192 protein-coding genes, 2 tRNA genes and 1 other RNA gene (1 of these 195 cut by a window edge) are annotated in these 230,686 nt (G+C 62.0%); 118 read left to right on the top strand and 77 right to left on the bottom strand.

From position 1 onward, the window contains the following. Together HKD27_RS04995 and HKD27_RS04990 are read right to left on the bottom strand one after the other, a co-directional pair. On the bottom strand, positions 1 to 308 hold the 5' end (the start) of the coding sequence (locus HKD27_RS04995; protein ID WP_194688667.1) for a ferrous iron transporter B. 1,561 nt of this gene lie to the left of the window's left edge; 308 of the gene's 1,869 nt are visible here — the first part of the coding sequence; the start codon lies at positions 306 to 308; its stop codon lies off the left edge, out of view. Between the two features lie 5 nt (positions 309 to 313). Beyond that, entirely contained in the window at positions 314 to 556 is a 243-nt protein-coding gene (locus tag HKD27_RS04990; RefSeq protein ID WP_081107367.1) for a FeoA family protein, read from the bottom strand. 409 nt (positions 557 to 965) lie between these two features. Here HKD27_RS04990 and HKD27_RS04985 point away from each other — a divergent pair, with 409 nt between their 5' ends. After that, positions 966 to 1,307: a metal-sensitive transcriptional regulator gene (locus tag HKD27_RS04985; RefSeq protein WP_062497675.1), complete on the top strand. Its 342-nt coding sequence runs from the start codon at positions 966 to 968 to the stop codon at positions 1,305 to 1,307. 15 nt (positions 1,308 to 1,322) lie between these two features. Here HKD27_RS04985 and HKD27_RS04980 read toward each other — a convergent pair whose 3' ends face one another. The 4 genes from HKD27_RS04980 to HKD27_RS04965 all read right to left on the bottom strand — a co-directional run bounded on the left by HKD27_RS04980 (position 1,323) and on the right by HKD27_RS04965 (position 4,751). Then, complete coding sequence (locus tag HKD27_RS04980; protein ID WP_194688668.1) at positions 1,323 to 1,640, bottom strand: hypothetical protein; 318 nt, start codon at positions 1,638 to 1,640, stop codon at positions 1,323 to 1,325. Between the two features lie 35 nt (positions 1,641 to 1,675). After that, complete coding sequence (locus HKD27_RS04975) at positions 1,676 to 2,464, bottom strand: copper resistance protein B (protein ID WP_194688669.1); 789 nt, start codon at positions 2,462 to 2,464, stop codon at positions 1,676 to 1,678. Beyond that, entirely contained in the window at positions 2,461 to 4,269 is a 1,809-nt protein-coding gene (locus tag HKD27_RS04970; RefSeq protein WP_194688670.1) for a copper resistance system multicopper oxidase, read from the bottom strand. Before HKD27_RS04970 ends, HKD27_RS04975 begins: the two co-directional genes overlap by 4 nt. A gap of 86 nt (positions 4,270 to 4,355) precedes the next feature. Continuing rightward, positions 4,356 to 4,751, bottom strand: a complete 396-nt coding sequence (locus HKD27_RS04965) for a hypothetical protein (RefSeq protein WP_062497677.1) — start codon at positions 4,749 to 4,751, stop codon at positions 4,356 to 4,358. Positions 4,752 to 5,060: 309 nt separating this feature from the next. Here HKD27_RS04965 and HKD27_RS04960 point away from each other — a divergent pair, with 309 nt between their 5' ends. From HKD27_RS04960 to HKD27_RS04945, 4 genes are all read left to right on the top strand, one after another. Beyond that, entirely contained in the window at positions 5,061 to 5,273 is a 213-nt protein-coding gene (locus HKD27_RS04960; protein ID WP_081107369.1) for a heavy-metal-associated domain-containing protein, read from the top strand. A gap of 451 nt (positions 5,274 to 5,724) precedes the next feature. Next, positions 5,725 to 7,782 carry a TonB-dependent siderophore receptor gene (locus HKD27_RS04955; protein WP_370544238.1) on the top strand — a complete coding sequence of 686 codons (2,058 nt, stop codon included), beginning with the start codon at positions 5,725 to 5,727 and terminating at the stop codon, positions 7,780 to 7,782. Further along, complete coding sequence (locus HKD27_RS04950) at positions 7,769 to 9,487, top strand: ABC transporter ATP-binding protein/permease (RefSeq protein ID WP_370544234.1); 1,719 nt, start codon at positions 7,769 to 7,771, stop codon at positions 9,485 to 9,487. Before HKD27_RS04955 ends, HKD27_RS04950 begins: the two co-directional genes overlap by 14 nt. A gap of 65 nt (positions 9,488 to 9,552) precedes the next feature. Then, the gene (locus HKD27_RS04945) at positions 9,553 to 11,928 is read left to right on the top strand and encodes a heavy metal translocating P-type ATPase (protein WP_194688672.1); all 2,376 of its coding nucleotides are present in this window, start codon (positions 9,553 to 9,555) and stop codon (positions 11,926 to 11,928) included. A 21-nt stretch (positions 11,929 to 11,949) separates the two neighbouring features. On the opposite strand, the gene HKD27_RS04940 is transcribed toward HKD27_RS04945, so the two are convergent. Continuing rightward, entirely contained in the window at positions 11,950 to 12,618 is a 669-nt protein-coding gene (locus HKD27_RS04940; RefSeq protein ID WP_194688673.1) for an alpha/beta hydrolase, read from the bottom strand. Between the two features lie 124 nt (positions 12,619 to 12,742). After that, entirely contained in the window at positions 12,743 to 13,738 is a 996-nt protein-coding gene (gene cysK / locus HKD27_RS04935) for a cysteine synthase A (RefSeq protein WP_194688674.1), read from the bottom strand. A 334-nt stretch (positions 13,739 to 14,072) separates the two neighbouring features. Between cysK and HKD27_RS04930 the strand changes: the two genes are divergently transcribed. The 10 genes from HKD27_RS04930 to HKD27_RS04885 all read left to right on the top strand — a co-directional run bounded on the left by HKD27_RS04930 (position 14,073) and on the right by HKD27_RS04885 (position 24,880). Continuing rightward, entirely contained in the window at positions 14,073 to 14,270 is a 198-nt protein-coding gene (locus HKD27_RS04930; protein ID WP_062508013.1) for a hypothetical protein, read from the top strand. Between the two features lie 81 nt (positions 14,271 to 14,351). After that, the gene (locus HKD27_RS04925) at positions 14,352 to 15,323 is read left to right on the top strand and encodes an ABC transporter permease (RefSeq protein ID WP_370544233.1); all 972 of its coding nucleotides are present in this window, start codon (positions 14,352 to 14,354) and stop codon (positions 15,321 to 15,323) included. Then, complete coding sequence (locus HKD27_RS04920) at positions 15,320 to 16,303, top strand: ABC transporter permease (protein WP_194688675.1); 984 nt, start codon at positions 15,320 to 15,322, stop codon at positions 16,301 to 16,303. Before HKD27_RS04925 ends, HKD27_RS04920 begins: the two co-directional genes overlap by 4 nt. Beyond that, the gene (locus tag HKD27_RS04915) at positions 16,293 to 17,246 is read left to right on the top strand and encodes an ABC transporter ATP-binding protein (protein ID WP_194688676.1); all 954 of its coding nucleotides are present in this window, start codon (positions 16,293 to 16,295) and stop codon (positions 17,244 to 17,246) included. The genes HKD27_RS04920 and HKD27_RS04915 overlap by 11 nt, the downstream gene beginning before the upstream one ends. Further along, a complete protein-coding gene (locus HKD27_RS04910; protein ID WP_194688677.1) occupies positions 17,243 to 18,175 on the top strand; it encodes an ABC transporter ATP-binding protein in 933 nt (310 codons plus the stop codon). The genes HKD27_RS04915 and HKD27_RS04910 overlap by 4 nt, the downstream gene beginning before the upstream one ends. A gap of 103 nt (positions 18,176 to 18,278) precedes the next feature. Then, positions 18,279 to 19,739 carry a xanthine dehydrogenase small subunit gene (xdhA, locus tag HKD27_RS04905; protein ID WP_194688678.1) on the top strand — a complete coding sequence of 487 codons (1,461 nt, stop codon included), beginning with the start codon at positions 18,279 to 18,281 and terminating at the stop codon, positions 19,737 to 19,739. Further along, a complete protein-coding gene (xdhB, locus tag HKD27_RS04900; RefSeq protein ID WP_194688679.1) occupies positions 19,732 to 22,047 on the top strand; it encodes a xanthine dehydrogenase molybdopterin binding subunit in 2,316 nt (771 codons plus the stop codon). The genes xdhA and xdhB overlap by 8 nt, the downstream gene beginning before the upstream one ends. A gap of 2 nt (positions 22,048 to 22,049) precedes the next feature. Further along, positions 22,050 to 22,922, top strand: a complete 873-nt coding sequence (xdhC, locus tag HKD27_RS04895) for a xanthine dehydrogenase accessory protein XdhC (protein WP_194688680.1) — start codon at positions 22,050 to 22,052, stop codon at positions 22,920 to 22,922. A 105-nt stretch (positions 22,923 to 23,027) separates the two neighbouring features. After that, positions 23,028 to 24,575 carry a glucoamylase family protein gene (locus HKD27_RS04890; protein WP_194688807.1) on the top strand — a complete coding sequence of 516 codons (1,548 nt, stop codon included), beginning with the start codon at positions 23,028 to 23,030 and terminating at the stop codon, positions 24,573 to 24,575. Positions 24,576 to 24,694: 119 nt separating this feature from the next. Continuing rightward, on the top strand, positions 24,695 to 24,880 hold the full coding sequence (locus HKD27_RS04885) for a YqaE/Pmp3 family membrane protein (RefSeq protein ID WP_062497689.1): 186 nt from the start codon (positions 24,695 to 24,697) through the stop codon (positions 24,878 to 24,880). A 75-nt stretch (positions 24,881 to 24,955) separates the two neighbouring features. Here HKD27_RS04885 and HKD27_RS04880 read toward each other — a convergent pair whose 3' ends face one another. Further along, positions 24,956 to 26,398, bottom strand: a complete 1,443-nt coding sequence (locus HKD27_RS04880) for a sugar porter family MFS transporter (RefSeq protein ID WP_276525785.1) — start codon at positions 26,396 to 26,398, stop codon at positions 24,956 to 24,958. Positions 26,399 to 26,720: 322 nt separating this feature from the next. On the opposite strand from HKD27_RS04880, the gene HKD27_RS04875 reads away from it, so the two are divergent. After that, positions 26,721 to 27,626, top strand: a complete 906-nt coding sequence (locus HKD27_RS04875; protein ID WP_194688681.1) for a LysR family transcriptional regulator — start codon at positions 26,721 to 26,723, stop codon at positions 27,624 to 27,626. 94 nt (positions 27,627 to 27,720) lie between these two features. Further along, the gene (locus tag HKD27_RS04870; RefSeq protein ID WP_370544232.1) at positions 27,721 to 29,562 is read left to right on the top strand and encodes an FUSC family protein; all 1,842 of its coding nucleotides are present in this window, start codon (positions 27,721 to 27,723) and stop codon (positions 29,560 to 29,562) included. A 13-nt stretch (positions 29,563 to 29,575) separates the two neighbouring features. On the opposite strand, the gene HKD27_RS04865 is transcribed toward HKD27_RS04870, so the two are convergent. Further along, on the bottom strand, positions 29,576 to 30,370 hold the full coding sequence (locus HKD27_RS04865; RefSeq protein WP_194688683.1) for an SDR family NAD(P)-dependent oxidoreductase: 795 nt from the start codon (positions 30,368 to 30,370) through the stop codon (positions 29,576 to 29,578). 172 nt (positions 30,371 to 30,542) lie between these two features. On the opposite strand from HKD27_RS04865, the gene HKD27_RS04860 reads away from it, so the two are divergent. From HKD27_RS04860 to HKD27_RS04845, 4 genes are all read left to right on the top strand, one after another. Further along, a complete protein-coding gene (locus tag HKD27_RS04860) occupies positions 30,543 to 34,175 on the top strand; it encodes a PAS domain-containing protein (protein WP_194688684.1) in 3,633 nt (1,210 codons plus the stop codon). Between the two features lie 79 nt (positions 34,176 to 34,254). Then, positions 34,255 to 35,094: an aldo/keto reductase gene (locus HKD27_RS04855; RefSeq protein ID WP_194688685.1), complete on the top strand. Its 840-nt coding sequence runs from the start codon at positions 34,255 to 34,257 to the stop codon at positions 35,092 to 35,094. A gap of 81 nt (positions 35,095 to 35,175) precedes the next feature. Then, positions 35,176 to 36,441: an outer membrane beta-barrel protein gene (locus HKD27_RS04850; protein ID WP_194688686.1), complete on the top strand. Its 1,266-nt coding sequence runs from the start codon at positions 35,176 to 35,178 to the stop codon at positions 36,439 to 36,441. Between the two features lie 76 nt (positions 36,442 to 36,517). After that, on the top strand, positions 36,518 to 36,994 hold the full coding sequence (locus tag HKD27_RS04845) for a flavin reductase family protein (RefSeq protein WP_062497803.1): 477 nt from the start codon (positions 36,518 to 36,520) through the stop codon (positions 36,992 to 36,994). On the opposite strand, the gene HKD27_RS04840 is transcribed toward HKD27_RS04845, so the two are convergent. Together HKD27_RS04840 and queF are read right to left on the bottom strand one after the other, a co-directional pair. After that, on the bottom strand, positions 36,991 to 37,803 hold the full coding sequence (locus tag HKD27_RS04840) for an aminoglycoside N(3)-acetyltransferase (RefSeq protein WP_194688687.1): 813 nt from the start codon (positions 37,801 to 37,803) through the stop codon (positions 36,991 to 36,993). The genes HKD27_RS04845 and HKD27_RS04840 overlap by 4 nt on opposite strands. Before the next feature lie 8 nt (positions 37,804 to 37,811). Beyond that, the gene (queF, locus tag HKD27_RS04835) at positions 37,812 to 38,300 is read right to left on the bottom strand and encodes a preQ(1) synthase (RefSeq protein WP_194263871.1); all 489 of its coding nucleotides are present in this window, start codon (positions 38,298 to 38,300) and stop codon (positions 37,812 to 37,814) included. Positions 38,301 to 38,469: 169 nt separating this feature from the next. On the opposite strand from queF, the gene typA reads away from it, so the two are divergent. From typA to HKD27_RS04820, 3 genes are all read left to right on the top strand, one after another. Continuing rightward, positions 38,470 to 40,290, top strand: coding sequence for a translational GTPase TypA (typA, locus tag HKD27_RS04830; protein ID WP_062497804.1), 1,821 nt, complete (start codon positions 38,470 to 38,472; stop codon positions 40,288 to 40,290). Positions 40,291 to 40,542: 252 nt separating this feature from the next. Continuing rightward, positions 40,543 to 40,827: a hypothetical protein gene (locus HKD27_RS04825; protein ID WP_062497805.1), complete on the top strand. Its 285-nt coding sequence runs from the start codon at positions 40,543 to 40,545 to the stop codon at positions 40,825 to 40,827. 146 nt (positions 40,828 to 40,973) lie between these two features. Continuing rightward, positions 40,974 to 43,097, top strand: a complete 2,124-nt coding sequence (locus tag HKD27_RS04820) for a hypothetical protein (protein WP_194688688.1) — start codon at positions 40,974 to 40,976, stop codon at positions 43,095 to 43,097. Between the two features lie 23 nt (positions 43,098 to 43,120). On the opposite strand, the gene HKD27_RS04815 is transcribed toward HKD27_RS04820, so the two are convergent. Further along, positions 43,121 to 44,377 carry a D-amino acid dehydrogenase gene (locus HKD27_RS04815; protein WP_194688689.1) on the bottom strand — a complete coding sequence of 419 codons (1,257 nt, stop codon included), beginning with the start codon at positions 44,375 to 44,377 and terminating at the stop codon, positions 43,121 to 43,123. Between the two features lie 90 nt (positions 44,378 to 44,467). After that, the gene (locus HKD27_RS04810) at positions 44,468 to 45,490 is read right to left on the bottom strand and encodes an NAD(P)/FAD-dependent oxidoreductase (protein ID WP_062448490.1); all 1,023 of its coding nucleotides are present in this window, start codon (positions 45,488 to 45,490) and stop codon (positions 44,468 to 44,470) included. 41 nt (positions 45,491 to 45,531) lie between these two features. On the opposite strand from HKD27_RS04810, the gene HKD27_RS04805 reads away from it, so the two are divergent. From HKD27_RS04805 to HKD27_RS04775, 7 genes are all read left to right on the top strand, one after another. Then, entirely contained in the window at positions 45,532 to 46,611 is a 1,080-nt protein-coding gene (locus tag HKD27_RS04805) for a glycosyltransferase family 4 protein (RefSeq protein ID WP_194688690.1), read from the top strand. Between the two features lie 62 nt (positions 46,612 to 46,673). Further along, positions 46,674 to 47,123, top strand: coding sequence for a tRNA (adenosine(37)-N6)-threonylcarbamoyltransferase complex ATPase subunit type 1 TsaE (tsaE, locus tag HKD27_RS04800; RefSeq protein WP_194688808.1), 450 nt, complete (start codon positions 46,674 to 46,676; stop codon positions 47,121 to 47,123). After that, a complete protein-coding gene (gene addB / locus HKD27_RS04795; RefSeq protein WP_194688691.1) occupies positions 47,120 to 50,170 on the top strand; it encodes a double-strand break repair protein AddB in 3,051 nt (1,016 codons plus the stop codon). The genes tsaE and addB overlap by 4 nt, the downstream gene beginning before the upstream one ends. After that, entirely contained in the window at positions 50,167 to 53,742 is a 3,576-nt protein-coding gene (addA, locus tag HKD27_RS04790) for a double-strand break repair helicase AddA (RefSeq protein WP_194688692.1), read from the top strand. Before addB ends, addA begins: the two co-directional genes overlap by 4 nt. Positions 53,743 to 53,826: 84 nt before the next feature. Then, on the top strand, positions 53,827 to 54,153 hold the full coding sequence (gene trxA / locus HKD27_RS04785; protein WP_011252202.1) for a thioredoxin TrxA: 327 nt from the start codon (positions 53,827 to 53,829) through the stop codon (positions 54,151 to 54,153). 74 nt (positions 54,154 to 54,227) lie between these two features. After that, positions 54,228 to 55,418, top strand: coding sequence for a ribonuclease D (rnd, locus tag HKD27_RS04780; RefSeq protein WP_194688693.1), 1,191 nt, complete (start codon positions 54,228 to 54,230; stop codon positions 55,416 to 55,418). Between the two features lie 135 nt (positions 55,419 to 55,553). Then, entirely contained in the window at positions 55,554 to 56,246 is a 693-nt protein-coding gene (locus HKD27_RS04775) for a GcrA family cell cycle regulator (RefSeq protein ID WP_194688694.1), read from the top strand. Between the two features lie 235 nt (positions 56,247 to 56,481). On the opposite strand, the gene HKD27_RS04770 is transcribed toward HKD27_RS04775, so the two are convergent. Both HKD27_RS04770 and dksA read right to left on the bottom strand, forming a co-directional pair. After that, positions 56,482 to 56,556: transfer RNA gene (locus HKD27_RS04770), tRNA-Thr, on the bottom strand. 52 nt (positions 56,557 to 56,608) lie between these two features. Further along, a complete protein-coding gene (gene dksA, locus HKD27_RS04765; protein WP_041112617.1) occupies positions 56,609 to 57,022 on the bottom strand; it encodes an RNA polymerase-binding protein DksA in 414 nt (137 codons plus the stop codon). Between the two features lie 234 nt (positions 57,023 to 57,256). Between dksA and HKD27_RS04760 the strand changes: the two genes are divergently transcribed. From HKD27_RS04760 to HKD27_RS04750, 3 genes are read left to right on the top strand one after another with little or no spacing between them, the layout of a single operon-like run. Next, a complete protein-coding gene (locus HKD27_RS04760) occupies positions 57,257 to 58,399 on the top strand; it encodes a flagellar basal body P-ring protein FlgI (protein WP_194688695.1) in 1,143 nt (380 codons plus the stop codon). Continuing rightward, positions 58,399 to 58,701 (top strand): rod-binding protein, encoded by a 303-nt coding sequence (locus tag HKD27_RS04755; RefSeq protein WP_011252197.1) that lies wholly within the window; start codon positions 58,399 to 58,401, stop codon positions 58,699 to 58,701. Before HKD27_RS04760 ends, HKD27_RS04755 begins: the two co-directional genes overlap by 1 nt. Further along, complete coding sequence (locus HKD27_RS04750) at positions 58,698 to 59,132, top strand: flagellar protein FlgN (RefSeq protein ID WP_194688696.1); 435 nt, start codon at positions 58,698 to 58,700, stop codon at positions 59,130 to 59,132. The genes HKD27_RS04755 and HKD27_RS04750 overlap by 4 nt, the downstream gene beginning before the upstream one ends. 9 nt (positions 59,133 to 59,141) lie before the next feature. On the opposite strand, the gene HKD27_RS04745 is transcribed toward HKD27_RS04750, so the two are convergent. Together HKD27_RS04745 and hpnH are read right to left on the bottom strand one after the other, a co-directional pair. Further along, positions 59,142 to 60,434: a hemolysin family protein gene (locus tag HKD27_RS04745; protein WP_041111211.1), complete on the bottom strand. Its 1,293-nt coding sequence runs from the start codon at positions 60,432 to 60,434 to the stop codon at positions 59,142 to 59,144. Positions 60,435 to 60,588: 154 nt separating this feature from the next. Continuing rightward, positions 60,589 to 61,782, bottom strand: coding sequence for an adenosyl-hopene transferase HpnH (hpnH, locus tag HKD27_RS04740; RefSeq protein ID WP_011252194.1), 1,194 nt, complete (start codon positions 61,780 to 61,782; stop codon positions 60,589 to 60,591). 323 nt (positions 61,783 to 62,105) lie between these two features. Here hpnH and HKD27_RS04735 point away from each other — a divergent pair, with 323 nt between their 5' ends. The 4 genes from HKD27_RS04735 (at position 62,106) to hpnK (ending at position 66,375) form a co-directional block, all read left to right on the top strand. Beyond that, a complete protein-coding gene (locus tag HKD27_RS04735) occupies positions 62,106 to 62,774 on the top strand; it encodes an ABC transporter substrate-binding protein (RefSeq protein ID WP_194688697.1) in 669 nt (222 codons plus the stop codon). A gap of 58 nt (positions 62,775 to 62,832) precedes the next feature. Continuing rightward, entirely contained in the window at positions 62,833 to 64,044 is a 1,212-nt protein-coding gene (hpnI, locus tag HKD27_RS04730) for a bacteriohopanetetrol glucosamine biosynthesis glycosyltransferase HpnI (protein ID WP_194688698.1), read from the top strand. Continuing rightward, a complete protein-coding gene (hpnJ, locus tag HKD27_RS04725) occupies positions 64,041 to 65,465 on the top strand; it encodes a hopanoid biosynthesis associated radical SAM protein HpnJ (RefSeq protein ID WP_194263857.1) in 1,425 nt (474 codons plus the stop codon). Before hpnI ends, hpnJ begins: the two co-directional genes overlap by 4 nt. Before the next feature lie 73 nt (positions 65,466 to 65,538). Then, positions 65,539 to 66,375 carry a hopanoid biosynthesis-associated protein HpnK gene (gene hpnK, locus HKD27_RS04720; RefSeq protein ID WP_194688699.1) on the top strand — a complete coding sequence of 279 codons (837 nt, stop codon included), beginning with the start codon at positions 65,539 to 65,541 and terminating at the stop codon, positions 66,373 to 66,375. 32 nt (positions 66,376 to 66,407) lie between these two features. On the opposite strand, the gene HKD27_RS04715 is transcribed toward hpnK, so the two are convergent. Beyond that, positions 66,408 to 67,388: an adenosine kinase gene (locus tag HKD27_RS04715; RefSeq protein ID WP_194688700.1), complete on the bottom strand. Its 981-nt coding sequence runs from the start codon at positions 67,386 to 67,388 to the stop codon at positions 66,408 to 66,410. 298 nt (positions 67,389 to 67,686) lie between these two features. Between HKD27_RS04715 and HKD27_RS04710 the strand changes: the two genes are divergently transcribed. Together HKD27_RS04710 and HKD27_RS04705 are read left to right on the top strand one after the other, a co-directional pair. Next, entirely contained in the window at positions 67,687 to 68,379 is a 693-nt protein-coding gene (locus tag HKD27_RS04710) for a polymer-forming cytoskeletal protein (RefSeq protein WP_228119110.1), read from the top strand. A gap of 119 nt (positions 68,380 to 68,498) precedes the next feature. Further along, positions 68,499 to 68,993 carry a DUF3465 domain-containing protein gene (locus HKD27_RS04705; RefSeq protein ID WP_194688701.1) on the top strand — a complete coding sequence of 165 codons (495 nt, stop codon included), beginning with the start codon at positions 68,499 to 68,501 and terminating at the stop codon, positions 68,991 to 68,993. A 57-nt stretch (positions 68,994 to 69,050) separates the two neighbouring features. Here the strand turns inward: HKD27_RS04705 and clpA are convergent, their stop codons facing one another. After that, entirely contained in the window at positions 69,051 to 71,366 is a 2,316-nt protein-coding gene (gene clpA, locus HKD27_RS04700) for an ATP-dependent Clp protease ATP-binding subunit ClpA (RefSeq protein ID WP_194688702.1), read from the bottom strand. Between the two features lie 129 nt (positions 71,367 to 71,495). Further along, positions 71,496 to 71,939 carry an ATP-dependent Clp protease adapter ClpS gene (gene clpS, locus HKD27_RS04695; protein ID WP_194688703.1) on the bottom strand — a complete coding sequence of 148 codons (444 nt, stop codon included), beginning with the start codon at positions 71,937 to 71,939 and terminating at the stop codon, positions 71,496 to 71,498. Between the two features lie 243 nt (positions 71,940 to 72,182). Here clpS and HKD27_RS04690 point away from each other — a divergent pair, with 243 nt between their 5' ends. The 8 genes from HKD27_RS04690 to HKD27_RS04655 all read left to right on the top strand — a co-directional run bounded on the left by HKD27_RS04690 (position 72,183) and on the right by HKD27_RS04655 (position 79,859). Beyond that, positions 72,183 to 73,229: a D-alanyl-D-alanine carboxypeptidase family protein gene (locus HKD27_RS04690; protein WP_194263850.1), complete on the top strand. Its 1,047-nt coding sequence runs from the start codon at positions 72,183 to 72,185 to the stop codon at positions 73,227 to 73,229. A gap of 91 nt (positions 73,230 to 73,320) precedes the next feature. Continuing rightward, positions 73,321 to 74,121: a type I methionyl aminopeptidase gene (map, locus tag HKD27_RS04685; protein ID WP_041111196.1), complete on the top strand. Its 801-nt coding sequence runs from the start codon at positions 73,321 to 73,323 to the stop codon at positions 74,119 to 74,121. Further along, positions 74,118 to 75,917 carry a gamma-glutamyltransferase gene (gene ggt, locus HKD27_RS04680; RefSeq protein ID WP_194688704.1) on the top strand — a complete coding sequence of 600 codons (1,800 nt, stop codon included), beginning with the start codon at positions 74,118 to 74,120 and terminating at the stop codon, positions 75,915 to 75,917. The genes map and ggt (HKD27_RS04680) overlap by 4 nt, the downstream gene beginning before the upstream one ends. 74 nt (positions 75,918 to 75,991) lie before the next feature. Next, an RNA gene (ffs, locus tag HKD27_RS04675) (signal recognition particle sRNA small type) lies at positions 75,992 to 76,088 on the top strand. Positions 76,089 to 76,183: 95 nt separating this feature from the next. Beyond that, entirely contained in the window at positions 76,184 to 78,142 is a 1,959-nt protein-coding gene (locus HKD27_RS04670) for a DNA polymerase III subunit gamma/tau (protein ID WP_194688705.1), read from the top strand. 10 nt (positions 78,143 to 78,152) lie between these two features. Next, positions 78,153 to 78,476, top strand: a complete 324-nt coding sequence (locus HKD27_RS04665; RefSeq protein ID WP_062497712.1) for a YbaB/EbfC family nucleoid-associated protein — start codon at positions 78,153 to 78,155, stop codon at positions 78,474 to 78,476. A gap of 25 nt (positions 78,477 to 78,501) precedes the next feature. Next, positions 78,502 to 79,098 (top strand): recombination mediator RecR, encoded by a 597-nt coding sequence (gene recR, locus HKD27_RS04660; protein ID WP_041111188.1) that lies wholly within the window; start codon positions 78,502 to 78,504, stop codon positions 79,096 to 79,098. A gap of 2 nt (positions 79,099 to 79,100) precedes the next feature. Then, positions 79,101 to 79,859: an SDR family oxidoreductase gene (locus HKD27_RS04655; protein WP_194688706.1), complete on the top strand. Its 759-nt coding sequence runs from the start codon at positions 79,101 to 79,103 to the stop codon at positions 79,857 to 79,859. A 4-nt stretch (positions 79,860 to 79,863) separates the two neighbouring features. On the opposite strand, the gene HKD27_RS04650 is transcribed toward HKD27_RS04655, so the two are convergent. After that, positions 79,864 to 80,367 carry a hypothetical protein gene (locus HKD27_RS04650; RefSeq protein ID WP_194688707.1) on the bottom strand — a complete coding sequence of 168 codons (504 nt, stop codon included), beginning with the start codon at positions 80,365 to 80,367 and terminating at the stop codon, positions 79,864 to 79,866. Between the two features lie 43 nt (positions 80,368 to 80,410). Further along, positions 80,411 to 80,737, bottom strand: a complete 327-nt coding sequence (locus HKD27_RS04645; RefSeq protein ID WP_024716857.1) for a TIGR02300 family protein — start codon at positions 80,735 to 80,737, stop codon at positions 80,411 to 80,413. A 172-nt stretch (positions 80,738 to 80,909) separates the two neighbouring features. Between HKD27_RS04645 and aroA the strand changes: the two genes are divergently transcribed. The 6 genes from aroA (at position 80,910) to HKD27_RS04615 (ending at position 92,541) form a co-directional block, all read left to right on the top strand. Then, a complete protein-coding gene (gene aroA / locus HKD27_RS04640; protein WP_194688708.1) occupies positions 80,910 to 82,238 on the top strand; it encodes a 3-phosphoshikimate 1-carboxyvinyltransferase in 1,329 nt (442 codons plus the stop codon). Continuing rightward, positions 82,235 to 82,876 (top strand): (d)CMP kinase, encoded by a 642-nt coding sequence (gene cmk, locus HKD27_RS04635; protein WP_194688709.1) that lies wholly within the window; start codon positions 82,235 to 82,237, stop codon positions 82,874 to 82,876. The genes aroA and cmk overlap by 4 nt, the downstream gene beginning before the upstream one ends. Positions 82,877 to 83,130: 254 nt before the next feature. After that, a complete protein-coding gene (rpsA, locus tag HKD27_RS04630; protein WP_194688809.1) occupies positions 83,131 to 84,843 on the top strand; it encodes a 30S ribosomal protein S1 in 1,713 nt (570 codons plus the stop codon). 246 nt (positions 84,844 to 85,089) lie between these two features. Then, a complete protein-coding gene (locus tag HKD27_RS04625; RefSeq protein WP_194688710.1) occupies positions 85,090 to 88,437 on the top strand; it encodes a glycosyltransferase in 3,348 nt (1,115 codons plus the stop codon). 24 nt (positions 88,438 to 88,461) lie between these two features. Beyond that, positions 88,462 to 91,452 (top strand): glycosyltransferase, encoded by a 2,991-nt coding sequence (locus tag HKD27_RS04620; RefSeq protein WP_194688711.1) that lies wholly within the window; start codon positions 88,462 to 88,464, stop codon positions 91,450 to 91,452. A gap of 48 nt (positions 91,453 to 91,500) precedes the next feature. Next, complete coding sequence (locus HKD27_RS04615; protein WP_370543876.1) at positions 91,501 to 92,541, top strand: glycosyltransferase; 1,041 nt, start codon at positions 91,501 to 91,503, stop codon at positions 92,539 to 92,541. Between the two features lie 146 nt (positions 92,542 to 92,687). Here the strand turns inward: HKD27_RS04615 and HKD27_RS04610 are convergent, their stop codons facing one another. After that, complete coding sequence (locus HKD27_RS04610; protein ID WP_194688712.1) at positions 92,688 to 95,402, bottom strand: pitrilysin family protein; 2,715 nt, start codon at positions 95,400 to 95,402, stop codon at positions 92,688 to 92,690. A gap of 165 nt (positions 95,403 to 95,567) precedes the next feature. Between HKD27_RS04610 and HKD27_RS04605 the strand changes: the two genes are divergently transcribed. Together HKD27_RS04605 and HKD27_RS04600 are read left to right on the top strand one after the other, a co-directional pair. Continuing rightward, positions 95,568 to 96,104: a hypothetical protein gene (locus HKD27_RS04605; protein ID WP_194263839.1), complete on the top strand. Its 537-nt coding sequence runs from the start codon at positions 95,568 to 95,570 to the stop codon at positions 96,102 to 96,104. 39 nt (positions 96,105 to 96,143) lie between these two features. Next, positions 96,144 to 97,184: a glycosyltransferase gene (locus HKD27_RS04600; protein WP_194688713.1), complete on the top strand. Its 1,041-nt coding sequence runs from the start codon at positions 96,144 to 96,146 to the stop codon at positions 97,182 to 97,184. A gap of 4 nt (positions 97,185 to 97,188) precedes the next feature. On the opposite strand, the gene HKD27_RS04595 is transcribed toward HKD27_RS04600, so the two are convergent. The 4 genes from HKD27_RS04595 to HKD27_RS04580 all read right to left on the bottom strand — a co-directional run bounded on the left by HKD27_RS04595 (position 97,189) and on the right by HKD27_RS04580 (position 102,125). After that, entirely contained in the window at positions 97,189 to 97,782 is a 594-nt protein-coding gene (locus tag HKD27_RS04595; RefSeq protein ID WP_194263837.1) for a DUF4339 domain-containing protein, read from the bottom strand. 197 nt (positions 97,783 to 97,979) lie between these two features. After that, positions 97,980 to 100,295, bottom strand: a complete 2,316-nt coding sequence (locus tag HKD27_RS04590) for a xanthine dehydrogenase family protein molybdopterin-binding subunit (RefSeq protein WP_194688714.1) — start codon at positions 100,293 to 100,295, stop codon at positions 97,980 to 97,982. Then, positions 100,288 to 100,764: a (2Fe-2S)-binding protein gene (locus HKD27_RS04585; RefSeq protein WP_062497722.1), complete on the bottom strand. Its 477-nt coding sequence runs from the start codon at positions 100,762 to 100,764 to the stop codon at positions 100,288 to 100,290. The genes HKD27_RS04590 and HKD27_RS04585 overlap by 8 nt, the downstream gene beginning before the upstream one ends. 26 nt (positions 100,765 to 100,790) lie before the next feature. Then, complete coding sequence (locus HKD27_RS04580; RefSeq protein ID WP_194263835.1) at positions 100,791 to 102,125, bottom strand: cytochrome c; 1,335 nt, start codon at positions 102,123 to 102,125, stop codon at positions 100,791 to 100,793. Between the two features lie 463 nt (positions 102,126 to 102,588). Here HKD27_RS04580 and HKD27_RS04575 point away from each other — a divergent pair, with 463 nt between their 5' ends. From HKD27_RS04575 to HKD27_RS04555, 5 genes are all read left to right on the top strand, one after another. Next, positions 102,589 to 103,623: an iron ABC transporter permease gene (locus HKD27_RS04575; protein WP_194688715.1), complete on the top strand. Its 1,035-nt coding sequence runs from the start codon at positions 102,589 to 102,591 to the stop codon at positions 103,621 to 103,623. After that, positions 103,620 to 104,402 carry an ABC transporter ATP-binding protein gene (locus tag HKD27_RS04570; RefSeq protein WP_194688716.1) on the top strand — a complete coding sequence of 261 codons (783 nt, stop codon included), beginning with the start codon at positions 103,620 to 103,622 and terminating at the stop codon, positions 104,400 to 104,402. The genes HKD27_RS04575 and HKD27_RS04570 overlap by 4 nt, the downstream gene beginning before the upstream one ends. Continuing rightward, positions 104,399 to 105,403 carry an ABC transporter substrate-binding protein gene (locus HKD27_RS04565; RefSeq protein WP_194688717.1) on the top strand — a complete coding sequence of 335 codons (1,005 nt, stop codon included), beginning with the start codon at positions 104,399 to 104,401 and terminating at the stop codon, positions 105,401 to 105,403. The genes HKD27_RS04570 and HKD27_RS04565 overlap by 4 nt, the downstream gene beginning before the upstream one ends. A 28-nt stretch (positions 105,404 to 105,431) precedes the next feature. Next, positions 105,432 to 107,594 carry a family 20 glycosylhydrolase gene (locus HKD27_RS04560; protein ID WP_194688718.1) on the top strand — a complete coding sequence of 721 codons (2,163 nt, stop codon included), beginning with the start codon at positions 105,432 to 105,434 and terminating at the stop codon, positions 107,592 to 107,594. 62 nt (positions 107,595 to 107,656) lie between these two features. Further along, positions 107,657 to 108,322 (top strand): HAD family hydrolase, encoded by a 666-nt coding sequence (locus HKD27_RS04555; protein ID WP_194688719.1) that lies wholly within the window; start codon positions 107,657 to 107,659, stop codon positions 108,320 to 108,322. Positions 108,323 to 108,342: 20 nt separating this feature from the next. On the opposite strand, the gene HKD27_RS04550 is transcribed toward HKD27_RS04555, so the two are convergent. From HKD27_RS04550 to HKD27_RS04535, 4 genes are all read right to left on the bottom strand, one after another. Beyond that, a complete protein-coding gene (locus HKD27_RS04550; protein WP_228518333.1) occupies positions 108,343 to 109,413 on the bottom strand; it encodes a LacI family DNA-binding transcriptional regulator in 1,071 nt (356 codons plus the stop codon). A 231-nt stretch (positions 109,414 to 109,644) separates the two neighbouring features. Continuing rightward, positions 109,645 to 109,902 (bottom strand): hypothetical protein, encoded by a 258-nt coding sequence (locus tag HKD27_RS04545; protein WP_080691885.1) that lies wholly within the window; start codon positions 109,900 to 109,902, stop codon positions 109,645 to 109,647. Between the two features lie 127 nt (positions 109,903 to 110,029). After that, positions 110,030 to 110,413 carry a helix-turn-helix transcriptional regulator gene (locus HKD27_RS04540; RefSeq protein WP_194688720.1) on the bottom strand — a complete coding sequence of 128 codons (384 nt, stop codon included), beginning with the start codon at positions 110,411 to 110,413 and terminating at the stop codon, positions 110,030 to 110,032. Continuing rightward, positions 110,410 to 111,057: a peroxiredoxin gene (locus tag HKD27_RS04535; RefSeq protein WP_194688721.1), complete on the bottom strand. Its 648-nt coding sequence runs from the start codon at positions 111,055 to 111,057 to the stop codon at positions 110,410 to 110,412. Before HKD27_RS04535 ends, HKD27_RS04540 begins: the two co-directional genes overlap by 4 nt. Positions 111,058 to 111,165: 108 nt before the next feature. Here HKD27_RS04535 and HKD27_RS04530 point away from each other — a divergent pair, with 108 nt between their 5' ends. The 3 genes from HKD27_RS04530 to HKD27_RS04520 are packed head-to-tail and all read left to right on the top strand — an operon-like array spanning position 111,166 to position 114,610. Next, positions 111,166 to 112,092, top strand: coding sequence for an MBL fold metallo-hydrolase (locus tag HKD27_RS04530; RefSeq protein WP_194688722.1), 927 nt, complete (start codon positions 111,166 to 111,168; stop codon positions 112,090 to 112,092). 54 nt (positions 112,093 to 112,146) lie between these two features. Beyond that, on the top strand, positions 112,147 to 113,835 hold the full coding sequence (locus HKD27_RS04525) for a bifunctional protein tyrosine phosphatase family protein/NAD(P)/FAD-dependent oxidoreductase (RefSeq protein WP_194688723.1): 1,689 nt from the start codon (positions 112,147 to 112,149) through the stop codon (positions 113,833 to 113,835). Between the two features lie 7 nt (positions 113,836 to 113,842). After that, positions 113,843 to 114,610, top strand: a complete 768-nt coding sequence (locus HKD27_RS04520) for a sulfite exporter TauE/SafE family protein (RefSeq protein ID WP_194263824.1) — start codon at positions 113,843 to 113,845, stop codon at positions 114,608 to 114,610. A gap of 6 nt (positions 114,611 to 114,616) precedes the next feature. Here HKD27_RS04520 and HKD27_RS04515 read toward each other — a convergent pair whose 3' ends face one another. Then, on the bottom strand, positions 114,617 to 114,967 hold the full coding sequence (locus HKD27_RS04515; protein WP_011252147.1) for a hypothetical protein: 351 nt from the start codon (positions 114,965 to 114,967) through the stop codon (positions 114,617 to 114,619). Positions 114,968 to 115,252: 285 nt separating this feature from the next. On the opposite strand from HKD27_RS04515, the gene HKD27_RS04510 reads away from it, so the two are divergent. Both HKD27_RS04510 and HKD27_RS04505 read left to right on the top strand, forming a co-directional pair. Continuing rightward, entirely contained in the window at positions 115,253 to 115,795 is a 543-nt protein-coding gene (locus tag HKD27_RS04510) for a cupin domain-containing protein (RefSeq protein WP_062497733.1), read from the top strand. Between the two features lie 199 nt (positions 115,796 to 115,994). Then, entirely contained in the window at positions 115,995 to 116,390 is a 396-nt protein-coding gene (locus HKD27_RS04505) for an STN domain-containing protein (RefSeq protein WP_062497734.1), read from the top strand. A 15-nt stretch (positions 116,391 to 116,405) separates the two neighbouring features. On the opposite strand, the gene HKD27_RS04500 is transcribed toward HKD27_RS04505, so the two are convergent. Genes HKD27_RS04500 through petA form a run of 3 tightly spaced genes read right to left on the bottom strand, consistent with a single transcriptional unit; the run spans position 116,406 to position 118,918 of the window. Continuing rightward, positions 116,406 to 117,098: a cytochrome c1 gene (locus HKD27_RS04500; RefSeq protein WP_194688724.1), complete on the bottom strand. Its 693-nt coding sequence runs from the start codon at positions 117,096 to 117,098 to the stop codon at positions 116,406 to 116,408. Further along, on the bottom strand, positions 117,095 to 118,273 hold the full coding sequence (locus tag HKD27_RS04495; protein WP_194688725.1) for a cytochrome b N-terminal domain-containing protein: 1,179 nt from the start codon (positions 118,271 to 118,273) through the stop codon (positions 117,095 to 117,097). Before HKD27_RS04495 ends, HKD27_RS04500 begins: the two co-directional genes overlap by 4 nt. A 12-nt stretch (positions 118,274 to 118,285) precedes the next feature. After that, positions 118,286 to 118,918 (bottom strand): ubiquinol-cytochrome c reductase iron-sulfur subunit, encoded by a 633-nt coding sequence (gene petA, locus HKD27_RS04490; protein WP_194688726.1) that lies wholly within the window; start codon positions 118,916 to 118,918, stop codon positions 118,286 to 118,288. 163 nt (positions 118,919 to 119,081) lie between these two features. On the opposite strand from petA, the gene HKD27_RS04485 reads away from it, so the two are divergent. Both HKD27_RS04485 and HKD27_RS04480 read left to right on the top strand, forming a co-directional pair. Next, a complete protein-coding gene (locus tag HKD27_RS04485) occupies positions 119,082 to 119,573 on the top strand; it encodes a cytochrome c (RefSeq protein ID WP_228518334.1) in 492 nt (163 codons plus the stop codon). Positions 119,574 to 119,699: 126 nt separating this feature from the next. Further along, positions 119,700 to 120,353, top strand: a complete 654-nt coding sequence (locus tag HKD27_RS04480) for a TetR/AcrR family transcriptional regulator (protein WP_194263819.1) — start codon at positions 119,700 to 119,702, stop codon at positions 120,351 to 120,353. Positions 120,354 to 120,365: 12 nt separating this feature from the next. Here the strand turns inward: HKD27_RS04480 and HKD27_RS04475 are convergent, their stop codons facing one another. Beyond that, the gene (locus HKD27_RS04475) at positions 120,366 to 122,702 is read right to left on the bottom strand and encodes a TonB-dependent receptor (protein ID WP_194688727.1); all 2,337 of its coding nucleotides are present in this window, start codon (positions 122,700 to 122,702) and stop codon (positions 120,366 to 120,368) included. Positions 122,703 to 122,937: 235 nt separating this feature from the next. Between HKD27_RS04475 and HKD27_RS04470 the strand changes: the two genes are divergently transcribed. Next, on the top strand, positions 122,938 to 125,244 hold the full coding sequence (locus HKD27_RS04470; protein ID WP_062497739.1) for a TonB-dependent receptor: 2,307 nt from the start codon (positions 122,938 to 122,940) through the stop codon (positions 125,242 to 125,244). 29 nt (positions 125,245 to 125,273) lie between these two features. On the opposite strand, the gene HKD27_RS04465 is transcribed toward HKD27_RS04470, so the two are convergent. Together HKD27_RS04465 and HKD27_RS04460 are read right to left on the bottom strand one after the other, a co-directional pair. After that, positions 125,274 to 127,010 (bottom strand): putative bifunctional diguanylate cyclase/phosphodiesterase, encoded by a 1,737-nt coding sequence (locus tag HKD27_RS04465; protein WP_370544231.1) that lies wholly within the window; start codon positions 127,008 to 127,010, stop codon positions 125,274 to 125,276. A 267-nt stretch (positions 127,011 to 127,277) separates the two neighbouring features. Beyond that, a complete protein-coding gene (locus tag HKD27_RS04460; RefSeq protein ID WP_194688728.1) occupies positions 127,278 to 127,961 on the bottom strand; it encodes a Fe2+-dependent dioxygenase in 684 nt (227 codons plus the stop codon). A gap of 207 nt (positions 127,962 to 128,168) precedes the next feature. Here HKD27_RS04460 and HKD27_RS04455 point away from each other — a divergent pair, with 207 nt between their 5' ends. From HKD27_RS04455 to HKD27_RS04445, 3 genes are read left to right on the top strand one after another with little or no spacing between them, the layout of a single operon-like run. Then, the gene (locus tag HKD27_RS04455) at positions 128,169 to 129,467 is read left to right on the top strand and encodes a TolC family protein (RefSeq protein WP_081107374.1); all 1,299 of its coding nucleotides are present in this window, start codon (positions 128,169 to 128,171) and stop codon (positions 129,465 to 129,467) included. Next, positions 129,464 to 130,627, top strand: a complete 1,164-nt coding sequence (locus HKD27_RS04450) for an efflux RND transporter periplasmic adaptor subunit (RefSeq protein ID WP_194688729.1) — start codon at positions 129,464 to 129,466, stop codon at positions 130,625 to 130,627. The genes HKD27_RS04455 and HKD27_RS04450 overlap by 4 nt, the downstream gene beginning before the upstream one ends. A 9-nt stretch (positions 130,628 to 130,636) precedes the next feature. Then, positions 130,637 to 133,726 carry an efflux RND transporter permease subunit gene (locus HKD27_RS04445; RefSeq protein WP_194688730.1) on the top strand — a complete coding sequence of 1,030 codons (3,090 nt, stop codon included), beginning with the start codon at positions 130,637 to 130,639 and terminating at the stop codon, positions 133,724 to 133,726. A 21-nt stretch (positions 133,727 to 133,747) separates the two neighbouring features. Here the strand turns inward: HKD27_RS04445 and HKD27_RS04440 are convergent, their stop codons facing one another. Next, on the bottom strand, positions 133,748 to 135,727 hold the full coding sequence (locus HKD27_RS04440) for a hypothetical protein (protein WP_194263813.1): 1,980 nt from the start codon (positions 135,725 to 135,727) through the stop codon (positions 133,748 to 133,750). Positions 135,728 to 136,248: 521 nt separating this feature from the next. On the opposite strand from HKD27_RS04440, the gene HKD27_RS04435 reads away from it, so the two are divergent. The 5 genes from HKD27_RS04435 to HKD27_RS04415 all read left to right on the top strand — a co-directional run bounded on the left by HKD27_RS04435 (position 136,249) and on the right by HKD27_RS04415 (position 141,281). After that, positions 136,249 to 137,043, top strand: a complete 795-nt coding sequence (locus tag HKD27_RS04435) for a deaminated glutathione amidase (RefSeq protein WP_194688731.1) — start codon at positions 136,249 to 136,251, stop codon at positions 137,041 to 137,043. An 81-nt stretch (positions 137,044 to 137,124) separates the two neighbouring features. After that, the gene (locus tag HKD27_RS04430) at positions 137,125 to 137,439 is read left to right on the top strand and encodes a hypothetical protein (protein WP_194688732.1); all 315 of its coding nucleotides are present in this window, start codon (positions 137,125 to 137,127) and stop codon (positions 137,437 to 137,439) included. 9 nt (positions 137,440 to 137,448) lie between these two features. After that, the gene (locus HKD27_RS04425) at positions 137,449 to 138,648 is read left to right on the top strand and encodes a glutathionylspermidine synthase family protein (protein ID WP_194688733.1); all 1,200 of its coding nucleotides are present in this window, start codon (positions 137,449 to 137,451) and stop codon (positions 138,646 to 138,648) included. A 107-nt stretch (positions 138,649 to 138,755) separates the two neighbouring features. Next, complete coding sequence (locus HKD27_RS04420) at positions 138,756 to 140,069, top strand: DUF1800 family protein (RefSeq protein WP_194688734.1); 1,314 nt, start codon at positions 138,756 to 138,758, stop codon at positions 140,067 to 140,069. 3 nt (positions 140,070 to 140,072) lie between these two features. Then, complete coding sequence (locus tag HKD27_RS04415) at positions 140,073 to 141,281, top strand: DUF1501 domain-containing protein (protein WP_194688735.1); 1,209 nt, start codon at positions 140,073 to 140,075, stop codon at positions 141,279 to 141,281. Positions 141,282 to 141,288: 7 nt separating this feature from the next. Here HKD27_RS04415 and HKD27_RS04410 read toward each other — a convergent pair whose 3' ends face one another. Continuing rightward, positions 141,289 to 143,442 (bottom strand): TonB-dependent receptor, encoded by a 2,154-nt coding sequence (locus tag HKD27_RS04410; protein WP_228518336.1) that lies wholly within the window; start codon positions 143,440 to 143,442, stop codon positions 141,289 to 141,291. 291 nt (positions 143,443 to 143,733) lie between these two features. Here HKD27_RS04410 and HKD27_RS04405 point away from each other — a divergent pair, with 291 nt between their 5' ends. The 12 genes from HKD27_RS04405 (at position 143,734) to HKD27_RS04350 (ending at position 157,714) form a co-directional block, all read left to right on the top strand. After that, positions 143,734 to 144,378 carry a TetR/AcrR family transcriptional regulator gene (locus tag HKD27_RS04405; RefSeq protein ID WP_194688737.1) on the top strand — a complete coding sequence of 215 codons (645 nt, stop codon included), beginning with the start codon at positions 143,734 to 143,736 and terminating at the stop codon, positions 144,376 to 144,378. A gap of 161 nt (positions 144,379 to 144,539) precedes the next feature. After that, a complete protein-coding gene (locus tag HKD27_RS04400) occupies positions 144,540 to 145,694 on the top strand; it encodes a Xaa-Pro peptidase family protein (protein WP_194688738.1) in 1,155 nt (384 codons plus the stop codon). Positions 145,695 to 145,797: 103 nt separating this feature from the next. Continuing rightward, a complete protein-coding gene (locus HKD27_RS04395) occupies positions 145,798 to 147,132 on the top strand; it encodes an MFS transporter (protein WP_194688739.1) in 1,335 nt (444 codons plus the stop codon). 66 nt (positions 147,133 to 147,198) lie between these two features. Further along, positions 147,199 to 149,505: a TonB-dependent receptor gene (locus HKD27_RS04390; protein WP_194688740.1), complete on the top strand. Its 2,307-nt coding sequence runs from the start codon at positions 147,199 to 147,201 to the stop codon at positions 149,503 to 149,505. Between the two features lie 677 nt (positions 149,506 to 150,182). Continuing rightward, positions 150,183 to 152,504: a TonB-dependent receptor gene (locus tag HKD27_RS04385; RefSeq protein ID WP_370544230.1), complete on the top strand. Its 2,322-nt coding sequence runs from the start codon at positions 150,183 to 150,185 to the stop codon at positions 152,502 to 152,504. Between the two features lie 75 nt (positions 152,505 to 152,579). Continuing rightward, positions 152,580 to 153,305, top strand: coding sequence for a tetratricopeptide repeat protein (locus HKD27_RS04380; protein ID WP_194688741.1), 726 nt, complete (start codon positions 152,580 to 152,582; stop codon positions 153,303 to 153,305). Between the two features lie 104 nt (positions 153,306 to 153,409). Beyond that, positions 153,410 to 154,015 carry an O-methyltransferase gene (locus tag HKD27_RS04375; RefSeq protein ID WP_194688742.1) on the top strand — a complete coding sequence of 202 codons (606 nt, stop codon included), beginning with the start codon at positions 153,410 to 153,412 and terminating at the stop codon, positions 154,013 to 154,015. A gap of 58 nt (positions 154,016 to 154,073) precedes the next feature. After that, the gene (locus HKD27_RS04370; RefSeq protein ID WP_194688743.1) at positions 154,074 to 154,649 is read left to right on the top strand and encodes a DUF4405 domain-containing protein; all 576 of its coding nucleotides are present in this window, start codon (positions 154,074 to 154,076) and stop codon (positions 154,647 to 154,649) included. Positions 154,650 to 154,809: 160 nt separating this feature from the next. Beyond that, positions 154,810 to 155,535, top strand: a complete 726-nt coding sequence (gene exbB, locus HKD27_RS04365; protein WP_041111110.1) for a tonB-system energizer ExbB — start codon at positions 154,810 to 154,812, stop codon at positions 155,533 to 155,535. A gap of 6 nt (positions 155,536 to 155,541) precedes the next feature. Then, the gene (gene exbD, locus HKD27_RS04360; RefSeq protein WP_041111108.1) at positions 155,542 to 155,976 is read left to right on the top strand and encodes a TonB system transport protein ExbD; all 435 of its coding nucleotides are present in this window, start codon (positions 155,542 to 155,544) and stop codon (positions 155,974 to 155,976) included. After that, a complete protein-coding gene (locus HKD27_RS04355) occupies positions 155,976 to 156,809 on the top strand; it encodes an energy transducer TonB (protein WP_194688744.1) in 834 nt (277 codons plus the stop codon). The genes exbD and HKD27_RS04355 overlap by 1 nt, the downstream gene beginning before the upstream one ends. A gap of 38 nt (positions 156,810 to 156,847) precedes the next feature. Further along, the gene (locus HKD27_RS04350) at positions 156,848 to 157,714 is read left to right on the top strand and encodes an NmrA family NAD(P)-binding protein (protein ID WP_194688745.1); all 867 of its coding nucleotides are present in this window, start codon (positions 156,848 to 156,850) and stop codon (positions 157,712 to 157,714) included. Here HKD27_RS04350 and HKD27_RS04345 read toward each other — a convergent pair. Then, positions 157,690 to 158,619, bottom strand: a complete 930-nt coding sequence (locus HKD27_RS04345) for a Dyp-type peroxidase (RefSeq protein WP_194688746.1) — start codon at positions 158,617 to 158,619, stop codon at positions 157,690 to 157,692. The two genes, HKD27_RS04350 and HKD27_RS04345, sit on opposite strands and share 25 nt — an antisense overlap. 152 nt (positions 158,620 to 158,771) lie before the next feature. On the opposite strand from HKD27_RS04345, the gene HKD27_RS04340 reads away from it, so the two are divergent. Further along, positions 158,772 to 159,122 carry a zinc ribbon domain-containing protein YjdM gene (locus HKD27_RS04340; RefSeq protein WP_062497821.1) on the top strand — a complete coding sequence of 117 codons (351 nt, stop codon included), beginning with the start codon at positions 158,772 to 158,774 and terminating at the stop codon, positions 159,120 to 159,122. Here HKD27_RS04340 and HKD27_RS04335 read toward each other — a convergent pair. Continuing rightward, positions 159,109 to 160,797, bottom strand: coding sequence for a SulP family inorganic anion transporter (locus HKD27_RS04335; RefSeq protein WP_228518337.1), 1,689 nt, complete (start codon positions 160,795 to 160,797; stop codon positions 159,109 to 159,111). The two genes, HKD27_RS04340 and HKD27_RS04335, sit on opposite strands and share 14 nt — an antisense overlap. A gap of 136 nt (positions 160,798 to 160,933) precedes the next feature. Between HKD27_RS04335 and HKD27_RS04330 the strand changes: the two genes are divergently transcribed. Next, the gene (locus tag HKD27_RS04330) at positions 160,934 to 161,665 is read left to right on the top strand and encodes an SDR family NAD(P)-dependent oxidoreductase (protein WP_194688748.1); all 732 of its coding nucleotides are present in this window, start codon (positions 160,934 to 160,936) and stop codon (positions 161,663 to 161,665) included. 42 nt (positions 161,666 to 161,707) lie between these two features. Here HKD27_RS04330 and HKD27_RS04325 read toward each other — a convergent pair whose 3' ends face one another. From HKD27_RS04325 to HKD27_RS04315, 3 genes are all read right to left on the bottom strand, one after another. Further along, the gene (locus HKD27_RS04325; protein ID WP_194688749.1) at positions 161,708 to 164,197 is read right to left on the bottom strand and encodes a TonB-dependent receptor; all 2,490 of its coding nucleotides are present in this window, start codon (positions 164,195 to 164,197) and stop codon (positions 161,708 to 161,710) included. 176 nt (positions 164,198 to 164,373) lie between these two features. Next, a complete protein-coding gene (locus tag HKD27_RS04320; protein WP_194688750.1) occupies positions 164,374 to 165,636 on the bottom strand; it encodes an MFS transporter in 1,263 nt (420 codons plus the stop codon). After that, the gene (locus HKD27_RS04315; protein WP_231748098.1) at positions 165,633 to 166,586 is read right to left on the bottom strand and encodes a LysR family transcriptional regulator; all 954 of its coding nucleotides are present in this window, start codon (positions 166,584 to 166,586) and stop codon (positions 165,633 to 165,635) included. Before HKD27_RS04315 ends, HKD27_RS04320 begins: the two co-directional genes overlap by 4 nt. Before the next feature lie 224 nt (positions 166,587 to 166,810). Between HKD27_RS04315 and ggt (HKD27_RS04310) the strand changes: the two genes are divergently transcribed. Beyond that, a complete protein-coding gene (ggt, locus tag HKD27_RS04310) occupies positions 166,811 to 168,514 on the top strand; it encodes a gamma-glutamyltransferase (protein ID WP_194688752.1) in 1,704 nt (567 codons plus the stop codon). Between the two features lie 45 nt (positions 168,515 to 168,559). Next, on the top strand, positions 168,560 to 169,870 hold the full coding sequence (locus HKD27_RS04305; RefSeq protein WP_194688753.1) for a lipase family protein: 1,311 nt from the start codon (positions 168,560 to 168,562) through the stop codon (positions 169,868 to 169,870). A 108-nt stretch (positions 169,871 to 169,978) separates the two neighbouring features. On the opposite strand, the gene HKD27_RS04300 is transcribed toward HKD27_RS04305, so the two are convergent. Beyond that, positions 169,979 to 173,290 carry a Hint domain-containing protein gene (locus HKD27_RS04300; RefSeq protein ID WP_194688754.1) on the bottom strand — a complete coding sequence of 1,104 codons (3,312 nt, stop codon included), beginning with the start codon at positions 173,288 to 173,290 and terminating at the stop codon, positions 169,979 to 169,981. 192 nt (positions 173,291 to 173,482) lie between these two features. On the opposite strand from HKD27_RS04300, the gene HKD27_RS04295 reads away from it, so the two are divergent. After that, positions 173,483 to 173,863 (top strand): ArsC family reductase, encoded by a 381-nt coding sequence (locus tag HKD27_RS04295; RefSeq protein ID WP_194688755.1) that lies wholly within the window; start codon positions 173,483 to 173,485, stop codon positions 173,861 to 173,863. On the opposite strand, the gene HKD27_RS04290 is transcribed toward HKD27_RS04295, so the two are convergent. Beyond that, the gene (locus HKD27_RS04290; protein WP_062497766.1) at positions 173,838 to 174,743 is read right to left on the bottom strand and encodes a helix-turn-helix domain-containing protein; all 906 of its coding nucleotides are present in this window, start codon (positions 174,741 to 174,743) and stop codon (positions 173,838 to 173,840) included. The two genes, HKD27_RS04295 and HKD27_RS04290, sit on opposite strands and share 26 nt — an antisense overlap. 429 nt (positions 174,744 to 175,172) lie before the next feature. On the opposite strand from HKD27_RS04290, the gene HKD27_RS04285 reads away from it, so the two are divergent. Together HKD27_RS04285 and HKD27_RS04280 are read left to right on the top strand one after the other, a co-directional pair. Beyond that, on the top strand, positions 175,173 to 177,644 hold the full coding sequence (locus HKD27_RS04285; protein WP_194688756.1) for a membrane-bound PQQ-dependent dehydrogenase, glucose/quinate/shikimate family: 2,472 nt from the start codon (positions 175,173 to 175,175) through the stop codon (positions 177,642 to 177,644). A 78-nt stretch (positions 177,645 to 177,722) separates the two neighbouring features. Continuing rightward, complete coding sequence (locus tag HKD27_RS04280) at positions 177,723 to 178,613, top strand: transporter (protein ID WP_062497823.1); 891 nt, start codon at positions 177,723 to 177,725, stop codon at positions 178,611 to 178,613. A gap of 20 nt (positions 178,614 to 178,633) precedes the next feature. Here the strand turns inward: HKD27_RS04280 and HKD27_RS04275 are convergent, their stop codons facing one another. Beyond that, positions 178,634 to 180,109 carry an aminotransferase class V-fold PLP-dependent enzyme gene (locus HKD27_RS04275; protein ID WP_194688757.1) on the bottom strand — a complete coding sequence of 492 codons (1,476 nt, stop codon included), beginning with the start codon at positions 180,107 to 180,109 and terminating at the stop codon, positions 178,634 to 178,636. A 134-nt stretch (positions 180,110 to 180,243) separates the two neighbouring features. Between HKD27_RS04275 and HKD27_RS04270 the strand changes: the two genes are divergently transcribed. Beyond that, positions 180,244 to 180,705: an Lrp/AsnC family transcriptional regulator gene (locus HKD27_RS04270; RefSeq protein WP_011252091.1), complete on the top strand. Its 462-nt coding sequence runs from the start codon at positions 180,244 to 180,246 to the stop codon at positions 180,703 to 180,705. 52 nt (positions 180,706 to 180,757) lie between these two features. Then, entirely contained in the window at positions 180,758 to 182,056 is a 1,299-nt protein-coding gene (locus HKD27_RS04265) for an amino acid permease (protein ID WP_194688758.1), read from the top strand. 4 nt (positions 182,057 to 182,060) lie between these two features. On the opposite strand, the gene HKD27_RS04260 is transcribed toward HKD27_RS04265, so the two are convergent. Continuing rightward, positions 182,061 to 182,459 (bottom strand): DUF4186 domain-containing protein, encoded by a 399-nt coding sequence (locus HKD27_RS04260; protein WP_194688759.1) that lies wholly within the window; start codon positions 182,457 to 182,459, stop codon positions 182,061 to 182,063. A gap of 93 nt (positions 182,460 to 182,552) precedes the next feature. On the opposite strand from HKD27_RS04260, the gene HKD27_RS04255 reads away from it, so the two are divergent. Then, positions 182,553 to 183,587 (top strand): exodeoxyribonuclease VII large subunit, encoded by a 1,035-nt coding sequence (locus tag HKD27_RS04255; RefSeq protein WP_194688760.1) that lies wholly within the window; start codon positions 182,553 to 182,555, stop codon positions 183,585 to 183,587. A gap of 51 nt (positions 183,588 to 183,638) precedes the next feature. Here the strand turns inward: HKD27_RS04255 and HKD27_RS04250 are convergent, their stop codons facing one another. Both HKD27_RS04250 and HKD27_RS04245 read right to left on the bottom strand, forming a co-directional pair. Further along, positions 183,639 to 183,968, bottom strand: coding sequence for a hypothetical protein (locus HKD27_RS04250; protein WP_194688761.1), 330 nt, complete (start codon positions 183,966 to 183,968; stop codon positions 183,639 to 183,641). 108 nt (positions 183,969 to 184,076) lie between these two features. Continuing rightward, positions 184,077 to 184,529, bottom strand: coding sequence for a hypothetical protein (locus tag HKD27_RS04245; RefSeq protein ID WP_370544229.1), 453 nt, complete (start codon positions 184,527 to 184,529; stop codon positions 184,077 to 184,079). 187 nt (positions 184,530 to 184,716) lie between these two features. Here HKD27_RS04245 and gap point away from each other — a divergent pair, with 187 nt between their 5' ends. Both gap and HKD27_RS04235 read left to right on the top strand, forming a co-directional pair. Beyond that, positions 184,717 to 185,739, top strand: coding sequence for a type I glyceraldehyde-3-phosphate dehydrogenase (gene gap / locus HKD27_RS04240; RefSeq protein WP_062497772.1), 1,023 nt, complete (start codon positions 184,717 to 184,719; stop codon positions 185,737 to 185,739). Between the two features lie 3 nt (positions 185,740 to 185,742). Beyond that, on the top strand, positions 185,743 to 186,957 hold the full coding sequence (locus HKD27_RS04235) for a phosphoglycerate kinase (RefSeq protein WP_194688814.1): 1,215 nt from the start codon (positions 185,743 to 185,745) through the stop codon (positions 186,955 to 186,957). A 377-nt stretch (positions 186,958 to 187,334) separates the two neighbouring features. Here HKD27_RS04235 and rpoH read toward each other — a convergent pair whose 3' ends face one another. Next, positions 187,335 to 188,228 carry an RNA polymerase sigma factor RpoH gene (rpoH, locus tag HKD27_RS04230; RefSeq protein WP_011252084.1) on the bottom strand — a complete coding sequence of 298 codons (894 nt, stop codon included), beginning with the start codon at positions 188,226 to 188,228 and terminating at the stop codon, positions 187,335 to 187,337. A gap of 244 nt (positions 188,229 to 188,472) precedes the next feature. Then, a complete protein-coding gene (locus HKD27_RS04225) occupies positions 188,473 to 189,441 on the bottom strand; it encodes an RluA family pseudouridine synthase (RefSeq protein ID WP_194688763.1) in 969 nt (322 codons plus the stop codon). Between HKD27_RS04225 and HKD27_RS04220 the strand changes: the two genes are divergently transcribed. Next, positions 189,440 to 189,814 carry a hypothetical protein gene (locus HKD27_RS04220; RefSeq protein WP_194688764.1) on the top strand — a complete coding sequence of 125 codons (375 nt, stop codon included), beginning with the start codon at positions 189,440 to 189,442 and terminating at the stop codon, positions 189,812 to 189,814. The genes HKD27_RS04225 and HKD27_RS04220 overlap by 2 nt on opposite strands. Before the next feature lie 76 nt (positions 189,815 to 189,890). Further along, positions 189,891 to 190,367 (top strand): TspO/MBR family protein, encoded by a 477-nt coding sequence (locus HKD27_RS04215; RefSeq protein ID WP_194263782.1) that lies wholly within the window; start codon positions 189,891 to 189,893, stop codon positions 190,365 to 190,367. A 22-nt stretch (positions 190,368 to 190,389) separates the two neighbouring features. Here HKD27_RS04215 and HKD27_RS04210 read toward each other — a convergent pair whose 3' ends face one another. Further along, positions 190,390 to 190,689, bottom strand: coding sequence for a helix-turn-helix transcriptional regulator (locus HKD27_RS04210; RefSeq protein WP_062497775.1), 300 nt, complete (start codon positions 190,687 to 190,689; stop codon positions 190,390 to 190,392). A 125-nt stretch (positions 190,690 to 190,814) separates the two neighbouring features. Here HKD27_RS04210 and HKD27_RS04205 point away from each other — a divergent pair, with 125 nt between their 5' ends. Further along, entirely contained in the window at positions 190,815 to 191,900 is a 1,086-nt protein-coding gene (locus tag HKD27_RS04205; RefSeq protein ID WP_194688765.1) for an alkene reductase, read from the top strand. Between the two features lie 42 nt (positions 191,901 to 191,942). On the opposite strand, the gene rlmB is transcribed toward HKD27_RS04205, so the two are convergent. Further along, on the bottom strand, positions 191,943 to 192,791 hold the full coding sequence (gene rlmB / locus HKD27_RS04200; protein WP_194688766.1) for a 23S rRNA (guanosine(2251)-2'-O)-methyltransferase RlmB: 849 nt from the start codon (positions 192,789 to 192,791) through the stop codon (positions 191,943 to 191,945). Between the two features lie 69 nt (positions 192,792 to 192,860). Here rlmB and HKD27_RS04195 point away from each other — a divergent pair. Together HKD27_RS04195 and HKD27_RS04190 are read left to right on the top strand one after the other, a co-directional pair. After that, positions 192,861 to 192,946 (top strand) — tRNA-Tyr (locus HKD27_RS04195). A 127-nt stretch (positions 192,947 to 193,073) separates the two neighbouring features. Then, complete coding sequence (locus tag HKD27_RS04190) at positions 193,074 to 194,204, top strand: site-specific integrase (RefSeq protein ID WP_194688767.1); 1,131 nt, start codon at positions 193,074 to 193,076, stop codon at positions 194,202 to 194,204. A gap of 44 nt (positions 194,205 to 194,248) precedes the next feature. On the opposite strand, the gene HKD27_RS04185 is transcribed toward HKD27_RS04190, so the two are convergent. The 3 genes from HKD27_RS04185 to HKD27_RS04175 form a co-directional block, all read right to left on the bottom strand. After that, a complete protein-coding gene (locus tag HKD27_RS04185) occupies positions 194,249 to 194,428 on the bottom strand; it encodes a helix-turn-helix domain-containing protein (protein ID WP_194688768.1) in 180 nt (59 codons plus the stop codon). 487 nt (positions 194,429 to 194,915) lie between these two features. Beyond that, positions 194,916 to 198,188: a MobA/MobL family protein gene (locus HKD27_RS04180; protein ID WP_194688769.1), complete on the bottom strand. Its 3,273-nt coding sequence runs from the start codon at positions 198,186 to 198,188 to the stop codon at positions 194,916 to 194,918. Positions 198,189 to 198,200: 12 nt separating this feature from the next. Continuing rightward, positions 198,201 to 198,407 carry a hypothetical protein gene (locus HKD27_RS04175; protein WP_194688770.1) on the bottom strand — a complete coding sequence of 69 codons (207 nt, stop codon included), beginning with the start codon at positions 198,405 to 198,407 and terminating at the stop codon, positions 198,201 to 198,203. A 197-nt stretch (positions 198,408 to 198,604) separates the two neighbouring features. On the opposite strand from HKD27_RS04175, the gene HKD27_RS04170 reads away from it, so the two are divergent. The 5 genes from HKD27_RS04170 to HKD27_RS04150 all read left to right on the top strand — a co-directional run bounded on the left by HKD27_RS04170 (position 198,605) and on the right by HKD27_RS04150 (position 203,033). Continuing rightward, on the top strand, positions 198,605 to 198,952 hold the full coding sequence (locus tag HKD27_RS04170; protein WP_194688771.1) for a hypothetical protein: 348 nt from the start codon (positions 198,605 to 198,607) through the stop codon (positions 198,950 to 198,952). Positions 198,953 to 199,041: 89 nt separating this feature from the next. Beyond that, entirely contained in the window at positions 199,042 to 199,440 is a 399-nt protein-coding gene (locus HKD27_RS04165) for a hypothetical protein (RefSeq protein WP_194688772.1), read from the top strand. Beyond that, positions 199,437 to 201,761 (top strand): DotA/TraY family protein, encoded by a 2,325-nt coding sequence (locus HKD27_RS04160; RefSeq protein WP_194688773.1) that lies wholly within the window; start codon positions 199,437 to 199,439, stop codon positions 201,759 to 201,761. Before HKD27_RS04165 ends, HKD27_RS04160 begins: the two co-directional genes overlap by 4 nt. 214 nt (positions 201,762 to 201,975) lie before the next feature. Further along, a complete protein-coding gene (locus HKD27_RS04155) occupies positions 201,976 to 202,512 on the top strand; it encodes a hypothetical protein (RefSeq protein WP_194688774.1) in 537 nt (178 codons plus the stop codon). Then, positions 202,497 to 203,033 carry a hypothetical protein gene (locus tag HKD27_RS04150; RefSeq protein WP_194688775.1) on the top strand — a complete coding sequence of 179 codons (537 nt, stop codon included), beginning with the start codon at positions 202,497 to 202,499 and terminating at the stop codon, positions 203,031 to 203,033. Before HKD27_RS04155 ends, HKD27_RS04150 begins: the two co-directional genes overlap by 16 nt. Before the next feature lie 145 nt (positions 203,034 to 203,178). Here the strand turns inward: HKD27_RS04150 and HKD27_RS04145 are convergent, their stop codons facing one another. The 8 genes from HKD27_RS04145 to HKD27_RS04110 form a co-directional block, all read right to left on the bottom strand. After that, positions 203,179 to 203,886, bottom strand: a complete 708-nt coding sequence (locus HKD27_RS04145; protein ID WP_194688776.1) for a YfbU family protein — start codon at positions 203,884 to 203,886, stop codon at positions 203,179 to 203,181. 71 nt (positions 203,887 to 203,957) lie between these two features. Beyond that, a complete protein-coding gene (locus HKD27_RS04140; RefSeq protein ID WP_194688777.1) occupies positions 203,958 to 204,716 on the bottom strand; it encodes a hypothetical protein in 759 nt (252 codons plus the stop codon). A gap of 41 nt (positions 204,717 to 204,757) precedes the next feature. Next, entirely contained in the window at positions 204,758 to 205,441 is a 684-nt protein-coding gene (locus HKD27_RS04135) for a recombinase family protein (RefSeq protein ID WP_194688778.1), read from the bottom strand. Next, entirely contained in the window at positions 205,441 to 205,674 is a 234-nt protein-coding gene (locus HKD27_RS04130) for a hypothetical protein (protein WP_194688779.1), read from the bottom strand. The genes HKD27_RS04135 and HKD27_RS04130 overlap by 1 nt, the downstream gene beginning before the upstream one ends. Positions 205,675 to 205,925: 251 nt before the next feature. Further along, positions 205,926 to 207,752 carry a hypothetical protein gene (locus HKD27_RS04125; RefSeq protein ID WP_194688780.1) on the bottom strand — a complete coding sequence of 609 codons (1,827 nt, stop codon included), beginning with the start codon at positions 207,750 to 207,752 and terminating at the stop codon, positions 205,926 to 205,928. A 286-nt stretch (positions 207,753 to 208,038) separates the two neighbouring features. Then, the gene (locus HKD27_RS04120; RefSeq protein WP_194688781.1) at positions 208,039 to 208,515 is read right to left on the bottom strand and encodes a hypothetical protein; all 477 of its coding nucleotides are present in this window, start codon (positions 208,513 to 208,515) and stop codon (positions 208,039 to 208,041) included. A gap of 77 nt (positions 208,516 to 208,592) precedes the next feature. Next, a complete protein-coding gene (locus HKD27_RS04115) occupies positions 208,593 to 208,895 on the bottom strand; it encodes an AlpA family transcriptional regulator (protein WP_194688782.1) in 303 nt (100 codons plus the stop codon). Between the two features lie 598 nt (positions 208,896 to 209,493). Continuing rightward, the gene (locus HKD27_RS04110) at positions 209,494 to 210,864 is read right to left on the bottom strand and encodes an NAD-dependent succinate-semialdehyde dehydrogenase (RefSeq protein ID WP_194688783.1); all 1,371 of its coding nucleotides are present in this window, start codon (positions 210,862 to 210,864) and stop codon (positions 209,494 to 209,496) included. 201 nt (positions 210,865 to 211,065) lie between these two features. Between HKD27_RS04110 and HKD27_RS04105 the strand changes: the two genes are divergently transcribed. Further along, positions 211,066 to 211,455: a helix-turn-helix domain-containing protein gene (locus HKD27_RS04105; RefSeq protein ID WP_062457941.1), complete on the top strand. Its 390-nt coding sequence runs from the start codon at positions 211,066 to 211,068 to the stop codon at positions 211,453 to 211,455. Between the two features lie 144 nt (positions 211,456 to 211,599). Continuing rightward, positions 211,600 to 212,007 (top strand): tautomerase family protein, encoded by a 408-nt coding sequence (locus HKD27_RS04100; protein ID WP_194688784.1) that lies wholly within the window; start codon positions 211,600 to 211,602, stop codon positions 212,005 to 212,007. 55 nt (positions 212,008 to 212,062) lie between these two features. Here the strand turns inward: HKD27_RS04100 and HKD27_RS04095 are convergent, their stop codons facing one another. Next, positions 212,063 to 217,300 carry a Hint domain-containing protein gene (locus HKD27_RS04095; protein ID WP_194688785.1) on the bottom strand — a complete coding sequence of 1,746 codons (5,238 nt, stop codon included), beginning with the start codon at positions 217,298 to 217,300 and terminating at the stop codon, positions 212,063 to 212,065. Between the two features lie 300 nt (positions 217,301 to 217,600). Between HKD27_RS04095 and HKD27_RS04090 the strand changes: the two genes are divergently transcribed. After that, a complete protein-coding gene (locus tag HKD27_RS04090; protein ID WP_155723295.1) occupies positions 217,601 to 217,900 on the top strand; it encodes a hypothetical protein in 300 nt (99 codons plus the stop codon). A 21-nt stretch (positions 217,901 to 217,921) separates the two neighbouring features. Here HKD27_RS04090 and HKD27_RS04085 read toward each other — a convergent pair whose 3' ends face one another. The 3 genes from HKD27_RS04085 to HKD27_RS04075 form a co-directional block, all read right to left on the bottom strand. After that, positions 217,922 to 219,046, bottom strand: coding sequence for an SMP-30/gluconolactonase/LRE family protein (locus HKD27_RS04085; protein ID WP_194688786.1), 1,125 nt, complete (start codon positions 219,044 to 219,046; stop codon positions 217,922 to 217,924). 74 nt (positions 219,047 to 219,120) lie between these two features. Beyond that, positions 219,121 to 220,317: a DUF2075 domain-containing protein gene (locus HKD27_RS04080; protein ID WP_194688815.1), complete on the bottom strand. Its 1,197-nt coding sequence runs from the start codon at positions 220,315 to 220,317 to the stop codon at positions 219,121 to 219,123. A 20-nt stretch (positions 220,318 to 220,337) separates the two neighbouring features. Then, positions 220,338 to 220,817 (bottom strand): YbaK/EbsC family protein, encoded by a 480-nt coding sequence (locus HKD27_RS04075; protein ID WP_062497783.1) that lies wholly within the window; start codon positions 220,815 to 220,817, stop codon positions 220,338 to 220,340. A gap of 313 nt (positions 220,818 to 221,130) precedes the next feature. Here HKD27_RS04075 and HKD27_RS04070 point away from each other — a divergent pair, with 313 nt between their 5' ends. Both HKD27_RS04070 and HKD27_RS04065 read left to right on the top strand, forming a co-directional pair. Beyond that, a complete protein-coding gene (locus HKD27_RS04070) occupies positions 221,131 to 221,919 on the top strand; it encodes a triose-phosphate isomerase (RefSeq protein ID WP_194688787.1) in 789 nt (262 codons plus the stop codon). Further along, positions 221,919 to 222,740: a DeoR/GlpR family DNA-binding transcription regulator gene (locus HKD27_RS04065; protein WP_194688788.1), complete on the top strand. Its 822-nt coding sequence runs from the start codon at positions 221,919 to 221,921 to the stop codon at positions 222,738 to 222,740. Before HKD27_RS04070 ends, HKD27_RS04065 begins: the two co-directional genes overlap by 1 nt. Here the strand turns inward: HKD27_RS04065 and HKD27_RS04060 are convergent. Next, entirely contained in the window at positions 222,727 to 223,776 is a 1,050-nt protein-coding gene (locus tag HKD27_RS04060) for an alpha-E domain-containing protein (protein WP_193363836.1), read from the bottom strand. The genes HKD27_RS04065 and HKD27_RS04060 overlap by 14 nt on opposite strands. Further along, a complete protein-coding gene (locus HKD27_RS04055; RefSeq protein ID WP_228518353.1) occupies positions 223,758 to 225,188 on the bottom strand; it encodes a circularly permuted type 2 ATP-grasp protein in 1,431 nt (476 codons plus the stop codon). The genes HKD27_RS04060 and HKD27_RS04055 overlap by 19 nt, the downstream gene beginning before the upstream one ends. A 399-nt stretch (positions 225,189 to 225,587) precedes the next feature. Between HKD27_RS04055 and HKD27_RS04050 the strand changes: the two genes are divergently transcribed. Next, positions 225,588 to 226,478: a transglutaminase family protein gene (locus HKD27_RS04050; RefSeq protein WP_194688790.1), complete on the top strand. Its 891-nt coding sequence runs from the start codon at positions 225,588 to 225,590 to the stop codon at positions 226,476 to 226,478. Continuing rightward, on the top strand, positions 226,465 to 227,541 hold the full coding sequence (locus HKD27_RS04045; RefSeq protein WP_194688791.1) for a putative zinc-binding metallopeptidase: 1,077 nt from the start codon (positions 226,465 to 226,467) through the stop codon (positions 227,539 to 227,541). The genes HKD27_RS04050 and HKD27_RS04045 overlap by 14 nt, the downstream gene beginning before the upstream one ends. Positions 227,542 to 227,704: 163 nt before the next feature. Here the strand turns inward: HKD27_RS04045 and HKD27_RS04040 are convergent, their stop codons facing one another. The 4 genes from HKD27_RS04040 to HKD27_RS04025 form a co-directional block, all read right to left on the bottom strand. Next, a complete protein-coding gene (locus HKD27_RS04040; RefSeq protein ID WP_194688792.1) occupies positions 227,705 to 228,511 on the bottom strand; it encodes an aminotransferase class IV in 807 nt (268 codons plus the stop codon). Continuing rightward, on the bottom strand, positions 228,508 to 229,806 hold the full coding sequence (locus HKD27_RS04035; protein ID WP_370544237.1) for an anthranilate synthase component I family protein: 1,299 nt from the start codon (positions 229,804 to 229,806) through the stop codon (positions 228,508 to 228,510). Before HKD27_RS04035 ends, HKD27_RS04040 begins: the two co-directional genes overlap by 4 nt. A gap of 209 nt (positions 229,807 to 230,015) precedes the next feature. Continuing rightward, a complete protein-coding gene (locus HKD27_RS04030; protein WP_197436598.1) occupies positions 230,016 to 230,411 on the bottom strand; it encodes an IS5 family transposase in 396 nt (131 codons plus the stop codon). Continuing rightward, positions 230,366 to 230,611 carry a transposase gene (locus tag HKD27_RS04025; RefSeq protein WP_197436597.1) on the bottom strand — a complete coding sequence of 82 codons (246 nt, stop codon included), beginning with the start codon at positions 230,609 to 230,611 and terminating at the stop codon, positions 230,366 to 230,368. Before HKD27_RS04025 ends, HKD27_RS04030 begins: the two co-directional genes overlap by 46 nt. Positions 230,612 to 230,686: the final 75 nt, after the last annotated feature.

Here is a 230,686-nt window from a genome sequence, read left to right as displayed (position 1 = left end):
GCCACCAGCATTTCGGGCTGTGGTTCGGAGCGGTGGCGGCCCAGACAGACATCGCGCGTGACGTCCTCGTCCGGGCTCGTCGAATCAAGGCTGTAGGCGCCCGGCAGATCCAGCACGCGGATCGCGCGGCCATTGGGCGTCGTGAAGAACCCTTCCTTGCGTTCGACCGTCACGCCCGCATAGTTCGCAACCTTCTGCCGGCTTCCCGTCAGCTGGTTGAACAGGGACGTCTTGCCGCAGTTCGGATTTCCGACGAGGGCGATATGCAGGCTGGGGGCGGGCGTCTGCGTCGAGGCTGTCGAACTCATGGAGATCAGGCGGCAGGCCGCAGACCCACGCGGGCGGCTTCGCCCCGGCGCAGGGCAAAGCGCGACGTTCCCAGACGCACGGCGATCGGATCCCTGCCCATCGGTCCGGTCGCGACCACCTGAACGGCCTCGCCGGGGACGAAACCCAGCTCTTCCAGTCGTGTGGCGATCGGGTCCAGAGGCGCGCGCTGCTCGATCTTCTCGATTACGGCATGAGCGCCCTTGGGCAGTGTATCCAGATACAGCATCAGTTCGGTACCCCGGTAATATGGCGCGGGCTCAGCGGCCCGGACCTTTACCCTAGATAGGCGCATCCTGTCCGTCCGGGAAGGGGAGTGAGAATGATTTGCATCAAGAGCGCTCAAGACTGAACGAAATCGCCGGTTTTATAATAAATTTTATGAAAATCGGTGCCGGGTGGACAGGGAACGGCAGAAGCACCCCGAATAACAGGAAAGACCTGACTGTTCGGGCATGAGGGGGTATGTTTTTCCCGTCGGCAGACTCGGTTTTTTCCGATCCCGAAACACGAGCGGGTATCGTTGGACTGGAAATTCCGGACGCAGAGGGGCATACACCGGCCTGTGGGCGCCGGATTGGGCGGGCATGAACCCATGATGTTACGTTCGGAATGTCTGGCAGAGGGCGGATCCTGGAATGGCACTATCCCATAAAGAACATGCAGTGGATGTCTGCGAGAGCTGCGCGCCACTGGACGATGACGGCCGGCGTGTCGAGCAGCCCCGCAAGAAGGCCCTGACGAACCGCGTCCGCCGGATCGAGGGGCAGGTTGGCGGTGTTCTCAACATGATCGAGAATGATCGCTACTGCGTCGATATCCTGACCCAGATCTCCGCGATCAAGTCGGCGCTGGATGGTGTGTCCATCCAGATCCTGTCGTCCCACGCCAATGGCTGCGTACGCCGCGCGGTGCAGGAAGACGGTGGAGAAGACGCCATCGACGAACTTCTCCAGGTCGTTCGCCGGATGATGCGCTGAGAGAACCCTGCGCGCTCAGCGGTCCAGCGTTTCGCCGGGAGCGGACTGGCTCGTCATGCCCATGTCCATTTTCTGACAGGCGGCGAGTTGCTGCTTCATCTTCGGGGTCAGGGTGCTTTTCTGGCGGCTAAGCGTCTGTAGATGCGAGCACAGGACCATCTGCTGATCCATGCTCAGCCCGGCCAGCGGCTTCTGGGCACTGGATGACGGCATGGCCATCTTGCCGCCGCTCATGTCCATGTGGCTCATATCCATGCCGGGCATCGACGGGGCGGCGGCGCGAGCCATGCCGGTGGCGAGAAGGACGGTCAGTGCGAGGAAAGTCTTGCGCATGATGTTGGGCTTTCGTTGTGATTGAACAGGGATGATCAGAACCAGCTTCGGACGCCGAGGCTGAAGCGGACGGAGCCGGTGTCGTCGTGCTGGTCACGGGCGATCCGGCGGGCCTGGGTGAGATATCCGGAGTAGGTTACGGCCACGTAGGGCGCGAACTTCCGCCAGAGCTCGTATCGCAGGCGCAGACCTGCATCGACATCCGACAGACCGGCGCCAGCCTGACGTCCCGCGTCGGATTTCGTGTACAGGTTGAACTCGGCCTGGGGCTGAAGGATCAGGCGGTTGGTCAGCAGGAAGTCGTAAGACCCCTCGATGCGGGCGGCGAAACGTCCGCGATCGCTGACATAGGCCGTGGCTCCGAACTCGAATTCGTACAGCGCCAGACCTTCGATCCCGAACGCCCCCCAGGTGCGGGTTGGACCGTCATCGAGGTCCATGCGCACGCCGCCCTGAAGGTTCCAGTAGGGCGAGATCGCACGCGTATAGAGGAGTTCGTGGTCGCCATCGCTCAGGCGGCCTTTTTCGAGCGTGCCCTCTGATTTCAGCCAGATCTTGTTGTAATCGCCACCGAACCAGACTTCGCCATCCCACCGGAAATCGGTGCCGCCAGGCGCATAACGGCCTTCAAGCTGGTTGAAGATGCCGTGCAGCCAGGTGCCCTGATCCATCGAGGGCTTGATGTTGCCGATATAGACGACCGGGGTCGCTTCCGGCGCGTCGGCGGCATGATAGGTCGGCTGATCGGCATGGGCCGTGCCGGGCAGGGCGAGGGGGGACAGGGCCACGAGGGCCAGAAGCGCGAGGGAAAGGGCGTGTTTCATGCCACGATCACCGTGCGGAACATGCCCAGATCCATGTGATACATCAGGTGGCAGTGATACGCCCACATGCCGGGGGTATCGGCCGTCACCAGATAGCTCAGTTTCGAGCCCGGCTGGGAAATGATGGTGTGCTTGTAGGGGCGGTAGTCGCCCTGGCCGTTTTCCAGTTCGCTCCACAGACCGTGCAGATGGATCGGATGTTCCATCATGGTGTCGTTGATGAGCGTGAAGCGCACGCGTTCGCCGAGTTTGAGGCGGATCGGGCCAGATTCCGAGAATTTCCGGCCATTCATGCCCCAGATATAGCGTTCCATGTTGCCGGTCAGGTGCAGGATGATTTCCCGCGTCGGCGGCCTCAGGTCTGCTCCGGGGCGCGTGGCGCGGAGCTGTTTGTAGTTCAGGACGCGGCGGCCGTTGTTCTCCAGCCCGTCGCCGGGACTGCCGGTCCGGTCGATCGGCATCATGGCGCGCATCTGGTTTTCGACATTGATGGGCGGGGGCCCGGGATCGTCCACTTCCATCTTCGGCATGGCCATGTGGCTCATATCCATGCCCTTCATGTCCATGCCGTGCATGTCCATTCCGGCCATGTCGCCATCCATCTTCATGCCGGACATATCGCCCGACATGTCCATGTCCTTCATGCTTTCACCGGGCTTCATGTTCCCCATGCCCATATCGACCATGGTGCGGACGGGACGTGGGTCCATCGGCGGCAGGGGGGCGATCATGCCCTCATGCGGGGCGAGTGTGCCGCGTGCGTAGCCGGTACGATCCTCGCTCTGGGCGAAAATGGCATAGGCGCGCTCGTCCTTCGGCTGGACGATCACGTCATAGGTTTCCGCCACGCCGATGCGGAACTCGTCCACGGGGACGGGTTCGATATCGTTGCCGTCAGCCTGCACGACCAGCATTTCGAGGTCCGGAATCCGGACGTCGAAGAACGTCATGGACGAGCCGTTGATGAAACGCAGACGCACTTTCTCGCCGGGCTGGAACAGGCCGCTCCAGTTCATGTCCGGCGCATGACCGTTCAGCGTGTAGGTGTAGATCGCGCCCGAGACATCCGCGATGTCGGTCGCGGCCATGCGCATTTTGGACCAGGCCAGACGGTCCGCGAGCGCGGCACCTGCACTCCCCGCCTCGCGTGCTTCCTTGGGGAAGGACGCGGCCGTGCGCTGGCGGAAGACGTAATAGTCGTCCTGCATCTTGAGATTGCTGACGATGTCATCGGGCATGACATCCGTCCATTCGCCCAGGAAAATGACGTAATCGCGGTCGCAGGCGTTCGGGTCCGGGCGGCGCGGGTCGATGACCAGCGCGCCATACAGGCCCATCGCTTCCTGCATCCCGGAATGGCTGTGATACCAGTAGGTGCCGCTCTGATGGAGCTTGAAGCGGTAGGTGAAGGTCTCGCCTGGTGCGATGCCGCCAAAACTTAGCCCCGGTACGCCGTCCATGTTCGAGGGCGTGCGGATGCCGTGCCAGTGGATCGAAGTGGGTTCGTTCAGTGTGTTGGTGACGTTGATGCTGACGGTATCGCCCTGTTTCCAGCGCAGGATCGGACCCGGCACCGTGCCTCCGGCGGTCGGCGCATGCATGGTCTTGCCATCAAGCGAAATGCGCGTGTGGCCGATTTTCAGATCCCATCGGTCGGATGGCATGGGCGGGATGAGACCCGAGGAAGCCTTGGACGAGAACGCGTGTGAGGTTCGGGGAAGGGCGGCCAGCAGGCCCCCTGCGCCAAGACCCGTTACGAAACGTCGTCGTGTCAGGCCGCCCCGGATGCGGGACGGAAAGGTCATGAGGAAAATCCGCGAAAATGACAGAGGATCAGGCCCTGTCTGTCCCTTGAAGGCAGCAGGACGGGTCCACGCCTGTCAGGCGTGTGTCAGATTGCGCGGAATTTCGGCGGGGGAGAGGCGGGGATCCAGTCGGTGCCGCTGAAACGGTCGTGTCGTCCGGACGCAAAGGCGCGTGCGATGAGACTGGCGGGACCGGAAGGCTGGATGGACGCCACGGTCAGCATGGGTTCGGTCGAGACCACATGCGTATGACAGCAGCCTTCGGAAGACTGCTGGGGATGGGGGATGGCATGGAAGGCTGACGTGCTGCAGCAGTCCGTGCTGTCGGGCTTCTGGTGATGGGCCATATGCTGCATTGCCATGGCCATGTGGTGGGGTGCTTCAGTCCGGGCCTGCGCGGTGGACGTGCCAAGCAGCAGCCCGACCTGCATCAGCAGGCAGGCCAGCAGGCCGATCCAGATCCGGGCATGTGTCCTGACCATCAGAAGTCCCCGCAGGAGGGTAAGAAACAGAGCGATCCATCGTTCGAATCTGATGTGATCCTATACCCGCCGGGGGGATGGGGAAAGATTATTTTTCGAGACGCAGAAAAAATGACTTGTCGAATCTGTTTCGTAGGCAATATGAAAATTGCATACCCCAGTACGGTATATAAAACATAAATAAATGGTGGAATAAGGGATATTGCTAGAATCATTTATTGTGAATAGTTATATATATACCCTACCCCCATACCGTATTTTGATGTGCCATTGCAGGGGTGTGGCTCTCTATCTGAAGGATTTCATGACATGACAGAAACAGCGCACATGACGGTCGAGGGAATGTCCTGCAATGGCTGTTCCGGCAAGCTCCAGCGCGCCCTTGAGGCCGTAAACGGCGTGAAGGCCGTCGACATCGTGCTCGATGGCGGAAAGGTCACGGTGTCCTATGACCCGGCCCAGGTTTCGCCCGTCGCTTTCAGGGACGTTGTCGAAGACACGGGATTTGACGTCGTTTCCTGAGGCGCGACATGCCTCCTCCTGAAAAGATGGTGCGGCCAGGTCTGCCAGATTCGGAACAGGAGCGTTTCATTACCGGTCCCATGCCACGCGACGTCCCTTTCGGAACGCAGGATGTTGCATGGCGCCGGCATGTCTCTCTAGGACAGACACTATGACACAGCATGGCACTTCAGTTCGTCGTCGGCTCAGCCTTTCTGCCATTTCTCACAATGCCCTGATCTGGGGCAGCCTGATGGCAGGCGTCTGCCCTGCGGCCATGGCCGATACGGTCGCGGCGCGGACGAAAAATCACCCGCCCGTCTGCCATGCCACACACAGGACGCGGCATCCGGTGCGCTGTACTTCGCATCAGGCTGCGGCTCCGAACGCCCAGCAGTCTGCAAAGGCGCCTGTCGCCGGTTCCGTAGCAGCCGCTGCTTCTGCCACGGCCGTTGCGCAGTCCTCTGCCGATATGGACGGAACAGAAGCGGAAAATATCCAGGTTCTGGGGACCAACCATACCTATACGGCACCCGCCGTCGAAGCCTGGGGCAAGAGCCCCGTGGCGCTCAAGGACGTGCCGCAGTCTGTTTCCGTTATCACCCAGCAGCGCATGGAAGATTCCAACATGCTGACGATGGCGGATGCCATGCGCCAGATCAACGGAATCCGCGTTCTGCCCGGCTCGACGGCCAATTCGAATTATTATTCCCGTGGCTATCAGCTCACGACATCCGTGGACGGCACGCCCGATGCGTCCGGCACGCTGAACAACGCGGCTTTTGACCTGTCCATGTATGACAGGATCGAGGTGCTGCGCGGGTCGTCGGGTCTGTTGCAGGGCGGCGGTGGCGCGGGTGGTGTCGTCAATGAAGTCACGAAGAAGCCGGGTCGGGATTTCGCGGTCGATGGTTCCGCCATGGTCGGGAGCTTCAACAATTACCGTGCCGATGTGGATATGACCATTCCGCTGAACAGGTCGAAGACGCTCCGCTTCCGGACCGCCGATCTGTTCCAGGACAACGATTATTTCTACAAATACTCCCATTCGCGCAAATGGCAGGCCTATGGCGCGCTGGAATGGGACGTTACGCCGACCACGACGTTCCTCGTCTCCCATGCGGCCCAGCAGCAGGATATTACGGCGCCGTATTACGGTCTGCCGGTCACGACGCAAAAGACGCTGTGGTATGGTGGGCGCGACGCCAATCCAAGCCAGGACTGGGGCTACAGCAATTACATGACGCAGCAGACGATCGCGTCCATCACCCAGAAGCTCTGGGGCGACTGGACGGCGACCGCGCGCGCCACGTTCTATGACCAGAGCTACAACACGCTGTATAACGAGCCCTGGACGACGATCGATGCCAATACGGGCCTGCTGCAGTATCAGGATGCCGGTATCGTGGGGATGCGGGGCAAGAACACGTCGCGTTCGGCGGATGTGTATGCCCAGGGCAGTTTCCGTCTTCTGAACCGCACGCATCATGCGCTGTTCGGCTTCAACTACAATTCCTACGAACAGCTGACGCAGTATGCGAACGTCAACTGCGATGCCATCTACAATAATGTCAGCATCAACAACACGGGCGTCGTGAAAGCACCCGCTGCGAACTGCATCGACTACAAGCAGAACGATGATGGTTACGGCACGGACGACTACGCCTACCAGTGGGGTTTTTACGGACAGCTCCGCCTTGAAGTGATCCGGCATCTCTCGCTGATCCTTGGCGGACGCGTATCGCGGTTCTACGAGAAGCTCCAGTATGTCTCGCCCGGGCCGAAGAGCGAATGGACGACGACCTCGGACATTCATGGCCAGCTCACCCCATATCTGGGCACGGTCTATCAGATCACGCCGAACATCTCCTGGTATGCCAGCTATTCCAGCATCTTCACGCCTTCCGTCGGTCGGCAGACCTATCGCGGGGGCGGGCTGAAGCCGCAGGAAGGCAATCAGGTCGAGACCGGTTTCAAGGCGGAATATTTCCATGGCCGCCTGAACATCTCTTCCGCGCTGTTCCGGATGGAGAGCGTGAATCAGCCGGTTCAGGATCCGGAGCACTCGCAGTTCTACATGACCACGGGTCCGATCCGGCGTCAGGGCTGGGAAGCGCAGATTGATGGCGAGATCCTGCCGGGGCTCGATGTCTCGATCGGCTATACCTATCTGGATACGAAGGTCTCGAACTCGAAAGTCAGCGATTTCGGCGGCGTCTATTCCCCGCACCACATGTTCAAGTCCTGGGTGCATTACAACGTCCCGAGCGGACGCCTGAAGGGACTGAATTTCGGCGCGGGGATTGATGCCAACAGCAATCTGCGCGGCAGTTATGCGACGACCGTGCAGGGCGGCTATATGACGCTGGACAGCATGATCGGTTACAAGATCAACAAACATCTGAAGCTGCAGCTCAACGCGACAAACCTGACCAACCGCTATTACTATGAGCGCGCCAGCGGCGTCTGGCAGTTCAACTTCCCTGCCGCTCCTCGCAGCTTCATGGCCACACTTCGTGCAAACTACTGACGAAACGACCCCGCCACATTCGCTTTCGGACTGGAAAGTCCTTTTTCCCTACTGGAAATCCGAAGAGAAGTGGTGGGCCTGGTCCCTTCTGGGCGGGACCATCGGACTGTCCGTGCTTTACGTTCAGTCCGCCGTCTGGTTCGGGGCCTGGTATCACCGGTTTTTCGATGCCTTCTTTGCCGGTCAGGTCGCGCATTGTCTCGGAATGCTGCCGCTTTACCTGCTGGTGACGGTCGGCTCTGTTGCGGTGCATGTGACGCAGACCTATCTGACGCAGGTCCTCTCCATGCGCTGGCGTCTGTGGAACACGCGGGTCTATCTGCGGCAGTACCTGTCGGAAGAGGCGTATTACCGGCTCGAACACGGTCCGAACCGGGCGGACAACCCGGATCAGCGTATCGCGGATGACCTGTCACAGATGACGGTCCAGACGCTCAAGCTCGGTCTGGATGCGATTGATGCCGTGACCACGCTGTTCTCCTTTGCGGTCGTTCTGTGGAACATCGGGGGGGTATTGTCTTTCGACTGGCATGGCCATCATTTCCACATTCCCGGCTATCTTTTTCTGGGCGCCGCGATCACGACCCTGACGGCCTCGGGGATTCTGGAGCGGTTCGGCTCGCCTCTGATCGGGGCGAATTACCGGCAGCAGCATTTCGACGCGGATCTGCGTGCGGGGCTGATGGATATCCGGCGCAACTCCGAACAGATCGCCTTTTATGGTGGCGAGGATGCCGAGCATCTGCGTCTGTCCGGCTATCTGGCGCATATCGCCACCAACTGGCGCAGCGTCGTGCGTTACACCTGGCGGGTCAATTTCATCGGTGAAATCTATACCGGAATCGCAACGGTGCCGTTGTGGCTGATGCTGGCTCCCAAAGCTATGGCCCATGCCCTGACCTTCGGGCTCTATTCCCAGATCAACTCCGCTTACACACAGGTCCGGATCAGTCTGGAATGGTTCATTTTCAATTATGCGGATCTGGCGACGCTGCGTTCGGTGCTCCAGCGTCTGGGTGAGTTCGAGCGGACGGTCAGCCAGCAGCCCGAGACAGGAATTGAACGTTTCGCATCGGAAATCCCTTCGGTGCAGATCCGCGATCTCACGCTCTGCCTTCCGGATACGAAACCGATTGCCCGGATCGGCAACCTGACGCTGGAAAGCGGGGAGCGCTGGCTGGTTCGTGGGCCGTCAGGTTCGGGGAAAAGCACGTTCCTGCGCGCGCTGGCCGGATTGTGGCGTCACGGGAGTGGGGCGGTGTCCTTCAACATGCGTCAGGCCATGTTCCTGCCCCAGCGCAGCTATGTGCCGTCCGGAACCCTGCGTCAGGCCCTGAGCTATCCCGCAACGCCGGACCGTTATGAAACAGCGTCCTGTCAGCAGGCTCTGGAAGCCGTGAATCTGGCGGGATACAGCCATAGACTGGATGAAATCGCCGACTGGGGAGAGGTATTGTCTCCCGGAGAGCAGCAGCGGCTGGCTGTGGCCAGAGCGCTCCTGTTCCGGCCGGCGATCCTCTTTCTGGACGAGGCGACATCCGCGCTGGACGAAGGCAATGAACGCCGTCTTTACGAGGCCCTTCTTTTCGCGCTGCCAGGCACCACCTTCATCAGTGTGGCGCATCGCGATGCGCTGTGCCGCTTCCACGATCACGAGATTGTTCTTGGCGATGGAAATGCCGTCTTTTCCGTGCTTGAAAAATAGGGTGGTGGGGTATATTTCTCACGAACCCTTTGCAGAATCCTCCTAGCCGACAGGACCCTTTCCAGATGTCAGAAACGATCAGTTTCCCCGTCGGTGGCATGACCTGCGCCGCCTGTGCCGCGCGGATTGAAAAAGTCCTCAACCGTCAGGACGGTGTGAAGGCGACCGTGAACTTTGCGTCCGAGCGCGCGCAGGTCGCTTTTGAAAACGCCTCGTCCTCCGTTGAAAGCGTCGTGGCGGCCGTGCGTCGTGCGGGCTTCTCCGTGGACGAGCAGAGCCTTGACCTGTCGCTGTCGGGCATGACCTGCGCGGCCTGTGCGGCCCGGATTGAAAAGATCCTGAACCGCCAGCCTTCCGTACAGGCCAGCGTGAATTTCGCGGCCGAACGGGCGCATATCAATTACATTCCCGGCGTAGTCGAGCCGGCTTTCCTGATCGGGAAGATCGAGAAGGCCGGATTTGGAGCGCAGCGTCTGGACGAAGGCACCCGTGAAGACCCCAAAGCCAAGCGGGCCGCCATCTGGAAGCGTGAGCGCAACCGCTTCATCCTGACGCTTGTCCTGTCCCTGCCGCTTTTTGCCGAGATGATCGGCATGTTCTTCGGGCGCATGATCGTGCCGGTTCCGGTGCAGTTCCTGTTCGCCACGATCGTGCAGTTCGTCTGTGGCGCGCATCTGTATCGCAGGGCTTGGAACGCCGTGCGCGGCGGCTCGGCCAACATGGATGTGCTGGTCGTGCTCGGAACGTCCATTGCCTGGCTGTTCAGTGCGGTCGTCGTGGTGTTCGGACTGCACCAGCATGTTTATTTCGAAGCCAGCGCATCCATCATCACGCTGATTTCGCTCGGCAAGCTCATGGAGACCCGCGCCAAGAACAAGACGAGCGCGGGGATCGAAAGCCTGCTCCAGCTTCAGCCGCAGATCGCGCATGTCGAGCGTGATGGTGCGATCGTGGACCGTGCGGTTGCGGACATGCATGTCGGGGACATCTTCGTCGTGCGTCCGGGCGAAAGCGTGCCTGTGGATGGCGAGATCATCGAGGGGTCTTCCGAAGTCAACGAGTCCATGCTGACGGGTGAGAGCGTCCCGGTTCTCAAGGAAGTCGGGCAGGACGTCTTTGGTGGCACGATGAACGCCAACGGTGCGCTGCGTGTCCGGGCGACCGGCGTGGGTGCGGATACGGCGCTGGCGCGGATCGTGAAGATGGTCGAGCAGGCACAGGGGTCGAAGGCCAATGTGCAGCGTCTGGCCGATAAGGTTTCGGGCATTTTCGTGCCTACGGTTATCGGGATCGCCGTTCTCACCTTCCTGATCGGCTGGGCCGTGACCGGTTCCGCGACATGGAGTCTCGTCTCGGCCGTATCCGTACTGGTGATTGCCTGCCCGTGTTCGCTGGGTCTGGCGACGCCAACGGCCATCATGGTCGGGACGGGGCGTGGTGCGCAGTCCGGCATCCTGTTCCGCAATGCCGATGCGCTGGAGCGGGCCGAGAAGCTCAAGACCATCATCGTCGACAAGACCGGCACGCTGACGCAGGGGCGTCCCACGGTTGCCGCCGTTCATCCGGCAACGGGCATGTCGGTGGAGACGCTGCTGAGCGTCGCCCATGCCCTTGAGCATAATTCCGAGCATCCGCTGGCCCGCGCCATTGTGGACTATACGGAAAGTCACGGTGTCAGTGCCGCTGTTGCCGCGGAAGGCTTTCAGGCTGTTCCGGGCAAGGGCGTGGTGGCGCAGGTTGGGGGACAGGAAGCGCGTCTGGGTTCGCCAGCCTTCATGCAGGCGAGTGGTCTGGATCTGTCTGCGCTGCCGGTTGCTGCGCTGGAAAGCGAGGGCAATACCGTCATCGCAGTAGCGCAGGGCGGTCAGGTTCTGGGCATTATCGCACTGGCGGATGAACTCCGGGCCGATGCTGTGGCGACCGTGAAGGCTCTGAAGGCCCGCGGCATCCGGGTCGTGATGCTGACGGGCGACAACGAACGCGCGGCCTCTGTCGTGGCGCGACAGGTTGGCGTGGATGACTATCTCGCCGGCGTGCTGCCCGAGCACAAGGCGGATGGTGTTGCGAAATACCGGGCGCAGGGCGGTCTGGTCGGCATGGTGGGCGATGGCATCAATGATGCGCCGGCCCTGGCGGCCGCCGATGTCGGCTTCGCCATCGGCGCGGGCTCTGCTGTGGCTCTCGATACGGCCGATGTCGTGCTGATGAAGAGCGAGATGACCGGCGTTCTGGATGCGATTTCGCTGTCCAATGCGACCCTGTCCAAGATCAGGCAGAACCTGTTCTTCGCCTTCATCTACAACATTCTGGGCCTGCCGCTGGCGGCTTTCGGAATGCTGAATCCGATCGTGGCGGGCGCTGCCATGGCCATGAGTTCCGTCTCGGTGGTCAGCAACTCCCTGCTGCTCAACCGCTGGAAACCGATCTCCGGCAAGTCCTGAGGCAGATGCTTCCGGGTGCGGTCACTGCACCCGGAACGGGAGTTTTCTGCGGGCGAAATCGAGCATGGCCGTCGCGCCATGCTCCCACAGACCCAGCGGTTCGCTGCTGCCGATATGGCCGACAGCACCCGCTTCCAGAAAATCCGACTGCCACTGACCGGCCAGTTCCCGCGCACGCGGCAGGGACAGCCAGGGGTCATTGCTGCTGGCCATGATCGCGGTGGGGACCGGCAGGGGTATGTGGGGAAGCGGGCCGAAAGCGCGGATGCGTTCGACTTCCGGATGTGCTGTCTGGTCGATATCGGCAGGTGCGACCAGAAAGGCCCCGGCCACCTTCTGGCCACCATGACGGCTCAGCCATTTCGCGCTCAGCACGCCGCCGAGACTGTGGGCGATCAGGAAAACCGGACGGGATGACGCCTCGACCGCAGCGGTAAGCGCTGCTTCCCAGTCTGCGGGGCTGGGCGTTTCCCAGTCCGTCTGGTGCAGACGTTTCAGGCCATAAGCCTGTTCCCAGTGAGACTGCCAGTGATCCGGACCCGAACCGAAGAGGCCAGGGATCAGCAGCAGTTCGACCTGCTGGCCGAGGCGCTGGAAGGCTCCGGCGATCTGCTGGCGGCCCGTATCAGGCAGGCCATGCGTGGCCCAGGCGGGATCGAAGGATGTCGGACGGCCGGAAAACAGGTTCATGACGTTATCTCCTCTCAGCCGTCCCGACTCTTCTTCAGGAGAGCGGAACAGGACTTCGAGTTAATAACGAACATAAACGCATATTAAATAAAACAACTTTTGTTTATAGTTGTTTTATTGATGCTCAAGCCAGCCCGTCGAAGAGCTGTGTGGAGAGGTAGCGTTCCGCGAAAGACGGGACGATGGCAACGATCGTCTTGCCGCGGCTGGAGGGCTTGCGGGCCAGTTCCATTCCCGCGAACAGGGCTGCTCCCGAGGAAATTCCGATGGGGATGCCCTCAACGGCCGCACAGAGCCGTGCCGTTGCCACTGCTTCCTGTTCGGAGACCTCGAACACGCCATCCAGCGCCTTGAGATCCAGCGTATCGGGCTCAAAACCCGGGCCGATGCCCTGAATGCCATGCGGGCCGGGCTCGTCGCCGTGCAGCACAGCACTTTCCCGCGGTTCCACACCATAGATCTTGATGGATTTACGATGTTTCTTGAGCCCGTGGGCAATGCCGGACGCCGTACCGCCTGTTCCCAGACCGGCCACGACCATATCGACCTTGCCTGCCGTATCTTCCCAGATTTCCTGAGCCGTCGTGGCTTCATGCACGGCCGGGTTGGCGTCGTTTTCGAACTGGCTCGGCATCCAGGCGTCAGGCAGGGTGCGGTTAAGCTGCTCGGCGCGTTCGATGGCACCGGCCATGCCGCGGGATGCAGGCGTCAGTTCGGTATCCGCGCCCATCAGGCGCAGCATCTTGCGGCGCTCGGTCGAGGCATTTTCCGGCATGGTGACGATCAGGCGGTATCCCAGCGCCACGGCCGCGAAAGCGAGCGAAATGCCGGTATTGCCCGAAGTCGGCTCGATCAGGACAGTGCGGCCCGGCGTAATCAGGCCGCGGGCTTCGGCATCCCGCAGCATGGCCACACCGATCCGGTCCTTGACGGAGCCGAGCGGGTTGAAGAATTCCAGCTTGAGGAGCAGCCGCCCGTTGAGATGCTCACGCTGGGTCAGGTGGGGCAGCGCGACCAGCGGTGTGCCTCCCACTGTTTCCAGAAAGGAGTTGAAAACGCGTCCCCTGGGGGCGGCATAACCTTCGAACGGGGCGGGGGACAGCGGAACCTTCTTGCTCATGGCCTCACTTAACACGGGAAATGGGGAAAAGGGCAGACGGTAAATGATGATTTCCGTTACAACGAAACAATAGCGTTATTATGTATGCGGCGTCGATATCACATCATGTTCATGCGTTATATGTTGACGGCACGGCGCAGGGCATCGTATCTGACAGCCTCAAGTGGCATCCACAGCAACGGGACCGGTCGGTCAATGATGTGTCGAATGTGTAGCACGCAGCGCAAACGCTGCTCCGCTTCAGGCCCGGAGGCAATCGTCTCCGGCGTGTCATAACGCCCGGCAACTGGCCCGATAAAAGGGGTGTCGGGCTCGTTCTTCAGGGTCCGGCATCATGCTTGGTTCAACAGTCATCGAAATCAACGGCGTTTTTCTCGGTGCGGCCATTCTGGTCAGCGAGAGCGGGACGAGACGCTTCTATGCCGCGCATGACAGCGTGCGCGCGCTCCACAATGAACTCCTTCCCGATCTGGTCGCGCTTCAGCAGCGCATCCGTCTGCATGTGCGCAGGCCAGCCTATCAACTGGTCTGATTGACAAAGACCCCCTTCTGTCCGGGCCCGTTCGTGCTGTAGAACGAAAAAGATCACGAACCGGAACGGATTGGAGCAGGCGTGGAAGGAAGTTATCGGCGGATTATCCGCGCTGTTCTGACACGCCGTGACGGCGCCTTCGCGGCTCTGCTCCTCCTTTCCATCATCTTCGCCTGCCTGTTGGCCCCGCTTTACGCCACTCTCAACGGGATTGACCCGTTCTCCTCCGACATCGCGGGGACGACGATCCGGAACGGGCAGCGCGTTGATCTCATGCAGCCGAATGACAATCCGCTTCATCTGGGTCTCAGTCCGATCGGACCGGACTGGCGGCCGGGGCCTTATGCGCTGGGGGCGGACTCGCAGGGACGCGACGTTGCCGCACGGGTTCTGTATGGCGGGCGCAATTCCCTGCTGATTGCGGCAGCCTCTGCGACGTTCTGTCTGTGTCTGGCGGCCTGTATCGGGATTTGTGCGGGGTATTTCGGCGGCTGGATCGACCTGATCCTGTCGCGCATTCTGGATATGCTCTGGGCGATCCCGGTCTATCTGTTCGCGATTTCGCTGTCCGTCGTCACGGTGGGGCATGGCATCCGGCTTGGGCCTGTGACCATCGGGGCGGATAATCTGCTGATCCCGATCGGGATTATTGCACTGGTCTATGTGCCTTATGCGGCGCGGCCGTTGCGGGCACGGGCACTGAGCCTGTCGCAGGCGGGGTTCGTCATGGCGGCGCGGGGGATGGGAGCGTCGGATTTCCGTATTCTATGGCGGGAAATCCTGCCGGGGCTGACGCCGACCATGGCCGTTCTGGCTCCCCTGGTGATGGCGCTGTGCATGCTGGCGGAATCCGCATTGTCCTTTCTGTCGCTCGGTGTGCAGGCCCCGGCGGCGTCCTGGGGGACGATCATTCAGGACGGAGAAGGGCTGCTCTATACGCGGCCCATGGTGGCCATCGTGCCGGGGCTGGCGATCGTTCTGACCGTTCTGGCGCTCAATGTTCTGGGCAATGCGCTGCGGGATCAGCTCGATCCGAAAGGAGCAGGCCGATGATCCGCAGTCTGGCTTCCCGGACCGGGCAGATGCTGCTGGTCATTTTCGGGATTTCCGTTCTGGTGTTCTGCATTTTCTTTGCGACACCGGGTGCGGACCCGACGGCGCGCATTGCAGGCCGGGGCGCCAGTCCGCAGGTCGTGGAACGCATCCGCGCGGAGTATGGGTTCGATCGACCTTTGCCCGTTCAGTACGTGAAGATGATGGAAAAGCTGTTCGTCACCCGGGACCTGACGTCTTTCGTCAATCACGGGCAGCGGGTTGTGCCGGAAGTTTTGCAGGCGGCACCCGTGACGCTCTCGCTGGTGCTGTGGGCGGCGTTTTTCTGGATCAGTGGATCGCTGGTGTTCGGGATTGCCTCGGCCGTTCTGCGCGATAGTTGGGTGGACCGGCTGCTGATGGTTCTGGGGCTGATCGGGCTGTCCATGCCGGTGTTCTGGCTGGGCGAGGTCGTCAATCTCGTCACGCAGAGCCGCTGGCATGACACGTTTCTGTTCCGCTGGGTGCCGCCGCTTGGATACGTGCCGTTTTCGCAGAGCCCGTGGGGCTGGGCAAAGGCGCTGTTCCTGCCCTCCCTGACGCTCGCTGTGTGTTTCATCGGCCTGTATGCGCGGGTCCTGCGTTCCGAACTGCTGACTGCCATGAGCGAAGACGCCATCCGCACGGCGCGCGCCAAGGGAGCCGGGCCGGTGCGCGTGTGGCTGTGGCATGGTCTGCGGCTGTCCTGGCTGAGCTATATTTCGCTGTTCGGGCTGGATTTTGCGCAGCTTCTGGGTGGGGGGGCGCTTCTGACGGAAGTCGTGTTCGCCATGCCGGGCGTGGGGCGGCTGACCTATCAGGCGTTGGCGACGCTCGACCTGCCGCTCATCATGGCGACCGTCATGTATGCCGCCGTGTTCGTCGTTATCGCCAATGCGCTGGTGGACGGGCTTTATGCCCTGCTGGACCCACGGATCATGGAGGGACGGCATGGGCGCTGATGCTCTTTTAAAGCTGCATCATCTGCATCTGGAGCTGCCGAATGGGACCGCTTTGCTGGAAGACGTGTCCCTGACCGTTTGGCGCGGGGATGCGCTGGGCGTGGTGGGGGAATCCGGGTCGGGAAAGAGCCTGACGGCCATGAGCGTCATGGGGCTGTTGCCGGGGCTGAAAGCCTCGGGTTCCATCCGTTTTGAGGGGCGCGAACTGCTGGGGATGAAAGATCGTGAGTGGCGGCGTCTGCGTGGTGCGGGCATGGCCATGATCTTTCAGGACCCGATGACGGCGTTCCTGCCGGTCCGCTCTATCGGGGCGCAGATCGACGAGCAGATCCGTTTGCATGAGCCCGTAAGCCGTCGCGAGGCCCGCGCGCGGACGGTGCTGCTGCTGGGACGGATGGGCGTGCCTGATCCGGAAGCGGCGGCGAAGCGCTATCCGCACCAGCTTTCCGGCGGCTTGCGTCAACGCGCCATGATCGCAATGGCGCTGTCCTGTGATCCGGCGCTTCTGATCGCGGATGAACCGACCACAGCACTTGATGTCACCGTTCAGGCGCAGATCCTGACGCTTCTGTGCGAAATCCGCGACAGCGGGGCAGGTGTGATGCTGATCACGCACGACATGGGCGTGGTGGCGCAGACCTGCACGCATGTGGCGGTCGTCTATTCCGGGCTTGTCGTGGAACAGGGGCCGGTTGCGGCAGTCATGGCGCGGCCGCTGCATCCCTATACGCAGGCTTTGCTGGAGGCGATCCCGCCGCTGGACGGTCCAAGGCCGGATGCGCTGCCGACCATTCCGGGGCGTCCACCGGCCCCCGATGCGCGGCCGGAAGGCTGTGTTTTCGCGCCGCGCTGCCGGTACGTGCGACCGGATTGTGCCGAGCGTCCGGCGCTGCGTGAACCGGAAGAAGGGCGGCGCGTGGCCTGCGTGCTGTACGACGCATGACCATCCTGCTTGAAGCGAAAAACCTCAGCAAACACTACCGCCTGTCGCATGGAGAAACCCTGCGCGCCGTGAGCGATGTGTCGCTGGTCGTGCATCGCGGGGAGGCGCTGGCGCTGGTCGGAGAGTCCGGCTGTGGCAAGTCCACGCTGGGCCGGACGCTGATCGGGCTGGGGGCGCCGAGTTCGGGCGATGTGTTCTTTGAGGGTGAACGGATTTCCGGTCTGTCGGACCGGGCGCTGCGCCGCTGGCGGCCGCGGATGCAGATGGTGTTTCAGGACTCGTCCTCGACGTTCAATCCGCGCCGCACCATCGGCGACACGCTGGCGGAACCGATGCGGATCCATGGACGGACGGGCATTGCAGAACGGATCGAGGCGTTGCTGGAGCAGGTGGGCCTGTCGTCTTCCGTTCTGTCCCGCTATCCGCATGAGTTCTCCGGCGGGCAGCGGCAGCGTCTGAACATTGCCCGCGCCTTGATGCTGGGGCCGGATCTTCTGGTGGCGGATGAGCCGACGTCAGCACTCGATGTGTCTGTGCAGGCGCAGATCGTGAATCTGCTGCGGGATCTGCGCAATTCGCTGGGCGTGGCGTGTGTGTTCATTTCTCATGACCTGGCGGTTGTACGTCAGATGGCAGACCGGATTGCCGTCATGTATCTGGGGCGGATCGTGGAGGAAGGGGATGTGATGGCGGTTCTGGAAGCCCCAGCCCACCCTTATACGCGGGCGTTGCTGAATGCGGTGCCGCGTCCGGACCGGCCCTTGCCGCCGCCGCTTAAAGGCGACGTGCCGAGCCCGATCCATCCGCCGCAGGGCTGTGCGTTTCATACGCGCTGTCCGCTGGCCCAGCCGCGCTGCTCGCAGGACCGGCCGGAACTGCGGCAGGTTGCGGAAGGGAGAACGGTGGCCTGTCATTATCCGCTGCTCTAAAAAAGGCAACGGTTTGTTCCGATCTTGGATATAGACGGCAACACCTGCCATGAGGCACAGAAGGCTGCACGCCCCCTCGTATTTTTGCCCGAGATTCCGCCCGATGCGCCAGACCATCCGTTTCTATCTGGGGGAAGACCTCTGCACGCTCAGGGATGTGTCCCCGACGCTGAGCCTGCTGGACTGGCTGCGTGATCGTGGCCGGACCGGCACCAAGGAAGGTTGCAATGAGGGCGATTGCGGGGCTTGCACGGTGCTGGTCGTCCGGCTTGAAGACGGGCGGCTGAACTGGCGCGCGGTCAATGCCTGCATCCAGTTCGTCAGCATGCTGGACGGCGCGCAGATCTATACGATCGAGGATCTCGGCACGCCGGATGCGCCGCATCCCGTGCAGAGTGCCATGGTTGAACAGCATGGCTCGCAATGCGGGTTCTGCACGCCGGGTTTCGTCATGTCGATGGCCGCCTATCGCAAGACCGAAGGGGCGACGGCGGACGATCAGGCCATTGATGACGCACTGGCCGGCAATCTGTGCCGCTGCACCGGCTATGCGCCGATTGTACGGGCCATGAAACAGGCGATGGCGGCGGGGCCGGACCGTTTTGATGCGCAGGTGGAGGCGATTGCCGCGCGTCTGACGGCGTTGCAGGACGGCGAAAGCGTGCGGCTTGAAGGGCCTGAAGGCACGCTTAGCATCCCGGCGTCTGCGGATGATCTGGCGGAGATCCTGATGGCCGATCCGGAAGCGACCATCGTTGCGGGTGCTACGGATGTGGGGTTGTGGGTGACGAAGGGGATGCGTCGCCTGAAGCATGTCGTGCCGATCGGGCGCGTTCCTGAACTGCGGGCTTTGACCAGAACGCCCGAAAGCCTGCGGATCGGAGCTGCGGTGACGTATCAGGACGCACGACTGGCCATTGCGGAACTGCTGCCGGATGCGGGGGAAATGATCCGCCGTCTGGGCTCCACGCAGGTGCGGAACAGCGCGACCGTCTGCGGGAATATCGCAAATGGTTCCCCGATCGGAGACGGGCCGCCGATGTTTATTGCGGCCAATGCGACGCTGCATCTGCGACGCGGGGCGGAGCGTCGGTCCATCGCGTTGGAAGATTATTTCATTGCTTACGGAAAGCAGGATCGTCAGCCCGGCGAGTTCGTGGAGGCGCTGACCATTCCAGCACCGGCACAGAACGCGCAGTTCCGCGCCTACAAGATTTCCAAGCGCTTCGATCAGGATATTTCCGCTGTTCTTGGCGCTTTCATGATCGAAACGGAAGATCAAGGTCGGATTGCCACAGCCCGGTTGGCTTATGGCGGCATGGCAGCCACGCCGAAACGGGCGTCAGGCGCAGAGGCGGCATTGCTCGGACGGGTCTGGGACGAAAACGCGCTTGAGGCGGCACGGACGGCGGTTCTGGAAGACTTCGCCCCGCTGACGGATATGCGGGCGAGTGCCTGGTACCGGCAGACCGTGGCCGCCAATCTGCTGACGCGGTTTTTTGAAGAAACGACGGGTACTGAACAGGCGCGCCTCGCCCGGACGGGAGGGCTGGCGCATGTCTGATCTCGTTCCGGGTGCCGCGTCCACCAGCATGAAGCATGAAAGCGCGCTGCTGCATGTGACGGGGCGGGCGACCTATATCGACGACATGCCTGAGCCACGTGGCACGCTGCATCTCGTGCCAGGGCTGAGCACGAAAGCGCATGCGCGGATCGTGTCGATGGATCTGGATGCCGTGCGCGCCGCGCCGGGTGTTGTGTGTGTGCTGACGGCGGCAGATGTGCCGGGGGAAAACCAGATCAGCCCGGTTCATCGGGAAGACGAGCCGCTTCTGGCGACGGATCATGTCCATTTCTGGGGGCAGGTGATGTTCGCTGTGGTGGCGACGTCGCGTCAGGCGGCGCGGCAGGCCGTGCGGCTGGCGAAGATCGAATATGAGGAAAAACCCGCGATCCTGAACATCGCGCAGGCGCGGGAGAATGGCAGCCCGATGGTCTGGCGTTCCCTGACCATGCAGCGCGGCGACGTGGAACGTGGCCTGAAGGCTGCGCCGCGCCGGCTGTCGGGGCAGATCGAGATTGGCGGACAGGAGCATTTCTATCTGGAAGGGCAGGCCGCGCTTGCCCAACCCGGAGAGGCCGGGGAAATGCGGATCTGGTCCTCCACGCAGCATCCGTCCGAGACGCAGCATCTGGTCGCCGCCGTGCTCGGGCGGCCGCATCATCTGGTTACGACGGAAGTGCGGCGTATGGGCGGAGCGTTCGGCGGAAAGGAGACGCAGGCCAATGCCTGGGCCTGTCTGGCCGCCATCGCCGCTGACCGGACCGGGCAGGCGGTCAAGGCGCGTCTGGACCGCGATGATGACATGATGGCGACCGGAAAGCGGCATGACTTCCTGATCGACTATGATGTTGGCTTCACGGACGAGGGCGATATTCTGGCCGTGGACATGGTTCTGGCTGCACGCTGCGGCTGGGCGGCGGATCTGTCCGGACCTGTGACGGACCGGGCGCTGTTTCATGCCGATAATGCCTATTTCTATCCCGATGTGCGGCTGAAATCCGAACCGTTGCGGACCAACACCCAGTCCAACACCGCCTATCGCGGTTTTGGTGGACCGCAGGGGATTGTCGCGGCGGAGCGTGTGATCGAGGAAGTCGCATTTGCGACCGGGCTTGATCCCGTGACGGTCCGTCTGCGGAATGTCTACGGGACCGGGACGCGCAATCTCACGCCGTATCACATGACGGTCGAGGACTCGATTACGGCCGAGATCCTCACAAAGCTGGTCGCGCGCTGCGATTATCAGGCGCGCAAGGCGGAGATCCGGGCGTTCAACCGTACCAGCCGCATCATCCGTCGCGGCATTGCGCTGACGCCGGTGAAATTCGGAATTTCCTTCACCGCCACCCATTACAATCAGGCCGGTGCGCTGGTGCATGTCTATACGGACGGCTCGGTTCAGGTGAACCATGGCGGGACGGAAATGGGGCAGGGGCTGCACACCAAGATGGTGCAGATCGTCCTGCGCGAGTTCGGCCTGACGGCGGATCGCGTCCGCATCACGGCCACGACGACCGGGAAAGTTCCGAACACGTCCGCCACGGCGGCGTCTTCGGGGGCGGATCTGAACGGCATGGCGGTGCTGGACGCCGTTCGGAAGATCAAGGATCGGATGATCACGTTCGCGGCTGAAAAATGGGCCGTGGCGGCCGAAGACATCCATTTCCGGCCCGATGGCGTACATGTCGGCGCGGAGATCATGACCTTCCAGCAACTCGCCTGGCAGGCCTATTTCGCGCGGGTCTCGCTGTCCTCGAACGGGTTTTACAAGACGCCGAAGATTTCCTGGAATCCCGAAACCGGGCGCGGGCGACCGTTCTTTTACTTCGCCTATGGCGCGGCCTGTGCGGAAGTCTCGGTCGATCTGCTGACGGGGGAGCACAGCATCGACCGCGTGGACATCCTGCATGATGCCGGACAGTCCCTCAATCCGGATATTGATATCGGGCAAATCGAAGGCGGGTTTGTGCAGGGCGCGGGCTGGCTGACAACTGAGGAGTTGGTCTGGGACCCCGCCGGACGTCTGCGGACCCATGCGCCCAGCACTTACAAGATCCCGGCCTGTTCCGACCGGCCACGGATTTTCAATGTGGAGCTGCTGGAAAATGCACCGAACCGGGAGGAGACGATTTTCCGTTCCAAGGCCGTCGGGGAGCCGCCTTTCGTGCATGGGGTCGCGGTTTTGCAGGCCATTTCAGACGCGATCGCCAGTCTGGACGACTACCGGACCTGCCCGAAGCTTGACGCACCAGCCACGCCTGAGCGGGTACTGAAAACCCTCATGTCGCTGCAAGAGCGCGCAGGCTGAGTATGCTCGCGGATGTTCTGCGCTGGCGGCGGGAGGGGCAGGAGATGGTGCGCCTGACCGTCATCCGCGCCCGGGGTTCGACGCCACGGGAAGAAGGCGCGTTCATGCTCCTGACCCAAACCGAGCAGACCGGCACGATCGGCGGTGGTCGGCTGGAATGGGACTGCATGGCGGAAGGACGCGCGCTTCTCGCTTCGGGAGGAGAGACGGTTGAGCGCTATATTCCGCTGGGCCCGGCCATCAACCAGTGCTGCGGCGGGGCGGTGACGGTTCGCATTGAGCGTGTGGGAGTCCCCGAGGCCCTTGAGGCGGAAATCCGTGCGGAATGGGAGAGGCTGCCGCAACTGCTGCTGTTTGGGGCCGGACATGTGGGGCGCGCTCTGGCGCGTTCGCTGGCACTTTTGCCGCTGCGGCTGGTCTGGGTGGATGCGCGCGAGGAGGAGTTCGGGACCGTGCCGCCAGGCGTGGAGGCACATGTCACCGAGCAATGGGAGCCGCTTGTTCAGGGTGCTCCCGCCGGATCGGGCGTTCTGGTCCTGACGCAGAGCCATACGCTGGATGCGCTCATCACGGGGGCGGCGCTGGAGCGCGGGGACCTGCGCTATGTCGGCATGATTGGATCGCGGACGAAGCGCAAGCGATTTGAGAGCGCCTTCCGTCAGATCGATATTCCGCAGGAGCAGATCGACCGTCTTGTCTGCCCGATCGGGGATTTCGGGGTGCGCGACAAGCGGCCGGAGGTCATTGCGACCTTCGTGACGGCGGAAATTGCGGCCCGGATGCTGTGCCAGACAGAGTCGTGCAGGGGGGATGTGGTTTCGGATACGAGTATTTCAGATATCGGTGATGTTACATTCGCCCCAATCCTGTCATAAAGCATGACCCTACAAGGGCGGAGCTCCTTCACTTTCCGGGTGTCACGGAAAGTTGATGTAACGGTGGGTGCGTCGGTGTCACTCCTTCTGCTTATCCTCCCCCGCATGAGCATGCAGCACCGGACGCAGCGGACTTCCGAAGTCCTGACTTTCTCTCCAGCTACCGGGAGTGGTCGAAGGAAAAAATCCCGGATTTCCCGCCTCTGTCAGATTGGTCTTGCACTGGGGGCTCTGGCGGGAACGTTTGGCATCGCACAGGCCGAGCCAACGGTCAGCACCGCGCTGACGCCGGCGCTTCAGCCTGCAAGCCTGCCTGCGGCCGATGCGGCTTTCGTTGATGATCTTGAAAAGCGCACGTTCAACTGGTTCTGGGAAACCGCCAATCCGAAAAACGGTCTCGTGCCGGACCGTGCGCCGCTTCCCAATGGCGCGGCGAGCATTGCCAGTGTCGGCTTCGGGCTGACGGCTTACGGCATTGGCGTGGAGCGGCACTACATCACCCGCCAGCAGGCCGTGGACCGGACCCTGACGACGCTGCGCTTCCTGGCCAGCCTGCCGCAGAACGATCATGTCTCGGGCGCTGCGGGGTATAAGGGTTTCTTCTACCATTTCCTTGATCCCAACACCGGCCTGCGTGTTGCCGACTGGTCCGAGCTGTCCAGCGTTGATACGGCGCTGCTGATGGGGGGCGTGCTGTTCTCGCAGTCCTATTTCGATCATGACACGCCGCAGGAAAAGGAAATCCGCGACGTTGCGGACAAGCTGTATCGTCGGATCGACTGGACTTGGATGAAGGCGCGTGGTCCCTGGCTCAGCATGGGCTGGATGCCGCCTCATACGTTCCTGCCGAGCGACTGGAAGGGCTATAACGAGGGTCTGATTATCTATCTTCAGGCTCTGGGTTCGCCGACGCATCCGCTCCCGGCCGAGACCTGGAAGGCATGGACCGCGACCTATGAGAACCAGTGGGGCGACTTCCAGGGCCACAAGCTGCTGAATTTCGCGCCGATGTTCGGGCATCAGTACAGCGAATCCTGGATTGATTTCCGGGGCGTTCAGGATGCCTGGGACCGGGCCCATAACGTCGATTATTTCCAGAACGGGCGTGAAGCCGCCTATGCCCAGCGGGCCTATGCGCAGGCCAATCCGGGCGACTGGAAGGATTACGGGCCCAATATCTGGGGTCTGACCGCCTGTGACGGTCCGGGCGATGCGCAGCAGGTCTATGACGGCAAGAAGCGTCATTATCTGGCCTATAGCGCGCGCGGAGCCGGGCGCGATTACATTCTGGATGACGGCACGATTGCGCCAACGGCCGTGGGTGGGTCCATCGCCTTTGCGCCGGAAATTGCCCTGCCGGCGCTCAAGGAAATGCGCGCCCGTTACGGGGACCGGATTTACAACAAATATGGCTTCCTCGACGCCTTCAATCCGTCCTTTGCGGATCAGAAAAGCTACTGGGTTGATGGGCAGCAGTTGGGCATCGATCAGGGGCCGATCCTGCTGATGCTGGAAAACTGGCGCAGCGGCCTCGTGTGGAACACGATGAAGAAGAACGTCTATCTGCGGACCGGGCTGGAGCGTGCGGGTTTTCAGGGCGGATGGATGCGGACCAAGACGGCGACGTCCAAGCCGGTTGGCCAGTCGCTCTGAACTGTCGCTCCAGGCGTGCGGGGGCCTGCGTTTGCGGGTGCCTCCATGAACCGGAGTTGCATCCCGAGCGTTTCTCACCGATCACTGATGTCAGAGCATCTTTGTGAAAGGAGAGCACCATGCGTCTCATTCTTGCCCTGCTTCTGCCCTGGCTGCAGTTCTTCACCATCGGCCGCCCGTTTGCCGGGCTGGTGTGCCTGATCCTTCAGATCACGGTGATCGGCTGGATCCCGGCTGCCATCTGGTCGGTCTATGCGCTGAGCCAGTACAATACTGATCGCAAGATCGCCGCTGGTCGCGGCTGACGTAAAAAAAAGCCCCCGTTCCGGCAAGGAACGGGGGCTTTTTTGTGCCGTAAGGGCCCGATTGAAGAGCCGGGTTCAGCGGCCGATATTGCGCAGGCTTACGCCCTGGTTGAGGCGGGTTTCGATGGCTTCAAGGGACACGCCCTTGGTCTCGGGAACGAAGAACAGCACTACGAAAATGAACACCGCATTCAGTCCGGCATAGAGCCAGAAGGTGTGCGAAGCCCCGAGCGTCGTGAGTAGCCCAAGGAACGTCGCACCGACCACCATGTTTGTGATCCAGTTGGTGACGGTCGAGCAGGTGATGCCGAAATCACGTCCCTGCAGCGGCATGACTTCCGAGCACAGAACCCAGACCAGTGGACCGGCCGAGAAGGCGAAGCCTGCGATGAAGCACAGCAGGACCGAGATCGCGAGGTAATGCGACAGGTCCGTATTGCCGACGGCACCCGACATGATGGTCGCCAGAACCGCGAGGCCAGCTGACATGATGGCAAATCCCGTGATCAGCATTGGACGACGACCCCAGCTGTCCGCAAAGGCAATGGCGATGAATGTGGCGAGCCAGTTGACCACACCAACGATTGCCGTGCCCCACATCTGGCCGCTCGACCCGAAGCCGACTTCCTGGAAGATGCGCGGCGCGTAGTACATGACCACATTGATGCCGGTGAGCTGCTGCATGACCTGAAGCACGATGCCGAGGAGGACGGCGCGGCGGAAGTTGCGGTTCTCCAGGAACATCGCCAGACCGCGCTGACGGTCATGGATCTGCCCTTCGATGTCGCGGATTTCCTGATGGGCGTGTTCGGGGTTGTGACGCAGTTCCTTCATGATCGACAGGGCTTCTTCATGACGGCCACGCAGCATCAGCCAGCGCGGGCTGTCAGGCAGGAAGAACGAACCGATCAGGAAGAACGTGCCGGGAATGGCCATGATCCCCAGCATCCAGCGCCATGAGCCGCTATAGGACAGGATGGCGTTGGACACGAAGGCCAGCAGGATGCCCAGCGTGATCATCAGCTGGTACATCGACACCAGACTGCCGCGCCGCGAGATATCCGAGACTTCGGAAATGTAGAGCGGGGCCACGAAGCTGCCGATACCGATCGCCAGACCCAGCATCGTGCGCCCGATGATCAGTTCGGACACAGAGGACGCCAGCGCGCAGACGAGCCCACCCGCTACGAACAGGAATGCGCTGAAGATTAGGGAGCGGCGGCGTCCGAACGCATAGGACATGCGGCCCGCACCGACGGCACCGACGGCCGCGCCGAACATCATGGACGACACGATCCAGGACTGCTCGAAATCGGTGGCGTGGAACTCGTCACGGATGAAGCCGAGCGCACCGGAGATGACACCCACATCCAGCCCGAACATCAGGCCGGCAATGGCAGCCAGGACGACGGCGAACATCATACGCCCGACCATGGGCGTTTTGACGGCGCCAGAAGAGTGGGCGCCAGCGGAAGCTTCGGAGGGGGCGGGGGAGGGGTTGAGCACTGTGTCGCTCATGACGGGAAAACTCCGGCGACCCGCAGGGCAGACCTGTCAGGGGAAAGGCAGAAAAAACCGGACAGAACAGCCTGTACCGGGGACCGAGGGGAAGGCTCTTCTGTGACAGGCACGATGATTCGCCATCTTGAGCCCTAAAGTATAACGCATAATTGGGAAAATATTCAAAACTATATGTGATAATCGGCTGGATTTTCTGTCCTGATGCAATCAGGTCACAGAGGAGGAGACAGGGACGCGCTTCCGCGCGGCCTGACGGATTGCCACGGACGGATCAGGGCGACACACTTCCTACCCTTTCCGTGTTCATGGACAAGCCCTCGTGTTCCTGCGTCAGCTGACCTATCTCATCGCTCTCGACCAGTACCGGCATTTTTCCCGCGCCGCGGAACACTGCAACGTGTCGCAGCCCGCGCTGTCAATGGCGATCCGTCAGCTTGAGCATGAACTTGGCGTGCCCATCGTCCGGCGCAACCGGCGTGTCCTGGGGCTGACGCCGGAAGGCGAGCGCGTACTGGCCTGGGCGCGGCAGACGATGGCGGCTCTGGATGGTCTGCGTCAGGAAGCCGATTTCGCGCATGAAGTCGCAGGGGGTACGCTTTCCATAGGCACCATCCCCCCCGCCATCCAGATCATGCCCCTGCTGATGGAAAGCCTCAGGGCCGCCGTGCCGGCACTCCATATGGAGCTGACCGTGTCCGCCAATACCGATATTCTCCATGACCTGACCGAACAGCGCCTTCAGATGGGGCTGATCTATCTGGATCAGGTTCCCGAAGACGGCAGTTTCGAGACGCACCAGCTTTATGCGGAACAGTATGTCTTCGTGGCCGGCTCCCGGATGGAGCTGCCGTCCCGCAAGACGTTCAGCTGGGCGGATGCGGCGGAACATCCGCTGGGTCTTCTGGGCCATTCCATGCGGACCCGGCAGATCGTGGATGAGTGCTTTGCGAAGGCCAGGGTCAGGCCCAATGTCCTGCTGGAGACCAACGCGCTCGAACTGCTGTATGTGGAGCTGCTCGCCGGGCGTCTGGCGACGATCCTGCCCGTCGCGGCCCTGCTGCATCAGCGTGATCCCGCCAATCCGCTCCAGATCCGCCGGCTTGCATCCTGTCCTTCCCCCGGGGTCGGTCTGGTGCGGCTGAAACAGCCGGTGCAGACGGCCCTGATGTCCCGAAGCTGGGAAATCGCCACGCAGCTCGTTCTGGAAGATGCACTGACAGTCTGACGCAGATCATAAGCGTGGCTTATGATGCAATCATGACAATGTGTTGGACAGGCCCGGACCGTTCTTCGCAGATTGCGGCTTTTCGGACGGAAGAGTGTCAGGTTTGAGCGGGAGAGCGGCCGATCTCGCGGTGTCGGGATCAACATTCGGATCGGAGCTGCGGGATGTCCTGACCGAACGCTGGGGCTGGCTGTTTGCCCCGTCCGCGAAGGATCTGGGCTTTGCGGTTCGGACTTCGGTTGCAGCGATCCTGTCCCTGCTCATCGCCATGTGGATGGAGCTGGACAGCCCGCAATGGGCGCCGCTGACCGTCTGGGTCGTGGCGACGGCCTCGCGCGGGGAGAGCCTGTCCAAGGCGCGCTGGCGGTTTGTGGGCACGATCATCGGGGGCTGCATGGGCGTCGCCCTGATCGCAGCGTTCCCCCAGCAGGCGGGACTGTTCTTCATCGCGCTCGCAGTCTGGATCGGGCTGTGCTGCGGTTGGGCGACGTTTCTGGACGGGTATCGCCGCTACGGGTTTCTCGTCATCAGTTTCACCTCCGCCATCGTGGCGACCGGCGCGATCAGCCAGCCCGACGACGTTTTCAACGTTGCCATGGCGCGGGGCACCTACATCATGCTGGGCACGGTCTGCGAAGCGGGGCTGGCGGTCCTGTTCCTGCCGAATGTGCAGAAAGAAGCCCGGGCTCGGCTGCTCGGAAAGCTTCAGCAGGTCACGGCAAAGGTGGCGTTCCACGCGGATGTGCTGCGGGCGGGGCGGTTCGATCCAGAAACCGAGGGGCGCCTGCTGGCCGAACTGGTGGATGCCAATACCCGCATCGAGTTCGACGTTCTTGAAATGGGATCTGGCACCCGACGCACCGCGGATCATGCGAGGGCGGTTCTGGCGCGTCTGCTCGCCGTTCTGGCCCGGGCGCAGGGAGGGGCGACCGGCATTGATGTGGACCGGGACCTTGAGGCCGCGCGGAATCATATCCATGCCATCATCGCGCCCCCGCCTCATGACCGCTTCACGTTCCGCACGCGATCCCCGCGCCATATCCTCGAAGCGGTCCTGAACGGGCTGCGGGCCGCGACGGGCATCATGGGCGCCTGGCTTTTATGGGAAGTCACGGCCTGGCCATCCGGGCCGGCCTTCGTGTCTTTCGTGGCGCTGGTGTATGGGCTGCTGGCGACCCGCGAGATCCCCGCGCTGGCGTCGTCCGGTTTCTATCGTGGTGCGGTGTGGTGCGCGGGTGTGGCGGGGATCTATGCGTTTTTCGTCGTGCCCGCCGTCACGGCGCCGGAATATCTGGCGCTGCTCCTGCTGATCCCGATGGTGATCGGCGGCTTGGCTGCCCGGGCGCCGAAGCTCGTGAACCATGCGTTTTCGTTCAACATGTTTCTGCCCGTCCTGATCGGCCCGTCAAATCTCATGCGCTATGACGAGGTGTCGTTCCTCAACGGCGCCAGCGCTTTTCTGGGGGCAGTCATCTTCACGCGCGTCACGTTCGGCGTGGTGTTTCCGTTCCGCGCTGACAGCCATCTCAGGCGCACGTCGGCCTGGGTCGAGCAGCAGCTCCGTTTTATTGCGCGGGGCGGTGGCCAGACGGTTCACCAGTGGCTGGCGATCAACGCCGCCAGCATGGTGCGCGCCGTGCGGAGCTGTCAGGGTGTCCCGCGGGATGTGATGCTCGCCTATATGGCGCGGCATCTCAATGCGATGGCGCTGGGCCTGTGGGTGATCGAACTGCGCGATGCCGCCGCACGGGAAACCACGCCCGTCTCCATCCGCAGGCGCCTGCAGGTCTTTCTGCGGGCGTGGTTCCGCAAGGGCGATGGTGCGGCTCCGCTCGCACAGACCGTTTTCCTGTCCCTGCGCAAAGATCCGGCCGTCGAACCCGACGTCCGGACCGCGCTGCAGCGGCTGGCGGGGGACGTGCCCCCGTCTGCCTGATCAGCCTTTCTGATCAGATGGTATCGACGGTGCCGCCATCGACGCGCAGGGCCGCACCCGTTGTGGCGGACGCCAGAGGCGAGGCGGCATAGACGACAAGATTGGCCACTTCATCGACCGTGGCCATGCGGCGCAGGATGTTGCTCGGGCGATGTTTCTGCACGAATTCCGCCGCCAGTTCCGCGACCGGGCGGGTGCTGTCGGGGTTCTGGGCCTTGAGCATGTCCTCGACACCTTCGGACAGGGTGGGGCCGGGCAGGACCGAATTCACCGTCACATTCGTGCCCGCCATCAGCTTGGCCAGACCGCGGGCCAGACCCAGCATGGCGGTCTTGCTGACGCCGTAATCGACCATTTCGACCGGGATGTTCAGTGCCGATTCCGATGCGATGAACAGCACGCGGCCCCAGTTGCGCTCCTTCATGCCTGGCATATAGGCGCGGGACAGGCGCACGCCGGAGAACAGGTTGACCTCGAACAGATGCTGCCAGCTTTCATCCGTCGTCTGGAAGAAATCGTTCGGTGCGAAAATGCCGGCATTGTTGACGAGGACATCCACACTGCTTTCGGCCTCAAAGAGCGCCTTGCAGCCTTCGGCGGTTCCGACATCGGCGACGACACTGCGGAAGGCGCCGCCCGGGACGGCCTTGGCCAGCTTCTCAAGGGCGCCATCGACGCCTTCCTGCTTGCGGCCGTTGATGATGACGGTGGCGCCCGCCTCGCCCAGCTTCCGGGCGATAGCAAGACCGATCCCGCCGGTCGAGCCGGTGACGAGGGCGGTGCGGCCGCTCAGATCGAGGTTCAGCATGGCAGACTCCTGAAAATGTGATCGCGTCCCGACAGGAACGTCAGGGATGCGGGAAAGTGGCACATTCTTTTGTAGAGGTTTCGTGACAGGATGCGAGACATACGGGATCTGCTATTGCTGTGACACACTTCCGAAACAGGATGTGTCAGGATACCGGCGCTGAGAGGGAGGAATGATGGATCTTGTGGAGGGCACTGAAGAGGCCTCCGGAGCGCTGATGCTGCCTCCGGCGTCTGCTGTCGGCCGTGCGTCCATCCTGTGTGTCCATCTTCTGGCCCTGGCCGCCGCTGAAGGCGGGGGAGAGGCTGCGCTTCTGCTGCGCGACGCCGATGGCGTGCGTATTCTTGGCGGTGAGGGAGGTGCGATCGCCGCGGAAGGCGCGGCCTGCCTCATGGATGGTCAGTCCCTTGATGCCTGCACCGTGCGGCTCCTGCCGGTGCGCTCCGGTGCGGTCGAGGTCTGGCTGTGCGTGCGGCGCAATGCGCCGGCGCTCGAGCATGTCCTGGCCCTGTGTGCCCTGCAGGTGGACGATCTGCTCCGTGAGCGCGCCGCGGCTCCGCAATCGGGGGAGCATGCGCTTGTGGAACGCATGCAGTTGCGGATGCAGCGGATGGCGGACACGGCGGATGTCGCGTTCTACCGCTGCGATTTTGCAACCCGCGTGGTGACGGGGGATGCGCGTTTCGCAAGCCTCTGGGGACTGCCGCCCGAGCGGCTGGCCGTGGGTGTGCCGATCGACGAACTGCTGGTGTTCCTGCATCCCGATGACCGGCTGGTCTATGACGGCAGTCTTGAGGACGAACTGCGGGACGAGGGCTGCTACGAGCTGCGGTTCCGGATTCTGGTCTCATCCCCGTCCATGCCCGGTTCCGGACAGGCGCAGTCACGCTCCCCCCGCAGTTCCAGGCTGCGGCATGTTCTGCTGCGCGGGTGGCGGGAGGATGAAAGCCGGCCCGACAGCCGCCGCAGTGTCGGACTCGCGATGGATGTGTCGTCCGCCTCCATGACGGCGGAAGCCCTGCGGTCCAGCGAGGCATTCACGCGGCTGCTGCTGTCCAGTCTGCCGGACTGCATCCATATTCTCGACTGCGAAGGTTGCATCCGCTTCGTCAATGAAGGCGGCATCAAGTCCATGGAAATGGACAGCCCGATCATCATGCACGGCCTGCCCTGGGTCGATCTGTGGCGGGGGCAGCCACGCCGCCGGGCCGCCCTGGCGGTGCAGACCGCTCTGGCCGGCGAGACAGCGCGGTTTCAGGGTTATGCCATGACCATGCGCGGGCAGCGCCGCTTCTGGGACGTGGCCGTGACGCCGGTTTTTGGCGAGGACGGCGATGTGCGGCGTCTGCTGGCGATCGGGCGTGACCTGACGGAGGCCAACCAGTCCGCTGAGCGGCTCCAGCTTGCCCTTGATGCAGGTGCGATCGCCGGGACATGGATGTGGGATGACAGCGCGTCCCGGATGACGGGGGATGTCCGGCTGGCGCAGACACTCGGGCTGGACCCGGCCCGTCTGCGCGAAGGCGTCATGCCGAATGTTATTTATGATTCGGTGGACCCGCGGGACCGGTTCGCCGTGGTGCAGGCCGTCACGGCGGCGACGCGGCGAGGCGGGAAATGCCGGTTCGAGTTCCGGGTGGATACACCGGAGGGACAGCGCTGGTTCGAGGGCAACGGACGCTGCGATCTGGGGGACGAAGGGCGCGTGGTCCGCTTCCCCGGCATCGTCTTCGATATCGACCGGAGCAAGCGGCAGGCGCTGCGGCAGGCTGCGCTGGTCGAGCTGGGAGACCAGCTTCGCGCGCTGGATGATACCGGCATGATGGAAGAGGTCGCTGCCCGCATCATCTGCCGTGAACTGGACGCGAGTGGTGCGGGCTATGGCGTCGTCAATGATGACTGGACCGGCATGACCGTTGGCGGCACGCCTGAGATCACGCGTCCGCTGGTGGGCGTGCGGATGTTCGCGGATTACGGCGCGTTCAGGCCGATCCTGGGACGGGGCGAGCCCGTGGCCATCGCCGATGTCCATACCGACGCCCTGACGGCAGGTTATGACGCCCGCTATGACGCCGAGGGCATCGTGGCGATCCTCTGCGTTCCGATCTTCAAGTTCGGGCGTTTCGTGGGGCTGATGTTCGTCTGCCACGATGCGCCCCATACCTGGACGGACGAGGAAATCGTCTTCACCCGCGCCGTGGCGGACCGCACCCATGCCTCCATGCGGCAGGCCCGCACGCAGCAGCAGATCCGCGACCTCAACGTCATGCTCGAAGAGCGCATCCTGCAACGGACCCGCGAGCGCGACCGGTTGTGGAACATTGCCCGCGATCTGTTCATCATCATCGACCGGCGCGGTTATTACGTTGCGGTCAGCCCGAGCTGGGAAGAGACGCAGGGTTACAGGGCCGAGGAACTCGCAGGGCTGCGGCTGGATGCGCTGTGCCATCCCGATGACAGGCGCATGGTGCTGGATACGTTCGAGCGTCTCCTGACGGGGACGCCCTGGCCGACGGCGGGGCTGGATGTCCGGATGCGGCGGTCGGACGGCACCTGGCGGACCTATAACTGGAGCTGCAATGACGAGGGCGATGCGATCTATGCGGTCGGGCGTGACCTGACCGAGCGCAACGAACTGGAAGAACAGCTTCGTCAGGCGCAGAAAATGGAGGCTGTCGGGCAGCTCACGGGTGGTCTGGCGCATGATTTCAACAATCTGCTCGCCGGGATCGGGGGCGGGCTGGAACTGATCGGGCTGCGCCTGGCGCAGGGGCGGACAGACGGGCTGGGGCGTTACATCGCGGCTTCGCAGGATGCGGTCCGCCGGGCTGCGTCGCTGACCCATCGTCTTCTGGCCTTCTCGCGGCGTCAGACCCTCGATCCCACGCCCACGGACATGAATGCGCTCGTTCGCGGGCTGGAAAGTCTGCTGCGGGGGACGGTCGGGCCGGGCATAGAACTCGTTTTCGATCTGCAACCGGGCCTGTGGCTGACGCGCGTGGATGCCAACCAGCTTGAGAACGCGATCCTGAACCTGTGCATCAATGCCCGCGACGCCATGCATGACCGCGGGACGATGCTGCGGCTTGAGAGCGCCAACAGGGTTCTGACGGCTGATGTTGCCTCAGACATGTCCATCCGGGCGGGCGATTATGTGGTCCTGACGGTGCAGGATGAAGGCTGCGGCATGGCGCCCGAGATCGTGCAGCGCGCCTTTGACCCGTTCTTCACGACAAAGCCGCTAGGGGAGGGAACGGGGCTGGGGCTGAGCATGATCTACGGCTTTACCCAGCAGTCAGGGGGGCAGGTGGAGATCCACTCCGCGCCGGGGCAGGGGACAGCCGTGTCGCTCTGGCTGCCGCGCTATCAGGGGCAGAAAACCATCCGTCCCGAACCGCCGCCTTTGCCTGTCGCCTCCCAGCCGCGCCTTCTGGAAGGGCAGCGGGTCCTCGTCGTGGATGACGAAGAGGCCGTGCGGATGATCGTGTCGGACATGGTGACGGATCTGGGCGGGATCGTGCTGACCGCGGCTGATGGGCCGTCAGCGGAGGCGCTGGCTGCGGAGAAAGGTGCGCCGGCGGTTCTCATCAGCGATATCGGTATGCCGGGTGGCATGAACGGCCGGGAACTGGGCGAGCAGATGCTCGGACGCTGGCCGGGGCTGAAGGTGCTGTTCATCACGGGCTATGCCGAGCAGAGCATTCTGGGCGATCAGGCTCTGGCGCCGGGTTGCGCGCTGCTGGTCAAACCGTTCACGGTTGCGGCATTCAGCCGGAAACTGGCCGTTCTGCTGAGCCGGGACTGAACCCGGCCTTTACGATGGGCGTTGGTCAGTCAGCAGGCTTTGTGCCCGTGGATTTTTTCATCTTTGCAGGGAGACAGACATGTCGGCACAGGTTCCATCCGCCGAGACTCAGACCGTGATTTCCTTTCATGACGGTCACACCATGCCCCAGATCGGGCTGGGTGTGTGGGAAACGCCGCCGGATGAGACGGCCGAGGTCGTGAAGGAAGCCGTGAAGCTCGGTTACCGGTCTGTCGATACGGCGCGTCTGTACAAGAACGAGGAAGGTGTCGGCAAAGGTCTGGAAGATCATCCGGACATCTTCCTCACGACCAAGCTCTGGAATGACGAGCAGGGCTATGACAGTACCCTGCGGGCTTATGACGAAAGTGCCCGCCTGCTACGTCGCCCGGTACTGGACCTGTATCTGATCCACTGGCCGATGCCGGCTCAGGGCCAGTATGTCGAGACCTGGAAGGCACTGGTCGAGCTGAAGAAATCCGGTCGCGTGAAGTCCATCGGCGTTTCCAACTTTGAGCCGGAGCACCTGGAGCGGATCATGGATGCCACGGGTGTCGTGCCGGTCGTCAACCAGATCGAGCTGCATCCCGATTTCCAGCAGCGCGCCCTGCGGGAATTCCATGAGAAGCACAACATCCGCACCGAGTCCTGGCGCCCGCTGGGCAAGGGGCGCGTCCTGAGTGACGAGCGGATCGGGAAGATCGCTGAAAAGCACAGCCGGACTCCGGCGCAGGTCGTGATCCGCTGGCATCTTCAGAACGGGCTGATCGTCATTCCGAAATCGGTCAATCCGAAGCGTCTGGCTGAAAATCTGGATGTGTTCGGCTTCGTGCTGGATGCGGATGACATGCAGGCCATCGAACAGATGGATCGCAAGGATGGCCGGATGGGCGCTGATCCGAATACGGCCAAATTCTGAGGAATATTCCCCTTTAGCAACATTAAGTAAAAAATCAGGCCTGTGCTATGGGCTGCCTCATGCAACCGGAAGGTGGATGGCATGAGGCAGCGTTTCAGTCGGGGTTTTGGGGCGATACTGGCGGTTCTTGCGGGGCTCGGAGTCTCCGCTGCCGGCGCCCAGACCGTGGGGGAGCAGACCGCAACCGGGCAGGGCAAAGCCTGGACGGACCAGTGGTTTTCCGACGTCTCTTTTGGCGCCCAGATCGAAGGCGGCGTGATGGGCAGTTCCAGCCATCCCGCCAGCAACCTCAATTTTGGCCAGCTCCTCTCCCCTTATGCCGATCAGGCAACGCTGAACCAGCTCACATTCACGCTCACCAAACCGGTCGATCCGATCGGCGGCGGATATGGTCTGGGGATGAATCTGCGGATGCTCTATGGCTCCGACGCCCGCAGCTACACGATTGCCGGTGTTTCAGACCGCTGGATCAATGGCCGCTATCAGGCCATGCCGGTCTTTGCCAATGTCGCGATCCACATGCCCTGGTTCACGGCCAAAGGGGTGGACGGGCAGATCGGTATCCTCACATCCCCCATGGGTGTGGAGGCGCTCGATCCCTCGACCCGCGCTTTCTATACGCTGGCCTATACGACGGAATATTCCACGCCGTTCGAGCATGTGGGCGGCATGTTCCAGCTCCATCTGGACGATCATTTCGATCTCCAGCTCGGGGCGGATACCGGCAACCAGACCTCTTTCGGGCGTGGCGACAACAATGGTCGTCCTGCGGGCTATATCGGTGTGACGGGCAACAATCTGGCGGACGGGCATCTGTCCTTCACCTATCTGCTGCGGGTCGGGCCGGAAAATGCCGTGCGGTCGCTTGGGCCGCGCGCAAATGGCGCCATGCGGTACTGGAACGATCTGAACGGGACCTGGACGTTCTCGAAAAAATGGAGCGTCACGGCGGAACTGAACCAGCTTCACGACGAAGGACTGCGTGCGGATACGTGGAGCGCGGTCGTGTGGGGCGGGTGGCACATTCACCCGAATTTGACCGTCAACGCTCGGGCAGAGCTGTATCGGGACAATACGGGCAGTTTTGTCGCCAGCTTTGCCGAGAACGAGGGCTATGCGCAGGCCATGCTCGGCAATCCGACGCGTTCGGAAACCGCGCCCGCCACGACTTATGGCGCGCTGACGCTCAACACGGTCTGGCGGCCGGATGTGGGGCATCACGTCAAGCTGCTCCAGTTCCGGCCGGAACTGCGCTTTGACCGTTCGCTCAATGGCACGCGCCCGTTCGATGACCAGCACCACATGGGGCGGATCCTGTTCGGGGCGGACATGACGCTGGGGTTCTGAGGAGCGCAATCCCTGCCATAGTTCGTTTCGGCAGGGGGAGGTGCGCTTGGCGTCGGATTATGGCAAGGAGATTGTCATGACGACTCCGAACGAAACCGATTTCCGCAAAGCCATGTCCCATTTCGCCACGGGTGTGGCTGTGGTGACGGCCAAAGGCAGCGAAGGCGAGCAGGGCGCGACCATCAGCGCCCTGACGTCCGTGTCCCTCGATCCGCTCCTGCTGCTGATCTGTCTTAACCGGGCCAGCGCGACCTATCGTGCGATTGCGGAAGCCGGGGTGTTCGGCCTCAGCATTCTGGGCAACGACCACAAGGACGTGGCGATGCTGTTCGCCAGCCGCACGGCCGACAAGTTCGGGTCGGACGTGATCGAGCGCGCGGCGGATGGCACGGCCTTCGTGCGCGACTCACTGGTCAAGATGCACTGCGAACTGGTCGAGACGTTCCAGGGCGGCACCCATGCCCTGTTCATGGCGCGTCCCGTTGCGCTGGAGCTCGATGAGAACCGCTCGCCCCTGCTGTATTTCCAGGGGCAGCTCGGCATCAGCCTTTAAGCTGCTTCGCTTCCCGTCCATCGGTCCGTGGCCATTTGGATGGCCGGAGCAAGGGGAAAGAGGCGTGAAGGTGCCGCGCCGACATGGCCGTGCCGGAGCAAGGCATTGCCATCCAGAGTGGCGCCGAAAGGCTGGAAACGCTCCGTGTCCGTCACGGGCAGGCAGAGCCGGATCCACCGGCGCTCTCCATCCACAGTGATGCAGGTTCCATCCTGAAAGGTCGGCCCCTCCGGCTGGGCCAGACGTTCGGCCAGATGCAGCGCCGTACAGGTTTCCCATCCCGTTCCGATCATCAGGACCTGCGCCTCCCTGTCCGACAGGGAGGCGAGGGGGGACTGGGCGCCGAACGGATCTTCCATTGGCTGACGCGCCAGAATATCCGCTGCCTGTGGTCCCAGAGCACTGAACGAGACCTGTGGATGCGTACTGCGCTGCACGCCGGTCCATGTCCTGAAGGTTTCGGCAATCTGCCCCATGCCGCGCGTGGGGGTGAGCTGCGGGTCATATGGCGGCATGGTCGCACGGATCGTCTCCCACCAGCTTTCCGGTACCGGCGGATCGCACCAGCCTGACGGATCGCTCAGTTCGGAAGACTGCGCGGGCATGACGATCGTGCCTTCCGGCCCGACCGCCTGGAGCAGGCTCCTGATCACGGCAGGCGCCCCGCCGCAGACCCATCCGATCCGGCTCAGCGACGCATGGACCAGCAGCGTCATGCCGGGCGTGATCCCGAGACGCTGGAAGTCCACCACAAGTCGGGCCTGCGTGACGGGTCCGCTGGAGCGGGCGATGGCGGCGGCTTCGGTCATGGGCTGGTTCAGCCGCGGCCGCGATAGCCGGGAACGTCCTGCGCGGGAATCCACACGCCCTTCGGCGGTTCACCCGTCTGCCAGAATACGTCGATCGGAATGCCGCCGCGCGGATACCAGTAGGCGCCGATGCGCAGCCATTGCGGGTCGAGCAGGGCGACCAGACGTTCGGCAATGGCGATGGAGCAGTCTTCATGGAAGGCACCATGATTGCGGAAGCTGGTCAGGAAGAGCTTGAGGGACTTGCTCTCCACGATCCATTCGCCGGGGATGTAGTCGATGACGATATGCGCGAAATCCGGCTGTCCCGTGACCGGGCAGAGCGACGTGAACTCCGGTGCCGTGAAGCGCACGACATACTGCCGCCCCTGATGCGGGGAAGGGACGCGCTCGAGGATGGCTTCCTCGGGACTCTGCGGTGTGGTGGTGGCTCGGCCGAGCTGGCTGAGAGCGTCGGTACCGGGTGCGGACGGGCCGGTCGGGTGATGGTCGGACATGATCGGAATTCCTCAAAGGGGCAGTGTTTTGTGTGATGTGGCCCAGCTTTCCCGGAGGCTCAAGGCATCTTCAGGACGAAAAGACAGTGACAGAGTTTGCATATTGGCGGGATTCGGTGCAGAAGACGGCGCAAATCCTCTCTTCGATGCCTCCCGTCTGGAAGACCAAATGGAACTCCGTAATATCGCCATCATCGCGCACGTCGATCATGGCAAAACCACGCTGGTTGACGCGCTTCTCAAACAGTCCGGTTCTTTCCGTGACAACCAGCATGTTGCCGACCGCGCCATGGACAGCAACGACCTCGAGCGCGAGCGTGGCATTACCATTCTCGCCAAGTGCACGTCCGTTGTGTGGAAAGAAACCCGCATCAACATCATCGATACCCCGGGCCACGCCGATTTCGGTGGTGAGGTCGAGCGTATCCTGAGCATGGTGGATGGCGCGATCATCCTCGTCGATGCCGCTGAAGGCGCGCTGCCGCAGACCAAGTTCGTGCTTGGCAAGGCGCTGGCCCGTGGCATCCGTCCGATCGTTGTCGTCAACAAGATCGACCGTTCCGATGCCCGTCCGGACGAAGTGCACGAAGAGATCTTCGACCTGTTCGCGTCTCTCGGCGCCGACGAGCATCAGCTCGACTTCCCGATGCTTTATGCTTCGGGCCGTCAGGGTTGGGCCGATCTGGAGCTTGACGGACCGAAGAAGGATCTGGCTCCGCTGTTCGACCTGGTGCTGCGCCATGTGCCGACGCCGAACGTGGACAAGGACGCACCGTTTGGAATGGTTGCCACCATTCTTGAGAGCGACAACTTCCTGGGCCGCATCCTGACGGGTCGTATCGATCAGGGCCGCGCGAAGGTGAACATGCCGGTGCGCGTGCTGCGTCCGGACGGCACGATCGTTGAGACCGGCCGTCTGACGAAGCTGCTGTCGTTCCGTGGCCTCGATCGCGTGCCTGTGGAAGAAGCCGAAGCCGGTGACATCGTGGCCGTGGCCGGTCTGTCCGACGCGACGATTCCTGACACGATCGCTGATCCGTCCATCGATGTGCCGCTGCCGTCGCGCCCGGTCGATCCGCCGACCCTGTCCATGACCTTCCGCATCAACGATGGCCCGCTCGGCGGTCGTGAAGGCAAGAAGGTGACGTCGCGCCAGATCCGTGACCGTCTCTTCAAGGAAACCGAAGGCAACGTGGCCATCAAGGTCACGGAAAGCCCGGAAAGCGAAGCCTTCGAAGTCGCCGGTCGTGGCGAGCTTCAGCTTGGTGTTCTCATCGAGCAGATGCGTCGTGAAGGTTTCGAGCTGACGATCGGTCGTCCGCGCGTTCTCTTCCGTGAAAACGAAGAGACCGGTGAGCGTGAAGAGCCGTTCGAAGAAGTTCTGGTGGACGTGGACGAGCCGTATTCGGGCGTTGTCGTCGAGAAGATGTCCCTGCGTAAGGGCGTCATGCAGGATATGCGTCCGTCCGGTGGCGGAAAGGTCCGTCTGACGTTCCTGATACCGTCGCGCGGCCTGATCGGCTATCACGGCGAGTTCCTGACCGACACGCGCGGCACGGGCCTCATGAACCGTCTGTTCCACGGTTATCTGCCGTATGTCGGTCCGATCGAAGGTCGTCGCAACGGTTCGCTGATCTCGGCTGAAGATGGTCAGACAACGCAGTATGCGCTGTTTGCCCTTCAGGATCGTGGTACGATGTTCGTCGATGCCGGTGAGAAGATCTACACAGGCATGATCCTGGGTGAGCATTCCCGCGAGAACGACCTCGACATCAACGCGGTTCGTGAAAAGAAGCTGACCAACATGCGTGCATCAGGCAAGGACGAAGCCCTGCTTCTGACGCCGCCGCGCCGCATGAGTCTTGAGCAGGCTATCGCCTATATCGAGGACGATGAGCTGGTCGAAGTCACGCCGTCTGCCATCCGGATCCGCAAGCGTTACCTGGATCCGCACGAGCGCAAGCGTGCTTCCAAGTCCCGCGAAGGCTGATCCATCCTTTTTCAGGGCTGGTTTGAAGGAAAAGGCGTGTCCCGGAGTTCCGGAACACGCCTTTTTTCATGGGCGCATAATGGAGTTTGTCTGAATTGAGGCGTCTTTGTGTATTGCACGGATACGGGACTGAAATTTCATAAAGTTAATGCGCGACCCTGCCAGACAGGAATGATAATGTTGCAGCCAAGGCCACTTCGGGGAAACTGAACGCTGGCTTGTCTTTATTCTGTTGTGGAGCTCCGTTTCCAGATGCGTCTTTTCAACCTCTCCCTGATCGCTGCCGTTTCCGCCCTGGCCCTGACGGCTGCTCCGGCGTTCGCCGATCCCACCACGACTGCTGCTCCCGCTGCGCCTGCCGCTGAAGCTCCCGCGGCTCCGGCTGCCGAAGCTGCACCTGCCGCCGAGTCCGATGCTGCCACGGAGACGGGCACGAAGAAGCATCACGGCAAGAAGCACCACCACAAGCACAAGCACCACAAGAAGACCTCCGCTGCCACGGATGCCGCTCCGACCGAAGCTGCTCCGTCCAACTGAGGATATGTTTTCCGGCCTTTCACAGGGCCACAGGACACGGAACGGGGTCTGCTCAGGCAGGCCCCGTTTTTTTATGACTCCGTCAGATTTCGGGGCGGGTTTTGCAGGCATTTGCATGTGCTCTCGCCCCTCACTACGCTGCTGGCATGACGTCCTGTCTTCTGAGCTTCCATGGGTCGATTGTCGCGCGGCGCGGGTTCTCGCTGTCTCTGGCGTCTTTGCCCGATGTGATCGCGGGGGTGGTGGATCCCGTCCCGCTGACCGGGAATGGCGGTCTCATGGAGCTTCTGCCGATCGATCCATCCGGGGGGCGTCTCCTGTATGCGGTGCGTGCCGGGAATGTCTTTCTGACAGCGGCGCCGGAGCGTGGATGTGGCACCGCATCGCAGATCCAGGGTTGGGAGCAGTTCCTCGCTCTGCCGGTCGCGCGCCTGCCGGAACTGCAGCGGCTGGTATCGCGTCCCTGGCATGTTGCTGCTGAACCCTTTTCGGTTCTGCGCCCTGCGATACAGGATTTCCAGCTCCGGGTCGGGGACTGGGCGGTTGCTCTGGAAACGCTCAATGTGCAGGCGCAGGAAGACGGGTCCGTTCTTCTGGCAGGCAAAAATGCGTCTCCCCTTCGGCTGGAGCCCTGTCCGTCACCTGAGGTGGTGGCTCTTCTGGAAGACGTCCGCAACGTTGTGCGGCGCGGAGATCAGGCGCCCTGGGCCCGTATCCGGGATTCGTTTGCGAGCCTTCAGTCGGAGGCCTTCAAAGTTGCCCTGTATCCCGAGGATCTGTCCCGTCTGCGATATCTGGCGCTGATCTGTGTGGATTGTGGCGAGCTGGCGCTGGCCGAGCGTGCGCTGGAACTGGCGCGGCGGGCCGATGATGGCGCGGACATGCTGTATTTCTTGGCTCTTCTGGCAATGCGCTGCGGTCATCACGTCCGGGCGGCTGACCTGCTGCATGCGGTCCTGCTGAAGCGCTTCCCGGAGGGCAACATTCCGCAGCGGATGCAGGATCTCGATGCACGGCTGCGTCAGGGTGAAAACGCCCTGTTCCTGGTGCCGGATCTTCTGCGGCATCTCCGTCTGACGCCTTTTGACGCGCTGTTCGAACGGGTTCTGACGCCTATGCCACTTGCGGAACGGGACGGGTGGGACATTCGGCAGACTTATGGACATCGCTTCGAGGAGACGTCCCTGCGTCTTGGGGAAAAACCCCGCCAGGCCCTGCTGGAACTGGACCGGCGTTTTAACGGGGACAGTTACTGGAATGCTCTTTGCAGCGGGCATCAGTTTTGGCTCGCGGGCAATGCGGATGCGGCCGACAGCCAGTATGCGGTGGCCAAAGCCTTGGCCATTCGGACCGGGCTCATGCCGATCCACTATAACTGTGGCGTGCTGTCCTGGCTGGGTGGGGCCGCGCGTGAGGGTATGGAGCAGCCGGTTCCTGACCGTCTGGGCATGGGGGAATGGCACTGGGAGGCCAGTGTTGCTCCCGGCGATGTCCCGGGTGCTCAGCCGCCAGCGCTCTGTCTCGTTTTCGGATGCGATGCCGGGTATTTCCGCTTTCTCCCCAAGCTCCTGCTGTCGCTGCTCAGGGTTTGTGCTACTCGCCTGGACCCGGCATTCCGGATCCGGCTGTGTCTGGGGATTGATACGCCGACGCCGGAGCAGCTTGCGTTCATGCGCGAACTGGTCGATGCCCTCGCGCAAAGGGATTTCGGTCTCGATATCACTCTGGCGCATGGACAGCTTACATGGCGCGATGCCGCGACCTATACGGCGATCCGCTATCTGATGTTGCCCGAAGTAGTACGGCGCTATGCCTGCCCGGTCATCACCGCGGATTGTGACGGTTATTTCCCCGATGACTTCCTGGCGCTGTTTGATGATCTCAGGAATACCGCTGATTACGGTTTCCGGCTTTATGCCTATAACCATGAAGGACGCCAGACTTTTGGCGAGCCCTGGGGGTTTGGCGCGGGGATTTCATGGTTCGGGGAAGCTGACAGGCTGCCGGAGATCGCGGCGTTCCTGCATGATTATCTTCAGGTCGCCTATGACCCAGCCAATCCGACGAACTGGTGCATTGACCAGTGCGCGCTCGTCCAGTCTTTCCGGCGGTTCGTGGCGCCGCGCTGGAGCGATCTGGGGATCAGGTTCATGGATGAAGGTACGCCGCTGATGGTCATGCCGCATCATGTGGGCGGCAAAGACGAACTCCTGCGCCGGGACGGAACCGTCTCGATGCAGGATGTCCGGGCGTTTTTCTCCCGTCCGTAAAAACCAACGGACGGGAGCGTGTCTCAGACGCCGTAGCGGTCGAGCGACAGGTCGAGGGACGGAATGGCGGTCTGGCGGCTGGAGATCTGGTCCGCGACGATCTGGCCGGAGCCTGCCGCCATCGTCCAGCCCAGCGTGCCATGGCCGGTGTTGAGCCACAGATTGCCGTAGCGCGGGGAAGGACCGACGATCGGCGTGCCGTCCGGCGTGCAGGGGCGCAGGCCCGTCCAGTATTTCGCGGACGACAGGTCGCCGCCGCCATACATCTCGCTGAAGGACAGCTCCAGCGTCTCGCGACGGTCCGGGCTGAGGCGCAGGTTGAAGCCGTTCAGCTCGGCCGTGCCGCCGATGCGGATGCGGTCGCCAAGGCGCGTGATGGCGACTTTGTACGTCTCGTCATTGACAGTCGAGACAGGGGCGCGGTTTTCATCCGTGATCGGCATGGTCAGGGAGTAGCCCTTGACCGGATAGATCGGCAGACGCAGTTCCAGCGGCTTGAGGAAGCGCGGTGAATAGCTGCCGAGCGCCAGAACATAGCGGTCGGCGGTCATGCGGCCAGCGCTGGTGCGGATGCTGACGATGGCGTCGCTGGCAGCTTCCAGAGCCTCGATATTGACGCCGAGATGGAACTTCACGCCCTTCTCTTCGGCCATCTTGGCCAGACGGCGCGTGAAGAGATGCGCATCGCCCGTCTGGTCACCCGGTAGCAGCAGGCCGCCCTTGAGCAGGTGCCGCGCATGGGCAAGGCCGGGCTCGCGGGCAAGGATCTCGTCCACGGTCAGCAGCTTGTGCTCGACACCGCTTTCGGCCAGCAGGCGCATGTCTTCGGCGGCGTATTCGATCTGGCTGTCGGTGCGGAACAGCTGGATCAGGCCCTTCTGGGCACCGTCATAGGTGATGCCGGTCTCCGCACGCAGCGTGTCCAGACGGTCACGCGCATATTCCGCGATCCGCAGCATCCGGCCCTTGTTGATGTCATAGGCTTTTTCCGTGCAGTTCATGAGCAGCTCGCCCATGAAGCGGAACATGGCCGTATCAAAGCGCGGGCGGATCACGAGCGGGCTGTGCTTCTCGAACATCCACTTCGCGGCCTTGAACGGCAGCCCCGGCATGGCCCAGGGGGTCGAATAGCCCGGAGAGACCTGACCCGCATTGGCAAAGGACGTTTCCAGGCCCACACCCGGCTGGCGGTCGATGACTTCGACTTCGTGGCCTTCCTGAGCGAGATACCAGGCCGTTGTCACGCCGATGACGCCGGCGCCCATAACGATGACTTTCATATCTGTCCTGCTGTGTTGTCGTTCGTGAAACCGCCCTGAAGCCATGAAAGCCAGCTCAGCGCTGCGAAAAAACCTGTCCGTTCTGCTCCGTCAGCCCGGCACGCCCTTGCTGGTCGAATATTCGAAATGCAGAGCCGTGTCGGGATGGACGATGGCATGGATGGCATGGGCCGCCATGGCGCCTTCGGAGAAGCCCTGAAGGATCAGCTTCAGCTTGCCCGGATAGGTCGCCACATCCCCGATCGCGAAAATGCCCGGCGTGCTGCTCTCGAGCGTGGCCGGGGTGACGGGGACGGTGTTGCGATGCGTGTCCAGCCCCCAGAGCGCAATCGGCCCCAGATCGGTGGACAGCCCATAGAACGGCAGAAGCGCATCGGCCTCGATGTGGCGGGATGTGCCTTCAAGCGTCGTGACTTCTACGGTCGAGAGCACGCCGTCCGTGCCGTGCAGGGCATGGAGCTGATAGGGCACGACCTTCTCGATCTTTCCGGCTGCAATCTGCTGTTCGATGCGCGAAAGCGTCTCGGGGGCGCCGCGGAAGCGGTCCCGGCGATGCAGCAGATAGACCTGCGCGGCCACTTCGGAGAGGGACAGCGCCCAGTCCAGCGCGGAATCGCCGCCGCCTGCGACCACGACGCGCTTGCCTGCGAAATCAGCGCGTTTTTTGACGTAATACTGCACAGCCCCCGTGCGCTCATAAGCCTCAAGCCCGTCGAGCGGCGGACGGTTCGGCCCGAATGCACCGGCACCGGCGGCGATGATGACAGCTTTCGCGGTGATGACGTCGCCGCGTGCGGTCTTCAGCGTGAACGCCCCGCGCTGGCCTTCCAGCGTTTCAACCCGCGAGCCCAGCAGGCGCGGTACGTCGAACGGTGCGATCTGCTGTTCGAGCGCCTCGATCAGCGCGCCGCCTTCGATGGCAGGATGGGCCGGGATGTCGTAGATCGGTTTTTCCGGGTAGAGCGCCGCACATTGTCCGCCTACGCTGTCGAGCGCGTCGATCAGGACGCAGGACAGCTTGAGCATGCCACATTCGAATGCGGCGAAGAGGGCGGTCGGACCGGCGCCGACAATCGCGACATCGGTGTTGAGGGTTTGAGGTGCAGTCGTCATGACCTGTTTCATAATCGGTTTGAAGAGGTTGGGGTAGGGCATTGAAGGCACGATATGCGTTTGTAATTCAGGACCTCAAAGGGCTCGGCGGGACCGAGCGCTCGGCCTGTGCCGTCATGAACGGGCTGGTCCGTCAGGGCTGTGACGTGCGTCTGGTGGAACTCGTCGGGGCGGGCGCGCCGGCCTTTCCGCTGTCGCCCCAAATCGCCGTCTCGTGCCTGTTCGACCGGCCGGTGAAGATCTTCAATTCCTGGTTTCGCATCGTCTGGCGGCTGTCGCGTCTGCTGAAGCGGGAGAAGATCGACACTTTGGTGGTCGTGGAGTCCACCCATGCACTTTACGGCGTGGCAGCGGCACGGCTTGCGGGCGTGCGCTGTGTCGTGTGGGAGCATTTCAATTTCAACGTGACGCTGAACCGTCGCAAGCGCGTCTGGGGCCGACAGATTGCCGCACGGTGGGCTGATGATATCGTTGTCCTGACGCAGCGGGATACGGCTCTGTGGCGTGAGGGCACGACGGTCCGGGCGCGTCTGACCGCCATTCCGAACATGGCCCCGCCCGTGACGGACAGGCCTTATCCCGAAGCGTCCCGTCTGGTTCTGGCTGCGGGACGCCTGACCGAACAGAAGGGCTATGACCTGCTGCTCCGGGCCTGGCGGATCGTGGAGCAGGACCCGCGGAGCGCGGGCTGGGAGCTGCTGATCCGTGGCGATGGACCTGATCGCGAGGCTCTGCTTCAGCAGGCGCAGGGTTTGCATCATGTGATGATTGCGCCCGCAACGGGGGGCATCGATGCCGATTATGCCCGGGCTGCTCTGTTCGTGGCGTCCTCGCGTTACGAAGGGCTGCCGATGGTGCTGCTCGAAGCCATGGCGGCCGGGGTTCCGGTCGTGGCGTTTGACTGCGAGACCGGCCCCGCGGAAATCGTCCGCGATGGCGAGACGGGATCGCTGGTTCCGCCCGAAGAGCCCGAAGCTCTGGCCGTTGCCCTGTTGGAACTGATGGGCGCGCCCGAACAGCGCCAGAATATGTCAGCCCACGCCCGTCAGCGGGCGGCGGAATTTCAGGAAGGCCCGGTCATGGCGCGGTGGAAAGCGCTTCTTCAGCACACATCCGGCTGAACGGACACGGATGTTCCCCAAACGTGCTTGCTGGCTCCGGACAGTCGGGCCACATTGGCCTCATGCAGATACGCCTCGATGACCAGCTTGCAACCGAAACTCTGGCGGCCCTGATCGCCGATCGCTGCGCGCCCGGAGACTGCCTCGCGCTTTCGGGCGGATTGGGGGCCGGGAAAAGCACGTTCGCCCGGGCGTTCCTGCGCCATCTGGCACAGGATCCGCAGATGGAAGTACCCAGCCCCAGCTTCGCGCTGGTCCAGCCTTACGAGACACCGAAAGGGGCGGTGCATCACTATGATCTGTGGCGGCTGGATGGGCCGGATGCGCTGTACGAACTGGCCTGGGACGAGGCGTGCGAGGGCATCATGCTGGTCGAATGGCCGGAACGGGCCGGGGACCTGCTGCCCGAAGGCGCGCTACATCTCACCTTCGGTCCCGGAGACAGCGAGGATTCCCGCCTCGTGGAGCTGACGGGCTGGCCTGAAGAGCGCCTGACAGGATTGAACCCATGAGTGGCGTCGTCACCATTGCCGGCACGGAGCCGTTTCTGGACCGTGTGGCGCAGGAATGGCTTGAACAGGATCCGGCAGCCGCAACGGATGGCCCCGGCCTGATCCTTGTCCCCAGCCGTCGCGCGGGCCGTGCGCTGATGGAAGCGTTCCTGCGGGCTCTGGATACGCAGGCCGCACTTCTGCCGCGCATTGTCGCCATCAATGACGTGGACGAGGATGCGCTGGCGTCCATCGGGATCGACGTCGTTCTGCCGCCCCCTGTGGAGCCGCAGCGGCGTCTGGCCGTGCTCTCGATGCTGATTCTTCAGACGCCGCTCGTGAGCGTTGGTGTGGACAGCACCAAGGGGATCGATCGCGCCTGGCCGCTCGCCAAGGCGCTGGCGGACCTGATGGACGAGGCCGAGCGCAGCGGCGTGGATCTGGCTGAACGTCTGCCGGATGCGGTGGAGGAGCGCTTTTCCGATCACTGGCAGCAGACGCTGAAATTTCTGGAAATCGTGACTGCTATCTGGCCGAAATGGCTGGAAGAGGAGGGGCTGTCCAACCCCGTGGCGCGGCAGATTGCGCGTCTGAAAGCACAGGCGCAGGCCTGGGCGGAAAAGCCGCCGCTGACGCCCGTCTGGGGTGTAGGCTTCGCGGATGGGTCTGCGGCGGTGTCGGATGTGCTGGCCGTGGTGGCGCGGCTTCCCGCCGGGCTCGTGATCCTGCCGGGCGTGGATCTGGGGATGACGGATGAAATCTGGGCCGATCTACCACCGTCACATCCGCAGGCTGGCCTGAAGGAAATCCTGACGGATCTGGGCCTGTCCCGCGAGGAACTCACGGACTGGGATGGCGGGCGGGATCGCGGGCGCGAACTGATGCTGCGCGAGGTCCTGCTGCCGGAACACGGGATCGAACACTGGGGGCAGGACAGCCGTCCGCGCGATATCGATGGCCTCTCCATACTGCCCGCGCAGGACCAGCAGCAGGAAGCACAGGCCATCGCCCTGATCCTGCGTGATGTTGTTTCCGAAACCGGGAAAACCTGCGCGCTCGTCACGCCGGACCGTGCTCTGGCGCAGCGCGTGGGGACGGAGCTTCTGCGCTTCGGCATCCACGCCGATGACAGTGCGGGCGAGTCCCTCTCCCAGACTCCGGCCGCCGTCTTCCTGCGCCTGATCGCGACTGCCGCTGAAGCGCGACTGTCACCGGTGGCGCTCCTGTCCGTCCTGAAACACCCGCTCGCCGCTCTGGGGCGCACGCCGGGCGACTGCCATGCTTCGGCCCGGCGGCTGGAACGGCTCCTGCTGCGTGGGCCTGCCCCTGCGCCAAGCATCGCGGGTCTGAAAGCCGCCCTGCACGACTATACGCAGAAGAAACATGCCCCCGATCACGGCGCCAGCGCGGACGCCCCCGACGAGCCGGAAGGCCCCGCCGCTTTCATCGCGCGTATCGAGCAGGCCTTTGATCCGCTCCTGTCAATCGAAGGCGCCATTCCCCTGCCGGAACTACTCGAACGCCTGATCCACACCGCAGAGGCTCTGGCGGCCACGGCGGAAGAGCTGGATGCGCCGGAAGACGAACCGCGCCATCCGGGTGCGCGTCTGTGGCTGGGTGAGGACGGCGAGGCTCTGTCGCGCCATCTGGCGGCGCTGATCGTCAATACCGGCATCCTTCCGCCGCAGCGCCTGACGCATCTGGATTCGTTCCTCAACACGTCGATGGCCGGGCAGATGCTGACCGGTCTGCGTGCGCATCGCGGAGGCGTGGAACTGGCGCATCCGCGTGTCTCGATCCTTGGTGTGCTGGAAGCGCGGCTTCTGGCGTTCGATGTCGTGGTGCTGGGTGGACTGAACGAAGGCGTCTGGCCGCCCGCGACCGATCCGGGCCCCTGGCTGAGCCGCCCGATGCGCGTGCGCGTCGGTCTGCCCTCTCCGGAGCGGCAGACGGGCGTGAGCGCGCATGATTTCGTCTCGACCATTCTGGCGTCGAAGGAAGCCGTGTTTGCCAGTTCGGCCCGGCGTGAGGGTGCGCCCGGCGTTCCGGCGCGGTGGATGGTGCGGATGGATGCGTTTCTTGGTGGACGGTCGCAGAGCCTTCCGCTGCATCCGGCGCTGGACTGGCAGCGCTGTCTGGATCAGCCACTCGCAGGCGCCGAGGCCGTTGCTCCGCCCGAGCCACGTCCGCCCGTCGCCCTGCGCCCACGTGGTCTCAGCATCACCGAGATCGAAACCTGGATGCACGATCCCTATGCGATCTATGCCAAGCATGTCCTGAAGCTCCGGGCGCTCAAGCCACTGGAGGAAGGCGCGGAACACGCTGATTTCGGCATGATCGTGCATGATGCGATGGAACGTGTCCTGAGCGACTTCCCCGAGCGCTGGCCCGCCAATGCGAGCGCCATCTTGCGTCGCGTTTTTGCCGAGGAACTGGCGAAGGCCAATATGCGTCCGGCCCTTGTGAACTGGTGGGGCCCGCGTCTGGCCCGGATTGCGGACTGGGTGGCGGAAAAGGAAGCTGCCTACCGTCTGGACATGGAAGAAAGTGGTCCGGCGCAGGGGCGGTTTGTGGAGGTCACGGCGTCTTTCCGTCTTCAGGCGGCTTTCGCGCCGTTCGAGCTGCGCGGCCGTGCGGACCGGATCGATATTGGCGCGGATGGTCTGGCAACGGTCTTCGATTACAAGACCGGGCAGCCGCCCAGCGGGAAGAATGTTGCGGAAGGCTGGTCCGTCCAGCTCGTGCTCGAAGGCGCGCTGCTGGCGAAAGGGGCGTTCAGGGACGTTCCAGCTGTCGAGACGAAGAAACTGCTCTACTGGCATCTGACCGGCGGGGACGATCCGGGCAAGGAAAGCGAAGTACCCGGCTCACGTTCCGGCACGGATGCGCCGACCCTGATCGGTGAGGCCATGGAAAAACTCCGGACCCTCGTGGACGAATACGACAATCCCGATCAGCCCTACCGCTCCCAGCCCTGGGCCGGGCATGTCCCGCGCTACACCGACTACGCCCAGCTTGCCCGCGTGGATGAATGGCGCGCAGCCTATGCGGAAGGAGAGGGTGAATGAACGATATGCCGCCTGCGACGCGCCCCGTTACTCGTGACGAAGTCATCGCCGCTGCCGACCGCACGCAGCGTCAGGCTTCCGATCCGCGTGCTTCGGTGTTCGTTTCGGCCTCGGCGGGCTCGGGCAAGACGAAACTGCTGATCGACCGCCTGTTGCGGCTCATGCTGCCGCTCTATGTGCAGACCGATGACGGCGACACCATTCTGGTCGATGGTGCGCATCCCTCGCGCATCCTGTGCCTGACCTATACCAAGGCTGCCGCCGCCGAGATGGCCAACCGGCTTCAGCAGAAGCTGGGAAGCTGGGTCTCGTTGCCGGATGCGAAGCTGGGTGTGGAACTTGAAAGCCTCGACGTTCCCAACACGGACGAAACCCGCCGCCGCGCCCGCGCCCTGTTCCTGTGCGTGCTCGATCTGCCGGGCGGTTTGCGGATCGAGACGATCCACGCCTTCTGCCAGTCCCTGCTGCGGCGTTTCCCGCTGGAAGCCTCGGTCGATCCGCATTTCACGCTGATGGAAGATACCGACACCACGCTGGCCTTGCGTGAAGCGATGGAAGACGGGCTGGCCCGTTCGCCGGAACTTGCCGCCGATGTGGCCGGAACGGTAGGGCTGGACCGCTTCTTCCAGCGCATCCGTACGCTCAACATGGAGGAAAGCCGCGCCCGTCCGCTGCTGGAACGCTGGGCGATCCTGCCGGACAGCGTGGTCAGCGCCTATCGCAAGGCCCTGAAAGCCGGGCAGCAGAGCCTTGAAGACCTTGAAAACCTCGCCTGCCAGCCGCCGAAGGAGGACGATCTGCGGGCTGGGCTGCGGGATGTGCTTGGGCTCGTGACGCCTGCGGCCCGTGCCAATGTTGAACAGATGCTGGCCTGGCTCGGAACGGAACCGTCTGAACGTGCGCCCGCAGTCTGGGCGAAATGTCTGCTGACGGACAAGGGAACCGTGCGGCAGATGAACCGGATCGTCGCCAAGAAAGCGCAGGAAGCCGTTCCGGGGATTGTACATCTGCTGGAGGACGAGGCGCAGCGTCTTCTCGATCTTCAGGCCAGCCTCAAAAGCGCACGTCTTGTTCTGCTGAACCGCGCCCTGCTTGGTCTGGCCGCGCCGATGCTGACGGCGTTTCAGGCCGGCAAGTCGGCCCGCGGGCTGGTCGATTACAACGACCTCATTCAGGAAACCCGCAACCTCCTGCGCGATCCGGGAGCGGCCTGGGTGCTCTACAAGCTCGATGGCGGTATCGACCATCTGCTGCTGGATGAGGTGCAGGACAATTCCGGCCTGCAATGGGAAATCGCCGGCGCGCTTACATCCGAGTTTTTCGCAGGTGAGGGCGCGTGGGAGATGGGGCCGCGTCCGCGCACGATCTTCGCGGTCGGCGATTACAAGCAGTCGATCTATGGCTTCCAGGGCGCCCAGCCGGAAGAGTTTCACCGCTGGCGCCATGAATTTGCCAGCCGGGTGCGCAATGCCGGTCTGCTGTGGCGCGATCCGGAACTGAACGTCTCCTTCCGCTCGGTCCCGCCGGTCCTGTCTTTCGTGGACGCAGTGTTCTCCCAGCCTCTCGCCGCGCATGGCCTGTTGCAGGAAGGCGAAAAGACGCTGCGCCCGCATGTCTCGGCCCGTCCGGGGCAGGGGGGGCGCGTGGAACTCTGGCCGCTCGTCCCCGTCATGCAGGGCGAGGACGACGACGAAGGTCTCACGCCCTGGCGTGCGCCATCCGCCAATACCGGACAGCGCAGTGCCCCGCAGCGTTTGGCCGAAGCTCTTGCGGAATGGATCGACCAGCAGATTGGCCGTCCGCCCCAGCCGGGACAGGCGCCCCTGACAGCGGGCGATGTGCTGATCCTCGTCCCCCGGCGTTCGCCATTTCTGCGTTCGCTGATCCGGGCTCTGAAATCACGCAATGTGCCGGTCGCGACGCTGGTCCGGGTCGGGCTGACGCAGCAGGTTGCGGTCCGCGATCTCATGACGCTCTGCGCGGCTCTGCTCCTGCCGCAGGATGATCTGACGCTGGCTTCCGTCCTGACATCCCCGCTCGGCGGGCTGACGGACGACTCGCTGATGGCGCTCGCCACCCGCAATGGCACGGCCCATGCCCTCGGCCCCAAAGGCCAGCCGCTCTGGACCGTTCTGCGGGAACGGCATCGGGAGCGCGAGGACTGGCGTGCGGCCTGGGAAATGCTCTCAACGCTGTACGCGCGCGTCGATTATGCGTCTCCGTATCGGTTGCTTGCCGAAACGCTGGGCCAGCATGGCGGCCGGACGCGGCTGCTGCGGCGTCTGGGGCCGGAAGCGGCTGAACCGGTGGATGAACTGCTCACAGCGGCTTTGCGCTATGAAGGCCTGCATCCGCCGTCGCTTCAGGGCTTCCTGCACTGGCTCGAAGCCAGCGAGATCACCAGCAAGCGCGAGGCCGAAAGTGAACTCGGTGCCGTCCGCGTCATGACCGTGCACGGCTCCAAGGGGCTTCAGGCGCGTCTGGTCGTCATGCCGGACACGACCTCCAAGCCGCCGCCGGGCAGTGATTTCCTGTGGGAAGAGGCGGGCGCGCTCGAACTTCCGCTCTGGGTGCCGAAAAAGGACATGGGGACGGACGTCACGACGGCCCTGTCCGAACGGGACGCCGAAAAATCCCGCGCCGAAAGCAACCGCCTGCTTTATGTCGCCCTGACCCGCGCCAGTGACTGGCTGGTGATCTGTGGGGCCGGGGCCAAGCGCGAGCCTGCGGATACAAGCTGGTATCGGCAATGTGAGGTGGGGTTCCGGCAACTGGCCCATGCGCGATCCGAACCTATGGATCTGGGCTGGGAAGGCGAACGGCTCGTGCTGGAAGAAGGGCGGACACTTGCCCCCGTTGTTTTCCAGCCCGGATCTGCCGAACCGCCCTGCGCGACGTTGCCGGACTGGATGGGCCGCGCTCCGGACTGGAAGCCGTTCATTGCCCAGCGTGAGGACGCCATGACGCGCCCGCTCGCCCCCAGCCGCCCGGATGGGGCGGAGTTCGGCGAACTTCCGGCTGCGCGTTCACCGCTGGAGCTTCTGGCTGGTCGTCCGACCCCGGTGCGCGAACAGGCCATGCGGCGCGGCACGATGATCCATCGTCTGCTCCAGCTTCTGCCCGAAACGCCGGTGGCAGAGCGTGAGGCCGTGGCCCTGCGCTGGCTGTCCCGCCGTGCGCTCGGCCTGACGGAACCGGAAATCGATCGTCTGGCCCAGCAGGTTCTGGGTGTTCTGTCCCATCCCGACCTTGCGCCGCTTTTTGCGCCCGGAAGCCGCGCGGAACAGCCGATTTCCGGTGTCAGCGCGGGCCGCGTGGTGCTGGGGCAGGTGGATCGTCTGCGGATCGGGGACGGGCAGATCTGGGTCTGTGACTACAAGACGAATCGCAATCCGCATCTGCGGGCCGAGCGCACGCCGGTTGTCTATCTGCGGCAGATGGCGGCCTATCGTGCCGTGCTGGCGCAACTTCATCCCGGCTACGACATTCACTGTTCTCTGGTCTGGACGGAAGGACCGGCCGTTGTCACACTTCCGTCCCTGCTGCTGGATCAGGTCCGTCCCGGAGCTTGATGCAGATCAAAAGCCCCTTGCAGTGAGGGGCCGGGCAGCCGATATCCGTTCTCAGAAACATCATTCGCCACAAGGAATACCCTCATGAGCGCAAACACCGTCGCCGTCAGCGATAGCAGCTTCGAAGCCGACGTCCTGAAGTCCGAAGGTCCGGTTCTGGTCGATTTCTGGGCGGAATGGTGCGGCCCATGCAAGATGATCGCTCCGGCACTTGAGGAAATCGGCGCCGAGTACCAGGGCCGCCTGAAGGTCGCCAAGGTCAATATCGACTCCAACCCCGAAGCGCCGACCAAGTATGGCGTGCGCAGCATCCCGACGCTGATCGTCTTCAAGGACGGTAAGCCGGTTGCCCAGCAGATGGGTGCGCTGCCGAAGAGCCAGCTCAAGGCCTGGATCGACCAGTCCCTCTGATCCTCCTGAAACGGGTAAGGGAAGGACGATCAGGGGGCGTGGTCACGATCCTGCGCATTGTGTAGGATCGTTTCATGCGCTCGAAAGCTCCGACCTTCCCGACCCCCGTTCTCCTGACCTCCAGTGAGGAGCTGGCCCGTATCTGCGAAAAACTGCAGAACGAGCCTTTCGTGACCATCGACACGGAATTCGTCCGGGAACGGACATACTGGCCCGAGCTTTGCCTGGTGCAGCTCGCCGGAACCGAAGATGTCGTCCTGATCGACACGCTGGCACCCGGCATCGATCTTGCCCCTCTCGGCGCCCTTCTGGCCAAACCGGACTGCACCAAGGTCTTCCATGCTGCCCGGCAGGACCTTGAGATTTTCCTCCATATTTTCGACCGCCTTCCGGCTTCGGTTTTCGATACGCAGGTTGCTGCCATGGTGGCCGGTTTTGGCGATCAGGTTGGCTATGACAGTCTGGTCGGCGCGATTACTGGTCGCAGCATCGACAAGGCGCATCGCTTCAGTGACTGGTCGGCCCGTCCGCTCAGCGCGGCGCAGCTTGCCTATGCCGCCGCCGACGTCACCCATCTCCGAACGGTCTATGCTGCGCTGCGCAAACAGCTTGCCGAGCAGGACCGTCTGCACTGGGCCGACTCCGAACAGGCTATCCTGACGGAAGAGAAGACCTTCCGTCCCGATCCCCGTCGCCTGTGGGAAAAGCTGAAGGCCCGGACCAGCAACCGGCGGATGCTTGGCATTCTGCGCGAAGTCACCGCCTGGCGCGAACAGGAAGCCCAGAACGCCGATATCCCCCGCCAGCGCGTCATCCGTGATGAAAGCCTGCTGGAAATCGCGGCCGTTCATCCGGATACGGTCGAGGCTCTCTCCCGCATCCGGGGGGTGACCCGGGGTTTTGCCGAAGGCAAGATGGGCAAAGGCCTTCTCGAAGCAATCCGTATCGCGCAGGAACTGCCTGAGTCCGAACTTCCCAAGGCCCCTTCGAAATCCGATCGCCCCCGGCCCTCCACAGCTCTCGTTGCGCTTCTGCGTGTGCTGCTGGCCGCCAAGTGCGAGCAGCACAAGGTGGCCCCCCGCCTGGTGGCTTCTTCGGACGATCTGGACCTGATTGCGCTTGGTGAAACCGATGTGGGCGCGCTGAAGGGCTGGCGTCGCGAACTTTTCGGTCTGGATGCCCAAGCGCTGGTCCGTGGCGAAATCGCGCTGGCCGTCGTGAACGGCCTTGTGGAGCTTCAGCGGGTCGCCGAACCGGCCTCGTAAGAACCGCCTTCGACGTGGCGGGGAGTTTCTGGTAAGAAACGTCCCGAAGATGTTCCGGGTCCGGTGGTCCGGGATTGAAAATCAACAGGATATCGGGCCGGTTCAGGCACCGAAGCGGGACAGGGAAACGAACATATGGAGTGGACGGACGAGACGATCGCCAGACTTCGCGATCTGTGGAGTCAGGGACTTTCGACCGCCGAAATCGGCCGCCAGCTCTCCATCACCAAAAATGCCGTCGTCGGCAAGGCGCACCGTCTGGGCCTGCCGCCCCGCCCGTCTCCCATCCGCAACCGCAAGGTCAAGGACGGTGAAACGGGTACGACGGAAGCCACCCCCCGTCGTAAAAGCCCCTCTCGCGCCAAGGCTGCCGAACCTGCGGGAGCGGACCTGTTTACGGATAAGGAGGCAGCTTCCGCCAAGATGTCTGTGGGTGTTGCGGAAAAGGTGGCAGAAAAGCCTGCTGCTCCGGTCCATAAAGCACCGTCTATCGCCCCTGAAGCCGCGAAACCGACGCCCCAGCCGGCCGCTGTCTCACGTCCCCACTCGGCGGCCGCCAAGGAGGCCGTCACAGCCCGTCGGGAGCCTGCTGTAGCCCCCAAGCTGGAACCTCGCGTCGCTCCCGCGCCGCGTCCGGCCATGCCGCCCCGCTTTTCGACCGCTGGCATCGACCGCCCGACCCGCCGTGGCCCGTCCTGCTGTTGGCCCATCGGCGATCCTGGTACACCGGGTTTTCATTTCTGCGGCGCGACACCGCTTCCCGGAAAGCCTTACTGCGCTGAGCATGCGGCTATTGCGTATGTAAAGATCCGCGACCGTCGCGATTAAAAGGCGCACTAGCCGGAAAAGGCCGTCCTCTCCCTCGGAGAGGCGGCTTTTTTTTATGCCTGTACTTCTGCACGGGCATCATTCATCGGATTGTAGGGAGTTTTGCAGAAGGCTGTAGTCAAGATGATCCACATCCCGCTTGCGGAAGTGATCCATGACAGCCATGTGCTACGGTCTGTAATGATGGGGGATCTGAGACTGCTTGAACGGCCAAGTCTCTGAAAAAGAGGAAAAATGGTGCTGCTGGACAGGATTGAACTGTCGACCTCTCCCTTACCAAGGGAGTGCTCTACCACTGAGCTACAGCAGCATACCGTTGCCTTGGCGCGCTTCGTAACGGGTCAGCGCGCCAAGCGCAAGCCTTAATCGTCCCGATGGACCTTTTCCATGCGCTCGTGGCGTTCCTGTGCGTCGATGGACAGGGTCGCGATCGGGCGTGCTTCAAGGCGTTTCAGGCCAATCGGCTCTCCCGTCTCTTCGCAGAAACCGTAGCTTCCGTCGTCGATGCGTTCGAGGGCCATGTTGATCTTGGTGATCAGCTTGCGCGCCCGGTCACGGGTGCGGAGCTCAAAGGCCCGGTCCGTTTCGACGCTGGCACGGTCGGTGATGTCTGATTCATGAATTCCGCCTTCCGAGAGACTCGCAAGGGTTCCATCCGCCTCTTTCAGCAGATCCAGACGCCAGCGCAGAAGCTTCTGCCTGAAGTACTCGACCTGAAGCGGGTTCATGAACTCTTCATTGTCGGAGGGTCTATAATCCGGCGGCAGCGTAATCATGCGCATCCAATCCCTGGCTGATCTGCCAACGTCCGCTTCCAACAGCCGCAGGCGATAACGCGCGGCTTATAGCCACCCCAGCCGCATCCGCCAACCCCGAACATGCTTTGCCCGTTTGTCGGAAAGCGCGGAAATCTGCGTCTCTGTTAGGGGTTTCTTTACCCTGTACGACCATCCTCAACACCTGAGACCCCCAGACCTGTCTTGCAGGCATCAGGATACACCCCGCCGCCCATGCGCTTTTTCACGCAATATCCGTTCCCCCTCCGGCCCCTGACGCAGCGACTGACTGCGTTTGTCTGTGTCGGACTGCTCCTCCTGCCGGGCTTTACGCTGGCAGCCAGCGTCCGCATCAAGGACATCACGGACATGGAAGGTGTCCGGAGCAACCAGTTGATCGGATACGGTCTAGTGGTGGGCCTGAATGGCACGGGCGATCGCCTGACGAACACGATTTTCACCCGCGAAACCCTCATTTCCATGCTGAACCGGCTGGGTGTGAATATCCGCGATCAGGAAACCCAGCTTCAGACGCATGACGTTGCCGCTGTCATGGTCACGGCCGATCTTCCGGCGTTTGTGCACGGAGGCAACCGGATCGATGTCACGGTCTCGGCGGCGGGCGATGCGTCTTCCCTGACAGGCGGAACGCTTCTCGTAACGCCGCTGATGGCTGCTGACGGTGAGGTCTATGCTGTTGCGCAGGGGTCTCTGGCGACCAATGCCTTTTCGGCCCGTGGTGCGGCTGCGTCCATTACCCGCAACGTGCCGACCAGCGGACATATCGCCAATGGCGGTATCGTCGAACGCGAAGTCCCCTTTGACCTCAGTCATCGTGCGAACCTGCATCTGAGCCTGCGTAATCCCGATTTCACGACGGCGAGTCGGATCGCGGCCATCATCAACCGGACCTTTGGGCCGATTGCGATCGTTCAGGATCCACGGACAGTCCTGCTGGATCTGAGCAATCATGATCCTGTCTCCACGCTCTCCCGAATCGGAGACCTTCTGGTCACTCCGGATACGCCGGCTAAGGTGGTCGTAGACGAAGCCAGTGGCACCATCATCATGGGGGCAGACGTCCGGATCAGCACGGTTGCCGTGGCGCAGGGCAACCTGACGGTTCAGGTGACGGAGACGCCCCAGGTCTCCCAGCCAGGGCCATTCTCCGGCGGTCAGACGGCCATCGTGCCCCGCACAAACGTCAAGGTGGACACGGGCAAGACCCATCATCTTGCGGTCGTTCCGGGGGGCACCACGCTCCGGGAGCTTGTTTCAGGGCTGAATGCGCTGGGAGTAGGGCCAAGAGACATGATCAGCATTCTGCAGGCCATCAAGGCCGATGGCGCCCTGCAGGCAGAACTGGAGATGCGTTGATGACAGTATCCTCGACCACCGCCACGGTATCGCAGGGATTGCCACTGCACGGGCAGAAGGCAGATCCGGCCAAGACTCTCAAGTCGGCTCAGAGTTTCGAGTCGATGGCTATCAACCAGATGCTTCAGCCCATGTTCGCGACCGATGACAACAGCGAGAATATGTTCAGCGGTGGAGCAGGGGAAAAGCAGTTCCGGCCCATGCTGGTGGAACAGATCGCCAAGCAGATGGAAAATAACGGTGGAATAGGCCTGACGGACGCGATTGACCGTCAGATGCTGGCCATGCAGGAGCAGAAATGAGCGCTTCCATTATTCCGGTCATGCAGCGGCTGATCGCCATTCTCGAAGCGGAAAACTCTGCACTGGAAGAGGCGCGGATTCCGGACGCTCTGGCTCTTCTTCCGGAAAAGCAGGATGCAGCCAGAACGCTGGAGCAGGAAGTTTCCGCGGCCAATGACCGCAGGGAGAATCTTTGCCCGTGCCGCCCGGAGGACGATGAGGCTGTTGCGCGGGGTGACTCGCCGGCCTTCCCCTATCGCGACCTGCTGGAACAGATGACGGAACTGGGCAATCGCAATGGCGAGCTTCTGCAAAGGGCCATTACAGCCCAGAAGCGCGTCATCGAACTGCTGACATCCACGCCGATGACAGCTCAGCCGCAGAATTACGGCAATCAGGGTGGCTATGCTCCCGTGACTGACAGGCCGGCCCTGTTTGTCAGCAAGGTCTGAGCTGCAGGGTCAGTCTTCGGCGAGAACCTGATGACTGACCTTGACCCTTCCGACGCGTCGGCGATCCATTTCCAGAACCTCGAACAGCCAGCCCCCGAACGCCACCTTGTCTCCCCGGGCCGGAACGCGCCGCAAAAGCGCCAGCATCACGCCGCCGAGGGTATGATAACCGCCGGCGCCTGGTAGTTCCGGCAGGTCGAGACGGGAACGCAGTTCGTCCGCCGGCATGAAGCCATCGAAAATATATTCGTCTTCACCTTCGGCCGCCTGAAGTTCCGAAGACGAGGATTCGGTCTTTTCCTCGCCGACAATGGCTTCGAAAACGTCCGAAGGTGTCACGATGCCCTCGAAGGAGCCGTATTCGTCCAGGACGAAGGTGATGCCAAGATTGACGCCGCGCATGCGCTCGATCATGTCCTGGGCGCTGAGGCTGTCTGGAATGACCGGCGGCTCACGCAGGACCGCATCGACGGAAACCGGAAGCTTCAGCAGCAGCCGGTCCATGATGTCCTTGGCCAGAATGACACCGACGGGATGATCGACGTCTCCCTCACAGACGACAATCCGGGCGTAGGAAGACTGGCGCAGTTTGCGGACCAGTGTTTCCTGATCCGCATGTCTGTCGATCCAGAAAAGCTCGTTGCGGGGGGTCATTATGGCGCGGACGGGGCGGTCTGCCAGACGCAGAAGGCGCTCGATCATGGCCTGTTCGTCGGTTTCGAGAACGCCTGCGCGGGCACCTTCGGCCAGAACGGCTTTCAGTTCCTCTTCCGTTACCGCTGCGCGTGTCAGGGGGCCGACACGGAGCAGGCGGAGCACCAGCGAGGACGTGCCGCTGAGCAGCCAGACAATGGGCTGTGCGATCCGGGCCACGCCGACCAGCAGCCATGCCAGCCGCGAGGCAATGGCTTCTGGTTGCTGCAACGCGATCTGTTTGGGGATGAGTTCACCGAAAACCAGCATGGCGAAGGTGATCATCGCCACGACCAGCACGATCGAGACTTCGCTCGCAATCGGACGGAGGGAGGGAATATTGGCGATCCATGCCGTGACGGTACTTTCCATCTGGCTGCCGCCAAACGTACCTTCAAGGATGGAGACCAGCGTCATGCCCACCTGAACGGTCGGCAGGAAGCTGTGCGGATCTTCTGCCAGCCGGATTGCGGTCGTAGCCCCCCGGACTCCCTGCTTGGCCAGTACGTCCAGCCGTGGCCGCTTTGCCGAGATGAGTGCCATTTCTCCCATGGCAAACACGGCATTGAGGAAAATGAGCAGACAGATAACGAGGATAGGGGTCAGCATGATCCGGCCAGAATAATGAAGACACAATCATAACAGGACGACTGGCGGATGCCATGCCCTTGATTGCGCCCCCGCAGCGGAAAGACTTTCCCCATAAAAAAACCGGCTCGCGAAGAGCCGGTTTTCTGTTTCGTACCAAGGAGGAAGCGCGTCTTCAGTCTGCTGCGTCAGCCACATCCGAGACCGTGTTGGCCGGACGGCCATTCACGCGGACGCGGGGACCGCGGGCCGGCTTGGCGCCCGTGGAGATCCGCTCCATCTGCTGCTGGACCTGCTCCTCGTAGCCGTATTCGGCCGGGCGCTGGTTGGCGAGCGAGATTTCCGGGACCATCGGCTTTTCGGTTTCCGGTCCGAACAGGGCCACCTTGGCGATATGCCAGGGACGCGCGACGGCATCCATGACGGCCGTGGACTCGTAGCCGGAATGCACCATGCAGTCGGCGCATTTTTCGTAAGCGCCGGTGCCGTACTGCTCCCAGGCCGTATCGTCCATCAGCTCCTTGAAGGTCTTGGCATAGCCTTCGCCGAGCAGATAGCACGGACGCTGCCAGCCGAAGACCGTGCGAAGCGGCTTGCCCCACGGCGTGCAGTGATAGTTCTCGTTGCCGGCCAGGAAGTTCAGGAACAGCGGAGACTGCGTGAAGCGCCACTTCTTGCCCTTGCCGAGGCGGAAGATGTCGCGGAACAGCTGCTTCGTCTTCTGGCGGTTCAGGAAGTGTGCCTGGTCCGGTGCGCGCTCATAGGCATAGCCCGGAGCGGTCATGATGCCGTCCACGCCCATCGCCATGACTTCGTCGAAGAAGGCCGCAACGCGTTCCGGAACTGCGCCGTCGAACAGGGTGCAGTTGATGGAGACGCGGAAACCACGGGACTTCGCAAGACGGATCGCTGCGGTCGCACGCTCGAAAACGCCTTCCTGACAGACGGAAGCGTCATGCATGAGCTGGTCGCCATCCAGATGCACGTCCCAGGAGAAGAACGGGGAGGGCTCGTAATCGTCGAGCTTCTTCTCCAGCAGCAGGCCGTTCGTGCACAGGTAGACGTATTTTTTCCGCCCGATCAAACCTTTGACGATCTGGGGCATTTCCTTGTGCAGGAGAGGTTCACCACCGGCGATGGCGATGACGGGGGCACCGGCTTCCGTGTCGGCATCCAGGCATTCCTGAAGGCTGAGACGCTGGTTCAGGATCTGCGCAGGGTAGTCGATCTTGCCACACCCGGCGCACGCCAGGTTGCAGCGGAACAGCGGTTCGAGCATCAGGACCAGCGGATAGCGCTTGCGGCCCGTGAGGTGCTGCTTGACAACGTACCGTCCGACTCGGACAGCCTGCATCAAAGGAACGGCCATTATAATCCTCTGGTTCTAGCCTCCGGAAGGTGCGTCCATAGGGCGCCCGGGGCCTTGCACATCGTGGATGGCCCGTGGCTGTCTTCCTTGTCCCGGCTCCGGAAAGTCGGGAAACATGAAGGACCATCGAGCATTAGATTGACTGCCTATAGACCCATTGTCGTGTTCGCCTCAATGTCAGGCTGCATAATTCGCATCAGGGCTGTGGCTAATCGAGCACAGATGGATCTATGGATGCCAGAACTTGTTACAGGGAACTTGATACAGTGTGTCATGAACCTGATCTCTACGCACGGAACTGTCTACAGGACGAAAGCACGATCATGATTTGCCGTTTTTCCCCGAAAGTGACCCTGTCCCTTCTGTCAGCCTGTCTCCTGACGGGGCCTGTCGCCATGACGGCGCTCTCCTCCCCTGCCCTGGCCCAGACGGCCGCCGAGGCCGCACCGGCTGATGCGACATCTGCGGTGGCGCCGATCTCGGCCCTGTATGACGCCCTGAAAGCCGCCCAGAAGACGGGAAAGACCGCCCAGCAGCGCGCGACGATGATCGCCCCGGCCGTGGATCGTGCCTTTGACCTCGAAGCGATTCTCCGTCGCTCGGTCGGCGTGCGTTACAACAGCCTGAGCCCAGCAGACCGGACCCGTCTGCTGGGATCTTTCCGCCAGTTCACGATTGCGCGCTATGCTTCTTCGTTCAAACCCGAAGCTCCGGCCGCCTTCACGGTCAACCCGCAGACGCGCCCCAACCCGACTGGCGGCCTGATTGTCGATACGACGATCGGTGGCACGGATGGGGGTGATGTCACGCCGATCGACTACATCATGACGAATGGTACCTCCGGCTGGCGGATCACTGACGTCCTGCTCAACGCCCATATCAGCCAGGTGGCCGCCCAGCGCGCCGATTTCGGCGGAGCTCTGAGCCAGGGGGGCGCCAGCGGTCTGGCAGATCATCTGGACAGTAAGACTGCCCATTTCCTGCATGACTGAGTCCGCCCCCGCGACGGCACCCTTTCCCAAAAACGTTCGGGAAGGCTAGAAGACCGTCGTGCCCTTACCTCTTACGATCGCGGCCGGTTTCTGCGCCCTTGTTTCCGCCGCCGGCAATCTGCAGGCGCTGGCGGGCGCAACCCTGCTCGCACGGTTCCGCCGGACGGAGCGAAGAGCGGACGAAGCCCTGCGCCTGTCGGACCGGACCTGGCCGTCAGTCACGGTTCTCAAGCCGCTGCACGGCAATGAGCCGCTGCTGGAGGATGCGCTGGAAAGCGTGTTCACCCAGGACTATCCGGATTTCCAGATCGTCTTCGGCGTTCAGGACAGGGAAGATACCGCCCTGGCCGTCATTGAGCGCCTCCGGGCGCGTCATCCGCGGATTCCGGTCAGCGTGGTGATCGATCCGCAGGAACACGGTCCGAACCGCAAGGTTGGCAATCTGATGAACATGTACGGTGAAGCCCGTCATGACATTATCGTGATTTCCGACTCCGATATTCACGCCAGCCCCAACTACCTGCGTCACGTCGTGACGAGTCTGGAAGAGCAGGGGACGGGCCTGGTTACGACATTGTATGCAGGGCGTCCTGCCGCAGGCACGCTCGTGCAGCAGCTCGGCGCCTGCCAGATCAATCATAACTTCCTGCCTGGCGTCATGATGTCCCGCTTTCTGGGGCGTCAGGACTGTCTCGGGGCCACAATGGCCCTGCGGCGTCAGACCCTTGAGGAGATCGGTGGCCTTGAGGCGCTGGTCGATCATGTGGCCGATGATGCCGAACTGGGTCAGCTTATCCGGGCGCGGGGTGAGAACATCGCCATTGCGCCTACCCTGACCCATACCACCGTGGGCGAGCATTCCATCAGCGACCTGCTGGCCCATGAGCTTCGCTGGGGACGGACCGTCAAGAACGTCGCGCCTGTCGGCTACGGACTGTCCGCCATCCAGCTTCCCCTGTTCTGGGCCGTGACGGCTGTCCTGTTCCGTCCGAACGCCTGGTGGACATGGTTCATGCTGCTTCTGACATGGCTGGTGCGCGCCATCGGAAGTCGTATCATGGACCGTGCCACGGACTGTCCGCTTCCGGCCGCAATCCCGCTTCTGGTGGTCCGTGACTGGCTGTCTGCGGCCATTATGGTGGGCAGTGCGCGCGGATCACGCGTTGCATGGCGGGGCAGAACGGTCCATATCGCCCGAAGAAAACGAAATTCCGCGTCCTGCGCCACCTCGCTCCAGGCCGGCGCCACCCACAGGAGTGTCCGATCATGATGAGAACCCTTTTTCTCCAGCCTCCTTCCTTCGACGGCTTCGATGGTGGCGCTGGCTCCCGCTACCAGGCGAAGCGTGAGATCAAGTCCTTCTGGTATCCGACATGGCTGGCGCAGCCTGCCGCGCTCGTTCCCGGATCGCGCCTGATCGATGCTCCGCCGGCCAAGATGGGCATGGATCCCATTCTCGAAGACGTGAAGAACCGTGACCTCGTCGTCATGCACACCTCCACGCCGTCCTTTGCGTCCGATGTCCGCGTTGCCCAGATGCTCAAGGATGCGAATCCCAAGCTGATGATCGGCATGGTGGGCGCGAAGGTTGCCGTCCAGCCCAACGAGAGCATGGAGAAGGGTGGTCCGATCGACTTCGTGGCCCGCAACGAGTTCGATTTCACCATCAAGGAAATCGCCGAGGGCAAGCCGCTCGCAGAAGTGGACGGCATCACCTGGCGCAATGAGAAGGGTGAGATCATCGCGAACAAGGATCGCGCGATGATCGAGGACATGGACAGCCTGCCGTTCGTGACCGAGGTCTACAAGCGCGACCTCAACATCAACGACTACTTCATCGGCTACCTGAAGCACCCGTACATCTCGATCTATACGGGCCGTGGCTGCAAGTCGCGCTGCACGTTCTGCCTGTGGCCGCAGACGGTTGGCGGTCACCGCTACCGGACCCGCAGTCCCGAGCATGTGGCCGCCGAAGTGCGTCTGGCCAAGCAGTACTTCCCCGAAGTGCAGGAATTCATGTTCGATGATGATACCTTCACGGACGACCTGCCGCGTGCCGAAGCCATTGCCCGGGAAATGGGCAAGCTCGGTGTCACATGGTCCTGCAACGCCAAGGCGAACGTCCCCTACGAGACCCTGAAGGTTCTCAAGGAAAACGGCCTGCGCCTGCTGCTGGTCGGCTACGAGAGCGGCAACCAGCAGATCTTGCACAACATCAAGAAGGGCATGCGCGTCGAGACCGCCAAGGAATTCACGCGCAACTGCCACAAGCTGGGCATCAAGATCCACGGAACCTTCATCGTCGGCCTGCCGGGCGAGACGAAGGAGACCATCCAGGAGACGATCAAGTTCGCCAAGGAAATCAACCCGCACACCCTGCAGGTCTCCTTGGCCGCGCCGTATCCGGGCACGTTCCTGCACAAGCAGGCGACGGAAAACGGCTGGCTGAACGAGGCGGAAGCCGAACTGATCGATGAGAGCGGCGTGCAGATCGCCCCGCTGCATTACCCACACCTGTCGCACACGGAAATCTTCGAGAGCGTCGAGGAGTTCTATCGCAAGTTCTACTTCCGCGGCTCCAAGATCGCCTCGATCGTCAACGAGATGGTCCGCAGCCCGCAGATGATGAAGCGCCGCCTGCGTGAGGGTGTGGAGTTCTTCCAGTTCCTCAAGGACCGTCACGCCGCCTGAACGGTGCGCGCCTGACCGAAAACTACCCAGGGGTCATGGCAGATGTCATGGCCCCTTTTTCGTGAGACCTGCCATGACATCCAGCACCCTTCGCCGTGCCATCGTATCCGCCGATGATTTTGGCATGAGCCTCGAAGTCAACGAGGCCATCGAACAGGCCCATCGCAATGGAATCCTGTCCACGGCCAGCCTGATGGTTGCGGGCGATGCCGCCGAAGACGCCATCCGGCGGGCGAAGACCATGCCGGATCTGAAGGTTGGGCTGCATGTGGTGGCGATCGAAGGCAAGTCCGTCCTTGATCTGCCAGCCATTACGGATGAGCAGGGCTGGTTCGGCCGCAACCAGCTCCGTCTTGGCGTGGAGTATTTTTTCTGCCCGGCCGCGCGCCATGCCCTACGCCGCGAGATCGAGGCCCAGTTCCGGGCCTTTGCTGCGACCGGGCTCACGCTCGATCATGCCAATGCCCACAAGCACATGCATCTGCATCCGACCGTGGGGCGCTTCCTGATCGAGTCCGGTCTGGAGCATGGATTGCGGGCTGTCCGCTCGCCTTTCGAGCCGCCGGAGCCTGTCGAGGCCAACGATACGCTGGGAGACCGTGCCCTGCGTCACTGGATCGGCGTCCTGCGCCACCAGATCCGCAAAGCGGGGCTGAAAACCAATGACTGGTGTTTCGGTCTGCGCTGGTCCGGTCACATGACGCCGGACCATATCCGCGGCCTTATTCCGCGCCTGCCGGCTGGCACGAGCGAAATCTACTTCCACCCCGCCACGGCCCAGAACGCCATGATGAAGCGCTTCATGCCGGGCTATGAGCAGGAAGGCGAGCTGGCTGCCCTTCTGGACCCGGCCGTGCGGGCATCATTCGACCGGTATGGTGTCGCCCGCATCGGCTGGGCCGATCTGTAAGACCGGCTCTGACCGATAGGGCAGGGCGAGGCTCAGGCCGTCAGCGTAAACGCCTCGGTCGGGCGTGCGCCGTAACGGGTGATGATCTCACCGGCGGCCTGGTTGCCCAGCTTCGCGCAGGTCACGAGGTCATGCTTCTTGCTCAGACCGGCAAGGAAGCCCGCGGCGAATGCGTCACCCGCGCCCGTGGTGTCCACGACCTTCACTTCGGTCGTCGGCACATCATGGCGCTCTCCGTCGCCGATGACGACCGCGCCCTTCTCGCCACGCGTGATGGCGGCCAGCTTCGTCTCGGCGGAGACCTGCGTGATGGCTTCTTCGAAATCCGTGACTTCGTACAGCGCCAGAAGTTCGGCCTCGTTGGCGAACAGGATGTCCACATGACCGGCCACGAGTTCGTGGAAGGCGGCGCGGTGACGCTCCACGCAGAACGTATCGGACAGCGTCAGGGCGACCTGACGGCCGGCCTTGCGGGCCAGACGGGCAGCGTGTTCGAACGCCTCCTGGGCATGCGGCTTGTCGTACAGATAGCCTTCCAGATAGGTGATCGCCGCATCGGCCACGACGGATTCATGCACGTCCTCGGGCGTGAATTCCGTGCAGGCGCCGAGATAGGTGAACATTGTGCGCTGGCCTTCCGGCGTGACCAGAACGATGCAGCGTGCGGTTGGGGTGCCATCGGCGGCCGGCAGCGGCTCGGACGGGAAGGTGATGCCCTGCTCGCGGATGTCGCGTGTGAAGTGGTCGCCGGCTTCGTCAGCCGTCACCTTGCCGAGATACGCAACCTTTGCGCCCATGCGGGCCGCCACGACGGCCGTATTCGCGCCGGACCCGCCGCCGGTCACGTTTTCGATATCGACGCGGCTTTCGATGGCATGCGCCGTGGGAGCGTCAATCAGGGTCATGCTCCCGGCAGCGGCGCCAAGCCCGTCGATCAGATCCTGACCCACAGGGGCGAGGACGTCGACGATGGCATTGCCGATACACAGAAGGTCATGCTGGGGTGCAGACATTGGAACTCCGGTCAGGTCGCTGAAAACTTCGGAAAAAAACATCTAACGGGCAGACTGCGCCATTAAATCAACACGATCATAGGTCCCCTCTGGGTTCACGCCAACTCCCGGTCCGTCCGGCGCCGTTTTCATGCGTGGCCCTTCGCCACATTTATGGAAATGCGCGTCTTGTCCCGCCGGGTGGTGAGCGTGTAGCGTTGTCGAAAGGCCCGACCTGACTGTTCCGCCTTCGCGAGGGAGCATACGGGAGACGCCCTAGACAGAGAGTGTTCTTTACCAGATCCGCAGCGGGGTTTCCTTGTTCAGAAGACGCAAACCGGAAGATGACTCCAAACCTGCAGAGAACAGCAAACTCGCAGGGCAGCCCATTTTCCCCAACCGGCCGGACGCTCCCAGCCAGACGGCTCCCGCGTCAGGATCCGGATCGCCCACCAGTCCCCAGCAGCCCAACCAGCAGAAGGACCCCGCTCCCATGGGTCGTACCCCTTTCCCGGCGCCGCCGTCCCCCAACTCTCCGACGGGCGCGATGCCGGCAGGGGCTCCGCGCCCCGGTGCGGCCGCCGTTCCGGGCGCCCCGCGCCAGACCGGGCCGGAGCGCCGCACGCTCGTCGTGGGCCGCGGCATCAGCGTCCAGGGTTCGGTGCAGGACGCCGAGCGCCTCGTGGTCGAGGGGACCGTCGAGTCCAGCATGATCCAGGCCAGCGAGCTTCAGGTCACGCATGGCGGCGTCTTCCGCGGTGGTGTTGAAGTCGAGGACGCGGAACTGGCTGGCACGATTGACGGGACCCTGACCGTCAATGGCAGCCTGACGATCCGCTCCACCGGCCGTCTGATCGGCAAGGTGAAGTGCCGTCGCCTGCAGGTCGAGGACGGTGGCCAGATCACCGGTCAGCTCGAAATGATCACGGATGGTGCGCCCGCACGCCCGGCTGCCAGCGAAGCCGCCAAGGCTGAGCCGGCTGCTGGTGAAGGCTCCAGCGAAGCACCCTGATCCGTTTTTCCGGACCAGCAGGAAAGCCCGTTCCCGTGCCGGGGCGGGCTTTTTTGTGTCCGGGTCCTTTCCGCTGGCGGCAGAACATCGCACAGGGCCGCCCAGACAGGAGAAACTCCATGACATTCCGTCTGCTCCCCGCAGTTGCCGCAGCCCTGCTGTGCGCCCCGTTCGCCGCGTCCGCGCAGGGTCTTTTCGGTCAGGCCCTGACGGGCCAGGCCACCCACGACATGCCTGCTTCCTGCGATAATGCCCGCTTCCTTGCGGACCAGCAGGGCCTTGAGCAGTCCGGCCCCACCCGCATCGATCTTCCCGAGCATCTTTGCGGGCAGGTTCTTGCCATATCGCCCAGAGCCAAGCGGACCCGCAGTGGCTGGCACGGTTATTTCTACGTTTCGGTCGGGCAGGGCGTCTCCATCCGGATCGTTTCCGATCTGGATGAAATGAATGCTCCGCAATGGCCCTGGGTCAACAAGGGCGATCAGGTCGAGGTGCAGGGCCGTTACTATTACGACAGCCTGCGCCGTCAGGGCGTGGACTGGACCCATCATGGTACGAGCCGCAAATGGCGCTGGCCGGGCTATGTCGTCGTGAATGGCACCCGGTACCAGTAACGAAAAAGGCCCGGCGAGACAGTGTCTCACCGGGCCTTTTTCTTGTTGGAAAGGGCTTCAGTTTGTCGCTTCGTCTTTCTTCGAAGCGCCATCTTCGCCCTTGGCGCTGTCCCGGCCTTCGATGATCTCGAAGTCGAGCGCGCCGTTTTTCATGCCGATCTTCACGGCGCCGCCCTGAGCCAGCCGTCCGAAGAGCAGCTCTTCCGCCAGCGGCTTCTTGATGTGCTCCTGAATGACGCGGCCCAGAGGACGCGCGCCATACAGGCGGTCATACCCGCGCTCGGCCAGCCATTCCTTCGCGCCCGACGAGATCTCGATCGTGACGTGACGGTCTGCCAGCTGGGCCTCAAGCTGGAGCACGAATTTCTCAACCACGCGGCCCACCGTTTCCGGCGTGAGGTTGGCGAACGGAATGATCGCATCCAGACGGTTGCGGAATTCCGGCGTGAACAGGCGCTTGATCGCCTCTGCATCCTCGCCACTGCGTACGGTCCGGCCAAACCCGATCGTCTCCTTGGACAGGTCCGCTGCACCCGCATTCGTGGTCATGATCAGGATCACGTTGCGGAAATCAACGACCTTGCCGTTGTGATCCGTCAGGCGACCATGGTCCATGACCTGAAGCAGGACATTGAACAGGTCCGGATGGGCCTTTTCGATCTCGTCCAGCAGAAGGACCGCATGCGGATGCTGGTCGATGGCATCCGTCAGCAGGCCGCCCTGATCGAAGCCGACATAACCCGGAGGCGCGCCGATCAGACGGGAGATCGAATGACGCTCCATGTATTCGGACATGTCGAAGCGGATCAGTTCGATCCCGAGCGAGTTGGCAAGCTGCTTGGCGACTTCCGTCTTGCCGACGCCCGTGGGGCCGGAGAACAGGTAGTTGCCAATCGGCTTTTCCGCATCGCGCAGTCCGGCACGGGACAGCTTGATCGCAGCGGCCAGCGCGTCGATCGCCTTGTCCTGCCCGAAGACCATGTTTCGCAGATCCCGCTCCAGATGGCGCAGGGTCTCGCGGTCATCGGCCGAGACGCTCTTGGGCGGGATGCGGGCGATCTTGGCGATGGCCTCTTCCACGTCCTTCAGCGTCACCGTCTTGCGGCGCTTGTTCTCGGGCACGAGCATCCGCGCGGCACCGACTTCGTCGATCACGTCGATCGCCTTGTCCGGCAGCTTGCGGTCATGGACATACTTGGCTGCCAGCTCGACCGCACCACGCAGGGCCTCGTCGGTATAGCGGACCTTGTGATGCTTTTCGTAGCTGCCTTTCAGGCCGCGCAGGATCTTGATCGCATCCTCGATCGAAGGCTCCGGCACGTCGATCTTCTGGAACCGGCGGACAAGCGCCCGATCCTTCTCGAAATGCTGGCGGAATTCCTTGTAGGTCGTGGAGCCGATGCAGCGCAGCGTTCCGGCAGCCAGGGCGGGCTTGAGCAGGTTGGACGCATCCATCGCCCCGCCCGACGTCGCACCGGCACCGATCACGGTGTGGATCTCGTCGATGAACAGGATGGCGCCAGGGGTCTGGTCCATTTCCGTCACGACGGCCTTCAGCCGCTCTTCGAAATCGCCGCGATAGCGCGTGCCGGCCAGAAGCGAACCCATGTCGAGCGAATAGATCGTGCTGTTCAGCAGCACTTCCGGCACGTCGCCTTCCACGATCCGCTTGGCCAGACCTTCAGCAATGGCCGTCTTGCCCACACCTGGATCGCCCACATAGAGCGGGTTGTTCTTGGTGCGGCGGCACAGGATCTGGATCGTGCGTTCGATTTCCTGATCGCGGCCGATGAGCGGATCGATCCGTCCCTCACGCGCACGTTCGTTCAGATCGACGCAATAGGTCGCCAATGCGCCTTCCTTGGCACTTTCCTTGCGCTCTTCACGCTCGGACGTGTCCTTGGAAGCCGCGGCCGGACGCCGTCCCGCGCCACGGTCCGGAGCCTTGGCAATGCCGTGAGAGATGAAATTGACCGCGTCGAGTCGCGTCATGTCCTGCAACTGCAGGAAATAGACGGCATGGCTCTCGCGTTCGGCGAACAGGGCCACCAGGACGTTCGCGCCTGTGACTTCGTCGCGACCCGTGCTCTGGACGTGAATCGCCGCACGCTGGATCACGCGCTGGAAGGCCGCGGTCGGCTTGGGTTCTGTCGGGCGTTCTGCCGCCAGTCCCGCCAGATCCTTGTCCAGGAAGTCCGTCAGGTCGGAGCGCAGCTTGTCGAGGTCGATGCCGCAGGCCCGGAAGACCGTCAGGGCATCGTCGTCCTCTGTCAGCGCGAGCAGAAGATGTTCGAGGGTTGCATATTCGTGACGCCGGTCACCTGCGAATGTCAGGGCGCGGTGGAGCGTCTGTTCGAGCGTACGGGACAGCATGTGATGGCGCTCCTCTCGACCTCTCGTAGGAAAGGTATCTTGTCGCGGAGTAACGTGTAACGCCAGCCAGAAACGCAGATGGAAACAAGAAAATATCCTGCGTCCGCGCTTTTCTGTCTGTCAGACGGATCAGTCTTTCTCGATCGTGCACTGAAGGGGGTGCTGGTTCTGGCGCGCCAGGTCCATCACCTGTGTCACCTTGCTCTCGGCCACTTCATACGTGAACACACCGCAGATTCCGACGCCACGCTGATGGACCTGAAGCATGATGGACGTCGCCTCATCGCGCGTCTTGGCAAAGAAACGCTCCAGGACATGCACCACGAATTCCATCGGCGTGTAGTCGTCATTGAGCATCAGGACCTTGTACATGGAAGGCTTGCGCGTCCGGGTTCGCGGCCGCACCACCACCCCGATGTCAAGGTCTTGATCCCCGTCTCCGTCCCCAGGTCCGTTCCCGGGCCCATGGGGCGGAATGGAGTCGGGAGACTCCGGCCCCATGCGGGATGCGAGCCGCGGGAATGCGGCACGGGGAAGGCCATTCAGACAGGGGGGAAGATCATAAGAAGACATGACTGGTATGATATGGTGCGAATTTCGGTCTTGAGAAGGGCCGCGCGCCTCTGAAATGAGGTTTTTATGCGCCCTCTGCCATGATGCTGCCGCGTTTGCCTCCTGCTTACGAAAAATTAAGGAAAGTCCTTCAAAGCTGGTGGACGGGAAGTTTTCAATGCGCCTAGAGTATCTGCAACGCCGGTGGCTTTAGAGCCCGAAACCCTTCCCGCGACGATGTTCCGTTCAGAGGCTGTCAGACAAATGCGTTTTCCGTTCCAGAAAGCTTTTCTGTTGTGCGCCATGACAGCCATGGGTCTGGGATCTGCCAAAGCGCAGTATGCCGGACATATCTCCAGCTATGTGATGGATGCCCGCACGGGCGCGGTTCTCTCGGCAACGGATGCCGAGCTTCAGCGCTATCCGGCGTCCCTGACCAAGCTCATGACCCTGTATCTGACCTTCCGCGCCCTTGAGGCCCATCAGATCACGCTCGACGATCAGGTTCCGGTCTCCATTCACGCATCCGTCCAGGCGCCTTCCAAGCTCGGGCTCGTGCCGGGGACGCGTCTGACGGTGGAACAGGGTATTCTGGGACTCGTCACCAAATCCGCCAATGACGCCGCCTGCGCTCTTGGTGAGTTTCTCGGCGGGGGGGACGAGGTCCGCTTCGCGCAGCTCATGACGCAGCAGGCCCGCGCCCTCGGCATGACCAACACGACCTTCCGCAATGCGTCCGGCCTGCCGGATCCGGATCAGGTCACCACGGCCCATGATCTTGCCCTGCTGTCACAGCATCTGATTTCGGATTTCCCGCAGTATTATCACTATTTCAACGTACCTTCGTTCTACTTCCATCGCCGCATGGTCCCGAACCATGACCCGATGCTGAAGATCTATGCGGGCGCGGATGGTCTCAAGACCGGCTATACCGATCTTGCAGGCCACAATCTCATCACGTCCGCCCAGCGCGGCAATGTCCGCCTGATCGGTGTGGTCATGGGGGCGTCGAACAATACCCGCCGTTCGATGGAAATGGTGTCGCTGCTCGACAAGGGCTTTGCCGATGAGGGGGTCGCGCCCCAGCCGCTTCTTCACCCGGTGGCACCGTCCGGCGTGCTGATGGCTTCGGCCCGTCGTCGCGGTCATTTCCGTCACTCTGTCCTGCTCGCGTCGTCGCGTCCGATGGAAGTGGCCGATGCCCCGACCGCTCCGCGCCGTTATGGGCGGATTTCCCATCATGGCGCGGCCGTCCGGATGGTCAGCGCGCGTCATGTCGTCGCCCACAAAAAGCGTTCCCGGCACAGCTGATGCCGAAAATCTGACCTGCCGCCTTGCGATCCAGTCCGGACAGACGCATTTTGTCCGGGCTTTTTGAAGATTGAAGGATCGGGCAGCAGATATGGATAAGGCACGGGGTATCGTTCTCTACGATCAGGACGATTTCAAACATCTGCATCGCGTCGGTCGTCTGACGGCAGAGGCGCTGGACATGATCACCCCCCATGTTCAGCCTGGCGTCACCACGGAAGAGCTTAACCAGCTTATCCATGACTTCACGATCGCTCATGGCGCCACGCCGGCCCCGCTGAACTATCGCGGCTATCCGAAATCCTGCTGCATCTCGATCAACCACGTCGTGTGCCACGGCATTCCGGGCTCCAAGAAGCTGTCCAACGGGGATATCGTCAATATCGACGTCACCTCCATTCTGGATGGCTGGTATGGCGACAGTTCGCGCATGTATGTCGTGGGCAAGGCGCCCAAGAAGGCCGAGAAGCTGGTCGATGTGACCTATGATGCGATGATGCGCGGCATCGCCCAGGTCCGTCCCGGCAACACGCTTGGCGATATCGGCCATGCCATCCAGGAATATGCAGAGGCCAACCGCTTCTCCATCGTGCGGGATTTCTGCGGCCATGGCATCGGCCGCGATTTCCACTCCGAGCCGAACATTCTGCACTACGGCAGGCCGGGCGAGGGCGTGAAGCTCGTGGAAGGTATGGTCTTCACGATCGAGCCGATGCTGAACATTGGCCGTCCGGACGTGAAGATCCTTGATGATGGCTGGACAGCCGTTACCCGTGACCGCACCCTGTCCGCCCAGTTCGAGCATCAGGTCGGCGTGACGGCCGATGGCTGCGAAATCTTCACCCTGTCCCCCAAAGGCTACACCAAGCCACCCTACGGAGAGACTGCATGAGAGCGTTTCCGCTTCTTCTCGCCACGCTCCTGATCAGCAGCACGACGCTCGCCAATGCCGCGCCTCAAGCGCTCAGCTCCGCCCATGATCCGCTGGCCTTCGGTCCGGATCATGTCAGTGCCGGTGTTCTGGCTTCGGGGCGTCACGGCATGGTGGTCTCGGCCCAGCATCTCGCCTCCGATGCGGGCGCGAAGATTCTGGCGCAGGGCGGGAATGCGGTCGATGCGGCTGTGGCTGTCGGATATGCGCTGGCCGTGGTTTACCCCGCAGCCGGCAATATCGGCGGCGGCGGCTTCATGACCCTGCGCCTGAAGACCGGCCAGACGGTCTTCATTGATTTCCGCGAGCATGCTCCGGGTGCCGCAACGGCCACGATGTATCAGGACGCTTCGGGCAAGGTCATTCCGGGCCTCTCCACCGAGGGCTGGAAGGCCGTTGCCATCCCTGGCACGGTGGCGGGTCTGGACGCTATCCTGCAAAAATGGGGCCACCTGTCGCGCGCCAAGGTCATGGCGCCTGCCATTGCGCTGGCCCGTGACGGCTTCATTCTGAATCAGGGCGATGCGGATCTCCTGCACACGTCTACGCGCTATTTCCAGAAGGACCCGTATGCCCGGGCGTTCTATCTGCGTCCCGATGGTACGCCGCTTCAGGCCGGTGACCGTCTGGTGCAGAAGGATCTGGCCAACTCCCTCGAACTGGTCGCGAAGGAAGGCCCTAAAACTTTCTATGAAGGTCCGATCGCGAAAGAAATCGTGCGTGCAAGCACGGAAGGCGGCGGTCTGCTTCAGCCTGCCGATTTCACGTCCTATCACATCCGCCATCTCGAACCGATCCGCTGCACCTATCGCGGTTACACGATCGATACCGCGCCCCCGCCGAGCGGTGGCGGCGTTGCGCTTTGCGAGATCCTGAACATCCTGTCCGGCTACGACATGCATGCGCTTGGCCTGCACACGGCACCGTCCGTGCAGCGTGAAGTTGAGGCCATGCGGCACGCCTATTCAGACCGCCGTGACCTGGGCGATCCGGATTTCGTGCACAACCCCGTCGAGCACCTGACCGACCCGGCCTATGCCTATCAGATCCGTCAGGGCATCCCGACCGATCACGCCCTGTCGTCCAGCACGCTGAGGGCAGGGGAGCCGCTTCCCGCTCCCGTGGCGCAGGGGGCGCCTGACACGCAGGAAAAGCACGAGACGACGCAGTTCTCCGTGCTCGATCATGATGGCATGGCCGTTTCCGCGACCTATACCCTCAATGGATGGTTCGGTGCGGGCGTGATGGGTGGCCATACCGGCATCTGGATGAATGACGAAATGGACGATTTCTCGTCCAAGCCGGGTGCGCCCAACATGTTCGGCATTGTCGGTTCGGAAGCGAATGCGATTGCGCCGGGCAAGACGCCCCTGTCGTCGATGTCACCGTCCATCGTTTCGCGTGATGGCAAGACCGTCATGGTGATCGGCAGCCCGGGTGGGTCGCGGATTCCGACCATCACGCTGTCCGTCATTCTGGGTGTGATCGATTACGGGCTGGATATCCGTCAGGCCGTGGATCTGCCGCGAATCCACGAGCAGTGGGAGCCTTCGGCTGTCGAGCTGGAACCCGGCGCGCTGTCTGACGAGACCATGCAGACCCTCAAGGCCGAAGGCTATGCCCTGTCGCCGCATCGCCCCTGGGGGGTGGCTGAAGGTATTCTTGCGGACCACCCGAGCCTGTCCGCTGCCAAGACCGGCCTGATCTATGGTGCAGCTGATCCGCGCCACATGGGCGGGGCGGCTGTCGGAGAATAAGACGGGACAATGAGGGCGCACTCTGATGATTGGGGGTTGTCAGACACCCCTCTCTCCGTGTTAGGAGAGCGCCGGGAGGTCGGCTTTGGACGGATACCTTGCCAACCCGGTCAGGTCCGGAAGGAAGCAGCCGCAGTGAGTTTTATCCGGGTTGAATGTCCGGCCTCCTACCTCACACAGATCACCGGACGCTCCGGTTCATTCCATGCAGCGTCCCGACCGTTAGTGCACGGTCCCATCCTCGGTGCTGAGGGTTCAACACTTCCATGACTGATGACAACGACGATCTCCCCCTGCCGCCCGAAAATGGCGGCGGCTTCTTTGGAGACGCGCCAGAGCCGGAAATGTCTGCGCCTCCGGCTGCCGAGGCCACGCCCTATCGCGTTCTGGCCCGCAAATACCGTCCGCAGACCTTCGATGACCTGATCGGTCAGGATTCCCTCGTCCGCATCCTGCGCCGTGCTTTCGAACTCAAGCGTGTGGCACATGCCTTCATGCTGACCGGCGTGCGCGGTGTCGGCAAGACGACGACAGCCCGGATCATCGCCCGCGCCCTGAACTGTGTGGGCCCGGACGGCAATGGCGGTCCGACCGCCGATCCTTGTGGCGTTTGCCCCAACTGCACTGCCATTCTCGCGGACCGTCATCCCGACGTTCTGGAAATGGATGCCGCTTCCCGCACCGGCGTGGACGATGTGCGCGAAATCATCGAGGCCACGCGCTTCCGCCCGATGCAGGCGCGGATGAAGGTCTTCATCATCGATGAAGTCCACATGCTCTCACGCAACGCTTTCAACGCGCTGCTCAAGACGCTTGAAGAACCGCCGCCGCAGGTCACGTTTATTTTCGCCACGACCGAGTTGCGCAAGGTCCCGGTGACGGTGCTGTCGCGTTGCCAGCGTTTCGACCTGCGCCGTGTTCCGCAGTCTCTTCTGGCCGGGCATTTCCACAATATTGCCGTTAAAGAAGGCGCGATTCTTTCTGAAGACGCGCTTGCCCTGATTGCCCGTGCGGCGGATGGCTCCGTGCGTGACGGGCTTTCGCTGCTCGATCAGGCCATCGCGCAGGGGGCCAGTGACGCCGATGCCGTGGCCGATATGCTCGGCCTGGCGGATCGCGGACTGGTCTTCGATCTGCTGGACGCCCTGATGGCTGGCAAACCAGCGGACGCGCTGGACCTGACCGATCAGGCCTATGCCCGTGGTGCCGATCTCGGCGTTCTGCTGGCGGATCTGCTGGACCTGCTGCACCTGATTTCGCGCCTCAAGGCCATTCCCTCGCTACGGGAAGGCCGGGATCTGCCGGAAGCCGAGCGCACGCGCGGTGCGGCTCTGGCCGATCGGCTGTCCAATGCTGTTCTGGGGCGCGCCTGGCAGATCCTGCTCAAGGGGGTGCAGGAAGTCGAGACCGCTCCGGATCGCCGTCAGGCGGCCGAGATGGTGTTGATCCGTCTGTGCCATGCCAGCCTGCTGCCCACGCCGGACCGCCTGATCCGCCAGTTGACCGAAGGGGGACAGGACCTGTCGCTCCCGGCTGGTCCGTCCGGCCCGATGGGGGGGGCGTCTTCCGCCGCGCCGTCCGGGGCGGTCAGTGGCATCGCGTCCAGCAGTGTCAGTGAGACCTCTGGTGGTCCCGGACCCCGCGCGCATGTCCGGCTGGTCGCCAATGGGGGTGAGATTGTCGAGCCCGGCATCGGTTATGCCGAGCCGGTTGCGGAACCAGAGCCCGAACCCGAGCTTCCGCCCCCACCACGGACCTGGCGTGAAATGGTGGCGATGGTGGCGCGTGAGCGTGAACCGGTTCTGCATGGCCTGCTGCGCAATGCCGTGCATCTCGTGCGCTTTTCGCCGCCGGATGTGCAGATCCGCGCCGAAGAGCCGCAGGCCCGCATCGAACGCCAGCTTCAGAAACTGCTGGACCGTGTCTATCCCGGCCAGTGGCGCGTCAGTGCCTCAACGGCTCCGGGCGAGCCGACGCTGGATGAGCAGGGTGCCGAAGTCATAGCGATCAATCAGGCTTCGGTGGAGCAGCACCCGCTGGTGCAGGCCATCCTGAAGACTTTTCCGGGCGCGAAGATCGGGGACGTGCAGGATCATTCCCTTGATGAATACGGTCTGCCGCCGGAAATCACCGTGCCGCTGACCGATGACGAACCGCCCGATCTGGAATTCGCACCCCTGGATGCCGATTTCCTTGATGAAGACGATCTGAACCTGAACCGATAGGACGATACCGATGAAGAACCTTGCCGGACTGATGAAGCAGGCCAGCCAGATGCAGGCCAAGATGGAAGCCGCCCAGAGCAATCTGGCGTCTCTCATTGTCGAAGGCTCTGCCGGTGCGGGTCTGGTGACGGTCAAGCTGACGGGGAAGGGCGAGATGCGTGATCTGAAGATCGACCCGCAGCTGGCCGATCCGAGCGATATTGAAACGCTTCAGGACCTGATCGTTGCCGCCTATACGGATGCCAAGACCAAGGCTGAAGCTGCAAGCTCTGAAGCCATGCGTGACGTAACCGGTGGGCTCGACCTTCCGGCCGGTCTGAAGCTGCCGTTCTGATCCGGCTGACAGGGACTGCACGCCCATGATGGGCCACGGCGACATCGACCAGCTGATCACCATGCTTGCGCGTCTGCCGGGACTGGGGCCACGCTCCGCCCGTCGGGCCGCGCTGGCTCTTCTGCGCCAGCCGGAAAGCCGGATGCTGCCGCTCGCCCATCTGATGGAGCGCGCAGCCACGAGCGTGAAGACCTGCACCCTATGCGGCAATCTCGATACGGTCGATCCGTGCCATATCTGCACGGATGCAGGGCGTGACCGGGGCCTGATCTGCGTGGTCGAGACCGTGGGCGATCTTTGGGCGCTGGAACGCGCAGGCGTCCATCGCGGCGTTTATCAGGTTCTGGGCGGCACCCTGTCCGCGCTCGCCGGGCTTGGCCCCGATGACCTGAATGTCCGCCCGCTGTTCGAGCGGATCGAGGAAGGCGGGGTAAGGGAAGTGATCCTTGCCCTGAGCGCCACCGTTGAAGGCGCAACGACCGCGCACTGGCTTCAGGAGCGTCTGCTACCCACGGGCGTGACCGTGACGCGCGTGGGGCATGGCGTCCCCATGGGCGGCGCACTGGATGTGCTGGATGACGGCACGCTGGCTGCGGCCCTTACGGCCCGTCGCTCTCTCTGACCATGACGCTGCCCTTCCGGATTCCACTGCGCGTTCCCCGTGTCGCGCTCGTCACGGGAAGCGCGCGCCGTATTGGCGCTGCTCTCGTGGAGATGCTGGCGGAGCAGGGATTCGCGGTCGCCATTCACTGCCGTGACAGTACGCGCGAGGCTGAAGCCCTGCTGGAGCGGATCGGCGGCAAAGGCTGCGTCCTGCAGGCAGATCTGCAACGCGAAGAGGATGTGGAAGCGCTTCTGCTTCGTGCCAGCGCCGCGCTTGGCCCGGTCGGCATCCTCATCAACAATGCGTCCGCCTTTGTCCGTGATGAAATGGGCAGCGTGACCCGCGAAAGCTGGGACCTGCATCTCGAAACCAATCTTCGCGCGCCGTTCGTTCTCTCACAGGCCATGGCGCAGGCACTTCCCGAAGAGGCAGAGGGTCTGATCCTGAATATGCTGGACCAGCGTGTCTGGAACCTGACCCCGCATTTCGTCAGCTATACCCTGTCCCGCACGGGGTTATGGACCCTGACGCAGACCATGGCCCTCGCACTCGCGCCCCGGGTGCGGGTGAATGCGATCGGTCCCGGTCCGGTCCTGCCGGCCGTGCGTCAGAGCCAGGAACATTTTGACAGCATGTGCGCGCGAACTCCGCTGCAACACGGCTCCTCACCCGAGGAAATCGCTCAGGCTGCGCTCGCGCTGTTTGCGTTGCCATCCGTGACAGGCCAGATGCTTGCGCTCGACGGCGGCCAGCATTTGAACTGGTCGCCCGCGTCCTGAAGTCTCAGGGGCGGATCGCGGCCGGAAGATAATCTTCCACGACGAGTGAAATCGGCGCGTCATCGACCCCGCGCCTTAGCAGCGCGCGGTTTTCCAGAACGATTCCCGATACCCTGCCCGGAAAACGTGTTTCGAGTCTCTGACGCCGGAAAGCAGTTTGGTGGACCACACGACCGAACGGCGTGTCCGTCTGTTCCAGCAGGGTATTCATGGCGGGGGAGAGGCGCTCTGGCACATACCAGTTCCACGCATCCGACAGCACGGTCTCGCCGCACAGCAGCCGGACATGACGCGTCATGACCTGATGCGTTTCGCGGACCTGCAGGAGCGTCAGAATATCTTCCGTCACCGGCCGGTCCACGCTCAGGCGGATCACGCGGATCGGGGTGGGGCAGCGGGCCTGAAGTGCTGCCGTGGCGCTGGGCTGGCTATCGAGCCGGGCCCTGAATGCGCGAACGGCTGCGCTGTCCGGGGCAAATACACCTTCCGGATCAGAACAGCCGCTCATCAGTACCGCCAGAAAAACAGCCCAGAGGACTTTGGAGACAACCTTAGTTGTCGTCGCGGTCATCCTTGTCGTTCGGGACTTCGATGTCATTGCTGAGATCATCGTCATCGTCCAGATCGTCGTCCGGGGCGATCACATCATCATCGTCCTCGTCTTCGGCGACTTCCAGATCCACATCGTCCTCAAGCTCGGCGGCCTTGGGCTTCGGATCCTTCTCTTCCGGCAGCGGAACCTCGCTGCGCTTGAGACGGGAATCGTCCGGCTGCGTCGTGCCGCATTTCGGGCACACCGCAGGGACGCGGTTGAGGTCATAGAAGCGGGCGCTGCATTCAACGCATGTCCGTTTCAGACCAAGTTCGGGTTTTGCCATTGTGCGGAGCCTGCTAATGCCTCGAATAAGGAACGCGGCCATGCCATCTTGCGCGCGCCCTGTCAAATCCCGAAGCATGATTCCTGACAGTTTTCAGGCGCATGACTGCGCCACCCCGGCATGATTCACGAGGTGATTGACAGGCGAGGGGAGCCCCAGCAAGAACATTGCCATGCAAGTCTCGCGCCCCCTGACCGTCTCCGCGTCCCCCAAGGGACTTTCCGGCCGCACCCGTGTCCCGGGTGACAAATCCATCAGCCACCGCTCGCTGATGTTCGCCGCTCTCGCCTCAGGCCGGACCTATGTGACCGGCCTGCTCGAAGGCGAGGATGTGCTGCGGACGGCAGACGCCATGCGCGCGCTGGGCGCGACCATCACGCGTGAAGGTGCGGACTGGGTGATCGAGGGGCGCGGCGTGGGCGCCCTGACCGAGCCGGCAGATGTGCTGGACATGGGCAATTCCGGCACGGCAGCGCGTCTGCTCTCCGGAATCCTGTCCTCCCACGCTTTCAACAGCATCATGACGGGTGATGCCTCCCTGCGTTCGCGTCCCATGCGCCGCGTGACGGTTCCGCTGGCGGCCAACGGCTCCGAGTTCCTGACCCGCGAGGGTGGTCGCCTGCCGATGGCGATCCGCGGCACGGGCGAAGCCAAGCCGATCGAATACCGCCTTCCGGTCGCGTCCGCCCAGGTCAAATCCGCCATCCTGCTGGCCGGTCTGAACGCCCACGGCACCACGGTTGTGGAAGAGCCTGTCGCGACCCGCGACCATACGGAAAACATGCTCCGCCACTTTGGTGTCGAGGTCGATGTTTCCCGCTTCGGTGCCGGCGGACGCCGAATCGCCCTGACGGGTCCGGTGCGCATGACCGCCCGTGACGTGACCGTCCCCGGCGATCCGTCCTCCGCAGCCTTCCCGATTGTTGCCGCTCTGCTGGTGCCGGGTTCGGATATCTGGATTGAAGGCGTGGGGCTCAACCCGTTGCGCACGGGTCTGTTCACGACGCTGATCGAAATGGGCGCCAGTCTCTCTATCGAAAACGAACGCATCGAAGGCGGTGAGCCGGTCGGCGATCTGCATGTGCGCTACAGCCAGCTCAAGGGCGTGGATGTTCCGCCCGAGCGCGCGCCGTCCATGATCGACGAATATCCGGTTCTCGCCGTGGCCTGCGCCTTTGCGGACGGTTCCTCCCGTCTGCGCGGTCTGGAAGAGCTGCGCGTGAAGGAAAGCGACCGTCTGGCGTCCACGGTTGCGCTGCTGAACGTGAACGGCGCTGAAACCGAAGTGATCGGCGACGATCTCATCGTGAAGGGCTATCACGGCCCGCTCGGCGGCGGCACGGTCCAGACCCACATGGATCATCGCCTCGCCATGAGCGCCGTCGTGCTTGGTCTTGCCGCCCAGAAGCCCGTGAACGTGGACGACACGGCTTTCATCGAAACCAGTTTCCCCGGCTTCGTGGACCTGATGAATGCCCTCGGCGCGGGGCTGACACCGTGACCGTTCGTCCGCTTGTAATTGCCGTCGATGGTCCCGCCGCAGCCGGGAAGGGCACGCTTGCCAAGGCGCTCGCTGCAAAGCTGGGCCTGCCATACCTTGATACCGGGCTGCTCTATCGCGCCGTTGCCCGCCGGATGGTGAATGCCGGACTGGATCCGGCTGGTGATGCGTCGGCAGAAGCCCAGGCCCTGCAACAGGCCGATCTGGCCCGCACGGATCTGCGCGTCCCCGAGATCGACCGTGGCGCTTCCCTCGTGGCAGCGCAGCCCGCCGTCCGCGCGGCCCTGCTCGAACGCCAGCGCGTCTTCGCGTCGGAAACGGGCGCGGTCGTGGATGGTCGTGACATCGGCACCGTCGTTTTCCCCGATGCGGACGTAAAGTTCTTCATTACGGCTTCGCCCCGCACCCGTGCGCTGCGCCGTCATCATCAGGTCCATGGCGGGACTCCGCTGGGCGAGGCCGCCCTGGAGGCTGCCGTGGCCGAGATCGTGGCGCGGGACGAGCGCGACTCATCGCGTGAAACCGCTCCGCTGGTGCAGGCTCCCGACGCCATCCTGATCGAGACCGACACGCTCTCTGCCGCCGAGGTCCTTGATAAGGCCTGCGAAACCGTTGTCCTGCGTTGCGCGCGAAACTGACCTGACGACGCAGCGCCCGAAAAAGCGCCTTTTTTTATTGACACCGCGCCCCCGCAGGGTGTTGGTGCACCGTATCACCCGGCCGCAAGGGCAGGGAGATGGTCTGTTCTGCGTCTGGCAGGCAGGTCAAACAACCAACAACCCGATCTGACCGTTCAGCGGCAGCGGGGAGACGTCCGGTCCGTCATGGATCTGGCGCAGACGTGGATATCCGCTCCGCCAAGGGAACGGGCATCCGGGAATATAGTATCTACATGGCTTCAGCCACTCAGACCCCCACGGCCGATCACGGTACCGAGGATTTCGCAGCCCTTCTCGAAGAGACCCTGGGCCGCGACACCGGCTTTGACGGCTCCGTCGTCACGGGCCGCGTTGTCCGCCTGACCGACGAATTCGCAATCGTCGATGTCGGCCTCAAGAGCGAAGGCCGCGTCTCCCTCAAGGAATTCGGTCCGGCCGGCGTTGCCCCGGACGTGAAGCCGGGCGACGTCGTCGAGCTTTATGTCGAGCGTTACGAAGACCGTGACGGCTCCATCGTCCTGTCGCGCGAGAAGGCTCGCCGCGAAGAGGCATGGACCGCCCTGGAGCGTGCATTCGCCAACAACCAGCGCGTCAACGGCACGATCTATGGTCGCGTCAAGGGCGGCTTCACGGTTGATCTCGGCGGCGCCATGGCGTTCCTTCCGGGCAGCCAGGTCGATATCCGTCCGGTTCGTGACGTCGGGCCGCTGATGGGCCAGCCGCAGCCGTTCCAGATCCTGAAGATGGACCGCGCCCGTGGCAACATCGTTGTCTCGCGTCGTGCCGTTCTCGAAGAGACCCGTGCGGAACAGCGCTCCGAGCTGATCCAGGGCCTGAAGGAAGGCATGATCCTCGACGGCGTCGTCAAGAACATCACCGACTACGGTGCGTTCGTTGATCTCGGCGGCGTTGACGGCCTCCTGCATGTCACCGACATCGCCTGGAAGCGCATCAACCACCCGTCCGAAGCCCTGCAGATCGGCCAGCCGGTCCGCGTGCAGGTCATCCGCTTCAACCCGGACACGCAGCGCATCTCCCTCGGCATGAAGCAGCTTGAAGCTGATCCGTGGGAAAACGTCGCCATCAAGTATCCGGCTGGTGCACGCTTCACGGGCCGCGTCACGAACATCACCGACTACGGTGCATTCGTGGAGCTGGAGCCGGGCGTCGAAGGTCTGGTGCACGTTTCCGAGATGTCCTGGACGAAGAAGAACGTCCATCCGGGCAAGATCGTCGCCACTTCGCAGGAAGTCGACGTCATGGTCTTGGATGTGGACAGCGCCAAGCGCCGCATCTCCCTCGGCCTCAAGCAGGTTCAGCGCAACCCGTGGGAGCAGTTCGAGGAAGAGCACAAGGTCGGTTCGATCATCGAAGGCGAGATCCGCAACATCACCGAATTCGGTCTGTTCGTTGGTCTTTCCGCCGACATCGACGGCATGGTTCACATGTCCGACCTGTCCTGGGACGAGCCGGGCGAAGCAGCCATGGCGCACTACGAAAAGGGCCAGGTCGTCAAGGCCAAGGTTCTCGACGTGGATCCCGAGAAGGAGCGCATCTCCCTGGGCATCAAGCAGCTTCAGGAAGATCCGGCAGCCGACACTCTGTCCCGCGTCCAGAAGGGTGCTGTCGTCACCTGCGTCGTGACGGCTGTTCAGAGCAACGGCATCGAAGTGAAGGTCGACGACGTTCTGACCGGCTTCATCCGTCGCGCCGAGCTGGCCCGTGACAAGGCCGAGCAGCGTCCGGAGCGTTTCGCAGTCGGTGAAAAGGTTGACGCCAAGGTCGTCTCCGTTGATCGCGCGTCCCGCAAGCTGGCCCTGACGATCCGCGGCCGTGAGGTCGAGGAAGACAAGCAGGCCATCAACGAGTACGGGTCTTCTGACTCGGGCGCGTCCTTGGGTGATATCCTGGGTGCCGCCATCCGCCGCCGTAACACGGACGCCTGAGCTCCCGCTTTGGTGAACCGGGAGAGGATTTCCTTTCCCGGTCGGATATGAAAAGGGTCGCTTCGGCGGCCCTTTTTTTATTGAAAATTCATTCTTTCCGAGTGGGCTTTTTCTTAACGGCGCCATCCGCTACACAAGAGAATGCGCTGAGACGGAAATGTCGTGAACGGAAGGGCATGCCCTGCTGGAATCCGGACGACTGGCCAATATTGAATATGGGAGTGGGCATCCGAGCCCAAGAGATTGATGGCGGTCATTTACAACACAAACTATACCCACAATCCCAATTCCTATCTGACGCTTGCTGTTCAGCGGGCAGCCCAGACGCTCTTTGGCAAGGAGCATGTTGTTGTTGCGGACAACATGAGCCTGGCTGGTATCGCGGCATCAGGTGAGCATGATGTCCTGATCTGCCTGGATGCCCAGCGCATCAATCTGCCCCTGATCCGTCGTGTGCGCCCTGCGTTCAGGACCATGATTCTCTGGACTTTCGAAGACCCCTTCATGCGGGACTTCAATGTCGAGAATGCCGAACTCTTCGATTATGTCTTCACGAATGATCCGTCCTGTGCCGAATATTATCACGGCAAGGGGCACTACCTTCCGCTGGCCGCGAGTCCGTCGATTCACGAGCGCGCTGTGCTTCCCGCAGCCGAGCTGGAATATGATATTTTCTTTGCCGGTACGATGTGGCCTAATCGCGTCCATACCCTGCGCAAGGTCATCGCGGCGTTCCCCGATGCCCGTCTCAAGCTCGTCTGCCCGACCAACGAATTCCTGCCACCTCTCCCGGCCGATCTGGCTGCGCTGGCCATCCAGCGCCCGATCAGCCACGAAGCCTTCATTGATTTCGCGAATGTCAGCGCCGTCACCCTGACCATGTTCCGTGACTATGCCAGTCACGGGGATGTCAGCCAGGCTACGGCCCCTGGCCCACGTTTTTTTGAACTCGCGCTGGCGGGTGCCGCACAGGTTGTCGAAGCTCCGGAAAGCATGGCGGCTGAACATTTCGAGACGGTGAATGGTATTTCCCTTGCCCGGGATGCCAATCAGGTCGTCAATGCCATTGCCCGGCTGCTCCAGCAGAAGGGGGCACGTCGCAATGCGGCTCTGGCTGCGCAGAAATCCGTCGTATCGCAGCATCTGTACGAGCACCGTCTCGAAAAGATGCGCGATATTACCGGGGCCGATTTCGGGCGCCGGACCCAGGCTCTTGGGCCCCTGCGTCGTCGCCGGCGTCTGCGTGTGCTGATGTGCACGCATTCCACGATTCACGAGCAGGCATGGGGTGGTGTTGAAGTCTATCAGCAGGGCCTGTGCGCGCTTCTGTCGCGTGATGTGGAATATTTCTACTGGTTGCGTCGTGGCGGTTTCTGCCGTCTGACCACGGCCAATGGCCATGAACTGGAGCGCTTCGACGTGCCGGAAGTGGGCTGGCAGGACGCGATGTGTGATTCGCCGGAAGAAATGGCGTTTTCCAGCGTTATCAGCCAGTACAATATTGATCTCGTTCACTTCCAGCATCTGGGGCATCACGCCCTGTCGCTGCCGATCATTGCGAAGGCCAATGGCGCGGGCGTGATTTTCTCCGCCCATGATTTCTGGCTGGTTTCTGCCCGTTACAATCTGCTGAATCACGAGCTCCGCTACGTCGAGGACGAGGTCCGCTCCGTTCTGGCCGCCGATATTACCCTCAAGGCCTCCGAAAATGTGGATCATGGCGGTGAGCAGACCCGTCGTGCCTTCGTGGCCAAGATGCTGCATTCCGTCGATGCCATCCTGTTTGGCACAGTCCATTCCCGGAACCTGACGCACGAAATCTATCCGGTGCTTGATACCAAGCGCAGCCTTGTGATGGGCATTCCCAGCCCGGACAACACCGTTCCGGTCGTGATGAAGCCCTACGAGCCTCTAGGGGATCGCCCTCTCGGTGTTGCGATTGTCGGGAACTTCCTGCGGACCAAGGGTGCCGATACGATCCTCAACCTGATCGATATCGCTCATCCGGACCATTTCGTCTTCCATATCTTTGGCTATGTGCATCCGGAATATGAAGCGGTCCTGACTGCGGTTCCGCGTCCGAATGTCAAGATTTACGGCCGTTATGAGATGGGAGACATCGAGGCGCTGAAGGTGGCCGATGTTGCGCTGAACCTGTCGATCTGGCCCGAGACCTACTGCATCTCCCTGTCCGAGGCCTGGCAGAATGGTCTCATCCCCATCGTGACCGATGTGGGCGCTCTGGGAGATCGCGTCGAAGACGGCGTCAACGGTTTCAAGGTTCCCATCAGCCGCCCGAGCATGGTGCTCGAGCGGCTGGAACTGCTGCGTTCGTCCGAACCCCTGCGGCGTCAGATCATGCAGAACATCACGCCTGCGCTCTGGACCCATGCCCGGGACTATGCTGATGAACTGCTGGCGCTCTATCACGATACGGCACCGCGTCGCGAAATGGGTGTGTCGGAACTTCGTCTGGATGCCGGGCAGGTTCATCTTCTGGCCCATCCCACCTGGCGCCATCAGGCACCGCCGCGGCACATCTTCGATCCGCCGACCGCGCGCGATCTGTCCGTGGAAATGCCGGTCCCCGTTTCAGACTGGTTCTCGGTGCAGGGTGCCGAATGTTATATCGATGACATCTGTCACCATGTTTTCTCCGGTGTGGAAGAGAAGCCCTTCCCGGGAGCACCCGAGTTCCATATCCGCGGATGGATGATCCTTCCCGGAATCAGTTCTGCGGGGCAGATGTTCACGGTCCTGCTGGGCGAAGACCCCGACAGCGCCATGATCTTCCTGGAATGCCAGCGCGAGATCCGGGCGGATATCGCAGAGCTTTTCGTCAATGCTCCGCGTCGTGCCGGCTTCTCCGGTAAGGTTGCGCTGCGTGGGAAATGGTGTGAGGGACGTTTCCGCATCGGTTTGATCAACGTGGTCAACGGTCAGGGGGCGTTCCAGCTGACGTCCATGCAGATCGAAGTCGAAGGTGGCCAGATCCGGAAGATCATCCGCTCTGCTCCTTCCAACGACCTTATCCTGTCCGACTTCCGCCGTGTCTCCCATAGTGACGGTCTGATGCGTGGTGTGAAGCTGTCCGGTGTCGGCAAGCACCAGATGCATCCTTACACGTCCGGGGCACTGGATTATTCCATCGATGATTTCACGGGGCTGGCTGGCGATCCCCCCGCTGAGCTGACTCCGGATGGTCCTCTGGCAGTCCGGGGGTGGATGTTCTTTCGCAATCTGTCCCGTGCCGGCCAGGTCTATGGCGGGCTGGTTTCGGAAAGCCGTGATGAGATCGTATTCTTCGCGCTGGAACGTGTGCTCCGTGCCGATGTCGGGACAGCGCATCGCGATGCACCGATCTGTGCCGGATTCTGTGGTACGTTCATGCCGCGCGAAGGCTATGCCCGCCCGCTTGATGGCGTCTATCGTTTCATTCTGGTGAACGTCGTGGGAGACCTCTACGGATCGAGGATGACGAATATTGCCGTGACATTCGATAATGGTGCGATCCTGTCTGCGGAATATGTCGACCTGCACACCGAGAACGTCGAACGCGGGGAACGTCTTCTCGCGGGAAAAATCGTTTCCTGACCTGCGAGCAGGAGGCTTGCCCTGATGTCCGAAACTGTTTCAGCCCCGTTATCCGAGACGCGGGAGCCCCGGTGGGCCCGCTTTGATACGCAGTGGTATCTGCTGCGCTATCCCGAGGTGCGGGACTGGATGCGGGAAGAAGGACAGGACGATCCGTATGCGTTCTATCTTCAGACGGGCCAGCGTTACGGACATTCCCCGAACCGGTATTTTGATGAGATCTGGTATCGTGACGCGCACAAGGATGTGCGTCAGGGGCTGATCCGGGAAGAATGGGCGTCGGGTTTCGAGCATTATACTGCAACCGGATACAGAACCCATTCTCCGCACTGGCTGTTTGACGAACCGGGATACCGCCGCCGTTATCCGGAGCTCACGCAGCGTTTTCTGAGCGAGAACGGTTTTCGCAACGGCTACGACCATTATCTTGAGATCGGAGAGAGCCACTATTACAGAGGACATCATTTCTTCGATGATGAACTCTGCCGCGAGCTTTCCCTGATATTTCCGGACTGTTTTGACAGCCGGATCGGGCTGTTCGGGTCATGGCTCGGACTGCCGGCCCATGTTGCAGATGCCGGACGCGTCTCGTGGTATTTCGACCCGGTCTGGTATCTGACGCGCTATCCCGAGGTCCGGCAGGAAATTGCCGCAGGTCATTATTCGAGCGCCCTGCATCATTACCTCACTAACGAAACACCGCGTCTTTTCGATCCCCAGGAGTTCTTCTCCGAAGAGTTTTATCGGCAGGCCCATCCGGATATGGTGCCGTCGCTGGAACATGGATATTTCCGCAACGGTTACGATCATTTCGTCCGTTACGGCGCGCTCGAAGGGCGTGCGCCGCAGGAAAACGTGGATCTTGCCGCCCACATGGCGCAGGCGCAGGTCCGCAATGACGTGCGCAATCGCCTGTATGACAGCGCCTTCGCCCATCTTGTCGCCGGCCGGACGGGGCTGGGCGAGGGGCGTATGGCGGCGCTTGCGGCTGTGTCCGAGATTCACGAGGAACAGTCCCGGGTACTGTTCGAGCGGGAAGCGGAGGCCATCCTGCCGTCACTGGTCCGGCATCCGCTGGACTTCACGGTTCACGGTGTTCCTGAAGTCAGCGTCCTCATGGTCGTCTATGACCGGATTGCCCTGACAGCGCAGGCCCTGGCTTCGCTGCGCGCCAACTACGCCGGCGCCGTCCAGCTCATACTTGTGGACTCGGGCTCGCATGACCAGACCCGCCATATCGGGCGGATGGTGCGGGGCGCCACGATCCTGCGGTACCGCTACAATATCGGGTACCTCCAGGCGTGTAATCTTGCGCTGGAAAAAGCGGAAGCGCCGTTTGTCCTGTATCTGAACAACGATATCCGCCTGTATCCCGACGCCATCGTCAACGCGCTGAAGCGTCTGCGCTCCGAGGCCGCGATCGGGGCAGTGGGCGGCAAGCTGATCCGCACGAACATGCGCCTGCAGGAAGCCGGATCGATCATCTGGCGGGACGGTGCGACTTACGGTTATCTGCGCGAGGATGATCCGAACCTGACGACGGCCAATTTCGTCCGGGACGTCGATTATTGTTCGGCCGCTTTCCTGATGGTCCGTACGACATTGCTGCGCCGTCTGGGCGGGTATGATCCGCGGTATACGCCAGCCTATTTCGAGGATGCCGATCTATGCGTGCGGATTCTCAAGGCGGGAATGCGCATTATCTATGATCCGGACGTGGTCATCGAACATCTGGAGTTCGGAAGCTCCGGTGCGGCCGGATCCCATGCCCTGATCCGGGGCAATCTCAAGACATTTGCCCGTCTGCAGCAGGATTTCCTGCGTCATCAGCAGCCGGCTCACATTCGCAACGCCGTTCTGGCGCGCGAACACCGGATCAGCCAGCGCAAACGGGTCCTTTTCATCGAGGACCGTCTGCCTCTGCGGCGTCTGGGATCCGGCTATGTCCGCTCGAATGACATCATTCATGAGATGACGGCGCTGGGATATCAGGTCACGGTTTTCCCAGTGCTGCCCAGGGATCAGACGGCCATCGACCTGTTCGGGGACTTTCCGGAGACGGTGGAGCTGATCGTGGATCGTGATCTGTCCAGTTTCGCCGACTTCATTCAGGAGCGGGTCGGATATTACGATCTGGTCTGGATCGGTCGCACGCATAATCTGGCGCGCCTCCTGCCCCTGCTCAATGAATCGAGCCGCTATCTGCCTTCTGCCGGTCCGATCCTGGACACGGAAGTGATCGCCACGCCCCGCACGCTGGAGCGTATCCGGGTTCTGGATCTGCCGGAGCCGGATATCAGCTTCGATGACATGCTTCAGCAGGAACTGGACTGTGCCCGGTTCTGCCAGCAGATCATCGCGGTGACGTCCCATGACGCGGATCTGGTGCGTCGTGCGGGCTATGAGAATGTCTCGGTGCTCGGGCACGAACTGCAGCCCCAGCCGACGCCGGCACCGTTTGAGACCCGGCACAGCATCCTCTTTTTCGGCGCGATCCATGACGAGGGTGCGCCCAACCACGACAGTCTTGTCTGGTTTGTGGACAGTGTGCTGCCGATTCTGGACAGGGTTCTGCCGCCGGATGTCCATTTCACGATCGCCGGTTATGTGGGGCCGGATGTGGATATGACGGTTTTTTCGACGAACAGCCGGGTGGAAATCGTGGGGCCTGTGGGGGATCCGCGGGAACTGTTTGACCGGCACCGGGTGTTTGTGGCGCCGACGCGGTTTGCGGGCGGGATTCCGTTCAAGGTTCATGAAGCGGCGTCCTATGGTCTGCCGCAGGTCGTGACGACGCTGCTTCAGGAAGAAGTCGGCTGGACGGATGGTGCGGAGATCCTGGCGGCTCCGTCGGACGATCCCGAGGCGTTCGCGGCTGCCGTGGAGCGGCTTTATCAGGACGCGGAACTGTGGGAGACTCTGAGGGCTGGCGCGCTCGCGGCTGTCGAGCGGGACTGTTCTCCGGTCCATTTCCGGCAGGCGCTGTCAGGGATTGTTCAGGGCTGCATTGCATGACGTGCCGGGGAACTCCGGTTTGAAAAGTTTGGGAGAGCAGGGAAGGTTATGGACGCAGTGAATGAAACGATCGTGGAAGCCGGAAGCGCCAGCAGCGGGACGGCCAGCGGGATGAGTGGCCTGACAGGGCGCGTTCTTGTCTGCAGTGGTGGCCGGTATGAAAGCCAGGCCAATGCGCAGATCCGTGAGTCCATCATGGATGGCTGGGCGGACTGTTTTGGCGAGGACAACGTCACGGCCGTCCATATTTCGGCCGCGGCCAGTTCCATCCGGATCCTGAAGCCGACGATCGTATTCGCCATCGGCTCCTATCTTCCGGAAAGCACGTATTTCGGCGAGGTCTGCCGCGAGGCGAAGAAGATCGGCGCGGTGACGGTGTTCTGGGCGACGGAAGATCCCTACGAGCAGGACGCGAACTATCGCATCGCCGATGATTTCGACGTGATCTTCTCCTGCGATCGCTGGGGACATAATTTCTATCAGCGCGAACGGGTGTTCCATCTGCCGCTGGCCGCCAGCCCCAAGCTGCATTACGGCGAGATCGAAGCGGATTCCGAAAAGACGATCGACGTCCTGTTCTGCGGCGTGGCGTTCACGAACCGCAAGGACATCGTCCGCAACCTGCTGCCTGTTCTGCGGGACCTGAACATCAAGATCGTTGGTCCGGGCTGGGGTGAGCTTGGGATCGGGTTCTCCGATGCGCGGATCGAGAAGTCCCAGCTTGTGGAGCTGTATCGTCGCTCCAAGCTGGTGCTGAATCTTGGCCGTTCGCTGAGCTTCGAGAACAAGCGCTTCGTGATTGCGCCGTCCACGCCGGGACCGCGGACATTCGAGGCTGCTCTGGCCGGGGCGTTCCAGGTGTTCCACGAGGATACGCATGAAATCCGCCGCTATTACTCCGCCGACGAGATCCCGGTGTTCTCCAACCGCGTGGATTTCGAGCGGCTGGTGACGACGTATCTCGACAACAACGATCTGCGCGTGAAGATGGCCCGCAAGGCCCAGGCGCGGACGCAGGCCGAGCATCTGTACAAGCATCGCATCCAGTATGCGCTGCGCGTGCTCAAGGATGAGGGGCTGATCGGCTGAGGGCCGGCCTGACGCTCTTTCCTGCCTGAACCTGAAAAAGCCGGAGCGTGTCTCCGGCTTTTTTGTGTCCGGGCTCAGGCGTTAAGCATGAAAAAAGGCCACGGAGCAGTCCGTGGCCTTTTTGCTGTTGTGCCGGAAAGGAAAGATCAGTTCGGCTGCGGGCCCATGACGATCTGGGCCAGGTCGGTCGGGCGGACCCATTTGCGGAAAGCGGCCTGCACCTGCTCGGGCTTCATGTCGTAGATCGCCTGAGCGGCCTTGGCCGGGCTGTCGAGCGGCAGGTCCAGGGCGATCAGGGACAGGTAGCTTCCGGCCAGCGCGCTGAAGCTGGCGCGGGACATGGGCTGGCTACGCAGCAGTGACGCCTTGGCGAGATCGAGGCTCTCCTGCGAGACGGGGGTGTTGCGCATGTCCTCGACATCCTTGACGGCGAGTGCACGGGCCTTGCTGACCTTGTCCGGATCGGCGCCGAAGGTGATGCCGAAGCCGCTGCGGGTGCGGGAATAGGTGAAGCCGCTTCCGGCACCATAGACATAGCCCGTCTTCACGCGCAGGTCCTGCATCAGGCGCGAGGAGAAGCCATCTCCGAGGATCGTATTGCCGACGGCCAGAGCATGGCGGTCGGGGTCCGTGACCTTCATGCCGATGGTCTCGACGAGCTTGACCTCATCCTGCGAGCGGCCCGGATCCGCGACGACAGCCTGCGAGGCGCGGCTCAGCGGGACGGTGGGCAGATCGACGACGGGCTTCGGTCCCACGGCCTTCCAGACGCCAAAAGCCTTTTCCACGTCCGCTTTCGCGGCTTCGGGGCTGATGTCACCGACGATGACGATGGTCGTCAGGTCCGGGCGGTAGGCATGGGCGTAATAGGCCTGCACGTCCGCAAGCGTGAGCTTGCCGATTGTGGCGGGAGTCGCTTCACGCAGGGTGGGATCCTGCGGCGGGACCAGCGCCTTGCGGGCGGCACGGCCGAAGCGGTAGCCGGGGGACTGGAGTTCGCCGGCCTGCGCCTGCGCGGCCTGCATCTGGGTGATGCGGAACGCCTTTTCCGGGAAGGCCGGGTTCAGCTCATGATCGGCCAGCAGGGCGAGGCCCTTCTCGAAGTTCGGTGTCAGGGTGCTGAGCGAGAAGGACAGGCCGGCTTCCTCGTCCGCCGAGATGTCGTCGAGGGCGCGGGCGAGGGCCAGACGGTCATGCGTCTTGCTGCCGTAGAGGAACATCTGCTCGGTCACATCCGCCACGCCTTCCTGACCGGCGGGCTGTTCGAGGTCCGCGTTCTGGCGGATGCGGCCGATCAGTTCGACGGTGTGGCTGACATGCTCGGGCTGGACCAGAAGATGGAGGCCGTTCGACAGCGTATAGGCGGCCGGGAGCGGGGCTGCGGCCGGGATGGTCAGGCGGGCGAGGGCCTGCTGTGCCCAGTCGGGCAGGGCGACCTTGCCGGAGGGCGGCGTGTTGAAGGATTCCGCGCCGCCAAAGCCTTTCTGCCCAACCGGCTTGCCCGAGGGGCTCGGCGTCAGGGTGGCGGTGATGGCGTGGGCAGGGTCGAGCAGCTTTTTCGCCAGAGCGTCAACCTGCTCCTTGGTCACGTTGCGGAAGGCGGCCAGCATGTCCTGCGGGTCGTTCAGGTGCTGAATGGCAACGGCCTGCGACCAGCTTTCCGCGAGGCCGGAAATGCTGTTGGCGTTGAATTCAAGCGAGGCGATTTCCTTGCGGCGGGCGGCTTCGATCAGCTCGGCCGGGATGCCGTGGGTGCGGAAATTTTCCATAATAGTGGCGACACTGGTCCGCAGGGCGTCCGGGTTCGCACCCTTGGGGAAGCCGGCATACACGACGCCCAGACCGGCCTGCGCTTCGGGGTCATACATGAAGCCGGTATCCAGCGCCTTGCCCGACGGCACGAGATCGAACAGGGCGGCGCGCTGGCTGCTGATGGCGTCGGCGAGCAGGGTGGTTGCGGCGTAGTCGGGGTCGCGCTGGCCGGGCATGCGCCATGCCATGGTCACGAGGCCGATCGGCAGGTCGGTGTCGAGCGCGATGCTCTGGGCCTTGGCCGGGGTGGGGGAGACGGTGCCACGCTCCGGCAGGGTGGAGGCGGGGATAGTGCCGAAAGCGGCCTGAACCTTCTTCAGCGTATCCTGCGGGTCCACATCGCCGGTGATGACCAGCACGGCATTGTTGGGCGCGTACCAGGACTCATAGAACTTCTTCAGCAGGGGCGCGGTCGTGGCGTCGAAGGATGGGCGGGTGCCGAGGGCGTCCTGCTCGTAGGGCGTTCCGGCATAAAGGGCGGCGCGGATCTGCGAGAGATAGCGATAGATCGGGCTGGAAAGATCGCGCGAGACTTCCTGCTCGATCGCGCCTTTCTCATGCGCCCATTCGGCCTCGGTGATGTTCAGGCCGCGCATGCGTCCGGCCTCGATCCGCAGCAGGACGTCGAGATCGCTGGCGGGGGCCTTGAAGTAATACTGGGTGACGTCTGACGTCGTGTCGGCGTTGTCGTTGTTGCCGAGCTGCGCGCTGATGGTGGAAAGCTGGTCGCGCGACAGGGTCTGCGAGCCGTTGAACATCATGTGCTCAAGCGCATGCGCCGTACCCGGAAAGCCTTTCGGTGCGTTCACCGAGCCCGTCTCATAGTTCAGCATCGTCTGCACCACCGGAGCGAGGGTATCGCGCACCACGATGACCCGCAGCCCGTTGGAGAGGGTCGCCCGCGTGACCGTCGCGGGGGCGGCACTCGTTGCTGCCGCATTCGTCGTGGAGGCCGTAGCCGGTGCGGCCTGGGCGCCCGCAAGGACCGGAGGCGCCAGCATGGTGGCTGCCAGCAGGGACAGGCGGGACAGACGGGAGAGTGCGGACATGTGTTCAGAACTTTCCAGAGGAGAAATGTATCTTCACAAAAGAGTAAACCGGTTGTGCTGGTCCCTGTCCAGCATGTGTAGCCTGTGTTGATCGGGCTGTATCTGACGGTCGGATGAAGAAAAAATTATGTGCAGGGGGACGTCTGGCCGGATAAAGTGTGTGTGATGACTTTACCTGAACGCATTGCCCATGTGGATGACTGGCTGCTCGACCGGCTGTTCCAGCCTGTGGCGGATCGCCTTCCCGCGCGTCTGACGGCGCTACAGCTTGGCCTGAGCTGCCAGCTCGGCGCGCTGATGCTGGACGGACTGTCTCTCGTGCTGCCGATGCTGCTGTTCGGGGCCAGTCTGGCCAATATGATCGACAGCGCGCTGATCTGGTGCATCAGTCTGGCGTTCTTCCTCGGCATGAAACGTTCGGCGCCGCTGGTGCGTCCCGGGATGCTCAATCCGCTGCGGCCGCTGCTGCGGGCCATGCGCCTGCTGTCTCTGGCATTTCTGGTCTACCAGCTGTTCCGGGGCATGGGGGCGCCGGGCTTCATCTGGCTGCTGACCCAGATGACCACGATTTCCCAGCTCCTGTTCACGGTGGGCCTCTATCTCGTGGCCTGCCAGCCGCGCCCGCCGTATCAGCGCATGTCTACTCGCAGCGGCCCGATCATCGAGGGCGTCTGGGGCACCGGGGGCCGGATCAACTCCTGACGCCAGGTTCCCTCGCTACGCCCATCAAGGAAAAAGCGCGTGACTTCCCGACTGAGAATTCTGCATTGCCTCTCGACCCGGGAATTCGCGGGGACGGAGCGTCATCTTGCGGAACTCTCCGCCATTCAGGCACAGACCCATGACGTCACGCTCCTTCTGGACCGCAATACGGTCGATCCGCTGACGGGCGGAGACATCAGCGGGTTTCTCTGCCCCGAAGTGAAGGTCATGCGGGCCGGGGTGGCAGGATATCTTCCCGCTCTGGCCTCCGAACTGCGCAGCGGCCGTCATGATATCGTCCATACTCATCTCGGCCGTGCCTCCGCCCGGGCGAGCTGGCTGCGCCGGGCTGGGCTTGCGGGGTCGGTTCCGGTTGTGGCCACGCTGCACACCTCCTATCGCGGCCGCAGTTATGGTGCGCATGACGGGCTGGTCTGCATCGCGTCCTGGCAGCAGGAGGCCCTGCCGGCAAAACAGCGTGACGCCTCAGCGCTGATCCCCAACTGGACGGTGCCTCCGGCATCAACCTGTGAAGCGCGCGCGGCTCTGCGAGAGCGGATGCGGCGGGAGTGGAGGATTCCGGACGGGGGCGTCGTAATCGGCGCCGCGGGACGGATGGTTGAGGAAAAGAATTTCGGGCTTCTGATCCAGGCCTGGAAGCAGGCGGAGCTGAAGCCCGGGACCCGTCTCGTTATGGTGGGCGACGGGCCGGAGCGTGGTGCACTGCAACAGGCTGCACAGGGGCGGCCGGACATCATCTTCACCGGGTATCGCACGGACATGCCCGATCTTCTGGCGGCGTTCGATGCGTTTATCGTGCCCTCACGTCATGAGCCGTTCGGGCTGGTGCTGCTGGAGGCCATGGAAGCCGGATTGCCGGTCTGCGCTACGGCCGCCGGTGGTGTGAAAGATATTCTGGCGGATGCGCCGGATTGTCTGGTAGCGCCGGACAGTCTGGGGGCTTTGATGGAAGGGCTGCGGCGTCTGGAAGGGGCCACGCCGCGCCAGTGGGACATGTCGCGCTACAGGATCGGTGTGGCGGCCAGCAAGGTCGAAGCGTTTTACCGCCGGTTTCGCTGAGAGCTTACAGCTCGTAGTAGCGGCGGGAGACGTAGCTGGAGAGGCCTTCGTCCGGCATGATGTGCCAGCCGTTGGTGATGGCGGGAATGAACTCGCACAGGAACACCAGCACCGACAGGAAAAAGAGCAGCATGCCGTGTCCCACGATCTGGATGCGGCGCCAGAAATAGAGCGGGGGCAGGAGGATCCACAGGATCGTACCGGGACGGAAGCCCGCCGCCAGCAGGCTGCGGCGGTCCATGATCAGCGCGCAGTAGAAAATCCCGACACTGACGATCATGGATCCGATATTGCTCGCAAACTCCGGAACGAGACCGAATCCTTCCAGGATTCCGACCGCCATGCTGCCGAAGAACGGGCCGATCAGGCTGAGCCACAGCCAGCGGTTGGAGATCAGGCTGGCGGGAAGGGCCGGGGGAACGCCTTCGGGCTGGGGCGGCCAGAACACGCAGCTTCCAGCCGGGTGCCATTCACCGCCGAAATCTTCGGTCCAGCATAGGGTGGAATGCCCGATGATTCCTTCCGTGACGAGGGCTTTCATCCCGTCTGCGGATACAGGCCCCTTGCGGGTGCCATGTTCTTCGTAAAACCAGCTCACAGTTCGTCCTTATTTCCGGCGGCGCATCGTCGTTCCGGCTCCTGCTGGTTCCTGAACGGCTCAGTCTCTCACGACTTTTGGGGTTTTTGGCAAGACCTATCCCGTCCTGATTATGAGGTGCGGCCCTGTCGCCATGTATGAAAAAGGCCGCAGGTCCGTGTGGAGCTGCGGCCTTGTTTCATGATGTCCAGACTGGATCAGCTCGTGTGCTGTTTCAGCTCGCGGCGGACATCGGCGGGGCGCATCGGCATGTGACGCAGGCGGACGCCGACGGCGTTGAACAGCGCGTTGCCAATGGCGGGAGCGACGACCGTAACACCCGGCTCACCAAGGCCCGTGGGCTTTTCGGTGTTCTGGATGAACTCGATGTCGATGTCCGGCACATCGGGGATGCGCAGCGGGGTGTAGGTGTTGAGGTTGCGGTCCTTGATCGTACCATTGACGATCTCGGTGCCCTCGAACATCGCCATGCTGAAGCCCCAGAGCGCCGCACCTTCGGTCTGGGCGAGCGCGCCGCCCGGATCGACGATGGTGCCGGCATCGAGCACGAGCCAGAGCTTCTGGCAGGTGATGATGCCCGTCTTGCGGTCGACATGGACCTGCGCCGCACCGGCCGTCCACGTCGGCATGCCGCGTTCCTGGCCGAAGCTGGTGGCGATGCCGATGCCGGTATCGGCCGGGAGCTGCTTGTTGGCGTAACCGATCTTGTCGGCCAGACGCTGGAGCACGGCGGCCTGACGCTTCGCGCCACCCACGGAGTTCGGAGCCTGACCGGCGTTACGGCCTTCAGCCGTGAACATGGACAGGCGGAACGCCAGCGGGTCCTGCTTGGTGGAATGAGCCAGCTCGTCGAGGAAGCATTCCAGAGCCCAGGGCGTCCAGCCCGCACTGACCGAGCGCAGCCAGCCAGGACGGAAGGTTGCGTTAGCCAGATCGTTGCTGATGGCGCGGACGCGGGTCGGCCCGGTTTCGTACCAGTGATCCGCACCGGCAATGGCGAACGGATCGTATTTCTTGCCGTCTTCGCCGGTGGCGAGGAAGGCCGGAGCCATGACCTGCGTCGGCCAGCCTGCGACCGCCACATAATCCATGCCCACGATCTTCTTGCGGTCGTTGTCGAGTGCGACCTTGATCGTCTGGATGGACGGCGAGCGGATGGAGTCCAGTTCCATGTCGTCGGAGCGGGTCAGGATCAGCTTGACCGGTGCGCCGCCGATGGCCTTGGAGGCAAGGGCGGCCGGGATGCAGTAATCGCCGTTCAGACGACGTCCGAAGCCACCGCCGAGCATATAGGTGCGCATGACGACCTGCTCTTCAGGGACCTGAAGTGCCTTGGCGAGCTGCGGCAGGATCAGGGACTGCCACTGGTTGCCGGTGTGGATTTCCCACATGCCGTCAATGTGACGGGCCACGGCGTTGACTGGTTCGAGCTGGTAATGCGCGACGGAGGCACAGGTATAGCTGCGCTCGAAAACCTGACCGGGGTGGATGGTCAGGGCTTCGTCCACGCCCTTGTCGTTGAAGACGCGGGTGCCGTTCTTCGGATCAGCAGCCAGCTTGCGGCCGTGCTCGATGATGTCCGCCTCGGAGACGTTGATCGTCGGGCCGGGAGTCCACTGGACCTTCAGGGCGTCGGCAGCGCGGATGGCGGCGGGGCAAGTCTTGGCGAGGGCTACGACCCAGCCCGGAACGATGCCGGAGGGATCGTCGAGCACGACGTAACGCACATAGCCCGGGATCTTCTTCGCGGCGCTGTCATCCACGGAGATGACCTTGGCGGCGTAGCGGGTCGGCGGCATTTTCGGACGGCCATAGACCATGCCGTCGAGCTTGACGTCGATGCCGTAGATCGCCTTGCCGGTCGTCTTGTCCGGAATGTCGAGGGCCGGAACCTGCTTGCTGATGAGGCGGCGGTTGGTCGTCGGCTTGAGCGGCAGCTTGGCCATCTCGTCCGGCGTGAAGGTCCGGGTCGGCTTGGCACGGGCAACGATGTCACCGAAGGAGACGCTCCTGCCACCAGCGGAGACGACGCTTTCACTGACCGTGCAGCGTTCCGGCGTGGTGCCGAGGAGCTTCGCGCCCTCGGTTACCATCACGCTGCGGGCGGCTGCACCGGCCTGACGGAATGTGTCCCAGGTATCCCAGACAGACCAGGAACCGCCGGTGACGTATTTACCGGCCCATTTCGGGGCGGTGTCGACCTGCGTGATCTTGATCTTGTCCCAGTCAGCGTCCATTTCGTCCGCGATGATGCGGGCGAGGGCGGTGCCGACATGCTGGCCCATTTCGGCGCGGACGATGTTGACGTTGATCGAACCGTCCGGGGCGATGGCGCACCAGATATTGGGCTCGAACGCGGCTTCCGGCGGCATGGCGGAGGGTAGGGTCGTTGCGGCGCCGGCCTTGCGGGCGAAACCGAACATCAGCCCGGCGCCAGTCGCCGTCATCAGGAAGTTGCGGCGGGAGAGGCGCGTGGCGTCGCTCTTTTTCGCAATCTGTTCGATTTTAGCCATTGTTGGCGCCTTCCTGCTGCCTTGAGGCAGCTTCCTTGATGGCCTTGCGGATGCGGATATAGGTCATGCAGCGGCAGAGGCTGCCACCCATCACGCCATCGATCTGGTCATCCGTCGGGTTCGGATAGTCTTTCAGGAGGCTCGCGGCCTGCATGATCTGACCGGACTGGCAGTAACCGCACTGCGGCACCTGCTGGTCACGCCAGGCGACCTGCACGACGTGGTTGCCTTCCGGGTCGAGGCCTTCGATTGTGGTGATCGAGGCGCCTTCGACGGCGGAAAGCGGCGTGATGCACGAACGCGTGGCGCGGCCGCCCACATGGACGGTGCAGGCGCCGCATTCACCGATGCCGCAGCCGAACTTGGTGCCGGTCAGGTTCAGGTCGTCACGGATGACCCAGAGCAGGGGGGTGTCTGCCGGGGCGTCGACCGTAACGGGCTGTCCGTTGAGTTCAAATTTCGTGGTCATGTCCTGTTTTCCCAGTCCTGCCCGGATCAGTGCGAAGCGTTGACGGGCGGAGCTTCGAGCGTGGCGCGCGCGCTGGCGGCCTTCTTCTCCAGATCCGTCCAGGGGGGCAGCGTGGTGCGTGTGCGACGCAGATACGCGGCGATGCGGGCCATGTCATGATCGGACAGGCCGGAATAGAAGCTCGGCATCGAGATATGGTCCTGACCTTCCTCCGCGGTGATGCCATGCAGCATGACCTGATAGAGGTTGTTCGGCTCATCCAGCCACAGCGCGTTGTTCAGGGCCAGTTCCGGACGACCCAGAACAGGGTTCGGGCCGGAATTGTAATGGCAGGCGCCACAGGCTCCCTGATAGAGGCGTGCGTCTTCGTCGAGCGGCTGCGGACCCGTCAGGTCACGGCCGGACATCTGCATGGCGCGGGAGATCGCGGCCTGATCGCCAGCGCTGCGCTGGGCGGCCTTGTCCACGTCCGCATAGTAATGTGCGATCGCATGCACGTCTTCCTCGGGGATCTTGGAGAGGAAGCGGTGCGGAACGGGCGACATCGGGCCTGCGGCGGAACCGTGCAGCGGAGCCACGCCAAAGCGCAGGTACTGGAACAGCTCGTCTTCGGTCCAGACGACGGGCGTCGGGTTATGCTCGTTCAGCGGCGGGGCGATCCAGCCGTCGATGACCGCACCGTCATAGACATTGCTCATCTTCTCGGCGCCGAGAAGGTTACGCGGCGTATGGCAGGCGCCACAGTGCTCGTTGCCCTCGGCGAGATAGGCGCCGCGGTTCCACTGTGCGTCGTGCTTCGGGTCGTTCTGGTAGCGGCCCGGTGTGAAGAACAGCAGCTTCCAGAAGCCCTGACCCGTCAGGCGGATGTTGATCGGGAAGGGGACCGTGTTGTCACGCGGCTTCATGTGGACGGCCGGGCGCGTCATCAGATAGGCGTACAGGTCCGAGACGTCCTGATCGCTGACCTTCGTGAAGTGGTCGAACGGGAAAGCCGGATAGAGTTGGGAGCCATCGCGGGCGATGCCCTTGTTCATGGCGCGCTTGAACGCGGCCAGCGACCAGTTGCCGATTCCCCATTCTTCATCAGGCGTGATGTTGGACGAGAAGATGTCACCGAAGGGGGTGGCCATCTTGAAGTCGCCGGCCAGTTCGGGGCCGGGCTTGCCATCCACGCGGGTATGACATTCCGCACAGTAGCCGCCATTCGCCACGAGTTCGCCACGGCTGATGGCGTCTGCGGAGAATGACGATGCGGCGGGCCGCGGAATCGGGGCAATGGCGGGGTACCAGGCATAGGCAAGAAAGCCGATGCCTCCCACTGCGCCAAGGCCAATGACGGCGGCAGCTATCCGTTTGAGCATGCTTGAACTGTCCCGGCAGGTTTGAAATCATTTGCCACAAAAGGCGGCTGTTGCGTGCAACCTAGTGCACGGAGCCGTGAAAGGAAAGATTGCGTTATCTCAAAACGGTGTGTTTCCGGAAATAAATGCGGCCTTTGTCATGAAAATAACACAGGTTTCGCGATGTTTCAGCGTTAATACGGGATATTTTCGGTCCTGATTGCAGTATTCCCCGAGATGGACTCTCCATGGATATGGGAAGGATATTGACTGTAGGTCGCGAGAGTCTGTTACATTGTTTCCGGGAGCAAGTATGCCTCCTGATGAATATTTTGACACCGAGTGTCAAAAACCTCCTATGCTTCTGACGGACTTCCAGAGCCAGTTCCGAGGGTGGTTCGGGCTTCGGTTTCTCCCTTGGCCTATCCCTCGGTGGGGTTCTGGTGATGCGGGAAGGCTTGGCTTATGATTTCCCGGCGGCAGATTGGCCGTTCTGCCGAGAGGAAGCGCTATTTCCGCCCGTCCTGCCCTGATCCGGTCTCTCGCATTGGCCTGTGTCATGCTGAGCGTTCTGTGCGCGCTCTGCCTGGGGCGGTATCCGCTGTCGCCACTGCGCGTGGCGGGGGTGTTCGGGTCTCTGCTGCATCTGTCTTCCGCGAGTGATCCCGTGGCACAGGTTGTCGTCATGCAGGCGCGGCTGCCGCGTATTCTGGCGGCGCTTCTGGTTGGGAGTGCGCTGTCCTGCGGGGGCGCGACATATCAGGCGGTGTTCCGCAATCCGCTGGTCTCGCCCGATCTGCTCGGGGTTCTGAGCGGGGCGGCGTTTGGCGCGGCGCTCAGTATCGTCAGCGGCGGCTCTGCGGTCATGGTGCAGATGGGCGCGTTCGGCGGCGGTCTGCTGGCGGTCGGGACGGGACTGCTGATCAGCAGGACGCTGCCGGGCGGGGGGATTCTGACGCTGCTGCTGGGTGGGCTGATCGGAAATGCGATCTTCACGGCGTTGCTGTCTTTAGTGAAATATCTGGCCGATCCGATGGATCAGCTTCCGGCCATCGTGAACTGGCTTCTGGGCAGTCTGGCGCCGAGCGGATGGCAGGAACTGGCCTGGATGTCGGGGCCGCTGATTGTTCTGACGGTGGCGCTTGTGCTGTGTGCGCCGGTGCTTGATGTGCTGTCGCTCGGGGATGACGAGGCGCGCAGTCTGGGCGTGTCGGTACGGGTTATGCGGCCGGCGCTGATCGTTCTGGCGACGCTGGCCTGTGCGATGACGATTTCGATGGCGGGCATCATTGGCTGGATCGGGCTTCTGGTGCCGCATGTCGCGCGGCTTCTGGCCGGAGCGGAGCATCGGAGCATGATGCCGGTGACGGCACTGCTGGGGGCGGCCGGGCTGGTGCTGGCCGATACCTGCGCGCGCAGTCTGACGACGGGGGAGGTTCCGCTCGGGATCGTCACGCAGCTTTTCGGGGCGCTGGCCTTCGTGCTGGTGCTGCGGCGTCTGCGGAGTGGGGTGGCATGACGCTGCTGTCGTGCCGGAACCTGGGATTTCGTCAGCCGCTGGGGAATGCTCCCGTGCTGGAGGGCATCGATCTCTCGCTGGAGAAGGGCGAGCTGGTCGGGCTGCTGGGGCTGAACGGGGCGGGCAAGAGTACGCTGCTGCGGCTGCTGATGGGGTTTCTGACGCCTTCGGTCGGGGATGTTTTCCTGGAAGGGCGCTCTCTGCGGGAGTGGTCGGCCTCCGCCATTGCGTGGCATCTGGCCTATGTGCCGCAAAGTCATGTCGCGACCTTTCCCTATACGGTGCGGCGGATGGTCGAGCTGGGGCGTGTGCCTTATTCCGGGCTGACGGGACGGCTGTCTTTGGAAGATCGGCTGGCCGTTGATGCCGCGCTGGAGCGGATGGGGCTGGCGGGATTTGCGGATCGGCCGGTGACAGAGCTTTCCGGCGGGGAGCGCCAGCGGGTCGTGCTGGCGCGGGCCATTGCGCAGGACGCGCAGGGCCTGCTGCTGGATGAGCCGATGACCGGGCTGGATTACGGGTATCAGCTGCGTCTGATGGCGCTGCTGGCGGATCTTGCGCGGGAAGGCCGGCTTGTTATGCTCACCTCGCACCGGCCGGAAGAACTGTATGTCCGCGCAAGCCGGGTTCTGGTCCTCGATCACGGCCGGATTGACGCGGACGGGCCGCCACAGGATGTTGTGACGGCGCAACGGATGTCAGCGCTTTACGGTGTGCCTCTGACCCAGACGGACCATGCCGGAAACCGCTTTTTCCATCATGGAAGGGACGAGACATGACACTCTCACAACTCTTGAAGCGGTTTTCGGTCCTGACGCTCCCGGTGGCCCTGCTGGGCGGGGCGCTGGCCATATCCCTGCCGGCCCCTGCGGCTCATGCCGCTCCGCCCGCGCGGATCGTGGAAGGCTGGTACGCGCATAATGCGACGCTCATCATGCTGGGTGCGCAGGACCGGATCGTGGGCACCGTGGCGCGTCCGGCGATGCTGCCCTGGATGTTCCGCCTGGTGCCGGAACTGGCAAAGGCCGAGACGCTGGACCCGGGCAATCTGAATGCGGAAGAACTGCTGGCGCTGCATCCCGATCTGGTGTTTGTCACCAACTCGGGCCATTCCGCCGAAGCCCTGACACGGGCAGGGCTGAATGTGGCGCCCGAAGGGTTCGACCGGTTCGATGCCATGCTTGACTGCGTGGACGGGACCGCGACCCTCCTTCAGACGCCGATTGCCGCCAAGCGGGCGCAGGCCTATCGCTCGGCGTTCCTTCAGGTCGTCTCGCAGGCCCCGACCAACCCGCAGGGACCGCGTGTGTTGCATGTGGAGTCCCTCAAGCCGCTGCGGGTGGATGGTGATGACAGCATCATCGACCAGTGGATCCGCAGTGCAGGCGGGCAGAACGCGGCGGACGGGATTCATGGCAACAAACAGCCCGTCTCCATCGAGCAGGTTCTGGCCTGGAACCCGGATATTCTGATCATCGCCGCCAATGCCGGTGATCCGGCAGCGCTGAAACAGGACCCCGTCTGGTCGAAGCTCAAGGCCGTGCAGTCGGGGCGGGTCTATCGCAATCCGACGGGTCTTTTCCCCTGGGACCGCTATGGGCCGGAGCTGATGCTCCAGGTGATCTGGGCCCGGCAGATCGTCCAGACCGGGCAGGTGGATGTCCCGGCGATGATCCGGTCGATCCGGTCTTTCTATCATGATTTCTATGGCATTGCGCTCTCGGCTGATGATGCGCAGCGGATGCTCGATGCGCTGCCGCCCGCCACCGATACGCACTGATCTTCCGATTTTCCAAGGAAAGCTCCGTATGACGCATACCGCCTCGCCTTGCGGCCTGAGTTCTCCCCGCAGGTTTGCCCGTGCGGCGTGGCTGCTTCTTGCGGGAAGTGTGCTGGCCGGGGGGCTGGGGAGTGTTGCGCGGGCGGAAGAGACCCTGCTGCCCGTGCCGCAGACTGTTTCGGTCTCCAATGGCGTGGCGTCGATCGGGGGCGGGATTCAGGTCGTATGGGACACGCGGCCCTCGCCTCTGCTGCTGCGGGCCGTGGCGCGGTTCACGACACGTCTGACCGCGATCGCCGGACCTGCGGGCCGGGGCGCGCCTTATGTGCTGCATCTCTCGGCCGGGCAGGACCGGGCCTATCTGAGTGTGGACGAAAAGGAGCGTTATGCGCTCACGACGTCCGCTACCGGCGCGCGGCTGGAGGCGGATGGGCCGGCGGGGGTAATTCACGGTCTGGCGACGCTGCTTCAGCTTGTCCGGGTGACGCCGCAGGGGGCTCTGGTCGAGCGGGTGCATGTTGAGGATGCGCCCCGGTTTGCCTGGCGCGGTCTGCTGATGGACGTGTCGCGGCATTTCGACACGGTCGAGACCATCGAGCGCCAGCTCGATGCGATGGAACTGGTCAAGCTCAACGTCCTGCACTGGCATCTGAGCGATGGAGCCGGCTTCCGCGTCGAGAGCCGGATGTTCCCGAAGCTTCAGACCGTGGCGTCGCACGGCCAGTATTACACGCAGGCGCAGATCCGCGAGGTTGTGGCCTATGCGGCGGATCGCGGCATCCGTGTCGTGCCGGAAATCGACGTGCCCGGCCATGCGCTGGCAATCCTTCAGGCCTATCCGGAACTGGCGGCCCAGCCGCTGCCGGATGTGGGCACCAAGGGTCTGAACCTCAACAATGCCGCGCTGGACCCGACCAATCCGCAGACATTGCGCTTTGTGCGTGTGCTGTACGGGGAGATGGGGGGGCTTTTTCCGGACCGGTATGTGCATACGGGGGGCGATGAGGTTGTTTCCTCCCAGTGGACGAAGAATCCGGCAATTGCGGCTTATATGAAGGCGCATGGTTTTGAGACGCCCGCTGCGCTTCAGGCGGCTTTTACGGGAGAGGTCGCGAAGATCGTTTCCGCCCAGGGTCATGTTATGATGGGCTGGGATGAGGTCAGCGAGGCGCCGATTCCGAAAAACGTCGTCGTCGAGCCTTGGCGGGCCTCGAAATGGACCGGGACGGCGACGCAGGCCGGGCATCCGGTTGTGGTGTCGGCGGGGTATTATCTGGATCTGCTGCGTCCGTCCGCCATGCATTATGCGATCGATCCGTTCGATACGAAGGCTGAGGGAATTACGGCGGAGCAGCTGGCGAAATATCCGCCCAAACATCCGGAATTTTCGATACCCTTCACGATCGACGAGCACGCTTCGCCGCTGGACGACGGGCAGAAGGCGCTGGTCATGGGGGCGGAAGGTACGCTCTGGGCTGAAATGGTGTCCGAGCCGATGCTGGATGGGCGGCTGTGGCCCCGGATGGCGGCGCTGGCCGAGCGGTTCTGGTCCGCGCAGGATGTACGCGACATTCCCGATCTGGAACGGCGCCTGCCGCTTGTGATGGCGGAGCTTGAGGCGACCGGACTGCAGGCAACGCAGCATCGTGAGGCCATGGCGCCGGGACATTCGGAACCGCTGAAGATCCTGACCGAAGTGACGGTCCCCGTCCGCAACTATGCTCTCAACCATCTTGCTGCGCCCAGCGGAGATGCGATGCTGTCAGCGCCTGTTGCGGTGACGGACCCGGATGCGTTCGTGGCACTGCGGTTCAATGCGATGGCCGCGCGGTACGTCCGGGGCGAGCACGCGCTTGCCGCCCCTCTGCGGCAGATGCTGCAGCGCTGGTCGGACAATGATGCGGCGTTTGTGACAAGCGCAAAGGGCATTCCGGTGCTTGAGGCAGTCGTGCCGGTGTCGCATGCCGTCGCTCTGCTGTCGCGGGCGGGGCACGGGGTTCTGGACGGACGGGACGGTTCGGCCTGGCGGATGGATGCGAACCGGCTGCTTCAGGAACAGCAGGCGGCCTTTGAAAACTCGGCCAGCATGCTGGCATCCGCACACAGCCCGCAGCCGCCGGGGGGATTGCTGATTGCGATCCTGCCGGGAATCCGGGCGCTCCTGACGGGTGTGACAGAGCGCGCGGAGTAAGACATCGGCCTGTTGTTGTGCAGGGGGATGGATTTCCGGCGTCGGGCGGGGGAAAAGGGGATATGACACGTTTTCCGATCCTTCTCCTCGACTATGACGGCACTCTGGCGGAGACGCAGCCAGCCATTCTGCGCAGCCTGAAAGAGGCCTTCGATGCGGTGGGTGTGACAGCGCCTTCCGCGGATGTCCTCAAACAGGAACTGACACGGGGCGGGACGCTCCAGACCCTGTTCCAGGCGATCGTCCCCGACAGTGACGAGCGCGATGCCGCGTCATTCGTGCGGCATTACCGGGCGTTCTATCCGGCGGCCGATGAAGAAGAGACGGTCCTGTTCGACGGCGTGGTGGAGACGCTCACGGCCCTGAAGGAGCAGGGGAAAACCCTCGCCATTCTCAGCAACAAGCATGCGCCTACAGTTCATGCGAGCATGGCGCGGTTTGGGCTGGAACCATTTTTCAGCGGTGTTGTGGCGTCGGAGCCGAACTTCCCGCACAAGCCCGATCCGCGCGTGATGGAAGAGCGTGTTCTTCCGCTCTTCCCCGACCTGCCGCGCTCGGCTTTCCTGATGGTAGGCGATACCGTGGCTGACCTCCAGTTCGCCCGTAATGCCGGGATCGCCTCATGCTGGGCCAGTTACGGGCATGGCTCGTCGCAGCAATGCGCCGCACTGGGACCGGATCTGCGGATCGACGCTTTCGCGGACCTGCCGGCAGCGCTCCGGGGCTGAAGGTCTCCCGAACGGGCAGCTCAGGCGGCGGGGCCGATACTGCCGCGCAGCACCAGTTCTGTGTCGAGGATGACGTTTTCGCTGCCTGTGGCGGCGCTCAGCAGGCGGACGGCTTCCGTGCCCTTGCGTTCGTGGGGCTGGCGGATCGTGCTCAGATCCTCGCGTGCGGCTTCGGGGATGTCGTCGAAGCCGAAGATCGACACATCCTGCGGGATGTTCAGGCCTAGGCCGCGGATGGTCTGCATGGCGCCGATGGCCACGCGGTCACTCATCGCGAGAATGGCGGTCGGGCACTGGGCGCGGTTGAGGAGATGGCGGACGCCTTCGGCCCCCATCTCCTCGGAATTGATCGGAATTTCCCAGGTCGGAACGTCTTCGGGAGCGATCCCGGCTTCCTGCAACGCGCGTACATAGCCTTCAAGGCGCATGGCGATGGTGCTGTGGGCGATATTGGCGCGGCGTTTGGCAGTCAATGGACCGAAATAGCCGTCATGGGCCGTCTTGAGTGACAGGATGCCGAAATGCCGGTGCCCGAGATCGAGAAGCGTCTTGGCAGCGCGGTAGGCGGAGCCGCGATCGTCGATCCCGACATAGGGCACGCCGTTGAGACGGGGCTGGTCCACCACCACGAGGGGGACATTGCGCTGCTGGGCCATCATGACACAGCGGCTGTCGGGGGCGACGGAATAGAGGATGTAACCGTCCACGGCGGCGTTGCCGAGCGAGACGGGGGCCGTGCGGTTTCGCAGGTTGCTGCCCGCGGAAATCAGCGCAAGGTCGGTTTCCAGCTCGTCGCAGGAGCGGGCGACGCCGTTGAGGACACTGAGGATCGCGGGATCGGTGAAGGCATAGGGCAGGTCCTCGCTGAAGAGGAAGCCCAGCGCGCCGGCACGGCCGGTGGCGAGCTGCTTGGCGGCCGGATCGGGGCCGGTGTAACCAAGCTCCTGTGCGGCGGCGAGGATCCTCTCGCGCAAAGCAGCCGAGAGCTGGCCTGGACGGATATAGGCGTTTGAGACTGTTGTATGGGAGACGCCGACCTGCGCTGCCACATCCTTGAGGGTTACTTTGCGGCGGTCATGCTGTCTGGTCATGGGTATGGTCTGTCCAGTAACGACACCAGACCCGTCATGTCAGATCCTGACGCTCGCAGTATGGTGTCAGTGCTCTTCGAAAAATCACTGAAAACACCATACCCATTCTGCCGGGCAGAAACCAGTCACGGGCGCGGGAGGATTTACGAAAATTGAAAATTTCCTATTCGCCTTTGCCCACGGTCTCCCTCGGGTCTCTCCACAAGCCGTCCGTGCCGGTCAGTCCGGAGGTCAGCCCTGTTTGGGCTTCGGCGCGGGTGCCTTCTTGGCCTGCGGCACCGGGGTGAACATCGCACGGCATTTCGGGGAAAGCTGGTCGATCTTCTTTTTCATGCAGGCGGTGATCTTGGCTTCGTTGGGAATGGCCAGCGTACACAGACGGATGGCGTCGCCCTGGCAGGCCTGCTTCTGTTCTTCGCGGGTGGCCGCGCCTGCGGCCTGCGTCAGTGCAAATGTCAGGCCGGTCAGAGCGATGAAATAACGGATCATATTCTTTCTCCTTACCTACAGGTAAGCGTATGGGACTTTTTGCGGTTTCAGTCCCGAATAACTTTATCGCAACTATAGTTCCTTTAATGTCTTCAATAAGGACCAAACAATTCCTGATTAAGGACTGTCAGGGGTGAAGAATACGGGCGAAACGCGCTGAGGCTGCTGGTCCGGGTGTGGTTTCAGGTACGGGAGAGGGCAGTTCTGGCGGAAGTGCGCCGGGTTGCAGGCTCATCAGCAGGGCACGGGCGCGGCGGGCGTCCGGCGTGTCGGTCCAGCAGTAATGAATGGCGCGGGATTCGCGCTGGGATTCGATCAATCCGGCGCGTCTGAGCGCGCCCAGATGCTGGCTTAGCGTGGGTTGTCCGATGCCGGTCATGGTTTCGATCTCGCTGACGGCATGGGTGCTGTCGAGCAGGGCCGAGAGGATCATGAGGCGCTGGGGCTGGGCAAGGATGCGCAGCCATTCCGCCAGTTCGCGGCTTTTCTCAAGGGGAAGCAGGACGGTCATGAACGCTCCCGGGCCATGGGCTGGAAGAACCATTTCGCACCGGCCTTTTCCACGGCCGCCTGTGTCTGGAGCGGCGGCGCGACGGTTCGCTGTCCCGGCTGCCAGCTTTCAGGTGTCAGCGCGCCGGCGCGGTCCACTTCCTGAAGCGCGCAGAGCAGGCGCAGCAGCTCGGGGACGGAGCGCCCGACCGTGGCCGGATAATTCAGGATGGCGCGGATGGTGCCGGTGGGGTCGATCACGAAAACCGAGCGCACGGTGGCGCTGTCCTGTGCGGCGCAGTCCAGCATGCCATAGGCGCGGGCGACGGCGAGGGACGGGTCTTCGATGATGGGGAAGGGGATCTGGATCCCGAACTGCGTTTTGATGGCCTCGACCCAAGCGAGATGAGCCGGGAGGCTGTCTGCCGAGATGCCGAGCAGGGCGCAGTCCCGCTTCTGGAATTCGTCCGCGCTGCGGGCCAGGGCAATGAACTCGCTGGTGCAGACCGGCGTGAAGTCGGCCGGGTGGGCGAAAAGCAGCACCCAGTGTCCGCGAAGGGCGCTCATGATGAATTCGCCATGCGTGGTCCGGGCGCTGAAATCCGGAGCCCGATCGCCAATGCGCAGGAGCGGAAGAGGGGATTCAGCAGAAGAGGATACGTTCATGATCCGGTTCCAAAAGCATCAGGGCGCTTGACATGCAACACTTACAATATTAACTTAACAGTTAATGAAAGTGTCGTAAAGGCATTCCACAGCCAGAAGGTGAACGCCATGCATGATGCAGCAGTCCAGGCCGCAACCGCGCAGATCCGGCGAACCGAGGAAGGCACGGCGCCCGCTCCCGTTGTCTGTACGTTTTTCGACGAAGCCACGAATACCGCGAGCCACGTTGTCCATTGTCCCGTCACGAAGCGCGCAGCCGTCATCGACTCTGTGCTTGATTATGACGCGGCCGCCGGTCGCACGTCCCATGGATCGGCGCAGGCGATTGTCGATTACGTGGAGCGCGAAGGCCTGACCGTCGACTGGCAGCTTGAGACGCATGCCCATGCCGATCACCTCTCCGCCGCCCCCTGGCTGCAGGAAAAGATTGGTGGAAAGCTCGGGATCGGCGCGGATATCACGCGGGTTCAGGCAGTGTTCGGCAAGATCTTCAATGCCGGGACGCGGTTTGCGCGGGACGGATCGCAGTTCGATCATCTCTTTACCGACGGCGAGACGTTCCGGATCGGTGACCTTCCTGTGACGGTGCTGCATGTTCCGGGCCATACGCCGGCCGACATGGCCTTCGTGATCGGCAATGCGGCATTCGTGGGCGATACGATCTTCATGCCGGATTTCGGCACGGCGCGGGCGGATTTTCCGGGTGGTGATCCGCGTCAGCTGTTTCGCTCCATCCGCCGTCTGCTGTCGCTTCCGGCCGAGACGCGTCTGTTCCTGTGCCACGATTACAAGGCGCCCGGCCGGGATGAGTATGCCTGGCTGACGACCGTCGGGCATGAGCGGGATTACAACATCCATGTTCATGACGGCGTGAGCGAAGAGGAATTCGTGAAAATGCGGACGGAGCGCGATGCCACGCTGGCGATGCCGCGTCTGCTGATGCCGTCCGTGCAGGTCAATATGCGCGGGGGGCATCTGCCCGAGCCCGAAGCTGATGGCGTGAGCTACATCAAGATCCCTGTCAATCGCATCTGACCTGGGCGAGCCTGTACCTTATTCCCCGAGATTTTAGCCGTTTCTGGAGTTCCCATGCCAACCCGTCATCTGACCGACAGCTACGCCGTTTCCCCCCAGATTGCCGTGCAGGATATTGCGGATTTGAAGGCGGAGGGTTTTCGCACGATCCTGTGTTTCCGTCCTGACGGAGAAGCCCCGGACCAGCCGGAAATGACGGTGATTGAAGAAGCAGCCAAAGAGGCGGGGCTGGCATTCGCCGCAATTCCCGTGAAGGCCGGGACAGTGCCGGATGAGGCGCAGGTCGCGCAGACGCGGACGGCTCTGGCCACACTTCCGGGACCGGTTGTCGGTTATTGCCGCTCCGGGACACGGGCGGCGCAGATCTGGGCTCTGGCCGAGGCAGGCAAGCGTCCGGCTGCGGAGATCATTGCGGCGGCTGGCAAGGTTGGTGTGGATGTCAGCGCTCTGCGGGGGCGCATCGAGAGTGTTGCCGCGCCGTCCGCGGCTCCGCGCAAGGGGGCGGCGCATTTTCAGGTTCTGATTATTGGCGGGGGCGCAGGTGGTCTGTCGGTTGCGGGCAGTCTGCTCAAGCGCAACAGTCATCTGTCCATCGGTGTGGTTGAGCCGTCGAACGAGCATTTCTACCAGCCGGGCTGGACGCTTGTGGGCGGAGGCATTTTTCAGGCGGCCCAGACGCGCCGCAAGGAAGCGGACGTCATGCCCAAGGATGTCGTCTGGGTACGTCAGGCGGCGAAGCTGTTCCGCCCGGATGTGCGGGAGGTGGTTCTGGGGGACGGGTCTGTTGTCTCCTACGATGCGCTGATCGTGGCGACGGGGATTACGCTGAACTGGGATGCCATTCCGGGTCTGGCGGAAACGCTGGGCAAGAACGGCGTGACATCGAATTACCGCTTCGATCTGGCGCCCTATACTTGGCAGCTCGTACAGCAGCTCAAGAGCGGGACGGCGATCTTCACGCAGCCGCCCATGCCGATCAAATGTGCCGGTGCACCGCAGAAGGCCGTGTATCTGTCCTGTGACGCCTGGAAGCGCCGTGGTGTGCTGGACAGCATTTCGGTCGAGTTCGACACGGCCACGCCGGGGCTGTTTGGCGTGAAGGAATTTGTGCCGCCGCTGATGGAATACATCAAGCGCTATCACGTCGGGCTGCACACCGGATCGAAGCTTGTGGAAGTGGATGGTCCGAACCGGACCGCCGTGTTCGAGCGCAAGGTTGGGGACGGTGTGGAGCGGGTCGAGCGCAAATTCGACATGCTGCATGTCGTGCCGCCGCAGAGCGCGCCGCAGGTGATCCGTGAGAGTGCGCTGGCGGGGTCGGACGGGTTCGTCGAGGTCAATCCGGCGACGTTGCAGCATGTGCGTTTTCCGGATGTGTTTGCCATTGGTGACGTGATCGGGACGTCTTCGGCCAAGACGGCTGCTGCGGTCCGCGTGCAGGCGCCTGTGGTGGCGACCAATGTGCTGGCGTTCCTGAAGCATCAGGCTCCGGTTTCGGAATATGAAGGCTATGGCGCCTGCCCGCTGACGGTGGAAAACGGGCGGATCGTGCTGGCCGAGTTCCGCTATGGCGGCAAGCTGGCGCCGACGCTGCCGAAATGGCTGCTCAACGGGCAGAAGCCGACGCGTCTGGCCTGGTGGCTCAAGAAATATGTCATGCCGCTGATGTACTGGGACGGGATGCTCAAGGGGCGCGAACTCATGGTTGCGCCAAAGCCGCTGAACGTGAAGAAGGGCGACTGAACCGGTTGTGCAGATTGCGCTTGAACTGGCCTGCGGTGTCCTGATCGGGTTCACGCTGGGCTTGATCGGCGGTGGCGGCTCCATCCTTGCCGTTCCCCTGATGGTCTATGTGGTGGGGGTGAAAAATCCCCATGTCGCAATCGGGACGAGTGCGATGGCCGTGGCGGTCAACGCGCTGACCGGACTGGTCAGCCATGCCCGGGCGGGGACGGTCAAATGGAAATGCGCGGCCATTTTCGCGCCCTGCGGTGTGGTGGGTGCGCTCATCGGGGCGGCGTTCGGCAAGGCGGTGAACGGGCAGAAGCTGCTGCTCTGTTTTGCGCTGCTGATGGTCGTGGTGGGCGTGCTCATGTTGCGGGGGCGGCGCAACAAGGGTGAGGCGGGGGCGGCGTGCAATCGCCAGAACATGCCGCGCGTCATGATGGCCGGGGCCGGGACGGGTGTGCTGTCCGGGTTTTTCGGGATTGGCGGCGGGTTTCTGATCGTGCCCGCACTTATTGCCTGCACGCGGATGCCCATTCTCAATGCGGTGGGGACGTCGCTTGTGGCGGTGGCGGCGCTGGGGGCGAGTACGGCGCTGAGCTATATGCTTTCGGGCTATGTGGACTGGGTGATGGGCGCGCTGTTCGTGGCGGGGGGAATTGTTGGCAGTTTCCTTGGAACCCGGGCGGCGAAGCGTCTGTCGGGTTCCGGCGCGGCGCTGACGACCTTCTTTGCCTGCGTCATCTTCACGGTCGCGGCCTATATGATCTGGAAGAGCCTTGCGGCCCTTTAAGAGCGGTCAGTCGAGGCCGAAATTCGGGAAGATCGTGAAGCAGACCATCGAGAAATAGAACATCACCGCCAGCAGGATGTGACACATATAGAGCGGCGCGATCATGGCGCCACGCCTGCGGAAGAAGGCCATCAGCACACCGAAGGCCGCGATGGCCACGGCAAGCGCCACATTCAGCATGAGGCGGCTGTCGCCATTGCTGATGGCGATGACCAGAAAGACCGAGCCCACAATAGCCGAACCGACATGCACGGGCGTGAGGAAGCTGAAGGGGCGTTTGTACCGGGCCGCGAAAATGGCGAGCCAGACGCCCATGATCACCGTGAGAGTGAAGCACCCCGTCGAAGCGTACAGCATCTGTAATCCACCCTGTTCCTGATGTCCCTGCGCAGATTCTCGGAGCCGTGACCAGAATATTCGGAAGTCTCCGTGTTCTTCGGGTCTTGCAGAACACGTTGCTCCGACTGCGTATTTACTCCAGAACGGCCTTTTGGGCCAGACGTTCCCGGATGCAGGGCGCTTTCTCCCCTGGGCGGCGCAGAAAAATTGTACCACCCCCCGGTATTCCTATTTTCAAGGTTTCCTTTCTGTTTCGATATGACATACTGGTGACACGCAAGAGGCCGGGGAGGATACAAAGGGATGGATCTGGGAGCACGCCTGCGATTTGTGCGGACGGCACGGAACCTGTCCCAGCGCGAACTGGCCAAGCGGACCGGTGTGACCAATTCCACGATTTCCCTCATCGAATCAGGCGACATGAACCCGTCCGTTGGGACGCTCAAGCGTATTCTGGACGGCATTCCCGTCACGCTCGGGGAGTTTTTCAGCCTTGCTCCGGAGGGAGGGGAAAAGACCTTTTACCGGGCGGACGAACTGATGACGTTCGAGCAGGGTGGTGTGATCTTCCGGCAGGTGGGGGCCCCTCTGTTTGGCCGGAGCCTTCAGATCCTGCGCGAGACCTATGCGTCCGGTGCGGATACCGGGGCTGCGGTCTATGCCCATGAGGGTGAAGAGGGCGGGTTCGTCCTGCACGGGCAGGTGGAAATCACGGTGGGAGACAGGCGCGAGATCCTAGGCCCGGGCGACGCCTATCATTTCGACAGCCGCCAGCCACATCGCTTCCGCTGTCTCAGTTCCGAGGGCTGCGAGATCATCAGCGCCTGTACGCCGCCGACGTTCTAGGGCTTCCGTTCCAGGTTTCCCGCCGAATTTTTCGTACCTTACATAAGCCCCGCGTTCAAAAGAACGGGAGGGGCGTGCTTTCCTGCGGGCTGCGGCGTTGTGTCAGGGGACGATGCCTGTCCGTATTGTGGTCCAGGGCGGGCGTGCCCAGCGGAGAGCCACGGACATGCCAGACCGTCCGTACCCAGAAAGGAATGCGATGTTTCGCGCGCTTATCGCCTCTTTTTGCAAGAGGCTGGGCGCGGGGGCCATGGTCTGCGTCCTGTTGCTGAACGGGCCGGCTGCGGCAGAGAGCGTGACGCGGACGCGGGACATCTGCCCGGTTCAGCGGGCGATGCTTCAGATCGAAACGAAGACGCTTGCCGCCGCCGTGGCAGAACTGTCGCGCAAGACGAAATGCCCCGTGCTGATGGATGAAGGGCTTCTGCGCGGCGGGAACAGCATTGCCGTCGCCGGAGTTTATACGCCGCGCGAGGCTCTGATCCGGCTTCTGGGTAATGCCGAACTGGATGTGATCGAGACGGTTCAGGGACTGGCCGTCATGCCGCTGAGCTATCGGGCCGCGCATCGCATGGATCATGCTGAACGGATGTAGTTCAGGACGGCGCGGTTAGGGGCGCCCTTTCCAGATGCGGCGTTGCAGCAGGAAGGTCAGGAGCGCCATCAGGGCGAGATAGGCCAGAACATAGATGCCGGTCCGTCGGCGCTCGGCCTGATGGGGATGGGCGACCCCGTCGAGAAAGGCCGAGACGTCGCTGGCCATCTGTGCGGAGGTCGCAGGCGTGCCGTCGGGATAGGTGAGCATGCCGTCCTGAAGGGGCGGCGGCATGCCGATATGCTTCCATTTCAGGGCGGTGTTGTAATAGCGGCCCTCGTCGAGCGTCACGCCTGCAGGTGTGGGAGCATAAGAGAGCAGGATCTGCCGGATTTCTTCGGCGCCCCCGGGCAGCGTCAGGGCCAGCCGGGAGAGATCGGGCGGGAGCAGTCCGTGATTGGCGAGGCGCCCCATGGCCTCGTTGGGGTAAGGCGACAGGATGGGATCGGTGGCTGTGGCGGGGCGGGTTTTCGGATCGCCATTATCGTCCGTGCCATTGGGCATCTGCTGGTCGGCGGCCCATTTGCGGATCTCATCCGGCGAGAGGCCGAGGCTGCTCATATCGCCATACGTGACGTGTTCCATGCCGTGGCAGGCGCTGCAGACCTGCTGGAAAACCATCAGGCCGCGCTGGGCGGGCGTGCTCGCGCAGGCGGGCAGGGCTGTCAGGCTGGCGGCGAGTATGAGGTTCCGGGTCCAGCGTGTCATGACGACATCTCCCGTTCGGAGGCCAGCGGCATGACGAGCAGGAAATGGATGAACCACCAGGCCATCGCCACGCGGCTGGCGAGCAGCCATGCCGGGGTGGGCGCATGCATTCCGGCAATGCCGAGTAAGATGAAGGCCGCGAAGGCTAGTGGCAACGACAGGCGCACCATCGGTCGCCGTGTTGCGGGGCGGATGGCGGAGCGGTCCAGCCAGGGCAGCACGAACAGGACGGCGAGGCTCCCCGAGGCGAGGAGAAGACCGCCGAGGCGTGAGGGTACTGCACGGAGGATCGCGTAGAAGGGTGCGAAATACCATTCCGGCCGGATGTCGCGCGGTGTGACGAGCGGGTTGGCCTGAACGTAGTTGTCGGCCAGCGTGAGAAGATCGGGCAGGAAAAAGACCAGCCCGGCATAGACCATCAGGAACAGGCAGAGCGCGAAGCCGTCCCGGCTGGTGTAATAGGGGTGGAACGGCAGGGTCTGGCTCGGGCTGACGGGGTCGATGCCCGAGGGATTGTTCGATTTCACGACATGCAGCGCCGCGACATGCAGGGCGATGACGCCGAGGATCGCGAAAGCCATCGTGAAATGCAGCACGAAAAGGCGATGCAGCGCCACGTTTCCCAAAGTGTCCCCGCCCAGCAGGAGTTCGGACAGCGGCTGCCCGATCAGGGGAATGGCATGGACCGCGTTCAGGATCACCGTGGCCCCCCAGTAGGACATCTGCCCCCAAGGCAGGACGTAACCGGCAAAGGCCGTCACCATCACCATCAGCATCAGTCCAAGCCCGGTCAGCCAGAGCAGTTCGCGCGGGGCCTTGTAGGAGCCGTACCACAGGCTGCGGCCGAGATGGATGTAAAGGCAGGCGAACAGCATCGTCACGCCGCCCATATGCAGGCTGCGAATGAACCAGCCTGAGGGGATCTGCCGGTCGATGGTCTCGACGCTGGCAAAGGCCTGCGTGATGTCGGGAGTGTAGTTGATCGCGAGGAACAGGCCGCTGGCGATCATGAAAGCCATCGTGACGATCAGGAATGCGCCGAAGCTCCACAACGCATTGAGATTGCGGGGCATCGGGAAGGCAACGTACTGGCGGCGTAGCAGGCTCATGACCGGCAAGCGGCGTTCGAGCCAGCCGCGCGGATCTGTGTCGGGCGTTTTCAGGGGCGAAGTCATGCGGGCCGGTCTTCAGATCTGCTGGATGTCGGACATGCTGAAGCCCGGATCACCCGCGCTGTGGCCGATGCGGAGTTTCGTGTCGGAAAGGAACGTCACGGGCGGGACCGGCAGATTGCAGGGCGCGGGCGCGCGGCGTGCAACACGCCCCGCAGCGTCGAAGTGTGATCCGTGGCAGGGGCAGAAATATCCCCCTTTCGCTTCTGGCGTGGAGCCGGGTTTTTCGAAAGAGGGCACGCAGCCAAGATGGGTACAGACCCCGATGAGTACGCCATATTCCGGGCGGACCGAACGGTGCCAGTTCGTCGCGTCCTTTGGCTGCTGAAGGACTTTCGAGTCCGCGTCCCGCAGGGTAGCCAGATGATCCGGAGCCTGAAGGGCGGCCAGCATCTGAGGGGTGCGGCGCTGGATGAAAACAGGCCAGTCCCGCCACTGCACGGTCATGGCCTGCCCGGGTGTCAGGGAGGACAGATCCACGTCCAGCAGCCGGTTGGACAGGGGAGTTGCCGCCGGGTTTTTCAGGCTCTCGACAAAGGGTACGGCCAGAGCGCAGGCCCCCGCACAGCTGAGCATCACGGTCCCGGTGGCCAGCAGATCCCGCCGTCTGGTGCCGTCCGGGGACGGGGGTGTCTCGCTGTGGGTCATGCGGAACCTCTGCCGACTGCGCCGGACACCCGGCAGGAAAGATGTTGGCAGGATAGGCGTCTTTGCGCTTTCGAGAAAGGCGGCGGCGGTAGCTTTCGGGGCGTTTGGGAGTTAGTGTTTTTCTGAACTGATGTAACGACGCGCCCCTCGAAAGGACCCGGACATGACAACGAAATCCCGCTTCAGGATCATGCTTGCGGCTTTTCTGGGAATGACGCCGTTGCTGGTGTCCCCAGGCGTGGCGTCCAGGGCCATGGCGGCGGACGGAGCAGCGCTGTATCGGGGAAAATGCGCGATGTGTCATGGACCTGCGGGCGCGGGGCGTCCGGGGACTTTTCCCCCACTTGCGGGACGGGTCGGGCAGATTGCGGGCAATCCGGATGGGAAAGCGTATCTGGCGGCGGTTCTGGTGAACGGGCTGCATGGTCCGATCACGGTGGACGGACAGTCCTACAAGGGATTCATGCCCTCATTCAGGGCGCTGTCGGACGAGGATATCGCAGCCGTCCTGACCTATGTGGGCACTCTGGGTAACAGTGCGGCGCCCGCGGGGATTTCCGCTCAGGATGTGGCCGCTGTCAGGGCCGCGCCGATGGATGCGGCTACGGTTCAGGCGAAAAGGGCTGCCCTTCAGACGGCTCACGTGATCCCCTGACAAAAGGTGACATATTTTGTCACCAAACAAACGTAAATGCGTCTTGTAACGGCGGGTCCATATCTGACTAGCTGCGTTCATTCAGGATGATACCAGCCGGTGAAATGGCCAAAGAGGGGAACGACCATGTCACAGACCATAGTGCCGCATACTTTACCGCTAAAGAACGTCCATGTTCCCGTTCGGGACCGGACCGCCGCCCGGGCACCAGGCCGGCCGGTTAATCTGAGGCTCAAGGACAATATTCTTGCGGCGATCGCGCAGGTTCTGGTGGACGAGGGCTATCAGGGCCTCACCATCAGCCGTGTTGCCAAGGCCGCCGGGGTGTCGACCGCGACGGTTTATCGCCGCTGGCCGACGAAACAGGCCATGTTCTTCGATGCGATGCGTCTGTGGCGTGACGATCTGACCCCGCAGATCGATACGGGCAGCTTCGCCGGGGATGTGGATGAACTCATCGCGGCACGCATCCGGTTTCTGGCTACTCCTCTGGGCCGCACTTACGGAACCCTGCTGGGTGAGGCTGTGCATGATCCGGAATTCGGTCAGGTCCTGTGGGAGGTGAGCGTGGTGCCGGCGCGCGCGCAGATGACGCTTTTTCTTGAGCGCGCAAGCCAGCGCGGCGAAAAGGTTTTCTGCCAGCATCCCGACACGGTCCTGGATATGCTGCTCAGCACGATCCATTTCCGCGCCATGAATCTTCTGGGGCGTGAGCCCATGGATGCGGAGAGCACCCTGCAGGAAATCCGGTCTCTGGCACACAGCCTGATTTCCGGCTGATCGTTACGCCGATCAGAAGCCGTACGACACGCGGCCGCCGATGAAACGGGGCGGTCCGGGGATGTAAAAATAGGTTGTCGTCGCCATGCCGCCGCTTTCGAAAAAGCTGCGGTTGAGCAGGTTGGACGCATAAACCGTAGCTTCCCACTTCCCCGATGAGGGACGCAGGGTCGCATGGGCGCCGAGCAGGAAATAGGGCGGCAGGCGATAGAAGCCGGTGCCGCCGACCGCGATGGCCTGACTGCCGCGATACGACCAGTCCGGCCCGATATCGAAACCCAGCCCCGGCGTCAGCGCCTGCCGCCATTCGGCCTGACCGTTGAGGGTCAGCTTGGGCTGACCATTATCCACGCCCGCGAAATTGCTGTTCACGGCCTGCCAGACGCCCGTCTTGGCATAGGCGGCGTTGGTCGCAGCACGATTGACGTTCAGGAAGTCCTGATAATTGCCGCGCTGCCAGCCGATATTCTGCGTTACGAAGACATGGCGCACCGGGTGCAGTTCGATCGTGCCCTCGAAGCCCCAGCTCTCGGATTTGGGGACGTTCGTGATCTCGCTCAGCGGGCCGTAATTCGGGATCAGCACCGTGCCCACGACCTGCTGGTTATGGAAGTCATTATAGAAAGCGGCCCCGTTGAGGCGCAGGACGTTGGGGATCGGATCGCTCTTGAAGCCGAGTTCGTAGGTCAGCACCGTCTCGGGGCCGAACGGGTCGAGCTGGGCCTGGATCTGGGTGTTGTTGGCGCTGAAGCCGCCGGGTTTGAAGCCTTTGCTCATCTTGTAATAGACGAGGGTGCTTTTCGTGGCTTGCCATGAGACGCCGACCTGTCCGGCGAACTGGGCCGAAGCGGTGCTTTCACCCTGAAAGGTCGTTGTTTTGCCGCCGAAGATTTCCGACGTGAGGCCGGGCAGGCTGCGATCGTCGATTTCGTGTAGCAGGCCCGCGAACAACGTCACGTTATGGGGCAGGCGGTAGCTGATATGGCCGAATTCGGACGTGCTCTCCTGGTTCATGGAAAAGGACGTGGCCATCATGTAACCGCGGGCCGCATAGTCGGTGTAATCGAAGAAGAAGCGCTGTTTCATGCGGCTGCGCTGGTAGAACGCGCCGATCACCCATTGCAGGCGGCTGTCAGGATTGCTGGAGCTCAGGCGCAGTTCCTGCGTGAAGGCATTGGCGCTGATGGTGCGATAGGTGTCTGCTTCGGAGCGGGACGTGCCGTCCTGATCGGTATATTCGCCCTGCCGTTCGGTCTCGAAGGCGGAGACGGAGGTAAGTTTCGCGAACCCGAAATCATGGTCCATATGCAGGTCCCAGCCCCAGAACTGGTTGTGTTCGCTGGGCTTGAGACTTTCCGGGCGTCCGATCAGGTTGGCAAATTGCGGGCGGACGGACCATTCGGCCTGTGTCTGGCCAAGCCTGGGCAGGCCGGTCGTGCCGATCAGGCGGTAGACAGCCTGGCTTGTCACGACCTGGCTGTTGTCCTGCACGAAATGGCCGGAGAGCAGGATCGTGGTGCGGTTGTCATCCGAATGCCAGCGCAGCTTGCCGCGCAGGGCGTAGGAATCCGCGTCTCCGAGATGGGCGCCGTTCTGCGGATCGGTCTGCCAGCCTCCCCCCTGCCGGATTTGTCCGGCAAGGCGGAAATCCAGCCCTTTGGCGATCGGGCCTGAAATATAGGCCTCGCTGCGGCTGCGGGCGTAGGAAGCGATGTCCTGACTGGCGCCGTAATGCAGGGTGCTGGTCGGGTCGGCCGTGCGGAGGCGGACTTCGCCGCCCGTATCGGATTGCCCATGCGTGGTGCCAACCGGGCCCGGGGTAACGGTCGCGTCCGCCAGATCGAACATCAGGCCGCTCGACATGGTCGATAACGCGAAGGGCACGTCATCGAAATAGGTCATGACAGTGGGGATGTTGTTCATGGTGAAGTCGTTGAAGCCGACGCCACGCAGATAGAAATTGGTCGAGGCCGTGCCGTTGATGGACTGGATCGTTAGGTTGGGCGCCACGCGCTCCAGATCGCGCAGGGTGACGACACCGCGCTGGATCAGGCGGTCTGCGGTCAGGCGCGTGTCGGCGTCCGGGCTGTGCTGGGCTGCTGCAAAGGCGAAGTCCGTCCGGCGCGCGGTGACGGCAATTGTCTCGGTGTCACGGGCCTGGATGGACTGCGGTGCGGTCTTGCGAGGCGCTGCCTTTGCGGCCGGATGATGGGCGCTGGCGTGAGGGGACGCTCCGGCCTTGCCTTCCAGAGGCTTCGCCTTCTCCGACGGGGCCGCAAGGGCGAGGGACGGGCCAAGGAAGCCGGCGCTAAGACTGGCGCTCAGGAGAAGGGCCTTGCGAAGCGTCATGGAAAGGGCGGTTCTCCTGAAGAGGGGGCTTTGCGAGGGGGCAGCCTGCCTGAAAAAGGACAGCAAAGCCCGAAAAATCACCGTGCTTATATTGTACTCATGCAACACAGCCAACGCTCTATGCACAATGGCGCACAGGGGCGCAGATTTTGCTTGAACTGTTATGATATAACATAATAAGCATTCCGCTCTGACAATCTTTCGTCTCTGCCGTATCCCCCTGTCCGGAGGCTTCATGCCGTCTATCGTGTCTGCCCGTTCCTTTCTTCTGCTTCTGGGCTGCACTACCGCCCTTGCGGATTCCGCGTTTGCCCAGTCGGTGACTCCGTCCGTAACGTCTTCCCAGGCAGCTGCGGCCACCGCTGAAACCCAGACGGACGATGAGGCCACGACCGCCCGCGCCAGCTTCGGTCATGCCGACGACCAGCATGGTACGACAACGACGGAGAGCAGTCGCACGGGCGAAGATGACATTACCGTCAACGCCCATCTCGAGCGCGCCCGGGCTGCCCTTCAGCCTTCGACGGGCGCGACGACCTACAATTTCTCGCGGCAGGCCATCGAGACGAATCCCGGCGGCGACAATGCAGGTCTGAACACGCTGCTGCTGCAGGCCCCGGGTGTGGCGCAGGACAGCTACGGGCAGATCCATATCCGTGGTGATCATAACGAAGTGCAGTTCCGTCTGGACGGCGTAGAACTTCCCGAAGGCATGAGCGTGTTCGGGCAGACGCTCATGACGCGCTTTGCCCATTCGATGTCGCTGACGACCGGCGCGCTGCCCAGTGAGTACGGCTTCCTTCAGGCCGGTGTGATCGATATCAACACCAAGAATGGCTATTCGGACGCCGGTGGTGATGTCTCGATCTATGGCGGTGCGCGCGACTATTTCTTTCCGTCCGCGCAGTTTGGTGGCCATCACGGCAAGTGGGACTGGTTTGCCACGGGGGATTTCGTTCACAACCGTGTCGGCATCGAAAATACGACGTCGAGTTTCAATGCCCTGCACGATCTGACAAACCAGTATCACTTCCTCGGTCATGCCCGTTACACGGTGGACGAGAACACGCGGATCAGCTTTACGGCCGGCGTGTCCAATGCCGAGTACCAGCTTCCGAACAATCCGGGACAGCAGCGCCAGTTTGCCAATCCGTCCTTCACCGGCAGTGACCTGTCCCAGCAGCTTTATGGCAATGGCGACAGCTCGAGCCTGACCGAGCATCAGAAGGAAATCACGGATTTCGGTATCCTGTCCCTGCAGAAGGACATGGGCAAGCTGAGCTTCCAGACATCCGCCGTCATGCGTTACAGCTCGCTGCGGTACTCACCCGATCCGCTGGGTGATCTGGTCTATAACGGCATTGCCCAGCGTGCGGCGCGGTCGGTCTTCTCGACGGGAACGCAGTCGGATGCCACATGGCAGGCTGCGAAGGATCATACCGTCCGTTTTGGATATCAGATCTATGTGGAACGAAACGTTTCCAAATCGGACTCGACGGTCTATCCGCAGACTGGCGAGGATGCTGACGGTAATGCGGTCTATTCCGATAATCCGCTGACCATCCATGACGGCACGGGCCGGACGGGCTGGATGTACGGACTCTATGCGCAGGACGAGTGGCGCCCGCTGAAGAACCTGACCATCAATTACGGTCTGCGGTTTGACGGTGTGGATGAATATACCCATGCCAAGCAGGTCAGCCCGCGCCTGAACATTGTCTACAAGCCCTGGCACGGTGGCACGTTCCATGCGGGATATTCGCGTTACTTCACGCCGCCGCCGTTCGAACTCGTGGGTGGTACGTCGCTCAACAAGTTCGCCAATACGTCAGCGGCTCCTGGGACGTTCCTGAACAGCAACGTGAAGGCCGAGCGTGATCATTACTTCGACGCCGGCTTCTCACAGACGATCCTGCCGGGCTGGCATGCGTCCTTCGATGCGTATGTGAAGCTCGCCAAGAACATGATTGATGAAGGGCAGTTCGGCTCCCCGGTCATCCTATCGGCGTTCAACTACCGTCGCGGGCAGGTCAATGGCTACGAGTTCGCCACTGACTACACCCGTGGCGCCTTCAGCGTGTACGGCAATTTCTCCTGGTCGCGTGCCATCGGCAAGGACATCGTCACGGCCCAGTGGAACTTTGATCCGGATGATCTGGCTTATACCGCCAAGCACTGGATCCATCTGGATCATGACCAGCGCTGGACCGCGTCTGCCGGGGCAAGTTACTCGTTCTTCCACAAAACCGGCCATCCGCTGCGCCTGTCCGCCACGATGGTCTATGGCAGCGGTCTGCGGGCCGATGGCGCGACGCCGAACGGGGATTCCGTGCCTCAGTATGCGACGTTCAACCTGTCGCTGGTCCAGTCCTTCAAGGATCTGTTCCAGGTGCCGTTCCTCAAGCGCACGCAGCTGCGTCTGGACGTGACCAACCTGTTCGACCGGACCTATCTGCTGCGTGACGGCAGCGGCATCGGTGTGGGTGCGCCGCAGTATGGTCTGCGCCGGACGATCCTCACCGGTATTGACCAGCGTTTCTGACGCTGGTTCCTGACGGGTCGGACGATCCGTCAGGCTGATCCGGTTACCGGGGGCAGAAGCGCCTGGTAACGGATCTTTTCAAGGGCGGCCGGGATGTCCATGACCGGCACGGCCTCGCACAGAAAATCTCCCTGCACGAAATCGCATTCCATTCCCAGAAGCGCGCGGACCTGCGTGGCGTTTCCGATCCCCTCGGCCACGACCTTGCGCCCGAGGCTGTGGACGATATCGATCACACCCCTGATGATCGCGGCATCCGTTCCATGACGTTCCAGACCGGCCACGAAGGCCCGGTTGATCTTCACCGCATCGAACGTGATGGTCTTGAGATGCGTCAGGGACGCAAATCCCGTCCCGAAATCATCGAGGGAAATCTGGATCCCTTTCCGGTGAAGGGTGTCGAGTTCCTGTTCGATCTGCCTGTGGTGTGGGCGCGAGAAGATGTTCTCGGTGATTTCGAGAGCCAGGGAAGTGAGCGGGATATTCATTTCCTCGGCAAGGAGAGCGACTTTCTGGAAGAAATCGCTGCCCTCGAAATCGCAGGACGTGATGTTGACGGCGATGCGTTCGAAGCGGATGTTCTGCTCGCGAAGTTTGCGCATGTCCTGCATGACCTGCCGCGTGACAAAGGTGTTCAGGGCCAGTGTCAGCCTGGGGTCTTCGAAGACTTCGGGGAAATGCTGCGGTGAGAGGACGCGGTGCTGCGGATGGTCCCAGTGCAGGAGCGCCTCGAAGGAAATGTTGCCGGGCATGCTCAGGGAAAAGATGGGCTGGTAAAAGACCGCGATGCTCTGGTCGCGCAGGCCGGTCTGGACGCGCCTGCGCAGGCGGGCGGCATGGTCCAGTTTCTCTTCCATGACGGGATGATATTCCCTGATACGGTTCCGACCGCTGGTTTTGGCGGCATAGAGCGCGAGATCGGCGCATTTAAGCAGGGCTTTTTCCCTCGCATCGATCAGGGGGACGCGGACATAGCCGATGCTGACGGTGCAGGCATGGGTCATGGTGCGGTTGCGGAAGCTGAAGCGCATCTGCTCGAGAATTTCGAGAAGGATCTTCTCGAACAGCGCTGGGCAGTCGCCCGTCATGAGGATAGCGAATTCGTCACCACCGATACGGGCGATGAAACAGCTGTCGTTCTGGAAAGACTGGAGCTTCTCGGCGACCTTGCGCAGCAGCCGGTCTCCGGAATCGTGCCCGGACGTATCGTTGATCGTCTTGAACGTGTCGATGTCGAGCAGGGCCAGGCAGATATAGCCTGCGGTACTTAAGCGCAGGGTTTTGCGCAGGGTGTGGGAAAAGTGCAGGCGGTTGGAAATCTTGGTCAGGAAGTCCGTATTGACGGCGTGCTGGAGCTTCTGACGGCTGGATTTCAGGTGGTTTTCCGCCTGTTTGCGCGCCGTAATGTCAAAGCGGATGGCCACATAACTGGTGACCTTTCCGCTTTCCGAAATATGGGGAACGATGGTGGTGTCCACCCAGTAAAGGGAACCGTCGCGCCGGCGGTTGCAGATCTCGCCGTGCCAGACATGGCCTGAGGCGATCGTCCGGTACATCTGCCGGAAGAACTTCCGGTCATGCTGGCCCGAACGCAGCATCCGGTGGTCGTTGCCGATGAGCTCATCCCGTGTATAGCCGCTGATTTCCTCGAACCGGCTGTTGACGGAAAGAATGCGGCCGCGGGTGTCTGTAATGGCGACAATGGCGGAACAGTCCAAGGCATGAAGAACGAAATCGTCGCGGGGGCCCTGAGGCCAGTTCTTCACATAATCCAGGCTTCTCCTGAAATCATCCTCTTGCTTTTCCATCACCCAGGCTGGCTCTCTCGATAGGAGATCTGGGTAATATCATAGAATAATTAAACGTTCGTTAAAAGGTATCCGGCTTTTTTTAGGTACATTTCCAGATTTGTTGCAGAGTTTTTCTTTCTTCCTGCTGGCGATGTCAGTTTTATTTTGACATGCGGAAATAAGGTTTCTTCACCAGGCTGAGGGGGCTGTCCTTTAAGAGCCCTTAATGACATGCGTTTTGAGTTATAATTCGGCCCATTGGCGCAACAGGTTGTGATAGGTCGATGTGAGGCCGAGGACAGCGGGATGACTGTCGGGAAGCATCTTGCGGGTTTCGATGATGGAGCGGTCGAATTCATAGAGGAGGGTACGCTTCGTGTCGTCGCGGACCATGGACTGGGACCAGAAGAACGAGGCCCAGCGGCTGCCGTGTGTGATGCGGTTGACGCTGTGCAGGCTGGTCGAGGGATAGAGCACCATGTCTCCGGCGGGGAGTTTCACGCTCTGGGTGCCGTAGGTGTCCTGGATGACGAGTTCGCCGCCATCATACTCGTCCGGACCGGTAAGGAAGAGCGTGGAGGAGACGTCCGTGCGGATGCGCATTCCTGCCCCGGGGATGGGGCGGATGGCGTTGTCCACATGGGCGTTGAAATGCATGCCGGTGTCGTAACGGTTGAAGAGGGGCGGGTAGACGCGCAGGGGGAGGGCGGCACTATTGAAGGTCGGGTTCCGGCCTAGGGCGCGCAGGACGATCTCGCCGAGTTCGCGGCATTCGGGGGAGTCCTGGGGGATCTGGAGGTTCAGTTTGGCTTTGGCGGACTGTTCCCCCGCGGTGACGCGACCGTCCGTCCACTCGGCGGCTTCAAGTTTTTCGCGGCAGTAGCGGACTTCTTCGGGGGAGAGGACGTTCGGAATGTGAAGCAGCACGGGATTCGGCCTCCAGAGCAAGTATGGCACGGTATTGTAAATGATAATTACTCTTATATTGACCCTCATAGAACTGATCTGCAGGTTGCGCAATTGGGAAATGGCACGGAACCTTTTGTAAAAGACGTGATTATTCTTACGAAAAAAACATGAGTTGTCGTATTTCCTTGCATTGACAGGGCGGGGGCGAGAGGGAATTAAACGGATATGGCATTTCATTTCATTTCCGTTGCGCGGTGTCTGGGGCTGCGGCGTGTCCGTCTGGCGCGTGTCTTCGGAATCGTGGTGGTGGGATGGATCGCGGGGGTGGGGCAGACTTTCGCCGCAGGGGGAATGGTGGCTCCGCTATCTGTTCATGATGCAATCGCCGCTGCCTGGAAGATCGATCCCGTGCGGGCAGAGCTTGAGACCAATCAGGATTCCGCCGATGCGCGGGCGAAGGCGGCGCAGTCCTGGTTTGCGGGCGGCCCGACGCTGACGGGCGATTACTATGATGACCGCATCAGCGGTTCCAATCACGGCTATATCACCTGGCAGGGCGGGGTTTCGGTGCCGCTGTGGCTGCCAGGGCAGGGGACAGCGACCGAGAACGTGGCGAAAGCCGAGGCGAAAACGGCAACCGTTCGTCTTGATGTAGAGCGGATGTCGGTTGCGGTACGGGTCGTGGATGCGACGGGGGCCGCGATCATGGCCATGCGTCGGCAGACGGCGGCGCTGGCGACGGTGGCCGCATTGCGGCGGATCGAAGCGGATGTGCAGCGTGCCGGGCATGCCGGGGAAATTGCGGTGTCGGATCAGCAGGCCGTGGAGGCGCAGCTGGCGCAGGCCCGCAGCGAAGCCGACATGGCGGCCGAGGAAATCGAGACCACGGCGAGCCAGTTGCGGACGCTGACGGGGCTGCCGGGGGTGCCGGACATCACGCAGGCGGATGAGCACTGGCTGGCGCTGACGCGGGCCAATGATGCGCGCTGGGTCGAGGACATTGACCCCCGGGTGCGGGCGACGCATCAGGCGGTGATTGCGGCGCAGAACCAGATGAAGCTGGTGCGAAAGAGCTTCATGCCCAATCCGGAAATTGGCGTCGATGCGATCGATCAGGGGCAGTATCAGAGCCCCTGGGATACACAGGTAGGGGTTAATCTGCGGGTGCCGCTGCCCAGTGCGGTGACGAATACGCCGCAGGAATCCGCCGCCCGCGACCGGATGGCAGCGGCGACGCGACAGGAAATCGAGGCGCGGCGGGCCGTGCGCAACGAGATGGCGCAGGTGCGGGCGCATCTGGTGGCGGCGACGGGATCGCTGTCCAATTCGCGCGTTGAGGCGAGTTCCATGCTGCGCCGGGCGGACGGGATGGAGCGGTCCTGGCGGGTGGGTGAGACGCCGCTGATCGAGGCTTTGCGCGCCCGGATGGATGCATATCGGGCGCTGCTGGATCTGAATCGTGCGGAAATCGCCTGGCATGCGGCGATCATCCGGATGGGCATTGCGACGGGGACCATTCCATGAGCCGGTTTGTGCGTTTTCTGGTCTGTGGAGTGGCGCTGTGTGCGCTTGGGCGTGCGGGTGCGGCGGAAGCGCCGGGCTGGATGCAGCCGCTGACGCTCGGGGCCGAGGCACGGGAGGGTGAGCATCTCCAGACCGTGGTGGTGCGGCAGGGGGCGCTGCATGACACGGTGTCGGCGCTGGCGCGGGTGAGCGCGGATCTGTCGCGGACGGTGGTGATCCGCACGAGCGGGGACGGGAAGGTCACGGCTGTGCGGGTGACGCCGGGGCAGACGGTGGTGCCCGGGCAGGCGCTTATTGATTACACGGATCATTCACTTCACGTGTTGCATCTTCAGTTGGAGCAGGACGAGGCAGCCCTGGCGTCTGCGAAGGCAACGCTGGGGGAGGCCGAGCTGGCATATCGGCGCGGGCAGTCGCTTGTGGGCAGCACGGTGTCCGCCGGGGAAGTACGGCGGCGTCAGGCGGCGGTGCAGCAGGCGCGCAGTACGGTCGTGGCGCGGGAAGCGGATATCGGGCTGATCCAGCATCGTCTGACGGAGGAGTTCACCTCCGTGACGGAAAAGATCGTGCAGGACGAGGCGTCCACGCTGATTTCGCCGGTGCGGGGTGTGGTGCAGTCCATTCAGACTTCCGTGGCGTCGGATGTGACGCCGGGGCTGGCTGTGGCGACGGTCGTGGATCTGTCGGGAGTGTGGATTGTTGCGGATCTGCGGCCGGATGAGGTGTCGCGGCTGGTGCCCGGCGGTGTCGTGACGGTGCGGCCGTCGGGGAATGCGCGGGCCAAGCCGTTCCGGGCGAAGATCACGACGATTGATGGTGTGGCCGATCCGGTAACGGGGCTGGTGCGGGTGGTCTGTGTCGTGGACCAGCCGGTGGCGTTCCTGCGGCCGGGAATCATGCTGGATGCGGCGCTTGAAACCAGTGATGCCGTCGACGGCATGATCGTGCCGTCGAGTGCGGTGCAGACGATCGAGGGGCATGACCTGATCTATGTGCAGACCGCTGAGGGGCAGTATGCGCCGCGTGAGGTGCGGGTGCGGCTGGCGACGGATGAGAGTGTCGTTGTGCAGGGTAATCTGAAGACGGGGGACCGTGTGGTGACGGAAGGCAGCTTTGCCCTGAAATCCATGTCGCTCGTCAGCGGGCTGGATACGGACTGACCGGGTTTCATGCTGCATTTTTTCCAGTCCAACCGTTTTGTCCTGCTGGGCCTTCTCGTCGCGCTGATGATCGGCGGGGTGATGACCGTGCCGGGTCTGCCGGTCGAGCCGGTGCCGGATATTTCGCCCAAACAGGTCATGGTCTCGGTCACCGCACCCGGACTGGCGACGGAAGAGGTCGAGAAGCTCATCACCTTCCCGGTTGAGGCCAGTCTGACGGGTATTCCGGGCATGACGGATCTGCGTTCCGTGTCGCGGACGGGGGTGTCGGCAGTCTATCTCCAGTTCGATGACGCGACGGATATTGATCTGGACCGGACGCGGGTTTCGGAGCGGTTGCAGGCAGCGCGGGACAGCATCACGATGCCGGGTGTGAGCGTCTCGATGGGGCCGCTGGCGACGGGCATGGGCGAGATCATGCAGCTCCAGATCCGTGGGGCCGGGCTCTCGCTGATGGAGCTGAACCGGCTCATGACCTGGACGGTCGTGCCGCAGCTCCGGCTGGTGCCGGGTGTTGTGGACGTCAACGTCAATGGCGGGGCGGTCGAGACGTATCAGGTGGCGGTCGATCCGGCGCGGATGCGGGCGTTCGGGGTCTCGGTTGGCGAGATCGTGCAGGCTGTCGATATGAACAATGCGTCCTCCGGCGGCGGCTGGATTGCGCATCATGCCGAGCAGAATGTCGTGGTTGGCCGCGCGCTCGTGGGCAGTCTGGCAGATTTCGGTGCCATTCCCGTGAAGATGGGGCTGAATGGGGATGTGATCCGGCTGCGGGACATGGGCGTTGTCTCCGCCGGGCCGAGGACGCGGCTTGGGGCCGTAACGCGGGACGGGCAGGGCGAGGCAGTCATCGGTGTCGTGATGATGCAGACCGGGGCGAGCTCGAATGCGACGCTGGCGGCGATCGGGCGGGCGCTGCCGGCGATCCGGCAGTCCCTGCCGCCGGGCGTGACGCTGGAGCCGTTCTACAGCCGGGCGAGCCTGACGGGACAGACCATCCATACGGTCAAGGAGAACCTGATGATCGGCGCGGCGCTGGTGCTGTTCGTGCTGGTCGTCGTGCTGGGGGACTGGCGGGCGGCGCTGGTGATCGTGTCCGTCATTCCGGCGTCTCTGGTGGCGGCGATGGCGGGGATGCGGCTGTTTGGCGTGTCGGCCAATCTGCTGAGTCTGGGCGCGATCGATTTCGGAATGATCGTGGACAGTTCGCTCGTCGTGGTGGAGCACATCATGGTCGAGCGTGGGGCTGTTCGCGGTGCGGGGCGAGGAACGCAGTCCTTTTCCGGGCTGACAGTGGATGCTGCGCGGGCCGTGGTGCGGCCGGTCAGCTTTGCGATTTTCGTCATCATCATGGTCTATCTGCCGGTGCTCACGCTTCAGGGCATCGAGGGCAAGATGTTCCGGCCGATGGCACAGACAGTCATCATGGCGCTGCTGGCTTCGCTGGCTTACTGCTTCGTGTGTGTGCCGGTTCTGGCAGCGATGCTGATGCGCAATGTCCAGGCGGATCGGGAGACCGCCTTTGTGCGGGTGGTGCGGCGGTATTATGAGCCGGCATTGCGCTGGACGGAGCATCATAGCGGGCGGCTTCTTGTCGTGACCGTGGCGGCGTTTCTGCTGGCAGTGGTAATCGGCGGCCGTCTGGGTGGGGAGTTCGTGCCGCAGCTTGAGGAGGGCTCGCTGGTTGTGACCTCGACGCGTCTGCCGGGAGCGTCTCTCGATACGGTGCTGCAAGGGGTGATGGCGGAAGAGAAAATCCTGCGGTCTTTTCCGGAAGTGCAGACGGTTGTCAGCAGCACGGGGACGGCGGCGATTCCGACCGATCCGATGGGGACGAACGAGACCGATACGTTCATTTTCCTTCGTCCGCATGAGGAATGGAAAACAGCGTCCACTCAGGCTGGGCTGGTTACGAAGATCAATGACGTGTTGCAGAAAACACGCCCGGATGCGGCATATTCCTGGTCGCAGCCGATCCAGATGCGGATGGATGATCTGCTGGCGGGGGTGCGGACGCAGCTTGCGATTTCGGTTTATGGCGATGACCTGTCGGAACTGAACCGGATTGCCGGGCAGGTGGTCGAGACGCTGCGAACGGTGCAGGGCGCGGCGGATGTGGCGTTGCAGGGGAGTGGCACGGTGCCGTTCCTGCATATCGACGTGAACCGCGATGCGGCGGCACGGCTGGGTGTGTCAGTGCCGGATATTCTGGCGGTTGTGGAAGCCGTGGGCGGGCATGTTGGCAAGCCCGTGACGGTTCAGGGCGCGATCATTCCGACGCAGGTGCGTCTGCGGGAGGATGCGGTCAGTTCGGCGGATCGGATCGGGCATCTTCAGGTGCGCCGGGCGGACGGGCAGGGCTGGGTCCTGCTGTCGCAGGTGGCGGATATCGTGCTTTCGGATGGGGTATCGCGGATTGACCGGGACAATATCCACCGCCGGGTAATCGTGCAGGCCAATATCCGTGGGCGGGATGTGAGTTCGTTCGTGGCGGCGGCGCAGCAGGCTGTGGCGCGGAACGTGAAGATGCCGCAGGGTTACCGGATGGTCTGGTCCGGGCAGTTTCGCAATCTTCAGTCCGCGCTGCATCGGCTGTTCATTGTCGTGCCGATTGCACTGGCGCTGATTTTTCTGCTTCTGGTGGCGGCTCTGGGGTCGTTCGGTGCGGCGGCGCTGGTCTTTGCCAATCTGCCGATGGCGGCGACGGGTGGGATTTTCGTACTCGCGCTGCGGGGGCTGCCGTTCAGCATTGCGGCCGGGATCGGGTTCATTGCACTGTTCGGCGTGGCGATCCTGAATGGTGTGGTGTTGCTGAGCCAGATCCGGGTGTTTCGGCAGGAAGGGCTCGCGGCGGCGGATGCGGCGTTTCAGGCGGCCCGGAGCCGCTTGCGGCCGGTTCTGGCGACGGCCTCCGTAGCCAGTCTGGGGTTCTTTCCCATGGCGTTTTCGGGCGGGTCGGGCGCGGAAGTGGAGCGCCCCCTGGCGTCTGTCGTGATCGGAGGGCTGGTGTCCTCGACGCTGCTAACGCTGTTTGTATTGCCGACGCTCTATGCGCGGTTCTTTGGTCGCGAAGACGAAAGCACGCCGGACAAGGCATGAGCCTGTCCGGGGCGAAAGCCCTTACTGGAAGGGCAGGTAGCGGAAGTCGAAGAAGATCTGGCTCATGCTGGTATGCGGATCGCCGCCGATGCCGGCCCAGATCTGCCGCCGCGAATAGGCAAGCTGCGTGCCCGCTTCCACGGTGCCGAATTTGCCCTTGAAGAAGCGCCACCAGCCGCCGATCGTGATCTCCGAAACACTGCGGGTATTGGCGGTGCAGGACAGGGTGGAGAGTTCCTGCAGACAGCCCGCATTGGAATAGCCCGGGTTGCCGTAGCCGTAGGAATTGCCGTTTTCGTTGAAATAGGAATGGCCGACGCGCTGCGTGCCGAAATAGCCGTAGACGTCGATGCGCGGGTTGGGATGTGCGATGACACCGGCCTGGGCCTGGACGCCGAAGAGCGGATCGGGGCTGCCATTGGCCTTGAGCGTGGCATCGGGCAGCAGGACGGAGCCGTAGCGGTTGATGCCCCAGCCTGCGAGGCCGGCCATGCGCAGTTCCACCTTGCCGGGAATGAGCGGCAGGATCATCGAACCGCCCGCGCCGCCGCCGATGGCGGTGTTGTTATGGCCGGTATTGCCCATGGTCACGCGGTCATGCGGGAAGTGCAGGATGCCTTCCATTTCGTAATGGCCCCAGACGGGATCGTAGGCGACCTTGCCGATGACGTCGGGCGCGATCTCGTTGGAGAATGTCGCCGTGTCGTTGGTCAGGCCGACACCGTTCTCGCCGATCGTGACGGTGGAGCCGTTGGGCATCGATACGGTACCGTTGCTGGCGGAAAAGCCGGTCGTGTCATACAGCGTGGCGGGGTTTTCGATCGAAAGACCGGTCCACAGACGGTGATGGAAGAAATCCTTCACGATGCGGACCTGCCACTGGCGGGACCAGGTCTGGCCCGCCAGCATCGAGGCTTCGATCGTTTCCGGAAGGCTTTCCTGTCGTGCGACGATACCCGCACGGCCTGGCGTCAGAAGGCTCCAGGCCTGACCGCCGAGGAAATGCCAGCCTTCCTTGTTGTCGTCATAGGCCAGATAGGCCTGACGCAGACGGAAGGAGTAGCTGTTGCTTTCGTAAGGATCGGTCGTGACGGCGCCGGCACCGAAATCGGATTCAAAGAAGCCCGAGATCGTGGCTTCGGAATTGATGTTGCCGCGTGCGAGCAGGGACAGGCGGCTGTAGCGGGCGCCGCCGTCAAAATTGTTGGTGTGATAGCGCGGCTCGTTCGGATACGGCATGTCCTGCCAGTAGTTGAACGTATCGGATGCGACATGACGGTTCTCGAGCACGGCGGCCGTATCGACGAAACCGCCGAGCATGAGCGTGACCGGGCCGAGATGGAACACGCCGTGATCGCCGACGGCGCCTGCGGCCTGTGCGCCCAGCGTTTCGCGTGGATGGGGGCCGACGCCGTTTTCGGCGAAATGGACGAGCACGTCTTCGGCGCGGTGGCCGACGACAGCGAGTTCCGACCCCTTGTCGGTATCGATCAGGCCGCGTCCGGTGGGGGAGAGGGAAACGCGGTCACGTCGTGCCACGGCTCCGCGGAGGGGTTCAGCTCCCCTGGCGGCGGTCATTTCGCCAGGGGTAGCCGTGAACTGGGGAGCTTCGGCGGTTTTGAGGCCATGACGGCGGGCGGATGCGGTGGTGATCCGTTCGCCATGGTCTGCGTGGACATCACTGCGTCCGTCCGGGCGGGCGGCGGCGAGCTGTCCGTCATGGGAAGGAGATGCGTGGGAGGCAGAGGTGCCCGAGGCGTGGTGTCGGGCGATTTCCGCTTTCAGCACGGCCATGTCGTGATTGATGGCGCGCTGTTCTTCCTGCACATGGGCCTGAGCTGCCTGAAGACGGCTCATTTCCTGTTCCATTCTTGAAACGATATCATCATCGGCCCGCGCCGTTGTGCCCAGTACAAGGGCGCTCAGTGTCGTGCCGAGAAACAGATATCCGCGTCCCGATAACCGCAGGGAGCGCAGCGTGCGGAAGGTGAGCAGTTTCAACTAATTCCCCCATGTCAAAAGATGTCCGGAACATGTGCATGAAGTCGTAAAGGATGGCTTTTAAAAAGATTTTCAGGTCGCCCCTGGCACCCTATAGACCGCAGAAAATCCCGGAGAATGCGCAATATTTCCACCCGGATTTTCGATAAAATGACGAAATCGTGAAGTTATTTTCCGAAAAGGGAGTGTTGCCATTTCAAGAAAAAGAAAAGGGCTTGGGAAAATCGAATGTAAATATCTCAAGATATTTCTGAATATATTTTTGATTAATTATATTTTTATATTTATAACTTACATATCTTGATTTATTATATAATGAAAATTTTAGTTATTGTTTTATTTTATTTCAATGGTATTGATTTTCTTTCTGTAAAAAAGCGTATCAGAGATGTTTTGCGAGCTGGAAGTGTGCATCATCCTCTGCAGGAAGACTGCATTCCATCTTCACCCCATCCTGCCGCTCAGGCATGCTGCCGACGGGCATGATGGTCCATGCGGCTTTTTGGAAATGGAATGCGGTGATGAGAGTTGCTCTGGGACAGTTTGCTGTTGCGCCGGACTGGGAAACCAACCAGCGGCAATGCCTCGACCTGATCGCACGGGCGCGGGAGGGAGGGGCCGAGCTTCTGGTCCTGCCTGAAGGGATCCTGGCGCAGGACATCAACAATCCGGAACTTCTGCCGCAGACGGCGCAGCCGCTGGATGGCCCGTTCATGGAGGGGCTGCGCAAGGCCAGTCAGGGCATTGCCGTGGTGGGATGTGTGAATGTTCCGGACGGGGCAGGGCGGTTCTACAATACGCAGTTCGTGTTGCGCGACGGCGCCTTCATTGCAACATACCGCAAGCTGCATCTGTATGATGCATTCAGCATGAAGGAATCCCAGCGCACCTCGCCAGGGCTGGAACTGCCGCCCGTGGTGCAGATCGGGGACATGAAGGTGGGTCTGATGACCTGCTATGATGTGCGTTTTCCGGAACTGGCACGTCATCTGGCACTGGCGGGGGCGGAGGTTCTGCTTCTGCCGGCTGCCTGGGTGCGGGGACCGGGCAAGGAACGGCATTGGGAAATCATGTCGGTGGCGCGGGCGCTGGAAAACACCTGCTATGTCGTGGCGGTTGGTGAATGTGGCGCGCGCAATACCGGATTCAGCATGGTGGTCGATCCGCTGGGCGTCGTGACGCTGGCTCTGGGCGAGGCGCCTGCACTGGGCTTTGCCACGCTGGACCGGGAGCGGATCGCTCATGCCCGACAGGTGCTGCCGGTGCTGGAAAACCGGCGCTTTGCGGCCCCGGTTCTGGCCGGTTTGAAAAACTGAAACGCGTCAGGGCCGAGGATCTATCTTCTGCGATCAGATATGCTACGGTAAGTTTCTGCTGAACATTACTTCGTGGGAACAATGAAAAACGGTATCGCGTGGGGTGTAGGGGCCGGTGCTCTCATCATGGGGCTCGGCGTGCTTGGGCTGAGCCTGCGGAATCCACAGGGAATGCAGGCTGCGGCCACGCCTGATCCGTGCGCTTCTGCGGCCGCGCAGGCCCAGCGTCCCCAGAACTGTCCGGATTCCGGCCATTCCTCGGGCGCTGTGTATGTTCCAACATCCACCAGAAGGTCCGACGATGAGCGTGGCGGCCGTGGAGGGGGAGACGAGAGTTCGGCGGGACATGCCGGATTTGGTGAAAGCGCGGGCGCCCATGCGGGCGGAGGTGAATAGTTTTCGCGCATGGTTCAGCTCCGTCGCCTGACGTCTTCCGCACGACCGGACTGGCAGGCTGAGGCGGACCGGCTTGGCTATCATTATTACCGCAACGCCGATGACAGCTTCGCCTGGCGCGAAGATGTCCGTTACGAGTTCGATGCGGCTGCGGTCGCGCTCATCCGGAAAGTCTCGGAAACGCTGCACCGGCTCTGCCTGTCGGTCGTGGACGACGCCGTCAGGCAACCGGGCGGACTGGATGCGTTTCACATTCCGCCTGCCGTGCAGGACGTGGTGCGCCAGTCCTGGGCGCGGCGTGATCCATTCCTGATCGGTCGCTTCGATCTCGCCTGGTGCAACGGCCAGCCCCGGCTGATCGAATATAATGCCGATACGCCCGCGACCCTGCCCGAAAGCACGCGGATGCAGAATTCATGGCATCGGCAGAAGGGGCACCCGCATACCCATGCACCTCTGGACGCGCAGGCCCTTGTGGACCGGCTGGCGAGCCTGCGACGGAAGGGGCGGATTGATCGCACCCTTCACATCGTGCCCTATCCGGACAATCTCGAAGACACGACCCATGCCGTCTATTACCGGCAATGGGCCGAACAGGCCGGACTTGAGGCGATCCATTGCGAATTGCGCGATCTGGACATCACGCATGGCGGCCAGCTTCTGCATCGCGGGCGGATCGTCCGGAGCATGATCCGCATGTATCCGTGGGAGCTGATGTTCCGCGATTCCGGCGCCCGACACCTTGAGCACTGTGGCTGTACGTTCCTGAATCCACCCTGGACGGCGCTTTTATCCAACAAGGCGCTGCTGCCTGCCTTGTGGAAGCGTTACCCGGGGCATCCCAATCTGCTGGCGGCCGGATATGCCCCACAGGACGTGACCGGCAGACACGGGCGATCTTCTCCCCGCGCCTATGTGGAAAAGCCGATCCATGCGCGCGGGGGCGAGAATGTGCGTATCCTGCGCGACGGCCGCGCCCTTTGCGCCGAGGCCGGGACCTATGGCGCATATCCGAAAATCTATCAGGAATTCGCCGATCACCGGATCGACGGGGTGACGGCATCGGTCGGGGCGTGGATTGTCGGGAACAGCTTTGCCGGTCTGACCATGCGGGAGAGCCAGGACCCGATCGTGCGTCACACCTCGCCGATCGTGCCGCATCTGGTCCGCAGGCCGGGCTTCATGCGCAGACTGCTGCGCTTGGGGTAAGCGATCGCGGAGCGTGTCTGAAAACTTCACACAACACCGCCCCGGTTTTGCCACATGATGGGATCAGCGTCCTGTAGGGTGCCGACTTCCGACATCGTGAGGATGCCATGCGACCTGTCAGTGCAATCAACAGATTTGGATGGGGCCAGCGGGACAATGCGCGGGAGGGCGCGGGCCTGTCACTGCATGACTGGCTCGCGCATCAACTGACCGGGCCTGACACCGCCACGTTCAGAGGTGTGTCTCCCTGTGCGGATGGCCTGATCGCGCTGCGGGAACAGCGTCGCACCAAGGTTCAGGGTGACCCGCTGGTCAAGCCGATCTTCCAGGCGGAAGTCGCCACGCAGATGGACACCCTGCTGCTGACGGATCAGCCTTTCCGGGAGCGTCTGGCGTGGTTCTGGTTCAACCATTTCACCGTGAGCCTGCGGCAGGGCAGCACGCGGGCTGTCATCGGCGCCTATATGCGCGAGGCCATCCGCCCGCATGTGACCGGGCGTTTTTCGGAGATGCTTCTGGCGGTCATGCGGCATCCGGCCATGCTGATGTATCTGGACAATGCGTCCTCCATCGGGCCGGACAGCGCGGCCGGGCGCAGGAGCCATCACGGGCTGAACGAGAACCTGGCCCGCGAATGTCTGGAACTGCACACCGTCTCGCCCGCCGTCGGATACAGCCAGGGAGATGTGACGTCCTTCGCCGCGATCCTGACAGGCTGGGGCGTGGACATGAAGGCAGACCGGCCCGGTTTCGTGTTCCGGGAAAAGGCGCACGAACCGGGACCGAAAACGCTCATGGGACAGACCTTTCCCGAAGGCGAGGACGGCGGCGTGCAGGCCCTGCACTTCCTTGGCACGCATCCCGCGACCTACCGCCACATCGCCACCCAGATGGTCCGGCATTTCGTATCCGATACGCCGTCACCCGCTTCCGTGCGGCATGTCGAGACCGTTTTGCGGGATAGTGAAGGCGATCTGCAGGCGGCCTCCCTCGCGCTGGCGGACCTGCCCGATCCGGGGCCGGGCGGGGGCAAGTTCCGCTCGCCCATGGACTACGCCACGGCCGTACTCCGGGCGTTATCCATCGGTGGAGAGCCCAGCCGGCCGGACGATCCGCATTCGCCCGCCCGTCAGCTGGCCGCGGCTTTCAGCACACTGGGGCAGCCGCTGTGGACCGCACCGCTGCCCAATGGCTGGAGCGACAATGCCGCGGACTGGTGCGCGCCTGCGGACATGCTGGCCCGTGCGGACTGGGCCTGGCGGGTGGCCGCGCATGTCCGAAGCGGTGATCCGATGGACATCGCCGATATCGCCCTGGGCCCCGCCCTGCGGCCGCAGACGCGCACCGCCATGCATCACGCCGGGTCGCGTCAGGATGCGCTGGCCCTGCTGTTTTCTTCCCCCGAATTCCAGAGGCGCTGAGTCATGATGATCCCCCGTCGTACTGCTCTGCTCGGTCTGGCTGCCAGCTGGACACTGGGACGGTCCTCCCTGGCCTTTGCGGGCTCTTCCGGTGGGCCGGATGATCCGCGTCTGGTCGTCGTGATCCTTCGCGGCGCGCTGGATGGCCTATCCGCCGTCACCCCCTATGGCGATTCTGATCTCGTGACGTATCGCAGGGCGCTCGTCCTCCCCGAACCGGGACAGGAGGGCGGCTTGCTCGATCTGGGCGGCTTCTACGGTCTGCACCCGTCGCTTGCGACCCTGCACGGGCTGTACGGAGACGGCCAGATGCTGCCGATCCACGCGGTGGCGGGGCATTATCGCAGCCGGTCGCATTTCGAGGCCCAGGATTATCTGGAAAGCGGCGCGGATGAGCGTCTGGACAGCGGGTGGCTGAACCGGGCCGTTTCGGTGCTTCAGGGGAAGGCGAACCGGCCGGACGGCTACGGGCTGGCCATGGGGCTGACGGTGCCGCTTCTGCTGCGGGGGGCGGCGCGGGTGGGCAGCTATGCGCCCGCCGGAAGCCAGCATCCGGACGCCGATCTCTATAGCCAGATCCTCGCCCTGAACGCCCATGACCCCGTGACGGGCCCGGCTTTCCGCAGCGCTCTGAAGGCCCGCGGATTTTCCGAGGCGTCCCGAATGGACATGGGCGGCACAGCCGCTCCGGAAAAGTCCCGCAAGCCCGATGCCTTCACCCGGCTGTCCACGGCGGCTGGGCAGATGCTGGCTACGCCACATGGTCCCCGGATCGCGGCTCTGGAAATCGGCGGATGGGACACGCATGCGGGGCAGCTCGGACGGCTCGGCAGTCCGCTGGCGCAGCTCGATCGCGGTATCGGGGCGCTGCGTCAGGGGCTTGGCGAGAGCTGGAAACGCACGGTGGTTCTCGCGATGACGGAGTTCGGACGGACGGTCCGCATCAACGGCACGGGTGGGACGGATCACGGAACGGGCACGGTCGCCTTTCTGGCTGGCGGGGCCGTAGCGGGCGGGAAAGTCGGGGGAACCTGGCCGGGTCTGCGGAGCAGCCAGCTGTTCGAAAACCGGGACCTCGCTCCCACGACGGATCTGCGGGCGGTGGCGGCAGGTGTTCTCTGCGATCATCTGCGTCTGCCATCGCGGGCCGTTGCAACGGTCTTCCCGGGCCCGGCCGTGGACCCCATGAAAGGGCTGGTCGTCCCGGTCTGAACGCGTTTCAGAACTCCGAGACGACTGCGAAGAACGTACCTCGGCGCTGACCGTACTGCGCCTGATAAATGCCCACTCCGCTGCCATCCCGGAGCTGGTAGCGTTTGTCGAACAGGTTGACGACATCGGCCCGGACTTTGATGTCATGCCCGAACGGTACCTTCGTGAAACTATGCTGGTAGCCGATATTGAAGACGTCGTATTGCGGCTCCTTCTCCAGATTGGCAAAGCCGCTGCGCAGCCCATAGCCATAGACGAAATCGGCATAGGCCATGTCGTGTTTCGTGGTCCACGAGGCCCCGGCCGTAGCGGTGAATTCGCCCTGATGGTCAAGCTGGATGGCGTGATTGCGGATATAGGCCAGTTCGGCCGGATCGAACTGGTACTGCGCGGAATTGATGTCGCGGGCCGAGGTTTTGACGTAGGAAAAATTGCCGAAAAGCGACCACGGCCCATGCCGCCAGGAACTGCCGAATTCGGCGCCATAGACACGCCCGCGCCTGTAGCTGAAGGGGGCCAGAATGACCGCACGGCCGAACTGCCCGAGATCGGTAAGGTCATGCGCCCATTTGGCATAGGCATCGAGCGTGATCTGAAATTCGGGCGTGAGGCGCTGAAGGATGCCGCCATCCACATAATGCGATTTCTCGACCTTCGTGGCGCTGTCGATCGTATTGGCCGCCGCGTTCGTCGTCCCGGCAAAGCGGGCGAGTGTGGACGGGTAGACATATTGCGGAGAGGGCGGGGCGAAATAGCGCGAATAGCCGAGATGCAGGGTCGTGCTGCGCGTCGGTTTCCAGACCATGTTCGCACGCGGGCTCAACTGGCCTTCATTATCGAAAGATGATGCGAAACGGTCGTAGCGGATGCCGTAATTGAAGGTCAGGCTGCGGGTGATTTTGTACTCGTCCTGAATATAGGCCCCGGCCTCGACCGACCAGTTCCCGGTATTGTCGATCAGGCGCACAGGCGTGTTCACGGTCTGGTTGCCCAGGTCATCCACAGGGAAAGCGAGCGTATCGGTATCGAGACGTTCGGACGTGTACTGTCCCAGCAGTCCGGCCCGTAACGTGTGATGGCGTGCGATGTCATAGGACAGGTCAGCCTGCATGCCACCGGTCGTGAAATCATTGACCTCATGTTCGGATACGCCCTGATAGATCAGGTCCCGGTCACGGTCCGGCGTGTAGTCGATCCGGCCGTAGTGGAAATAGGGGGAGACCTGAAGGTTCATTTTGTCCGTCGTGCGCTGATACGACAGGACGGCGTAGTAGTTCTGTTCGGTCTGGCTGTCGTTCAGGCTGGCCCAGTTCATGGCCGGATCATGTGGGTTTACGCCTGCGACATCATAAAGCGCCGTGTAATCCGGGTTGTTCGTATCGAAGGTCTTGAAGGAGTTGGGGATCTCGAAATCTGCATAAGAGGCGCTGGTAAACAGCGTGAGGCGGCTCGTCTCGTCGAGATGCCAGGACAGATAAGAAAACGCCTTTTCCTGTTCCGTCACATCATGGATCGCGCGGAATGTGTTGCTCGGATTTTCAATGCCGATGTTGTTGCGGGTGAAGGACAGCGTGGTGAAATAATCCAGCTTTCCACGCTGCCCCCCAATCTGCACGGACGGGACAAACGTGTTGTAGCTCCCCCCGTAAAGCGAGACCTGATTGTGTTTGAGGCTGTCACCGGTCTTGGTGGTCACATCCACCACGCCAGCGGTACGAAAGCCAAACTGGGCGGGGAGCGTACCGGTCAGCAGGTCCACGGACTGGATGATGCGGGTGTCGAGTTCCTGGCCGAAACCGTTCAGCCCTTCAGGCAGCAGCACCCCGTTGACCCGATAGGTCAGCCTGCCATGCTCACCCCGCACATGCACCTCGCCATAACTGTCGAGAACGACACCGGGGACGCGCAGGAGGATCTGGTTGAAGGCCGCGTTCTGGCCACCCGGTGTGGTCGTGATCTGGTGCTGGTCGATGGTGTAATCCACCGCGCCAAGGCCCGGAAAAATGCGGGCCCGTTCGCGGTTGAGATGCCCTGTGACGCTGATCTGCTCGGGGGCAGGGGGCTTTTCGGACGAGGCGGCTTTCCTGACGGTCTGCGGTTCTGTTTCGGGCAATGTTGGGTCTGCAAGCGCCGTCCCGAGAACGGTCAGACTGACGGTCATCCACGCACAGGAGCGCTTATTCCGCGATAGTAAACTGACTATTATATAGCTTATACTATATTTGATGGTGCGCATGGAAGGCGGCCTGCGAACGGGGTTTGGGGCATCACGGGTGATGGAAGTCCGTCAGGAATAAAGCATCTGCGTTATGATATGCAATATGCTATATTGATTGGCATGGGGTTTTCGGGGCAGGGCGTTGGTCGATGGGGCATTTCCTATCGGGGGGAGTGTCTGTAAGAGGGAACCTCGTTCCGGACTGTTTTTCGTCAGGGAATTTTCCTCAGGCCTATGACTGTTTCATCCCCTCCCGCTCCTGTGGTCGTCCGTCGTCGGACACAGGCCGATCGCAGTGCGGAGACGCGCGGCAAGGTCATTCAGGCAACCGTCATGCTGCTGCAGACGCAGGGCTATGCCGCAACGACCGTCCAGCGCATCGCCAAAACGGCGGGCGTCAGTCTGGGGGCGTTGCAGCACCAGTTTCCAACCAAGGCGCAGGTCATGGCGATGGTGCTGCGGCATTATGCGGTCAAGCGCGCACGGCTGTACCGGCGGGCGCTGAGCATGAAAGGCAGCCCGGAAGCGCGCGTGGATGCCATGCTGGACACCATGTGGCGGCTGGTGACGGACGGGCCGGAATTTCTGGCGACCGTGGAGATCGAACTGGCACGGCGGAGCGATCCGGATCTGGAAACAGTGACGGCACCCGTTCTGGCGCGGATCGATCAGTTTATGACCCGCTGGCTTTCGGGGCAGCGCATGGTGACGCCGGATCCGCGGTTTGTTGAATTGCGACTGCTGAATTCGGCGCTGCTGCGGGGCATGGCGGTCGAGCGGGCGCGTGGTGTGCCACTGGAGGATCTGGCGCGCAGCTTTGATGTCTGGCGGCAGTTCTCGCGGGCGCAGTTCCTGCTAATTGCCGGGCGGCAGGACTGAGCGTTTCGGACAGCGGGATCGGGGCCTTTCAGGTCATTGCGTGTTTAGAATAATTTTCTTGACGCCCATAAAACAAGTAGGTTGTATTGCTTTTATATTGGATTCACGAACGGCCTGCCCCGTGAGGGGGAGAGGCCTGTTCCGGACAGATAAGGTCAAACATGACGATGCCGCCTCTGACTGCCGCACAGGTTTCCGCACCCGAGATCGCCGAACGTCATCGTAAGGTTCGCGAGAAAATGGAGAAGGCCGGTCTGTCGGCCTATGTCTCCTTCGATCCGGACAATGTCTATTACCTGACGAATTTTGCGAATTTCGTGCATGAGCGGCCGTTTGTGCTCGTGCTGACGATGACCGAGACGTTCTTCGTCGTGCCGGTGCTCGAAGTGCCGCATGTGCTGCGCCACAAGGTCGGGGACTTCAGACTGCTGAGCTATGCGGAGTTCCCGGCGATCGTGGGATCGCGCTGGTCCGACCGGTTTGCCGAGGCGCTGCCGAAGCAGGGGACGGTCGGGATCGAGGGGGCCTGTCCGGCTTATCTGCAGGCGCAGATCCCCAATCCGGTGAAGGTGCTGAACATCATTGATGAGGTCCGTGAGATCAAGTCGGCGCATGAGATTTCGCGCATCGCCTGGACGAGCGATGTGATGACGAAGGCGCTGGCGATGATGCTGGGCAAGGTTCAGCCTGGTGTGATGGTGGCGCATGCCATTGGTGACGCGACGCCGTATTTCTATCAGCGCTGCCTGACGGAATCCCCGCAGTACAACGTCATGTCGACCCATGCGGCCGGACTGATCCAGCCGCCGGCCTATACGGATGATCCGCATAATTTTTCGTGCCTGACGGCGACCTGTGAGCCGGGCGGCCCGTTCCTCGGGCTCGTGGCTGGCAAGATCAACGGCTATGGGGCGGAAATAGAGCGCACGTTCTTCCTTCAGACGATCCCCGAAGAGGCGAAGCGGCCTTTCGATACGATGATGAAGATGCGCTACAAGGCGTATGACATGCTCAAACCCGGCGCGATCGGTTCGGAAATCGATGCGGCCTGTCAGGCGATCGCGCATGGGGCCGGCTATGAAACGCCACTGCACCGGACGGGTCACAGCTTCGGCGTCACGAGCCATGAAGCGCCGTTCCTGGCGCTGGGTGAGGACAACGTCCTCCAGCCGGGCATGATCTTCAGCATCGAGCCGGGGATCTACATCAAGGGGAAGGGCGGATATCGCCATTCCGACACGGTTCTGGTGACGGAGACCGGGTACGAGATCCTCACGCAATATCCTGACAGAAAAGAAGACCTGATCGTCAGGTAAAGCCCTTCCGGCCTTGCGCCTCCTGCCGTGAAAGGTGGGGGGCGAAAGAACTGCCGGAAGAAATTGCATTCCTCTGCTGCCTTTCGTTCCGGGATAGAAACCTATGTCCATTGCAGATCGACTGGAGTGTCTTCCGTTCTCCGGGTTTCACTACCGGCTCCTGTTGCTCGGGGGCGCGGGATACTGTTTTGACGGGCTGGATGGCGCCATCCTCGCCTTTGTGATGCCCGCCCTACAGCATCTGTGGGGGCTGTCGATGACCCAGCTTGGTCTGCTGGGGAGCGGGGCGTTTTTTGGATATTTCATTGGCGCGCTGTCCGCGGGGCTGGTGGCGGACCGCTGGGGACGCCGGTCCGTAATGATGTGGGCGCTGGCGTGTTACTGCGTGGGCTCTCTCGTCTCGGCGCTGTGCGTGAGCTGGCATGGTTTTGTACTGGCGCGGGTGGTGGCCGGGCTTGGGACGGGCGCTGAATCCGCGATCATTGCGCCGTATCTGTCGGAATTCGTGCCGCGCCGATATCGCGGCGTATTTACGGGCGCGCTGGCGGGATTTTTCTCCTTCGGGTTCGTGGGCGCATCGCTGCTGGGATATGCGCTGGTGCCGGGCTCTGCGGATGGCTGGCGCTGGGCAGTGGGGCTGACGGCGTGTCCGGTGGTTATGCTGCTGTGGTGGCGTCGGGCTTTGCCGGAATCTCCGCGCTGGCTTGAAGGCGTGGGCCGGGGGGAGGCGGCGCATTCCGTTCTTTGCGATATCGAAAAGAGAGTTGGCGTTGTGTCTCCGGCTTATGAACCGGGTGCGGTGACGCTGGAGCGCGCGTCGGTGGGCGGGCAGTTCGCGCGGCTGTGGGGTGCTGGTCTGCGGCGGGTGACGGCCATGAGCTGGGTTCTGTGGCTGTCGGTCACCTTCAGCTATTACGCGTTCTTTTCCTGGCTGCCGACGCTTCTGATCGCGCGTGGGTTCACCATCACGCACAGTTTCGGGTTTTCGATCGCCATCTGTGTGGCGCAGATCCCCGGCTATTTCAGTGCGGGATTCTGTAACGAGTATTTCGGGCGCAAGGCAACGGTCGTGACGTATCTCGCTGCTGCCATGCTCAGTGCAGTCGCGATGGCGCTCGTGTCGTCATCCGGAGGGATTCTTGCGGCAGGAATGCTGCTGTCCTTCTTCATGAACGGCGCTTTTGCCGGACTTTATGCCTACACGCCCGAAATTTTCCCGACCGTCTTGCGGGCGACGGGAATGGGAAGCGCCTCGGCTATCGGACGGACCGGCGCGATCGCCGCCCCCCTGCTGATCGGGGCGCTGTATCCGCGGGCCGGGTTTGCCGGGGTGTTCGGACTGACGGCGCTGATCCTGCTGGCTGGCGCGCTGAGCATCCTGATCTTCGGACCCTCAACCGTGAACCGGTCTCTGGAAGAGATCGGGGCCGCGTACTGAATTTTCCATGCTTTCCGCATGACTGCCACATCTTCTGAAACCGGAGTTGTCCCGGGGAGACCTGAAATGTTCCGACTTAACAATATTCTCCTGTGTACGAGTGCGCTGGTTCTGACACTGCCGGCTGTTGCGGCAACGACGTCGGGCAAGGCTGTGCATGGAACGAAAGGTCACCCTGCTGCCCCGCCTTCGGTGGTGCGGGTGCGGCACGTCGCGCCGTCTTCGGATCCGGAATCGATCCAGGTGTACCGCAGGAAAAATGCGTTCGGGCAGCTGGCGATGCAGCATCAGGGCGTGTCGGTCACGCATATCGATTCAACCGAACTGGCGCGGCATCAGGTGACGGATGTGAAGGGGTTGATGAACCTTGCACCCAACCTGACAGTGCAGCCGCAGGGTTCGAGTTCGGCAGTGAACTTCACGCTGCGTGGTGTGGGGCTGAACGACTTTACGGCGAACAACACGCCGTCGGTCATGACCTATGTGGACGGCGTGGCGCTGCCGATCGGGTATATGGCGGGGGCTGCAATGTTCGACATGGCCGGGGTTGATGTGACTACCGGGCCATCGGGCTTTACGCATGGTCAGACGGTGACGGCCGGTGAGATCAACATCAAGACCGCTGATCCGACGAAGACGTTCCATTACGGGGTTTCGGAAGACATTGCGACCTATGATCGCAGCATTACGAACCTGTATGTGTCGGGGCCGCTGTCGTCGAACGTGCAGTACCGCATTGTGGGTTTTACGCAGCAGGGCGGGGGCTTTCAGAAGAACATCAATACCGGGCAGTCGCTGGGGAATGCGAACAAGGGCGGGCTGCGGGCCAAGCTGGCCTGGCAGCCTGATGACAGGACGAATATCGTCTTCAGCGGCAACTGGATGCAGGATGATTCCCAGGCGATGGGCGCCTACAATATCCAGGATCTGGCGCGCAATACGCCGACCTATCAGAACAACCGCAATACGGGCTGGGGCTTTACGCCGGACTTTCTGAAGATCACGGGCAATTCCGCGGGGACGAAGCCATCCTACAACAACACGTTCTGGGGGGCGGGCGTCAATTTCACGCGCAATCTGGGCTTTGCCGATCTGAGCACCATCAGTGCGTTCCAGCAGATGTATGTGCATAACCTGATGGATCTGGATGGCACCCGCTATGCGATCTATGACGATGACGTCAATACGGATGCGAACCTGTTTTCGCAGGAAGTGAAGCTGGCGTCGCGTAATCCGCATGACCGGCTGCAATGGAATGTGGGCATGTACTATGATCGCACGCAGATGCATTCGGTCATTTACAACGACTATACCGGCTCGGGCTCGCGACCCTATATCCAGCGGACGAGTTATAATCAGGATCAGCAGGCGTTCAGCCAGTACGGGCATCTGCGCCTGACGGTCACGAAACGGCTGCATCTGCTGGCGGGGATCACGCATGAATCCGATGACCGCGATCTCTATAACATGCAGACGATGCGCTATAATACGGCCGTCTATCCCACACCGTTCGACAACCATTACGGGCGTCGCGGGGCACTGACGAACCAGTTTTCAGGGATGGGCGGAATCGAGTATCAGGCGCTCGACAACCTGATGTTCTATGGCTCCATCCGCAAGGGCTTCAAGCCAGGTGGCTTTACGGCGAACAATACGGTTGTGGCCTCGCAGCTCAATCCGACCAAGCCGGAATCCCTGCTGGCCTATGAGGTCGGTTTCAAGTCCGATTACTGGAACCACAAAATCCGCCTTAATGGCGATGCGTTCTGGTACGACTATCACGGGCAACAGGTGGCCGGGCTTGCCGTGGTGTCGAACTATGGTGTGGTCGGACAGTACGTCAACATTCCCAAGAGCCGGATCTGGGGTGTGGAAATGGAGATCGACGCCAATCCCATTCCGGGGCTGCTGCTGCATCAGCACTTCGGGTATGAGCGCGGAAATTACGAGGATTACAGCGCGATCGACTCTACGGCCGTTGCGGCGACCTATATCAGGACGGGCAAGCTGGTGGCGCTGTATCGCAGCTATGCCGGAGTGGATATGGGGATCCCGAAACTGACGCTGGAGGGTTCGGCATCCTACAAGGCGAAGCTCGGTACGCGGTGGACGCTGACGCCGTATCTTGATTACAGCTATCGCGGATCGCAGCTCGATGTGCCGGGGAACAACCTGTACCGGATGCCGGCGTATTTCCTGATGGATGTCGGCCTGACCTTCGCGCCGAAAAGCGGAAAATGGTCTCTCGGGGCCTATGTTAACAACATCCTGGACCGGCGCTATGACGTGACGCGCCAGACCGGGCTGAACGGAATTTTCGGCATTCCGGGAACGCCGCGGATGGTGGGCGGACGGCTGCGGGTGGATTTCTGAACCTGCGTTCTGGCTGACAAGAAACCCGGTACCAAGATCGATCGTGCCAATCTCGAACAGGCGCGTCGTGCGGCTTCCATCGTAACCGTTCGCGGGATTCAGCGAGCGAAGGCGTTTTCCGGCAAGCGAACGCATAGTCTAAAAAGCCGACCCCGCCGATGGACTGTCGCAGGCTGGTCGTCATCCCGTCATGGCCTCTCGCCGGAGCCGATGCTTCGGTCTGTCAGGGATGCCGGTCTGGCGATGGAGTTCTGAGCTCAAGGTCCGGTAAAGGGGCGTGGCAAAGCGCGATCCGCCCTCCTGTGAGGCTGGCGGAATGGACTGTCCCGAAGGCCATGACGGCAACAGTGCCCGCAAGGCCGTGCGTGATGGACCCCACACGATGAAACAGGCCTGATCAGGCTCCGTTCTGATGCTCCGGTTGTCCTGTCCGTATCACTGTCGGAGGCGCCATGACCATTCCTGTTCCTGCCGTCTGGCGGTGTCCGGTGTGGCTGCGCGGCCACAGGATGACCATTACACAATATTGCTATTGAGAATCATTTGCATTAACATCTGGAATGCGGGAAACAGACCCCAGTCAGAACGTCGCGGCGGTTTCGCCTGACGCGTGGTCCCATCCGGATCAGGCGGAACCCGTCGGAAGATCTGTGAAGTTTCCAGAGTTCAGGTGCTGCATGCCTTCAGAAAACGATTTTTCGATCCCATCGCCATCGGGCGCATCTTTCAGGTCATCCCGCGACGGTTCGGGCCAGAAATGGTCGGCCCTCGTCATGCTGGCGCTCGGCGCAGGACTGGGTGTCGCAGAAACCGGGGACGCCGAGGCACAGGACGGAAGCGATACGGGCACGACCGCGACCGACAGCACGATCAACCTGTCCGCCGTGCGCGTTCACGGGCAGGTGGACGCTGACAGCAGCAATACGAACAACACGTCTCTCGATATCGGCCGGATGCCGGGCACGGTTCGTGATACGCCACAGACCATCAGTGTCGTGCCGAAAGATCTGATCATCCAGCAGCGCCTGTTCACGCTGGACCAGGCGCTCGCCAATGTTCCGGGCATCACCATGTCCACGGGCGAGGGCAATGGCGGCCTGAATGGCGATCAGTTCCGCATCCGCGGCCAGCAGGCGCGTGGCGACATCTATGAAGATGGCCTGCGGGACTTCGGAACCTATGTGCGTGACACATTCAATACCGAGAGCGTCGAGGTCATCAAGGGGCCGAGCGGCGAGTATTTCGGCGCGGGCAATGTGGGTGGTGTGATCAACCAGACGCTCAAGAAGGCGCATCTGGGCAATCATTACGATCTGGACCAGACCTTCGCCAGCGGCATGCAGTACCGCGGCACGGCGGATGTGAACTACCAGCTTGGCAAGCATACCGCCCTGCGCGTGAACGGCATGTATAACAAGCAGGACGTGGCCGACCGCGACAATATCCGCACGGACCGTTATGGCGTGGCGGCGGATCTTGGTTTCGGTCTGGGGACGAAAACGACCTATCACCTGAATTACCAGTGGCTCGGCAGCCGTGGCACGCCGGATTACGGTGTTCCGATGATCCAGATCGGCGGCATCTATTCCCCGATCACAAGCCATGGACTGGCCCGTGATACGAGCTATGCGCGCAGCTTCAACATGGATAATTCGAACATCCACATGGTGACGTCGAAGTTCTCGTCGGAAATCGCGCGCTGGCTGACGTTCAACAACGATACGCGCTTTACGCACTACCATCGCGACTATTCCGCAACGACCCCGAATGCCTGTACCGGAACCTGTGTCACGTCGTTCCTGTCAGGCGGCAACCCGACGCTGCCTTACGGCGCCGGCGGTGGCGTGGCCTATCAGCAGGATGGCTGGGGCATCCAGAACGTCATGATGGCGCGGGCGAAGTTCAACACGGGCTTCCTGCATCACGACATCAGCGCGGGTGTGGACATCAACTACACCAAGGACGACCGGATCATGGGCACGTATGTGAACCGGGTGAACGACCAGACGATCCGCAACCCGTCCTATTCTTCGCCAGGCACCTATATCACCTGGCCCTCCAGCGGGCACCGGACGGCGGATTTCCGAGACCTGGGTCTCTTCCTGGCAGACAAGATCCATATCACCAAGCGTCTGTCCCTGTTCGGAACGTTGCGCTGGGACAGCTTCGAGAGCACATACTGGAGTGCGGCAGCAGCCTCCTCGGGCGTGCAGTCCCAGTCGTCCAACAAGTTCAGCCCGTCCGCGAGCCTGATGTATGACGTGGACGACAACAAGACCGTCTATTTCACGTTCTCCCGCTCCTACAAGCCGGTCGGGACGGATGCGTCGTCTGAAATCACCAACCAGGCGAGTGTTGGAGACGTCCCGGTCAACGGCACCAACCTCAAACCGCAGCGCAGCGACCTGTTTGAAGTCGGCACCAAGATGGACTTCCTCAACAAGCATTTGGGCATGACGGCGGCGCTGTATCAGATCGAGCAGAACAACTCGTACACCTATGACGAGAGCGGCAATATCATCACCGGCTTCCAGGATGCGGGAACCGGCCGTGAGATCCGCGGTGCGGAACTGAGCCTGACGGGCAAGATCACGAAGGAATGGGAAATCTATGCCGCGTATTCCTACATGGGCGGCAAGGTAACGAATTCCACCACGACGGATGGCAAGCAGGCCCCGCAGCTCCCGCACAACAACTTTTCGGTCTGGACGTCCTATGATCTGTCGCCGGTGCTGCTCAAGCCGGGTCAGGGCAAGCTGAGTGTCGGTGGTGGCGCGCAGTACAGCTCCGGCTACTGGGCGAACGAGGCGAACACGGCCCGCATGCCGTATAACTTCTCGCTGAACACCATGATTTCCTACCAGTACGGCCGGTATCATGTGCAGTTCAACGCCAACAACCTGTCCGATCACCTGAACTATGCCTCGGCCTTCAGTACGGGCCGTGCCGTGCCGCAGTCCGGCCGGACCTTCATGGGCAATTTCGGCATCGGTTTCTGATCCGGACCATTCCCCTGTCCTGCAAAACCCCCGGTTTTTCACCCCGCGTGAAAGACCGGACCAGAAAGGAACGCGATGTCATCAGTATCAGGAGCGCATCAGGATAACGGGATTTCCCGGCCTGCGCCTTTGCCTGTTTCCGAACAGGTGAAGGCACAGCTGATTCTGGCGCAGACCCATCTGGATGCTGGGCGTCGGGAAGACGCCTTTTCCTGTTTCGGGATCGCCGCCCGCAGCGGACATCCCGTAGCGCTGAACATGCTCGGCCGTGCTTACGAGCGCGGCTGGGGCGTGAAGCGCAACCCGGCCATGGCGGCGCGATGCTTTGAAACCGCGATCGAGGGCGGAGACGGCTGGGCCATGTTCAATCTGGCCGATCTGTTTCTGGCCGGGGACGGGGTGCCAAAGAATACGCAGCGGGCTTACCGGCTCTATGTGGATGCCGCCCGGACCGGTAACGCCAAGGCCCTGAACATGCTGGGGATCATGCACGAGGATGGCTCCGTCCCGGCGGGGGAGCCTGATCCGGACACGGCCCATCAGTTCTATCAGGCCGCGGCCGAGGGCGGGGACTGCTGGGCCTGGCTCAATCTGGCGCGTCTTGCTCTGGAGCGGGGCGCCTGGTCCGAGGCAGCGCTGGGGCTTGAAAAAGCGCTGGATTGCGCGATCGTCGGCGTGCCCGACGCCGTGCTGGCCCTGATCCGCCCCCATGCGCGGGAGCGGGTGTTCCAGGCTGTCATGATCCGCTGCCTGGCGCTGCTGGAGGCGCAGGCGGCGAGGGGTGTTTCCCATGCGGCCTGAGCTGAAACATCGCATTACAGACCGTGCGTTTTTCATACAGAATGGTGAGGTGACAGCGCCTGAAACCATGACAGGATATGGTTCCCAGGGAAGGATCGCGTTGCATGGATGATCGTGTCGCACAGGTTCTGGAGCTTTATCACGAGCGGATTCAGGCCGAGCGCGAAGAGCGTAACGCCGGGATCCATCGTCCCAATTCCGAACGGTTTCTGGCTGTGGGTCGCCGGACCGGTCAACTCATCAGCATTCTCGCGCGGGTGCTGGAAAAGCCGACCATTCTCGAACTGGGAACGTCCTACGGCTATTCCACAATCTGGCTGGCGGAGGCGGCGCGGACTGCGGGCGGGCGGCTCGTGACGATCGAACTGGAGCCGCACAAGATCGCCTTTGCCCGCGACATGGCGGAGCGGGCCGGGCTGGCCGGTTATGTCGATTTCCGCCATGGCGATGCGCTGGAGCTGATCGGCCAGATGGACGACGGCATCGACTTCGTCCTGATGGATCTGTGGAAGGACCTCTATGTGCCCTGCCTTGAGGCCGTCCTGCCGAAACTCAACCCGGGTGCCATTATCGTTGCGGACAACATGCGCGTTCCCGGTGGCGAAGACGCGCTCAAATACCAGCAGGCCGTCCGCGCAATCCCGCACATGCTGAGCGTGCCGCTGCCCGTGGGGACAGGGCTCGAAGTCAGCCGGTATCTCCCCGCTTAAATCCCTCTTTTTCTTACCTCAACCTGCGTCCGGCGCTGTGCCGGCACAAGAAAGCAACATGTTCAAGACATTCATGAACCGATACGGAACCCCACTGACGACCGGGTTCTTCATTGTCTCCGGCGTCACGGGCGTGGCGCTGTTCTTTCACTGGGGACCAACGGCGTTTCATCCCATCCATGAGTGGCTGAGCATGGTGCTTCTCGCACCCTTCATCCTTCATCTGGTGAAGAACTGGACGTCGCTGGTCAATTACGCCCGTCGCAAGACGCTGTATGTGCCGCTGATCATCGCGTTTGCGGCCTGCATCCCGTTCTTCTTCCAGGCGCCCAGCGGTCATGCGGGTAACCGGCAGACCGCGTTCATGGCACTCCCGGTTCTGGAACACGCGCCGCTCACGCTGCTGGCGCCTCTGGTCCATACGGATGCGGATGCTCTCGTGCACCGTCTTCAGGCACAGGGCTATACGGTCAGCTCGGCGGATCAGACGCTCGACGATATCGCAAAAGCGTCCGGACATCCCGTCAATGATACGGTAGTCGCAGTCCTTCAGCGCCCGCATGACCATGGCGGTCCGGGAGACGGATCAGGCCATGGGGGCCATCACCAGCACCCTGAACAGCATCAGGACTGAGACACAAAAGCCCCGGTCAGACCGGGGCTTTTTCATATCCGCCTGAAATCCGGCCCTTGGACACGAAACGACATGCAAGAGGATGCGAATCATCCTTGATAGTGAGAATGACTCTCATTATCGTCGATTCAGTATTCCCGCAGTTCCAACAGGTGCCGTGATGTCCCTTAGCTTTTCCCCCTGGCAGATGTTTCTCGACGCCGGCCCGGTCGTGCGGGGCGTCATGACAATCCTTGCGATGGCTTCGCTCGTGACCTGGACGATCTTCATTGCCAAAACCATCGAACTGCAGCGCCTGCGCTCGCGCCTGAAGAAGTCGGAAATCACGCTCGAAGACGCCGAGACGCTGGATATCGGCGAGGAATGGACGCGCACCGGATCGGGCTCCGGCATCGCACATGCCATGGTCATGGCCGCCGAAGTGGAGCGCCAGCGCTCGCAGGACATTCCGGGCGACCGCGAGGGCATCAAGGAGCGGATCGTGTTGCATCTTGAACGGCTGGAAGCTGCTGAAGGCCGCCGCCTGATGCGGGGGACGGGCGTGCTGGCGACCATCGGTGCGACGTCTCCGTTTGTCGGGCTGTTCGGCACGGTCTGGGGCATCATGTCGTCCTTCACGGGCATTGCGGCCGCCCATGCCACCAGCCTCGCGGTCGTAGCGCCGGGCATTGCCGAAGCGCTTCTGGCAACCGCACTCGGCCTCGTCGCCGCCATTCCCGCCGTGGTCATTTACAACCATCTCGCCCGCCAGACGGCAGCCTGCCGCGCCTGTGTCGCGGATCTGACGTCGCTCGTGATGCGCCTCGTCTCGCGGGATCTGGCGCGCGGGATCAGCGGCGGCAAGGTGCTGCGCTTCGGGCGCGATACGCTGGCTGCGGCAGAGTAAGCTTCCATGGCCATCCGGATCCGCCACGCGGACGAAACCGTGCTTGAAGCGCACGAAATCAACGTCACGCCGTTCATTGATGTCATGCTGGTGCTGCTCGTGATTTTCATGGTCACGGCACCGCTCACGACCGTCAACGTCCCCGTCGATCTTCCGTCCTCCACGCAGCAGACGGCACCCCGGCCGGACGAACCCGTGTTCCTGACCGTCAAGGCGGATCACAATCTGGCGCTCGGCGAAAATGACGTGCCCGCGGCCCAACTGACGGAAGCACTCGCCGCCGCGACCAAGGGCAATCGCGACGAACGCATCTTTCTGCGTGCCGACAAAACCGTGGATTACGGCACGCTCATGGACGTCATGGATCATCTGCGAAGCGCGGGCTATCTCAAGGTGGCCCTTGTGACTCTACAAGGCCAGACGACCGGAACAACGCCCTGATGTCGGACGGGCTGATCTTCACGCAAGGGACGCTGCCGAGTTTTCGGGAATGGTACGCCGCAACATGCCGTCTGGAAGACCGCCGGAGCGCATGGCTCTGGGGCGGCTCCGCGTTGGGTGTTGTCATCCTCACGGGAGCTGTCCTGTTCTGGGCAGTGACGTCCGCCCATCCCCAGCCCATTCTGGCGGCAGAGCCGCCTCCGGCTGCGATCAGCATCGATCTTGCGCCTGTCCCCGCGCCGGTTCCGGCCCCGCAGCAGGATGTCGATCCCGGTCCGCAGCAGGCAGTGGCCTCGACGGAGCCGCAGCCGGAAGATCCTCCCAAGGTTGAAGCCCCACCAAGCCCCGCGCCCAACCCGCCGGTCCCGGTGCCCAAGCCGGAAAAGATCAGGCCGCACAAGCCGAGTGTGCACAAGCCGCTCCCACCCGTTCCGGTCAAAGCGCCGCCTGCGGAAAAGACAACGGCCCCGCGCACTGTGGAAGCCCCGCCCACGACCAGCCCGAGCGCCGCTTTGGTCAGCACGTCCAGCCATGCATCTCATGATCCCGTCACCTGGCAGGGGGAGCTTCTGGCGCGTCTGGAACGGTTCAAGCGCTATCCGCAGGAAGCCCAGTCCACGCATCAGGAAGGAACGTCCCTGCTGCATTTCGTCATGGACCGCAAAGGCCATGTCCTGAGCGCCAGCCTCAAGCGCAGCGCGGGGCATGACCTGCTGGACGCGGAGACGCTGGCCCTGATCCACCGTGCCGAACCGCTGCCCATTCCGCCCGACAGCGTACAGGGCGATCCGCTGTCCCTGACGGTTCCCATCGAGTTCTATCTGGAACACTGATCCGCTTTCCCCCTAAACAGCGTGCAGGGGGAAATGACATGGATATCGTTCTCGGCGCCTCAGGACATGTGGGCGGCACGGTCGCCAGGCGTCTTCTGGAACAGGGGCGGCCGGTTACGGTTGTTCTGCATCGTTCGGAACAGGACTCTGAGTGGTCTGCCTGTGGGGCCAGCGTGGCCGTGCTCGATGTTCACGACACGGCGGCCCTGACGGCAGCTTTTTGCAAAGCCCGGCGCGCATTTCTGCTGAACCCGCCTGCCAGCCCAACGCTGGATGTGGACCACGAAGAACGCCGCACGGTTCATTCCATCATCGAAGCCGTCCGGGGAGCGTCTCTGGAAAAGATCGTCGTGCAGTCAACCTATGGCGCGCAGGACAACCCGCATTGCGGGGATCTGGGGAGTCTGTACACTTTCGAGCAGGGCGCACGGGAAACAGGAGTACCGTTCTGTGTCGTGAGGGCGGCGTATTTCATGAGCAACTGGTACGGCGCCCTGTCCACTGCGCGGCAGTCAGGGGTATTTCCCAGCCTGCTGCCAAAGGATTTCAAAGCCCCGATGGTCGCGCCGCAGGATGTGGGCGAACTGGCGGCCCGTCTTCTGGTCGCCCCAGTGGAAGAGACGGGTACCTACAGCATCGAAGGCCCCGAAACCTATACTCCGGAAGATGTCGCGACCGTACTCGGCGCCGTGCTGGGCCAGGCTGTGACGGTGGACGAAATCCCGCGTTCGCAATGGCTGAAGTTCTATCGCAGTCACGGCTTCTGCCCCGAAGCCGCACAGTCCTATGCCACCATGACGGGGATTTTCGTGGACGGGCTGTATGACCGTCCGCGCACGCCCTTGCGGGGTGCGACGGATCTCCAGACCTGCCTGCGCGATCAGGCGTCGATATCGTCCAGATAATCGGCTGACGGGACGAAGAACAGCGTGCCCGTGACGGGACGGCTGTAATCCAGCAGGCGGTCGTAATTCCCTTCCGGCTTGCCGACGAACATATTGTGCAGCATTTCCTCGGTCACGGACGGGGAGCGGGCATAGCCGATGAAATAGGTGCCGAACTCACCCTTGCCGGCTTCACCGAACGGCATGTTGTCCCGCAGGATATCGACCTGCTTGCCATTGCGCGTCACGACGTTCAGCGCGTTATGGGCGTAAGCGGGCTTTGTTTTGTCATCAAGCTCGACATTGGAGAGCTTTCTGCGGCCGATGATCTTTTCCTGCATCTCGATCGGCAGGGTGTTCCAGGCATCGAGATCGTGGAAGTATTTCTGGGTGATGACGTAGCTGCCGCCTTTGAAAGCCGGATCTTCATCGCCGATGATCGCGGCTTCGCATGCTGCTGCGTTTTCCGGGTTTTCCGTGCCGTCCACGAAGCCAATCAGGTCCCGGTCATCGAAATACTTGAAGCCGTGAACTTCATCGACGACCGTGCACACGCTGCGCAGGCGATCCATGACCAGCTTGGCCATCTCGAAACACATATCCATGCGCGTGGCGCGGATGTGAAAGAGCATGTCCCCGGGCGTGGAGACGGCGTGATGGACGCCTTTGATTTCCTGAAACGGATGCAGTTCCTTCGGACGTGGGCCGGGGAAGAGACGGTCCCAGGCAGCAGAACCAAAGCCGAGAACGCAGGAAAGCTGTCCGTTCAGGTCCCGGAAACCGACCGTACGGCGCAGGCCTGAGAGGTCCGCGCACAGGCTGCGGATGGTCTTTTCCGCGTCCATGCCGGGATTGATGTTCAGGATCAGGAAAATGGCAGCCCGGGTCAGGGGCGCGGCAACGGGCTGGGGCGTGGTGTCGGACATCGGAACAGTCTTTCCATCAGCGTGGCAATATATGTCTGCCCCGTTGATAGCGCGCTCCATGTCGAACGAACAGATTACGAAAACGGGTGAGCTCCGTTTTGAAATACGGACTGCGTGCAGTAGTGTCCGGCCACAAACGGAAAAAGGTCATCATGGACAGTAATCTGAAATGCCCGGTCTGCGGGTGCGAACACGTTTATCCGGATGGTGCGCTGTGGATGTGCCCGGAATGTGCGCATGAGTGGAACCCGGCCGAGACGGCAGCGCAAAGCGGCGAGGCTTCTGCTGAAATCCGCGATGCCAATGGCAATGTCCTGGCGGATGGCGACAGCGTGACGGTCATCAAGGATCTGAAGATCAAGGGCTCGTCCATGGTCGTCAAGGGCGGCACCAAGGTGAAGAACATCCGCCTTTCGGACGGTGGCGACGGCCATGACATCGCCTGCAAGATCCCCGGGATCGGCGCGATGAACCTCAAGTCCGAATTCGTCAGGAAGGCCTGACGGGCGACGGGGGCACAGCAATGTCCCCAAGGATCTGGTGGGCGGCTTTCAGCGCCGTATGCAGTTCGGCGTAGATATTGCCGTCCCCAAGAGCGGGGGTGATGTGGTGCCGGTCCATATCGGCGCGTAGATAGACGCTCACCCGCCCGAAGAGCAGCGCAATACCGCGCTGGTGCAGTTGCGTGATCAGGTCCCGCAGGTCGGCGGCGGCGGAATAATCGATGTCGGTGACGGGGCTCGCATCCAGCACGACACAGCGGACGGGATGGGGCGCATGCTCCACCAGATCCAGCAGATCCTGCCGAAAGCGCGTCGAATTGGCGTAGAACAGATCCGCGCAGAAACGGAAAACGATCAGCCCCGGCGCGCTTTCCAGCCCATCCTTTGCGGGCAGGGCTTCCAGAACGCCGGCGGTCGGGGATTGTTGCAGCACCATCGTATGCGGCTCGTAGCTGTGCCGGACATGCCGGAACAGCGAGAGGGCGATGGCAAGGAAAATGCCTTCCTCGACGCCAACCCCCACCACGACGGCGGCTGTCGAGACGGCCAGCCAGAATTCGCCCGGGCTTTCCTGCCGGATCGCGCGCAGGCTCTTCAGATCAATCATGCCGACCGCGACTGTAAAGACGATCCCCGCCAGAACGCAGCGGGGCAGGGCTTCGAGCGGGCGCGTGAGGAACAGCAGCACCATGAGCGTCACGCAGGCGAAGGTGACCTGCGCCAACTGCGTGCGGGCACCGGACCGCACGGCCATGGCCGTCTGGGTCGGGCTGCCATTGACGGTGAAGGTTCCGCTCAGTCCTGCCGCAACATTGGCCGCCGACAGACCCAGCAGATCGCGGTCCTCATCAACGGTTTCATGAAACCGCTCCCCGAAGACCCGTGACGTGGCCGCGCTCTGCGCGATGATGACGAATACGCAGGAACCCGCGACGGGCAGCAGGGCCAGTAGTTCGTTCCATGAAACGTCCGGCAGGCTGAAATGCGGCAACCCACCCGCGACATGCCCAAGGGTGGGAACGCCGTGATGGGGCAGGTTCAGCCCCATGCTCAGCGCGATGCTGCCGATGACCACGCAGAGGCCGGCGGGAAGATGCGGCGCAAGGCGCTGCCCGGTCATGAGAATGCCAACCGTCACCGCCGACAGCCCCGCGACCATGAGGCTCCCATGCGGGATCTGGCGAAAGGTCTCATAGGCCTGCACCAGCGGATTATGCGCACTGACCGACACACCCAGCATGTCATGCAGCATTGCGATGCAGACCTGCACGCCCACACCAGCCAGAAATCCCGTCAGCACGGTGCGGGACAGGAAATCCGCCAGAAACCCCAGCCGGAAAACCCGCGCCACCAGCAGAAGTGCCGCGCAGAGGAGTGCGGTCATGCTGACGAGCGCGATGTAATGCGCGCTTTCAGGGCGCGCCATCTTGCCGATCGCGCTTGAGAAAATGGCAGCCGTCGCGGAATCGGCAGCCACGACCAGATGCCGGGACGAACCGAACGCTGCAAAGGCCACAAGTGGCAGCAGGACCGTATAAAGCCCCGTGACCGCTGGCATGGCCGCGATGCGCGTATAGCCCAGAACCTGCGGAATATTCACCGAGGCAAGGGAAAGACCTGCGACAATATCCGTCCATCCGCGACGGGTTCCGGTGGGGTTCTGCTGTTCCGACATGATTTGTGTTCTAGGCCTTTGATCGCCGGATGTCTTCACAATGTCAGGGGGGTGGTTGGGTCCGGCCCGAAAATGCCTCATGATCTGGCAGCTCAAAGACGGATCTTTCGTCAGCGCAGTCAGAAGGAACAGGATCATGACCCAGAGAGTAGCGCTCATTACCGGTGGATCACGCGGTATCGGTGCGGCCATCGCGCTGAAGCTGGCGCAGGATGGCTTCGATATCGCCATCACTTACGCCCGCAATGAAAAAGCTGCGCAGAAAGTTGTTTCGGACATCGAGGCACTGGGCCGCAAAGCCGTCGCCGTTCAGGCCGATGGCGGCAGCACGGACGGCAATATCGCAGCCATCACGAAGACGCATGAAGCTTTTGGACGTCTGGATGCCCTCGTGTGCAACGCGGGCATCTACCCCTACGGCCCGATCGCCCAGATGACCGTCACGCAGATCGAGGATGTTTTGAACCTCAACCTGCGCGCTGCGATGGTCGAGACGGTTGAGGCCCTGAAATACATGAAGACGGGTGGTCGCCTGATCTATATCGGCTCCGCCTTCGGTGAGCGTGCGCCATTCCCGGGCATCTCGCTCTATGCGGCGACGAAGGCCGGTCTGATCGGCTTTACGAAGGGTGTGGCACGGGATCTCGGCCCGCAGGGCATCACGGCCAATGTCGTCGAGCCCGGCCCGATCGCAACGGACCTCAACCCCGAGGATGGCGCGGCCGCTGCCGTCATCCGCAAGTTCACGGCCACGGAATCCTACGGCAAGGTTAATGACATTGCCCGCACCGTGTCGTTCCTCGCCAGCCCGGATGCGTCCTACATCACGGGTGCCTCCATCCTGGTGGATGGCGGTCTCGTCGCCTGAGACCGAAAACGGCTCCCTCGATATGAGGGAGCCGTCGTTGCTTCAGAAGCTGGTGGAGAGCGAGCCCATCATCGAGAAGGGCGGCTGGATGTAATAGGATGGCGCGGAATCCGCCGAGATCTTGTTGCCATACACACCCGTCGTGGCCTTCGCATTTTCCGCGAAATAATAGACGCCACCCAGCTTGTACTGGCCGGTCAGGTTGGTGAAGTTCAGCTTGAAGACCGGCGACTGCGCGATGAAGAACTTCGGCAGGTGGTAGCCGAGCGCCAGCGAGTCCGAGAAGTAGGACGGCATTGTCTGGTCGTTCATGAACGTCGAATACTGCTTGTCCGTGTAACGGATGCTGGCATTCAGGAAGAACGGACCTTCCGTATAGGTCAGGCCGATGCTGCCCATGAATTTCGGCGTCATGATCGGCGTCTTGCCGCGCGTCTTCAGATAGTCGATCGACCCGTTATCGGCTGCAATCGGCAGATTGTTGTCCATCGTGGCGTGCAGGTATTCGAACGACAGATACGGCCGGAAGCGATGGAACAGCGGCTTGGTGGACAGCATCAGGTCCACGCCGCGGATTGTCTCGCCACCCGTATTGAGCGTCTCGCTGACCGGCACGTCATTGCTGTACGTGTTGAGCGACAGCAGGCGGTTGGTGACGTTGAAGTTGTAGACGCTGACATCCGCCAGGAAGATGTCACCCGTATAGCGGTATCCCAGCTCTTCCTTGATCGAATACTGCGGCTTCGCATTGGCCCCCGAGGTCGTCATGGCACCCGTGCTCGTGCTGTAGCGGGTGATCAGATTGACGGGTGAGGGCGCGCGGAAGTCGCCTTCGGCATTGATGTAGACCTGATGGTGCGGAGCAAAGTCCCACGACCAGGACATGCGCGGCATCGGGGAGACGAAGGTGTGGTTCGAGCTGCTTGCCGTGCTGGCCAGGAAGTCCTGACCCCGCAGGGTTTCGGACACGACCTTGATCCCGCCCGTCAGCGACATCTTGTGGTTCAGGAAGAACTGCGTGTCTTCCATGAAGCCGGAATTGAGGCTGTAGGAGCCGACATAGTTGGTCGAATAATAGATATTGCCGCTCGTGGTGCGGTAATAGGCGGCCGTATCCGTGTCCGAAGGCTGCGCCCCCGTGACCTGGTTCATGCGCGACAGGGGCGTCTTGAGGGAATAGGAATTCTCTTCGTGCCAGTAGCCGATCTGGCCGTCATTGTTCTCGCCATGCCAGTGCAGGCTGGCCACAACGCCGCCCTGCTGGTTCATGGACATGGAATTGGTCGAGACATCGGCGCGCGTGGCCGTGCTGATCTTGCCGTCGCCGTTCAGGTCAACCTTCTGCAGTGCCGTTCCCGCATAGGTATGGCCTTCCTGCAGACGCGAGGCACTGTTCAGCGTGATGGCCCCGCGCTGGTAATAGGGTGTGATGGTGACGCTGAAGAGATGGTTCAGCGCGAAGTTCATCGGCAGGGACGCGTAGAACTGGTCCTTGTCCGAGCCATGCACGCCGTAATAGCTGCTGGGGGAGAGCGGGTTGAAGGTCGCGGTATAGCTGATCGGGGTCGTGACCGGCAGCCCGTTCTTGTCCGCATAGAAATTCGCCATCGTCGGATAGCGGTTCTGGTAATAGAACGAGTGGTTATAGCCCACGAAGAGGTCGATCGAGCTGCGCTCGCCGATCTTCTTGGTCATCCGGAAATCCATGTGCTTGCGCTCGCTGGTGCCCGAACCGCGCCAGGCGTCCGAATGCATGTTCGAGAACGAGGCATAGCTCGTGATGCCGGAGTGGCCGATCTCGCCGCTGTCCAGCCGGATGAACTCGCGTGACGTGTTGAAGGAGCCGTAGCTTCCGGAGATGAAACCGCCGAATTTCTGCGATGGCGCGCGGGTGGTGATGCTCAGCGCACCGGCCGCGGCGGACGTCAGCGGATCTTCGACCGAGATCGAGCCCGGCGTCATGGATTCCGAGGCGATGTTGTTGCTGTCGATATAGTTCTGGATGAAGTTCGACGCGGCCGTCGAGGACCCGTTGGCGATCGGCATGCCGTTGAGCAGGAAACCGATGTCATTGTCATACAGGCCGCGGCTGCTGATGGAGCCACCTTCGTTTCCGGAAGGATCTGGCGTCGAAATATTGACGCTGGGCAGGTTCTTGATCAGGTCGAGCGGTGAGCTGGTCGGGCTCTGCATCTCGATATAGGCCTGCGTGACCGACTGGACCGAGCGCGCTGCCGTTTCCGCCCGCATCATGCCGCCACCGGGCGCCTGGCTGCGTTGTCCGAGAACGCTGATCGATTCCTGACTACCTTTCGATTCCGTCGCGGTGGGCGCGGCGTGATGTGCGGCCTTGCGGGCATGTCTGGTCTTCGTGGTGTCTTCGGCCCAGGCGGCATTGGCTGCAAGAACGGTTGCGCTGCTGAGGATCGTGGCAGCCGCCAGAATGGTTTTTCCTCGTCCGGCAAGAAAGGAGAACGCGGGCAGTCGGCAGGGACGCACGGGGTCTGACGGGGCGGGGATTGTGGAAGACATGTCTGGCGGGATCCTGAAAAAACTAACGCTACGATACCGTTATGAATCTGGAGCTGAAGATAAAGGAGATGATCATAAGAACATTCCGAAGAAATAATTGATAGTTTCATAGTCTGTCGTAAAGCAGGGATGTCCATTCCGGTCCGGAAATATGGGCGCGCCGGAATGTTCCTCCTTCAGAGCAGGCGCCTGGCCCCGAAAATCGCGCTCGCCGAGATCAGGGCGGTCAGGCCCAGATAGAACGCCGGGGCCTGTTCCGTACCGCTCCAGGACATCAGGGCCGCGTTCGTCAGCGGCGCGAGGCCGCCGAACAGGACGACGCCGAAGGAATAGCCGATTGTCAGGCCACGCCCGCGCAGGCGGTTCGGGAACAGAAGGCCGATGAAGCCGTCCAGAGCCGCGAAATAGAGCAGCCCGGTGACGTTGAACAGAAGCGGCATGACAAGGATACCCTCCGGCCATATCGAGACCAGCCGGAACATCGGCCAGGGCAGGCAGAACAGCAGGGCGCAGGACAGGAGCATCGGCGTAATGCTGCGGGTCCTGTCGAAATAATCTGCCAGCTTCCAGCGCAGGGGCGTGAACACGAGTTGCCCCCCATAGGTCAGGAGCGCCGACGCATAGGCCAGCCGGGCCGCGACATGGAAGTGCAGCCGGGCATAATGGGGCATGTAGATGCCCAGATAGGTGATGCCGCTTCCCAGCGCGACGGCGCCCATGACAGCGAGCGTGCGTAGCAGGTTCTCCCGCCTCAGGAACGGGGACGGGGCCGTGACTGTCGCAACGGGGGGCGAGGGGCGCGTCCGGATCAGCCTGAAGCGCAGGACCAGCGCCAGCAGCCCCGCCAGGGCGCCCAGACCCGCTGCGATCCGGAAGCCATAGCTGTCAAAACCCTGCGCGGGCAGCAGCAGGGTCAGGCCCAGTGTGACGATCGCGGCGGCAAGGGAGGCGACGATCTGTCCGATGGCCTGCCAGCTTGCGGCTCGTGCCTCATGGCCCGGCGCCTGTTCGATCAGGAAGGACGTGGCACTTCCAAACTCTCCCCCCAGTGAAAACCCGTGCAGCAGGCGCGCCGTGACGATCAGGAGCGGGGCAGCCATGCCGATGCTCTGATAGCCGGGCGTGAAGGTAATCAGCAGACTGCCGATCGCCATGAGCGCAATGCACAGGATCATCGTGAAGGTCCGGCCCCTGCGATCCGTACAGATCCCGAGCACGACGGCGCCGACAGGGCGTGCGAGCAGGGTGAAGCCGAAAGTCGCAAGGGTCAGCGCGATCTGGGAAAAGGCCAGTCCGGCAGGAAAGAAGGTCTGCCCGATGGAGCTTGAGAACGATGCGTAAATAACGAAATCGTAATATTCTATGATGTTGCCGAGAATGGAAGCAATGACAGGCAGCGTCATCCTGAAACGCGTGGAAGGCCTGCCATTCCCGTTCATGATGCTCCGGCTCCACCAGCACCCGCTCCACCCTGTCCTGATCCGCCCTGGCCTGATCCTGTCGGGCGGTCCCCGAGATTGCGCATGATGAACCGGATGAAGGAATGCAGCGTCGGCGCGCTGTAGCGTTCCTTGTGATAGAGCAGATAGATTGGCCGTGAGGGCAGCGTGTAATCGGGCAGGAGCGCCTGAAGCGTCCCGGCTTTCAGATCGTCCTGCACCAGATCGGTCGGCAGCATCGCGATGCCCAGCCCGCCCAGAGCCGCGCGTCGCATGGCCTGCGTGCTGTTGAACAGCCCACGCCGGCGCATTTCCACCGTCACGCGCCCTTTGGGGCTTTCGAAATGCCACTCATGCCGCGCCCAGTGCCAGGGCGATGACGACGTGTAGGCAAAGGCCAGCGCATCATGCGTCGCAAGCTGCTGGGGCACCAGAAGCTCTTCCCGGCGGTCGAGATACTCCGGGGACGCACACAGAGTCATGCGGTAATCCGTCAGCCGGCGGCACATGAGCGAGGACGGTTCAGGCACGCCCAGGCGGATGGCGATGTCGAACTTCTCATGCGTCAGATCCACGCTGCGTTCCGTCAGCACCAGATCAACATCCACGGACGGATTTTCGGCCAGATACCGCGCCAGACAGGGGGTGACGCTCTGGGTGCCGTAAGTGACAGGAGCCGTGACCCGCAGGGTGCCGGAGGGCAGGGTCTGCGCGGCCTGTGCCAGATGCTCGGTTTCATCCAGCAGTTTGAGAATGGACTGGCATTTCTCGAAATAGACGGCCCCGAACGCCGTGAGGCTCTGCCGGCGCGTAGTACGGCGCAGCAGGCTTGTGCCCAGACGTTCCTCCAGAAGGCGCACGTAATTGCCCACCATGGTGGGGGAAATGCCGCAGCGTTCTCCGGCAGCGGTCATGCTGCCGGTCTCGACGACCGCCATGAAGGTGGTCATGGCCTGAAAAACGTTCATTGCAAACCGCTGGTTGATAATGTTTCCATCATAGCAGCATTTATCGGGGCGATTGAAGGCCGTAACGATCCTGTTACGATGTTTTCCGTTCCGACCATGAAAGTATGTGCTGCATCATGCATTCCAGAGCATTTCCTGCATCCCGTCCATTGGCTCGCAACCGTCTTTTCAGCCGGCGCTGGGCCAGCCTGTGCGGAGTGTTCGGCATGATGGGACTGATGCAGACACTGGCGCTGGGCGGATGTGCGCAGACGGATCATGCGGCAGTCAGTCCGGCTCCGGTCGCGCAGCCCAGCACGGCCACGACCTCCATGGCCGCCACTGCCAACCCGCTGGCCTCACAGGCCGCGATGGATGTGATCCGCCGCGGCGGCAGCGCGGTCGATGCCGCCATCGCGGCGCAGATGGTGCTGGCCGTTGTCGAACCGCAGGCCTCGGGTCTGGGGGGCGGGTCCACGATCCTGTACTGGGACAAAGGCGCCGGAAAGCTCTCGTTCTATGACGGTCTGGCAGCCGCCCCTGCCATCGTTCCGCAGGATTACGCGCATGATGCGGACGGGCACGCCATTCCCCACGCTCTGTTGGAGCGCAGCGGGCGCGTCGTCGCCGTTCCGGGTACGCTGCGGACGCTGGAGCTTCTGCATAAACGTTACGGCAAGCTTCCCTGGGCCGACCTGTTTCAGGCTGCCATTGCTACGGCCCGCAATGGCTATGCGATGCCGGGCTATCTGCATCTCGTCCTGACGGAACGCCCGGAACTGGCGCAGAAAGCCAGCTTCAAAGCCTATTTCGACGCGGACGGTCATCCGCTGCCGAAAGGCACGATCCTGCACAATCCCGCACTGGCCGAGACGCTGACGCAGGTGGCCAAAAAGGGCGCGGACTATTTCTACGGCCCCACTTTCGCCCGGAAGATTTCCGCTGCCGTGGCGACAGGACCCTATCCGGGACACATCACGCCGAAGGATCTCGCATCCTATAAAGTTCGTGAGCGGGCGCCGCTCTGCGTCGAGGCGTTTGGCCGCCGCATCTGCTCCGCAGCACCTCCGGTCGCGGGTGGACTGTCCGTGCTCCAGCAGCTTGCGATCCTCGATCGCCTGAAGATCGGCCAGTATCGTCCCGGAAGCGTCGAGGCCGCGCATCTTCTGCTCGAAGCCTCGCGTCTGGCAGAAGCGGACCGCCGCAAATATGCCGCCGACCCCGACTACACGCCCGTTGCGACGGATGAACTGCTGAGCTCCGCCTATCTGGACGCGCGTGCAGCCCTGGTCTCCAAGGGGGAAGCGGTAGGGCAGGTCCGTCCGGGGGTGCTGAAGAACCGTCTGGCCAGCCTTCCAGCGTCCGACGCGCTGACGGTGCCCGCCACGACGCATCTTTCCATCCGTGACGCGGCCGGAGATGCACTGTCTTTCACCACGACCATCAATCTCAACTTCGGGGCGGATATCGTCGTGGACGGCGTCGTCCTCAATAACGCGATCACCAATTTCGCAACGCATCCTGTCGTGGACGGGCAGCCGGTCGCCAATATCGCAGCCCCCGGCAAGCGTCCCATCACGACGATGGCGCCGACCATCGTTTTTGGCGCGGATGGCCAGCCTGAAGTGATCGTCGGCGCTGGCGGTGGCGCGCGGATCATTGATTCCGTGGTGCAGACGCTGGTCGGCCATCTCGCCTGGGGCCAGAACATCCGCACGGCCATCGAACAGCCGCGTATCGGCGCGCAGAACCGCGCGGAAGAGCTGGAACATGGTACGTCAGCCGCGGAGCTGAAATCCGTGCTTGAGAGCATGGGTCATCATCCGCATCCTGCCGTGATGAATGCCGCCGTGCAGGCCATCACCATTGGTCCGGACGGCCTCACCGGCTGGGGCGATCCGCATCGCGACGGTGTTGCCCTCGGCCAGTAAGTCTTTGTCCCCTAACGATATCCTTCCCATCCGCTGGAGAGCCTCATGAAGTTTCCTGCCCGTCTTTTCCTGTGTGCCAGCGCACTGGGAACGCTCGCCGCCTGCGCCACGCCACACCCCGCACCGGAACAGCAGGTCGCAGTAGTCGAGCCGGACCGTCCGCATGGCGATGGTGGCGTCAGCGCCTTCTATCAGCCGCCGGCGCAGCTTCCGTCCGGGCCGGGCAACATGATCCGCACCGAGGAAATCCAGGGCAAGCACCTGCCGGACAATGCCGGTCTGGCTGTCCGCACGCTTTACACATCCGTCAGCGGTGTCGGCGACCCCGCGCCGGTGGCCGTCTCCGGGCAGATCATCTTCCCGAAGGGTACGCCGCCGAAGGGTGGCTGGCCGATCGTGGCCTGGGAACATGGCACGACCGGCATTGCCGACATCTGCGCTCCGTCATGGCGCGGTTATTTCTCGCGGGACCGGGCCTATCTGGACCGTTGGCTGGCCGCAGGCTTTGCTGTGGTCGCCAGTGACTATCAGGGGCTGGGAACGCCGGGACCGCACCCGTATCTGATGTATCGCCCCGAAGGCTACAGCGTCCTGAACGGGCTGCGCGCCTCGCTTCAGCAGTACAAGGGCACGCTGCGCAACCAGATCGTCCTTGTGGGGCAGTCGCAGGGAGGAGGAGCCGCTCTCGGAACCGGCTGGCTCGCCCCGCAATATGCGCCGGACCTGCATGTTCTGGGCACGGTGGCGACGGGCGTCGTGATCGCGTTCCATGTTCCGGCGAACACGGCCCACCCGCAGATCACGCGTGACAATCCGGAATCCCCGCACATGTCGGCGTCCTACGGCATCCTGACAGTTGAAGGTTCCATGACCAGCCTGCATCCGGAGGCGGATGTGCGGCAGTTCATGACGGAGAAGGGAAAAGACCTCTCCCATCAGGCGCGCCAGTCCTGCCTGGGTGATCTGTTCAAATACACCAATGCCCATGACATGACGGAAGAGAACGTCTTCACCGGCGACCGCTCACCGCTGGAACAGGGCTTCGATACGGCCTTCACCATCCCGGATGCGCATCTGAAAATGCCGGTCTTCGTGGGGACGGGGCTCGCAGATGACGAGGCCGGCGTGTCCCAGCAATATGACGCGGTTGCTGCGATGTGCGACGCCGGAACGCCCGTGACCTGGAAGCAGTATCCGGGCCTGACCCATAACGGCGCGGTCAATGTTTCGGCTGATGATTCCGTGCCCTTCGCGCTCAGCCTGCTCAAGGGCGTCAAACCGCGCGGCAACTGCCGGACCATCAAGCCGATCTCCAAGCTGGAAAAGCCGCTCGCCGGTGTCCGCTGGAACAACTGATCCGGCGCTGTTGCGGCAGGCATGAAAAAACCCGGGAAAGGCGAGGCCTCTCCCGGGTTTTTTCTGTCCCGCGGTATCCCGTGAAGGAACGCCGCGGAGCCTGAAGGATCAGGCGAACTGCGCGGCGGTCTCGACTTCGCGGTCTGCGAGATACGGGCCGGCGGCGCGGATCTCGATGGAGAGCAGGGCAAGGCTGTCCTGATCGCGCTCACCGAGCGTCAGCAGGCCATTGCCGGCCGTCCAGCGGCAGGTGGCGTCGTCAGCAACCTGCCAGCCATCCAGATCGGCCTGCGTCAGATGCGACGTGATGGAGCGCGTAGCGCGGGAGTCGTACAGGACGACATCGCCGACCAGAACGCCCAGTTCACGACGGTCGTCAACGAACGGTCCAACCGTCTCGGACGGACGGGCCGTGCGGGAGACGACGCGGACTGCGCTCACTTCGGCAGGGATCATGAAGATCGCCCGGCCAGCAGCCTCACGGCTCTGGTGGATGACCGTGCCGTTATCCGCCACGAGATGCAGGTCTGCATCCTGGGTCAGTTCGGCAGCAGCCTCATGGCTTTCCAGACCGGCAGCGATGGCGCGGTCCGCGATCTGGCGGAACATCGGCTCCACCGTTGCGCGGTCCACGGTCAGGGCTGCGGCAGCGTCCTGTTCCCAGCTCTTCTGACGACCACCGAGGCTTGCGACTTCACCGTGCTGGGTGAAGCTGCGACGGTTGCCGGTGTCGAGATAGCTCTCGGTCAGCATACCGTCCGCCATGATGACGGAGTGGTTTTCCGTCTCGATGTGGAAGTAGTCATAGACGCTGATGGAGCGGTCGTAGAACACCGAGCGGCCGTTGACGAGCATGCGGGTCGGGACGAAACGGCCATCGATGAAGAGGCAGTGTTCCGGCGTAACCAGCAGGTCCCTGTTCGGCACGTTCGCGGCAATCGCATCCTTGAGGATACGCACCGGATGACCGGAGAGATCAGCCGAGGCGCCACCCTGTGCACGGACGCGCTTGCTGCCAACCCAGGTGACCTTGCGGCTGACGGGGCTGCCATCGACCCAGGCCGTAACCGCGTCGCCGATGCGCAGGTCTTCGACGGCCGCGGTGCCGGAAGGCGTCGTGATCATCGTGCCCGGCAGGAAGCAGATCTCGCTGCCCTTGGCGAGTGTGACAACCGTGCTGCCGTCACCGTCTTTAGTCAGCTCGGCATGGTAGTCGGAGTAATCGCCTTCGAGATCGATGGTGTAGCTCGCATCGCCTTCCGTGACGACGAGGGTGTCACCATTGATGGCGGCCTTGGCCACGCCGGCATACTGCAGGCTGTCGATGTCGATATGACCGCCGACTGCAAGGACCGTCTCGTCGATCTCGCCACCGGCATCCACCGTCAGCCAGGCACCTGAAGCAACGGTGGTTTCGTCGGCCACGCCGCCGGACAGAACCGTCTCGAAAGCGCTCTGCTGCAGCGTGGTGTGATCGGTGCGACCCGCATCATACTGGATGGACCCGCTGCCGACCGTCGTCTCGCTCGCCGTGCCGCCTGCGCTGATGGACTGCTGGCTTCCGCCCTTCACCGTGGCGCTGACGGAGGCGCCATACACGTAGTCCATGCCCTGCTGGTCAAGAATGGTACCGACGGCGGTGCCGCCTGCGCTGACCGTCTCATGCGCATGACGCGTGACGGTGCTGCCGCTGGTGTAACCGCCGGACAGGACGTTGATCTTGCCAAGCGTGGTGGCGCTGTCACCAAAGGCCGAGCCTGCGACCGTGTCCTGACCGCGGATGATGGTCGCGCCGTTCTCGACGCCGCCGGCCTGAACCGTCTCGTAAGCCTGACTGCCGCTGAGCAGCGTGCCGACCGTCGAGCCGCCGGACTGGACGGTGATGTTGCCCTTGGTTTCGGTCGTGCCGCTGGCAAAGCCGCCGTTTGCGACCGTCATGGAGCCACCCGTGATGGTGGTGCCTTCCGCAATGCCCGAATCAAGGAGCGTTCCGCCGCTGACAGCCGTGTTGATGGCCTGGCCGCTGGCGCTGACGACTTCGCTGCCGCTGACCAGGTTCGTGTTGACGCTGCGGCCACCGGCCTCGACCGTTTCCGTCCCGCCGGTCACGCTGGCATTGTAGCTCTTGCCGTCGGACAGGACATCGAGCACGCTGCCCGTGTTGACGGTTTCGCTGGCGCCCGTGCCGCTGGAACTGATCTTCTCGACGCCACCACTGTTGATGGTGGTGTCGAAGGACATGCCATACTGGCCGACGACTTCGGTGCCGCCTGCGTTCAGGACGGTGTTCTGCGAGATCCCGTTGTCGTACTGGACCGCGCCGGTGGACAGTGTTGCATGGTCGGCCAGGCCGTCGGCGTTGACGATCTGGAGGCTGTTGGTGGACAGCGTGGCGTCCTGCGACGTTCCGTCCACATAGTCCATGGCCTGATAGGACAGGGTCGTGCCGGAAGCGACGGCGCCTGCGCTGACATATTCATGGCCATGGGTGCTGACGGTCGTGTTGGCGGCGGTTGCGCCGGACGCGATATGCAGTTCGCCGACGCCGGAGACGACGTCGTTGAGGGCCGTGCCGGACAGCCATTCCTTGGCGCCGTTGGCGATCGTGGATGCGGAATCCACGGCGCCCGAAGCGACGCTCTGGAACGCGGCGCGGCCGCTGATGACGGCCCCGCTCGTCACGCCGCCGGAGTCGACGACCGACCACCCGCTGGTGTTCTGCGTGCCGACCGCGACGCCACCAGCCTCGACGGTCAGGGTGCCACCACTGATCGTGGTGCCGAGCGCCGAACCCGCGTCATACAGATTGCCGCCGGAAAGGGTCGTGCCGCTGGCGACGCCATGGGCATAAACCTGCTCGTAGGCACCGGTATTGACGGTCTCGTTGACGGACTTGCCGCTCAGCACAACGTCGAAGCCGCCGCTGTTGGCGACCGTGTTGTAGGACGAGCCGCCCTTGCCGGTCGTGTCGCCAGAGTCGCTGTACTCGACCATGCCGCCGCCATTGTTGATGACGGTGTTGGTCATCGTGCCGCCGTCGACATAGACCGCATAGTTGCCCTGCGAGTTTACGGTGACGTCGGTGGCCGAGCCTGTACCTTGGACCGTCATGCCGCCGTCGTTGAGGACAACGCCCGAGGCGCTCGCGCCATTCAGGACGATGAACTGGTCATGGAAAACGGTCGTATCTACCGCGGAACCGCCGCTGCGGACGATGACGGACTGGTTCTGGTCCTCGGTTCCGGCCGCACCGGAAATGGAGGTGGCGGAAATCATGCCTCCGTCGAGAACGTCAACCGAACCGCCATCCAGAACGGTGGTCGAAACCGCGCTTCCGCCGGAAGACACGATCAGGATGTCGCCACTGGAAACGGTTGATCCATTGACTGACTTGCCAGATGTAACTGTCTGTTCACTCATGAAATGTACGCCACGAAAGTGGTTAATAGTTTGTTAACTATGCACTCCATGAAAAAATTAACAATCGATTTTTGGCTTTTCTAACAAAACGTGACTGGTCGGGACATCTTTTGACGGATTTGTGGGAACGCCCGGCGCATGGTTTCATGACCGCGATCGCCCCTGCATGGCGGGAAAAGAGGAACAGGGTTCATGGCCGCATCCGTCACGATTTATGGAATTTCCAACTGCGACACGATGCGCAAGGCGCGCATATGGCTGGGCGAGCACAAGGTCGCGTTCACCTTCCACGACTATCGCAGGGACGGTGTGGATCGCTCACGTCTCGAAGGCTGGGTGGTCCGGCTGGGCTGGGAGAAACTGCTGAACCGTTCGGGAACGACGTTCCGCAAGCTGGCGCCGGAACTTCGGGAGGGCCTCGATGCGGAGCGGGCCATTGCGCTCATGCTGGAACATCCGGCCATGATCCGGCGTCCGGTGCTGGAAGGTCCGGGACTTCTTCTGGTCGGATTCCGCTCCGAGGACTACGCGTCGGGCCTGTCAGGCTTCAGCGCTCAAGACCCAGCGCCCTGATCTTGCGGTGTAGCGTGGCGCGGCTCACGCCCAGAAGACGCGCGGCAGCACTGACATTGCCGTGGACCGTCGCCAGCGCGGAGTGAATGACCTGCGTCTCGGCCCGGCGGAAACTTGGCTCTTCCTGCGCATCGAGCAGGGGCAGCAGGGCCGGAAGGTTCGACAGTTCACCTTCGGGCCAGTTCATGTGCCGGCGGCTGGCATGTGTCGCACCCCGGACATGACCGTCACGGTCGAGAGCGACCAGCATCGACGAGGATGACGTGGACGGCCCAAGGGTCACGATCATGTCCTGCCCGAAGCGGTCATGGAACAGTTTTTCCTCCACGCGCCGGGCGGTCGTCAGGAGGGCGTCCATCAGCAGCGGTGCGGCCGGCAGGACGTTTTCAGCCGTGAACGAACTGATATCCATCGCGCCTGCCAGTTCCCCGATGGAATTATAGACTGGCACGGCCATGCCCGTGAGCTTGCGGAAGCATAGCCGCCAGTGCTGGTCATGCACGACCATGACCGGACGTTCTTCGCGCAGGCAGGTGCCGATGGCATTGGTCCCGGCATTCTGCTCATCCCATACTGCCCCCGCCTGGAAGCGCCAGCGCCGGCAGCCGCTGAGCTGGCTGCGCTGCGTATGGCGGGAGAGGACGATGCCCGTGGGGTCGGCCAGCATCACCGTAAAGTCCAGCGGATCCACCAGCCGGTGCAGATGCTGCATTTCGGGTATCGCGCTCTGGATCAGGCGCTGCGTGCGGCCGCTGACGAAGCGCAGTTCCGGCTGGCTGAGGACCTGTGTTTCCCAGCGTTCGGACGGATCCAGATTGTAGTTCGTGGAGCATCTTGCCCATGAATCGGACAGGCAGGTGCGGGATGTGGTGGTGCTCATCGCGCCCCCCAGGCCGCGACATAAGACACCGGGTGCCGAAAACCTGTCGCAGTTTTGCGACAGGTGCAGCGCGGAAGGTCACAATCGGGTGAGGGTTCAACGATGTGGGATAGCCCGCGGCGAACGGAATCAGGAATGACGGATCCCGGAAAAGGTGAAACGTTGTGTGTCAGGTGGTTTTTTTCGCAAGCCATCGGTAACGCAGCGCTCCTTGTCTTTTCCGGTTCAGTGCTGTGGGTCGGAAGGGAAGCAGGCATGAAGCCGGAGCTTTTGCAAGCGCCGGTCACTGTCCTTCCTGACGTACGAACAGGGCTGACCCGTCCGCCACAGCCATGACGGAACGCCAACGGTATCGCGTTCCGCCGATGATCAGGAAAGACAAATCATTTCAGAGAGAATGGTTTTCGTTTTTCGCAAGAACGAGGTGTCATGTCTGCTTCACTCCAGAGGGTAATGTCTCCATTAACCTCTATCCTGCTCGCGCTTGTCGGGCTTTTCCTGCTGGGAGGGGGGGGATATCTCCTCATTCTCGGCGGTTCGTGGTTCTACGCCCTTGCGGGCCTCGTGATGCTTGCCGCGGCGGGCATCAGCTTCAGGAATCCGCTGCTGGGCGCGCGTCTGTACGCAGCGCTTCTGCTGGTGGCGACCATCTGGTCCGTTCTTGAAGTCGGCTTCGACATCTGGGGCCTGGAAGTCCGTCTGTTCACGCTCGTCGGCATCGCGGCCTGGATGCTGCTGCCATGGGTGTGGCGCACCGGTCATAACTGGGTTTCGGACAAGCGCGAACTGCTCGGTTCCGCCGCCCTCGCGATGGTTGCGATCATCGCAAGCTGCTTCACGTCCTACTCCATCAACGGCACGCTTCCCGCAGACCGCATGGCGGCTACGGGTCAGTCCGACCTGACGGCCAAGGACACCCCGGAAGCCGACTGGCCGGCCTATGGCCGCACGGTGGGCGGTGACCGCTACAGCCCGCTGGCACAGATCACGCCGGCGAATGTCAGCAACCTCAAGCGTGCCTGGGTCACCCGTACGGGTGACGTCCAGAAGGCTGACGAAGGTGTGGTTGCCGGACCGGATCAGGGCCACGAGTTCAACCTCGAGGTCACCCCGATCAAGGTCGATGACACGCTCTATCTCTGCACGCCGCACAACTGGGTCATGGCGCTCGATGCCCGGACCGGCAAGGTGAAGTGGAAGTTCGATCCCAAGCCGGCTGCTGCCGATCTGGCCGCGAACGTCTATCTGGCCTGCCGTGGCGTGTCCTATTACAAGGCGCCGGACGACTATCAGGCTCCGGACGGGTCCAAGGCCTGCCAGAAGCGCATCTTCTCCCCGGTCGGCGACGTGCGCCTGCTGGCTGTCGATGCCGAAACCGGCAAGCCCTGCGAAGATTTCGGCGAGCACGGCTTCATCTCCCTGCGCCAGTATCTCGGTCATGTTCCGCATGGCTTCCACTTCGTGACGTCGCCGCCGCTGGTGGTGAAGGATCGTGTGGTTCTGGGCGGCTGGATCTTCGACAACCAGGCGAATTTCGAGCCGTCCGGTGCAATCCGTGCGTTCAACCCGATTACGGGCGAGATCGAATGGGCCTGGGACGCCGGTCACAACCCGGAAAACTGGAAGCCCGGCCCGAATGACGAGCTGACGCGTGACACGCCAAATGCCTGGGGTGTTTACACAGCCGATCCGGATCTGGGTCTGCTCTATCTGCCGATGGGCAATTCCCCGCCGGACAACTGGGGTGGCTCGCGCCGTCCGTTCGACGATGCAACCTCCAGCGCCACGATCGCTCTTGATATCGAGACGGGTGAGCGCCGCTGGACCTTCCAGACCGTGCATCACGATCTGTGGGACATGGATCTGGCCATCGGACCGTCCATGGTCGATCTGCCGGGCCCGAATGGCGAGAACATCCCTGCTCTGATCCAGAGCACGAAGCGCGGTGAGTTCTTCGTTCTGGACCGTCGCACCGGCAAGCCGGTTCCGGGTTACCCGGTTGAGGAACGTCCGGTTCCGACCGCAGGCGTTGCAGCGGATGACCATGTTTCTCCGACACAGCCTTTCGCTGTCGGTCTGCCGTCCCTGACGCCGCCGGACCTCAAGGAAAGCGACATGTGGGGCGCGACGCTGCTGGATCAGATGATCTGCCGTATCCAGTTCCGTCAGTCCGCTTACGAAGGTCAGTTCACCCCGCCGCATGTTGGCAAGACGACGATCGTCTATCCGGCATTCTATGGTGTGGTTGACTGGCAGGGTGCCTCCATCGATCCGCAGCGCAAACTGCTGATCGCCAATGCGAGCTACCTGCCGTTCCGCATCCGTCTGGAGCATCGCCAGAAGGCCGAAAACGCCGGCATCCTGCCGAAGTGGAACGGCCAGGGCGACAAGCCGGAAGCCAAGGGCGACGCCCTGAGCGTGTCCCCGGATTACGGCACGCCGTACATCGCCTACACCAGCCCGTGGCTGAACCCGCTCGAGATCCCCTGCAAGGGGCCGGTCTGGGGCACGATCACGGCCATCGATCTGGTGACGAAGAAGATCGTCTGGCAGCACCCCGTCGGCACCACGCGCGACACGGGTCCTTTCCGGACGCATAACAACCTTCCGCTTCCGACCGGTATGTACAACATCGGCGGCAGCGTCCTGACCAAGGGCGGCGTTTCCTTCATGGGTGCGACGGCCGACGATTACCTGCGCGGTTTCGACATGTCGAACGGCAAGGTCATCTGGCAGGACCGTCTTCCCGCAGGCGGACAGGCCACGCCGATGTCCTATCAAATTGACGGGAAGCAGTATGTTGTGATCGCCGCCGGCGGTCATGGGGGCCTTGGCACCCGCAGCGGTGATTATATCATCGCCTATACCCTGAACGGAGAACAGGGCGCAGCCGCGCACTGATCGCCGGATCATGGATGGAGCGTGCCCCCTGAGGGCACGCTCCACACCCCCCAATTAATTTCTATGGAAATTCACGTCATGCGTCGCAAATTCACGCTCGGAGTGCGCCTTGGTGCCCTGGCAGCCTGCATGCCTGCTGTTGCCCTTATTCCGGGCGTTGCCGCGCATGCCGCCGATATCCCCCTGGCCATCATCGGACCGCACGAATACGACCTTCCGGTGGACTTCAAGCCGTTCAACGTGGTCGTGCAGTATGGTGACGGAAACGCCGCCGGTTCGGTCTATGACAGTGGCGGCCAGCGCCGGGCGCGGGGCGGCAGTCATACCTGGAGCGGCATGACGAAATACGTGCATTTCCGCAGTTTCGACGCGATCCCACATGTCAGCTTCGCCTTCGAGCTGATCCAGTCCGAGGCCTACACACTCGCTAACGGACAGAACTGGGGCGGTCTGGGCACGACGATTGTCGGACCGGCGGCCTGGTTCAAGCCCAACAAGCACAGCACGCTCGGCATCCAGACCTTCATGGAAACCCCGTCGGGGACGCGGGATTCCTTGGCGTCTCATTACTGGGCCAACCTGTCGAGCATCATCTTCGATTACGAATGGAAGCACTTCAGCTTCGATGGCGATCTTGGCAGCGTCGTGAGTTCGACCAAACACCGTAACGGCGAGCATAGCTATTCAGCCGGCAACGTGTTCTACACGAACCTGCGTTTCAGCTGGAAAGCCTCGTCACGCTTTGAGCCATTCTTCTCGCTCGACTGGCAGAACAGCGGCGGCATGCATGACAACACGTCCAACCTCTGGGTCGCCAATTCAAGCAGCCGCGAAACCGCGCTGGGTGTCGGTGCGATGATCTACGTCACCAAGCGTCTGTCGATCACGCCACGCTATTCCCATTCCGTCGAAGGCCGCAACGTGGCGGAAACGAACGCCTATTATATGAAGATCGCCTATCTGTTCTGAGACCGTGTCCGCGGCCTGCTTCAGGCCGCTGCTTTCGGGCGGAAACGCGCCGTGGTGATGTCGCAGTCATACTGCGCTGCCGTCTCGCAGGGGTTGCTGGCGAGTTCGTTGACGGCGTTCAGGATGCGCTCGATCTTGCCGTCATCCATCAGCACGCTGAAATTCAGGCGCGTCCAGCCGGGCTTCTCGATTTCCTGACCCGAGAGAATGGCGCTGCGGATCAGGCCGGATTCATCCTCGTCAATTCCCAGCAGACGATGCGCATACGGCCCCGCGCAGGCACAGCCACCGCGGACCTGAATGCCGTAACGGTCCGACAGCATGCGCGTGAAAAGCTGCTGGTGAATGAAGCCACCATTCTTCACATCGCGGATGCGGAACGAGAAGATCGGAAGGGCATCGGCGGTCGGATGGCCAAGGATCTCGATGGCCGGATTGCCACTCCAGGCTTTCACGGCACGCGCGCGCAGTTCGGCGTTGCGCTGCGCCATATAGGCCTCGCCGATAACGTCCTTGACGATGAACGCCAGCGCCGCGCGGATATCCCCGATCACATTCGGCGTGCCGCTCTCTTCGCGTGCGGCGAGGTTCGCGGTGTAATCGTGGTTCCAGGGAGAGACGAAACGCACCGTGCCACCGCCCGGAAGAACAGGCGTCGTGCGGGGCATGGCGACATTGCGCACGATCAGCACGCCCGACGCCGCCGGGCCACCAATGAACTTGTGGCAGGACACGACAACCGCATCCTTTTCAAATGGCGTGCCGGGCTGCATGTCGATCGGACAGTACGGGCCAGCCCCGGCATAATCCCAGATGGACAGGGCACCGAAACGCTTGAGCAGGGCCGTGACAGCATTCACATCCGTCAGGATGCCCGTCACGTTGGACGCAGCAGAGAAGGAACCGATCTTCAGTCGATCTGCCGGGCAGGCCTTCAGCGCCTGTTCCAGAACACTCAGATCCGGCCCACCTTCGGCCGCCTCGGGGATCTCGACGATCTCCGCGCCGCTCTCACGCCAGGGCAGGATGTTGGAGTGATGTTCGTAAGGGCCGATGAAAACGGTCGGGCGCTTTCTGGCTTCGCACAGGGCCGGGATTTCCAGCAGATGAACAAGGCGGTTCAGCCCGGCCGTGGCGCCATTGCCCATGAAAATGGTCGTGAAATCGGGGGACGGGGCGTGGCAGAACTGGGCGATCATGGTGCGGGCGCTGTTGCGCAGGCGCGTCATATAGGCGCCGCAGAAAGACGCTTCGGTATGGCTGTTGGCGTAGAACGGCAGGATCTCGTCCATGATGAACGTTTCGATCTGCTTCAGCGCACGACCGGAAGCGACGTAATCGGCATAAAGCAGGGACTGCGTGCCGAACGGCGTCGAGAACTTTGCACCATCTCCGATCACGCCTTTGGCGAGCGCGGCCAGCCCGTTGTTGCGCAGCGTCTGCTCGAACTGTTCAAGAAGAGCCGTGCTGTTGTCGAGATTGCCGATCGTTTCCATGGCGCGATGTTTCCCCGTCCGTGATGGCCCTGCGTGATGACCCTCGTGATGAAAGGACGATAGACCGACGGAAAGAGTAAAAACCGCTGCTTTTTTGAGGGTGAAAAATCCTTTTTGTGGTCATATGATGCGATATGGCCAGAAAACTCGATCAGACGGACAGGGCGATCCTGAGAATCCTGCAAAAGCAGGGCACACCCTCCCAGCGCGAACTCGCCGAGAAGGTCGGCCTGTCGCAGAATGCCTGCTGGCGGCGGCTGAACGCCCTGCGCGAAGACGGCGTGATCGCCCATGACACGGTGCGGCTCAATGCCTCCGCACTGGGGCTGACTCTCACGGTCTTCGTGCTGATGCGGACACGCCATCATTCGCGCGAATGGTTCGAGACATTCCGCAAGGTGGTCGGTTCGATACCGAACATAGTTGATTTTTATCGGATCGCGGGCGAATACGATTATCTTCTGAAGGTGGTGGCCTGCGACATGAACGATTTCGATCGTGTTTATCAGCAGATCATCAGCAAGGTGGAGCTTGATGCCATCACCTCGTACATGACCATGGAAACCCTGGCGGACAACAGGGACCTTCCGGTCTGAAGCGTCCTTCTTCCAAAACGCCTCTCCCGTCCACAGCAGGAACCCCTTGTCCATGAGCCAGCCCGACCAGCTTGCCCACAGTCTGCGTACGCGCCATGTCGTCATGATCGCCTTGGGCGGGGTGATCGGGGCGGGATATTTCATCGGGGCGTCCGCGGCACTTTCGCTGGGTGGCCCTGCGGTGCTGCTGTCCTACGCGCTCGCCGGAACGCTGGTGTTCCTGGTCAATCTGATGATGCGTGATCTGGCGCTGAAAGTACCGGGGCGCGCATCGTTCCTGCGGCAGATCCAGTATGCGCTCGGCAACCGTGCAGCCTTCGTCGCCGGCTGGGCCTACTGGCTGACCTGGATCATCGCGATTGCCGTGGAAGTCATTGCGGTGGCGACGATGCTCGCGCCCTATATTCCGCTGCCCTATGCCGTGCTTGAAATCCTCATCATGGCGCTGATGACCGGCGTGAATCTCATGTCCGTCAAAGGCTATGGCGAGTTCGAATACTGGTTCTCGGCCATCAAGGTTCTGGCAATCGTCTGCTTCATCGGGATCGGCGTCTGGGCGCTGCTGAGCCGTCCCATTCCCGTGCATGACAATCTGTTCGCCCATGGCGGCCTGCTCCCGCATGGCTGGCTGGCGCTTCTGGCCGTGATCCCGACAATCCTGTTCTCGATGGGCGGCAGCGAAATTTCCACCGTCGCGGCCGTTGAATCCGACAACACCGAGCAGAACATCGTCCGCGCCACGCGCTCCATCGCGCTGCGGATCGGCGGGTTCTATCTCGTCTCCATTGCGCTCGTGCTCTGTCTGGTGCCGTGGAGTGATGTGGTGTCCGGTTATTCGCCGTTCCTGCTGGTGCTGCACCGGCTGCATGTTCCGTTCGCGGATGTGGCGCTGGCGGTCGTGGTCATGACGGCGGCGCTCTCCAGCCTCAATTCCGGGATCTATGTGACGTCCCGCATCCTGTATGAACTGGCGGAATCCGGCTCTGCTCCGGGACTGTTCCTGACCGTGGATGCGTCCACGAAACTCCCTCGCCGGGCCATTCTGGTCAGTGCGTTTGCGTCCATTCTGGTGGCCGCCGTGGCCGTGCTCTCGCCGACGCTGATCTTCGGTCTGCTGGTCAGTCTCACGGGCGGGTTCATGGTGTTCAACAACACAATGATCGTGGCGGGACGTCTGAAACTCGTGCCGGAATCACCCTGGAAGGCTTATGCCGCTCTGGTCCTGATCGGATGCACGCTGATCGCCATGCTGATCCAGCCCGAAACGCGCTCGCAGATCGTGTTGGGTGCTGCGGCACTCCTGCTGATCTTTCTGGCGGAGCGGTTCGTGCCGCGCCGTCAGCCAGACTGAGCCCTTAGAAGAGCGCCCCCTGTGCTGGGTTGCTGGGTATGGTCCGGCCAAAATCCCGCTCGATCCAGCTTCGCAGCACAAGCAGGATCTGCGCCTGCTGTTCGGGCGTCAAAGCCTTTCCCGGCGCCATGCCATGCCATTTGGACAGGCAACTCCGGCAGCACGCACCAGTGGCATGCTGCGCGATGAAGACCGGGTGACCACGCATGGGCGTCTGCTTGCCGTCGCGGGGTGGATGGGCCGGGGCGAGGCGTTCGGCGATGAAGGCCGCACCGTGTTCCATGACGGCATCAAGGCCCCGGCTTTCGAGATAGACTCGCGCCTGATCGTCCAGATGAAAGCGGGTTCGGAACCGGGACCGGGCAAGACGTTCAAACAGCTCTTCGGGATCAAATCGGCTCACCAGCCCACAACCTTCTGAAAAACAGGCAAAAAATCGCGTGAGAGGGCCTCAGCCCCCTGTAAGAACATTTGTTCTTTCTCCATATGGTAACGAATGGACGCTTTTCCGAGACGCTCCCGCTCATCTTCCGCGGCGGGAGATACAACAACACTGACAGTCCTCTCTCCGCTTCAGGTGCAGGACCTGTTCTCTGCCCGGCTGGACGAGATCTGCGCCGCTTTCGATGAATGGGGCTTTCCGCTGGTCGTGGCGGGACAGCTTGGGGATGCCGCGCCCAATTCCTACCCTAAATATTACCAGCTACCCCTGACCGATCCGCAGTTCGGGACCACCCTGGCTCTTGAAGTGCAGAAATCCATTCTGGCGCGGGCGGAAGTCGGTCCCGGCGATCATGTCCATGTCACCGGCATGCTGCGCGCCCGGCAGTATCGCGGGCAGGTCGTCCTGCGCTTCGAGGTCGTGGCCGTGGAGCTTCACGATCCCGGCCGTCAGAAAGTCGAGCGCGTCGAGCGTTCCATTCTGGACGTCCTGCGCGGACTGCCCTGCGCGTTTCATCCCTATCCTACCCGGCCGGATGCGCGGCTCCTGCTGATCCATTCCGCAGCGTCCAGCGCATTGGTGGCCGAGGATTTCCTTCAGGCCCTCGGCGGAGCCTGGCGTCCGGAACGTGTACGAAACCTGCCCACGGCCATGAACGATCCCGGCCGTCTGGCGGAGGCGATCCGCACCTGCCGGGAAGACATCATCGTCCTGATCCGCGGGGGCGGGGACGTGTCCGATTTCGTGGTGTTCGAAAACCCGCTGGTGCTGGAGGCTCTGGCCGTCTGTCCCGCGCATCGCGTTCTCGGACTGGGTCATACGGCAAACCGGACCCTGGCCGAACGCGTCGTGGACCATGCCGCAACAACGCCCGCCGATGCCGGACATTACATCCGGCGCATGAGCGGCCGGGTCTGGCAGGAACAGGAAGAAGCCCGGGCGCAGCAGGAAGAAATGGCCGCACTGCGGGACAGTGCAACACTCAACGTCACACCCGAACGCGCTCCGATCGGCGCGCGCCTGCGGAACGGACTGATCCTGCTCGCGATTGGTCTGGCGCTGGGCCTGCTTCTGCCGCGATTTCTGTAAAGGCCAGACTGTTTTTCCCGGGCCGCCCACGTGGAGGACGCCCCCCTCCGGTTATTCCGTGCTCTGGTTCTGCAATTTGGAGGGGATGCGAAACCCGCCGTTCACGCGCCAGAGTGTGACGAGAACGGTCATGAGTGCGGTCGTCTGCGCGGCGAAGATAAAGTCGTGTGACTGGAGCAGTGCGGCGATAATGACGAGCATCCCGGTCAAGATGACGATCTGCTTCCAGGGCTGCTCCTGGGACGGCTGCTTCAGAATGCACAGAAGCAGAGCGAGGATGAATGTACTAAGGGCCAGTTCTGCAATGGCTGTATGACCCGTGAGGGCGCATGTGGCACCGGTCAGCATGACTGCAATTTCGAGAAGAGCGACTTTTGACACGAACTCGTTCTCCTGCATTGGAATGCAGGAGAACAATGCAGTCTGTCCGTGTTTCAAGCCAATTCAAAAAGCGCAACAAGTGGTCGCACTCTTTGCACGCTTCGAGTGTCAGCGGACGTCGACGCGGACGAACGGTTTGGTGGCCGACGGATCGGTGATGGCATGCATTTCGATCTGGATGGGCTGCGCGCCGGCCTTTTCAAGATGGGACGCGACGACTGCCGCCAGATGGTTGGTCACGTCCGTCAGGGCCTGCGCCTGAGCGTCGGGGGTTGGCCGCGGCGGGGCAAAGGCCTGCACGATGAAGAGCACGTTCGCCTTGCGCGACAGGGCGGCCTTTGCGGCGCGCTCCACGACGGGGCCGTATTCGGATTCCGGTGTGCCTTCAGAAATCGACAGGAACGGCGCATGCGGCGGCGGCCCCGGCGGTGCGGGCGGAATAACGGGATGAGGCGGCTTGCCCGCATTCGGGTTGAACGTGCGCTGGTCCAGCAGCTTGCACCCCGAGAGCAGGGGCGCAACCAGCAGCAGCCCTCCCATCAGGAGGGCGGACCGGGGCACAGGACCCCGCGGCGAACGGAAATGTCGGACAAAAGGTGCCATATCGCGCGGAACCGTCGCAGGAACGGAGGCTTTGAGCAAGATTATAGAGTCAACTTCATGAAAAACTGTTGATGCCCCCTGTTGCTCTGCTGTGGCGGTGCTATGGAAGATGCCCGAGTTTTCAAGGAACGGAGTAGGGCAGGTCATGGCTGTAAAAATCGCGATCAACGGTTTCGGACGGATCGGACGGCTGGTGCTGCGTGGCATCATCGAAAGCGGACGTACGGATGTCGAAGTTGTCGCCATCAACGATCTGGGTTCGGTTGAGGCCAACGCGCACCTGCTGGCCTATGACAGCACGCATGGCCGCCTTCCCGGAACGGTCCGCGCCGAGGGCAACAGCCTGATCATCGAAGCCAATGGCCGCACCTATGGTCCGATCAAGGTGTCGGCCGAGCGTAACCCGGCACAGGTTCCCTTCCAGGGCGTCGATGTTGCGATGGAATGCACGGGCCTGTTCACCTCCCGCGAGAAGGCGTCAGCCCTGCTGGAAGCCGGTGCCAAGCGCGTCGTCATCTCCGCTCCGGCCACGGACGTCGATGCGACGATCGTTTACGGCGTGAACAACGACGTCCTGACGCCGGACATGAAGATCATCTCCAACGCGTCCTGCACCACGAACTGCCTCGCCCCCGTGGCGTCCGTTCTGGACAAGGCCTTCGGAATCGAATGTGGCTACATGGTCACGATCCATTCCTACACGGGCGACCAGCGCACGGTGGACACCCTGCACAAGGACCCGCGTCGCGCCCGCGCCGCCGCCCTGAACATGATCCCGACCTCCACCGGCGCCGCCAAGGCCGTCGGTCTGGTCCTGCCGCATCTGAAGGGCAAGCTGGACGGAACCTCCATCCGCGTTCCGACGCCGAATGTCTCGGTCGTCTCGCTGGATTTCGTCCCGACGCGTGCTCCGGCTTCTGCCGATGCCGTCAACGAAGCCATCCGCGCCGCCTCGCTCGAAGGCTCCCTGAAGGGTATCCTCGAATACAACGCGGCCCCGCTCGTCAGCTCCGACTTCAACCATGACAAGGCGTCCTCGATTTTCGATGCGACGCAGACGGTCCTCGTTGATGGTGGCAAGATGGTGCGGGTCTGCTCGTGGTACGACAACGAGTGGGGCTTCTCCAACCGCATGGCCGACACGGCTGCCCTGTTCGGGAGCCTCTGAGTGATGGCCTTCCGCACCCTTGATGGTGTGGACGCACGCGGCAAGCGCGTGCTGGTCCGCGCCGACCTCAACGTCCCGATGCATGACGGCGTCATCACCGATGACACCCGCCTGCAGCGGGTTGCCCCCACCATTCGCGAGCTGGCCGACAAGGGCGCGCGCGTGGTGGTGTTCAGCCATTTCGACCGCCCCAAGGGCCAGGTCGTCCCGGCCATGTCCCTGCGTCCGATCGCGCTGAAACTCGGCCAGATCCTGGGCCAGCCGGTCGGCTTCGTGGCCGAATGCGTTGGCCCGACCGTGGAAGCCGCTGTGGGCGCCATGGCCGACGGCGATATCATCGTCCTCGAAAACACGCGCTTCCATGCGGGTGAAGAGGCCAATGATCCCGAGTTCGCCAAGGCTCTGGCGCAGAACGGCGACATCTTCGTCAACGACGCGTTCTCGGCCGCGCACCGCGCCCATGCCTCGACCGAAGGCGTGGCCCATGATCTGCCGTCCTTCGCAGGGCGTCTGATGCAGGCCGAGCTGAGCGCCCTGTCCGCGGCTCTGGAAAACCCGGAGCGCCCGGTCGGTGCGATCATCGGCGGCTCCAAGATCTCGACGAAGCTCGACCTGATCGGGAATGTCATCGAGAAAGTGGACACGCTGTTCATCACGGGTGCGATGGCCAACACGTTTCTTGCGGCTGAAGGCATGAATGTGGGCAAGTCCCTGCAGGAAGCCGAAATGCATGAGACGGCGCGCAAGATCGCCCATCTCGCACAGGAAAAAGGCTGTGAGATCGTCCTGCCGGTCGATGCCGTCGTGGCGCGTGAGTTCAAGGCCAATGTCCCGACCGAGACCTGCCTGATCGGCGAAGTCCCGGACGACGCCATGATCCTTGATGCCGGTCCGCGCACGGTCGAACTGATCCGGGACCGTCTGGACACGCTCAAGACGCTGGTCTGGAACGGACCGCTCGGGGCGTTCGAGATCGCACCCTTCGACAAGGCCACGGTCGATGTCGCGCAATACGCCGCGCAGCTTACGGAAGAAGGCAAGCTCAAGACGATCGCCGGCGGTGGCGATACGGTCTCGGCCCTGCGTCATGCCGGGGTTGTGGACCAGATGACCTATGTCTCCACGGCAGGCGGGGCTTTTCTCGAATGGCTGGAAGGCAAGATCCTCCCGGGCATCGAGGTGCTCCGTTCGGCAGGTCACGATCTGGGGCTCGAATAAGACAAAAGCCGGGGAAGGTGACTTCCCCGGCTTTTTTTGTGCTCTTTTGAAAAGTGGCGCTGATGTTGCGGAAGTTGGTGTCGGGCTGTTTTCTGCTCTGTGGTCTCAGCGCCTGTCAGGCCTATGACCGCCCCCCGACACCCGCCCCGCCTTCGACAGAGAACCTGTCCTGAGCGGTCGTCCGGAGGGAATGCTGCTCTCTCCCTCAAGAACTGAATCGCAAGCCGCTTATTCCGATCGGTTCAACGCTGACGGAAGCCAGAACCACGGCTTCTGACCCCAGCGTTCCGACCTGCATCGGAGTCCGACTGGTGTTCCAATACTAAAAAACCCCGCTGGAGCACGGCTCCGGCGGGGTTTTCGTGAAAGACGTTTCCTCAGGCCTGAAGACCGTTTTCGCGGCGGCGATGCTCGACTTCAGCGGCCATGGCCTTCTGAAGCTTCTCCATCGCACGGGCCTCGATCTGGCGGATACGCTCACGCGAGACGTTGTAATGATGGGACAGTTCTTCCAGCGTGGAAGGCTCTTCCTTCAGGCGACGCTCGCTCAGGATGTGACGCTCACGCTCGTTCAGCGTCATCAGGGCCTGATCCAGCAGAGCCTTGCGGCCCGTGAACTCTTCGGATGCGGCGTAGGTCTGTTCTTGGTTCTCGTGATCGTCCACGAGCCAGTCCTGCCACTCGCCTTCACCGTCGATGCGCAGCGGCGCATTGAGGCTGTGGTCGGGCGCAGCCAGACGCTGGTTCATCGAAACCACATCCTGCTCCGGCACGCCGAGCGTGGTGGCAATGGAGTTGACCTGTTCCGGCTTCAGATCGCCGTCATCAATGGCCTGCATCTGCCCCTTGAGGCGACGCAGGTTGAAGAACAGCTTCTTCTGCGCGGCGGTCGTGCCCATTTTCACCAGCGACCAGCTGTGCAGGATGTATTCCTGCATGGCAGCACGGATCCACCACATGGCATAGGTGGCAAGACGGAAGCCACGCTCCGGATCGAACCGGCGCACGGCCTGCATCATGCCGATATTACCCTCGCTGATGAGTTCGTTCACCGGCAGGCCATAGCCACGATAGCCCATGGCGATCTTGGCCACGAGACGTAGATGGGAGGTGACGAGGCGGTGTGCCGCGCTCGTATCTTCGTCCTTGCGCCAGCGCCGGGAGAGATCGAGCTCTTCCTGCGGCGTCAGCAGCGGGAACTTGCGGATTTCCTGAAGGTAGCGGGTCAGGTTGTTTTCGGGACCCACTGAAATGACGGCTGGGGATGCCATGATCTTCGACTCCTTTCGCCCGGGGCTTAACCCGCATCCGGATGAGATGGAGACTCATACGGACCGGCGACGGGATAGTTCCGTCTGACCCAGGTGACGCATTGGGAAGGACTTTCACGTCCCCGACCGTCAGCCCCCGGACTGGGCGACCTCTGGTGGTACGATCCATTCCGGCGGCGCGTCAGCTCGTCGGATGAGCTGTTTATGACAGGCTCAGCCAAAAAAGTCAATGGCCTTTGAAGGTTTAGCCGATCAGTCGCTTTTTCAAGGTCTGGAAGTCTTCAGGAGGCGCAGTTTCGAAAGAAAGCTGCTTTTTCGTCCGCGGATGGATGAATCCGAGTCGGGTCGCATGGAGCGCCTGACGGGGGAAATCAAGGGCCGCTTCCTTCGCATCCTGCGACAGACCGCGCGCTGCTGCGGGAATCCGGCGCAGATAGACCGGGTCTCCAATCAGGGGGTGGCCTGCATTTGAAAGGTGAACACGGATCTGATGGGTCCGTCCAGTGGCCAGGCGACATTCGATCAGGGAGACGGCGGCCTGATAGGGTTCGATCAGCTTGAAACGTGTCAGGGCAACCTTGCCGCCACTTCCTACAACCGCCATGCGTTTGCGGTCCCGCTTGTCGCGACCGATATTGCCATCGAACTCGCCTCCGGACGGCAGAAGCCCCCAGACAAGCGCCAGATAGGCACGGTCGATGTCACGGGCGGCAAAGGCTTCGGACAGCGCGTTGTGGACCATCGCCGTCTTGGCCACGACCATCAGCCCGGACGTATCCTTGTCCAGACGATGCACGATTCCCGGACGCTTCTCTCCGCCAATGCCCTCGAATCCTTCCCCGCAATGCCCGAGCAACGCGTTGACCAGCGTGCCGGTCTCGTTGCCCGGGGCAGGGTGGGTGACGAGCCCGGCCTGCTTGTCGAGCACGATCAGGTCGTCGTCCTCGTACAGGATATTAAGCGGGATCTGCTCGGCGACCGGCCGGGCAGGGGTGGGGGCCGGGAATGTCAGCGCCACTTCCATGCCGTCACGCAGCGTTTCCGCGGGCTCGGAGACCGTCTTTCCATTGACGGAAAGGTTGCCGCTTTCAATCAGGGCCTTGACCCGGGAGCGGGAAACCGTGCCGATGGCGTCCGCCAGCGCCCGGTCGGCCCTCTGGCCAGTCGTGGACGCATCGACAACAAGACGGAATGGGGAAACAGGATCAGACATGACACAGGGTGTAGCCGAGGAAATGGCGAACAGCGAGTCGCAGACACCAAAAGCGCTTCTGGCCGCCGTGATTTTGATGGGCGTGCTGATCATCGCGGCCGTCTTCGGGCTGATCGGCGTGATTGCCTACCGTTTTCTGCATCCGCGCCCGAGCGTGACGGCCACCGTCCCGCTGGCTGAGGGCGGCTTTTCCCGTCTCGCCCTTCCGCTTGGCGCGGGCGAGCACATCACGGCAATCACGTCCCGGCCGGATGGTCTGATGGCCGTGACGCTGAGTGGTGCGGGAAGTGACCGCGTCCTGCTGTGGAATCCGGAAGCCGGAAAGATCGCCGCCGAGCTCGATTTCGGAACGCCTGCGCCGTCTACGCCCTGACCTGACGGCGAAACTCTCTGAACCGTGAGCCCTGCTGCCGCGTTAAGGCGGCAGGATTTATGAAGGATCAGGGATTATGGGACGTCTGGTTGATGCGGTCATCGCCGCCGGCACGGTTTTCGGAGTTCAGTACGCTGCCCGGGAAATCAGCCCGGCCGACGATCAGTCCACCCGCCGCTGGTATGAGCATCTGAATAAGCCGCATTTCAATCCGCCCGGCCCGGCCTATGCCGTGATCTGGACGATGCTTGACGGGCTGCTGGCCTGGTCGGGCTATCGGCTCCTGCGGGCCGAGAAGTCCTGTGCCCGCACGACAGCTCTGACATTATGGGCCCTGTGTGTCGCAGGCGTGGCCGGCTTTCCGTTCTTCGTCTTCCGCAAGCGACAGCTCGGGACGGGTCTGGCCATCTGTATCGGCCTGATCATGACGTCGGGCGCCTCGATCCGCACGGCGCACAAGGTGGACTGCAAGGCCGCCGCGATGCAGGTGCCGTTCTTCATCTGGCTGATCTTCGCAACCTGCATCCACGAACAGATCTGGCGCCGGAACTGAAATCCGGCCTCCGCGTCGTTTTTCAGGGGGCGTTGAGGACAGCCGTCAGAAGCCCGGGGAACCGCGTGTCGAGTTCCTCGTGGCGCAGGGAATTGCGATGCTGGACGCCCTCTATGCGCGTCCGCAGGATCCCGCTGTCCCTCAGAACCTGAAAATGATGCGACATGCTGGATTTGGGGCGCGTTCCGATCAGCGTGGCGCAGTTCGCTTCCCCGACCCGCGCCAGATGCCGCACGATCTCCAGACGCGCGGGATCGGCCAGGGCACGCAGCACCAAAGTCAGTTCGAACGTCGCGGGATCAGGATGGTCATAGGCAGCCATGAGGTCTTATCCCTTTCCTGAGATTTTATCGCAACACCTGCTTTGTTCGACTCGCATCAAACAAAAAGCTTGCCTTGTTCGACTGTTATCGAACAATATGAGGGCCTGTCCAGAGGAGACAACTGATGCCAACCCTGTTCGATCCCATTGATTTCGGTCCCATTCACGCGAAAAACCGGATTGTGATGGCTCCGCTGACGCGCGGACGTGCCGACAAGGCGGCCGTTCCGACCCCCATCATGGTGGAATACTATGCCCAGCGCGCCAGTGCCGGGCTGATCATCACGGAAGCCACGGGCATTTCCCGCGAAGGTCTGGGCTGGCCGTTCGCACCGGGAATCTGGTCCGAGGCGCAGGTCGAGGCCTGGAAGCCGATCGTGGCCGGCGTGCACGCAAAGGGCGGAAAGATCGTCTGCCAGCTCTGGCACATGGGCCGCATGGTCCACTCGTCCGTGACCGGTACGCAGCCCGTCTCGTCGTCTGCGACCACGGCCCCGGGCGAGGTCCATACCTATGAAGGCAAAAAGCCGTTCGAGCAGGCCCGCGCAATCGATGCCGCGGATATCAGCCGCATTCTGAACGATTATGAGAACGCCGCCCGCAATGCGATCCGCGCCGGTTTCGACGGGGTGCAGATCCATGCCGCCAATGGCTATCTCATCGACGAGTTCTTGCGAAACGGCACGAATCACCGCACGGATGAGTACGGCGGCGTCCCCGAAAACCGCATCCGCTTCCTGAGGGAAGTCACCGAGCGCGTGATCGCTGCCATCGGTGCCGACCGTACAGGCGTGCGCCTGTCTCCCAACGGCGATACGCAGGGCTGCATCGACAGCGCACCGGAGACGGTTTTCGTCCCGGCGGCAAAGCTGCTTCAGGATCTGGGCGTGGCCTGGCTCGAACTGCGTGAACCCGGCCCGGACGGCACGTTCGGCAAGACGGACCAGCCCAAACTGTCCCCGCAGATCCGCAAGGTATTTACGCGCCCGCTGGTGCTCAATCAGGACTATACATTCGAGACTGCGCAGAAAGCCCTGGCGGAGGGCCACGCCGACGCAATTGCGTTCGGCCGCAAGTTCCTCTCGAACCCCGACCTGCCGGAGCGCTTCGCCCGCGGCATCGCCCTGCAGCCGGATGATATGAAGACCTGGTACAGCCAGGGTCCGGAAGGATACACGGACTACCCGTCCGCCACCTCCGGCCCCAACTGACGGTCAGATTTCCGGGAGCATCCAGTGCTCCCGGAACATGGCTCAGACCGGGCGAACCAGCTCGTAAAGTGCGACGGCCGCGGCATTGGAGACGTTCAGGCTCTCCATGTCGCCCGGCATATAGACGCTGGCGATCTCGTCACACGTCTCTCGCGTCAGACGACGCAGACCCGCCCCCTCGGCTCCCAGAACCAGAGCCACACGACGCCCGGCAAAGCTTTTGCCATCCAGTCGCGTACCTCCGGCATCCAGCCCGACAACCCAGAAATCCTCGGCCTGAAGTGCCTGAAGCGCGCGGGAGAGATTGACCTCGCGCAAGATCGGCACAACGTCCAGCGCGCCCGAAGCCGCCTTCGCCATCGCACCGCTTTCCTGCGGTGCATTGCGGTCCTGCACGAGCAGCGCCGCTGCACCGAACGCCGCAGCAGAGCGCAGAATGGCGCCGATATTGCGCGGATCCGTCACCTGATCCAGCACCAGAACCGGCCCCTTGCGCTCGACGATGTCGGGAATGGCCAGCGTTTCCAGCGGTTCGACCCGCAGGCAGACACCCTGATGCACGGCATCGCGCTCACACAGCCGGTCGAGGCGCTCACGGTCGACGATCTGCGGCTTGCGGGACGCATTCTCAAAAGACGCCGCAGCTTCGCGCGTCGCCAGGAAATCGTGAATCACACGCTCGGGATTGGCGAGAGCGGCCTGCACGGCATGATGACCGTAAATCCAGTAGCCGGGGCCGGAGCTGGCCGCATGGCCACGAACGGAACGGCCGCCCCGTTCCCTGGTGCGACCACCAAGCGGGGAAGAGCCGTGATCGGTAGTGCCGGCGTGAGGAGCGGATCGATCCGTGGAACGATCGGGAGCGGAACGGGAGGGAGATCTTCTGGCCATAAAAAAGCATATAATCGACAACTGGGAATTGACATAGCCGCCAATCCGCCATATCCCAACCGCCGACCCGGAGAGGTGCCCGAGTGGCTAAAGGGGGCGGACTGTAAATCCGCTGGCGTACGCCTACGTTGGTTCGAATCCAACTCTCTCCACCATCTGAAAACCGCAGAAAACTGCGACTTTCAAGGGGTCCACAGAATAAGGGGCAGAAAATGCCTCTTAATTTCTGTGCCAATTTGTGCCAAGGCTGGTCAGTTATCGACTGAGAGACTGGCACAAGGAATGGCACAGAACCCCCCCAAGGGAATCACTTATCGCGGGCCGCTACAGTATCAGTGGCGCGTTCGCGTGCGTGGCATTTATGCAAACGGCGTCAAGGACACGCTTGAAGGGGCCGTAGCAGCCCGCGAGGATGCAAGGCAGCGCATTAACGCCGGGACGTGGGATGACGGGCAGCGGCTCAGGTCGTTCACGCTCGCCAAGGGCCTTGATTACTATGAAGAGCACGTCCTCCCGCACAAAAAGGGGGGCGACAAAGAGCGGTCTCGCCTGAAGACGTGGCGTGAATGGCACGGTGGAGCAAAGGGCCGGGAAGGGGACTGGCTGCAATACCCCATGTCATCCATCATGCCGGACCAGATTCAGGCGTTTATTGACGAGCGACAGCGCGCCGGGTCCGGGTCCGGTGCGTCGACCATCCGGAACTGTGTTGCCGTCCTGTCCTCTGTGTTCAGAAGCTGCCGAACCCGGCTCCATCTCGATATTCCCAATCCCTGCCTTCTGGTCTCTCTGCCTCCACCCCCTCCGCCGCGACACGTCACACTCCCCGCAAGTGATGCAGTGGCTCTCCTTGCTGCGTGCCGAGAGGGACCGGATTACCTGATTCATTGCGTCCTGATTGCGATTGAGACGGCAATGAGGGCTGGGGAGATTCGACGTATCCAGAGGTCACACGTCCACAAGACGCACGTTCACCTCCCGAAGACAAAAAATCCTCGTGGTGGCGTCGTTCGCGCTCGTGACGTGCCGCTGACAGAAGAAGCCGAGGGCGTTATTTCTGATGCCATGAAGGCCCTGCCGCATCGCCCTGATGGCTGGCTGTTCGGCGACCCGGAAAAATGGGGTAAAGACGGTGGTTTCACTGAAAGTATGTTGAGCAATGCGTTCGCCGCCGCTGTGAAGCGTGCGCGTGGGGCAGGGCTGACGAAATCGGTCAGGTTCCATGACCTGCGACACATCGCGATTACTGAACTCGCGAAGGACCACGCGGGGGCAATGGAACTTGCCAAGCTGACAGGACACAGGACGCTCCGTGTCCTGACGGAGACGTACTACAACCCGACCCCGCTAGACCAAGCTGCCGAACTCAGGCGGCGGCGGGCAGAAAGAAAAGCGCGGGAGAAGGCGGCCTAGTGCCGCCGTCTCCGGGCTGGGGCACTAAGCCCCGGCTCTCCCCGTCAGGTCAGGCCAGTCCGGCGCAGGTGCATGAAAATCGTTGTGGGATGGCGTCCGACTGCTTCCGCGATTTCCCGGTAGTTAAAGCCCGCCCGGTGCCATTCTTCGATTTCGTTCCGCTCTGCCTGTGTCATGAGCCGCCGCGCCTTGCGCTTGCGGTCGTTGACGATGAATGCAGTCACCGTGAACCCTCCCACGGTCGGCTCTGGCTCAATCTCAACGTGGACCCCTGCTGTTGTCTGACTAGCCAGAAAATCCCGGCGCAACTCTGTCCTGATGGCCGCAGGCGTTAGGCCAGAAGCTGCCCATTCCTCAAGTGCAGCCTCCATCCGGGGATGACTGAACTCTGTAAATGTCATGCCAGCCGCGCCGGGGTTACAGTGTATTACCTGTGCCGTGTAGCCGTTATCAAGCATTTTTCTACTCTCCGTTCGTTGAATACAGATATACGGTAAGTCCTCACCGAGGCTATGGCAAGTTATCCAAAAGCATAAACCGCACCAGAACATTACAGAACGGAATGATTTCCGGTTTTAGTTTATGAAGAACGTCATAAATGTTCATTACTATTTATGAATGGAATCATGAATACATGAACACGAAAAAAGGGACGCTCATAAATGAACGCCCCCTTTCTGACGAAAGTTTAACCTTCGTAAGGTGGAAAGGTCACTCCGGTGTAACGGAAAGCCCCGTCTCCTGCGTCGGCTTGGCCTTCGGACCTGCCTTGAGCCGGGCGACTTCCAGCGCGTCGGCCTGCGCTTGCTGCTCACGCTGCCAGTCCTGCGCCGCTGCCCTGATGGCCGAAAAATCCCCGGATTTCAGGGCTTCCATCGTGCCCGCGTCCCGGCTGTCTAGTGCAAGCTCAATCAGGTTCGCATCCCTGAGCGCCTGCTCTGCCTGCCGGTATTCCGGCGACCGGGCCTGACGCTCTGATTCAGTCGTCAATGCTTTCCGCTCTGCCTCGGCATCCTTGCGGGCCTGCACCAATGCTGCATGGCGGCCATTTTTCAGGCGGTCGGCCTCGGCTTTCAGCGCCTCCGCCCGCTTTTCTGCGTCCTCTGCGGCTTTGCGGGTGCCCGGTGACAGGAAAGAAGCGTTGCCTCTGGCGGTCTTGGCCTCTTTCGCTGCCCGCGCTGCCGTTCTCTCTGCTGCCCTGATGGCTGCATCTACAGCGGCCTGCCGGGGTTCAAGAAGCGCAGGCAGGGCCAGAACGTCCAGCCGGGCGGCTTCCCGGTCGTATCGTTCCCTGATTTCCGCAAGCGTCTGGCGGATTACCTGTTCGCCAGATGGTGCAGCCGGTGCCGGGCGCAGGCCATCAGGGCGGCTATCCCGAACAGTGTCAGCACCATTACCGGCAGTCCGCTGCGGTCGAACGTCTGCCACGTCTGGGCGAGCAGGTGCGCTGTCTGGGCCGGATGCATGGTCAGAGACAACAGGACTGACAGGCTCATCACGACCGGGAACATGAGTCCCGTGATTCTTCTGTTTCTTCGCATTGTTTGCCTCCTTCTTTGCTGCTGCCCTGCGGGCTTTCCATTCAGCGATGGCCTCGGCCCGTGCGTCTGGGTTTGTGTCCTCTGGATTATAGTGCGGGAAGGTGCCCGAAAGCCTCTTTTCCAGTTGCTCATTTGTCAGTTTTTCCAGCCTGTCGGCCACCTTTGCCAGTTCCGGGCGGCCCCGCATGTCGGCGGCGTCGAGGTCCTGCGACGGGTCGGATGGGTCCGTGATAAAGACGGTGCGGGGTGCTACGTCTGGCAGACTATCGAGCGTACGGCCCGTTTCTGCCTCCCATTCCCTGACTGCCTCGCCTACCTGCCGGGTCCACTCCCGGTCCGCCACGTCCAGCGCATGGTCGAGGTCTTCACCGCCGGACGGGTCGTTTACGAACTCAGAAGCCGTGGGGTTCACCCGCTCCCCGACAAAAAACGGGAAAACAGACGCGATTTCCGCGTGCGACCGGCTCGCAAATGCGTCTCTGTTCGCTTGCAACCACTCCACCGAGACGGCCTCACCCGTTTTCAGGACGACAGCCGGAACGCGGACGGTCGGCGGCGGTCCCTGTTCCAGTTCCGGCGGTAGGTCGTGGAAGATTTCCTGCGCCTGCGCCTGAGCCTCGACCGGGGCCGTGAGGTCGATGGGGTCCGGGGCATAATCATCCGTGTCCGCTGGGCTCCGGTCTTCCGGTTCGTCCAGGGCGACAGCCCTAGACGGACTGTCCGGGACTTCTGGTTCCGTGATTTCCTCGACCGGGGCCGTGATTTCCGGCACTATCTCATTCGCCGGGGCTTCAATGGGCCTGATGGCGTTCGTATTCTCGAATGTCGCCAGACGCTCGGCAAGGGCAGCATCAAGCCGCTCCTGAGCCGCCCGTGAGAGTTTCCAATCGTGAGAAACCGGCGGTTCCAGAAGGCTCAGGGCGATTGCCACCTCGTCGCGATAGGCCGGGGTTCCGGTAAGCTGGACGTTAGACCAGCCGTGCAAAACTGCGGCCTGCGCCAACTGTGCCGCCGTCTCCGGGCTGGGGTCACGGGGGCTGACAATCCTGTCTCCGAAGTCCTCGAAAACGTCGCCCGTGTTCAGTTCAATCGTGGCAACACCACGGTTGCGGTCGATGCGGATTTTCGAGATAGCGGCCACTTGCTCCGGTGTCAGTGACGATTCAGAAATCTTGTAGTGCCCAGCCAGAAGACGAGCGCGGAACCGGCTCTCACGGTCCCAACCGTCACTTTCCGGCATGTCGTCCGGGTCGTCCTGCGGTGCAGGTGTAGGCAGGGCGTCACTGTCAACGATTTCCGGCGTCGGCTCTGGTGCCCTGCGAATAGTGTTCGCCGCATCGTCCGGACGCTCGAACCTCCACCCGCGTTCGTCGTTTCGCCTGCCCTGCACATAGTCAACGTAATCACTCAGGCTGAACACGTCAGCGTCGGCCTTGCCGCCTGCGACCTGCCGGTCTTTCCATTTGTTATATGATTTCCGGGCTGCCGCTTTCAGGTGGTCCGGCAATGCTGCGTATCCGTCCGCGCCTGCCACCCATCCGGTTTTCTTTGTCTTCGCCATCGTGTGCGCTCCTCTCTCTGGGAGCCGCTGGCGGGTCTCTTCTGCAATGAGCGCCTCAAGTCGCACAATCTCGGCAGAAAGCCCGTCAACGGCTCTCTGTGAGTGTCGCGCCTGCTTACGCAAGTGGCGGTGATTATCGAGAGAAATGATTGCAGGGGCCGGGTCATCAGGGTGGCGTCTGGTGCGCTCGATATCCGCTCTGCTGACGGTCGGTTCTGGGGGCAGGGCGTCGGGGCCGTCAAGCTCTTCATTTGACCGCATCCGGACCCGGACGGGATAGCCGTTTTCTTCAAGCCAGCGGTTGCCCCGGTCCTCGAATTGGGCACGCATAATCTTGCCCTTGCCAGCCGTGAAAAGGGCGTTCCACTCCCGCGCCTTTTTCCGCTCAAATGTGCCGTCCGGATTCAGGCGGCGCATAGTCGTCATGATGTGGACGTGTCCGTTTTCGCCACCGTCACGCGCACGGGCATTGTGCATGTCCGCATGACAGGCCATCCCGGCATCAATCAGCGGGGCAAGACAGTACGTCGTGTATTCCTGCCACTTTTCAGGCGGGAGACCACGCGGGATTCCCAACAGGATGCGCCGCGCTGGCTGACCATTTGCCTGCCGCTCCATGGCCTCGGCCTCACGCCAGAAATGCGACGGGTCGTGCATCTCTGGGGAAGGGTTCATGTGGTCCGGAAATAGGGTGAAGCGGCCCACATGCTCACGAGCCTTCCGGGTGTGGTCAAAGACCTGATTTGTCAGCCTGTCCGGGATACGTCCGCACAAATTATATGCCGCGTTGTCGAGCACCGAACCGACATGCGACACGTCGAAATTCAGCGTGACACGGCGTTCATCGATTTCAGGCTCAATCTGTGCGGCGATTTCCGGCATGAGGCATCACCATTAGCCCGGAATCGTCATTCCACGGTCAAGCATGGCCTTCTTTGTGCATGCGACACCGCCATAAATGCCGAGCGGAATAGTCAGAGAACCCAGCATGACCATGCCGTTCGAAAAACCGAGCATCAGGCAAGTCGCAATGAGCGCGGGCGGGAACCATGAGATGCGCTTGAGGATACGAACGCGGCGGGGGTCACGGTAAGCAGACATTCCGAAAGTCTCCAAACGAGTGACAGTCATTTGTGACTGTATAAACGAGCTTGTCAGTGCCGACGGGCACTGAATAGATGACTTTCTTATAGCACATGCGGACCCATACCGTGAAAGATTTCTTCCGAAAATCGTGATTTCTTTCATATGGTTAGCCTACCATTGACCCTGAAAATGCAACATTTCAGGGGGTCAAAATGGCGGACGCAAATTCACTCGAAAACGAACTCAAAAGAGCGCAGGAACGCATCAAGCGGGAGAGGCTGGCAGTCCAAAAAATCAAGCGTGCGATGCTCCGCCGGGAGACTGCGGAAAAACGGAAAATCGAGGCTCAGGCCCTGTGTGCTCTGGGCCGGGGCGTTGTCGCGTTTTGTGAGGAAAACGGGAGCCCGGACGCGAGGACCGCTCTGGTGGATTTCCTGCTCTCGTATGTCAGCCGCCCGTCTGACCAAGATGCCATCACTTCCACACTCGGCGGCAAGCGGATTTCTGCGGCTTTCCGTGCGCCTGAGCCTGCCTTTCCACCTGTCGAAGTTGTGGGCTGAGAAGGAAGGAAAACGACATGCGATTCAATCTCGGATTTCTCACCGGCGCTGATGATATCTCTGCGTCACTCGGAGCACTAAAAAGACAGGTGACAAGCCCCATTTTTCGGTTGCGCACGCTCTGGCGTGGCGACCGCAAGAAAGTGCCTGTTTTCGGCACTATCGCGGACCCTGCGGAACGGTTCCGGGCTGTCGCGGATTTCTATGGCGTCCATGATGCTGAAATAGAGCGCCGGGTGCGTGTGACAGCGGCGTGCTTTTGGCTGGCTTTTTTGCCCTCTCTGGCCCTCGTCGTGGGCGCGGAGACATTCGCGATTTCGTACAATTACAGTGCCGCTCTGCTGTGTGCGTCCTGTGCGCTGGCGTGTGTGTCGCAAGCCATCAAATGCGGGCTTGCAAATTACCAGTTTCGCACGCGCTCCCTGCGGCCATTCAGGGACTACTGGCGCACCAATTTGCTGCCAAGGTTCAGGAGTGACAGGCCATGAAGAAAATCCTCTTCCTTGCTGCGCTCCTGCTCGTCTTCCCGGCGCTGGCTCATGCAACCACGCTTACACCTGATGAAGCGACATGCAGCGCATCAGGTTCTGTAATTACGCAAACTCTCGCCGTGCCCTGCGCTTCCGACTGGTGGCGTCAAAGCCTCGAACTCCTGTTCCCCGGCATCGGCCCGCTTTCGTCGTCCGGCACGTCACAAGCCGCTCAGGGTCTGTTTGCGGCGTCCGGGGCTTTCCTTGCCGTGCTCGCCTCCGTCGCTGTCGGGGCCCTCTCATGGCACGCGATTTCCGGAACTGTGGCAACCGCTCATGAAGGCACGGTCCTCGGCCAGAAATGGCACACAGTCTGGGCACCCCTGCGCCTGTGCTTCGGTTTCGGCCTGCTGGCCCCCACCGCAAAAGGCGTGTGTCTGGCGCAAATTCTGGTCATCTATGTCGCCCTGTATGGCGGAAGTCTGGGAAATCTCGTCTGGACTTCATACGCAACCGGGCTTGTCACGCCGACCCTGAACGCACCGCCCCTGCCTGCGACTGGCGCTCTGGTGCGTGATTTCACCGAGGCCGAATTGTGCCGTCAGGCGCTCACGGAAACAAACACAATGACGGGGCCACTGTTCAACCTGCCCGTGTCGATGCCTTCAGCGACGGTCGGCGGCACGACTGGCGAGAATATCTCCGTGTCTCTCGGCAACCTGTACAACGCAATCAGCGCCCGTTTTACTGGCGGCAACATGACCTCATCAGCGCAGCCGAACAGGCACATCGTAACGTGGGATTATGGCGTGTGCGGGCAGATTTCCGGGACGTTCGCAACCGGCTCCGGCGGCGATGCGAAGGCCACGCAGTTCGATGAAGCCCGGCTTGCGGCCATCGAAGAAGCGCGGGCATCCATCAGCACGGGCGTGACGGATTTCCTTGACTACCGGACGAACGCGGCGGCTCATCAGGGCGATATTGCTGGCGGGATTCCGCAGGTCTCCGGCGCTGCATTTACGAAATCAGTCAGTGACGCAAAATCCGCTCTGGATACCGAATTCACGGCGGCGGCGCAGGTTCTCGTTGATGTGCAGGGCGGGTCTGACAGTGCCGTGGCCTCGTTCCTGAACGACACCAATAAATATGGATGGATGACCGCCGGGGTGTTTTATATGTCCACGGCCCGGCTTCAGTCTGCTGCGTCATCGCTGGCGTCCGATATCCCACAAGTCTCTCTCCCGCCCATGGCCGACACGGACAAGACGGGGCATATCGACCTGAAAACGTGGGGATACGCGGGCGATTACGTCAAAGCTGGTGAAGCTGTCCTTCAGCCGTTGACGGTCCAGTGGAACGCCTCGGATGACACTGCGGACCTGCGGAATGCCGCCCTTGCTGGTAGCACTCAGGGCAGCACGGCAAGCCTGCATGGTGTCCAGAAATGGCTGTTTTCCAAGATTTTCAGCCTCGGCGATAAATATCTCGTCGGCATCAATCCGGCCAACGGGTCGCCAATTCAGCAACTGGCGGACTTCGGGAATGACCTTCTGAACCTGATTTCTCTAGTTGTCCTCGGCGGCGCGGCGGCGGGCACGATGCTGGGCGGGCCTGCTGGTGCTGCGGCTCTGGCTGGCGCTGTCGCATCGGGGCCGTTGTCATGGCTTGGGATTATTGTTGGGATGTTGCTTCTGGTCGGCATTGAGCACGCTTATCTAATCCCGATGCTGCCGTTCATCGAGTTTACTTTCGCTGCTATCGGGATTCTGATTACGGTTGCCGAAGCTTTCGTTGTGCTGCCGGTCTGGGCTTTCCAGCACATCAGGCTGGATGGCGGCGAGTTCGTGAATCAGGAACAGCGCTCTGGTTATCTGCTGCTACTGTCCCTGTTTTTGCGGATTCCGCTCACTATTTTCGGTCTCGTCCTGTCTCTGTCCGTGATGGACGCGGGGGTCTGGCTCGTGTCTCGGACGTTCTCTGTCGCCGCTCTGTCAGGGACTGCGGACAGTGGAGCCGGGCCGATTGGAGCCGTAGTCATGCTCGTCATTGAAGCGTGGATGACATGGAAAATCACGACTGCAAGCCTGCGCCTGATGACGACGACGCCAGAACTGGCGGCGCGGATGCTGGGCTGGACGATGGATTCACTGCGGACTGATGGCCCGTCTCACTTTATCGGCGGTGTCGTATCCAAAACTACGGGCGGCGTCGGGCAGTCCGCTGCGAAAGCAGGCCAGAAGGCTGGCGAGAAAGAGACGAAGGCCCCTGACGCCGGGGGCAGCATGGCGGGACAGGCTGGCGGTGATATCGCGCCGACTACCGAAAAGCCCGCATCCTGACCTGTGCCACGCGGGGCGGTTCGCTGCTCTGCCGGGTGCCCTTGCGAACCGGTCGCCCTGGTCGATTAGACCAAGGCGGGCCGGTGAGCCGATACCGTGATGATGCTGGTATCATCACGGTATCGGCTCCCCCACAAAATGACGATTTCCCATACGGATGCCCGGCCTGCGAGGGTACAATTTCCTTAGGAAAACCAAGGAAAAAAGGGCCGTCATGACCCAAAAATACAAAATGAAGGCCGCACGCGGACGCCCCCTGACATCACGGGTTCGGAAGCCGAAAAATCTGTTCGATGCCGCGACCGGAAGTTATGTCCTCGCGCCGTATGCGCCCCTGACCGCCCGGCGCATTCTGGTCGGGCCTGATGCACTGGCTCGGATTGAGTCCGTCGCTCCCGGTGATTTCTATGCAGAGCAGCCGGGCGACATCTGGTTTGAGTTCCCGTCTGAGAAGACCGCGCTCCTGCTCGTCCAGTGCCGCGCTTCAACAGGTGAAAGCTGGATTGCACCGCGCCTGTTTCACACCACTAGCGCGGGTGACATCGGACTGATGGCCGACCAGATTGCCATCAAGCCGGGCGGTGGGCTGTCGGCTGCAAGCACGGAAGCCACATGGCGGGCGGGAGCATTAGACAGGGCGGCCATGGTGGCGAGAACGCGCCAGCTTCTGCGAGCCATGGCGGACCCGTCACAATTCATGACTGTTCAGCGGCCCGGCGGCTGGGGGGAAATCGTATGCTTGACGCATTGAAAACCGGCCCGCTGCCGCTGCTGTATCCGTGCGCCATGCCCGGCATGGTCGAGGCCGTCCAGAAGGCAGCCCGGATGACATCGGCATCTCGGACATTCGACCGTGAAGCCGTGGGCAGGCTGCGGGCAACGGGTCGGCAGCGGCATGAATGGCGGATTCCCGCCGGGTCCGGGGTGCTGTATCTCGAAATTTGGGCAGACGATGTGATGTGCAGGCCGCACGACATCGGGGTTCTGTTCCATCGCGATTCAGGTGATTGCGCTGTCAGTGTCGGCAAAGGCTGGCCCGGCGATGACCCGGAAGTCCTGCCCTGCCTGTTGTCCCTGTTCCCCGGCGGTCAGGTGGACATGAAGGCACCACGGGCCGTCAGGGCAGCGGTCGAGCGGACAGCCCGCGACCTGATTGCGGACGTGCTGCGGGCTCTGGATGCAGTAGCGCGGGAAGAGGATGGGGAAGACCTGCCGCCGGAAGAAGAGGACTTTCCTGCGGAACTAGACGAACTGGCTGACCTGCTGTCGTAGGCTCAGGCGGTAGCGTTATCCCCGCATTCCAGCCATCGCATGATGGCCGTAGCGAAGCGGAGCGGCATTTCAACAGGTGGAAGGCGGCTTCATGGTCGAGCCAGGGAGCCTGTTGAAATGCTGTGTGTATGCGGGGATAACGTGGTCAGGATTGACTGCCGAATCCTGCTTCCAAAATTCTTTCTACTGTCTGCAAGGGGAGTGGCAGGCCATCACTGGCACTTCTGGCGGGCTCAAACACTTTGTACATTCGAATATAGCGTCCGAGAGAGGTCGATGAGTGACTGTTCACGGAGCGTCCCTTAAACCGGGAAAAGCGGCCTAGCTTATCAACCAAGATTCTAACTACGCCGATATGGTTGTAGTCACTGTTTCCGTCAAAGCCTGTGAACAGTTTTCCGGACTCAATATAGGGGAAGCGCTCTGCCAGCCTCTTCCGGTCCTGCGGCGAAAACTTCTCAATGCTCGACTCAAGAAAGTCGCACATATCAAGGATATTGACCACTTCGGTTACAACCTCGCGCGGGCATGTCTCCTGAGGAAATGGCCCAGAGTAAGCAAAAGGAATGGCCCAGTAGTCGCCGCCAGCCATTGCTTCGATAATATATGCCGGGTCGATTTCAGGCTTTTTCACAACAGACTTCATGACTTCTGCAAGCATGAAGGTGATGAGCTTTTCTCCGTCTGTGAAGCGGGGCGCATCAGAAGCGTGGGCTTTCAACCCGGTTTCGACTAGCGCTCTGATGGCTTCTGCTCTGGATGGCTCACTAGGCTGAGAGAACCGCCAAGCATCCACTTTTGCAAGGAATGCTTCATCAAGACGGAGTTCAAAACGTTCTGATTTTGGGGGCATTTGAAACCTACGGTGTTATTACGTACGTGTACGGTACTCGTACGTAATAATAAGAGTCAAACTTTTTCTGCCTAAAAAACTGTCTGCTCTTTTCCGGCTGTCTGACCGCTCTGGTAATAAAACAGTGCGATATCGTTCATGGCGCGCTCCTGACTATCCAGATAGCGCCGGGTTTCTGCCTGCTCTTGTGTTAGCTCTGGCTCTGCGCTCAAGGACATAAGTTCGTCCAAGCCGATAGGGCGAATGGCATGATTCAGGGCCGCAAGGAACTCGGCATCGTCAAGGTCAAGTTTTTTCATCAGTTCGTCGTGCGCTCTAATTAGATTCACAATCACCCGGACCCGCCCCTCATCGGCCGCGTACTTACGGACAACCGGCGCAAAGTAAACACGTTCTGACCACACGACATAGTGCCTTGCGGCCAATACATCCCTTGCGAACCAATCCGCCGGAACCTCCCCTTTAATAAGCCGGACGCGCCCGATACGTGCATCAAGGTTTGGCTTCACCTGCCTTTTCTGTTCAATCACTTTTTCTACTGGCTTTTCTCCTCTGCGGGCCTCCACTATTTTTTTCATCAGTTCGACCGCGTCCCTGACAGCCCGCTTGAACCCCCTTGTTTCCTCGCCCCTTGAGTTCAGGTCTTCGTAATACTCCTCGTGAATCTCAATGATGTTCCTCCCCCTTGCCGTGACGAATTTTCCGTCTGTCGTTTCGACAACCCGGATGGTTTGCGGCCTTCTCCACCGGCCGCCACCGGATGACGATGTTGATACAACTTGAATGATGTTTCCGTTGTCGAGTTTGCATGTTCCGTAAACCGTCGCCATTGGTGGCCTCCTGTGTTTATGTTTTGTTCCGTGTGATTGCGTCAGGCTGCCTGCCGGGATTCCAGCGCCGCCATCATTACGTTCGCCCTGCGCAGGCGCTCTTTGTCTTCCGGCTTCTTGAAATCGAAATCATCAAGCACCGTCTCCCGCCCCTGTGCGGCCCGCTGTGCCACGCCCCGGCTGACGTTAAAAAGCCGCTGGATTTCCGTGATGGATTTGCCCTCGGCTTTCATCTGGCGTGCGTGCTCCCTCTGGCGGGCTGTCAGGGTCGGCCTGCGTCCTCCACCAACCCCCTGACGGCCTGCTGATGCTCGCTTCTCGCGTGCGTCTTCCAGCCCTGCCGCCTGCCGCTCTGCCCGGAGTTCCGTTTCCAGTTCCGCGACGGCGAGCAATGCTGAGAACAGGAACCGGCCTTCCGTTGTCCGAGTGTCCACACCGCCGGTTATCGTCGTGATGTGCGCGTCATGGTCAGCCCGAAGCCTCGCGGCAATCTGGGCGCACTCAAGAAAGGACCGGCCCAGCCTGTCCACTTTCCAGCACGTCACCGTGTCGCCCGGCTGGATTGCGGACAGGAGCGCATTCAGGCCGGGCCGGTCCACGATGCGTCCGGACGATTTGTCCTGAAAAATCCTGTCTTTCGGGATTCCTGCTGCGCGCAGGGCTTTCACCTGCGGCGCGATATTCTGGCGCGGCGTGGAGACGCGGGCGTATCCGTAGACAGTCATCAGTCAGCCCTCACGAACCCGACATGAAAGCCACTCCCTTCGTCGTCCGTGTAGAGTGCGATTTGCCGCGCCTCTCTCCTCTCCGCCCGGCTCCGCAGTTCCTCCTCTCTCTGCAAAGCCACGAAATCCAGCATGTCCGCGTCAAGGTCGAGATTGAAATCCGCAATGGCGTCGTCTCGAAGTCTCCCGGCAGCTTCCATCCGCTCGGTAATGCCGTCTGCGTTATAAGCCATAAATCCCCCTGAAGTTGCGGTACAGAAAACGATACGCCAGACGACAAATTCCCTCTGACTTGATACCATTATACCAAATTCTATAGAATTTGGTACGATTGCATCAAATTAGCCCCGATATTTATTTTAGGTCTTCATTCATTTTATTGTTGAAACTTGCATCTCTAGTTGTTCTCGCACTTATCCACACCCTGCGGGTCCGGATGTGCTCGAAGGGATGGCCGGGGTCTGCCTGCGGCCTCACCCGTCCATCAGGCTGCACGATTACGGCGGATGGGTGGGAGTCCAAGGTCCGCAAGAGATGGCCGGACTTTTGCCGAGCGAAGGCCCTGCGGTTGCTCTGGGCCGGTGTTTTCGGTCCTAAGGTGGGCAGGTCCATCATTGGGGGCTTTCGCCTGCTCACGGGCTTTCTCGGCCTCCTGAGCGGCAATCCGGGAGGCGTATTCCGCCCTCTGGTCTTCGATTGCCTGTCTCCATGCGGCCTCTTCGTCCACCGGGTCGGCCTGCGGGGCTGGCTTCGGCTCTGGCTCTGGCTTCGGGGCGCGCGGCGTCAAGGTCAGGCGTGCGGACCGGGCGGCCTTGGCGGGTGCTGGCGGATTCAGCGTGTCGGCAAGAAGACGGGCGGCCTGTGCCTGCCAGCCGGCCACCATTTCCGGCGAGATTCCGCCATTGTCGCCGTCCTGCGGGGTGCCCAGACCACGGATGCGGCGGACAGATGACAGGAACCTGTGTGTGCGCCTCGCGCTCTCGATGACCTCCTTCATACTCAATCTGACTGCGGTTGATGTCAGCGGGCGCTCCAGGACGGCTCTGGTGACTCCCGGAAGGTATCCAGCGGCGGTGTTCAGGGCCTCGGCGACACGATGGGGATTTGTCCCCATCAGGTGAATGACGGCAGAGGGATGGATGACAGGAATAGGGTTTACGGAGATACCATAAGACGGTGTAGACGTCAGGCCAGTCAGCCATTCTGCCAGTGCCTGCCGGGTGTCATCGCTCTGGCGGCGCAGGACCACGGCAAGGCCGTCATCGGCAAGATACCGGGCGCGGCGAATATCTTCCGACAGGTCACATGATGCCAACGCATCGGGATTCAGGTCCACGGCGTCCGGATGCGCGATGACAACATTTGTTCTCACCTCGAAACCATCTGAGCGGTGATTCACCAGTGCGCGGGCATGAGGCTGATAGTCACCAGTTCGCGCACCTCTGGTGCCCTTAGCGACCAGTTCGATGCCCTGACCGACGAATTTTGACCTCAAGCCGCCCCGGTTCAGGTCAGCGCGGAACCTGCGGAAATCTCCGCGCGGATTGTAGAAATCGCTTCCAACCGTCTGCCGGTGATATTCAGCCAGTGCCTCCGGGTCCAGTTCGTCCGGCTCGCCGTCCTCGGCTTTCGTTTTCCCTGATGCGTACCATGCGGCCCATTCCGCATCTTCATCATCGTACTGGTCGAGTTCCGGCACATAGATGGTGAAACCACGGGCGCGGAAATGGTTTTCCAGACGTTCCCGGGCGAACTTCCAATCCTCAACCGAAAGCCCGGCCCGGTTGATATCAATGCCAACGTGATAATGACGTTTCACAATCCACCCGCCATCGGCGAACACGTCATGAGTGCCGATATACAACGGAAGGATAATGCCGCGCAGGATTCTGATTCTGTGCTCTGCGTCGTACAGTGCCGCCGCCAGAGCGCTGTAGACGCGCCCGCCATCCTCCCGCAAATCGCCGACATCGTGCACGCCTGACGGGTGCGTCCGGTGGCCCACTGCTGTCAGCCTGAGCAGGACATGCTTGTGATTCCGGCGCTCTGCCCGGCGCTCGGTCATGTACGTTTTGAACTCTTTGCGCCAGAACTGCGCGTCAGTGTTCCTGACGGTCTGGAACAGCCGGGAACGTCTGAGTAATGCCGCCGCCGGGATGCGTGATGGGCACATCGTGACGGATGCGATGTCATGCAGGCTGGCCGGATTTCCGAACAAGTCGAGGTCTGTGGCCCGAAGAATCTTTGCGGCAAGCCCCACGTCCTGCTGTAATACCTCATCCCGGCCTGCCACAGCATCGGCGTCGGGCATGGGCAGACGGAGCCGTTCCCGGTCCTCTACGTCCTCCCAAAACTGCCGCCTGTCGCCAACCATAAAAAAAACACCCACCGTCTGCGCGATGAGTGTTGAAATCCGGGGCTGTGACCGGGTAACTTAACTCATCGCGTGTCGTTGCGAACTAAGCCCGTTTCCCGGTCACTGCCTCTGCAAAAGGCTATCGGGGGCGGGCTTTTCTATATTGAACAGTTTCAGGGTGGCGGATTTCAACGTTCCTGAACTGTTCCGCTGCTTTTTCCATGATTTCCGGGGTAGCAGGTCAGCCAGGGCGATTAGCCCTAGCCTGACCCTGCGGGCCAACATTGGACTGCACTTGGTAGTCCCGGCTTGCCTGTAGCCGCTCGACTACCTCAAAAACGAGAGTTTCCCGCAATTCAAGTGCCGCTTCCGGTCTCCAGTAAAAATGGGCCAGACTGACCGGTACCCATTCGGCTTCTTCAATCGGACCGGCTCCGACAAGAGGCGCCTCAATATGCCGACCATCGAGCACCCCGGCCCACGAACCTTCAAGCAGTGCAAACCCGTTGTGGGTCGCTAGCATCTTTCCGGCTATCGTGATTTCGTTAGTCTCCACTGAAAACGAAAACTCTTCTTCGTGTCCTTCACCAATGGGGAACGGGTCCGATAGATTGAGAGGCGTGCCGTCTTGGCGGACAATGCCCCAGATTCTGGACTTGCCTGTCCCGCTTGTCGGGCGGTCATAGATATCGTCGTACTGGTTGGTGGGTGTGCTCATGATACATCTCTCCCATTGCCCGCCATGACAACACGGCGGGATTGCTTGTTGCTCTGGTGTTTGGGTGGTTGCGCCAGTCAGGCGGCCCGCTTGCGTGCGGCCTGCTCAACCTTCGTTGGGCGACCACGGCGGCGGGAGACGCGGGCAAACCCGGACGCCATGTCATCAAGCCATTTTTCGAGGTCGGCAGGGCGATAGACGACGCGGCGTCCGATGCGCAGGAATGCCGGGCCGGGAGGAATGGGCATGTCCTTGGAAGACCGGCGGCGGGGGCCGTTGGTGCGCAGGCGATACAGGTAATCAGCGCTCAACCCGAGGCGGGCGGCGGCTTGCTTCTCATCAATGAGGATGGGGGGCGTAATTGATGCGGTGGCGGTCATGATGACGCACGTCTCCCGTTAACCGGGCCTGTGCAGGGCGGGCTTGGTTGGCCGTCGCACTGTCGGGCTGTCAGTGGCAGAGGTACTTCCTCCGCCGCCCTAAGCGCCTCTCTCACCCCGCTGCCGCTCATGGGGCACGTATGGGCATCCTTGATGCCGCTGAGTGAGTACCGGTCTCCTAGTGTATCTAGTCCTTGCACAGGCTCGGCGGGATGCGTTTAACATCAGCCGCGTTCGATACCCTCTTTCGTTGGCACAATTCGGCACAGGCTGTCAAGTCGGGTGAATACCCCCCTCTATCTGTGCCATTCCTTGTGCCATTTTGTGCCAATCGAAGTCCGATTTGTGCCAATTCCAGCCGATTCATGCCACCATGTGCCGACAATAAGTCATTGATAATAAAAGAAATGGCAGTTTTCTGCGGGTAAAATCACGGACTGTAAATCCGCTGGCGTACGCCTACGTTGGTTCGAATCCAACTCTCTCCACCAGGTCAGCTCATTCTTTAAAATCAGTGTCCTTTAGCTGCCTTTCCGGACATCCCGGACAGGAACGGCTTGTCGGGCACCTGTCTGACGTGACAGATGCCCGAAGTGGCTTATCCGATCCGGACAAGCTTGCGGTTGATGAATTCCTCGATGCCGAGGAAGGACAGTTCCCGTCCGAAGCCGGAGTTCTTGATCCCGCCGAAGGGGAGTTCCGGTGCGGCGGCAGTGGCCGTGTTGATGAAGACCATGCCGGTCTCGACCTGCTCGGCGACCTTTTCCGCGCGCGCGATATCCCGTGAGAAAACCGCACCCCCAAGCCCGTAAGGCGAATCATTGGCCAGGTCGATCGCGGCCTGCTCGGAGGCGACCTTGTGGACAACCGCCACCGGGCCGAAGATCTCCTGATAAAAGACTGGATTGTCCTTTGACACATCCGTCAGGATGGTCGGCTCCATGAAGAACCCCTTGCGGTCCATCCGCTTGCCGCCGGCCACAAGCGTCGCGCCGCCCTTGACCGCTTCCGCCGTCTGATCGAGCGCCAGTTCCATTGCCCGCAGACTGCTCATCGGACCATGAGTCGTCCCTTCGTCGAGCGGGTTCCCGATCCGGAAACGGGTGATGGCGGCTTTGAGCCCATCGAGAAAGGCATCGTAAACCTTCTCATGCACGATCATGCGCTTGGCCGCAGTGCAGACCTGTCCGTTATTGGCAAACCGTCCCCAGACGGCCCATTTTATGGCCAGCTCAAGATCGGCATCATCAAGCACAATGAACGCATCGCTGCCGCCCAGTTCCATCGTGTCCTTCTTGAGCGCAGCCCCCGCCTGAGCCGCCACGGCCTGACCGGCGCGTTCACTTCCCGTCAGTGCCACGCCATGGATCCGCTCATCTTTGATGAGTTCTGCGGACTGGTCATTATCCAGAAAAATATTGGCATAGGCCCCGACGGGCGCGCCTGCGTCGTGAAACAGTTTCTCAAACGCCAGGGCGCATTGCGGCACGTTGGGGGCATGTTTGGCAATGACGACATTGCCCGCCATGAGATTGGGGCCCGCGACACGCGCCAGCTGGTAATACGGGAAATTCCAGGGCTCGATACAGTAAATGATCCCGAGCGGCTGGTTGATGATTTTCGCCTGGCCGGTCTTCACCTTGAGAGGCGTGGGAGCAAGAAACTCTTCCGCGCCGTTTGCATAGAACGACAGGATATCAGCCGTAACGTCGATTTCCTCAAGCGCGTCGGGCAGGGCCTTGCCCATTTCCGTGGCGATCAGGCTGGCATGATGCTGCCGGTCCCGGCGCAGTAGATCAGCGGCTCTGGACACGATCTCCTTGCGTTGGGCAATGCTCCGCAGCTTCCAGTCCGTCTTCCAGACATGCTCGGCACGGTCCGTGATGTCCTTCATCTGCGCCGGCGTGTGCAGGTCAAAGCTGCGTTCGACGGTTTCCGTCGTTGGATTAAGAGTCTGATAGACGATCATGTCGGCTTTTCCTTTCCATGAAATAACTGGAACTGTAGCCAGGCGCTTCTTCACTAATACGTGTGGTCAGGGCAAAGAAAGCAGGTGATCAGGCCGGGTTTAAAACAGGAAAATGTTCTCTGTCCTGTCATTCAGGATTGTCCCGTTGACTTTGCCGCGCAAGAACGCACATAAACCGCCATTAGTGTCAGGAATGATACCATGCCGCGAACACGTCACACGACCCTCAACTGTAGTCCGGGCTGCACAGTCGAAGCCACGCTCGAACTGTTCGGCGGGAAGTGGAAAGCCCTGATCCTGTATCATCTGTTCGAAGAACCGGTGCTGCGTTTCGGAGAATTCCGCCACCGCCTGCCCAATGTCACGCAGCGCATGCTGACCAACCAGCTTCGTGAACTGGAAGCGGATGGTCTCGTTTCCCGGACCGTGTTCCCGGTCGTCCCCCCGCATGTCGAATACCGGCTGACGGATCTGGGAAAGACCCTGAAACCCGTCATCCAGGCCCTCAAGACATGGGGGGACCAGTATGCCCATTCCGCCGAAAGAGAAAAAAGACTGAAACAGGATCAGTCTGCGCAAATCACGGCATGAACCGGTAGATTTCTGCGGCAACTGCCGGATGTAGTTCCCAAATAATCTTACCTGGGACGATCAGGATGAATTTACTTCCTGCCCACGCAGATGCGCCGTCATTCTGGATTCCGGTTTTTATTGCCTGAAGACAGGAGACACCCTATGCCACTCATCCGCTTTGACCTGCTGGAAGGCCGTTCCGAAACGGAACTGGCCGCAATCCTCGATACGGCCCATCAGGCCGTCCTCGACGCGTTTCATGTGCCACCCCGTGACCGCTACCAGATTGTTTACGAACACAGGAAAAGCCGGGTGCGGATCGAGGATACGGGGCTGGGCATCCCCCGCACCGATGACGTCATGATCCTCTCGATTACGACGCGCCCGCGCAGCGTGGAGGAAAAGACCGCCTTCTTCCGTATCCTGACCGAATCACTGTCCGAAAAATGCGGCATCGCCCCCAGCGACGTGATGGTGAATTACGTCGAAAACACCGATGCCGACTGGTCCTTCGGCAATGGAGAAGCCCAGTTCCTGAACGGAAAGCTGGGCACGCCCAAAGCGTCCTGACCGGAACGCTATGATCCGTAATCCGGACGGAAAAACCCGTCCGGATCTGCCGGATTCAGACGGCTTCCCGAAGCGCAGCCCTGTCGCTGAGGGCCAGTTCGAGCGCCGTGGTAACAGCCCGGCTGGAGTAGCCTTCGTCTGCAAAGGCCTGACCGGCTTCGACCAGTCCGGACAGGTCCGGGCTGTTGTGCAGGGCCACAATCTGCGCGGCCAGAGCCGCCGCATCCCCCTGCACGAGGTCCTCAAGCGCACCCGGAAGGGCGAGCCCTTCTGCCGCGACCGGCGTCATGACGCAGGGCAGGCCGGAGGCGAGGCTTTCAATCACCTTGCCCTTGATGCCCGCCCCGAAACGCAGCGGAGCGACGCTCAGGCGATGAGCCGCCAGAACCGCGCCGAGATCCTGCGTATGTCCGAGAACCCGGATGCGGTCATCCGTGAGCGCATGGAGGCTCTCGGGCATGTCCGCTCCGACCAGCGTGCAGCAGATGGTCGGATCAGCCGCCCAGACGGCCGGCATGATCTCGTCCACCAGCCAGCGGGCCGCATCGGCGTTCGGCGCATGGGCATAATTGCCAACGAACACCACGCCATCGCGACGGACGGAAGAACCGTTCTGCGCAGGAATGGCCCAGGGCACGACATGCACATTCGCCTGCGGCAGATCCTTGCGAAGCCGGGCTGCCTCGGCTTCGGAATGCGTCAGGACAGCATCCGCCTGAAGGGCCGCCCTGTATTCGGCAACACGGATCTGATTGGCCTGCGCCATCAGTTCGGGCCGTCCCTGAACGGCGGCCTGACGGGCAAGACGCAGGAAGTGCAGATCCGCGACGCTGTACAGCACGCGGGCCCTGCGCTGGTTGCGGCGGACCAGCGCCATGTAGCGCGTCGCGATGTCCTCGCGATGCAGATACACGACGTCGAAGCTGTTGGCCTGACGCCGCAGCACGTCTTCCACCGACGCAAAGAACGGCTGCCCGAGGACGGTGACGCCGGGCAGCGTGTCCAGTGGGAACACCCGGTCCATCTGGTCTGCGGCGACGAAGCAGACGTCGTAGCCGAGTGCTTCAAGAGCCGCCATATGCGACAGGATGGCCTGTGATCCGGCATCGCGTTTCGCGTCCGGATGCTGCCCATCGATGACCAGCGCCCGTTTACGCGTGACAGAGCCTTTCGCGGACAGCCCACGGCGACGCAGGGCCGCATTGAACGTGGCCGTCGCCGTGCCACTCGCGGCATCCGAGCGCCCCTGACGGAGCTTTTCCACCTGTGCCAGCAGGAAGGACAGGACCTGATCGCCGTCCTGATCCTCCGCAGCAGCAGCCACGGCGCGCGCGACACTGCGGGTCATGTCGGCGTCGAAAGCGTTTGCCGGTTCGATGACCTGCGGCTCGCCAAGAAGCGCACCGTCAGAACTGCGCCGGATCTCCAGAACATGCCGCGTCATGGGCGACAGGCCACCAGGCAGCAGGACATCGAAGCCGCACAGTACCGGACGACCGGTGCGTGCCACGTCCGGACGGCGCCCGTTGGCGACGACCGAAGCGAGAACGGCACCGTTATCAACGATCTGCAGCGTCACGGCCTCATCGGGCGTGGCCGGGTTGCAGACCCAGCCTGCGATGCGGTTGCGCGTTGCAATATCGATGCAGCCGTCCAGCGGTGCGGTGGGGACGGTCGCGACAATGGCCTGGCGCGGCTGCTGCGCGGCCTGATCCATCATCCAGGGGCAATGGCCAAGCACGGCATGATCATCGGCCCGGCGGATTTCCAGAACATGACGCTCTACAGCGGACAGGCCACCCGGAATGTCGAAATGAAAACCGCAGGCACTGCCGACATCGTCCCGCATGCGATCGGCGAGAACCTCGCCCAGAACCACACCGTTATCGACGATCTGCAGCCGCACGGGCCGGTCACTGCCGGGCACGCGGGCCCAGCCCCCGACATGGCTGTGGGTGGCGACGTCCAGATACCCTTCAAGCGGCGCCAATGCCGTGCTTTTCCGGGCCGCAGGGTTCAAGCGACGGCGGATGGCCTCAAGCTGTGCCCCTTCCTCGACGCGCGGCGCACAGTAGCGGGCCGCCACCGTAGCGGCATCCGGATAGAGGACGTCATATTCGCCGGCATTGTGGAACATGCCGCGCGAATGATCGTCCACGAAAGTTTCGGACTGCGTGCCGTTGGCGATGATGATGTCGTGCTGTTCCAGTTCGACATGGAAATAGGCCACTTCATCCATGCGCTCGGCCTGCACGATGGTGCTGCCATTGACCAGCAGGACAGCCGAAACCAGAACACCATCCAGATGCATCGCATGCAGCGGCGACACCGACAGATCCTGATGCGGCAGATCATGCCCGAGCGATCCGCGACGGAACACGACCGGCAGGATATCGCGGTTGCCATTGGCGAACGTGCCGGAATAGCTGCGGCGGCCAATCCAGTGGATCGGGCGCAGACCATTGGTGGCCGTCTGGACCAGATCGCCGATCTGCAGCGTCTCGACAGGCACTTCGCCACGATCCGTGAGGATCAGCGTTCCCCGGCAATAGCAGGGCGTGCCTTCCGCCAGCAGCATCGTACCACCGGCCCCATCAGCGGCCAGGCTGAAGAAATCGGCGTCATACGAACCGTCGAGGCTGATCGCATAGGTGCTGCTTCCGCTCGTGACGGTGAGTGTTGACGCATCCGTCAGGGTCGCGGTGGCATCGCTGGACCAGGCCATCTCCGGCAGATCGATCTTTGCTCCGCTGGCAAGGCTGATGCCGCTGGCAGTGCTGCCCGCATACAGGGCAAGACGGCTGCCATCCCCGACCGTGATCCCGGAGGCCGCGCTGCCGCTGTGAACGGCGGCAGTCTGCCCGGAAGTCAGGCTGACATTCGACAGGGCCGCACCGTTCGTTGCGCTGTAATCCGTCATTTCCAGCAGGGTAACGGACGGATCATGATCGGACTCGCCCGTCAGCGATCCCGTGTTGACGTGGATCGTCTCGAACTTCCCGGCGCTGGCAAAAGCCGAACTGCCGATCGTGTGATCCAGCGATTCCGCATTGCCCTCAAAGATATAGGTGTAGCGGTTGGACGGATCTTCCGTGGTGCTCATGTCCGTCAGGCCGGCATTGGCATAGACCTGCTGGGCATCGCTCCATTCGGTGTCGTTGAAATCGCCGAGGATGCCCACCTTGGCGGTCGGGTCACTGGTCAGCAGTCCGTTGACGTAGTTCGTGATGTACTGCGCCTGGGCGATGCGGTTGTTGACCGTATCCGTCGTGCCGCCATGGTTCACGGGCGGCTGCGTCGAACCATAAAGCTCGCTGCTGCCGGCCTGCGAGGACAGATGCACGTTGACGAGCGTGACCGACTGACCATTGAACTCGAACGTGCCGACCAGCGGCAGGCGGGTGTTCTTGAAAGTGCCGCTGGCCAGTTCCTCGTCACCAATGGTCGTGACGGGCGCGGCAAGGGTGACGCGCTCGGGATTGTACAGAAAGACGCTGCGGATATTGCCGCCCGAAACACCGCCCGAGGCATTGTTGGTCGGGTCCACCTCGGCCCAGGAATAGGTCGGCCCGCCCGCATCCGCGATGGCCTTGACGATGGCCGCCAGGTTCTGTTCCGCGCTGACGGTCCCGTCATTGGTCGTGCCGCTGTCGTCCTGGATTTCCTGAAGCGCCAGCACGTCCGGGCTGTCGAGATTGTTGACGATGATCTGCGCGACCTGCTTCAGACGGTCGGCATTCGCAGGGTCCAGCGCGTTGAAGTTCTCGATGTTGTAGTCGCTGACCAGCAGGTTCTGGTCGTCCTTGTGCAGGGACGTGACCGGCGCGGGCGTGTCGGTATGCACAACCGTGACCTGCGTGGTCGGGACCAGCTCATAAACGCCATTATAATAGGTCAGCACACCCGTAATGTCGCCGAGCTTGTCCCCGACTTCCGCACTGATGGCAGACCCCGGCGTGACACCGCTGTCATAATAAAGCTCGATCCGCTGCGTATTGACGCTGTCGGCCGTTTCCTGAAGCGCACCGGTCGGCGTTAGCAGACCATCGCCACCATCGGGCACGACCCAGGTCGCGTTCGATGCCGTGGCGCCAACAGCCACGGCATCATGGATCGTAATGACCTGCCCGATCAGGTTGCGGTAGAAATCGAGCGCATTGGTGTCGGGGCTGAGAGAGGCCGTGCTCTTGTTCAGATCGATCGCCTGCGTCAGATCGCCCAGATAGGACGCCGCCGGCACCGTCAGACCGCCCTGGCCAACAACCGTCGGCGTGACGTTCACATAGGCCGCGCCGGTGTCGGTGTAAGAGACAAGGTTGATTTCCGGCAGGGTGAGGGACTTGCTCCACGACGTGCCGGAATAGTTCGTGACCGTCCCCGTGACGGACACGGTCTCACCTACCGTCGGCAGCGTCGCCGTCTTGCCCGCATAGATGAAGATGCCCGCACTGCCGACCGTGTTCTTGTCGGCATTCGTCTGCTGGATCCAGAAACCGATGCTGCCATTCGTGTCCACAGCCGTCACAACGCCCGTGGTCATGACGGAGGTGTTGGCATACGGGCTGTAATAGCCGGTGCCATTGATCTGCTGGATCGTCAGGTCCTGCGGCGTCGTCGTATCACTGCCCGATCCGGACCCGCTTCCCCCAGTGTCGCTGCCGCCAGACCCGCTGCCCCCCGTATCCGAACCGCCCGATCCACCGGTGCTGCCCCCCGAAGAGGTTCCGTCATTCGCCGCACCGGGCGTGACCAGAACCTTGCCTGCCGCGGCAACGGTGCCATAGCCGTCGATCCCGGCGAGGGACGGATCATCCGCAACCCAGTCCGAGGTGCTGTCCGTATCCGTCCCGTCGGGGATGCGCGAGGCGCCGTTGATGATCGAACCCGTCAGGACCGGCGCGCCGGCATAGGTCGGATCGCCCTTGCCGCCATCGGACACGGCGATCGTGTCCCCGATTTCGGACCAGGGGGTGGATGTGAACGTCCCCGCATTGGCCGTATCGAGGTCATCGCCGACCTTGCCGGTGAAATCCTTGACGAGAAGAACAGTCTGCGTGCCGTTCTGCAGCGTGTTCGTCTGGAAAGGCGTAACCCAGTAACCGTCGCTGTTCGTGGTTCCCAGTGTAAAGACATTGTCGATCTTGCCAGCCGCAGTGCCGTCGCCATCGACGACAATCAGGGACCAGGCGCTGTAATCCGTGCTGGCATCGCCCTTTACTTCAATAAATTCGTCAGGATCACCGGCTACACTTGGGTTGAACATGAACTCATTTATGAGAAGCTTTGACGCCATTGCACATCATCCTGACGAAAGGGGTTTTCCGTAAGTGTTACTAAACGGTAAACGCCTATTCGGAGGAATGTGAAGTAAAGAGTCGATATGTTTCATTTAAAATACGAAAGGAATCACATAACCTTCATTATGTTACTTTGTATTTCAAATATATGATCCTGTGTGTCACGTTCCGGCATGGTTTCTGATGCCGGGAGATCTGTTGCCGTAAATCTGTGTCATTGTTCGTTGCTGTGCCAACGGTTCATGTCGGTTATGACAGACGCCCCGTATCAGCCCCGGTCCGGGAAGGAGCAGCGTGTGACACAGCGGATTTTTGTCGTGATGATTCTGGCTGGACTGGCGGGATGTTCCCATCCGCGCCCGCAACCGGCCGACAGCCGCTCGGCGCTGCTGCGCCCCCTCGCGACCAGCGGTTCGGACAACCAGAAAGACACCACCAGGTCGGACCACAAGATCCATGGCGCCGTCAGTGTCGGAACAGGTTTTGGCGGCGGGGGGAATTACGGCCTTGGCCCCCAGTCCGGCTTGCAGTCCGGTCTGGGGACCATGACCGGAACCGGTACGGGCGGGATGGGGCTGACGCCGGAAGGCTGGTGAAGCCCCCGGCGTTGCGCGCCCTCAGTCCAGAGGGGCGATTTTCACAACGATATACGGCATGACTTCAAGGTCCTTGCCGCCATGGAAAACCGGCAGCCGCGCCCACTGCCCGATCGTGCCGTACAGCGCGCCATTGGCGTAGGTCAGGCCATCAGGCTCGGTCATGCGCGGATCATGGGCCACAACGGACATTTCGCCATCCGGCTTGCGGCGCAGGATGGCATGACGCTCATCATCCGTGATGTAGAGCGACCCGTCCGGCCCGGTCGCCATGCCATCGCCCATACCGGTTTCGCCCTCATCCTTCACGGCCCGCTCGAGCGTCGCCTCGCTGGCTTTCGGATCGGACAGCACGGCGGTCGGCGCGGAATAGAGACGGCGGCTGGTCTGCGGCTGCCAGTAAAGCGTCTGCTGGTCCGGGCTGATGGCAACGCCGTTCACACCACCCTGCGGCACCACGGCATGGTTCGGATCATAACGCCCCGCAACACCGTCCATCACGGCAACAAAACCCTGAACCGGCATGACGGAAACCGTATCGGCCAGAATACGCCGCTGATGCCCCGTCGCCAGATCAACGACGATCAGCGCCGGATGCACATCCGTGGACGTATCGGTGATGAACGCCGCCCCCGCCGCACCATGCGTCAGATCGATCCGCACGTCATTGACGTGGCTGTCCGGCAGCAGGGCCGGCGCCCCCAGCGGAATGACCTGCGCGATCTTCCCGCTGGCGGGATCGATCCGGAAGAGCTTCTGTGCGCCCGCAACAGTCCCCGTTCCCGCGACCATGCCTTCATCCAGAACCCAGAGCTGCCCCTTCGCATCAACCGTCATGCCAAGCGGGGAGACAAACTGCTCCTGCGCGGCCGCATCGGGGAAGGGCGTCAGCCTGCCATTGGCATAGAGCGCCAGACGCGGCCCGGAATGTTCATGCGCACTGCGCGGAAAGCCCAGCACCAGGCGCCCGTCTGGCAGGACCGCAATGCCGGACGGCTGGGCGTTGGAAAACCGCCCGATGATCTGCACATTGCCCGAAGGGAGCGTGCCCTTATCCACCGTCTGGGCGGCGAGGGCAGAGGACGCAGCCGACAGTGCTGCGAGACCGGCGCTGAAAGTAAGGGCCAGAAGTGTCTGACGGGGCATGGTTGAAATCTCCTTTGCCGCACAGGACCAGAGCGGCTGCATGATGACAACTCACGCAAACGCGAGTGCAGAGGTCAGGTTCGCAGCAGGCGCTCACGCAGGGCGGGATCATGGGCATACAGGAACAGCCCGTGGATGCCGCGTGTGAGAATGACATTCAGCGCATTGAGCATGACGCGCTTCTTCGCCTCTTCCGGCGTCGCAATCCCGTCGCGTCCCTGAAACGCCGCGCTGTCCTCATAACGCTCCGGCCGCACCCCGATCCGGTCATTCTTTGCATCATAGAACAGCGACGGCCCGAGAATGACGCCCGCATAATTCAGATCGAACCCCTGGATCGTATAGACGGACCCCACCTCGTCGATCGTATCCGGACGCTCGGCCCAGGGCAGTTTTTCGCTCGGCAGGGAACGGTCCCAGCGCAGGCGAAAATCGCCTTCGGTGATGAAATGATCCTCACCGTTGAGCGTGTAGGGATAATCATAGGTCGAAAGCAGGCGGCACAGACCGTATTTCGCATTGCATGCGCACAGATCCGCATAGAGCTTTGCGCAGTCGTCATAAATCCGCAGCTCAAAAGACGGATCTTTCGGACGCGGCAGGATCTCGCCCTGGCCCAGCGCATCAATCCATGAACATGTCGCGGGACTGGCCGAAACGCGGAACTGCGTGTCGAGATGGAACGTCTCCGAAGGACGGCCCTTGCGGAAACTCTCCAGAAGATCGGTGGACCAGTGGCTCTTGAACTTCAGGACCTGCAACGGATCGAACACCACCACCACGATCCGCGCCCAGCGCAGGATTTCTTCCAGATGGTTCTGCTGCGCGAAATGGTTGTAACGGTCCGGCCGCGTCAGCAGCAGATGCGCCTCGTCCACCAGAACGATATCCGCGTGCTTCCCGGTTTTGGCGGATTTGTTGATGAACGTTGTCGGGCGTTCGTAATCGCTCTTGCGCAGGTTGGGCATGGTGGCCGCGATATTGCGATAGAGCTTGAGCATCTCCGGATGGTTGACGATCACCATGTTCCGCAGACCACGCAGCGGATCATCCGCCGCGCCACTCCGCGCCCGGGTCTGGAGCGTATTGAAGATCGCGTTCAGGACAACGCTTTTCCCCGTGCCCGCCGCACCCTCGATGACGAAAAGCGCGCTGTTATCCGACTGATGCCGCTCGCAGAACGACACCACCCGATGCAGCAGCTCCGTCTGCGGCCCGGACAGCGCAAGCTCGGGGGAGAGCTTGTGCGTCGCGGCATTGTCCAGTGCCATGGGGGAAGCGGTCACGCGGCTCAGTCCGCGGCAATATCAGCCACTTTGGCATCCGTGGCGCGCTGGGCATCCGCCGGCGTGATCCGCACGACAAAACCCTGACCACCCGCATTGATATAGACATGCTCGCGCGGCATGGCGTCCTGCGAGATCACCACGGGGATCGGCGTTTTCGAGCCGAACGGGCTGGTCCCGCCGGACTGGAACCCTGTCAGTTCCTGCGCCTTCTCGGGGTTCATCATCCGCGCATTGCGCCCGTCAAACAGCGCCGCGACCTTCTTCAGGTTCATCCGCTGATGAGCCGGGGCCACCACGCAGACCGGCTGCTTCTTGTCCACTTCGACCACCAGCGTCTTGAGCACGTCTTCGGGCGCCACGCCGATGGCCTCGGCCGCCTGCATCCCGATCAGCCCGCCATTGGGGGCATATTCGTAATCATGGACGCTGAAGGGGATGTTTTTCCCTGCCAGAAAGGCCGTTGCAGCTGTTTCGCGGGTCATGTGAGCGCTCCGTTGCCAGAAACAGGTCTCCACAGGCCGGGCGGCTGAAACCGGTCAGGATCCGTCCCGGCAGGACCTGCAATATTCTGACATCTATATGGAGGCCTGGAACCGGATTGGCAACACGACGCTTTACTCAGGGAGCATCCCCGCCCCGGGCCCTGTTTCAGGGGCGGAGAGATGTATCGTTATTCATGGGACGGGTGCCATTTTTTCTGTTATGGTTTAGCGTTAAAGATATTCCGGAGAAGTCGGGATCCGGGAGAATCGGCATGAGTGCCCGGCCAGTTGAAACCCTGTCGTGAGGTTAACCGTGGATCAGAAGACCGTCTGGATCGGGACGAACTGGAAAATGAACAAGGGCCCCGCCGAAGCCGTTGCGGCGGCCCGGGCCCTTGCGGCCTTTCGTCCCCCCGAGGGCGTTCGGACCTTCGTGAATCCGCCCTTTACGTCCCTGAAAGACGTGAGCGCAGTCCTTCAGAACAGCCCGATGATCGTGGGTGCGCAGAACATGTTCTGGGAAGACAGTGGCGCCTGGACCGGGGAGATTTCCGCGCCGATGATTGCCGAATGCGGCGCGTCCATGGTGGTGCTCGGCCATTCCGAGCGTCGTCAGCATTTCGGCGAGACGGACTGGACGGTGAACCGCAAGGTTCGTGCGGCTTTGCGGCATGGTCTGACGCCCCTGGTCTGCATCGGCGATACGCTGGACGAGTTCGAGTTCGGGGTCTCGCAGGAAACGCTGGCGCGGCAGGCGAAAATCGCGCTGCACGGCGTGTCTGCGGAGGATTTCGCACGGGTTCTGATCGCCTATGAGCCGGTCTGGGCCATTGGTGCGGCGGGCCGCCCGGCAGAAGCCCCGTTCGTGTCGCAGATCCATATGAAACTGCGCGCCGTGATGCAGGACATCACCGGCCCCGACAGCACCGTGCGGATCCCGCTGCTCTATGGCGGCAGCGTGTCGCAGGCCAATATCCGCGACTATGTCGCCCTGCCGGATGTGGACGGAGTGCTGATCGGCCGCGCAGGCTGGGAGCCTGCGGATTTCATGAAACTGATCGACAGCGTCAGCACGCTGGTCTCTGCCAGGGTGGATGCCTGATGAATGCCGTGCTCGTGGAAGGGCAGGTTCTGTCTGGCCGCCGGCGCGGGATCCTTGACTATGTCACGGAGCGGGGCGTGGTGCCGGTCGGGGACCTGCTGGAGCGGTTTTCGCTAAGCCGGGCCTCGATCAACCGGGACCTTCTGGCCCTGTCCGCGCAGGGCTTGCTCCGCCGGATCGGGCCGGACATCACGGCCCTGCCGAGCGCAAGCTCATCGGGGAGCGTGGTGTACCGCGCGCGGCAGGCCGTTGCGCAGAAACAGGCCATCGCCGCGCTCGCGGCCTCCCTGATCAGCCCGGGCGATACGGTGGCGCTCGATGATTCCACAACGGTGCGGGCGATGGCAGACAGCCTCTCCGCCATCGCGCCGCTGACGGTCGTGACCAACAGCCTGGGGCTCGGCACGCGTCTGGGAGCCTGCGAGACGCTCGGCCTGATCGGCCTGGGCGGACGATACAGCCCCACATTCGAAGCCTTCGTGGGAATGGTCTGCGAACAGAGCGTAATGTCCATGCGCATCGACCTGGCCTTCGTCTCCGCTGCCGCCATCCACGGCCTGACGGCCTATCATCAGGTCGAGGAAGTCATCCGCGCCAAGCAGGCCCTGATGGCGGTGGCGGACGCCCGCGTGCTTCTGGTGGACAGCGGAAAGTTCGGCAACTCGGCCATGAGCCGGCTGGCGTTACTTTCCGAGTTCGACGTGGTCATCACCGATGACGGCATCGATCCCGCTTACGCCGCAATGCTGCGCGACGCGGGCGTAACGCTGAAGATCGCGGCCGTGTCCCCGCCCGTGGAGAATGCCCTTACTGCGGGGTGAGCGTCTCCTCGCGCGTCATGACCGGGGCCGCGGGCCAGAATGTGACCGAGACTTCCGCCTGCAGGGCCGCAAGCTGGTCCTGGATATAGGTCATGTATTCATGCAGCCCGCGGGAAATGATGTCCTCGGCCGTCTGGTCCTCAAGCGTTGCGCGCAGATTGATGATGCGCTCCTGAAGCGGGCTGCACTGATGGCGCAGGTTGTAATGGGTGGACAGCGCGTTGAGCGTGTTGTCCACCTGCCGCAGATTGAGCATCAGGGAGCGCGGAAAACCCTCATTCTTGAGCAGGAATCCCACCACATTGGCAGGCGTCGTCGTAACGGGCTGCAGACGCCGGAACGCGTGATACGCCGCTGCGGAGCGCAGGACAGACCCCCACTGCGTGATATCCATCTGCGACCCCGAGGTTTCACCGCCGGGCAGAAGCGTATGGTAGCGGATGTCGATCAGACGGGTAATCTGGTCGGAACGCTCGAGATATTTCCCCAGCAGATAGAACAGCCAGGCCTGATCGCGGTACAGCGTGCCTTCCGTGACGCCGAAATGCGTCTGACAGTCCTGTTTGAGGCGGTTGCACAGCCCGGACAACCCGTTGCGCCGGATGTCGGGGGTGGAGAGCTCCATCATGCTCCGGGTGAAGACATTGAGCTGCATCCACATCTCGGTGGAAATCAGCGGCCTCGCCGAGCGTGCATTCTCGCGGACCATGTGCGCCATGGCGCGGATGGAGGTCGGGTTCGCACTTTCCGTAATGTAGAAAGCGAGGATGTTCTCTTCCGTCGCGGGCAGGGGATAGATCGCGGCGTAGCGTTCCTCGTCCGAATTGATCTGGAGAATGGAATCCCAGCCAGGGCTGCCATCGGGGTTGCGGACGAAGGCTTCCGTGACTTCCAGAAGACGGGCGAGATTCTCGATCCGCTCCATGTAGCGGGCAAGCCACATCATGCTCTCGCCATAGCGCGACAGCAGCATGTTCAGATTGGCGAGCATGGCGGGAAAACGTGTGCCGGTCTGTGTCATCGGGCCATCACCCATGTATCTTTCGAGCCGCCGCCCTGAGAGGAATTGACGACCAGCGAGCCCTTGCGCAGGGCTACGCGGGACAGTCCGCCGGGGAGAACCCATGTGTTGTGTCCGGTCAGGGCGAACGGCCGGAGATCCACATGCCGCGCCTCGACCCCGCTGGGGCACAGCGTCGGGGAGACGGACAGATCAATGACAGGCTGGCTGATATAGTTGGACGGGTCCTCCAGCAGCTTGGTGCGGAACTCGTCCAGTTCGGTCTGCGTGGCCTGCGAGCCGATCAGCAGACCATAACCGCCGGACTCGCCAACCGGCTTGATGACCAGCTTGTCCATATTGGCCAGCGTGTAAGCGAGACCTTCCTCTTCGGCGCAGATATTGGTCTGCACGCTGTCGAGAATGGGATCTTCGCCCAGATAGTAACGGATAAGACGCGGCATATAGGCATAAACGGCCTTGTCATCCGCTACACCTGTTCCCAGCGCATTGGCCAGCGTGACATTCCCGCGCCGATAGGCTTCCACAAGACCCGGCACGCCGAGCATGCTGTCGGGGTTGAAGGCCAGCGGGTCCAGGAACTCGTCGTTGAGGCGGCGGTAGATCGAATGGACCGGGCGAAGTCCTGCGACGGTCCGCATATAGACGCGGTGGTTCTCAACGATCAGATCCCGCCCTTCAACAAGCGGCACCCCCATCTCGCGCGCCAGAAAAACATGCTCGAAATAGGCAGAATTATAAATGCCTGGCGAGAACAGCACGACCTGCGGATCGCTCACGCCCTCTGGTGCGACCTCGCACAGCGTCTGGTGCAGCCTCAGCCCATATTCCTCCACCGACCGCAGAGGCATGCCCGACGCCAGATCCGGCATCAGCCGCAGCATCATGTGCCGGTTTTCAATGACATAAGACACACCCGATGGCGTGCGGGCATTGTCTTCGAGCACCATGAAACGCCCGCTGCGGTCGCGGATCAGATCGGTCCCGTTGATATGGACATAGACGTCGCCGGGCACGCGCACGCCGACCATCGCTTCGCAGTAATTCGGATTGTTGAGCACCAGATCGGCAGGGATGATGCCGTCCCGCAGGACATGGCGCTCATGATAGATGTCCCGCAGGAACAGATTGAGCGCCTTGACGCGCTGCTGCACGCCACGATCAATATGATCCCATTCCGCAGCCGTAAGGACACGCGGGATCATGTCGAAAGGCAGGATGCGGTCGATCGCTTCGCGGTCGGAATAGACGGTGAAAGTAATGCCCAGACGATAGAGCTGCGCTTCCGCCGTATTGGTGCGGTGGCGCAGTTCGGCAAGATCGAACCCCGCGAGACGGTCACGAACGGTCTGAAGGCTCGGAGGGAGCACATCCGTCCGGTTCATGAGTTCGCAGAAGAAATCCGGCGTGTCATAGGCGGCGAACATCCCGGCCGCACTTTTGGCAGAAGCGCCGGAAGCCGGGGCAGCACTGGCTGGAGGAGCACTGACGGGGGCGGGACTGGGAGACTGCAAAACCGGCCTGTTCATTCTCTGCCTCACAACCCTGTTCATCGCCGACCCTGTGCCGATGGAAAACCCGATCAGCCGTGCCGGTTCATTACGATATTTTATTAACGGAGCAAGATTCCAGCGCTTTGCCAAGCGTGAAATTTTCCATTTGGACGGATCGGGAAAAGTCCGGCGGAAATTGTTGCGGTTCCCGGGAAGACTGATAGGGTAATGTTTCGACTGCTGTCAGACCCAATGGTTGCCGGAACGGGATGGCCCGAAAATCACGTGTCTGAATACGAGTATCTGAAACCGTTTCCACAGGGCCTCCTGAGCATGAATTCCCGCGTCATACTGCGCCACCAGACCCGATATCAGTATGACCGGCCCGTCTTCCTGGGGCGTCAGACCGTGCGTCTGTGCCCCGTACCGCAGGTGCGATCCGCGATCCGCGATTATGCGCTGGAGGTCTCCCCGGAGAACGCGGATGTAACCTGGCGGCAGGACGCCTATGGCAACCGGGTAGCGGAAGTGCGGGTTCCGGAGCGTGTGACGGGCTTCGACGTTTCGGTCCGCATGGATGTGGATCTGGGCGCCCGGCCAACCCTGTCCGCGCTTGCGGAAGCGCCGGTCTGTACCGCCTATCGCGATGTGGACGCGGCCGGCGCGCAGATGTCGCGCTTCGTCGAATCCTGGCGGATGGCGGGAGCGGAAAAGACCTCGGAAGCAGTGGCGGATCTCAACCGCGCCGTGGCGGAGCGCCTGACCTATCAGCGCCGGCTTGAGCCGGGGGTCTGGACGCCCGAAGAGACGCTGCAGCGGCAAAGCGGGTCCTGCCGGGACAGTGCGTGGCTGCTGGTGACGGTCCTGCGGCATCTGGGATTTTCGGCGCGCTTCGTGTCCGGCTATCTGATCCAGTCGGACACGGCGGATGGCCTGAGCTGCGATCTTCATGCCTGGGCGGAAGCCTGGATCCCCGGAGACGGCTGGGTTGGCTTTGATACGACATCGGGGCTGGTGGTGGCGCAGCATCACATTCCGCTGGCGGTGACCGGCCGGCCCGAGGAAGCCGCGCCCATTTCCGGAATGCTGGACCGCTGTCGCGCCACGTTCGACGTGACGATGCACGCGGAGCCCCTTCTGTCCGGGCGCGAGGCCCCGGAACTGGCCCCGGAACTGGCGATGATCGGGCAACCCGGTGTAATGCGATCCCATGAAGCTCTTTGAGTGCCAGTCCTGCGGCCAGATTCTCTTTTTTGAAAATACGGTCTGCGAGCATTGCCGCCACGCCGTCGGCTATTTGCCCGAACAGTCGCTGCTGACGGCGCTGGACCCGGCCGGGGACCGGCTGTGGCACCCGCTGGCGCCATTGGTGAAGCACGAGCAGGTCCTGTACTGTTCCAATCATGACGATGACGTCTGCAACTGGCTGACGACACCGGGTGCGACAGGGGGCAGGTCGTTCTGTCTGGCCTGCCGGTTCAACCGGACGATCCCGAACCTCGACATCCCCGGAAATCTTGAGCGCTGGCGGAAGATCGAGGTCGCCAAGCACCGCCTGTTCTACACGCTGCTGCGGCTGAAACTCCCGCTGAAGGACCGGCGTCAGGACCCCGAAAACGGACTGGTGTTCGATTTCCTCGACGACGCGCCGGACGGCTCATCCTCCGTCATGACCGGACATGCCAACGGCGTCATCACCATCGCCATGCGCGAAGCCGATGATGCGTCGCGTGAGCGCATGCGCGTCGAGATGGGGGAATATTACCGCACCCTTCTGGGGCATTTCCGGCACGAGATCGGACATTATTACTGGAACGTTCTGGTGCGCGACGCCGGGCGGCTCGATGAGTGCCGGGCAGTGTTCGGGGATGACCGCGCGGATTACCAGAAGGCGCTCCAGGTCTATTACGACAGCCCCACACCGCCTGACTGGCAGGACAGCCATGTCAGCGTCTACGCCACGTCCCATCCCTGGGAGGACTTTGCCGAGACCTGGGCGCATTACCTGCATATCGTCTCCACGCTGGAGACGGCCTGTGCGTTCGGCGTGAGCGTGGACCCGCGCGTGCAGGGGATCGGTCACGCCTCGGGCCGCACACTGGGCGACCCGTACACGCAAGCGTCCTTCGAGGACATCATGCAGGCCTGGCTGCCGCTGACCTATGCGGTGAACAGTCTGAACCGCTCCATGGGGCTGGCGGATTTCTACCCGTTCGTGCTGACGGCCGGGATCATGCACAAGCTGGCCTTCATCCACCGCCTGATCCGTGAGAGCCAGCCGGCCTGAAGGCCGGGTTTATTCAGGGCGCGTGCCGTCCGGTTGCGCAGCGCATATCGTGCCGCCTCCGGGATCGGGCCCAGTGTTGTCCCGGAACGATCAACTTCCGACTTCCGATACTGATCCGAACCCGTTTCCGCGCCATTCCTGCTAGGTCACGTTGACAAAAGACCTAGTCAGGAAACAGGAACATCCGCAGCAGGTGGTCCTTTTCGGGATGTAAGGACATCTCGTGAATATCAATACCTGATACCGGCGTCAGGGAAAGTGCATTGACCAGCCATGCCCCTGTTATGGCAGGGAGGTCCTCTGGTGATATGCTTCGTTCGTGGCACAGGCCTTTTTCCAGAAGACGTGCACGGGATGTGCCGGGCAACGCCCCGTCATGTAAAGGCGGTGTATAAAGACTGTCCTCATTCAGGAAGAGAATATTTGCTGCACTGGCTTCGGCGATGGCGCCTGTTGTTCCTAGCAGAAGAGCATCATCCAGACCCGCCGCAACAGCTTCCATTCGGCTCAAAATGGAGGGCAGGAAGGCTAGAGATTTGACGCGCGATAATGGGGACGTGCCATCCCTCTGGTAACGGCCAATCCCCAGACTCACGGCCGACGGGATGTTCGGGGGAGGTGCGGCAGCCTGTATCAGGATTGTCGGGTGCGGGACGTGGGGCGGTAAGACGCCACGGGGTCCGGTGCCGCGCGTGACCGTCAGGCGAAGTGATCCGTCCACAAGAGCCGTGGCTTCAAGAAGATCAGCCACGGCTTTGTGGAGCAAAGCCGGCGCCGGTGCCGGAAGCCCGAGAACTGCACACCCTTCTGCAAGCCGCTTCAGATGTCGTGTCAAGTGAGGCGCTTTACGGTTGGAAATGCGTATGGTTTCAAACAGTCCGTCGGAAAGGAGAAACCCCCGATCTGTCGGGGCTATACGGGCATTCCTTGTGTCCAGAATTCGTCCGTCGAGCCATACGAGATCGTTCATTCCTCGAAGGCCTTCAGGATCGGGGCCACTTTCAGAAGCATTTCCTCGTATTCCCGTAACGGATCCGATAGCACGGTAATGCCTCCACCGGAGCCGATGGCGAGCAGATTGTCTACTCTGGACATGCTGCGGATGATAACGGAACTGTCCATTCCACCGTCATGTCCAATGCGGAAAAGGCTGCCACAATAAGCCCCGCGGGGAGACGTTTCCAGCAGATCGATGATTTCCATGGCGCGTTTTTTCGGTGCGCCCGTAACGGAGCCGGGCGGAAGTGTGGCCTTCAACAGGTCGACGGCCTCCAATTCCGGGCGTAACTGCCCTTGGATCGCTGACACCAGATGCAGCACATGCGGGAATTGTTCGACCTGTGACAACTGGGGGACACAGACAGAACCAATCCTTGAGACACGACCGATATCATTACGCATCAGGTCCGTAATCATCAGGTTTTCAGCCAGTTCCTTTTCGTCCGATGCCAGGAGCCGCATATTGTGGGTTGTTTCCGCTGCAGTCATCCCTAGAGAAATAGTCCCTTTGATGGGACGTGTCTCGATCAGTCCTTTCGTCGAGAGCGAAAGGAAACGTTCAACTGACGCGCTGAGCAGGGAAAAAGCGGGGGTCTTCAGATATGCTCCGAATGGGGCGGGTGAAGTGTCTCGCAGCGCCTGGTAAGCAGCCAGTTCATCGAAATCATCTGTACGTTCTGCAAACCATCGCATGGTCAGATTGGCCTGAAAGATGTCCCCTGCCTTGATGAACGCAATGACTTTCCGAACAGCGTCCGTCCATGTCTCGCGGGACTGTTCCGGTCGAAAACGGATGGAGGGCGTTTTGCAGGAAAGTCGGGCCTGGGACAGGTCCGGTGCGGGATGTCCTGCCTGGCTGCTCCACCAGCAACGCTTTTCATGCCGATCGAAAGCCAGCACATCGTTGAAGGATGCCGCTATGAACGTGGGTGTCAGAGAGCTGTGTCGGGAAGAAACATTCTCCAGATTCAGACCGGCTTCATAGGCAATCATGCCGACAATCCCTCCAGTGAAGGGAACTGGATTCCCTTCTGCCAGTCGGGAAGCCGAGCCGGTCGAAGTCATGTTCCGCAAATGGTCCCAGACATTGCCATGGGCTGACGCGCCATTCCTGCGAAGATCACCGGCATGATATTCAAGGGTCTCGGTAGGAGAAAGGCAGAGAAAGGACCATCGGGCTCGGCCATTCGTTTCCGCTCCCCCACTATCGAGATACGCGGCCCAACGGTGGGTCGACATGGTCGATAGAGCTGAATCGGGAGATATCCAGGGGATTTCGATGGTGGGCAGGGGAAATATCCTGATTCTATGTCATGCTGGTGCCTGAAAAGAGGCCAGACATCAGAACGGGCCGTCGGAACCTCCAGTCATCTGTCCAGATGAGGACACTCTCTTCAGCATATTGCCGTAAGGGGTCAAGAAAAGATCAAAAAGGGGTAGCCACGATGGCCAGCTATATATTGAGGTCGAGCTACCTAGGTTCTGTTGACAAAAGATGGTAGCCACAACTTGGCTGCGGCGAGGTTGAGAAAGGCGCGGAACGATTTTCTCGTCTTGTCATAGCGGGTTGCGATACGGCGAAACTGCTTCAGCGTGTTGAACATCCGCTCGATACGGTTGCGATCCCGATAGCGACGGAAGTCGCAGGGGATATCCTCTGTGCGGTTTGAACGCGGCGGGATAACAGGAAGAATACCTCGAAAAAGCGGGTTCTCCCGTATCCTGTCACTGTCATATCCCCTATCGGCCAGAAGTCGGCGCGGTGTCACGACCGACAGGTCCAGCAGGGCATCAGTGCCGGAGTAGTCAGAAATTTCACCGCCCGTCAGTTCAAAGCCAAGAGGGCGTCCCAGACACCCTGCTCGGCCCATCGACGGAACCGCACATGGACCGGGTTCCATTTTCCGTAGCGCTCATGCATATCCCGCCATGGGCAACCCACACGCAGGACATAAAGCATTCCGTTGAGAAACAGACGGTTATCCTGTGCCGGGCGTGACCAACGGCCACGTTCAGGCGGCAGCAGGCCGCCAATGATCGCCCATTCCTCGTCCGTCAGGTCACCACGCATCTACAGGTCTCCGCAAAGACCAGCTTTGAATCACGTCCAAGCCAGTCTGGGAAGACCTTTTGTCAACAGAACCTA

Source organism: Gluconobacter sp. R75690 (assembly GCF_015244525.1).
GTDB classification, from domain to species: Bacteria; Pseudomonadota; Alphaproteobacteria; order Acetobacterales; family Acetobacteraceae; genus Gluconobacter; species Gluconobacter potus.
This window is presented reverse-complemented; position numbering and strand designations above follow the sequence as displayed.

Excerpts from the sequence above, each read along its gene's own strand:
- xdhA (WP_194688678.1), top strand. The coding sequence starts at position 18,279 with ATGCGCCAGACCATCCGTTTCTATCTGGGGGAAGACCTCTGCACGCTC.
- HKD27_RS04990 (WP_081107367.1), bottom strand. The coding sequence starts at position 556 with ATGCTGTATCTGGATACACTGCCCAAGGGCGCTCATGCCGTAATCGAG.
- HKD27_RS04455 (WP_081107374.1), top strand. The coding sequence starts at position 128,169 with ATGGCATTTCATTTCATTTCCGTTGCGCGGTGTCTGGGGCTGCGGCGT.
- trxA (WP_011252202.1), top strand. The coding sequence starts at position 53,827 with ATGAGCGCAAACACCGTCGCCGTCAGCGATAGCAGCTTCGAAGCCGAC.
- HKD27_RS04580 (WP_194263835.1), bottom strand. The coding sequence starts at position 102,125 with ATGCTCAAACGGATAGCTGCCGCCGTCATTGGCCTTGGCGCAGTGGGA.
- clpS (WP_194688703.1), bottom strand. The coding sequence starts at position 71,939 with ATGTCTTCTTATGATCTTCCCCCCTGTCTGAATGGCCTTCCCCGTGCC.
- HKD27_RS04445 (WP_194688730.1), top strand. The coding sequence starts at position 130,637 with ATGCTGCATTTTTTCCAGTCCAACCGTTTTGTCCTGCTGGGCCTTCTC.
- HKD27_RS04335 (WP_228518337.1), bottom strand. The coding sequence starts at position 160,797 with ATGTCGGAACAGCAGAACCCCACCGGAACCCGTCGCGGATGGACGGAT.
- HKD27_RS04620 (WP_194688711.1), top strand. The coding sequence starts at position 88,462 with ATGTCCGAAACTGTTTCAGCCCCGTTATCCGAGACGCGGGAGCCCCGG.
- ggt (WP_194688704.1), top strand. The coding sequence starts at position 74,118 with ATGAGAGCGTTTCCGCTTCTTCTCGCCACGCTCCTGATCAGCAGCACG.
- HKD27_RS04850 (WP_194688686.1), top strand. The coding sequence starts at position 35,176 with ATGAGGCAGCGTTTCAGTCGGGGTTTTGGGGCGATACTGGCGGTTCTT.
- HKD27_RS04400 (WP_194688738.1), top strand. The coding sequence starts at position 144,540 with ATGACGATGCCGCCTCTGACTGCCGCACAGGTTTCCGCACCCGAGATC.
- HKD27_RS04115 (WP_194688782.1), bottom strand. The coding sequence starts at position 208,895 with ATGACCGCCACCGCATCAATTACGCCCCCCATCCTCATTGATGAGAAG.
- HKD27_RS04305 (WP_194688753.1), top strand. The coding sequence starts at position 168,560 with ATGAAGTTTCCTGCCCGTCTTTTCCTGTGTGCCAGCGCACTGGGAACG.
- HKD27_RS04880 (WP_276525785.1), bottom strand. The coding sequence starts at position 26,398 with ATGAGCGACACAGTGCTCAACCCCTCCCCCGCCCCCTCCGAAGCTTCC.
- HKD27_RS04220 (WP_194688764.1), top strand. The coding sequence starts at position 189,440 with ATGACACAGGGTGTAGCCGAGGAAATGGCGAACAGCGAGTCGCAGACA.
- rlmB (WP_194688766.1), bottom strand. The coding sequence starts at position 192,791 with ATGGCCAGAAGATCTCCCTCCCGTTCCGCTCCCGATCGTTCCACGGAT.
- xdhC (WP_194688680.1), top strand. The coding sequence starts at position 22,050 with ATGCTCGCGGATGTTCTGCGCTGGCGGCGGGAGGGGCAGGAGATGGTG.
- HKD27_RS04585 (WP_062497722.1), bottom strand. The coding sequence starts at position 100,764 with ATGACCACGAAATTTGAACTCAACGGACAGCCCGTTACGGTCGACGCC.
- gap (WP_062497772.1), top strand. The coding sequence starts at position 184,717 with ATGGCTGTAAAAATCGCGATCAACGGTTTCGGACGGATCGGACGGCTG.
- rpoH (WP_011252084.1), bottom strand. The coding sequence starts at position 188,228 with ATGGCATCCCCAGCCGTCATTTCAGTGGGTCCCGAAAACAACCTGACC.
- HKD27_RS04535 (WP_194688721.1), bottom strand. The coding sequence starts at position 111,057 with ATGAACGTATCCTCTTCTGCTGAATCCCCTCTTCCGCTCCTGCGCATT.
- clpA (WP_194688702.1), bottom strand. The coding sequence starts at position 71,366 with ATGCTGTCCCGTACGCTCGAACAGACGCTCCACCGCGCCCTGACATTC.
- HKD27_RS04615 (WP_370543876.1), top strand. The coding sequence starts at position 91,501 with ATGGACGCAGTGAATGAAACGATCGTGGAAGCCGGAAGCGCCAGCAGC.
- rnd (WP_194688693.1), top strand. The coding sequence starts at position 54,228 with ATGCGCTCGAAAGCTCCGACCTTCCCGACCCCCGTTCTCCTGACCTCC.
- HKD27_RS04570 (WP_194688716.1), top strand. The coding sequence starts at position 103,620 with ATGACGCTGCTGTCGTGCCGGAACCTGGGATTTCGTCAGCCGCTGGGG.
- HKD27_RS04470 (WP_062497739.1), top strand. The coding sequence starts at position 122,938 with ATGCCGTCTATCGTGTCTGCCCGTTCCTTTCTTCTGCTTCTGGGCTGC.
- HKD27_RS04435 (WP_194688731.1), top strand. The coding sequence starts at position 136,249 with ATGAGAGTTGCTCTGGGACAGTTTGCTGTTGCGCCGGACTGGGAAACC.
- HKD27_RS04955 (WP_370544238.1), top strand. The coding sequence starts at position 5,725 with ATGGACGGAACAGAAGCGGAAAATATCCAGGTTCTGGGGACCAACCAT.
- HKD27_RS04180 (WP_194688769.1), bottom strand. The coding sequence starts at position 198,188 with ATGCCGGAAATCGCCGCACAGATTGAGCCTGAAATCGATGAACGCCGT.
- HKD27_RS04290 (WP_062497766.1), bottom strand. The coding sequence starts at position 174,743 with ATGAGCACCACCACATCCCGCACCTGCCTGTCCGATTCATGGGCAAGA.
- HKD27_RS04050 (WP_194688790.1), top strand. The coding sequence starts at position 225,588 with ATGAATTCCCGCGTCATACTGCGCCACCAGACCCGATATCAGTATGAC.
- HKD27_RS04965 (WP_062497677.1), bottom strand. The coding sequence starts at position 4,751 with ATGGTCAGGACACATGCCCGGATCTGGATCGGCCTGCTGGCCTGCCTG.
- ggt (WP_194688752.1), top strand. The coding sequence starts at position 166,811 with ATGATGGGACTGATGCAGACACTGGCGCTGGGCGGATGTGCGCAGACG.
- HKD27_RS04450 (WP_194688729.1), top strand. The coding sequence starts at position 129,464 with ATGAGCCGGTTTGTGCGTTTTCTGGTCTGTGGAGTGGCGCTGTGTGCG.
- HKD27_RS04130 (WP_194688779.1), bottom strand. The coding sequence starts at position 205,674 with ATGGCTTATAACGCAGACGGCATTACCGAGCGGATGGAAGCTGCCGGG.
- HKD27_RS04025 (WP_197436597.1), bottom strand. The coding sequence starts at position 230,611 with ATGCGTGGTGACCTGACGGACGAGGAATGGGCGATCATTGGCGGCCTG.
- HKD27_RS04625 (WP_194688710.1), top strand. The coding sequence starts at position 85,090 with ATGGCGGTCATTTACAACACAAACTATACCCACAATCCCAATTCCTAT.
- HKD27_RS04030 (WP_197436598.1), bottom strand. The coding sequence starts at position 230,411 with ATGGGCCGAGCAGGGTGTCTGGGACGCCCTCTTGGCTTTGAACTGACG.
- HKD27_RS04175 (WP_194688770.1), bottom strand. The coding sequence starts at position 198,407 with ATGTCTGCTTACCGTGACCCCCGCCGCGTTCGTATCCTCAAGCGCATC.
- HKD27_RS04340 (WP_062497821.1), top strand. The coding sequence starts at position 158,772 with ATGGACAGTAATCTGAAATGCCCGGTCTGCGGGTGCGAACACGTTTAT.
- HKD27_RS04540 (WP_194688720.1), bottom strand. The coding sequence starts at position 110,413 with ATGACCGTCCTGCTTCCCCTTGAGAAAAGCCGCGAACTGGCGGAATGG.
- HKD27_RS04345 (WP_194688746.1), bottom strand. The coding sequence starts at position 158,619 with ATGTCCGACACCACGCCCCAGCCCGTTGCCGCGCCCCTGACCCGGGCT.
- HKD27_RS04495 (WP_194688725.1), bottom strand. The coding sequence starts at position 118,273 with ATGACTTCGCCCCTGAAAACGCCCGACACAGATCCGCGCGGCTGGCTC.
- HKD27_RS04760 (WP_194688695.1), top strand. The coding sequence starts at position 57,257 with ATGCGCTTTTTCACGCAATATCCGTTCCCCCTCCGGCCCCTGACGCAG.
- xdhB (WP_194688679.1), top strand. The coding sequence starts at position 19,732 with ATGTCTGATCTCGTTCCGGGTGCCGCGTCCACCAGCATGAAGCATGAA.
- HKD27_RS04280 (WP_062497823.1), top strand. The coding sequence starts at position 177,723 with ATGCGTCGCAAATTCACGCTCGGAGTGCGCCTTGGTGCCCTGGCAGCC.
- HKD27_RS04500 (WP_194688724.1), bottom strand. The coding sequence starts at position 117,098 with ATGACACGCTGGACCCGGAACCTCATACTCGCCGCCAGCCTGACAGCC.
- HKD27_RS04845 (WP_062497803.1), top strand. The coding sequence starts at position 36,518 with ATGACGACTCCGAACGAAACCGATTTCCGCAAAGCCATGTCCCATTTC.
- HKD27_RS04750 (WP_194688696.1), top strand. The coding sequence starts at position 58,698 with ATGAGCGCTTCCATTATTCCGGTCATGCAGCGGCTGATCGCCATTCTC.
- HKD27_RS04125 (WP_194688780.1), bottom strand. The coding sequence starts at position 207,752 with ATGCCCGACGCCGATGCTGTGGCAGGCCGGGATGAGGTATTACAGCAG.
- HKD27_RS04375 (WP_194688742.1), top strand. The coding sequence starts at position 153,410 with ATGGATGATCGTGTCGCACAGGTTCTGGAGCTTTATCACGAGCGGATT.
- HKD27_RS04665 (WP_062497712.1), top strand. The coding sequence starts at position 78,153 with ATGAAGAACCTTGCCGGACTGATGAAGCAGGCCAGCCAGATGCAGGCC.
- HKD27_RS04145 (WP_194688776.1), bottom strand. The coding sequence starts at position 203,886 with ATGCCCCCAAAATCAGAACGTTTTGAACTCCGTCTTGATGAAGCATTC.
- HKD27_RS04415 (WP_194688735.1), top strand. The coding sequence starts at position 140,073 with ATGATGATCCCCCGTCGTACTGCTCTGCTCGGTCTGGCTGCCAGCTGG.
- HKD27_RS04355 (WP_194688744.1), top strand. The coding sequence starts at position 155,976 with ATGTCGGACGGGCTGATCTTCACGCAAGGGACGCTGCCGAGTTTTCGG.
- HKD27_RS04170 (WP_194688771.1), top strand. The coding sequence starts at position 198,605 with ATGGCGGACGCAAATTCACTCGAAAACGAACTCAAAAGAGCGCAGGAA.
- HKD27_RS04910 (WP_194688677.1), top strand. The coding sequence starts at position 17,243 with ATGACCATCCTGCTTGAAGCGAAAAACCTCAGCAAACACTACCGCCTG.
- tsaE (WP_194688808.1), top strand. The coding sequence starts at position 46,674 with ATGCAGATACGCCTCGATGACCAGCTTGCAACCGAAACTCTGGCGGCC.
- HKD27_RS04320 (WP_194688750.1), bottom strand. The coding sequence starts at position 165,636 with ATGAACGGGAATGGCAGGCCTTCCACGCGTTTCAGGATGACGCTGCCT.
- HKD27_RS04255 (WP_194688760.1), top strand. The coding sequence starts at position 182,553 with ATGGACGCTTTTCCGAGACGCTCCCGCTCATCTTCCGCGGCGGGAGAT.
- HKD27_RS04420 (WP_194688734.1), top strand. The coding sequence starts at position 138,756 with ATGCGACCTGTCAGTGCAATCAACAGATTTGGATGGGGCCAGCGGGAC.
- HKD27_RS04975 (WP_194688669.1), bottom strand. The coding sequence starts at position 2,464 with ATGAAACACGCCCTTTCCCTCGCGCTTCTGGCCCTCGTGGCCCTGTCC.
- HKD27_RS04295 (WP_194688755.1), top strand. The coding sequence starts at position 173,483 with ATGGCCGCATCCGTCACGATTTATGGAATTTCCAACTGCGACACGATG.
- HKD27_RS04690 (WP_194263850.1), top strand. The coding sequence starts at position 72,183 with ATGCGTTTTCCGTTCCAGAAAGCTTTTCTGTTGTGCGCCATGACAGCC.
- HKD27_RS04150 (WP_194688775.1), top strand. The coding sequence starts at position 202,497 with ATGCTTGACGCATTGAAAACCGGCCCGCTGCCGCTGCTGTATCCGTGC.
- HKD27_RS04610 (WP_194688712.1), bottom strand. The coding sequence starts at position 95,402 with ATGTCCGCACTCTCCCGTCTGTCCCGCCTGTCCCTGCTGGCAGCCACC.
- hpnH (WP_011252194.1), bottom strand. The coding sequence starts at position 61,782 with ATGGCCGTTCCTTTGATGCAGGCTGTCCGAGTCGGACGGTACGTTGTC.
- HKD27_RS04270 (WP_011252091.1), top strand. The coding sequence starts at position 180,244 with ATGGCCAGAAAACTCGATCAGACGGACAGGGCGATCCTGAGAATCCTG.
- HKD27_RS04815 (WP_194688689.1), bottom strand. The coding sequence starts at position 44,377 with ATGAAAGTCATCGTTATGGGCGCCGGCGTCATCGGCGTGACAACGGCC.
- HKD27_RS04980 (WP_194688668.1), bottom strand. The coding sequence starts at position 1,640 with ATGCGCAAGACTTTCCTCGCACTGACCGTCCTTCTCGCCACCGGCATG.
- hpnK (WP_194688699.1), top strand. The coding sequence starts at position 65,539 with ATGACATCCAGCACCCTTCGCCGTGCCATCGTATCCGCCGATGATTTT.
- HKD27_RS04380 (WP_194688741.1), top strand. The coding sequence starts at position 152,580 with ATGTCATCAGTATCAGGAGCGCATCAGGATAACGGGATTTCCCGGCCT.
- HKD27_RS04205 (WP_194688765.1), top strand. The coding sequence starts at position 190,815 with ATGCCAACCCTGTTCGATCCCATTGATTTCGGTCCCATTCACGCGAAA.
- HKD27_RS04120 (WP_194688781.1), bottom strand. The coding sequence starts at position 208,515 with ATGAGCACACCCACCAACCAGTACGACGATATCTATGACCGCCCGACA.
- HKD27_RS04485 (WP_228518334.1), top strand. The coding sequence starts at position 119,082 with ATGACAACGAAATCCCGCTTCAGGATCATGCTTGCGGCTTTTCTGGGA.
- HKD27_RS04080 (WP_194688815.1), bottom strand. The coding sequence starts at position 220,317 with ATGGCACTGGACAATGCCGCGACGCACAAGCTCTCCCCCGAGCTTGCG.
- hpnJ (WP_194263857.1), top strand. The coding sequence starts at position 64,041 with ATGATGAGAACCCTTTTTCTCCAGCCTCCTTCCTTCGACGGCTTCGAT.
- HKD27_RS04160 (WP_194688773.1), top strand. The coding sequence starts at position 199,437 with ATGAAGAAAATCCTCTTCCTTGCTGCGCTCCTGCTCGTCTTCCCGGCG.
- HKD27_RS04105 (WP_062457941.1), top strand. The coding sequence starts at position 211,066 with ATGCCGCGAACACGTCACACGACCCTCAACTGTAGTCCGGGCTGCACA.
- HKD27_RS04060 (WP_193363836.1), bottom strand. The coding sequence starts at position 223,776 with ATGGGTGATGGCCCGATGACACAGACCGGCACACGTTTTCCCGCCATG.
- HKD27_RS04945 (WP_194688672.1), top strand. The coding sequence starts at position 9,553 with ATGTCAGAAACGATCAGTTTCCCCGTCGGTGGCATGACCTGCGCCGCC.
- HKD27_RS04670 (WP_194688705.1), top strand. The coding sequence starts at position 76,184 with ATGACTGATGACAACGACGATCTCCCCCTGCCGCCCGAAAATGGCGGC.
- HKD27_RS04225 (WP_194688763.1), bottom strand. The coding sequence starts at position 189,441 with ATGTCTGATCCTGTTTCCCCATTCCGTCTTGTTGTCGATGCGTCCACG.
- HKD27_RS04715 (WP_194688700.1), bottom strand. The coding sequence starts at position 67,388 with ATGTCTGCACCCCAGCATGACCTTCTGTGTATCGGCAATGCCATCGTC.
- HKD27_RS04530 (WP_194688722.1), top strand. The coding sequence starts at position 111,166 with ATGCATGATGCAGCAGTCCAGGCCGCAACCGCGCAGATCCGGCGAACC.
- HKD27_RS04735 (WP_194688697.1), top strand. The coding sequence starts at position 62,106 with ATGATTTGCCGTTTTTCCCCGAAAGTGACCCTGTCCCTTCTGTCAGCC.
- HKD27_RS04930 (WP_062508013.1), top strand. The coding sequence starts at position 14,073 with ATGCTTGGTTCAACAGTCATCGAAATCAACGGCGTTTTTCTCGGTGCG.
- HKD27_RS04095 (WP_194688785.1), bottom strand. The coding sequence starts at position 217,300 with ATGGCGTCAAAGCTTCTCATAAATGAGTTCATGTTCAACCCAAGTGTA.
- HKD27_RS04655 (WP_194688706.1), top strand. The coding sequence starts at position 79,101 with ATGACGCTGCCCTTCCGGATTCCACTGCGCGTTCCCCGTGTCGCGCTC.
- HKD27_RS04385 (WP_370544230.1), top strand. The coding sequence starts at position 150,183 with ATGCCTTCAGAAAACGATTTTTCGATCCCATCGCCATCGGGCGCATCT.
- HKD27_RS04215 (WP_194263782.1), top strand. The coding sequence starts at position 189,891 with ATGGGACGTCTGGTTGATGCGGTCATCGCCGCCGGCACGGTTTTCGGA.
- HKD27_RS04825 (WP_062497805.1), top strand. The coding sequence starts at position 40,543 with ATGCGTCTTTTCAACCTCTCCCTGATCGCTGCCGTTTCCGCCCTGGCC.
- HKD27_RS04745 (WP_041111211.1), bottom strand. The coding sequence starts at position 60,434 with ATGCTGACCCCTATCCTCGTTATCTGTCTGCTCATTTTCCTCAATGCC.
- HKD27_RS04860 (WP_194688684.1), top strand. The coding sequence starts at position 30,543 with ATGATGGATCTTGTGGAGGGCACTGAAGAGGCCTCCGGAGCGCTGATG.
- HKD27_RS04865 (WP_194688683.1), bottom strand. The coding sequence starts at position 30,370 with ATGCTGAACCTCGATCTGAGCGGCCGCACCGCCCTCGTCACCGGCTCG.
- HKD27_RS04970 (WP_194688670.1), bottom strand. The coding sequence starts at position 4,269 with ATGACCTTTCCGTCCCGCATCCGGGGCGGCCTGACACGACGACGTTTC.
- HKD27_RS04920 (WP_194688675.1), top strand. The coding sequence starts at position 15,320 with ATGATCCGCAGTCTGGCTTCCCGGACCGGGCAGATGCTGCTGGTCATT.
- HKD27_RS04390 (WP_194688740.1), top strand. The coding sequence starts at position 147,199 with ATGTTCCGACTTAACAATATTCTCCTGTGTACGAGTGCGCTGGTTCTG.
- HKD27_RS04140 (WP_194688777.1), bottom strand. The coding sequence starts at position 204,716 with ATGGCGACGGTTTACGGAACATGCAAACTCGACAACGGAAACATCATT.
- HKD27_RS04430 (WP_194688732.1), top strand. The coding sequence starts at position 137,125 with ATGAAAAACGGTATCGCGTGGGGTGTAGGGGCCGGTGCTCTCATCATG.
- HKD27_RS04565 (WP_194688717.1), top strand. The coding sequence starts at position 104,399 with ATGACACTCTCACAACTCTTGAAGCGGTTTTCGGTCCTGACGCTCCCG.
- HKD27_RS04055 (WP_228518353.1), bottom strand. The coding sequence starts at position 225,188 with ATGTTCGCCGCCTATGACACGCCGGATTTCTTCTGCGAACTCATGAAC.
- HKD27_RS04605 (WP_194263839.1), top strand. The coding sequence starts at position 95,568 with ATGACTTTACCTGAACGCATTGCCCATGTGGATGACTGGCTGCTCGAC.
- addB (WP_194688691.1), top strand. The coding sequence starts at position 47,120 with ATGAGTGGCGTCGTCACCATTGCCGGCACGGAGCCGTTTCTGGACCGT.
- HKD27_RS04425 (WP_194688733.1), top strand. The coding sequence starts at position 137,449 with ATGGTTCAGCTCCGTCGCCTGACGTCTTCCGCACGACCGGACTGGCAG.
- HKD27_RS04075 (WP_062497783.1), bottom strand. The coding sequence starts at position 220,817 with ATGACCCGCGAAACAGCTGCAACGGCCTTTCTGGCAGGGAAAAACATC.
- HKD27_RS04885 (WP_062497689.1), top strand. The coding sequence starts at position 24,695 with ATGCGTCTCATTCTTGCCCTGCTTCTGCCCTGGCTGCAGTTCTTCACC.
- map (WP_041111196.1), top strand. The coding sequence starts at position 73,321 with ATGGATAAGGCACGGGGTATCGTTCTCTACGATCAGGACGATTTCAAA.
- HKD27_RS04040 (WP_194688792.1), bottom strand. The coding sequence starts at position 228,511 with ATGAACGATCTCGTATGGCTCGACGGACGAATTCTGGACACAAGGAAT.
- HKD27_RS04960 (WP_081107369.1), top strand. The coding sequence starts at position 5,061 with ATGACAGAAACAGCGCACATGACGGTCGAGGGAATGTCCTGCAATGGC.
- HKD27_RS04235 (WP_194688814.1), top strand. The coding sequence starts at position 185,743 with ATGGCCTTCCGCACCCTTGATGGTGTGGACGCACGCGGCAAGCGCGTG.
- HKD27_RS04915 (WP_194688676.1), top strand. The coding sequence starts at position 16,293 with ATGGGCGCTGATGCTCTTTTAAAGCTGCATCATCTGCATCTGGAGCTG.
- HKD27_RS04515 (WP_011252147.1), bottom strand. The coding sequence starts at position 114,967 with ATGCTGTACGCTTCGACGGGGTGCTTCACTCTCACGGTGATCATGGGC.
- recR (WP_041111188.1), top strand. The coding sequence starts at position 78,502 with ATGATGGGCCACGGCGACATCGACCAGCTGATCACCATGCTTGCGCGT.
- HKD27_RS04510 (WP_062497733.1), top strand. The coding sequence starts at position 115,253 with ATGGATCTGGGAGCACGCCTGCGATTTGTGCGGACGGCACGGAACCTG.
- HKD27_RS04065 (WP_194688788.1), top strand. The coding sequence starts at position 221,919 with ATGAATGCCGTGCTCGTGGAAGGGCAGGTTCTGTCTGGCCGCCGGCGC.
- HKD27_RS04265 (WP_194688758.1), top strand. The coding sequence starts at position 180,758 with ATGAGCCAGCCCGACCAGCTTGCCCACAGTCTGCGTACGCGCCATGTC.
- cysK (WP_194688674.1), bottom strand. The coding sequence starts at position 13,738 with ATGAGCAAGAAGGTTCCGCTGTCCCCCGCCCCGTTCGAAGGTTATGCC.
- HKD27_RS04645 (WP_024716857.1), bottom strand. The coding sequence starts at position 80,737 with ATGGCAAAACCCGAACTTGGTCTGAAACGGACATGCGTTGAATGCAGC.
- HKD27_RS04210 (WP_062497775.1), bottom strand. The coding sequence starts at position 190,689 with ATGGCTGCCTATGACCATCCTGATCCCGCGACGTTCGAACTGACTTTG.
- HKD27_RS04085 (WP_194688786.1), bottom strand. The coding sequence starts at position 219,046 with ATGCCCCGTCAGACACTTCTGGCCCTTACTTTCAGCGCCGGTCTCGCA.
- HKD27_RS04840 (WP_194688687.1), bottom strand. The coding sequence starts at position 37,803 with ATGACCGAAGCCGCCGCCATCGCCCGCTCCAGCGGACCCGTCACGCAG.
- HKD27_RS04190 (WP_194688767.1), top strand. The coding sequence starts at position 193,074 with ATGGCACAGAACCCCCCCAAGGGAATCACTTATCGCGGGCCGCTACAG.
- HKD27_RS04525 (WP_194688723.1), top strand. The coding sequence starts at position 112,147 with ATGCCAACCCGTCATCTGACCGACAGCTACGCCGTTTCCCCCCAGATT.
- HKD27_RS04315 (WP_231748098.1), bottom strand. The coding sequence starts at position 166,586 with ATGACCACCTTCATGGCGGTCGTCGAGACCGGCAGCATGACCGCTGCC.
- HKD27_RS04755 (WP_011252197.1), top strand. The coding sequence starts at position 58,399 with ATGACAGTATCCTCGACCACCGCCACGGTATCGCAGGGATTGCCACTG.
- HKD27_RS04480 (WP_194263819.1), top strand. The coding sequence starts at position 119,700 with ATGTCACAGACCATAGTGCCGCATACTTTACCGCTAAAGAACGTCCAT.
- HKD27_RS04135 (WP_194688778.1), bottom strand. The coding sequence starts at position 205,441 with ATGACTGTCTACGGATACGCCCGCGTCTCCACGCCGCGCCAGAATATC.
- HKD27_RS04110 (WP_194688783.1), bottom strand. The coding sequence starts at position 210,864 with ATGATCGTCTATCAGACTCTTAATCCAACGACGGAAACCGTCGAACGC.
- aroA (WP_194688708.1), top strand. The coding sequence starts at position 80,910 with ATGCAAGTCTCGCGCCCCCTGACCGTCTCCGCGTCCCCCAAGGGACTT.
- HKD27_RS04775 (WP_194688694.1), top strand. The coding sequence starts at position 55,554 with ATGGAGTGGACGGACGAGACGATCGCCAGACTTCGCGATCTGTGGAGT.
- HKD27_RS04940 (WP_194688673.1), bottom strand. The coding sequence starts at position 12,618 with ATGAACCTGTTTTCCGGCCGTCCGACATCCTTCGATCCCGCCTGGGCC.
- HKD27_RS04810 (WP_062448490.1), bottom strand. The coding sequence starts at position 45,490 with ATGACGACTGCACCTCAAACCCTCAACACCGATGTCGCGATTGTCGGC.
- HKD27_RS04890 (WP_194688807.1), top strand. The coding sequence starts at position 23,028 with ATGAGCATGCAGCACCGGACGCAGCGGACTTCCGAAGTCCTGACTTTC.
- HKD27_RS04560 (WP_194688718.1), top strand. The coding sequence starts at position 105,432 with ATGACGCATACCGCCTCGCCTTGCGGCCTGAGTTCTCCCCGCAGGTTT.
- HKD27_RS04405 (WP_194688737.1), top strand. The coding sequence starts at position 143,734 with ATGACTGTTTCATCCCCTCCCGCTCCTGTGGTCGTCCGTCGTCGGACA.
- exbD (WP_041111108.1), top strand. The coding sequence starts at position 155,542 with ATGGCCATCCGGATCCGCCACGCGGACGAAACCGTGCTTGAAGCGCAC.
- HKD27_RS04590 (WP_194688714.1), bottom strand. The coding sequence starts at position 100,295 with ATGGCTAAAATCGAACAGATTGCGAAAAAGAGCGACGCCACGCGCCTC.
- HKD27_RS04330 (WP_194688748.1), top strand. The coding sequence starts at position 160,934 with ATGACCCAGAGAGTAGCGCTCATTACCGGTGGATCACGCGGTATCGGT.
- HKD27_RS04370 (WP_194688743.1), top strand. The coding sequence starts at position 154,074 with ATGTTCAAGACATTCATGAACCGATACGGAACCCCACTGACGACCGGG.
- HKD27_RS04820 (WP_194688688.1), top strand. The coding sequence starts at position 40,974 with ATGACGTCCTGTCTTCTGAGCTTCCATGGGTCGATTGTCGCGCGGCGC.
- HKD27_RS04285 (WP_194688756.1), top strand. The coding sequence starts at position 175,173 with ATGTCTGCTTCACTCCAGAGGGTAATGTCTCCATTAACCTCTATCCTG.
- HKD27_RS04475 (WP_194688727.1), bottom strand. The coding sequence starts at position 122,702 with ATGACGCTTCGCAAGGCCCTTCTCCTGAGCGCCAGTCTTAGCGCCGGC.
- rpsA (WP_194688809.1), top strand. The coding sequence starts at position 83,131 with ATGGCTTCAGCCACTCAGACCCCCACGGCCGATCACGGTACCGAGGAT.
- HKD27_RS04275 (WP_194688757.1), bottom strand. The coding sequence starts at position 180,109 with ATGGAAACGATCGGCAATCTCGACAACAGCACGGCTCTTCTTGAACAG.
- HKD27_RS04985 (WP_062497675.1), top strand. The coding sequence starts at position 966 with ATGGCACTATCCCATAAAGAACATGCAGTGGATGTCTGCGAGAGCTGC.
- HKD27_RS04650 (WP_194688707.1), bottom strand. The coding sequence starts at position 80,367 with ATGAGCGGCTGTTCTGATCCGGAAGGTGTATTTGCCCCGGACAGCGCA.
- exbB (WP_041111110.1), top strand. The coding sequence starts at position 154,810 with ATGTCCCTTAGCTTTTCCCCCTGGCAGATGTTTCTCGACGCCGGCCCG.
- petA (WP_194688726.1), bottom strand. The coding sequence starts at position 118,918 with ATGACCCACAGCGAGACACCCCCGTCCCCGGACGGCACCAGACGGCGG.
- HKD27_RS04505 (WP_062497734.1), top strand. The coding sequence starts at position 115,995 with ATGTTTCGCGCGCTTATCGCCTCTTTTTGCAAGAGGCTGGGCGCGGGG.
- HKD27_RS04410 (WP_228518336.1), bottom strand. The coding sequence starts at position 143,442 with ATGACCGTCAGTCTGACCGTTCTCGGGACGGCGCTTGCAGACCCAACA.
- HKD27_RS04855 (WP_194688685.1), top strand. The coding sequence starts at position 34,255 with ATGTCGGCACAGGTTCCATCCGCCGAGACTCAGACCGTGATTTCCTTT.
- HKD27_RS04100 (WP_194688784.1), top strand. The coding sequence starts at position 211,600 with ATGCCACTCATCCGCTTTGACCTGCTGGAAGGCCGTTCCGAAACGGAA.
- HKD27_RS04705 (WP_194688701.1), top strand. The coding sequence starts at position 68,499 with ATGACATTCCGTCTGCTCCCCGCAGTTGCCGCAGCCCTGCTGTGCGCC.
- addA (WP_194688692.1), top strand. The coding sequence starts at position 50,167 with ATGAACGATATGCCGCCTGCGACGCGCCCCGTTACTCGTGACGAAGTC.
- queF (WP_194263871.1), bottom strand. The coding sequence starts at position 38,300 with ATGTCCGACCATCACCCGACCGGCCCGTCCGCACCCGGTACCGACGCT.
- HKD27_RS04325 (WP_194688749.1), bottom strand. The coding sequence starts at position 164,197 with ATGTCTTCCACAATCCCCGCCCCGTCAGACCCCGTGCGTCCCTGCCGA.
- HKD27_RS04155 (WP_194688774.1), top strand. The coding sequence starts at position 201,976 with ATGACCCAAAAATACAAAATGAAGGCCGCACGCGGACGCCCCCTGACA.
- HKD27_RS04395 (WP_194688739.1), top strand. The coding sequence starts at position 145,798 with ATGTCCATTGCAGATCGACTGGAGTGTCTTCCGTTCTCCGGGTTTCAC.
- dksA (WP_041112617.1), bottom strand. The coding sequence starts at position 57,022 with ATGATTACGCTGCCGCCGGATTATAGACCCTCCGACAATGAAGAGTTC.
- HKD27_RS04350 (WP_194688745.1), top strand. The coding sequence starts at position 156,848 with ATGGATATCGTTCTCGGCGCCTCAGGACATGTGGGCGGCACGGTCGCC.
- HKD27_RS04550 (WP_228518333.1), bottom strand. The coding sequence starts at position 109,413 with ATGACCAGACAGCATGACCGCCGCAAAGTAACCCTCAAGGATGTGGCA.
- typA (WP_062497804.1), top strand. The coding sequence starts at position 38,470 with ATGGAACTCCGTAATATCGCCATCATCGCGCACGTCGATCATGGCAAA.
- HKD27_RS04045 (WP_194688791.1), top strand. The coding sequence starts at position 226,465 with ATGAAGCTCTTTGAGTGCCAGTCCTGCGGCCAGATTCTCTTTTTTGAA.
- HKD27_RS04300 (WP_194688754.1), bottom strand. The coding sequence starts at position 173,290 with ATGAGTGAACAGACAGTTACATCTGGCAAGTCAGTCAATGGATCAACC.
- HKD27_RS04545 (WP_080691885.1), bottom strand. The coding sequence starts at position 109,902 with ATGATCCGTTATTTCATCGCTCTGACCGGCCTGACATTTGCACTGACG.
- HKD27_RS04555 (WP_194688719.1), top strand. The coding sequence starts at position 107,657 with ATGACACGTTTTCCGATCCTTCTCCTCGACTATGACGGCACTCTGGCG.